Origin of the sequence: Streptomyces sp. NPDC048258, assembly GCF_043201995.1 — a bacterium.
Classification (GTDB): domain Bacteria; phylum Actinomycetota; class Actinomycetes; order Streptomycetales; family Streptomycetaceae; genus Streptomyces.
On the sequence record NZ_JBICZH010000003.1, the window covers coordinates 303,394 to 529,341 of the forward strand.

The window sequence follows — 225,948 nt, forward strand, 5'->3', positions numbered from 1 at the left end:
GACCACACGACCCCACGGAAACCCGGACCGAACCCAACCCGGACCGGACCGACACCCCCACCGGACCGCCCCGACCCGGACCGAAAACCGGACCGGACCCGGACCCAAGCCGGACCGCCGGACCACACGACCCCACGGAAACCCGGACCGAACCCAACCCGGACCGGACCGACACCCCCACCGGACCGCCCCGACCCGGACCGAAAACCGGACCGAATCGGACGAGGACCGGACCGGTACGCCCCGGGACCATCCGGGCACGTGTGCACACCGGACGGTCGGACCGCCGGACCGGACCGCGCCGCCTGTCCGAGGCCGAGGTCGTCGAGCTGGTCCTCCCGGATGTCCCCGCAGTCCTGGCGGCCGAGGGGAACGTACAGATCACCAGGGCCCAGCTGCGGGGCATCATGCGCGCCCGCGGAATCCCGCTCGGCAATGAGCACATCGGTCCTGTCCTGACCGCGCTGCGGGCCGCCACCGCCGCCACCACATCCTCCGAAGGAGCCACCCGCTGATGAAGACGTGCGAGCGATTCACCGACCTGAAGGCCGGATACGAACGCGACATCACGTTCCTGCGCAACCACGCCGCCCGTCACGCGGGCAGCACCGCCTCCAAGTCGAGCACGCGGCACGCCCTGGCGGTGAAGCAGAACATGGCCAAGGCGCTGACCCGCCATTTCACCCGCTGCCCCCTGTGCGGGTGAGCTGCGGCCCTGCCCGTACGGCGGCCCGGACCAGCACCCGGGCCGCCGCCCTGTTCCCACGCCTCGCCTCCCGGAAGGAGCCGACTCCCCCGTGCCCTCAGCCGAGAACCCGCCCGAAGCAGAGCAGAACCAGCCTGCCGGACGGGCCGAGCGCCCCGGACGTGACCACCCTTCGACGGACAGCAACTCGCTCCCAGGAGGAGCAAGTTATCGGCCAAGACGCTCTTCCCCGTCGGGGAAGCGCGTCTTGGCCAAGCCCGCCCCAGGAGTGGCGGGAGCGGACCGGAGCCAGGGGGCACCGGTCGGCGAGGCAGCGACCGAGGGCGGATCGCAGCCGGAGGAGACGCCCGTACCGCGACGCAAACGCCGCGTCACGAAGAACGCCTCCCGCAAGCGCTCGCCGAAGCCCGCCGCCGACAAGCGCAGCTACGTGTGCAGCGTCCGCCTCAACGACGAAGAGAAGCACCACCTCGCCACAGCCGCCGCAGCAGCCCGCACGAGCCTGCCCGCATTCCTCGCCCGCAGCGCTCTCGCCGCCGCCCGCGACCCCGAGCATGCCGCCGGCGCCATCGCCGGCGAACGTGAGCTGATCTCCGAGATGTTCGCCGCCCGCCGACACCTCGGCCACGTCGGAAACAACCTCAACCAGGTCGCCAGGGCCATCAACTCCGGCGACCGCCCGGCGGACGCCCACCTCGACGCGGTGCTGACCGCCGTACGCCGGGCCACCGACCGGGTCCAGGCCGCCACCGACCGACTCCTCGAACACAGCTAGGAACACCCACCCGTCATGGTCCCCAAGATCCACAAGCGCGGGACGCGCACCATCGGCCTGCTGTACTACCTGTACGGACCCGGCAAGGCCGAAGAACACGTCGACCCGCACCTGGTGGCATCCTGGGACCACGCCGCCCCCGACCCCGGCCGCGACCCCGAGGCCACGTACAAGCAGCTGCAGCAGCTCCTCGACCAGCCCCTGGCCCTGCTCGACGAAAACGAGCGCCCGAAGAAGCACGTGTGGCACCTGTCCGTACGCAACGGCCCCACCGACCGGATCCTGTCCGACCAGGAGTGGGGCGACGTTGCCCGCCGCATGGTCGCCGCCGCCGGCATCGACGACCCCGAGCAAGACGCGGGCTGCCGCTGGGTCGCCGTCCGGCACGCCGACGACCACATCCACATCCTGGCCACCCTGGTCCGTGAGGACGGCTACCGGCCGGACCTCGACTTCGACGCCGTCCGCGTCCAGGCCGAAGCCCGCAGCCTGGAGCAGGAACTGGGGCTTCGCCGCCTCAACCCCGGTGACGGCACCGCCGCCAAGCGGCCCACCAGCGCCGAGCGCCACAAGGCCGACCGCCAGGGTCGTGAGCGCACCGCCCGCGAGGAACTGCGCGAGACCGTCCGACGGGCCGTGGCCGGAGCCGAGAGCGAGAAGGAGTTCTTCGACCGCCTGGGCGCCGCCGGCGTTCTGGTGCGCACACGCGTCGCACCGTCCGGTGACCTCCTGGGGTACACGGTCGCACTGCCCGGAGACGTCAACGCCCAAGGCAAGCCCGTCTTCTACCCCGGCTCGAAGTTGGGCCCGGACCTGTCCCTGCCGCGGATCCGGGAGCGCTGGTCCGGCCGCCGAACCGGCAGCCGGGTCTCTGACCAGACGGCGCCGTCGGGGCCCGCATCAGCGCGGCGCCGGGCGAGCACCGCGCTGTGGCAGGCGGTACTGGTCATGGACGGGGCGGACGACGGGGTCGCGGCGGCGTACATCGCGGCGGCGGGTGAGGTCCTGGACGCGCTCGCGAAGACGTCCGCCGCCCACACCCGGCGCGAACTGCGAGAAGCCGCGGTCGTGTTCGAGCGAGCCTCCCGCTCCCACGTGCGGGCCGAACGCGGTCACGACCGTGCCCTTCGTCAGGCGGCCCGTGACCTCGTCTACAGCGGTCCTGCGCTCGGGCGGGGGGAGGACGGGGCGACGACCGCGATGGTGATCGACGCCGTGTTCTTCCTGGTGACCGTGGCAGCGCACTGGCACGGAAAGCAGGCACACGCTCAGCAGGCCGCCGCGGCCCAGCTGGCTGCCGAGCACTTGCGGACGGCCTACCGGGCCGCTGCCGCGCAGCCGATGGGCGTGCTGGCCATGCGGGGCCGGTCGCTGGCTTTCCCGGTGCTGCGCCGCCAGTCCCTCCGGGTCCGGGATGCGCTGCCGTCGACGTTGGCGGAGCAGGTCCTGGCGGAAGCCGGGTGGTCGGCGCTGGCGGCGACCCTGGCCGATGCCGAGGCGGCCGGGTACGACGCCACCGCCCTGCTGGCCGATGCGGCAGCCCGCCGGGAGCTGGCGAGCGCCGAGTCTGTGTCCGACGTGCTGGTGTGGCGGCTGCGCCGCGCCGCGGACCTGCCGGCCGACGCCCAGGCGGCGCCCCTGCCCGACGGCGGCTCCGTACCATCGGACCCCGCCGGGCGGAAGGCCGGGAACCCGGCTGCGAAGGGCCCGCAGCGCCGCAGGAGGTGACCGGGCTTTCAGGAATTCGTGAGTTGCCGCAGCTGGGGGCGGTGGGGCACGCTTCATGACCCGCCGCCGTGTGCGGGGAGCCAACTCTGGGAGGGGAGCCCAAGTGTTCGGTCGCAGGAAGGCGAAGCAGGAGCGTGGGGAGCTGGGGCCGGCGGGTGTCCCGTGGCTGGCGTACCCGGAGCCGCAGTGGCTCGAGCCGGCCCAGCCGGAGCCCGGACCCGCCCCGTCCGCTCCGGTGGTGGACGACTTCCTGCCGCCGGACTTCCGGATGGACACCGACGACGAGCTGGCCGGCCGGTTCATGCCGTGGCGGCGTCCCCTGGTCGTCGACGGTGAGGTCCGCTCCTGCCCGCAGTGCGAGGCGTACCGGGACTGGGTCATCCTGTGCACCCAGGGCCGGATCTGGCTGCGCTGCCGCGCCGACCACGAGACCCTGGAGCCGCGCCTGGACGTGGCCTGGTACAACCGCAACAGCGGACCGAGCAACGGCAAGTTCGGCACGCTCGAGGAGGGCCTGCGCTCCCTCGACCACTGATCCAGCACCCGCGCCCCCGGACCCCCTGTATTCCTGCCCTGCCGCTCGGAGGAGGCGGCCACGGTCAGCCCACTCGCATCCGACCCAGGGAACCCGTATGCGCCTGCGCCCTTCCTTCATCGTTACCGGCACCTGTCTCGCCCTCTGGACCCTGATCGGCTGTTCCGCCTCGCCCTCCGGCAGCGTGCCCGCCAAGGCACAAGCGGAGACGCCCGTACCTACCGCCGGCGACCACGGAGTGCTGCCGTCGGAGCGGCTGGCGGACCGGCTGCTCACCGCAGACGATCTCGGCCCCGGCTACGCCGCCCACCCCGCCGCAACCGCGCCTTCGCCCGAGGCGTCCGTCGAGGGCTGCCCGCAGCTGGAACAGCTGGGCAACACCGCGGACAACCCGTACGCGATGTTCCCGAACCAGGGGAAGCGGGTCTTCACCGGTCCCGGCGGCACCCAGCTGACCGAGGAGCTGTACTCCGCACCGCCCAAAGACCTCTCCGCGGGTGTCGGGCGGATCATGGCCGCGATGAGCGCGTGCCCGTCGTACCAGCTGGTCACCGCCACCACCGTGGCGGAGGTCCGCACCCAGACGGTGCCAGTGCCCCGTATCGGTGACGAGCAGTGGGGGCAGGTCCTCACCGTCACCGCCTGCGGACGGCGCAGCACCGTCCAGCAGACTGTGATTCGCGACGGGGCCGTGCTCCTGGTCGTCTCCGGCAGCCCGGCGGAGGTCGCGGTCCACTGGCAGAACGCACTGACCAAGGCAACGGCCCCCTGATCCCCTGTCCCTCTCCATTCTTCTGTACGGAGGTCCCGTGACCGAGTTCGTGTCCGCCGAGGCTCTCGCCCGGCTCGCCGCGGCCGGCGATCCGCAGGTGCGGCTGATGCTGGCTCTCGCTGCCCTCGGAGCAGACTGGAAACAGATCCTTGGCGCCAGTTCCACCGGGCGTCGTGGTGAAATCGCGCTTCCGGAGAGCGAGCGCGCTACGGCGGCGTTCGCCGAGCTGCAGTCCCTGCTCGGCGCCGCCAACGGCAAGGCGGTACGCCGCTCCGGCATCCGTGCCCGTGCTGCCCATCTCACGGAAAGCCTGGCCGCAGACGGGGCTCTCCCTGCTCCGCGCTGGCACAGGCCCGGCGACCAGCCGCCCGGAGATACCGCGGGGCACGGCCGCTGACCGGTGGCCAAGGCGACCGACCTCGGCCGACCCCGCCCGACCCGCGCACAGACGCTGAGGCCGGGCGGGGTCGGTCGTTGGCAAGCATGGCAACCGGCTCCTGGAGCCGCATATCGATCAATGATCGTACTTCGACGCAAAAGGCCGACCGCCGGACCCAAGGGGGGTCCGGCCGTCGGCAGATCAGACAGTCTGTTGCACAGTGAGCTGGCCCTCGCTGCTCTCCGGCAAGGTGTGGCGCAGCACCGGTACGGGCGAGGCCACAGAGGTGGCGAAGGCCGCGACGAGATCATGTGGCGTGCTGGCGGAGAACATGGCGGCCCACAGGAGCCCGCCGCCCATCCGCGGCTCGCACCATGCCTGCCATCCCGCCGCTTCCGCCTCGGGATCGAGGACGAGCGGGTCGCCGTCCTGAATGCCCTCGTCCGGCAAGGTCGTCAAGACCATGCTGGCGGCCAGCCGCGGATCGGAGAAGGCGGTGGGGGTGTCGATGTCGCGGACCCAGCCGCCGCCCGTCAACGCGTCGAGAACCACCTGCGGTCCGGCGTAGCCGTGGGCGGGATCCGGGCGGCCCTCCAGCGCGAGCAGGAAGTCGGTGACGGCCTCGGGCGGGGTGCCGACGGAGAAGTACGCATTCCACTGGGGAAGGCTGGCGGGGGTGGCACGGGCAGAGACCGTCCACGCCACTGGCTGGTCACCCAGGAGGATGGGCTCGTCGGCCAGCACCCACTGCGCCCAGCTCAGTGCGTCCGGAGCGACGTACAGGACGGTGCTGCGAAGCACCTGCCGGGCGACATCGGCCTCGTCGGGCTCACGCCGGCCTCGGACGAGGGTGAGGCTAGTCCAGCCCGCGGCAGTGAGGTGGGAGCCGACTTGGTCGGCCAGGAGGCCATCGTCGCCGGCGAGATGGCGCGGGGTGACCCAGAACGCGGGTAGAGAAGAGGAATCAGGGGGCGGGGGCAGAAGTGCTCCTTGTGGTCAGGGGGTGCTGCGGCTCGTATCGTCGTCGGAGACGGCGCGCAGCCGCCGTCCACGGGTCGGCGGCTCGACCGGAGCCATCCAGGTAAGGGCCTCGGCGACCGGCCTGGGCAGGTTCCCGTATTGCACCGCCTCCGCGTCCTCGGCGAGATAGACGACCGGTCGCCCGTCCAGGTCCGCGCCCACGATCACGGTGCCCATCTTGTGGGCCATGGCGAAGAAGGGGTTGATCGCGAGCCGTACGCGGGCGGATGGGTCCGCCGTGGACAGGTGCTTCATCAGGTCGGCGACGGTCATCTCGGCGCCGGGCTCGGGCAGAGGGGCCACGGTTCTCCTTACGGGTGGAAAGCGCTCTGGGGGGTGCGGATGGGCGCCGCGTGACCTCCGGAACAGACCACGGAGGGACGGGCGAGCCGCTGGAAGACAGGAGGCGCGGGTCCCGTCCTCCAGGCGGCGGCATGGTCACTGCTGCCGTCGCGCGGTGGCGAGCACCTCGGAAACGGTAGCGGCCACGAGCCGTGCCGGGGTTTGCGGGTCGAAGACGACACGGTAGCCGGGAACCTTGGCGGTGCCGGTGACGGCCAGGACCCAGCCCTCGTCCTCGGCTCCGGGCCGCCCGTCGGGAAACCAGCCGAGATAGAGCCGACCGTCGGCCGAGGAGATGTGGGTGTCGGCCCGGTCGTCGACGATGAGGGTGAAGTCGCCATTCGCCTCGGGGAAGCAGTCGATGACCTCGGTCGGCTGACCGGGCCCCAGAAGCCAGCTATGCAGTCGCAACTTCTCGATCGTGGTACGGAATCCGGCGTTCGACAGCTCCACGGTCACAAGCATCACCTCTCTGACCTGGGACAACTCCGAGTCGGGGGAAGATCGTCTAGGTTGACATGCACCGCAACGTTGCACCAGCCCTTGCGGGATCTTTCCTGTCTGCCACCGGCGAACTGGCAACGCCACCCAAATGTGGGATCGACAAGCCGACGAACAGAGCACCGCACCGGACCGGACCTCAGTTCCAGGCCCTCATCACACCGACTGAGCGAAGTCAGTGGGGGTGTATCACTCGACGAAACGGATCAACGGCGTTTACCTAGGTTGGGAAGGCCACCGGAGACCACCTTGCGGAGGGATTTCTCCGCGTCTTGCATGTCTCATGAGACGGTCTGCCCCCTTCAGCTCCCGTACGACTACGGGTACTTGAGCATGTCGGGTGAGGGGATCCTCCGACGGAGGTTGAGACAGGCGCACCCGAAAGTGGTGGATAGCGAGATCCATCCGGACGGCCTAGCTGCGGCACGCGGCGGTGGAAGCCGCGAGAGACTACACAGCACGCCTCGGTAGCTGACGAACGCGGGAGGAGCGTGCGACTTCTGCCCGAACGCGATGTACGGCATCGAGTCGCCGCCGGTGGTGTGGGCCTTCCCGGCCGGGCAGGCCGAGCAGTCCGCCGAGCTCGTCCGGGCTCGGGCATCAGGATCGGCCTGCCCATCGGGGCGATGCTCGGGAAGGCGTGCGAGCGCTGCCGTCGGGATATCAAGGCCAGCCGGTGGGGCCGATCTGGCCGGCGAGTGCGGCTATCCGGAAGGCAGCAACGGCTCCCTGGCCTGGGAGGGCTTCCGGGTGGCCCGGCTTCCGGGCCCCGGCTACGCCTGGCCGCTGGTCCCGCACAAACCCCCCACCGTGCACAAGAAGGCGCGCGACGCCTGGGAGAAGGGGAAGCTCGCCTTCGACGACCACGTCCGCGAGCGCCTGGAGCACGCCGCGCTCCTCGTGGAGATCGACAGGCATCTGTACGTGCTCTGCGGCCAGGACGGCGACGATACCCGGTTGATCGAGACCGTCGGCGTGGAGATGGTGGCGCCGTTCAGCTTCCACCTGGAGGGCCGCAGTGTCCGCCTCACCTGCTCCCGGCCCAGTCGTAGCCGCTCGAGCGGTTGACGAACGCGCCGCCCGGCCGGGGCGGCGGTGGGACACTGCCGCATTGTCGGGATTCGCGCGGGACAGGAAGCAATACGGCGACCGACTCGTGTACGAGCCGCTGGAGAGCAAGCGGGCCCGCTACCCGCCACCTAGGCAAGGCGCTCGGCTGGGATACCCCAGCCGAGCGCCTGTCCGCGCTGCTCACAGCCTGATCCACAGCCCTCACCGGGGAGGATGTTGGCCCCGCGCGCTCACGCCGACGCGGCCCGGATGCACCTTCACGCACTGCGGAGATCGGAGCCGTGGACCTGGAGACGTCGCCGCGGGACCCTGCCGGGGCGCACCTGGCCTCCGTTGAGCTTCCCAGCCCTGGTGTCGTTTTCCTCAGTGGACGAGCTTGTCCAGGCAGTCGCGGTAGGTGTCGCGTGCCGGGCGCACCGCCTTGGCTGCCTTCGTCAGCTCGGTCCGTGCGGTGTCGAGGTCGGCCTGGCGGGCCTCGACATTCGGTGCCTCGGTGGCGGAACGCGCCGTCTCAGCGTCCGCACGCAGCGACTTGACGTACCCCCCTGCCAGCCTCGCCCCATAACCGTTCTGCTCGCCCTCATCCTTGAGCGCCTTCTCGGTCGCGTCGGCCAGCTTCACCGCGGCATCGGCACTGGCGGCCGCATCGTGCTTCCAGACGGCCTCGGCGAGCACGGACTGCTCAGGGTGGATCGTGTAGGCGACACTGCGCGTCCTGTCTGAGCCATCCCGGCTCAAGGCGTTGTCCAGCGCCTCGCCGAGCCTTGCGAGGCGGTCGAGCTTCGCCCGGTCGGCCTTGGCGCGGTCGAGGGCTTGTTCGGCTGCCGTGACCTTGGCCTCGGCGTCCTCCTGGTGGTTCTGCGCGTCGAGGTAGGCGATGTTCTTCTTCGTGCACGGCGGGGCCTGCGGCGCGGCGAACGCCTGGGACGGAGCGAGAACGGCCAGGGCGGATGCCGCGAGAAGGGCGGCGGTGGCTGTCTTACGGATCTTCACGGAGTAACCCCATGATCGACTGGGCGGATTGCAACGTGATCAACGGCACCGGCACCACCGGGAAACCGGACCCCAGATACGAAGAAACGTTCCAGGAGTAACCGTTCCCGGGACGGCTCCCATGCCCGGCTCCCGACGGCTGGACAAGCAGGGAGGAAGGGAGCTCCGGCTGAAGCCTGGCGGCGAGCAGGGTGGAGCGTCACCATCGCCAACTCGTGGCACACCTCGCTGGTGGAGTTCCGTGAACCGCACATCGCCATGCCGTACTCAACGACCAGCCGCCGCCCAGGTTGCCGACCTTGCCGCACGCCGGGCCTGAGCGGGCGGCCCAATCACGGCCTGTCAATACTTCTGACGGCAAGACCGGTTTCCTGGTCCGTTCCTACTCGGATCCGGGCTCCAGCTTGTGGCCTGCGCCTGCGCAGCAGCCGTCGGTGAACAGCGGGCCAACCGCGTTGGGTTTCAGAGGGTGAGAAGGCTTCGCAGCGCGAGGCTGGTGCCTACGGTGAGGACGGCGAGAGCGGTGAGGAGGGGCGTGTAGCGGGTGTAGCGGCGCAGGGAGGGCAGGCGGCGTTCGGTCATAGCCGCGAGCCGGCTTCCGCCGCCTGAGAGCAGCAGACCGGCAGCGGTCAGGGTGAGGGTCATGCCGAAGCCGTAGCCGACGACGAGCAGGACGCCGAAGAAGGTCCGGCTCAGTGCGATGGCGCCGAGCAGGACGACGAGGGCCGACGGGCTGGGTACGAGACCGGCCGCGAGTCCTACGCCGAGGAGCGCGGGGAGGCCGGTGCGGCGTGGCCGCTTCCCCTCGCGGGGATCGGTCTCGGGCGCATGGTCGCCGTGGCTGTGTGAGTGGCCGTGTCCCTCCCCGTGCGCATGAACGTGAGGGTGGTCGTGGTGATGGTCGTGGCCGTGGCTGTGTCCGTGGTGCCAGTGTGCCGGTGGGCGTCCCGACCGCAGGGCCCGTGCCGCCGTCACCGCCAGCGCCACCCCCAGTACCGCGATCACCGCGCCGCTGATCGCACCCAGCCGCTTGGGTATGGCGCTTGCCCTCGGCTCGTTTGCGGTCGTAGAAACGGCGGGATTCCTCGGACCGTCGGATGCTGAACAGCGCGGAGGTGTAGAGCACGCGCTGGAGCCGTCGGTTGTATCGCTGCGGGCGTCGCAGGTTGCCGCTGATCTTGCCGGAGTCGCGCGGGACCGGGGCGACGCCGCCGAAGGCGGCGAGGCGGTCGGGAGTGCCGTAGACGGCCATGTCGCCGCCGGTGGCGGCCAGGAACTCGGCGCCGAGGATGGTGCCCAGGCCGGGCATGCTGGTGATCACGTCGAAGTGTCGGTGGTCGCGAAACCGGGTCTCGATCGGCCCCGGGAACCTCATCGGGTTCCGGGGCCGGTGATCGTTCTGGTGTGTCAGTTTTCGTCGGTGCGCCGGTGCTGGCTGGTGCCGGTCTCGCTCTCGTCGTTCTTAGGGCGGCGCGCGGCGTAGACGGCGCCGCCTCCCGCTGCGAGGAGAACGCCACCGGTCACCAGGAGCCACCAGTTGGTGGTGTCAGCGCCGGTGTGGGCGAGGGAGCCTTCGGGCTTGTGGTCGGGTGTGGTGGGGGTCGAGGTGGCGGTGCCGATGTCCGGGCTGCTGGAGGAGGATGCGGTAGCGGTGGGCTCCCCGGTGCCGGTTGAGGACGAGGTGGTCGGCGTGGGCTGGGCGGTGGGGTCGCCGGTGGGCTTGGCCGTCGGCTTCCCGGTCGGGTCCTCGGTGGGCTTGGCCGTGGCCGTGGCCGTGTTGGTCAGGGCCGCGGTGGTTTCGGCGCCGGGCTTGGCCGTGATTTCCACCGGGGTGGTCTCCAGCCGGTAGCCGTCCGGGGCCTTGGTTTCGGTGGCGGTGTAGGTGCTGCCGGTCTTCTTGCCGACGGGGAGGGCGGCCTTGGCGGTGCCGTCCGGTCCGGTCGTGAGGGTGAAGGCGCCCTTGTCGTCCTTGGCGTCCTTCGGGGCGATGTTGACGATGGCTCCGGCCAGGCCCTTTCCGGTGGACTTGTCGGTGACCTTGAGGGTGAGGCCGGCGGACTTGTACGGGTCGGTGATCGCCAGGACCTGGGGCTCGCCGGGGGCGACGACGACGTCCTGGTCGGGGACGGTGCCCAGCAGGGGGCTGCCGGAGGCGGTCTCCTTGAGGCGTGCGACGCCGGGGGCGAGGTCGGAGAACGCAAGGGTTCCGTCGGAGCCGGTCTTGCCCTCGGCGAGCATCTTGCCCGCGGAGTCGAACAGCTGGAAGGCAGCTCCGGGGGCGGGCTGGCCTTCGGGGTCCGCCTTGACGATGCGCAGTCCAGCCTTGTCCGCCGGCGCGGGGTCGCCCTTTTCCTTGGGGGCTTCCGCGGACGGGGAGGGGGCTGCGGTGGCGGTGGTGGCCAGGCCGGTCAGGGCGGCGGTCAGGGCGAGCGCAGTGAACAGGAGGGGGCGGTGCTTCATGAGGGGTGCTCCGGGCGGGATCGTGCGGTGCGGGACGGTGTGGCGCGGGCTCCGATAGCGGGGCCCGGCAGCGCGGGGGTCAGCTGGGGGCGTCGCCCGTTCGGCGGCGGCGGTTGATCAGGTAGAGGCCGCCGCCTGCGGCGAGCAGGGCGGTGGCTGCGCTGGCGAGCCAGGTGGTGGCGTCGGCGCCGGTGTGAGCGAGGGATCCGGGCGGCGTTGTCGGCGGGGTGGTGGCCGGGGGTGTCGCGGGCGGGGTGCTCGGGCTCGGCGGCGTGGTCGCGGTGGGCTTGTCGGCGAGGGTGACGGTGACGTCGGCGCCGGGCGGGGCGGTGAACGCGATCGGTGCGGCATCGAGTTGGTAGCCGTCGGGGGCCTTGGTCTCGCCAGCCCAGTAGCGGGTGCCCGCCTTGAGCGTGACGTCGAGGGGGACGGTCGCGGTGCCGTCGGTCCCGGTGGTGAGGCTGGTGATCACCTTGCCGGGGGTGTGGTTGCCGGTCTTGTCCGTCTCGTCGGCGCGGATGGCGATGACCGCGCCCGGCAGGGTCTTGCCGGTGTTCTTGTCGGTCTTCTTCACCGACAGGCGGGCCTTCTTGAACGGGTCGACGAGGTCGAGGGGGTTGGCCTGGGCGGTGCGTCCGGCGGTGATCGTGATGGTCTGCTCGGGGATCAGGTCGTGGATGGGGCTGCCGGAGGAGGTCTCGCGCAGCCGGTAGGTGCCGGCGGGGAGCTTGTCGAAGACGAGGTTGCCCTCTTCGTCGGTCTTGCCTGCGGCGATCTGCTTGCCGTAGGAGTCCAGGAGCTGGAACTCGGCGCCGACCAGGCGGGTGGCTTCCGGGTCCTTCTTCCGGATCGTCACACCGCCGGTGGCCTCGCTAACGGTGATGGCGGCGGAGTCCTTAACGCTGGTGGTGCCCCCGGCGAGCACCATCCGCTGGGCGGCCGGGTTTTGGGGTGTGAGGACCTGCAGTCCGATGGCGGGCAGTCCCTCGGCCGTCGCGGTGACGCTGGCGGTCCCGGGCTTCTCGGCGGTAAACTCCCATGCGCCCGTGCCGTTGTCGTTCGTGGTGACCTTGCCGGAGGCGGTGCCTGAGCCCGACTCGGCAAGCGTGACGGCCACCTTCGGGACGGGCGTGCCGGCGGTGGTGGTGACCTTGACCGCGACGGTGACCTTGGTCCCGGCGGTGGTGGTCTTCACCGACGGCGTGATCTGGAGGGTGTAGGGGCCCGCGAGCTTCTTGGCCTCGGCGACGTAGCCCTGGGCGAGGGTGCGGGCGGTCGGGGAGACGACCGGGTACGCCAGGCGCTGCTTGCCCCGGTCACCGTCGAGGGCGTACGTGCCGCCGGCCAGGTACTCGTACACCACGGCGTCGACCGCGGCGGCCTGCGCGTTGTCGCGGGTCTGCCCGTACTTGCCGATCACGTAGGCGGCCTGTGCCAGGTTCTCCTTGGTGACGGGCTTCCCGGTCACTGAGGACGTCCAGGACGGGACCGGCTGCGGGTCGCCGTAGCCTCCGGCGTCGGCGGGGCCCTTGCGTTCGGGGTCGGCACAGTAGGTCTCGGTATCGCCGTGGACGACCGGGCCGGGCGGGCCGTAGGCGCCGATGTGGCTGGAGGCAGCGTGCCCGTCGGAGTCGGGGATGGTGTAACCGGGACCCAGGACCGCGGAGGCATCCGGGGCAGCCACGGCCGTCGCGGGAAGCAGGGTGCCCGCGGCGAGGGCGGCGACAGTCGCGGCCAGGTGCACGGGTCGGGTGAGGCGAAGGCGCATAGGGAGGAGAAGGTCCTGTCGGTGGGGAAGGGCGGTCGGGTGCGGGCGCTGGTGTGTCAGCGGGCGCGGTGGGCTGGTGACGGCTGCGGGGCAGGGCCGCGTGTAATGGGGTGGGTCACCGCGCCCGGGTGGCGGAGGTCCGCTGGTGCGGTGCCGGAGCGATGGCAGAAGGCGGGCCGGTCCGTACGGGTGGGGCGCCGGGAATCCACAGGCGTACGTATTGGTCGATCGCGGCCCGCAGCCGGGTGACGCTGATGCCGGCCCACGGCGGATGCTCGCTGCGGGTCCAGTCGGTGATGGTGCCGTACTCGCCCTGGCCCTGCCTGTATCCGTTGCGTCGGTCGCGGGTGTCGAAGGCGCCGTGGTCGGCGAAGCGCAGCACGAGGGTGTCGACGGGGCCTTGGTCGAGGTGAACGATCCGCAGACGGAGTCCGTCGTAGCGCCCGGCGTAGATCGTGGGGGCGAAGTCGATGCGCAGCCGCAGCGGGAGGTCCGGCACCGGGGCGGCGAAGTATGCGTCGCCGACGACGACGGCCTCGGGGTACGGCAGCGTGAGGTGGTCGGCGAACAGCTGCTCGGTGAACAGGGCCACAGGGCTTCCTCGTTGGTTGGTCAGCGCCGTGCGGCGGGGCGTGCGGGCAGGGCGGCGGAGGGGGTGGTGGCGGTGCTCCAGCGCGGAATGCTGCCGACCGGGACCGGGCGGACTCCGAGGCGGGGTGGGATGTCGCGGGGCGTGGGCACTGGCGGGCGGGGCGGTACGACGGGCGTGAGCTGGGCGAGGGCGGCGAGCTTGGGATGGAGGCTCTCGCGCCAGCGGGCCGCGGGAGTCGGATCGGTGAAGGCTGCCGCGGTGGCGGCGATGAGGTGGGAGGGCGTACGCGGAGTGAAGGTGATCTCCGCGCGCGTGTCCCAGCCCGCAGGGCCGGCCCACAGCTGCGTCCCGTCTTCCAGGTCGCGGCGCGTGGGGTTGATGTAGAGCCCGGCGTTGCCGTCCGGCGCAGTCAGCTCGACAGCGCCGCGCTCGGCTGCCTCGTGCTTCCACCCAGAGGCGATCAGGGGCGACACGCCGTCGCGCCAGTACAGCGACGGGGCCGCAAGGAAGCGGTCCTGGCCGTCGGCCCAGTCCTGGGCGAGCGCGGTGGTCAGGGCTGCGACGAGCTCGGGCGGGGTGTTCTGGTTGACGATCGCGGTCCACTGGGGTCCGGAGACGGCGTCCGGCGCGGCGCTGATGGTCCACAGGTCGTAGTCGTCGCCGGCCCAGCCGATCCGGATGCGGTGGTCCGGGCTGGTCACGACGAGCTGGTGCGGGCCTTCGTCGAGGTGGTGGTGGGGCCAGTGCGCGACGGGCGCGAAGCCGGCATCGCCGTGGCCGGGTGATCCGGCGAGGTATCGGGGCGCAACGTGAACGTCGCCGTCCACGGGAGTAGCGGCGGTGGCTCGGGGGGCGGGTGCGGGCAAGGGCGTCTCCAGGGTGAAAGGGGTGTCGGTCAGCGGGCGGCGAGGGCAGCGGTTGCGGCGAGGATCGGGCGGGGCGCGATCGCGGAGGGCAGGACGATGTCCGGCCTGCGGATGGCGGCCAGGTCGGCGAGGACCTCGCGCTTGGCCTGGGCGCGCAGGGCCGGGGTGAAGACCTCCGGCTCGAGCCTGCCGTCCGTGGTGGCGTACGGGCGGAGCCGGGCCAGGATGCGGGCGGCGGCGGCCGGGTGCTCGGCGACGAGGCGGTCGAGGGCTGCGTCCAGGGCCTGGCTTCGCAGCTCGTGGTCGGGAGCGGTACGGCGCCGGTCGGTGACGGTTCCCGCGTACTGGCGGATCAGTCGGGTGTGTTCGGCCCGGCGCTGCCAGATGGCGACTAGGAACCGGCGCGCGTTGAGGATCTTGAAAGCGTCCTCTTCGGGCAAACCGGGGAAGTCGCTGGGCAGCGCGCCTAGGGCGGAGGGGCTGGAGGCGCGGGCCACCGGCACGGTCAGGCTGACCAGTTCCTCCAGTGCCGTGTTCCAGCGCCGCTGCAGCAGCGGGTGGCGCAGCGCGGGATCACGGTCGTTCTGGTCGCGGGCGTCGTCGGCGACGGCGCTGCGGAAGGCTACAACCCCCTTGGCCAGCAGCTGCTCTACGCCCGGCGTGCGGGGGGCGGTGAGGTGGCCGTCGGCCCAGCCTTCCTCGATGGTGTCGAAGACGTCCTTGGCGAGCGGGCGTGCGGGCAGCCCTGCGGCGACGTGTGCCTGGGCGAGGAGCTGGGTGAACCGGGCGGGGTAGGCGTGGGCGAGCCAGCTCCGGGTGGTGGTGACCGTGTCGGTGGACGGGCTCTCCGCGGCGGCGTCGCGCGTACGGTCTTCGGCTCGGCGCAGCGCGTCGGTTTCCCGGTGAACCTGGTGGCGGGCGGTGCGTACCTGCCGCAGCTGGCGGGAGGTACGGGCGGCGCGCGGGTCTCGGCGGTAGGTCATCCGCTCGACGGCGACCTGCAGGTCGCCCTCGGCGAAGGTGAGCGCATCGCGCAGGTCGTGGAGGCGGTCGGGAGCGTGGAGGATGTCGTGCTGGGCGGGGCGCAGGTAGCCGGCGGCGTCGGCCATCGCGGCCGTCACCAGGTGATCGAAGCGGTCCTGCAGGTAGTCGGAGAAGGCCGTGTCGTCGAAGTCGGCGACTTCGCGCAGGCGGAGGCGTCGGTGCTGCGGCTGGAGGGAGTCGGATGTCGCGGGCATCGTGGTCCTTTTCGAGGGGTTGGTGGCTGGGGGCGGTTCAGGCGGGGACTGGGCGGCGGGTGGCCGGATGGGTGCGGAGTTTCGCGAAGGACACGGCAAGTCCTGCGGTCTGCAGGACGGCGCAGGCGGTGATGCCGTGGCCGAGCAGGTCGGGCGGGGTGAGCGCGACCAGGGCTCCGGCAAGGGGGAACGGAGCGAGGAGCAGCAGGATGATCAGGCTGAGGGTGCTGCCGAACACCTCGGCGGGGATGAGGTGGGCGCGTAGGGTGCGCAGCACCACGGTCATGCCCGCCTCGCCGGCCATCAGGAGCGCCACCAGGATCAAGAAGGTGGTGTAGTTGTTGGCGGCGGCCAGAGCCAGGCAGGCCAGGGAGGCTAGGCCGGCTGCGGTGGCGCCGACCGGCCACAGCCCGGCCCGGTCGATCGCAAACCGGGCGAGGGCGACCATGGCCAGGGAGGCCACAGCTGCGGCCGACCAGACGAGGCCGACCTGGCTGCTGGTGCCGCCGAGCTGCTGGATGACCAGTACGGGACCCGCGGCCTGCACGAGGCCGATCGCGGTGTTCGACAGCACCAGTCCGACGCACAGCCAGCCCAGAGCGGGCAAAGAGCGCAGGGTCCGCCAGCCGATCCGAAGGCCCTGGGCGACGGGGACCGGGGCGTCCTGGGGCCAGGCGGGGCGCTGGCGGGGGGCCAGGGCCGCGCCGAGCAGGGAGCACGCGGCGATGGTCAGGAGCATGCCTGTGGCACCGGTGTACTGCAGCAGGACACCGGCCAGGGCCGGGCCGGCCAGTGTGGCTCCTTGGTCGATACCCAGCAGGACGGCCTGGACGCGGTGGGCGTGGCCTCCGGCGTCTCGGCTCGCGGCGCCGCCCGCGGTCTCGGCCGCGATGTAGGAGAACTCCGTGAGGACGCCGGTCAGCGCGGCGAGCAGCATGACCGTGGCGATGGCGGGGGTGCCGCCGACGGTGGGGAGCACGAGCGCGGCGGCCAGGACGACGAGCGCGCGCAGGACCGAGGCGATGCGCAGGACCCGGGTGCTGCCGAAGCGGTCCACGGCGGCGCCGGCGAGGGCGAACGCGCCGAGGCGGGGCACCCATTCGAGCATGAAGGCGATGCCGGTCAGGGTGGCCGAGTCGGTGACGGCCAGGACGAGCAGCGGGATGCCGTACGTGCTCATCGCGAAGGCGCCGGCGTCGGCAGTGCGTGGGACGTAGACGCCTCGTACGGGTCCGAAGGCGGGGACGCGGACGTGTCGGCCGGTGGGTGGCCGCAGGGCGGCGTGCTTGGGAGGCATCGTGTTTCCGGGGAAGGTGGGACGGATACGTTCGGAGGCCAGACCGCCGGGGTGGTGACCGTCAGGCCAGATGGCAACACGCCTTTAGTGGCCGGGGCCGTGAGCGGGCGCAGGGATCGCGTCGTGCGGGGCCGGGGGGCGTGGCCGGGAGCGGCGCGGGCGCCGGTGGCGGCCCAGGCGACGGCCGGGGCCGAGCTTGGGGCGGGCGACGATCAGCACGGTCAGCACGGTGGCGGCGCCTGCGGCGGGCAGGGCGGCGAGGACCTGCGGGCTGTGCGAGAGGGCTCCGGCGAGCGCGGTGCCGGCGGCCTGTCCCGTGCCAACGGAGAGGATCAGCCAGGCGTACGCCTCGGTGGTGCGGGAGGCGGGGGCCAGGACGTCCACCGTGTGGAAGCCATTGGTGATGATCAAGGTGAGGAACAGCCCCGGTATCCCGGCGAGGGCGACGGCCGCTCGGGGGCCGGGGTCGGCCAGCAGGGGCAGCCAGCCGAGAAGGAACAGGGTGCTGGTGGCCATCAGTTGGGTGGTTGTGGTGCCGGGCCACGTTCTGCGGGCGTAGACGAGGCCGCCCAGGAAGCTGCCGGTGGAGAACGCGGCCGGCAGTACCCCCGAGAGCGTGGCGATGTGGTGCGTGGCGGCCATGTCCGCGGCCCAGACGTTCATCGCACCGAGCGCGAACCCGGTCCCCGCGAGTGCGGTGAACAGCAGGACCAGGCCCGTGGTCATGAGGTGTCCGGTGCCCGAGGGCCCGTCTGCGGCTGGGCGCCAGTACCGCGACGGGGCGGCGCTCAGGACGATGGCCGATCCCGCGAGCCCAAGCGCCGCGGTCGCCCACAGGGCGGTTTCGGGGCTACGTGCGGTCGCCAGCCATGAGGCGAGCAAGGGGCCCACGATGTAGAGGAGCCCTTGGGAACCGGTGTCGAGGGCCTGCACGACGCGGCGCCGCCCGGCATCGGGCAAGACCGTCGGCCACAAGGCGCGAAGGCCGGCCTCCAGCGGTGGGGTGATCAGCCCCGCGAACCCCACGACCGCGGTCACGGCCACCGACTGTCCGTCCGCCCCGATGAACGGGAGCGCCACCAGGCAGGAGGAGTTGAGCAGGACGGCCGGAACGGAGACGCGGGTCTGCCCGTACCGGTCCATCAGCCGTCCCTTGACCGGCTGCGAGAGCCCCGAGGCGAGCCCGTAGATCGCGGCGAGGAGTCCGGCGAAGGCCAGCGATCCGCCGCCCGCGGTGATCCACAAGACCAGCGAGACGGGGACCATGCCGTTGGGCAGGCGCCCGATCAGGGTGCCCCCGAGCAGGCGGGCCACGTACCGGCTGCCCAGTACGGCCCCGTACGTGGCCGATGGAGCGGATGCGGTCGAGCAAGCGGTCAACGGGCAGGGCTTTCCGTCAGGGCTCAGCGCCAGGGCGCCGGGAGCGAAGGGGATACCGGCGGCGGGCGGCCGGAAGGTGGCAGTGGGCGGCGGGGGTTCATCGGCTCGGACCGGTGGTGGCTGCGGAGAACAGCTCGCCGGGCCGCCAGGCGGTGGCCGGGGCGGGGGCCGGCGGCTGGCGCACGGCGACGGCCTGGCTGGTCTTTCGGGCCTGGTGGGCTGCCCACTGCCCGGAGCGGGCGGCAGCCGGAATGCGGGGCGTGCCCCACACGGGGTGGGTCTCGGCGTCCGAGAGCGGGCGGGCGGTGGCCCACGTCGACAGGGCCCGGTAGATCGGGGCGAGGGCCTGGCCCGGGGCCGTCAGCTGCAGGGAGGCCACGTCATCGCGGGAGACGGAAACGATGCCGTCGTCGATGAGCCGCCGGATCGGCGAGTAGATCGCGCTCGGACTGTGGTCGGCCATCGCCTCGGCGGAGAGCGCGGCCATGGTCGTGGTCCCGCGGGCCTTGAGCGTCCACAGCAGCACGGTGGCGTGCCGGTGGCCGATCACGGCAACGGTGTCCTCGGCGTTCTGCGCGGCCGAGATCCGTTCCGGCTCGGTCTTCCCGGTCACGCGGTTGAGGACGAGGTTCTTCTCCAGGTGCGCATCGCCCCAGCCCGCCAGGGCGGTCAATGACGGCATCAGTTCCCGACCGCGGGTGGTCAGCCCGTAGGTGACGTGCAGGCGGGTCTGGGCGGTGCGTTCGACGAGTCCGGCATCGGACAGCGCCCGCAGCCGGGGGTGGAGCTGGCCGTCGGCCAGCCACGGCAGGTGCTCCTTGAGCTTGGTGTAGCGCAGCGGGCCAGGCTGGGAGGCCAGTGTCATCAGCACCCACACGCTCCAGCGCGGCGCGATCATCTCCAGCGCCTCGGCAACGCGGGGCAGGTCGGTCGAGGGCAGGCGGGCAGCAGCCAAGGCGGGAACTCCAGACGGACGGGGATGGTCGAGAAGAAGGGGGGTCAGCGCGAGCGGGCGGGCTCGGTGGGCGCGGCCGGGGGCGGGGCCGGTGTGACGGCCAGGGCCTGGGGCGCAGCGGATGCCTGGGAGGTGACGTCGTGGACACGGACCAGGCTGTTCAGCACGTCGCCGAGGACCTGGGCGTGGGAGTCGCGGACGGTGACGGCGTGGGCCAGGCGGCGGGTGGCGTCGGCGATGTGCCCAAGGTCCACGGATTCGATCGCGCGGTCGGGGTGAGTCAGCCGGTGGAGCTGCTCGGCGTGGAAGGTGACGGCGCGGTCGGCGTACTGCAGGGCGTCGAAGCTGTTGAGCAGGGCGTGCCGCATGCTGCCGGGCGCGGCGTCCGCGGCAAGTTCGGCAACCGGGCGGCCGTAGAGGGCTTCGATCCGCTCGCCCGCAGCTCGGGAGGCAGCGTACGGATCGGGCACTCAGCCTCCCCGGACCGCCGCTCCGCCTCCGGCCCCCGCAGGGACCGGCGGGAGACTGCGGCCCACGGTTGCCGGCCGGACCGGAACCGGTGCGGCGAGCGGGCGAACTGCTGGCGGTGGCATCGCCGCGAGCAGCTTGTCCAGTGCAGTCCGGTACCCGCTGCGCGCTGCCAGCGCCGCCTCCAGCCACTCGGCGTCGAACCGCAACGCATCGGAACTCAGCAGGTCCAGCTCCGCGTCGGGGGCCATCGCCGCGTGGACACGGTCACGTACCCGTACGACCTGCGCCTCGGCCAAGGCGAGGAAGACGCGCAGCTCCAGGGCCCGGACCAGGGCCGGCGAGGCTCCCGGGCGCACCGCCCGCTCGTGGAGCTCGTCCAGCGACCCGCCGAACACGCCCTCCAGGCGGGCGTCCTGGGTACTGGACCTGTGTCCGTCGGTCATCGCGCACCGCCCCGGATCCGCGCGGGCTGGGCCGGAACGGGGGTGGGCAACGTGGTCGTCACCCGGGGCCCGAAGCGCTGCTCGATGCGAGCCATTTCAGCAGGGGCCTGCAGGAGGAATCGGAGCGTGATGGCCCGGCCGTCGCGGGCGGCAACAGCGTGGTTCACCCGGTGGGCCAGCTCCATCACCGGGTCGTCCAGCTGATCCCCGACCGCTGTATCCAGCGCCGCGACCAGCGCGTCCTCGACATTCTCCAGCACCTGCTGGGCCTGGGAGAGCAGCCCGTACCAGTGGACCGCCTGGGTGGCGCCGGGGTGAGCCTGGGGGGCGGCGTGCACGGCCTGGGTCAGTTCGCTCATGGCGAGGCCGAACTGGGCCTCCATCCGGGCGGCGAACAGGCCGAGCACGTCACCGTCGAAGACGTCGGGGATGTCGGACACGAAGGGGAGCTCCTGAAAGAAGGGAACGTACGGGCGGGTCAGTTCAGGCGAAGGCCGTGGTCAAGGCGGAGGGCACCGTCATCGACCCAGCCCGTGATGCCCGAGGCGGTGGTGACGTGCAGCCAGGCGCCGTCGGTGACCGAAGCCGTGAACGGCTCCCCGCGCCGCAGCACACCCACGGCCGTGGAGTCACCGTCGGCACGGGCATGGACGGCGACGGCGAGCACCGGCTCGGCCCGCAGAGCCGTACGGGGCGCGACGGGGCGGAGTACCGCAGCGGCGAAGGAACCGGATGGGGCGCCGCCCAGGACGGTGGCGGTGATGGACGCGGATGTGTAGCACACGGCGGATGGCTCCAGACCAGGCAGAACAACAGGAAGTGACCGCCCTCAGCGGGTCGGTGGTGTTGCAAAGGGTCCGGAGAATCCCCGGTTTCCGAAACCGGGACTTCGCCGCTATATTGAGCGCCGCCGATCCGCTGAAACGCGGCCGAGCGGAGATCGTGTTCAGCGGCCGTGTGGCCGTCGAGAGGTCTGCGGCACGGGTGTCGCCGAGGCACTGCGGACCGGGCTGCGGCGTGCGGTCGGAGCCGGCGGCGGCAACGCCGGGGCCTCCTCGTCCGACCACGCCTCCCACCAATCAACCGCGGCGTCGTACGTCTCGAACCCGCCTTCCCGCAGGGTGTGGGTGTTGGAGTCCCAGTCGAACCTCTCCAGCAGGATCCGGAACTCCGGCACCGCCTGCGGGGCAAGGGAGCGCAGCATCACCACCGTCTCCACGGGATCGCGCATGTCGGCGGTGTAGCTGGCCAGCAGTGCGAAGTGGTCACCGTCGCCACGGACGCGTGCTTCCAGGGCCCGGGTCACCTCGTCTGCGGGGTCGTGCACACCCTCCGGCGGGCTCAGCGCATCCGAGGGGCAGCCGCGGGCTATCAGGTACGACTGGGCCATCGCGTACAGCGGGAGCTCCTTGAAGTCGACCTCGAAGGTAAGGGCGCTCAAGTCACGGAAGACGTGAACGGCTCGGAGCTGCGGGCTTCCTGGAATGCCCCAGGTAGCTCCCTCATCCAGGAGCACGAAGTAGCTGTCGGTGTCCGTGCGGTACTCGCCGAGCACCTTCAAAGAGGAGATGCCTACATCGCGGCGGTGCTGCTCGTGCCCGTCGTCAGCGGGCTCGAAGCCGTCAAGTTCGTAGTCGGGTTCGTGAAGAGACACGTGGGGCGGGCTGCTTTCTGCATGCGGGAGAGGGACGTACCGCGTGCACCTTGCGGTCAGTGGTGTCGGGCTGGTGCCGGCCAGGCTCCGGCCGGGCGGGCGGGCACAGGGGCGGCCATGGCCGGGGAGCGGCGGGTGCCGAGCAGGGCGGTCCTGCCGGTGTCGGTCAGGGCGACCGGCTGGCCGACGGTCAGAGCCCGGGACGTGTCGCGGGTGACCAGCCCGTGGGCCTCCAGGCGCTGGAACGCGGGAAGTTCGACGAGACGGCCCTGGACGGTGCGGACCGAGACCCGATGGGTGAGGAGGTGTTCGCGCATCGTGCCGCCGCCGGCGAGCGAGAGGAGCGCGGCGAAGTCGCGGGGCGTCAGCTCCTCGTCAGCGGGGGCGGGGGCCGGGGCGACGGCCTTGACCGCCTCCAAGGCGGCGGCGACACCCTCCTGCAGCCGGTCGCGCGCAGCCGTGGCCTGGGCCAGGTCGTGCACGGTCCGGCGCAGGCGGTCCAGGAGCGGGGCATCCACGGGGTAGCTGCCGGAGGACAGGCGCATCAGCACGTTGCGGTGGTAGGCGACCGCACCCTCGGCCGTCACCAGGTCCCGGTGTACGGCAGCGAGCGCAGCTCGCTCGGGCGGGAGCAGCCCGCTCACGTGGTCGTGGTGCAGGACGGCCAGGTCGCCGACAACTTGCTCGATGGCGGCGTCCAGGGCAGTTGCCGGGGATTCGCGGACGGTCACGACGGCCGGCAGTCGCAGTCCGCCGGGATGGCGGCCAGCAGGGCCGAGCGGCGGTAGGACTTGCGGCGACGGCCGTCACCGTGGGTGATGTCGCGGCTGGCCACTTCGTACGGGCGCAACAGGGCGGCCAGGCGGGTCTGGGTGAGGTCGGCGTAGGTCCAGCGGCCCTCGGCGATGCCCGGCAGGGTGCGCAGCTCCGCGACGAGGTCGGCAGAGGACAGCGCGTCCGGGCTGCCGTATCGGGCGAAGGCGTCCAGGCAGGCGGCCAGGATGCACGGGGCGGAGAAGGCGGAGCCCGCGTTGTCGGCGGGGCGGCCGAGGGCGGTCGGCGGCTGCTTGGAGTCGGTGCACGGCGGGCAGCAGCTGTCGGCGCTCAGGAGGTGCGAGACCTGCTGGCCCGCCTTGGCGTGCTCGACGAGCAGGTTGCTCAGGTCGTCGAGTTCCTGGTCCTGGGCGGCGTCGGTGGTGGGCTGCGGTCGGCTGGCCCAGTCGCTCAGTTCCGCCTCCAGTTCCAGCTGGCGTTCGAAAGCGTCCAGCAGGGCCTGGTGGCGCGGCTGCGGGGCCGGGCGGGGCTCGAGGAGGGTCGTCATCAGAGCCTGGATCAGGGAGGTGGACTGGGCGGTGAGGTTGGTCATCGCGAAGGACCCTTCGGGGAAGTCGTGGTGATGCGGGCGGGCACGGGAAGTCCGGGGACCGGGAAAGCCGGGGCCGCAGGCGCCGTCGGGACGGCAGGGCGCGGGCGGACTTGCGGAGAGAGGGAGCGGGCCGCGTGCGCGCGGGGCCCGGCCGCGGGGCGGGGGCGGCCGACGCGGGCCCGGACGGTGTCGTAGATGTCGTGCTTGGCGCGGGGGCGTACGGCGACGACGTGGATGTCGGTGGGGTGGCTGGACCCGGGCGGGGCCGGGCGGTGGGCGTAGACGATGCGCCACTCGACGCGGGAGCCGAGGTAGAGCTTGCGGTACCCGGACAGCTCCCCGGTCAGCTTGCCGCCCCTCACCTCGGCTCGGACCACGTCATGAATGAGGGCGAGCCCCAGGTCCCGCATGTCGCCCGGGGCGGCCAGCAAGTCGTTCAGCGCCTCGGGGTGGAAGGACAGCCCGTACGCCGCCGGAGGCTGCGGTGGGTGGGTCACGTGGCGGCCCCGACCGGCAAGGATCCGGCGTCGGACTGCTGGGTTTCGGCTTCGCGGGCGGCGGACTTCGCGGACGGGCCCGGGCCGCGCAGAAGGCGGTGCTCCGGACGCTCCGGGTCGGTCTGGCAGGCGCTCAGCGGACCCCCGGGGGCGCGGACGTAGGCCAGGCAGTGGGTGAGGTAGTCCCGGTGCCACACGGCCATGCCGCTGAGGCCGGCCTCGGGGTCCTTGTGCTGCTGGTAGGCCAGCCACAGCGCGTGCAGCCACGCAACGACGTCGAGGTGTTCCTGCCACTGGTCGCACCAGGGTGCGGCCGTGGTGATCTCGGCGCCGTAGACGTCCATGAGGTGGTCGTCGACCCAGTCGGTGAGCGCGGCCAGTTCGTCCTCGAACTCCTCGCCCTCCAGCTCCAGGATGGGCTTGGGGTCCGGCGGCGGGGCCGGGGCGGCGTACGAGGGCATGCCGGGGAATCCCGCGAAGGGCATGCTCGCGGCCATCGGGTCGGCGGGCGGGGCGGAGGCCAGCGTGTCGATCAGGCGTGCCTGCTCGGCCGACTGGTCCAGCAGCTTGCGCACCGACGCCTCGATCGATTCGAGGTCGCCTTCCGGCAGACGGACCGGCTCTATTTCCCCGCCATGGCGGGGGTCAGCAGATTCGGACACGAAAAGGGTTCTCCTTGCAGCCGGGGCCGTGGATTCAGTGGCTCCGATGGTCCGGAGAATCCCCGGTTTCGGAAACCGGGGATCTGCCGCTATATTCCGCCCCGCCGCAATCCGGCCGGTGATGCGGTCCGGTCAGGAGGTCAGGTCGAAATCGTCCTGGGAATGGACCTGCTGGAGGGTCTCGGTGAGCCGGTCGGATGCGACGGCCGCGTACTGGCTGGTCTTCTCGATGCCGATGAAGCTCCGGCCCTCCAGGAGGGCTGCGACCCCGGTGCTGCCCGATCCGGCGCAGAAGTCGAGCACGGTGCCGCCCGGCGGGGCGATCTGCACCAGCTGCCGCATCACCTCGACGGGCTTCTGCGTGATGTGCCGGCGCGCCTTGCCCGAGGGCTGCGAGGCGCTGAACATCCCCGGCAGGTAGACCGGGTTCGCGGCGGCGTCGATCTTGCCCTTCGCGCCCCAGACGATGAACTCGCAGTCCTGGCGGAACTTGCCCTTCTGGGGCCTGGCCTGCGGCTTGTGCCAGGCCATCACGCCCAGCCACAGCCACCCGGCGGCCTGGAGCGCGTCCGTGGTCGCCGGCAGCTGGCGCCAGTCGGTGAACAGCAGCGCCGTCCCGCCGGTCTTCGTCGCCCGGTGGGCCTCGGTCATGATCTGCGTCAGCCAGAGCGTGTACGAGCGCTGGTCCATGTTCTCGCCGGTGAAGTCCGGCAGGGCGTGCTGGGCGTCGGCGGAGACGTATTTCTGGCGGGCGGAGCGGCTCGTGCGTTCCTTCGCCGTCCGGCCGCCGCTGTTGTACGGCGGGTCGGTGATGACCGAGTCAGCGCAGCCGTCGGGCAGTGTCGCGAGCACGGTCAGCGCGTCGCCCTGATGGAGGGAAAACGACAAAAGGGGACCCCAATTCGATGAGGATGCGGGTGGAAGGCTCCGGACCGCGCAGAGGGTCACGGCAGTTCAAGCCGGTGGCGCGCGGGGAGGCCCAAACTGTAGGTCACAATCCCCGGTTGGGAAGCATCGCGGGCCAGGAAGCCCGGAATCTCGCGGATTTCGGCGGCGATTTCGGCGACCGGGGATTCGGGCTTACTGTCGTGTCACTGCCCGGCGGACACCGCCGATGGCGTACCCCTTCCCCCTTTTTCCCTTTCCCGCAGGAGGCCCCTGTGTTCCGTCCGTGACCCCGCACGCGGCCATCGCCGCCGCCCCGTCGCTCCCCGCCCGCCGCAGACCCTGACACGGAGGCCGCCCATGTACCGCCCCTGCTGACCTCGCCCGCGTCCCCCGCAACTTCGCAGGACCTGGAGGTACCTCTGATGTTCCGCCCGTAACCCCCACTGACCTGGTGCGCGAGGCAACGCCCACCCGGCACACCCAGATCCCTCTCGGCTTCCCGCCCCGCACCTGTTCCAGGAGTTCGCTGATGTTCCGCCCGTAAGACGCCCCCGCATCTCCCTTCTTCACCGGCCCGCGGCTGCGGGCTGATCCCTGCACCTTCCTGGAGGTACGCCCATGTTCCGCCCGTAACTCCCCTCGTCCCGCCGGGTGCGTGAGGCAACACGCACCCCGGCCGGGGCCCTTCGCCCGCCTCCACCGCTCCGGCCGCACGGCCCTTCCCCCTTTCACACCGTGCGGCCGGGGCCCGCCCCCGAGGACCTCACCGTGACCCGTTCCTCCCCATCCCGACGTGACATCCCTGCGGCCCGCCGACCGGAGGCCGCCCGGGAGTGAAAGGCATCGCCGCCGCGATCGGCGCGCTCTGCCTCTCCCCCTTCCTGCTGGCCGGCACCGCTGTGCTCGCCGCAGCCGCGAGCGACTCCTCGGGCCAGGGCACCTCCTGCTTCACCAAGTCGGTCGACACCGACGCCGTGCGTCGCCAAGTCGCCTCGGTTCTCGGTGGATCCGGCGCCCAGAACGTCCACGTCGATGGCCTTGACCTGCCGGACGAGCAGATACCCCACGCCCGCACCATCGTCGCCACCGGCATCACGCTCGAAGTACCCGAGCGCGGCCAGGTCGTGGCCCTGGCCACCGCCATCCAGGAATCCCGGCTGCGCAACCTCGGCTACGGCGACCGCGACTCGCTGGGCCTGTTCCAGCAGCGGCCCAGCCAGGGGTGGGGCTCTCCCGCCCAGGTCCGCGACCCCGTCTACGCCAGCACGAAGTACTACCAGGGCCTGCTGAAGGTCCCCGGCTGGCAGCAGATGACGATCACGCAGGCCGCGCAGGCCGTCCAGCTGAGCGGCTTTCCCGACGCGTACGCCCAGTGGGAGCCCCTCGCCCGCGCACTGCAGCAGGCCATCGCCCCGACGCTGAAGGGTGCCCGGCACCCCGCCAACGGCCAGACCCCGGGCCTCCCGGCAACAGACCCGTGCGCCCCGGGCGAAGACGGCAGCGGCTCCCGACCGATCCCCGAAGGGGCCGTCCCCAAGGGGTACTCGATCCCCGCCGACGCCGATCCCCGCGCCAAGACGGCCATCACGTGGGCCATAAACCAGCTCGGCACCCTCTACCGGTGGGGCGGCTCCTGCCTCGCGCCCCACGGCCCGGACCCCATGGGCCGGTGCGACTGCAGCTCCCTGACCCAGCAGGCGTACAAGAAGGCCGGGATCACCCTGACCCGGACCACGTACACCCAGGTCAAGGAAGGCAATGCCGTCCCGCTGAGCCAGCTTCGCCCCGGCGACCTGGTGTTCAGCCGCGGCACGCCCGCTGTCCCCGAGCACGTCGGCCTCTACGCCGGCCACGGCTACGTCATCGAGGCCCCGCGCACCGGAAAGCCGGTCCGCTTCGCCACCCTCGCGGATTTCGCAGCCCACAGCGCGCGCCGTCTCCCGTGACACCGGTCCGCCCGGCCGGCCCTTGAGGCACCGGGCGGACCGGACCACCTTCGCGCCGCAGAGCGCCCCCTCCCCCTCCCCCCTTCTCTTCCTGTTCCCCGGCAGGGCCCGTCGTGTCCTGCGCATGCAAGGAGCGCACCCCATCTCCCCCGCCAACCTCACCCCACCCCTGTCCGAACACCTCACCCTGCTTGCCTACGATCCGGGCGTCTCCCCCAAGGGCGGCGGCCTGCCCGGCCTCGAAGTCCTGCGCACTGTCGTCAACTCGATCAACCTCTTCGGCATCGTCGCGGTGGTCGGCGCGCTCGCCGTCAGCCTCGGCGTGTGGGCCTGGGGCCACCACTCCGGCGGCCACCAGGCCGAAGCCAACGGGAAGAAAGGCGCGGTCGTGAGCGCCGGCGCCGCCCTCGGTCTGGGCGCGGCCAACGGCATCGTCGCGTTCTTCAGTGCCCTCGGCCAGCAGGTCCACTGATGAGGAAACGTTCCCTCGACGCTCTGGGCCTCGGCTGGCAGCCGCCACGGCGAGTGATGCTCGCCGCCGGCATCCTGGCCGCGCTGCTCGTGCTGGCCGGCGCCGTCGCCTGGTGGACAGGCCGCGGCCAGAGCACCGACGCGTCCGCCCCGCACACCGGGTCCTCCGCATCACCGGCAAACACCTCCGCCCCCGTGCCGAAAGCGCCTCCGGGAGGGTCCAAGGTCGCCGGTCCGCCGCCGATCGCCGACCCGCTGGCCTTCGCCCGGGCCAGCGCGGTGATGCTGTGGACCTTCGACGCCCGCACCACCAGCCGTGACGACCAGCTCGCCGGCATGCACACCTGGATGACCGGCGAAACCGCGTACGCGGACTGGGACTCCGTCCAGGCCCAGATTCCCGACCCCCTCCTGTGGTCTCGGCTGAAGGACAACGCCCAGCACGCCAGCGCCACCACCTCCGAGGCGCACTTCCCCTCGGCGTTCAAGCAGGCCCTGGCAGAAAACCCGCAGGCGATCACCGAGGCGTACATCTACGCCGTCACCGTCCGCGGCAAGACGCAGCTCGCCTGGACCGGCGGCGGAGGCGGCGCCGAGGACCGCCAGATCACCCTCGCCGTCCAGTGCCGCCCCGGCAAGGACTGCCGCCTGGTCGCCGTAGCCCCCCGCGTCGCCCCGTAGCCGTTCCCCCTCCCCGAAAGGACGCCCGCGTGGGCTTCTGTGACCTGCCCGTCGCCGGCCACCTCTGCGACGTCGGCAAAGTGATCGACTTCGCCTCCGACCCCGTCGGCGCCATCGGGGACTGGATGGCCAAGTCGGCCGGCGACCTCGCCGCCGCAGCGGCCGACCTCGCCGCGAAGGCCATCAACCGGACCACCGAGATCGACCTCGGTGCCGCCTGGTTCCGCGACAACTACGAGACCATCCTGCCCATCGGCCTGCTCCTGCTGGTCGCGACCTTCTGCGCCCAACTCGTACGCGCGGCCATCAAACGCGACGGCCAGGCCCTGACACAGGCCGTCACCGGCACAGCCTCCGGCGTGCTGTTCGCGTTCTGCGCCATCGCCTTCACCACGGTGGCCCTCGAAGTCGTCGACGCGCTGTCCGACGGGCTGTTCAAGGCATCGGGGACGGACATGTCCACGGCCGTGCGGCGCGTCGTCAAGATCTCCCAGATCGGTGCCATCGCGGGCATGGGGTGGCTCGTCGCCGTCGTCGCCGCCTGCGCGAGCGCGATCGGGATGTTCCTCTTCTGGGGCGTGATGATGGTCCGCAAGGTCGGCATCCTGATCTTGGTGACCCTCGCGGTGTTCGCGGGAGCCGGCGGCGGCTGGGAGGTCGCCCGCCGCTGGCGGCGCGGCTGGATCGAAGCCACCGCAACGCTCGTGGTGTCGAAGCTCCTGATGACGATCATCTTCGTGCTCGGCCTCGCGGCCATGAGCAAGACCGAAGCCAAGGACGGCGTCGCCGCACTCGCCGACATGGCCGCAGGCATGGTGATCATGCTCCTGGTGCTGCTCTGCCCATACATGGTGTTCAAGTTCGCCCACTGGGCGAGCGAAGGCACGGACGGCGAGTCGATTCACCGAGCCGGCGGTGCGGGTGCCCAGATGGCCCGCCAGCACGCGGAGAACGCCGGGCGCAAGGCCGCTTCCGCAGCAGCCACTGCGGGCACCGGCGGCGCGGCGGCCGGCGCCGGGGCCGCGGGCGGCACCCAGGCCGCAGGCGGCGGAGGCTTCCCCGGCGACATCGCCGCCAATCCCACCGGCGGAATGAGCATGGACAAGGGCGACTCCGGCGGCGACAGCTCCGGCGGCGGCTTCCGTGACCTCATGGAGCAGTCCGGCACCCCGCAGAACCAGAGCAGCACGGGGCAGGGCGGCGGCCAGGACAGCGGTCCGCCGAGCTGGGGCGGCGGGGGCGGCCAGCAGGGCGAGTGGAGCAGCAGCGCTCCCTCCGATCCGATGCCCCCGGCCCACGGAGCCTCCTCCGGTGACAGCACCCAGTCCACCTCGCCGACCGGCCTGTAACCCCACCAGCCCCGCCCGGGGCAGGGCCTGCCCTCTTCACCGCGCGCCCTGCCCCGGCCCGACCCGACCGGGACCCGAACCTTGTCTTCCGAAGTCCTCCCTCTCACCGTCAAGTTCCCCCACCGGTCCCGGCGCGGCATCCTGCTGGGCCTCAGCCTCCCCCAGCTCGCTCTCGTCTCCTCGGCCCTCGCGCTCCTCCTGGCCACCGTGGTGACCTCCGGCCTGATGGGCGCCGTCGTCCTGGCCCCCCTGTGGATCACCACCGCATTCCTGGTCGGGGTACGACGGGAGGGCCAGTCCCTGATCGACTGGGCGCCGCTCGTCGCCCGATACGCCCAGCGCCGCCGGAGCGGGCAGACGGTGTGGCGGGCCCGGCCGGTCTCCCGGCCCCGAGTCGAAGGGCTCCTCCACCTGCCCGGAACGACCGCGTCGCTTCGGGTGGCCACCTCCGCCTCCGGCGCCGCCGCCGTCCACGACCCCCACCGGCAGACCCTGACCGCCGTCGCCAAAGTCAGCTCCCGCGCCTTCGCCCTGCTCGACCCCGCCACCCAGAACAGCAACGTCGCCGCATGGGGCCGGGCGCTCGCGGGCATCGCCCGGACCGGGCACGTCGCCACCGTCCAGGTCCTGGAGCGCACCGTCCCGGACTCCGGCGACAGCCTTGCCCGGCACTGGGCCGAGCACGGCAACCCCCAAGCCCCCGTCGCCGGACAGATCTACTCCGCGCTCGTCGAATCCGCCGGGCCCGCCGCCGCCCCGCACGAGGCGTACCTCTCCATCGCCCTGGACCTCAAGGCCGCCAAGCGCCTGGTCAGCCAGGCAGGCGGCGGGCTCGACGGTGCCTTCACGGTCATGGCGCAGACCACCGCGTCCGTCGCCCAGGCCGCCCGCACCGCCGGTCTCACGGTCACCGGATGGCTGGGCCCGCGGGAGATCGCAGCCGTGCTGCGCACCGCCTACGACCCCGCCTCCACCGCCCGCCTCCAGCAGTGGTCCTCCACCGGCCGCGCCGAGGCCGACCCGGCCGCCGCCGGTCCCGTCGCCCAGGTCGAGGAAACCGACCGGGTGATCACCGACTCCGCCCGGCACACCACCTACTGGGTCGAGAACTGGCCCCGGACCGAAACCCACGCCGGATTCCTGCACAACATCATGTTCAGCACCGGCGTGCGGCGCACCTTCTCCCTCATCTACGCCCCGCAGGGGATCGACTCCGCCCTGCGCGATGTCCAGCGCCGCAAGGCCGCGATCATCGCGGACGCCTCCGAGCGCCGCCGCCGCGGCCAGGTGGAGTCCGAGGCGGACAACGTCGAGTACGCGGACGTCAAGACCCGCGAGAAGCAGCTGATCTCCGGGCACGCGGACGTCGCGCTGACGGGGCTGCTCACCGTCTCCGCCGACACCGACGCCCACCTGGACGCCGCGTGCGCGCAGATCGAAACGGCTGCCGCCGGCGCCCAGGTCGACCTGCGGCGCTTGATCTACCAGCAGACGGACGCCTTCACCGCCGGCGCTCTCCCCCTGGCCCGCAACACCCTCTAACCCGCCCGCCCGCCATCTTGGCGTCCATCCCCCGCGAGAAGCCCTTGTCACCTGACGACCGCAGCGACGCCCTCCCCACGAGCAACGCCCACCCGTATCTGCGGGCGGCCACCGCCGGCCTGCGCCACCACGCCCGCACCCTCACCGCGCAGAGCTCCGCCGACGAGAGCGCCCGGCCCGCCGACCGGCCTCACCTCGACAGCCTGCACGCCCACCTCACCGCCCTGCACCGCCTGCTGGACGAGATCGCTGAACGCACCCGGCCCGAGCGCCCGGCCTCCGGGCGGCACCTGGCCACCGCCCACGCCCGCCTCTGGCAGGCAGCCGAGGCCGTCCACGCGGCGTTCCACCTGCTGCCCGCTCCGGCCCCCGGCGGCAGCGACTGCCACCCCGAGCGGCTCCCGGAAGGCCCGCCCGTGCTGACCATCTGCCAGCGCCACCTGGCCGCCTCCCACGCCGTACGGCGCAAGACCACGGCCGCCGACCTCGCCACCCCGGCGTCCTGAACACCCCCGCCCCGGAAACGAGCGAGCACCGTTGTCCCACCGCCGCGCCAGCGCGACCCCCCTGTTCACCCCGCACAACATCGACCGCGCCCAGCGCCGGGCCATCCGCAAGCAGACGGCCCGCGCCGAGGCCCGCGCCCGCACCGCCGCCGGCACCGACGCGCAGCAGCACCCCACCGAGGCCGCCTACCCCGACGCCCTCTACCCGCCCGGCGGACGCCCCGGTCCCGCCTCCGCCCGCGGCAGCCGCCTCAAACTTCCCGCCCACCGCATGACCACCGCCGTGGCCAGCGCCGCCTATCCCTTCCTCGCCGAAGGCGGGCTCGGCGCCGACGGCATCTACATCGGCCGCGACCTGCATGCCGAGGGGTCGTTCACTTTCGATCCGTTCTCCTTGTACGGAAAAGTCGAGGGTTTCACCAACCCCAACCTGCTGCTCGCGGGGGTGATCGGGCAGGGCAAGAGCGCCCTGGCCAAGAGCCTGGCCCTGCGGTCCGTGGCGTTCGGGTACAGGGTGTATGTCCCGTGCGACCCGAAGGGTGAATGGAGCGCGGTGGCCTCCGCCCTGGGCGGCACGTCCATCGCGCTGGGGCCAGGGCTGCCCGGCAGGTTGAATCCGCTGGACGCGGCGCCGCGGCCGGCCTCCGTGCCGGAGGCGGAGTGGGAAGGTGAGGTCCGCAAACGCCGTCTGCTGCTTCTCGGCTCCCTGGCCCGTACCGTCCTGGGCCGGGACCTGCTCCCCATGGAGCACACCGTCCTCGACGTCGCGCTCGACACCGCCTCCGCCCGGGCAGCGGCCAGTGGCCGGCCCCCGCTGCTCGGCGACATCGCCCATGCTCTGGCCGACGGGCCCGGCCTCGACCTCGCCGGCGGTCTGCTGGCAGGGCGGCTCGGGGAGGCCGCCCGCGACCTCGCCCACGCTATGCGCCGCCTGGTCTTCGGGGACCTCGCTGGGATGTTCGACGCGCCCTCCACCAGCGCCTTCAACCCGTACAGCCCGATGCTGTCCATCGACCTCTCCCGCCTCGGCGGCAGCGACGACACCGCCCTGGTCCTGGCCATGACGTGTGCCTCGGCGTGGATGGAAGCCGCGCTCACCGACCCGTACGGCGGCCGACGGTGGGTGATCTACGACGAGGCATGGAGATTGATGAGGCATCCGGCCCTCCTGATGCGCATGCAGGCCCAGTGGAAGCTCTCCCGCGGCCTGGGCATTGCCAACGCCATGGTCATCCACCGGCTGTCAGACCTGCTGACCGCAGGCGACGCCGGCAGCCAAAGCCGGGCTCTGGCCGAGGGGTTGCTCGCCGACTGCAGCACCCGCGTGATCTACCGCCAGGAGACCGACCAGCTGCACGCCGCCGCCGGACTCCTCGGACTGACCAGCGTCGAAACCGCCGCGCTGTCCCACCTCAGCCGTGGCCGCGGCCTGTGGAAGGTCGCAGGCCGGAGCTTCGTGGTTCAGCACCAGCTGCACCCCGCTGAGCTGCAGCTCTTCGACACGGACGCCCGCATGCACTGACCGCAGAAACGTTCAACCAACCCGGGAACCCATGCCCTCAGCACGCGCCGACCTGTCCCTGTTCGCGTCCGCGCTCGCCGCCCGTCTCCCCGGGCAGTGGACGAGCAACTACCGCCAGCACCCCACCTACCCGGACCAGTTCCGCACCATCGACCGCCTCTGGGACTGCGGTCACGTCGAGTACATCGTCCACCAGTACGTCCTGGGCCACGAGGCCGTACTCCACGGCCCGGACGGCCAGCACCTGTACGTCACCGACCGGCCTTTGCGGCCCGGCCAGTTCGTCGTCGCCCCGCTCAGCCCCGACGCCGAGCCGCACCACTTCGTAGGCGTCGACGAGCCGAACGGGATCGTGGTCCCCAACAATCCCGTCCGGGCCGCCGCCCGCATCGCCCGACGGCTGCTGCCCCGCTACGGGGCTGCCCGCGACGCGGTGCACCGCAGCCTCGTCGACCGGCCCGAACCCCCGCACCGCAAAGCCCCACCGCAAGTCGACCAGACCGTCACCCTGACCTGGTACGAGGACGGGGCGCTCGGAGCGCCGTACAAGGACGTCCCTGAGGAAGCCCGGGAAGCGCTCTACGTCCATGGCTTCCAGTACGTGCCCCACCAGGCCGCTTTCCTCCTCCCCGCCTCCTACGGCGAGGCCGGCCGCGCCGTACGCATCCAGGCCGTCGCACTCCGACTCGCCGCAGCCGGGATCGGCGTGAACCTGCGTCACGCCATGCCCACCGCCCCGCTCCCGCCGCGCCCACCGGCCGTGGCCCGGCCTGTACCCGCACTGCCCGCAGCCCCAGCCGCCCGCGCCCGCTGACCACCTGAAAGAAGGAAGCCTCCATCAGCACCCGCAGCTTCATCGCCCGCCCCACCGGTACCGGCTACGAGGGCATTTACTGCCATTACGACGGCTACCCCGATCATCAGCTCCCCCTCCTTCTCGGCGCCGCCCGCTACCGCTTCGGCGGTGACCTCGATGCCCTGCGCCGGCACCTCATCGATGGCCCCCACGACTGGAAGCAGCTCGGCATGGACCTCCTGGACGGGGCCCCCGGCAACGTCCAGGAGAGGCTCGACCGCCACGGCGACCTCGGCCCGAGCGCACCCTTCGACAACGTCTTCAACGTTGACGGCACCCCCGCGAAGCCGATCCCGGTCACCGACGCCAACGCTGATGCCATGGGCCTGGAATGGGGCTACGTCCTGCATGACTACGGCATCGAAGTAATCGCCCTGACCTGGTACGACGCCGGCCCCATCGTGCCCTGGGACACCGACCCCCTCTCCCGGATCTCCGGCACCCCCTCGCTGTGGGACTCGAACCGGCCCGCGCCCATCCAGGCCCCCGCCACCCCGCTGAAGGTCACCAAGCCGGACGCCCCGGCACCCACACCCGCCCGACCGCGGATCACCCGCTGAACGCCCCGCCCATGGACCGCACTCCGGAGAAGTCCCTGTCCGTCCCGCAGATCACCGTCGTCATCGCCACCCAGCTCCGCCCCGAACGCCTGCCCTACCTGCAGGAGATGCACGCCAGCCTCACCCGGCAGGCCGTGCCCTGGGAGGCAGTCCTCGTCCTCGACGGCGCCGACCCCGCCCTCGTGCCTGCCCCGATCACCGCCGACCCACGGATCCGGACCCTCGTCCTGCCCCGCCCGGTCGGTGCTGCCTGCGCCCGCAACCTCGGCCTGACCCAGGTGCGCACCGAGTTCGTGAACTGGGCCGACGACGATGACGTCTTCCCCGATTGGAGCCTGGGCGTACGCCTGGAGACGTTCACCGACGAGCTCGGGTGGGTCGCCGGATACAGCGAGGACTGGCTGCCGGACGGATCCCGACGCCTGTGGGAATGCCCGGCCCCGCCCGGCTACCACGCCGCCGGCGACGTGGTGACGTACTGGCCCCGGCCACAGGACACCATCCCCGTCGGGCCGACGACCATCCTGGCCCGCACCCGCCTGGTCCGCGCGGCGGGCGGCATGGGCGGCCTCGTCCAGGGCGAGGACTACATGGCGGCCGTCGGAGTCACCGCGCTGGCCCCCGGCGTGCTGCTCCCGCTGCCCGTCTACCGGTACCGCAAGCACGACGGTCAGATGACCCGCGGCGAGCAGTACGAGGAGCTGGAGCTGGTCGCCCGCCGCCACGCCCACGCATTCGGACACGGCCTGCGCACCGTCTTCACCAGCCGGACGTGAGCATGGACGACCATACGACGCCCCGTTCCAGGGGCCTGGCACAGATCATCCTCGCCGTCAGCCCGGCCGACGGCCTGGTCGCCGTCCCCTTGGGCGAGCAGTACCGGTGGGCCAACACCGCTCTCCAGCTCACGCCCGGATTCGAGCGGCGCCCCGACGGCACGTACGCCCTGCGCGACGTGGACACCGCCGCACCCATCCTGCGCGCCCTCGCAGATACCGCACGCCGGCACCGCGTCCACCTCTTCGGCGGCCCCCGCACCTACCTCGGCGACTACGCCACCGCGCTGGCCGATGCCCTGCCCGGGACATGGACGGTGAAGGTCGAGGTCTACGCACACCCGCTGTGGCAGGAAGACCTCGTCCCCCTCCTGTGGGACGCGGGCGAACTCGTCGACTGCGTGGAGCACGTCCGCATCCCGTACGCCGCCCAGCTCACCAGCGGTGCAGGCGCCGAACTCCTGCTGGTCGAACGGCCTGGCAGCGCCCACGAATACCTGCTCGGCGCCTTCGCCAGCGGCACCTTCGACGACAACTACGCCGACCCGCACGCCCCCACCTCGGTCGTGCTGCCGCCCGACGCGGCCCATGCGGCCAGCCTGGTCGCCGTCAGGTTCCTGCCCGCGTACGAGCTGGCCGTCCACGAACGGCTGCTGGCCGCTGTCGAGGTGGCGCACGGCAGGCTCGAGGAACTCCATGCGACATGGACGGCGATCCAGCAGTCCGGCCGCTACAGCGACGGCACGCTCCTGGACCCGGCCACGCTCGGACACACCGAGCAGCAGTACCTCGAAGAGAGCTCTGCGGAGTGGCGCCGCCTGCACCCCCACGCCGCTGAACTCCTCACCCGTATAAGCCCCGTGGCAGGTGCCGAGGACGCCGCCTCGCTGGATCGGCTCCACCAGCTGCTTCACCCGGGCGCGGATTCCTCCACATGGCCGGCGCCGGCATCCTCGCGTGCCGCCCTGCCTCCCGGCGCGGCCGAGGCCCTCCGCCGATGGCGGACCGACGCACCGGCGCTGCTGCGGCAAGCCCGCGCCACCCGCCCCGTCGGCCCTGTGCCCATGGCCCGGCCAGCGATTCCCGCCGTCGGCAAAGCCGCCTCGCCCGCCGCCCTCGGGCGGGCGCCCCGCAGCCGATGACCTTCCCCGACCACCAGGACACCCATGCAACCGCACTTCCACTTCGGGCTGCACCCGGAGCACGGGGTGGTCGCCCGCGCTACCGCGGCCATCACACCCCACCTCGCCGACTGGTACCTCCAGCACGAGCAGTTCGAGCCCGTCCCCGGCCGACCGGAGCTGTACCGACTCGCCCATCCCGACCAGGACCTGCGGCGCCGGGCCCGGCAGACCGTCCACGATCTCCGCCGCCATGGCTTCACCGTGCACGCGGACCTCTCCCTCGACCCGACCGTCACCGCAGCGCCTCCCCGCCCGGCCCAGGCCAACTGCCTGGCCGAACGGCGCGCTCGCATTGCCCAAGCGGCCTCCGCCCGGTCACCGCAGCACCGCGCGGGCGCCGGCCCCCAGGTCACCGCCCCGGCCATGCCCGCCGCCGTCACCCGTTCCTCGTCCGTCGCACGGACACGGTGACCATGACCGACACCCCCCATCCTCATCAGCGAGGACAGGTCCCAGCCAGTCGCTGCCGGCGCCCTCTTCCGATCTCCCTTTCCCCATTGCAAGGAGTTCTTCATGGCCATCCCCACATCTTTCGAGATCGTCCACAGCTGTGGACACAGCAACACCGTTGATTTGTCGAGTCGTTCGGCGGACCAGCGCGCCGGATACGCCCGCTGGCTCGCCGCCCGGCAGTGCACCGACTGCTGGCGGGCCGACCACCAGGCGGATGCCGCCAGCACGGCGGAGTGGCTTGCCGCCAAGCGCGCAGACGAACAGGCCTCCGCTGCGGACTGGGCAACCCAGTTCGACATGCCGCCCCTGGAGGGCCCCGAGAAGATCCTGGGTTGGGGTGAGCGCACCCGTCACCAGCTGGTGACCCGCGCATACGCCGCCCTGGTTACCGAAGGGACCTGGGACGAAGCCGACTGGGCCCAGTTGGAGGAGCAGGTCCGGCTGCTGACGAGAGCCGGGTGGTGGGTCGACCAGCGCGAGGCCGAGGGGACCGATCTGCCCGAGCTGCTGGAGGCCGCCGACGACCGCGACCGGCCCACGGAGAACCCGTTCCGGTAGGCGCGCGGCGCGCAACATAGCGGCGAAGTCCCGGTTTCGGAAACCGGGGATTCTCCGGACCCTTTGTCTTCCACCGCCGCCCAGCGCCTTCGTGGAGGACCCTCCGTGCCCGAGACCCGCCCCGTCTACCTGCCGCCCGACCCGCTCACCCCGGAGCGGGACATCACCCACCAGCACTTCCGTCCCGGCGAGCACGTCGTGATCCTCAAGGGCGCCGCCGGCGGAGAGCTGTGGGGCGACGCGATGAAGGTCGTGGCCCCCTCCTGGCACACCCCTACCGACGAGAACGGGTGGCGGCTGCTCGACCCCAACGGCGGCGACCGCTCCTACGTCACGGCCCACCCCCGCTACCTGGTGCACCTGTCCAAGCGGTGCCCGGAGTGCCTGATGCACCAGAAGGCCCTGCGGGAGTACCTGGCCAAGCGCCTCGGGGACACCGAGGAGGTCGTGGACTGCAGCTGGTACTCCCTGACCGCCCTCAACCAGCTCGTCCACGTCGCCGACGCCCGCCCGGGGCGCTGACCACGGCCATACCGCCGCCCCAAACGCGCCGGCCTTCTGCCATCCCCTCGAATTGCAACCCCCCGAGCGAGACCATGATCATTGCCATCCACTCCCGTGACGTGACCGCCGATGAAGCCCTCGCCGTGGCGCTCGGACGGGAGATCAGCACGGCCGAGGGCCTGACCACCGAGCCCGGTGGCACGGTGGTGGCCCACTCGAACCGGCTGGACCACTACACCGACGAGGACGAGACCTGGAGCTCGGCGACGTGGGCCGACCATCTCGCCGACCCGTCGCTGGAGCACCCGCTCGCCTCCGGCCCCGACGGCGACCGGCGCGCAATCCTCCACGTCACCGCGCACATGCATCCGCTGGGCCGGGAGCTGAACCACGCCGAGTGGTCCGAGATCGGCCACCGGATCGCCCGCGTCGCCAGCATCGCGCCACCCGGCGACGACCAGGCATGCCAGTGGATCGCCGTCCAGGCCCAGCCCGGCCGCCTGGACGTGATCGCCAACCTCATCCGCCTCGACGGCACCTGGAGTGCCCAGCCCCGACGCCTCCTGCAGACCCTGGTCGCCGAGGCACGGAATATCGAGGCCGACCTCCTCCTGCACTCCAGCCACCGGCAGAACTCCGCACGCCAGGACCCGGCGCCCGGCCCGGAGCACGCCGTCTCCCCGCGGGTGCCGACCGCGACCGGCCCGCTCGCGGGAATCCTGCGGCAGCTCGCCGCCGAGCAGTCCGGCCCGATCGCCGCAGTGCGCCAGCTCGTGGAAGAGGTCGGCCGACAGGCCGCCGCGCTGCCCGGCGACCAAACCGACGCCGCCGCAAGGGACTTGTTCTGGGCAGCGCGCCGCCTGTACGGGCTCCAGGAGCAGCTGGGCGAGATCGCCTCCCGACTCCAGCCCCCCGCGCCTCCGGCCGCCGTCCCTTCGGCCCGGCCGGTGCAGGCTCCAGCCGCATCGCGGGCGGCAGCCCGGTGAACGAGCCGGCCACCCCACACAAGACAGCGCCCGTCACGGTCGCCCGGGACATCGACACCGGCCGGGTTATCGCCCGCGGCGGTGACGGGCTGGCCCACGGCATCCTGGAACGCACCTTCTTCCTTCGTGAGGTTCACGGCGCGACCTGGCATCGGATGTCGCCGACCGTTCTGCCGGCGGATCAGGCCGCGGTGGCGCAGCTCGCCGTCGCCCGGCTCCAGGCCGCGGGATACCGGGTCGAGGCCGACGCCGAATGCGCGACGGAGTCGACACAGGACCGCTATGTGACGGACGGCCGATCGATTGCCAACCTCGCCGCCGCCATTCGCGACGCGGCCAGCCCGGCCGAAGTGTCCGACCGGCTGGAGGAGGTGACCGCCGCGCACGACGGCATCCTCGCCTCTCTGGACCAGCTCCTCCACTCCCTGGCCGCCGTCTACGACGGCCTCGGCGGACCTGCGGACCTGCACATTGCAGCCCGCATGCGCTACTTGGCCGAGCACCACCTCGGTCCCATCACCGCCGACCTGCTGCACACCCGCGCAGAACTCGCCGACCGCACCACGGCCCCAGCCCGGCCGGGCACGTCACTGCCCGCCGCCGTCCCGCTGGCCGCACCCGCGCCTACCGCCTCCGGACGGACCCGATGACCCCCGCCCCATGTTCGAGGAGCCCATGCCCGCCCCCCGCACCCTGCCCGACGACGACAGCCGCGACGTTGAGTCGTTCGCCACCATCCTCTCCGAGGAACTCCCCGGGAACTGGACCGTGTACCACCACCAACACCAGCGGCACGAGGATCAGTTCCTTCATGCCGAAGAGGTCTGGGACCTCAACGACGTGGCCGCCGCCCTCGCCGAGTACGCCCTGGGCGCAGACGCCCACCTCATCCGCGACGACGGCACCCGCCTGTACGTCACCCTTCATCCCCGGCATGAGGAGGAGTTCCTCGTGGCCGCCATGGCTCCGTCCGGCGCCGCCCCGGAGGCGTTCGCCGGGGTCCGCGAACCCGACGGGATCGCCGTGCCTGCCGATCCCGAGCGCGCCGCCCGCGCCATCACCGCCGACCTGCTGCCCCGCTACGACATCGCGCTCGCCCAGGTCCGGCACAACGCGATGAACCCCCCGCAGCCCCTCCCCGCCCCTGGTGCTCAGTCGCAGCAGGTGGTGATGACCTGGCTCGAGGACGGTTCCCTCGCGGCCGTCACCACCGCCCGGCCCGCAGCCGAAGCCCTGGTGTCCGAAGGGTTCGCATGGAATACCACGGCAGGCGCCTATGTGCTCTCCGGGGACGACACCCGCGCCCAGGCCCACGCCGTCCAGGCGGCCGGCGCCCGCCTCGCCCGCCTCGGCATCGCCACCGTCCTGCGCGCCGCCGCCCGCCCTGCCGCGGAGGCGACACTGCCTACTCCGCCGCCCGGTGCCCGGACCGCCGCCCGCGCCCGGTGACCTCTACGCCCCGGCACCGCCCCACCCACGCCCAGCCAACCGCCGACAACACCGGCCACCGGCCTCGCGTCCCACCGCTCAACGCCGCCAGCCGCCCGCGACTCGCCCGTTTCCTGCTGCGCCGCTATCTGCGCGCCGCCGTCGTCAAGGCCGCAGGCCCCGACCGGCCCCGGCTCGCACCGCCTCCGCGCGACACCACAGCGCCCGCCCCCTCCCACCGCCACACCCGCTGACCACCGTCGGGGGTACGGCACAGCCCCCTGGACCGCCCATGACCCCACCCGCCACCACGCTTACCGACAGCGTCACCCGCCAGCTCGACCTGCTCTCCGCGCAACTGTCCCAGGCCGGGCCCCAGCAGGCCGCACAGATCCTCCAGCAGGTCCTGGACTCCGAGAACGGCATCCTCGGCAGGCTGACATCCCTGGTCGTCACCGGCACCTACGTCACCAAGCACCACGCCCAAACCGGCACGTTCCCCGCGGAGATGTGGCTGGCGCTCGGGCGCACCGCCAACACCCTGCACGACCTCGCCCTCGACCTGGACGAACACCAGGAAGTGTTCGAGGAGATCGCCGCGCGCCGCTCCCTGGCCACGTCCTCCCCGGCCGCCACGCAGGCCACCGCCCTGGTGGCGCGGGGGAGGCACCGTTGAGCAAGGGACAGCAGTGGACCGGCTGGGGCCAGGCCCAGCAGGCGCAGCAGCACTACCTGGTCGAGCCCCGCTACCTGGCCGGCGGTGGGGACCTGCGCCACGTCGGCGAGTTCCTGCGTGCGTCGGGCTGGAAGGACATCGCCCGCAGTTCCGGCACGATGCTCGCCTTCGACTCGCCCGACCAGATGGTGCGCGTCGCCTACCAGCCGCCGGGCGGCTGGCAGGTCCACGGGGCCGCGCACGGGCATCAGCCGGCCTGGCAGGTCACCCTGACCCCGCAGACCCCGGTGGAGATCGTGGCGGGCCTGACCGACGCTCTGACCAAACCGCGCTCCGCGCACGCCCCGAACGTGTGGGCGCCGCTCACCGAGAAGTCATGGAGCATGCAGCAGGACGACTACTTCGTCGCCCAGAGCCCCGACCGGCACGCCGTCGTGCAGTACGTCCAACCCGGTGGTGACGGCAGCCAGAACCACTGGTGGGTCGGCGCCCGCAACGAGCACGGGCCCGTCTGGAACGCGCAGGCCACCGCGAGCACGCCGCTGCACCTGGTGCAGTCTCTGACCACGGCTCTGGCCGACCCGGAGCCGGTGATGCGCCCGCTCGGGCACGTCCCGCTCAGTAACCGGATCCGCGTCACCTCCGTGTCCGTCCTGCCCGACCAGCTCGGCGCCTGGCAGCAGGCCCGCCTCTCCGCCGCCCGCGCCGCGGCCTGGAGCCGCAACTGGGTCTCCTCCCGCGCCCGCACCGGCGCCAAGACGTCCGGCTACGCAAGGACCCGATGAACCGCCCGGCTCCCTTCTCGCCGTTCCTCTCCCGCGCCCTGGGCCCGTCGTTCGCCGCAGATCGCGCCGTCATCGCGGTCACCCCCCGCCACCTCGCGGGCGGCGGCGACCCCAGGTGGGTCACCGGCCACCTGATGGCCCACGGGTGGAGGGACCAGTCCGTACCCGGATACCCCCACGTCCTGCTCTCCTCACCCGACCAGCGGTTCCACCTCACACTCGAACTGCCCCACCCGGACAGCCACGAGACCGCCTGGCGCTTCCTTCCCGCCGAAGGGATCAGGCACTGGCAGATGGCCTTCGGAGCCTGGACCCCGGTGGAAATCATCGCGGGTGCCGCCGACGCCCTCGCCCGCCCCGACAGCCCGCACCTCTCCGTCGAAGACGCGTGGGAGCAGGCCCGTGCCAACGGGTGGACGGAAGTTACCGACGACCGGATCGCAGGACTGCTTGCTCCGCCCGAATTCGACGGAACCCCGCCGACCGCCTGCGTGCTCAAGGACCGCATCGTCACCACCGGTCCACCAGCCTGGGCGTGGAGGGTGCACGTCAGCGCTCCCCGCCCGGACGGCAGTGAGCATCAGTCGGTGTGGAGTGCGTCCATCGACGACAGCGCTCCGCCCGGGGCCGTCGCCGGATTCCTCTCCGCCCTGACGGACCCCGCCCCTCTCTACCGCACGGGGGACCAGACCCTGTACGTCTACGGGAAGTTCAGCACCCACACGGCGACGTCGCGCACCCTCGACGACCTGCGCGCTGCCCTGGGCCGACGCCTGACCCCGGCCGCCCGGCCCCAGCCGCCCACTCCGGCGTACCCCCCTCCCGGCCACGGCCCGACACCCCAGCGCCGCTGAACTGGCCTCATTTCCCTGGAGCTTTTGATGACTGACGGACACACGACCCGGCTGACCGCCGAGGACATCCGTGCCTCCGCGCACACCCTGCACCTCCTTACCGCCTACCTGCGGACCGGCCCGCACGTGACCGAGGCCCTCTCCTTGATCGCGGCACTCGTCGACGCGGACACCGGCACCGCAGTCCGGCTCGGTGAAGCCCTTCGGGGCATCGCCCGCTACCTCGCCCAGGAGACCACGGTCCCCCGCACCGACACCGTCGAGGCGACCCTGGGCGAATACATCGAGGCCGCATCCGTCCCGCAGGACCTGCGCCTGCTCGACCTCACCCTCGAACCCCTGCGCACCGCGCCCGTCCGTACGAGCCCCGCCGAGACGGCCCCGTGGCAGTAAGCCCCGCCCAGCGGGCCTCCTACGCCAACGACCACCACACGAAGATCCCCTTCGAGACGACGCCCCGCCACCTCGCGGGGCCCGGTGACCCCCGTCACGTCACCCACGCCCTGCTCGCCGCCGGATGGACCCTCACCTCTGCCCCCGGCGATCCACGGATCGCCCTGACCGGTCCCGACGAGGCCCGGCACCAGATGGTGATCGACCCGTTCGCCTCCGGCTCCTGGTGGCGGATCCACTCCGTCGACTGGACGTGGAACGCCTCCTTCGACCGGATGGTGCCGACGGAGATCATCGCCGGATTCACCGACCGGCTCTTCGTCGGCCCTCGCCGAGGCGACACCGGGCCGTGGGGACACATGCAGAAGGCGGGCTGGAGCGTAGACCTCCGCCCCGACGGAACCGGCGAAGCCCTCTCGCCCGACCCGAGGCTGCCGATCCGGGCCGAACTGCGCCCCATCTTCAACGACTCGCCCGACCACCTCGCGTGGCGCATCGAGGCCAAGCCCGAGCACAGCGGCCCCCCGATCTGGCAGATCTGGATCAGCGGCCCGGTCCCGGACCACCTCATGACCGGCCTGGCCGAGCAGCTCGTCTCCACCGCCCCCGTCCTGCGCGGCATGCACGACCTCGACCACTACGCCGCCCGGCAGGAGAACAGCCCGCTCACCCCGCAACAGGCGGTCGAAGCCCACTTCTCCCGCATCGACACCGCCCGGGCCCGGGCCCGCACCCAGCGCCGCACCCGCCTCACCACCCGCCTGCCGGCCCCGGCCGCCGCCCCGGCCAGCCCGGCATCCTCCCGCGCATCCCGCCCCTGAACCCTCGAAGAGACCCGCCCGTGCCCCACTTCGCCCGCTCCGGCAGCGCCACTGTCCCCGGACATCAGGAAATGATCAGCCGCCTTGCCGCCTTCCTGCGCGCGGCAGACGCGGCCCTCGATGCCTGGGACCTCTACTCCGACGAGCACACCGACCTCGATGGCTGGCCGTACGACCCTGACGCCTACGACGACCGGAAAGCCGAGCGCGACCAGGCGGTCTGGGCTGCGCTCGATCCGGTCCGCGAGGAAGCCGACGTCCTGCTCGAGGCTGCCGAAGCCGACCTCGACCGGATCGCCATCCCCTCGGTCCAGACGCGCTGGATGTGGCAGCTGGCCCAGCTCCGCGGCGCCCTCAACTGGATCGAGGCCGCCCACGAGGGGTACCAGGAGTTCCGTACGGCCCAGCCGCAGGCGAACAAGGACGCCCTGCAGGCTGCAGCCGACTTCCGCAACGCCGAGGCGTGGCATGCCCTGGACACCTGGATGGTCCACGGCCGCGCCGTCCTGGAGATTCACACCGCCACCGTGCGTGCCGCCGTCGGCCCCCGGATCGCCGCCACCCCGCCGCCGCCTGATCCGTCGGCCACCGCCGGTCACACGACCCGCCGCTGAACCAACCCTCCATTCCCTTCCCCCTTGGAGTTCGCTTGTCCCACCGCCCGCTCGTCCTGGTCGTCGCCCCGGGTGACGACATCTACCGCGGTTACTGCCTGCGCCAGGTGGCCGACGCCTACGACATCGCCGCCATCACCACCGGCCCCCTCACCTGGGAACAGCCCCACGTCGTCGACCGCGAGATCGTTGGCGACTTCGACGACGAGGCCGCTCTCCTCGCCGCCGGCGAGGCGCTCGCCGCCCGCAGGCCGATCGCGGGCGTGGTGACCTGGGCCGAGGCCCACCTGACAGCGGTGGCCCGGCTGGCCGAGCACCTCGGGCTGGCCACCACCAGCGTGGAGTCGGTGCGGACTTGCCGGGACAAGGCCGCTAGCCGCGCCGCGTTCGCCCGCCACGGCGTACCGTCCGCCCAGTCCCTGACCGCCACCTCCCTGGACGACGCCCTGGCCGCGGCGAGCACCATCGGTTATCCGGTCGTCGTCAAGCCCGCCTCGGTCGGCGGCAGCATCGGCGTCATCAAAGCCGAGACCCAAGAAGACCTCGCCGACGCTTACGCCTTCGCCACCCGCGGTGTCCAGCTCCACGGCGGGGACAACACGGTCGTCCTGGTTGAGGAGTACCTGTCCGGCGAGGAGGTCAGCGTCGAGTGCGTCACGTTCCAGGGCGTGACCACCGCGGTGGCGGTGACCCGCAAGGAGCTCGGGGCAGAGCCGCTGTTCGAGGAGACCGGCCACACCCTCACCGCCGACGACCCGCTGCTGGCCACCGTCGCGCCCATCGCCGCGGCGGCCGTGAATGCCACCGGGACCGTGAACGGCATCCAGCACGTGGAGCTGCGGCTGACCTCCACCGGGCCGCGCGTGATCGAGGTCAACGGCCGGATCGGCGGTGACTGGATCGGCTGGGCGGTCTGGCAGGCCACCGGCCTGTCGCTCCCGCGGATCGCCGCCGACCTCGCCGTCGGCTGGGAGCCCGACCTCACCCCCGCCCGGCAGCAGGCTGTCGCCATCAAGGTCCTCTACGCTCCCGCATCCGGAACCCTGGCCCAGCGGGCCATCGCCAACGGCTTCGCCGAGACCGCCGGGTGGGTGCACGGCCCGGCTTGGCTGTTCGAGGAAGGCGACGAGGTCCTCCTGCCGCCCGAGGGCGACCTCGACTCCGCACGGGTGGGCCTGTTCGCCACCCACGCCGACACCCTCGAACTCGCCGTCGCCCGCCGTACGGTCACGGCGAACCACATCGCCCTCTCCGTAACGGACAGCGCACAGCGGTGAGCGGGGACAAGAAGCCGCCGGTGCTGGCCCAGGTCGCTCCCCGCTACCTGGCCGGCGGCGGGGATCCGCGGTGGGTGACCGCCCCGCTGCAGAAGGCCTTCCACTGGCAGCCATCCCGCGTCCCCCTCAGCCCGGTCGTACGGCTCACTCGCCGCGACCGCCAGGCCGAACTGCTGCTGTCACCGGACCCGGACGACCACTGGTGGACCCTGCACTACACCGGGAGCAGCACCGAAAAGGCGTGGACCATGCGCTTCGGCGCCCGGACCCCGGCCGAGATCGTCGCCGCGGCCACCGACGCCCTCACCACCGGCCCGGCCGACAGCACGGCCGAGCCGATGCAGGTGCTAGAGCAGACCGGATGGAAGCGCTCCGTAGTGGACCACCAGATCACCTCACCCGACGGTTTCGTCACTGTCTCCCGGCACCCGCTCGGCGCGCTGCACATCGAGGTCACGGCCCACGACGGCCCCTGGGCCTCCGAGCCGACCGCCCGTCCGGCCTGGCGGGCGTACTTCTCCGACCACACCCCGCCCCACCTGGCCGCCGCCGTCCTCGCGGGCATGGTCTCGACCGAGCCGTTGCTGCGTGACGAGAAGGCGATGGTCCCCTTCCTGCGCTACAGCGTCCGCATCGACCGCGAACGTGTTCCCGCCCATCAGGCCGAGTACGCCCTGTGGGACCGGGTCGATCGCCTCGCTGCCCACCGCACCGGTACGCCGCTGCCGCCGCAGCCGCCCAGCGGGTCGCTGCCCCGCCGCACCCGCTGACCCCCTCGTCCCCCGCCCCCTCCACGGAACAGCGCGCCCTTGTCCCAGTCCAGCTCCTCCTCCGACGGCTACGACATAGCCTTCAAGGTCCTCCTCGGAGTCTTCGCCGTCGCCATCCCCCTCTCCCATCTTGCCTGGCTCGGCGGGAACCTCACCGCCCTGATCACCGGGCACCCCTGGGCCGGCTACCGGCCCGCCGACGCCCTCATACGCCCCGACCAGCTCTGGCCCGGCCTTGGAGAAACGTCCCTGCTCCTCGGTGCCCGAGTCCTTCCCGTACTCGCCCTGATCGCCCTCGCGGCAGTCGGCGGCGTGTGGTGGAGCCGCCACAAGGGCACCTTCGGCGGGAAGAACAAACGCCGGGTCCAGGGCACCGCCAAGGCCAAGGACATCGAGCCGCTCCTGGCCAACGCGATCACCGCCAAGGCCCGCAGCCTGCGCCCCAGCCTGAAGGACGCCGACCGCATCGCGGCCTCGGACACCGGAATCCTCCTTGGCAACCTTCAGGGCACCCGGACCGAGATCCGGATGGGGTACGAGGACGTCGCGGTGGCGATCATGGCACCGCGCTCCGGGAAGACCACCTCGCTGGCGATCCCCTCCATCCTGGCCGCGCCCGGCGCCGTACTCCTGACCAGTAACAAGGCAGCCGGTGACGCCTATACGACCTGCTTCGACGCCCGCAGCAAGGTGGGATGCGTGTGGTCGATGGACCCCCAGCAGATCGCCCACGCACCCCGCACCATGTGGTGGAACCCCCTTGCGGACGCCAAGTCCCTGGAGGGCGCGAACCGGCTCGCCGGCCACTTCCTCGCCGCGTCCGTGGACGCCTCCCAGCAGGGCGACTTCTGGTCCAAGGCCGGCAGTAACATCCTGAGCCAGCTATTCCTGGCCGCGGCCCTCGACAACCGCCCGATCACGGACGTGATGCAGTGGCTGGCCTTCCCCGCAGACCGGCGACCGCTCGACATCCTGCGCGACCACGGATTCACCTCCGTCGCAGCCCAGTTGAAGGGCACGGTCGAGGGGCCGCCGGAAACCCGAGACGGCATCTACGAGACCGCGAGACAGTACGCGTCCGCCCTGCTCAGCGCCGACATCGCCGCCTGGGTGACCCCGCAGAAGGACGTACCGGAGTTCCGCCCAGCCGAGTTCGTGGCCTCCACCGACACGTTGTTCCTGCTCTCCAAGGACGGTGGCGGCGGAGCCTCCGCGCTCATCGCAGCGTGCGCCGACTCGGTGATGCGGGCCGCGACCGCCCGAGCCGAACGCACCGGCGGACGTCTCGACCCGCCCATGCTCGCGATCCTCGACGAGGCCGCCAACGTGTGCAAGATCAGCGACCTCCCGGACCTGTACTCGCACCTGGGCTCTCGCGGAATCATCCCGATAACGATCTTGCAGTCCTACCGGCAGGGCCAGAAGGTGTGGGGCGACGCGGGCATGGACGCCATGTGGTCCGCGGCCACCATCAAGGTCATCGGATCCGGCATCGACGACCCGGATTTCGCGGACAAGCTCTCCCGGCTGATCGGCGACCACGACGTGGAGACCAAGTCCACCTCCATCTCCGAGTCGGGCAAGTCCACCTCGATCAGCATGCGGCAGGAGCGGATCCTGCCCGCGGACCGGATTCGTGCCCTGCCCAAGGGCACCGCCCTCCTCTTCGCGACCGGCCTGCGCGCCGCCATGCTCGACCTGCGCCCCTGGTACCTCGAACCGGGCGCCAGCGAGCTGTCCGCCGCATCCAAGGCCGCCTCCGATGCCGTCACCGCCCGGGCCATCGCGAAGGCCGGGACCACACAGGCCGACTTCAAGAAGGCCGCCTGACGGCACCTGCGCACCACCCATGCACGGCTCGGCCCTCGGCCCGCAAATCGCGCACGCCCTCTCCGTTCTGCCCTCCCAGCCCAGCCCTCAGCGCAGCCGCTGATGCTCTCGGCCGCCTACGGCCGAGTCTCGCGCTCGCTTGCTCCCCACCCCTTCAGGAGATCCCACGTCCCCGAACGAGCAGACCGGCACACCCACCCCGGCCGACATCGCTCGCGCCCTCGCCGCCCGCATCTCCACGAACCCGCCGCCCCCGCCCCACGTCGTGACCGTCAGCTTCGGCCTGCTGCGCGGAGCGGAAGCCCGCGGAAACCGCTCCTCCGGCGGATCCGTGCTCGGCCTCGCCAACTCCCTCCACGCGCAGCTGTACGGACTCCGCTCGAACGCCCGCCGCTTCCTGGCGCGCTGGACGAGCTGCTCCAGGCCACCGGGTACGACGACGACCAGAACCTCGTGCTCGACCAGGTCGCCACCCAGCTGGAGGCCGCTGCCGCACTCATCGAGCGGGCCCGCCACCAGGCCCGCTGGCAGCAGCTGCCGGAGACGGTGGCTGCCCGGCTCGTCAACAGTCAGGCGCTCACCCAGCACCTGTCCAGCGAACTGCACCAACTGGCCCGGGCCTTCGAGCCGGCGGGCGCACCCCCAGCACCGTTGCCGGCCCTCCCCGTCCCTGCCCCGGCTGCCGCCGTACCGGGCCGGTCCCGGCTCTGAACCACGCGCCTCGTCCCGGACCGTGACGCCCCAGGTGCCGCAGCCTCGACCGGATCCGAGCTGCTCCCGAAGCCCCGGCACGCCGCAGAGCCTCCCCGCCCCTGTCGCACTGCCCGCACCCGAAAGCCCTCCTTCCCATGACCGACGACCTTCTGTTCGACGTGCCCGAACCGCCGACTCCCGTGGAGCGCCTGCTTGCCCTCGCCGGCGACGTCACCCGTCACAACGACGCCCTCAGCCTGTTCCGGCCAACGGCTGCTCCTGGTCCCGCCCTCGGCGACCCAGCTGGCACGCACAGCCGTCTCGGCCGTCCAGGGCATCCGCGACCAGCAGCTCTATGCGAGCGCCGACTTGATCGATGCCACTGTCCGGATCAAGCAGGTCGCCTACCTCAGCGGTGAAGCTGCCCGCCATCTGGCCGAAGCACAGGCCGCGGTCACCGCCGCGGCTCTCACGAACCCAGAACTCACTGGCCTGCCCGACGGCGCCGGCGAACAGATTCAGCTGGCGCAGGAGCTGACCGCACTTGCTCCGGAAGCGGCCGTCGAGTCCGCCACCGGCATCGCCCGGGAGACACACCGGCGCCGGCCCTCCGTGACAACGGCGGCCGACGGCCTGGCCACCGTCGAACTCAGCGCCCTCCACGCAGTCGCCCGTGGCCACGTCGTAATGGCCCGGAGCCAGGGCAGGGAGTACGTCCACAGCCGAGACGGCAGCGTCCGGATCGGCACCCTTCGCTCCCTCGAAGCCAAGGGCCTCATCGTGCGCGCGCCCGCCACCGCTCCGCCTGCTTTCCGCGGTGGCCCGGCCCAAGACCGCATGCGTCTCACCGCCGGCGGGGCGACCGCCGTCGCCGCCCTCCTCGCTCTTCCACCTGCCGCCCCCGCGTCCGCAGCCGCTCCCGCCATGCCCCCGGCGACCACCACGACGGGCCCGGCACGAAGCCGCTGACCGGGACGATCGCCTGCCCACCCCGCCCATGAACAACGCCCCCCGCCCCGGGGCGGCACCGCCCGCAAGGACCCGCCATCACCGCCACGACCTCCACCACACCCCACCAGCTGGCCCCCGCCGCCCCGGACACCGCTATCCGTCCGGCCCTGCGCGCACTCTCGCTCGGTGCCGGCGTCCAAAGTTCAGCCCTGCTCTGCCTGTCCGCGGACGGCACCCTCCCCAAGATCGACATCGCGGTCTTCGCCGACACCGGCTGGGAGCCGAAGAAGGTGTACGAGCACCTCGCCCGCCTCGAACGGGAAATCGCCGCTCCGGCCGGAATACCCATCCTCCGCGTGTCGTCTGGGAACATCCGCGACGACGCCCTGGACCCGAATCACCGATTCGCATCCATGCCCCTTTACATCCTAAATCAGGACGGAAAACAAGGAATGACCCGGCGGCAATGTACCGGGGAATATAAAATAAAGCCGATTAAGAAGAAGATGCGCGAAATTCTCGGCTACCCCTATCCGTCCAGGGTCCCGAAGGGAGTATTCGTCGAGCAGTGGGTCGGCATCAGCACGGACGAATTCCACCGAGCCAAGGACTCCGGCGTCCAGTACATGCACAACGCGCACCCCCTGATCGACATCGGCTGGTCACGGGCCGACTGCGTCCGCTACCTGCAACGGCTCGGACTGGCCGACACGCCCAAGTCAAGCTGCCTCGGATGCCCGTTCCACGGAAATGCTCAGTGGCGAAGCCTGAGGGACGCTTCTCCGACGGAATGGGATGACGTTGTCGCCTTCGACGCAGCCATCCGGAAGGGAAACGCGAGGGCCAACGCGTCGGGCAATCCACTGCTGGGCGAGGCCTTTCTCCACCGCTCCCGCATCCCGCTCCACAAGGCCCCGATCGACCATGTCACCCGCTCGGAACGTGACGCCGCCGAACTCGACGAGCTGGAGAACGGGGTGGTCAGCGGGTGCTCGCCCTGGGCCTGCCGGGGCGAGGAACCGGAGCAGGGCGACTTCGGGCTTGCCTCGTGATGGACAGGCTCGTGGTGGATCTCTTCGCCGGCCCAGGGGGCTGGAGCCACGCCCTGCATGTCCTCGGCGTACGGGACATCGGTCTGGAGTGGGACGAGTGGGCGTGCAAAACCCGTGCCCGTGCCGGCCAGTTGACGATCCGTACTGATGTGGCGATGTACCCGGTGTGGCCGCTGGTCGGCCGCACCCACGGGTTCATAGCGAGCCCGCCGTGCCAGGCGTGGTCGATGGCCGGCAAGCGGCTCGGCCTGGTGGACCAGCCGCTGGTCCACCAGGCCGTCGCCGACCTTGCCGACGGCCGCGATACCCGGGAGAAGCTGCTGGCCGCCTGCAAGGACCCCCGATCCCTACTGGCCGCGGAGCCGATGCGCTACCTCCACGCCCTGCACTCTGCGGGCGAGCCGGAGTGGATCGCCATGGAGGAGGTCCCGGACGTCCTGCCGCTGTGGCGGCAGTACGCCGTCATCCTCCGGGGCTGGGGCTTCTCCGTCTGGACCGGGATTCTCAACGCCGCCGACTACGGCGTACCCCAGACGAGGAAGCGGGCGATCCTGATCGCCTCCCGAACCCGCACAGCCGAGCCGCCGTTGCCGACCCACGCCCACGCCGCCGAGCCGGAGTCGTTGTTCGGGCCGGGCCGCGAGAAGTGGGTGTCCATGGCCGAAGCCCTCGGCTGGGGCGCCACAGACCGGCCCGTCCCAACCGTCTGCGCCGGCGGCGGCCCCGGAGGCGGCCCGGAGCCGTTCCCCTCAGGGGCCCGCAAGACCCTCACCGACGCCCGCGACCGCGGTACCTGGAAGCCGCCCAGCCCACTCCCCGCCTCCCACCGGACACGCCTTCGCCCCTCCCGCACGGACTCCCCGACCTGCACCTGCGGGAACCACCGCTGGTCCTGGTCGCTGCGCAGCAACAACCAGGCCAACGCGACCATCCGCGGCATCGACGAGCCGGCCGGGACGCTGTTCTTCGGTCACCGCGCGAACGAGTGCGTATGGGTCGCTGAATCCTGTGCCGGCCCCGACGAGAAGAAGGCGGCCCCGGCCCCGATCCGGATCACCGCTGCCGAGGCCGGTGCGCTGCAGACCTTCCCCGCCGACTACCCCTGGGCCGGGAACAAGGGCCAGCAGTTCTCCCAGATCGGCAACGCTGTGCCCCCGCTGCTGGCTGCCCACCTTCTGGCTCCGCACCTCGACAAGGCCCTCACCCGGTCCGACTTCATCTTGGCGGCCTGATGCCCAACAACCGGCTGCCCGAGCCAGACTTCGGCCTGGAGGACATCCCCGCGAACCCGCCCGTCCACCACGCCGAGCAGGCACTCCTCGGCGCGCTCCTCCTCGACCCTCACAGGATCAAGACGATCGGCCCGCTCGGCCCCGAGTACTTCGCCTCCGCCGGGCACCGCGCGCTGTTCGCAGCGATGGCCGCGCTCCCCCCGCCAGCCGCGGCCCTCCACGCCAAGGAGCCGGTGTGGATCAAGGCCGTCCTCGGCCACGCCCGCCCCCACTCCCGCGGGCTGACCGCCGCCTACCTCCACGCCCTGGCCGGGGCCTGCCCCGACCCCGCGCACGCCCCCTCGTACGCACGGATGGTCCGGGCCGACCATGCCCGCCGCACCGTCCTCGGCCACGCCGAACTGCTCATCCACGCGGCCACCGACACCTCACTGCCTGACCCCGTCACCCTGACGCTGCGGCGGGCCGACGCCCTCGCCTCCCTCTTCGACGGCCTGAGCGCGTCTTTCCCTTCCCACCCGGGCTCGCTGCCCCGCACCCCGCCACCGATGCCGCCGAGCCGCGAGGCCGACCCTGACGTCGCCAGCGAGGAGCGGCTGATGCTGTCGACGGCCACCGCCCATCCCGCCGCGTTGCCGTCGATGTGGTGGTTGCGCCCGGAGGACTTCACCCTGCCGCTGCACGGTGCCTTGTACCGCTGCCTGACCACACTGGCAAGCCGGGGCGAGCCGGTCGACCAGGTGACCGTGCTCTGGGAGGCCCAGCACCATGGCCTGCTCACGCCGGCGTTCGCAGCGCAGGACGTCCTGGAGCTGCTCGCCACTCCGGCGGGTGCCCCGGAGCACTGGGGCGAGCAAATTCTGCGGCGCTCCCTCCTCCATCGCGCTCATGCAGCTGCCCTGCACATCCAGGCCTTCGCGCAGGACCCGTCGAACTCCCCGCACCAGCTGGTCACCGGCAGCCGCCGAGCGCTCGCGGACCTCACCGCGGTCCGGGCCCGCTGGCAGCACGCCACCGGCCAACCGCCAGTCGAACGTCCGCGCACGCGACCAGCCCCGACGACCCGGGCCGGGCCGCCCACCCCGCGCACCAGCACCACCACCGTCTCCTCGCGGCCCTCCCGATAACCCCACCCCACCGGGTCCGGCCGGCCACCTGCCGGCCGGACCCGAGAAGCGAGCCGCATGCCCCGCCCCGCACTCGAAGCCCACGTCCGCCTGGCCCTCCACCCCGATCACACCAGCGCCGTGACCGCCACCATCACGGGCCCCGACCGCTATCTCGCCCGCGCCGCCCTCGCCGAGCACGGATTCCGCTGGACCAGCGACGCAACCATGGCCCTGGCCCGCATCGACCACGACGAACCCCACTACGCCGATCAAGCCGCCCGGGCCCTCCGCGATGGCGGCACCACCGTGGAAATCGACCCCGCGCTCCAAGAGGAGATCGCCACCAAGTGGACCTACGGCAACTACCCAATGACCTGGCTGACCCAGGACGAGGTCCGCGAGGTCAGCGCCGAAGCCCAGCGAATCCACGACGACATCGCCGTCGGCCGCCTCACCATCCATCTTTTCTTGGGGCAGTTCCGATTCGTCCACCGCGTCGTCTCACAGAGAGATGGACATGCTGCTGCATGCACCCGTCCGGAGGGACCTCCGACACAGCCGGCGCCAGGACCGAAGTCCCACCGCGGGTGCTTGCTCAAACAGGCCCGCCGCTGTCGGTGGGTTCCCATATCGTCAAGTACGTGAGTGACTTCAGCCTCACCCCGAGGCTCTGCAAGGTGCTGTTCGGACGCGCATCCCACTGCGCCTACCCGGAGTGCGGGGTTTCTCCATTTCCCCGATGAACTCAGGGCATCGGGAACGCTAATTCCATGGCGCTTCGGAATGCATCGGATTCGATCCGGCCAATCTGAACGGTTTGGCGTGAAGGTGCTGACACAAAAATGCGGGCTCTGCCACGGTGATCGACGGCTCGGCCGACCGCAGCGTGCGGCACGTCCGGGTGGCACAGCCATGTCCCGTCCACCATGCCCGTATTGGAGTGCCTGATGAAGATCATGAAGAAGAAGCTGACCGGAGCCATCGCCGCGCTGACCGGTTCCGTGCTCCTCACTCTGGGTTCGCCCGGCATCGCCGAAGCCGCCGCTCCGGACGCCAGCTACTACAACAGACTCGTGACCCTGAACACGGGCATGTGCGCCGCCGTCGGCGGCAACTCGACCTCGGTCGGCGCCGGCTTCATCCAGTTCCCCTGCGACGGCAAGTACAACAAGCAATTCCACTCCCAGTGGGCCGGCACGAACGCGTACTTCCTGAAAGTCCGCTCCACCAACCTGTGCATGACCCCGGAGAGCACCGCCGAGCACGCCGTGATCCGCCAGCAATACTGCGCGAACAGCGACCTCCAGGTGTGGGTCACCGAGTACATGGGCAACGACAACTACCGCCTCCGCAACCGCGCCACGGGCTTCTGTATGGGCCCCGGCTGGGGCATGACCTGGAGCGGTCAGCCGCTAGAGCAGGCCGCGTGCGGCACGTTCGCGGGCCAGGACTGGCGTTTCGTCATGACGGGCTGACCTCCCGGTCCCGCCTGCCGCTCACAGCGGTGCTTTCCTGCGGGCCCGCCTCACCGCGCGGTGAGGCGGGCCCGCAGGCCCCCGCTAGCTGCGGGTGACGAGCATCTGGGCGTCGCCGTTCGGCAGGCCCGCGATGGAGAACTTCTGGGCGCCCGTGCCCGTGGCCACCAGCCCTGCCAGTGGCCGCTCGGGTAGCGGGCGTTGTGGTAGGCCTTGCCGTCGTTGCCGACCGCGCGCAGCTAGGTGTCGCCGTTCGGCAGGCCGGCGATGGCCATGGCACGCATCCTCACCGCCCAAGCAGACCAAATGGACATTCAACTCATCACCCTCACCGGTCAGCAGGACGCCCGAGCAGGTCAAAGCTGGTCAAGGGCGATCCGGAAGTGCCGTAGGGTGAGGTTCACCGACGCGGGGTGGAGCAGTTCGGTAGCTCGCTGGGCTCATAATCCAGAGGTCGCAGGTTCAAATCCTGTCCCCGCTACTGATCAGAAGGGCCCGGATCGTCAACGATCCGGGCCCTTCTGCCGTACCCCGGCGTTTCATGCGAGGCCTCTGCCGCTCGCGGCTTGACCGTCAGCATTGCAATCCCCCTGTCTCGCGAGGCACCCAAATCGCGAAGAACCATCGCGAAGCGTCTGTGGGACGCCCCTGAAGGAGTCCGACCAGGCCGACTTCTGCCAGCAGCTGGGGCTTACCTGAGTTGGGTCATACGGGATGCGCGATGTGCTCTAGGCAGAACTTCAGCCTTCCTGCAAGGCGAAGACGGCGGGCTGGCGGGTTGGTCAGGTAGTCGTTCATGCGCTCCCAGTCCCTACGATCCCTGGGAAGAGCTTCGTACCAGGCAACGCCCCGAGCATTGCACCCGCTGCACAGCAAGCCTCGGACGCACCCTCCGCAGATGGACCATGCGGCGTCCGACGGCTCACAGCATTCGTGATCACGGTTCGATGTGCCAGTAGGAGGAGCTTGCGTCCCCCTCGGGCCCGTTGCCGCACAAGGCGCAAACGCCGCCCTGTAACTCCAAGATGGCCCTCACGTCGCCTGCCGTCAGGTTGTATCGGCGACCTTGGCGGGCCATCCGGCTACAGCTAAGGCAATGCCCCGAACGTCGGCCTTCTCCCCTGTACCTGATGGTGACGCCACACCCCTCGCAGTCCTTCAAGGTGTCGCGCGTCAACGGGACTCCGTAGTGACTTCGCATCCCTGGACGGTAGCGGGAAGCGCTGACATCGCTCTGGCCATGACAGCGCAAACCCCCCTCAGTCACGTGCAGAGAAATCCGGAGGGAACGCCGCATGCGCCGGAAGATCACCGCAGGAAGAGGACAGGCTAGAAGGGAGGTCGCCAGCCGCCGCAGTGTGTCTTGTGGCCGGGCGGGGCCAAGATCCCGCCTCGCCCGGATAGGGCCACAGGCGGCCCACCCATTCACACTCCGGTATCGCGCCTTCCCAGTCGTCGGTGCACCGGTCGGCCCAGGCGCGGCCCACCATGACCGGCCGGGTCACCACGCCGCTGGCAACCTCCTGCACCCGCACCACCAGACCGAGCCCGTTGACTCCAGGGTTCCCCCGCGGGCCGTAGGACACGTCGAGCACCCCACACTCGTGAGCGTGCGAGAGGAACCGTTCCAGATCGGCTGGGACGCAGGCGGTCAACTCCCTTCCCCAGAGCGTCACCTGTGGCCCGTGGACAGCGTCGACGGCGACGCAGAACAGCCGGCCGTCGACGAAGTAGGCGTACACAGCAGGCTCGGCACGCCCCGTGCCGAACTCCACGCCGAGGGTCTCCTGGAACGAGGGGTCAGCCCGGAACCGACGTATCTCGGTCATGCCCGGCAACACCGCGGCGACCTCAGTGATACGCATGCCGAAACACAGAGGCCCGACGCCCTCCAGGGGCATCAGCTCCCAGTCCAACCGCGCCGGCCCCTTCGCGGCACCCCGAAGCTCTGCTGCCGCCATCTCTTCACCCGTCCCCGTCCACACACCGAGCCGCGCCGATTGCCGAAGCTCAGCATCACCCGGCCCGCCCCCCTGACGGACACCGAGCGCGCCGCCGCCGAAGTCCTCGCAGCCCCTCCCACCGCAACGTCGTCGCCTCCCGCGCATACACCGGCCGGCGCTCCGGCCGAGCAGGAGTGGCAGACGGTGCCCGTGTACGCCGCCGGCCCTGGCGACCACGAGGCCCTCCTAAACGACTTCCTCACCGCCAACAGGGAATGGGAGAAGTACCGGCCCCACGACGAGACCACCATCGCCAGCCATGAATCCCTGTCGCTGCGCGTCGAGTTCCTCCACGAAGCCATGCATGGCGACAACGCCTGGACGGTCGCCGCCTACGAATCTCCCGTCGGGGAACGCCTCTGGCACGCCACCGCGACCCCCACCACTCCGGTCGAGATCATGCGCGCCCTCCTCAACAGCCTCGCTTCCGAGCATGCCTGGGGCTGCGGAACCACCGTCCCTGTTACGGCAGAGAACCTCGCCGAGGCCTCCAGGCCTCTGGACGACATCGGCGGCTGGTCCCTGACTGTCGGAGCCCGGCTGATCGACTGGACGGCGCCCACCGCCGACGGGGCGGGCCTCCGCTTCGACACGTTCGTGAAGCAGGGGAGTGTCCTGCCGGCCTGGACCATTTGGGGCGGCAACACGGCCGGCAGACCCACCTGGGCCATTCACCTCTCGACGTACTCCCCCACGTCGCTAATCCAGGACATCACCTCTGAACTTGCGTCCCAAAGCCACCGGCAGCCCCAGCTCCAGACCGCCGGCACCGCCCCCGTCTTTCCACAGAGCCAGCGGTAGCCCGGCCCCCGGTATCGGCGCCCCCGCCTGCGTCCAGACGTTGAACTCTCCGCCAACCGATGCATCGGGTCGGGGGTGCGGCCGGGATCGACCCGGAGCCCGGTGGGTTCACCGGTCGCTGGCACAGTAGGCAGGTGATTCCTTCCCCCTTCGCCGACGTCCCGCCCCTCGTGTACACCGACAGCGTGGACATACCCGTGCTGTTCCGCGACATCCGGCGGCACGACCGTTCAAGCAGTGGCGTGGACCATCGGATCCGGTCACCGGCGTGCCCCCGACAGGTGCGGCGACTCTGCGGATCTCGACCCCTGTTCGATCCGGGACCGGCGGATTCTCCGAGCCGCGGTGGACGACGAGAACGGGCATTGGCTCGGCCACGCGGAGAGCGGGCGGGCTCAGCATGGCCGAGGCCGGCGCCCCATTGGGGCGCCGGCCTCGGTGTTGGGACGGGTCAGCTTGAGCCCGAGTCAGGCGTAATTGCAGAAGACGTTGTCCTGACCATGCTGTTCGGCACGGGTACCGGGAGGGCAGGCCCTGTAGACGTACCGGCCCTGGGCGCAGGTCCAGAACCCCCCGCTCTGATAGTCAGCGAACATGGCTCCCTCTCGGCAGCTGCCCCAGCCGTCCGCTGTGGCGGTGGCGGAGAGGGAAACGACTGCTGCACTGGCCAACAGCATGGCGGTGACGAACGAGCGGATCCGCAAGGGGTTCTCCCAACCTAGTGATCACGTGAGTGCCAGCGGGCACCTGCACGCGAAGATCAACGCTGAGCCGGTCTCTTCGGTACGGGCTGAGGGCATACAGCCTCAGGCTCGGCGACGCTTCTCCTGGGTCTGGGCGAGCCGGAACGAGTCGGTGCCGGTCCGCGTCGTTTCCGTGGTGATCTTCCCGGCACCCATCCCTCCAAGGGAATCAAGCCGCATGTTGCTTCTCTGAGACCCCTTACGGAGCGTAGCGCATTATGACGCTACGCTCAGCCCCTCGGGTTGCTCGATCACACTTCCATCGAGGCGCGAGGCGCCGCGGTTGCCAGCGCCTGGATCACAGGGTGCCGTGACGATCCTCCAGGTCGCCCCAGCTGGTACTTGATCGATCAGCGACTTGCTGCAGGCGCTGCGCTCCTTCGCCAGGAAAGGCTTGGCTTGCCGGTGGAACATGGGTAAGGGGAAACAAGTAAGGGGTTCTCCATGGCTCACGCTTCCACCGTCGCTGTTCTCGGAGCAGGCGCCCTGGGCGCCGCGATGGCAACGCGGCTCGGAGATACTGGCCACGAGGTAAGGCTGTGGAACCGTACGGAGGAGAGAGCCCGCGCGGTGGCGGACGACGCTTCCGGGGTCACAGCGGTGAGCGTGTTGGGCGATGCGGTCGCCGGCGCTCCCGTCGTCATTACTGTGCTCCGTGACGGCGATGCTGTCGCGGAGGTCATGCCAGACGCCATTGACCGGCTCGACGAAGGTGCCGTCTGGGTGCAGGCGAGCACAGTAGGGCCACGGAGCGCCGCCGCCCTGGCCGGTCTGGCGCGTGATCACGGTGTTGCCTACCTCGATGCCCCAGTCTCGGGAAGTACCGCGCCCGCTCGGCAGGGCAAACTTGTCTGGCTGGCCGCTGGCACCGAGGATGCCCTCGCGCGTGCGCGTCCCGTGCTCGACGATCTCGGCTCGTCCGTGTTGCATATCGGGACGGGGACCGAGGGCAGCGCCGTCAAGCTTGCGGTCAACGCTTGGATGGCGGCCTCGACGGTCGCCATGAGCGACGTCCTTTCGCTGTGCGACGCTCTCGGCGTCGACCACGCGACGTTCGTGCGGGTGCTTGAGGCGGGCCCGCTCGCCATGCCGTACGAGTTGCAGAAAATAGGCCTCATGGACGACGCCTCCTACGCGCCCGGATTCACGGTGCAACTCGCTCTGAAGGACATCGACCTGGCCGCAGCGGCTGCCGCCCCCAGCCCGCTGCTACAAGTTGTCCGGGACCGCCTGGAAGCAACCGTCGAAGCCGGCCACGACAACGACGACCTCGCCTCCGTCGACTACCTGCGGAAGCCGCCGCCGTAGTCCGCCCTGCGGGCCGTCATTCGCTGAGGCCCCTTGAGGAAGGCGCCGCATGCGCACACTGCTGACTGATGTCGTTCATACGCTCGTCCCGCCGCGCGAGGATCCTCATGGCCCGCTACCCCCGCTGATGCTCACACTCACGGTGGTGACAGGCCTGGTCGATGCGGTGAGTTATCTGGGACTCGGCCATGTATTCGTCGCCAACATGACGGGCAACGTCGTATTCCTCGGGTTCGCACTGGCCGGTGCCCAGGGGTTCTCGGCGCCCGCCTCCGTCACCGCCCTCGGCGCCTTCCTCGGTGGTGCATTCGCCGGAGGCTGCCTGCACGCCCGGCTGGGCACGCATCGCGGTCGGCTGCTCACCCTCGCCCTCGGGGCACAGGTCCTATTGGTGGCTGTGACGGTGGTCGTGGCTGCGGCCACCGACGACAAGGGGACTTCGGGTGTCCAGTACGTGCTCATCGTGCTCCTCGCGATGGGCATGGGGGTGCAGAACGCTGTCGTCCGGCGCCTCGGCGTCCCCGACCTCACCACGACCGTCCTCACCCTGACTCTCACCGGACTCGCCGCCGACTCCAGGGCGGCAGGCGGTACTGGACCGCGGCCCGGCCGTCGCGTCCTGTCCGTTGTGGCGATGTTCCTCGGTGCCCTCATCGGTGGCCTTCTCCTCCTGCACGTCGGCCTCTCCACAGCTCTGGGCCTGGCGCTGTTCCTACTCGTTGCCACCGCTGCATTCACCCATCGGCTCTCGGCTTCCGACGCCGCATGGACCCGGCCTCCCACGTCGTGACCGGCGAACGGCAGCAAGCACGATGATCAATACATCGAGGACCGCGGCGTCGATCGAGGCCAACTGGGGCGGGCGTCGGCCCGTATTCGCTATCTATCTGCTATTTAGTCCTGCGATGTATCGGCTGGTCGCCAGGCATGCGCTGCTCGATCACGCGGCTACTGGTCCCGTTGCGCGGCCCTGGCCCCGGCACACGTTCCTTGAGGAGGGAATATTTAGTTTGGCCTTAAGGAGGTAGCTATGCACACCACCACGTTGGGCAAGTCTGGCCTCAAGGTGTCCCGCATCGCGTTCGGCACCTGGCAGCTGGGCGGGGAGTGGGGAGCCTTCGCCGAGGAGGGGGCCAAGGCCGCAATCCGCCGAGCTCGCGAGCAGGGGGTCAACTTCTTCGATACGGCACAGGCTTACGGTTTCGGCGCATCAGAGCGGCTGCTCGGCGACGCCCTGCAGACTGATCTCGGCAGGAATCGCGACGAGTTGGTGATCGCCACCAAGGGCGGGCTGCGCAAGACGGACACCGGCATCGCTCGCGATGCCGGCACCGATTCGCTGCGCAGGGGCGTGGACGCCAGCCTTGCGGCGCTCGGCCTCGACTACATCGACCTCTACCAGGTCCACTGGCCGGACCCGAATGTGCCAGTCGCCGAGACCGCCGGTGCGCTACGGGAGCTGGTCGGGGCGGGCAAGATCGGGCATGTCGGCGTGTCCAACTACACCACCGAGCAGATGTCGGAGTTCGCCGAGACCCTGCCGGTGGAGACGCTCCAGCCGCCGTACCACCTGTTCCGCCGCGACATCGAGGAGGCAATCCTGTCCTACACGCGCCGGCACAACATTGGTGTGCTGGTCTACGGTCCGCTGGCCCACGGCCTGCTGACCGGAACGTTCGACGAGAACACCGCTTTCCCCTCCGACGACTGGCGCAGCAAGAGCAGCGTGTTCCGTGGTGAGGCCTACCGCCGGAACCTTGCCGTCGTAAGAGAACTGCAACAGTTCGCGGCCGCCCGGGGCATGACGATCAGCCAGCTGGCCATCGCGTGGACGCTGGCTCATCCGGCCGTGCACGTGGCGATCGTCGGCACTCGGCGGGCCGAGCACGTCGATGAGAGCCTCGCGGCAGCGGACATCTCGCTGAGTGAGGAGGACCGCGCGGAAATCGACAAGATCATGGCCGCGGCCGCGCCGGTCGCCGGCCCTTCCCCGGAGGGGATGTGATGGCCGAGCCCGCCTCACGCGTCACTAATACTGGGCGCGTGCCGAAGTAGGCGACTACGCCGTGATCGCCGATGCCGGCCCCTGGCGGCCACCGAGCAGGCGCTGCGGCAGCGGATGGGCCTCATCGCCGAGGCGGTCGCCTGGACCAGCGGCTCACCGGCGCCCGGGCCGCCGGGGCTCGGCTGGGCACCCATCCATGTCGATGCTCTGGCAGAACTCGCCCAGGGCTGAACCAGCCACCTCTGCGGCGTGCCCGGGCCAGGGCTGGGCCACGGCTCCGAGGAGCACCGGGGAGAGGGGTGCCTGCCCCAGCAGGAAGGCGGTGCCGCATGCATGGCCTGGAAGTGACTGTAGTGATCCTCGCGGCGGTGGTGGCCATGACGTGGCTGGCGCGCCGCCTGCGCTGGAGCGAGCCGGTCCTGTTGGTGGCGGCGGGCTGCCTGATCGGTCTCACGCCCGACTTCCGTTCACTGGTCCTGCCTCCCGAGGTTGTCCTGCTGCTGTTCCTGCCTCCCCTGCTCTACTGGGAGTCGCTGACGACCTCGCTCCGCGAGATCCGAACGAACGTGCGCGGCATCATGCTGCTCGGCACCGGTCTGGTGCTGGCCACGGCCGCCGCGGTGGCTGCGGTGGGGCACGCGCTGGGCCTGTCCTGGCCGCTCGCGGCCGTCCTTGGCGCCGTCGTCGCCCCCACCGACGCCATCGCTGTGGCGGCGGTGGCCCGGGGCCTGCCCCGGCGGGTCCGGACCATCCTGCGGGCGGAGAGCCTGATCAACGACGGCACCGCGCTCGCGCTCTTCGCAGTGATGGTCGGGGTCGTCGTGGAGGGACAGGCCTTCAGCTGGTGGGGCACGGTCGCGCGCTTCCTGCTGGCCTACGCGGGCGGTGTCGCGATCGGCGCCGCCTGCGGCGCCGTCGTGGTGACGCTGCGCAGGCGGTTGAACGACCGTGCGGTGGGGAGCGCCCTGGCTGTGCTCACCCCGTTCGCCGCCTATCTGCCCGCGGAGGCCGTGGGCGTTTCCGGCGTGCTGGCGGTTGTCACGTGCGGTCTCATCCTCAGCCAGGCGGGCCCCAAGGTGATCGGCGCGGGCGCGAGAATGCAGATCATCGGCTTCTGGGAGGTGAGCACCTTCATCCTCAACAGTGCCCTGTTCGTCCTGGTGGGCATCCAGACACCCGCCATCGTGCGCTCGATCAGCTCCGTCTCCCTGGGACACGCGGTGGCCACCGCCCTGCTGGTCAGCGGCGTGGTGATCGCCACGCGCCTGCTGTGGCTGTACTCGGTGCCCTACCTCATCCGCGCCGTCGACCGCCGCCCGATCCAGCGCACGCTGCGCTCCGGCGCCCGGCAAAGATTCCCCATCGCCTGGAGCGGGGTGCGCGGGGCCGTGTCGCTGGCGGCCGCCCTCGCCGTCCCGGCCACCACGGCCGCAGGCCAGCCGCTGGAGGGACACGGCCTGCTGGTCTTCACCGCCGTGACCGTCATCCTGGTCACGCTGGTCCTCCAGGGGACGACCATGCCCGCGGTGGCCCGCTGGGCCGGACTGCGCAGCGATCCCGACGAGACCACCGAGGAACGCCGCGCCCACCGCCAGATCGCCGCCGCGGCGCTGGAGGCCCTTCCCGACCACGCCGGCCGCCTGGAAACACCGCCGGAGACCGCCGACGCCATCCTGAGCGAACTGCGCCAGTACGCCGCCGACGACGCGCTGGCGCCCGACACCACCGGTCCCGGCGTGCGAGCGGGACTCGAACTGCGCCTCGCCCTGCTCGACGTCAAGCGCAGCGCCCTGATCCGCCTACGGGACCAGCGCAGCATCGACGACATCGTCCTGCGACGACTGCAGGCAGTCCTGGACAGCGAGGAGATCAGGATCGAGCTGGCTCTGCACGCCGTCACCGACCAGCCGCACCCACCGGAAGACGGCACGGCCGATCCACGCGCTCAAGCCCCCGGGGAGTAAGCGACGTGCGGGCTTGTCCAGGACGAGAGCACTGCACCATGCGCACATTTGGCCGCATCCCCACGGAGGTGGCACAAGGTCCGCCTGGCTGCACGGCGTCCGTCCGCATCCGCTGGGAGCGACGCGACGACAGGCACAACGCTTCCTCGGCCTCGCGCCTGCCCACAATCCCACTCACACCTCGAACGTCCTGTGCCAGGACCTCTTATCCAGCGACCGCTGTGCCCAGGAGCGCGCCCAGGCCGATACTGACCCCGGAAATGAGCGCGCCACCGAGCGTGACGGTGGCGAAGGACCAGGCAAAGGAGACGTCGAAGAAGCGATGGCGCAGCCACGCCAGGGTGAGCAGTTCGATAACGACTACCGCCAGTGCGACCAAGAGCGCCGGCAGATAGTCCGGAATCAGGAAGGGGAGGGTATGCACAATGCCGCCCAGGAAGGTGCCGCCGCCGACGATGCCACCACGCTTCCAGGCGTTGCCGCGTTCGGTGACCGTTCCGGTATCGGACAAGCCCTCGGAGAAGGCCATGCTGATCCCCGCTCCGATCGCCGTGGCAAGCCCCGCGATGAACGCGTAGCCCGGCTTTTGCGTGGACATCACCACGGCGAAGATGGGCGCCAGCGAAGACAGCGAACCGTCGATGAGTCCGCTCAAAGCCGGCTGCACGCGCTGAAGCAGGAGATCGCGCTCATGTTCAGACGCCCCTGTCACCTCCTGCTGCGGCGCCGGTCGCCGGATGGTGCTCGGTGAGTTGGGATCCTTCGGTGTTCCTGAGCCCACATTTCGAGTGTTCTCCTGGTCAGGACCGTGGTCAAACGGCCGTGTACCAGCTCGTGCATTCGAAGATCGCGGTGGCCGCGTGCCGTGAGCGGGGCCGGCATGCAGGAATACGCCCCCGCGCGGGTCGGCAAGGCGGCGTGATCGTCGCGGGCGATGCGCGCCAGATCGATCACTAGACAGACCAGCACGGAGGGCACCGCCTTCTCGCCGTACGAGATGCCCGCAGTCATCAGGTCGTGCCCTCGGCCTCCTGTGCCTCGTCGCTCCGTCGACTTGCTCATCGGTTGAGTGCGCGCCGACGTATTGGTCCAGTCCGACCAGTCTCAGATGTGGGTGGCATGGCAATGGCTGTGGGCGACTTCGGGCGGGCACGGGGCCGCCGTTGCGCCGCGATCGGTCCGCCAGTCGATCAGCGCGATGCTCAGCGCCGTGAAGATGGCGGCGATGCCGACGCCGACGGACGCTGCCACAGCCCGCCGGTAGTCCTCCCCGCTCGAGGCCAGTACCAGGTAGAACGTGCCGGGCAGTGCGGCCGTCCCCACCGCCCCACCCAGCCGCTGTCCGGTCTGCAGCGCGCCGCCTGCCGCACCCGCCATCCGCACGGGAACCTCCCGCAGCGTCATCGTCACATTCGGGGAGATGACGAAGCCACTGCCGATACCGCCCACAAGCAGGGCCGGGGCAGCGACCCACACGGCGACTGATGACGGGGCGAACCCAAGCAACAGGGCCGCTGCAGCGAGCCCGACAACGACGCCGACCAGGCCGAGCACGGTCAGCAACCTGCCCATCCGCTCCACAAGCCGTCCGGCTACGACGGCCGCTCCCGCGGAGCCCACCGCGAACGGTGTCACGGCCAGTCCGGACTGCAGGGGTGAATACCCCAGGCCGTTTTGGAAGAACAGGGCGAACACGATCCACACACCGCTGAATCCCATGAAGTAGAGCGTCGCCAGGCCGGCACCGGTGGCGTAGCCGCGGGTATCGGCAATCAACCTTGGATGCAGCAGCGGTTCGCCGCCGTGGGCTGCAACCCGGCGCTCCCACCGCCCGAAACCGACCAGCAGCAGTGCCCCTACCGGGAAGAGCCACCACAGCCGGCGCACGCCGCCGGAGTCGGCCAGGACCAACGGCAGCATGACCGCCAGGACACCGCAGCCAAGCAGGGCAACGCCCGCCAGATCCAGGTGTCCCCTCTTGCCCGGGGCGACGCGGGGCAGCAGCCGATGGCCGAGCACGAGTGCCACGGCACCGATGGGAACGTTGACGTAGAAGATCCAGCGCCAGCCCTGGGGCCCGGTGGCCAAGGCGAGGATGAGGCCTCCGGTGATCGGACCGACCGCACTGGAGATGCCGACGGTGGCGCCGAACAAACCGAAGGCACGAGCACGCTCGGCTCCGGTGAACATCTGCTGGATCAACGCGGAATTCTGAGGAGCAAGGCAGCCGGCGGCGATTCCTTGCGCCATGCGTGCGATGACGACCAGGGTGATCGTCGGGGCCGCTCCCACTGCGGCGCTGCACAAGACAAAGGCCGCGAGTGCTCCGAGGAAGATCCGGCGTCGGCCGATCGCATCGCCAAGACGTCCGGCCAGCACCAGCGCAAGTGCGAACGTCAGCGCATACCCGGACACCACCCACTGCACTGAGGCCGGGGAGGCGCCGAGATCCCTCTGCATCGAGGGCAGCGCGACCGCGACAATCGTGACATCAAGCAGAATCATGAAGCCCGCCACCAGGGTGACCCACAAGGCATGCCACCGGCTCGGATCTGGCCGGCCTGCTGACGCCGTGCCTGGCTGTCGGCTGCCCGGTTCCACGGAGGCTCCTTTCGACGGACTCACGGCCCAGTGTTCGTGCACGCGACAGGCCACACATCGCGTGAATGAGCACTTCGCAACACTGCAGCGCGACAAATTGGTGCGAGTCGCTACTTTATGCGACACAAGCGTGGCCGGGATGCACTGTGGTCGTAGAAGCAGCAACGGCAGATGACAACGCACACGGGGCGTCGATCCGGCTTCAGACCTCTGCGGCTTCGTGCACGGTCCTCGACGCTTCCCTCTGGTGGCCGACAGGAGCCGTCAACGCGGGCGACTGGGCCGAACACCTCGCCCTGGCCCCGCAGCACGGCCAGATCTGCGATCGCCTCACCGCCGTCGGCGAGCATCCGGTCAGGCCCGCCTCATCGCCCCGCTCCGCTCGGAGAGAGGGCACCGCCGGTACTCCCACTACCAACTGCGGATCGCCGCCCGCGAACTCGTGGACCAGGGCATGCCCGTCGAGGCCGCCTGCCGCATCGTCATCCTCGAGGAAGCCCAGTGCACCAACGCAGAGTTCCGCCGCGCCACAGCCGAACAGCACGACAACCCTCAATAAGCCCGCCGCTGGCCCCGCTTCGCCCCAGCCGCCGGGTTCTCCGGAAGACCATCTCGGCGACAGCGACGACGCCCTCGTGGGCACGGCACGCGCCCAGGTGCTGGTGTACCTCGCACTCAGCGGCGCGCAGCCTTCCCGCCTGAAGACCGTGGCTCTGCCCGCGGACCGAACGAGCCGACGCCGTGGCCACCGCGGGGTGACCACCCCCCTGGAACACGACTCGAGTGCCCGCGCGATGCGCAACGCCGTCCGTGCTGAGACTTCCGACAGCGACCAGTCTGGCCGCCGGGGGCATGCCCGGGCCCTCGGCCTCGACGACTTCCTCACGCACCGCGTCCCCGGCACCGAACTGCGCCTGGGCATGTCCCGGCAGCTCTTCGCCGCCTGCGCCCAGCTCCACTACGAGGACCAGCTGATCGCCGAGCGCACCCCCGGCATGCGCGCCGAGGACCTTCGGGCCGACGAGCCCGCCAGCGAGGAAGCGGAGGAGCGCCGCCGCCAGACCCAGCGGCGCGTCTTCCGTGAGCAACAGGAGGAAGAGCTGGCCCGGATCGAGCCCCGGGTCCATGCCGCCTTCGAGCACGGCAGGGACCGCCCCTGGCGGGAGCTGCTGCACGCCCAGAGCGACCCTCGTCTCGACCTCGACGAAGACCCCGGCCTCCTCGAAGCCGCGACGGCGGAGACGTACCTCGCCGTCCGCGAGGACGACCTCCCCACCACGAGCGCTGACCGGCTGCATTTTCCTGCCGGTCCGTCGCGCCCCTCGCCTGGCCGTGGCAGCGAGCGAGGCCCCGCGTACGGGGGATGACGCGGGGCCTCTCCCCCGAATATGGCACGCTTGAAGCGCCGCGCGCCCGGCAGCCCAGCCCGCGCCGCCCGCCGGGCGCGGCGGAACGTACCAGTAGATCCCCGGTCAGCCAAACCGGGGAATCACCGGATCATTGGAAATCCACCGCCACCCATGCCCGAACCGTCGAGAGGCAACGACACGAACCCAGTCGGCCATCCCACACCGAGGCCCTCCGCTAACCGCAGCCCAGTCCCGGACACAGGCCCATCACGCCACGGCGTAGCTCTCGCGGAAGTAGTCGGCCGCGCGCTCCAGGTCTCGCTCGGACTGAAGCGTCAGCTCCAGGTCGCCGGTGCCGTGATGGCCGAGCCCTGTCACGTCACGGGCGAAGCCGAGCACGAGGTCGACCTTCGCCGGATCGGCCTTCAGGTAGACCAGCAGCTTGGCCTTCTTCGGCGGGACCAGACAGGCGTAGTTCTGCATCCGTCGGTAAGCCGTGTAGGTCTGGTTCGAGACCTTGGTGAGATCCTCGCCAAGCCCGAGCAGGACCTCGTCGACCGCTGCGGCCAGCTCCGCCATAGTCCCACCCGCAGTCGCGGTCCGCTGCGCCTTCGCCGTGCCCCGGCTTCGGCTGCCAGTCTTCGGCGCCGCGGCACGGCCCGCGAAGGACGCCACCGTCTCAAGGCCAAAGTGTTCGCTGCCGAAGTAGCGGTAGCGGACCAGGTCGATCGCGTGCCGGTGCTCGCGGACGGCATGGATATCGTAGCGGGTGAAGTCGCCGGCCACGCAGATCAGCCTCGGTGCGCTCCACAGCACCTGGGCCGCGGCGTGCACCCCGAGCCGGTCGCGGACCAGGTGCCGGAAGGCGTCCCTGTGGTCGACGAGCCAGGCCATGTAGAACAGGCCCTGGTTCATGACGCCCGCGTCAGTGCCACGCTTGTACTCGATGATCACCGGTGCGCCGTTTTCGTCGATGCCCAGCGAGTCGATCCGGCCGCCGTGCAGCGGTCCGGTGCTGTACTCGCTGGCCAAGAACCGGACGCCGAGCATCGTCTCCATGTGCGCCTCGACGAGATCCTGCACATCCCCCTCGACTCCGGCCAGATGCGGCGTGACCTCGGTCACGCCGCTTTTCGTGTTGAACAGCTTCAGGCCCGACACCTCCCCCTCCGTACCGACCTCTGGCCAACACACAGCCGGCCAAGATTTGTTTCCGGTAGGCAGGATGAGTTGGAACCTTCTCCCGGTTGTCACCGTACGTGTTCAGGTGAGAGTTCGAGCCCCCGGAGGTGATCAGAGCCTCGGCAAGGCCAGCAAGCAGAACGAAGCCGCCGCCCACGCAAGGATTTCATCCTGGTGCGGACGGCGGCTTTGTCTTACTGACAACCCATCAGAAAATGCGTCGGGCGTGCGTCAAACGTGCGGCACGAGCGTCAAACCAGCGTCAAAATATCACCCTTGACGCCCGCAGCGCACATATCGCACACCGCCCTAAACTGCAGGTCAGAGGCCCTTTGCGGTCGATTCAAGGATCGCGACGCACTCGACATGATGGGTCGGCTACCCGCTTGAGGGCATCCGGGTGAATGCCGACGACGACGGGCGCCTTTGGGTCCTGCTCCACCCCGAGCCTCACAGCGGCGCTCGGCGTGGCTGACCGCATCCAGGCCGGAGCACCGTGGGCAGAGTACGGGCGGCTCACCGAAGGACTCTCCACTTCCACGATCCCGCCGGCGCTTCGAAACGCGTCTTGTGGTCGACGCCGGTGAAGTCGGCACCCACGGTGACCAAGCCCGGCGGTCGGGCGGAATCCGTGCGGACCATGAGGCTAGTATATGGATATGGTTTCCATTGCCAATAAGTGATGGCTAGAGAGAGGCAGGATTCACCCATGTCCGCCCACTGCCAACTGACCGGCGCCAAGCCCGGGTTCGGCAACAACATCTCCCACTCCCACCGGCGTACGTCACGCCGCTTCGACCCGAACATCCAGAGCAAGCGCTACTGGCTGCCCAGCGAGGGCCGCAACGTCCGCCTGACCTTGAGCGCCAAGGCGATCAAGACGGTGGACGCCATCGGCATCGAGGCCGCCGTCGCCCGGATCCGGGCGCGAGGAGTGAAGGTCTGATGGCGAAGAAGAGCAAGATCGCGCAGAACGAGAAGCGCAAGGAGGTCGTTGAGCGGCACGCCGCGCGGCGGGCCGAACTGAAGGAGATCATCCGGCGCCCTTCGTCCACCGAGGACGAGCGCCGGAGCGCGCTGGCAGAACTGCGCCGACAGCCACGTAACGCCAGCGCCACCCGCGTACGTAATCGCGACAGCGTCGACGGCCGCCCCCGCGGCTATTTGCGCAAGTTCGGGCTCTCCCGCGTACGCGCCCGGCAGCAGGCGCACGCCGGCTTCCTCCCCGGCGTGACCAAGTCCTCTTGGTAGTCCCACCCGGATGACACTCCGCTGCCGACGCACTCCCATGGGGATCCGGTGGGGTGTGTCGGCAGCTGTGCCACCGATTGGGGCTACTCCCCCTCGGCCTCCCGGTTCGGTAAAGCGCGCACAGCTGGCCGGTGCGACGGCGGCAAGCCGAGGTCAGGGGTCAAAAGACGGCGTCGTCACCGGATCGTTCGCGAAGAGTCACGAACTGCTGCCTGGAGGTCACCCGTCCTGTGCGGACGCCGGTTCGGCCGCCCTTCAGGCTGCGGCCGCTGCGCAGTCGGCGCAGGTGCCGAAGATCTCCACGGTATGGGCGATGCCGACGAAGTCATGTTTGGCCGCGATCGCCGCAGCCCACTTCTCGACGGCCGGACCGTCGACCTCCACCGCCTTGCCGCACGAGCGGCAGACCAGATGGTGGTGGTGATCGCCGCTGGAACAGCGCCGGTAGACGGCCTCGCCGTCGCCGGTACGGAGCACGTCGACTTCACCCGAGTCCGCCAGGTGCTGGAGGGTGCGGTAGACGGTCGTCAGGCCCACGGAGTCACCGCGACGCTTGAGCACATCGTGCAGCTGCTGCGCACTCCGGAACTCATCGACGTCGTCGAGCGCCGCCACTACGGCGGCCCGCTGCCGGGTGGACCGTTGCCGGACTGGCGCGCCGCTCGTCTCGCCAGGCACAGTGGCCACCTCTTCCTCCTCTTTGGGCACGCAGGCTCGTTGCGTCAGGCTACGGGTCGCACGCCCCACTCTTCCAAACCATGGCAGATGCCACGGTAATTTCCCCTGGCTCAGTGGTCGGGAAGAGGAGGTCTCGCGACATCGCTCCGAGCGCCTTCTGGAGGTGCGTTACGCCGCATCGCGATCTCCAGGTAGCCGGCATGCCGGGACTCACCCTTCTTGGAGTCCGCCGCGTGCGCAAGTTCGGCCCTTTCGGGGGCCGAACCGACGCCGTTGACGATCGCGGCGCACTTCCAGCCCACGGCGCGCCCTGCTTCCCCATCACGCTCGCCCCGTGGCCGGAAGCGCCGTGCCACCCCAGTGCAGCAAGGGTGGCTGCGTGCGCTGCCGTGGTCGATTCAGCCCGTGAGGCTGCCGGCGGCAAGGACGACCGCTTCATCCTCAGGTTGCCCGACCCCCACCGTTGAAAACGATTCCCATAACTGATTAAGTGAGCCGCGGTCGCGCGCGACGCCCCCGCGGCGCCAAGGGGGGCTCCAACGGGCGTCGCGCGCGGCTGTGTTGAGCCAGAGGCCCCGCCTGCCTACACGCGCCAGCCGCGCTGATTCCAGCCCCCGACCGATCCCCGTTGGCTCAACACGCACACACCAACGCCCCGCACCGCCGGACGGGCGGGCGCCCCAACAGGTCCCACGCCTCGCAGTCACCAGCACCCCTGTCCAGCTCGCCGACGGGCGCGAGGACGCCAAGACCCCCATCGACTCCTTCCACACACTCCCGGGCACCGCCGAAACGCCATATGCGGCACAGGTGCCGCCCCGACCCCGACATGGCGCCGTCGCGCCACCGCCTCAACGCCCCTGCTGCCGACCTGCCCCCCTGCCGCCCAAGCCACTCTAGATTGAAAATGGTCGTCGTTTTCATGTAGCTTCGCGTCGAAACACTTCGACACCTCAGGAGATCCCGATGGCCGTCCCCAAGCGGAAGATGTCCCGGAGCAACACCCGTCACCGCCGGGCCCAGTGGAAGGCCACGACGCCGCAGCTCGTCCCGATCACGGTCGACGGCTCCGTGTACCAGGTCCCGCAGCGACTGGTGAAGGCGTACGAACGCGGCCTGCTGCGCCCTGAAGGCTGAGCCGATGGCACGCCCGACGAACGCCCCGCTCCCGGTCACCGTCCTGTCCGGATTCCTTGGAGCCGGCAAGACCACCCTCCTCAACCACGTGCTCGGCAACCGCGAGGGCCTGCGGGTCGCGGTCATCGTGAACGACATGAGCGAGGTCAACATCGACGCCGCCCTAGTGCGCGGCGGAGAGGCCGCGCTGTCGCGGACCGAGGAGCGGCTGGTCGAGATGACCAACGGGTGCATCTGCTGCACCCTGCGCGACGATCTGCTGGAGGAGGTCGACCGGCTGGCCCGCGAGGGGCGCTTCGACTACCTGCTGATCGAGTCCAGCGGGATTTCCGAGCCGATGCCCGTGGCGGCCACGTTCTCGTTCCCGCGCGACGACGGCGCCACCCTGGGTGACCTGGCACGACTCGACACGATGGTCACCGTCGTGGACGCCGCGAACTTCCTGCCGGAACTCGCCTGCGGCGACGAACTCACCGCTCGCGGGCTCGACCAGTACGAGGACGACGAGCGCACCGTCAGCGATCTCCTCATGGACCAGATCGAGTTCGCGGACGTCATCGTCCTCAACAAGCTCGACCTGGTCGGGCCGACGGAGGTCGCCCGGCTGCGCGCGACGCTCGCGCGGCTCAACCCCGAGGCGAGGATCGTGCCCGCCGTCCGCGGACAGGTGGCTCTCGAACAGGTGCTGGGCACTCGCCTGTTCGATGTCGAGCGGGCCCAGCAGGCCCCGGGCTGGGTCAAGGAGCTCAACGGAGACCACGTTCCGGAAACCGAGGAGTACGGGATCTCCTCGCTCGTATTCCGCTCCGACCTACCCTTCCACCCCGGCCGACTGTGGACCTTCGTCACCAAGGGCCTCGACAGCGGGACATTCGGACAGATCCTGCGCTCCAAGGGCTTCTTCTGGCTGGCCAGCCGCCCCCGCGTGACCGGCCTCTGGTCCCAGGCCGGCGCCGTCGCCCGCTTCGAGCCCTCGGGCGCCCGCGGGCCGGACACCACGCAGGGCCAGGAACTCGTCTTCATCGGCACAGGCCTTCGCGCCGACGCACTGCGGGCGGCCCTCGAAGCCTGCCTGCTCGGCCCGGGCGAAACCGTGCCCGCCGTGGACGACTTCCCGGACTGGGAGACGTACGGGATCGACGACGCCTGCGAGCACGAACCCGCCGCACCTCAAGCGGCCTGAATCTCCGGGCCGGACGGTGGTCGCAGCCACGGCACCGTCCGGCCCGGCCTCTCCACAGACCGCACCGCTCGTAGGGTCCGGCCCTCCCCCAGGGAGAGTCGGAATCATTATTGAAAACGATTCCCATTCCCGTATACTGCTGCCATGGCACGCAACGAAGTACGCCCGATCATCAAGCTCCGCTCGACCGCCGGCACCGGCTACACGTACGTCACCCGCAAGAACCGGCGTAACGACCCGGACCGGATGGTGCTGCGCAAGTTCGACCCGGTCGTCCGCCGGCACGTCGACTTCCGCGAAGAGCGCTGACCCCCTCCCCCAGAGAGAGCCGCCCCATGAAGCCTGGAATCCACCCCGCCTACGGACCCGTCGTCTTCCGCGACAAGGCCGCCGACTTCGCCTTCCTTACCCGCTCCACCGCCACCAGCGACAAGACGGTCGAATGGGAGGACGGCAACACCTACCCCGTCATCGACGTCGAAATCTCCTCGCAGAGCCACCCCTTCTACACCGGCACCGCCCGCGTCCTGGACACCGCCGGCCGCGTCGAACGCTTCGAGCGCCGCTACGGAGGGCGGAAGTGACCCTCCCCGTCGTGATCGTCGGCGGCATGCACGCCGACGCGCGCAAGGAGACCGTCGAGCACCTGCTGCGCGCCGTGCCGGGAAGTATCGCCCTGCACCACGATCTGTCCTCGGCCGCCGGCGGCAACGTGCTGCGCACGCTGCGCGATTCGGGGGGTGCGATATCCGCGGACGAGACTCCGCTGGTCAACGACTGCGCCTGCTGCGCACTGCGCGAGGACCTCGTCCCCGAGCTGGAGCGACTGGCCGCCGGCGGCTTGACCCGCCTGGCCGTGGTGGAACTCTGGGACTCGGTCGAGCCCCGGGCCATGGCCGAGGTCGTGGCCGCACACGCCGGTGACGTACTGGAACTCACCAACGTGATCACCGCCGTCGACCCCGCGCTCGTCCTGCCCTGCCTCGGCAACGGAGACGACCTCACCGAGGCCGGACTCGCCGCGGCCGCCACCGACCAGCGGACCGTCGGGGACACCTGGGCCCGTCAGCTCGAATACGCGCCAGTCCTCGCGATCGCCGACAGCGACGAGGCCGACGACGAGGACCGCGCCCTGCTCGCCCAACTGCACCCGACGGCCCGCCAGGTACCCACCGGCTCCAGCGAACTCACCCGCTTGGCGTTCGCCGGCTTCGACGTGGAGACGGCCGCCGCCGCCCAGCATCCCGCCTGCGCGCTCCTCCCCCAGGAAGCGGACGAGGCCGGAGTCGCCACACTCGTATGGCAGCGCCGCCGGCCGTTCCACCCCGAGCGGCTCTACCAGGCCCTGGAAGACCTGACCTGCGCCGCGGCCCGCAGCCGCGGCCGGTTCTGGCTCGCCGACCGCCCCGACACCCTCCTGGCATGGGACGCGGCCGGTGGTGCGCTGTGCGTGGAGAACGCCGGCCCCTGGCTGGCCTCGCTCCCCGACGCCGCCTGGGACCTGGTCCCCGCCATGCGTCAGGCCGCGGCCGCCCTCGACTGGGACCCCGAACACGGCGACTGCTGCCAGCACCTGGTCTTCACCTCGCCCGGCCTCGACCGCGACGGGATCGAACAGCTCCTGGACTCCTGCCTCCTGACCGAAGCCGAGTACACCGCCGGACGGGAGGCGTGGAAGCAGCTCCCCGCCGCATTCGGGCCGCTACTCGACTCCGTCGCCTGACCCCTGCGACCCACTCACCAACACCCCGAACTCCGTACCCCGAGGAACACCCATGGCCCGCCGCCCCTCCCCCAGCAAGCCGCTGAAGTCCCGCCCCAACCCGCTGGACACGGCAGGCATCACGTACATCGACTACAAGGACACCGACCTGCTCCGCAAGTTCATCTCCGACCGCGGCAAGATCCGCAGCCGCCGCGTCACCCGCGTCACCGCCCAGCAGCAGCGCCAACTCGCCCTGGCCATCAAGAACGCCCGCGAGATGGCCCTGCTCCCGTACGCCAGCCGATAGCGCACGGCCACGTTGGGCCAGAGTCGTGGGACAGCCAGGTCTGCGAAACCTTACGGCTCAAGCTCGTCGTCGGCTCCCCCTGCGGGATGCCGATGGGCTACGCGGCGCTCCTCCAGTGGGGCCCGCCGCAGGACGTCGTCACCCACGCGGGGCAGGTGCGGTGTGTGGTTGACGAGGCGTGCCGAGTTGCCGACCACGGCGATGCTGCTCGTGTTGTGCAGCAGAGCCGCGAGAACGGGATTCATGGAACCGCCCGCGCCCGCGACCAGGCCGAGCAGGTTGACGCCGATCGCGAGCCCGTAGTTCTGCCGTACGACGCGCAGGGTGTGGCGGCTCAGTTCCACAACGGCGGCGACCTGGCGCAGGTCGTTGCCCGCCAGGGCGATGTCGGCGGTCTCCAGGGCCACATGGGAGGAGTGCTCGCCCATGGTGATGCCGACGTCGGCGAGGGCGAGGGCGGGGGCGTCGTTGGTGCCGTCGCCGACCATGGCGACGGTGTGGCCTTCGGCCTGGAGGTCCCGGATCAGCTGGAGTTTGGCCTCCGGGAGCGCGTGGGCGTGGACTTCGGTGATCCCGAGGGTGTCGGCGACGACCTGGGCGGTCTCCTGCGCGTCGCCGGTGAGCAGGATCAGGCGGGAAACGCCTAGGTCACGCAGCTGCTGGACGACGGTTTCGGCGCCGGCCCGTACGGCGTCGGAGACGCCGAGCATGCCGATGAGGTCCTCGTCGTGGGCGAGGCAGATGACGGTCTCACCGCCGGCGCGCAGCCGGTCGGTCCAGCTCCGGGCGTCCTCGGTGAGGTCGACGCCGTGCTGGCGCAGGAGGGCGGGGCTGCCGACGAGGAGTCGGGTTCCGTCGAGTTCGGCGCGCATGCCCATCCCGAGGACGACTTCGCACGCCTGATGGATCGGCACGTGGAGGTGCTGCTCCTCGGTGCGGGCGACGATGGCTTGGGCGAGCGGGTGGCGTGCGTGCAGTTCGCCGGAGGCGGCCAGGCTCAGGACCTCGTCGGCGGTGACCTCCTCGCTGAGGGTCACCACGCTCGTGACCAGGGGGCGGCCGAAGGTGAGGGTGCCGGTCTTGTCGAAGACGACTGCGGTGACCCGGCCGATTCCCTCCAGGTGGGTGCCGCCCTTGATGAGGGTGCCGCGGCGGGCACCGTTGCCGATGGCCGCGCTGATGGCGGTCGGGGTGGCCAGGCCCGCCGCGCAGGGGCAGGCGATGAGCAGCATGGTCATCGCGCGCCGGGCGTCACGGGTGACGACGTAGGTGACTGCGGCCAGGGCGAAGGAGACGGGGACGAAGCGCTGGGTGAAGCGGGTGGCCACGGTCTGGATCGGCGCCCGGTCCGACTGGGCCTCCTCGACCCGGCTGATGATCCTGCCGACCGTGGTGTCCCGGCCGACGGAGTCCGCGCGGATGGTGAGCGAGCCGGAGGTGACGATGGTGCCGGCGTAGACGTGGGCGCCTTCCCTGGCGTAGATGGGCAGCGCCTCACCGGTGACGGCCGCCTGGTCCACCAGGGCCTCGCCGGTGAGCACGTGTCCGTCGACGGGGATGCGGTGGTGTTCGTACACGGCGACGGTGTCGCCCGGCTCCACGGTTTCCAGGTCGACCTCGAGCTCGACGCCTTCGCGTACCAGCCAGACGCGCTCGTCACCGATGGTGAGCAGTTCTTCGATGGCGCGGCGGGTGCGGCGCAGGGTGAGGTTCTGGAGGAACTCGCCGATGTTCAGCAGCCACAGGACGGTGAGGGCGACCACGTTCTCCCGGAGTACGAGGGAGATGACCGTCGCCGCCGTGACCAGCGTGTCCGTACCCGGGCTGCTGCGGCCGCGCAGTGTGCGCAGGGCGCCCCGGAAGAACGGCAGACCGGTGAAGACGGTCACCAGGCCGAGCAGCCCGGAGGATCCGAAGGAGATCCGGGGCCTGCCGAGCAGGCGCCGCAGCGCCACGAAGGCCAGGACCGCTCCGCCGACCACCAGCCGGGCCACCTCTCCGGTGGAGGTGTCGGGCAGGGACCGGGAGGGCTTGGCCGCCGCCACGGCGGCGGGCGGTGCCTCCTCAAGGGCGTCGACGAGCTGCTCGACGTTCAAGTCGTCGGGGGCTACCCAGATCACGACGCTCCCGGTACGCGGGAAGATCCGCAGCGCGCGGAAGCCGATGATGCCGGTCAGCCGGTCGTCGACGAGGCCGGCGCAGCCGGGCCGTGCTCTCAGCCAGGGCACTGACAGCCGGACGCGCCCCGCTGCCACCGAGCAGACCAGGACGTTCGACATGATCAGTGCTCGTGTCCGTGATCGTCGTGATTGACGGTGACGGCGGACGGCGGGGGCACCTCTTCGCCGAGCGATGTACGGGCCTCGGCCAGCATGTCGCCGGCCTTCAGCCGGGCCTCCTCGGCAGCCGAGGCCAGCCACCTGCTCGCCACGATCCCGCCCGCGAGACTGCTGACCAGCGCTTTGCGCGCGGCCGGCGCCGCAGCGGTCGCGTTCCTGATGATCAGGCCGCCCACCACGCCGGATATCGCGTAATGGGCCAGCTTGCCGCCTGCCGCAGCGGCGATCGCGAGGGGGTGCATGAGCAGCTCCTTCCGTACGCGCCGAACGGCACGACGGACCTCCCTCTCAGTGTGGACCCGCCGCACCCACCGGGTCGAGCCGAGCCCGGGCCACAGCCCACTGGGCGGCCCGCCGACCGCTCGCCAGTCGGCACCCCAGGTAGATGAGGAACGAGATGGTCGTGACGTACGGGCTGATCGGGATGGTGCTCCCCAGGGCGAGCAGGATGCCCCCTTCCATCGCCACGAGCGCGAAGGCGACGCTCAGCACCGGCAGCAGCACCGGGGAGGCTGTGACCCGGGCGGCGGCCGCCGCCGGGGTGACGAGCAGCGCGAGGACGAGCAGGGCTCCGACGATCTGGACGCACAGGGCCACCGCGAGCCCGAGAACCAGCATGAACGCCAGCGACAGGGCACGGACGGGCAGACCCCTGGCCTCGGCGAGCTCCGGGTCCGCGCTGGCGAAGGTCAGGGGCCGCCAGAGGAACACGAGGGCAGCCAGCGCCACCACGGACGTGCTGAGGAGCCATGCCATCTGCGGCGTGTCGACCGCGATGATCTGGCCGGTCAGAATCCCGAATTTGTTGGCCGCCCGCCCCTTGTAGAGGGACAGGAAGAGCACACCCAGGCCCAGACCGAACGGCATGAGGACGCCGATGATGGAATTCCGGTCACGGGCGCGCACCCCCAGCACGCCGATGGCCGCCGCCGCGAGCAGGGAGCCCACGATGGATCCGGCGACGATGTTGACCCCCAGCAGGAGCGCCGCCGCCGCACCGGCGAACGACAGCTCGCTGATGCCATGCACCGCGAACGGCAGGTCGCGCATGATCACGAACACCCCGACCAGCCCGCCCACCAGTCCCACCAGGGCTCCGGCCAGCAGCGAGTTGTGGACCAGGGCCAGCAGGTCGCCGTAGTTCTCGAAGTTGAAAATCTGCCGCCAGATGCCGCCATCCTCACCGCTGTCGGCCAGCGGCCACGGTCCGGTCATGGCCGTCCACCGCCATTGGTGGTGGACGAGGGGTGGTGTGTGCCGGCCGTGTCTGGTGCCCCCACCACGACGATGCGGCCCCGTACCCGGACGACGTCGACCTCGGTCCCGTACAGCTCTGACAGGGCGGCCGTGGTCATCACCTCGTCCGGCGGGCCGATCCGGAATCCGCGCGGGGCCAGGTACAGGACGCGGTCGACGAGACCGAGCACCGGATTGATCTCGTGCGTCACGAAGACGACCGCGGTGCCGGCGGAGCACCGCCGTCGGTCCACTAGGGCCGTGACCGTGCGTTGGTGCTGGAGGTCGAGGGAGAGCAGGGGCTCGTCGCACAGCAGGATCCGCGGGTCGGTGGCCAGGGCCTGCGCGATGCGGACACGCTGCTGTTCGCCACCCGACAGCATGCCGACGGGCGCGTCCGCGTAGGGCAGGGCGCCTACGGAGTCCAGGATCTCCTCCACCCGGCGGTGGACCGCGCCGGGGGCGATCGGCATCCCCCAGCGGTGCCCTTCCATGCCGAGCCGGACCAGGTCCCGGGCCCGCAGCATCGTGTGGGCGGGGAGGGCCTTCTGCTGCGGGACGTAGCCGACGTGCCGGCTGCCTCGTCGAGGCGGCAGGCCCAGCACCTCCAGCGAGCCCGCCGTCAGCGGCAGGCGTCCGAGGAGTACGCGAAGCAGGCTTGTCTTGCCCGATCCGTTCGGCCCCAGCACCGCCAGGAACTCGCCGGGACGTACGTCGAGGTCCAGATCGTGCCACAGCACCCGGTCGCCATAGGCAAGTGCGGCGCCGTGCAGGCTAATGACAGGTGCGGCGGAGGCGATGTCCGTCCGGGGGGTGGGGGCGGGGTGGGTGAGTGGCGTGACGGCTTCTGTACGGTCCACAGCACGTCACCGGCTCAGGGCGCTCTGGAGCGCGTCGACGTTGGCGGTCATCCAGCCGATGTAGTCCTGGCCCGCGGGCAGCGTCTCGGTCACGGAGACCACGGGGATGCGGTCGTCCTCGGCGGCCTGCTTGACCCTCTCGGTCTGGGGCCCCGCGGTCTGCTCGTTGTAGACGAGTGCCTCGACCTTCCTGCCGGTGAACAGCGCGAGGGTGTCGCGCAGGGTCCGGGGCGAGACCTCCTCGCCTTCCTCTACGGCCTCGCTGAATGCGGCGGGAGTCCGGTTCACCAGGCCACATGCCTCGGTCAGGTACAGGGGTACCGGCTCGGTGACCGCTACCGGCGTGCCCCCGTGGTCCGCCTTGATCCGGTCCGTCCGGGCCTGGAGGGATGCCAGCTCGTCCTTGAATTCCTTGGCGTTCTCGCGGAACGTGCCCGCGTCGGCGGGTTCGACACGGGCCAGGGCGGCCGAGATCCGGTCCGCGAGTCGGCCCATCGTGGGGAGGTCGTACCAGACGTGCTCGTTCAGCTCCCCGCCCGAGGGGGCCACCTTTCCTGAGACGTCGACGACGTTGATCACGTCAGCGGAGGAGTTGCCCGAGCTGCGGAGCATCCGGTCGATGAAATCGTCGTAGCCGCCGCCGTTCTCGACGACGATCTTCGCCTTGGACAGCTCCAGCTGGGTTCGCGTGCTGGCCTCGTACGAGTGGGGGTCCTGCGCCGGGTCGCTGATGACCGAGACGACATCGACCCTGTCGGCACCGATCCGCTCGACGATGTCCCCGTACACGTTGGTGGAGGCGACCACGGGGATGGCGACCGGCGGGGCCGCTCGCCTCCCGTCGGCCGCGGGGTCGGCGCTGGCACCGGCACCGGCCGGGGTGCACCCGACGAGGGTCAGCGCCAGCGTGACCCCGACGAGCGCGCCCGCACCACGGGCGGAGGAGACGCGCATGGCGTCCTCCCTGCCGGAGGGGAAACCGAAACGGTCATCACTTGCAGTATCTCCCCGGGTGGCCCCGCCCTCCAGTTGGCGATCAGGCGTTCTGCGTCAAAGAGGCGGACAGGAGCCCCTTGGTGATGGGGTGCTGGGGCATCTCGATCAGCTGACGGGCGGGGCCGGCCTCGACTATGCGGCCTGCGTCGAGAACCGCGATCCGGTCCGCGAGGACTGCGGCGGCAGCAAGGTCGTGGGTGATGAAGACCAGGCTGAGGTCGTTGCGTTCCCTGAGCAGGGCGAGGGCGTCGAGGATGGTCGTCCGGGTGGCCGTGTCGAGGCCGGAGGTGATCTCGTCGCAGATGAGGACCTGTGGCTCGGCCAGCAGGGCCCGTGCCAGCGCCGCTCGCTGGAGTTCGCCGCCTGAGAGCTCTCCGGGGCGGCGCCTGGCGAGGCTCTCGCTGAGGCCGAACTCACCGAGGGTGCTCAGGGCAGTACGCCGTGCGTCCGTCGGTCCGGCGCCGCGGAGCCGTACCGCGCTGCGGGCCACCTGGTCGAGGACCGGCCGGTACTCGCCGAAGGCGGCTTTCGCGTCCTGGAACACGTACTGCACCGCCGCCAGCTCGGCGCGACTACGGGAACGCAGGCTGCGCGGCAGCGGCATCCGGTCGAGCAGGACCGTACCGTCGTACGTGCGATGCAGGCCGGCCAGGCAGCGTCCGAGGGTGGTCTTGCCGCTGCCTGAACGGCCGACCAGCGCCAGGCACTCCCCTGCCGCGAGTGAGACTCCGATGTCGCTGAGCACCCCGGTTGCTCCCCGCGTGGTGCGGTGCCGTGCGGTCAGATTCCGCGTCTCCAGACGCATCGGGCCGCGCGGGCCTGGCGCTCGCGAAGCGCTGGGCTGCTCCGGTACGAGTCCTTCCAGGACTGACGACGCGGGTCCCCGCTCCACGACGCGCCCGTCCCGCATCACCACGACCTCGTCGGCCAGTTCCCGTACGACGTCCAGGTCGTGGCTGAGCAGGACGACGGCGATGCCCTGGGCGGCGACGGCGGCCAGCTCCGCCACCATGCCCTGCTTGGTGAGGACGTCCTGACCGGTGGTGGGTTCGTCGGCGACGATGACCCGCGCACCGAGCAGCAAGGCCTGCGCCAGGACGACCCGCTGCTGCTGTCCGCCGGAGAGCTGGTGGGGGAAGCGCCGCAGCACAGCCGCGGGATCCGAAATCTGGGCGAGGCGCAGGGCCTCTTCGGTGCGGCGGATGCGCTCGCGCCGGTCGCCTCCCTGGCGGGCGGCGATGTCGGCGAGGAGCGCTCCCACCCGGCGGGCGGGGTTGAGGACGGATGCCGGGTGCTGCGGTATGTATCCGACCGGGCCGGCGGGTGTGTGGACCTCCCCGTCGACGACGGCGCCGGCCGGGTACTCGCCGAGCAGGGCGAGCCCCGTGGTGGTCTTGCCGCTGCCGGACGGGCCGATGACGGCGGTGATCCTCCCCGCATGGGCGGAGAGGCTCACGCCGTCCACGATCGCCCGTCCGCCGATCTCGACGCGCAGGTCCCGTACGTGTGCGACGACGGTCATCGCGGCGCTCCCTTCCGGGGGGTGTGCCGTTGGAGGGCGGCGTCGAACAAGAGGTTGGTGCCCATCGACAGGGCCGCGATGAGCAAGGCCGGCACGACCACGGCCCAGGGCTGGAGGAAAAGGCCGGTGCGGTTGCGGTCGACCATCACTGCCCAGTCGGCAGCGTCCGGCTGGACTCCCACGCCGAGGAAGGCAGCGGTCGCGACGAGGTAGAGGGCTCCGGTGAGCCGGATCCCGGCGTCGGCGGCGAGGGTGCGGCGCATGGAGCGGGCCACGTACCCGACGGCCGTGCGCCACCAGGATTCGCCCTGCATGCGCAGCGCTTCCACGGCCGGCCGGGAGGAGATCTCGACGGCCGCCGCGTGCACGACGCGGGCTGCGTCGGGTACGGCTGCCAGGCCGACCAGGACGGTCAGTCCGGCGGGTCCCGGGGTGAGGGTGGCCGCGACGAGCAGCACCAGCAGGAGCGAGGGGACCGCGATGACCACGTCCAGGGGTCGCATCAGTGCTTCTTCCAGCCAGGCGCGGCGGGTGAGGGCTGCGGTGAGGCCCAGCGGGATGGCGATGAGATAGGCGAGCGCGGTGGCGGCGAGCGCGACGAGTACCACGGAGCGGCCACCGAGGAGTACCTGCTGCCATACGTCGCGCCCGCTGAAGTCGGTGCCGAGCCAGTGACCTTCGGGGGAGGCGAAGGAAACCGATCGCGGACCTGCCGGACCTGCCACGAGGGGTCCCACCAGGGCGAGCAGGACAGGGAGGCCGATCAGCCCGAGGGCGAGGAGGGACCTCGATGGTTTCTGCTTCATGCCGCCACCTCGGATCGGGGTGCGAAGCGTCGGGCGGCCAGGTCGGCGGCGAGGTTGACCGCGACGGTGACGGTGCCGAAGACGACGGCCATGCCCTGGACGACGGGGAGGTCACGGGCGGCCACGGCTTCGATGAGTACGGTGCCGAGGCCTGGGATCACGAAGAGTGCCTCCACGACGATCACTCCGCTCAGGAGCCAGTCGCAGGTACGGGCCAGTTGCTGGATGGCGGGGGCGAGCGCGTTGGGCAGGGCGTGCGTCCAGGTGACTCGGGCGCCGGAAACTCCGTAGCGGCGGGCCTGGGCGACGTACGGGGAGGCCGTCGCTTCGATCATCCCGGCGCGCACGAGGCGGCTGATGGTGCACACGGGCCGCGACAGCAGGACGACGACGGGCAGGATCAGGACGGCGGGCTCGGTGAACACGTCGGCGCCGACGGCGGTGGGCGGCAGCCAACCCAGCCACAGTCCGAAGAGCGTGGCGAGCAGGACCCCGACGGCGAACTCCGGTACGGCGTGCACGGCGAGGGTCAGGGCGCTGACGGTCCGGTCCAGCGGGCCGCCCTCGCGGCGGGCCGCCAGGACCCCGAGCCCAACCGAGAGGGGGACGAGCAGGGCGAGGGTCGCGGCGGCCAGCAGCAGCGTGGGGCCGAGTCCGGCGGCCAGGTAACCGGTGACGGGCCGTCCGGTGACCAGGGAGGTGCCGAGGTCGCCGTGCAGGAGGCCGACGACCCAGTCGGCGAAGCGTTCGGCGGCGGGCCGGTCCAGGCCCATCGTCTCGCGGATGCGGGCGATGCGGGCCGGATCGGGCTGGTCCCCGGCGAGGGCGACCGCCGCGTCACCGGGCAGCGCCTCGGTGAGGGCGAAGATGAACAGGACGACGGCCGCCGTCTGCCCCAGTCCGAGAAGCAGGCGGCGGCCGATCCATGGCAGGTGGAGGGTCACGCGAGCCAGATCTTGTCGAAGCGGGCCCAGTCGAGGGTGTTGGCGGGTGCCGTCTTCGACACTCCGCGTACCTTGGGTGCGGTGGCGATGATCCAGTCGGCGAAGCCCCAGATCAGGAAGCCGCCCTCGTCGTACAGCCGGCGCTGCATCCGCTCGTAGAGGGCGCCGCGCTGTGTGACGTCGCGGGTGGACTGGGCCTGCTGGTACAGGTCGTCGAAGTCCTTGTGCTGCCACTTGGTGGCGTTGGTGGTGGAGCCGGTCAGCAGGCGCTGCGAGATGTGGGACTCGATGGGCATGGCGCCCGAGCGGTAGGAGGCGAAGGCGCCGTTGTTCAGGATGTCCTTCCAGTAGGTGTCCTTGTTACCGACCTTGATCTCGACGGTGACTCCGGCCTTGGCGGCCTGCTCCTTGAAGATGCCGGCGGCCTCGACGAAGCCGGTGGCGGCGGGGGCGGTGTCGAGGGTGACCTTGAGCCCCTCGGCCCCGGCCCCCTTGAGGAGGGCACGGGCCTTGTCGAGGTCCTGGGTGCGCTGCGGAAGGCTGGCGGGGTAGTACTGGTAGCCCTTGCCGAACAGGTCGTTGCCGATCTCGCCCGCGCCGGAGAGGGCCCCGTCGACGAGTTCCTTGCGGTCAGCGATGAGGAAGAAGGCCTGGCGGACCCGGGGGTCGTTGAACGGCGGGCGGTCGGTCTTCATGACGAAGCCCTGCATCGCACTGCCCGGCAGGCGGACGATGTCGATCTTGCCCTTGCCCTCGTGGGCGCGGGCGGTGGCCGGGTTCAGTTCGTGCGCGTACTCGACCTGCCCGCCGAGCAGGGCGCTGACGCGCGCCGATTCCTCGCCGGCGACGACGAATTCGAGCTCTTCCAGGTGCGGGGCGCCCTCCCAGTAGGCGTCGTTGCGCTTGACGACGAGCGAGCTGCCCGGCTTGAAGGAGACGAAGGTGAACGGCCCGGAGCCGATGGGCTTGTCGAAGGCGGTGGCTTCCTTGGGGACGATGTACGCGCCGAAGGCGGCTAGGACGTTGGGGAATTCGGCGTACGGGCGCTTCAGTTTGAACTCGACGGTGCCCGCGTCCACGGCGCGGCTGGCCTCCAGGTCGATGGGCTCCAGCGAGGCCTTCGCGCGGAAGGTGCCCTTCGGGTCGGCGATCCTGCGGTAGCTGTAGAGGACGTCCTCGGCGGTGACGGGCCGGCCGTCGTGGAACGCGGCCTTGCGCAGGGTGATCCGCCAGGTGTCGAGGGCGTCGTTGGGCTCCCAGCGCTCGGCGAGCCTGGGCACAGCTGCGAGATCGGCGCCGAAGTCGGCGAGCTTGTCGAAGAGGGCCTTGGCGCGGGCGGCGTCGACGAACAGGTTGGCGGCGTGCGGGTCGAGGGTCTCGTTGGCGCCGCCACCGGCGAAGGCAGCGCGCAGCTTGCCGCCGGCCTTGGGGGCTCCCTCAGCGGCGTTCTTGGCGTCCGGGGTGGTGGCGCCGCTGCCGCAGGCGGCGGTGAAGGCGAGGGCGGTGGCGCCCGTGGCGATCAGGAAGCCTCTGCGGGCGAGGCTGGAGCGGGCGTCGTTCATGGGGTGGTGTCTCCGTTGCTGGGGTGGGTCATGAGCCGGGCGATGAGGTGGAGGCGGTCGGAACTCGCGGTCCCGTGCGGGGCCTCGCCTTCGCTCCACGGCGGTTCGGTGCGGGGCCCGGGCCCGTCGTGCAGCGCGAGGACCTCGAAGCCGGCGGTGGTGAGGAAGTACCGGAGTTCCTGCGGGAAGAGCAGGCGCCAGGCGGAGCGCTGCTCCTCCTGCGGACAGCCGTCGTCGGCGGTCCAGATTCTCCGGCGGCGCAGGAGTTGCGCGCCGTGATCGATCCACAGGGTGGTGTGGGAGGTGTATGTGGTGCCGCGCCAGGTGAAGGTGTTGGTGCGTGGGCCGTCGAGGAGTTCGGTGTTGCCGAGAAAGAAGGCCCCGTTGCGCATCTCGGCGACGAGCAGCCCGCCGGGGGTGAGGTGGGTGCGGCAGCGGGCGAGGAAGTCGGTGAGGTCCTCGTTGGTGTGGCAGTAGAGGAGGGCGCTGTCCAGGCAGACGATCGCGTCGAACGTCGCATCGCCGAGGTCGAAGTCGCGCATGTCGGCCAGGTGGTACCCAGGGCCGGGGTGGTGGGTGCCCGCGTGGGCCAGCATGGCCTGCGAGGTGTCGATGCCGGTGACCTCGCGCCCGGCCCGGTGGTGCAGCCAGGCGGCGTCCCGGCCAGTGCCGCACCCGACGTCGAGCACGCGAGGGCCGGCCCCGTGGCGGGCCAGTACGTCCTCGGTCCAGCGGGCGGCGAGCCGTTCGGGGTCGGGGAAGCGCTCCTCGTAGAGCTCGGGGTGGTCGGTGAGCAGGTTGCCGCTGGTCGTCGCTGTCATCGAATCTCGCTTCGGGGACGTGCGGGGGCACGAGGGGGCAGGGGATCCAGGGCCCGGTCGGAGGGCAAGGCGCGTCTTCGGTGCAGGTGCGCCACGGCCGCGGCAGAGGTCAGGCCGAGCGCGAGGCAGCAGGCGTACGGCAGCCAGGTCAGGCCGGTGTGGCCGGCGGTGTCCATGGACCAGCCGATGCCCGCGCTGCCGACAGCGGCCGCGAGTCCGGAGACCGCGTAGAAGAGGCCGTAGAACGTGCCGGTCAGGCTCGCGCGCCCGAAGGCCGGTATCAGCTCCATCACGAAGGGCTGGGCGACCATCACACCGATGTGCAGCAGCAAGGCGCCCGCGAGCACCGGCAAAAGGATCAGAGGGTGTGGGCTGGAAGTGCCCGCCACGAGCATCGGGGGCAGGAATCCGAGGCCCATGACGCCCAGACCGGTGGCAATCCAGCGTCCCCTGCTCCCCCGGGCCTTCAGGGCGCGGGTGATGCGCAGCTGGAACAGCAGGTTGGCGACGGTCCCGGCGAGGAACAGCAGGCCGACCGATCCGCCCCAGCCGGAGGCATCGGTCGCCGCACGGGGCAGCAGCAGGTACAGCTGGTTCTCCAAGCCGTACATGCCGACCATGGCGAGGGAGAACGCCAGGAACCGGCGGTTGCCGGCCACCTCGCGCCAGTCGCCGAGCACCCTTGTCTCGGGGGCCGGAACCTTTCGGGCGGGCAGCACCAGCAGCTGGGCCACGGTGAGGATGGCGAACACCCCGGCCGCGGTGACGGCGGCGGCCCGGAAGTCCACGAGCAGTAGCAGGGTGCCGAGCAGCGGGCCGAGCAGGGCCCCGGTGGTGGCGAAGACGTTGAACAGCGCGAAGGCCTCGGCCTTGCGGTCCCCGGCTTCCTGGGCGACGTACGTCCGCACGGCGGGGTTGAACAGGGCTCCTGCCAGCCCGCTGAGTATGGACGCGGCGACCAGCAACGCCAGGTTGTCGCCGAGGGCGAACAAGCCGAATCCCACCGTGCGCAGGGCGCAGCCCGCGATGATCACACCGCGTGCACCGAGCCGGTCGGCGGCCGAGCCGCCGATCAGGAACAGGCCCTGCTGGCTGAGGTTGCGCAGGCCGAGGACCACGCCGACGACGGCGGCCGAGAGCCCCAGGTCGTCGGAGAGGTGGGTGGCGAGGTACGGGATGAGAAGGTAGAAGCCGGTGTTGACGCCGAGCTGGTTGACCAGGAGCAGGCGTACGGCGAGCGGGAAGCCTCGCATCGAGCTGAGGATCTTCACCGTACGGCCGCCATGTGGGTGCGCCGGACGCCGAGTCCGGAGCGTTCGGCGGCCCGTACGGTGCCGTCGGTGCCGCCGATGCCGGTCCAGGGGTCGTCGGCGAGCAGCAGGTGCCCGTCGAGGTCGACCCAGCGGGCCCGGTCGGCGAGGTGCACGGCGGGGGCGATGCCGAGGGAGCTGGCAGTGAGGCAGCCGAGCATCAGGTCGGTGCCGCTGCCGCGCAGGGCCTCGTGGATGCGCAGGGCGGCCCGTACCCCGCCGCACTTGGCGAGCTTGACGTTGACGCCGTGGACCAGGCCGGCGAGCGCCACGGCGTCCTCGTACGAGACGGCGTCCTCGTCGGCGATGACGGGGATGGGGGATTCCTTGGCCACACGGGCGAGCGCGTCGGGGCTGCCCGGCGGGATGGGCTGTTCCGCGGCGGTGACGCCGAGGTCGGCGAAGCGCGGGAGCAGGTCGAGGGCCTGGCGTTCGGTCCATGCTCCGTTGGGGTCGAGGAGCAGGCTCGCCTCGGGGGCGCCGGTGCGTACGGCTTCCACGCGCGCGAGGTCCTCGGCCGGATCGGGCGATCCCGCTTTGACCTTGAGGGCGGTGAAGCCGCTCATGGCGAGCCGGGCTGCCTGTGCGGCGGCCTGTACGGGCGCGGTGATGCCGATCGTACGGGTGGTCTGCGCGGCCGGTGCGGTGGGCGTGCCCAGCAGCTGGTGGGCGGGCCGGCCGGCCCGCTTGCCGACCAGGTCGAGCAGGGCGGCCTCCATCCCGGCGAGCACACCGGCCGGCAGCTCCGACACGCCGGGCAGTGCGTCGGCCATGTGTTCGTCCCACGCGGTCTCGGGGTTGGAAAGGCGTTCCACTGAAGGGCGCGCCGTGGTGAGGTGCCGGACGATGCGAGCGGTGGGTAGGCCGAGGTAGTCGCTGCTGACCACCTCGCCCCAGCCGGTCAGGCCGCCGTGTTCGATCGCGATCCAGACCGCGTCGCGGCGGGCCATCACCGAGCGGGAGATACGCAACGGCTCGGCCAGTTCCAGCTCGGTGGTGTGCCAGGCGAGTCTCATGCGACACCTCCCCGCGTCGGTGCGGGCAGGTGCGGCCGGGTGGCCGCGCGCGGGTCGACGACGGTGCGGCAGCGGGTCCAGCCGACGGCCTCGGTCGCGTGCGGGTGTGCGATCTCCAGGGGGCGCAGGGCGAGTTCGGCCCGGTCGAGGCCGTGCGCGTGGCAGAAGTCGTCGTCGTAGACGGTGCCGAGGTAGCGGTGCGGCCCGTCGGGGAAGACCGTCGCGACGACCGCGCCCGCTTCCACCCGGGCGGCCCAGGCGGAGACGAGGGCGACGGCTCCGGTGCTCCAGCCGCCGCTGACGAAGCTGGTACGGGCGAGCCTGCGGCAGGCGTCGACCGCTTCGGCGGGGCCGACCCAGTGGACCTCGTCGAAGGCGTGGTGGGCGACGTTGCGCGGGTGGATGCTGCTGCCGAGCCCGCGCATGAGGCGGGGGCGGGCGGGCTGGCCGAAGATGGCGGAGCCGACGGAGTCGACGCCGATCACCTTCAGGTGGGGCCAGCGGCGGCGCAGCGGGCCGATGAGCCCGGCGCTGTGGCCGCCGGTGCCGACGCTGCACACCAGGACGTCCAGGTGGTCGAGCTGTCCGCAGAGTTCTGCGGCCATGGAAAGGTAGCCGGCCGCGTTGTCGGGGTTGTTGTACTGGTCGGGCCAGTAGGCATCCGGGATCCGGGCCAGGACCTCGCGCAGCCGGGCGATCCGGGCCGCCTGCCAGCCGCCTTCCGGGGCGGGTCGCTCCACCAGCTCCAGGTGCGCGCCGTACGCGCGGAGCAACTGCCGCATCAACGGTTCGAGTTCGGCGTCGCCGACAAGGACGACCGGGTGGCCGAGGGCCTGTCCGGCGAAGGCGAGACCGACCCCCAGGGTTCCTGAGGTGGATTCGACCACGGTGGCGCCCGGGCGGAGTTCGCCGCGCTGTCGAGCACCGCTCAGCATAGACACGGCGGACCGCGCCTTCATCCCACCAGCGCCGAGGCATTCGAGCTTGGCCCAGAAGCCCGGGTGGGCGTAGGGAAGTTCCGTACGGATCCGCGCGAGCGGAGTACGGCCGACCAGCTTGAGCAGCTCCGGACTGGTGCTGTGGGCCAGCGGGCGATCCAGCGGGGGTGCGATGGTCACCGGACGCCTCCGTAACGGTGGATGACTCCCGGGCCGCCGTCGAGCCAGAAGAAGGGGTAGGGCTCGGCGGACACGGCGCTGACCCCGGCACCCAGGAAGCGCGGGAGGACCGCGCTGCCGGTCTGGGCGAACATGACCAGGGGCTTGCCGGTGCCCGCGGCATGGTCGAGCAGCGGCTGGAAGGTGCCGTTCCCCAGGGTCATGCCCGAGGCCAGGACGGCGTCGCAGTGCTCCAGCTCCGCGAGGGCATCGGCCCGTACGGGCTCGCCCCACTCGGTGGTGCCGCCCTTGAGGTCGCAGGGCACGTAACCGGCGCCACGCTCGCGCAGCTGTTCCAGCAGGGAGTTCACCACGCCAATGACGAGGACTCGGCGGACCCCGGTCGCGGGCAGCAGATCGACCACAGCCCGAGCACGGGCTCTGGACCGGTGCAGGGAGCTGCCGGCCGGCAGGGCGTAGGGGCGGGCGCCGTGGTCGGGAGTGTGGGGGCGCACATGGCTCAGATACGCGTCGAGCGCGGCGACCCGCACGGGAAGCATCGGATGGCCGAGGAGTTCGGCCACCGAGGCGCCGACACAGTCGTCCAGTGCCGCCGCCGGCAGGGCGCCCGGCTCCACGGCGCAGGATCCAACGGCCGCTTCCAGGCGCAGGCTGAGCACCTCGTTGCGGTAGCCGCTGCTGCGGCCGGCGTGGCGTACCGCCTGGGCGGTGGTGAAGGCGAGCGCGATGCGTTCCTGGGCCGGGTCGGGACCGTACGCTCCGATGCGAACTGCTTCGGTGAGCTGGTCGAGCGTGCGTACGGCGGGCTCGTGCAGGGTGGGTGTGGTCATGCGGGCACCACCGATGGCGGCTCGTAACAGGGATGCAGGTGCGCGAGGAGCCGCTCGGCGGTTTCCCTTGCCCCACTGCCCAGGGTGTCGGCCGTCATGATGTGGCCGAGGTATTCGTTGTTGCTCGTCGCGGCCATTACGGCACGACCCGACTCTGCAAGGGTGAGCTCCAGGACCCCGGGTTGCGCCCGGACTTCGTCAGCGCCCTCGATGCCGGTGAGGGTGCCGGTGGTGTCGGGAAGCAGGAAGGCGATCGCAGCGCTGTGCACACCGGTCGCGCGCGGCGTGAGATCGGGCGTACGTCCGAGGGCGACGTCCACGCAGGCGGCGGCCAGGTCGACGCCCGTCACGTGGCGGACCAGCTCGGTGATCCGGTTACCGGCTGGGCGGGGGTTGACCTCGACCACCTTGGGGCCCTCGGGCGTCAGCTTGATCTCGGTGTGGCACACGACGTGGTCCAGGCCGAGGGCTTTGATCGCAGCCACAGCCGTGTCGACCGCTTGCCGCTCCGACTCCGGTGCGATGCCCGCCGGGAACATGTGACCGGTCTCGATGAAGGCTGGCGCCCCGCCGATGCTCTTGTCCGTGACACCGACCACGCCCGTGACACCGCCGAAGGACACGGTCTCGACACTGACTTCGGGACCGGTGAGGAGCTCCTCCAAGAGGACGACGGGCATCCGGTCCTGCCCGCGTGCGTTGACCGGGAACTCGGCCAGCGCCCGGCAGGCCGCATCCAATTCGCGCTCGTCACGTACCTCGCGGACCAGCATTCCGGCGCACAGGTCCACGGGCTTGACCACCAGCGGATAGCCGATCCCCCGGGCGGCGGCCGCGGCCTGCGCCGTGTCCGCGCACAGCGCGAAACGGGGTCCAGGCACGTCGGCCTCGGCCAGCACCAGGCGGGTCAGGTCCTTGCGGCAGGCAGCCTCGACGGCTTCGGCGGCCGGGCCGGGCAGGCCCAGCCGCTCGGCGGTCCGGGCCACGGCCGGCAGGTAGTAGTCGCAGGAGGAGACAACCCCGTCGAAGGCGAGCACCGCGTGGAGGCGTTCCAGGTGGGGCAGCAGGACCTCCATGTCGTTGGTGTCCGCGGTGATGATGTTGCGCGCCGCCAGCAGCGGATGCGGGCCGTCGGAACCGGCGCCGCGCAGGTAGTGGTGCAGGTCCCGGGTGACGAAGGTGAACTCGTGCCCGCCTTCACGAATCGCCCTGGGCAGCAGCCTGCTCATCGACCCCACCCAGCTCTCGACAACCAGCAGATGTGCCAAGGGACTTCCTCTCAAAATGCCGTCACGACCGGTGGGCATATTCACGAGACGGACCGCCTGACGGGAGGCGTCCGCATCGAACGAGGAGGAAGCTACCTGAAATCATTTTCATTTCCAATAGGACGGATTTCCGGTAGCCTGCCGCTCACGAGACCGGAGCGACGGAAGCGAGTCACCGAGCCATGAGGGACCTGACGCAGAGGCAGGAGATCGGGCCGTACGTGGTTCGGCACGCCGGGCCCGGGGACGCACCCGGCGCGCGGAGCGTCATGCTCGACACGTTCTACCGGGAGTTCGACTACGGGTACGTACCTCAGTGGCACGACGACGTCGTCGACATCGACAGCACCTACCTCAAGCACCCACGCCACACCCTCGTCGTGGCGGTTCTGGGTTCAGAGGTGGTCGGCACCACCGCACTCAACTCCCGGGGTCCCACACACCCCCCGCACCCCCGCTGGCTCACCGAGCGCTACCCCTCGGGGCGCACGGCGCAGCTCCTGCGGGTGTACGTACGCCCGGACCACCGCAGGCACGGACTCGCCCATGCCATGGTCAGGACGGCCTGCGAGTTCGCCGCAGGCGTCCCCGGATACGACGCCATCTACCTGCACACGAACGTCGACATCCCCGGCGCGGAAGCCTTCTGGCGTAGCATGGCCGACGAAGTCTGCGACGCCCGCACGACCGGGGAGCACGGCGGCTACGGGACGGTTCACTTCGAGATCCCGATTCCTGTGGCGGCCACCGCCGGCCGACTCGGCAGCTAGGGCGAAGGAGCCGGGCACCGCCCCAGTGCTCGAAGAACTGCCCATGCCACGTGCAGACCCTCGGGCAGGTGACACCCCATCGGAACGACCGTCAAATGGGCATCGGCGCTACTTGATCACCTGCGCCAGGAGTAGCCATACTCTTCCGGGCCACGCGGACTCCAGCGCTTCAGGTACGGCTTCAGCTCCTCGGGATCGGGATCGCCGGTCGCCGGTATCCCGGGCAGTTCCCGCAGTGAGTCCAGGGATCTTACGTAGGCACGGGCCCACTCCAGCCACTGCCGCGTGGAGACTACCTGCGGGGCTGCCGAACCGTCTGACGCGGCCAGACGGTGCTCCATGGCGTCGCAGTACTGGCTCAGTGCCCTCGCCTGATGCCAGTCCTTCGCCTGCTCACTCAGGACAGTGGCGAGCTGGGCCTGGATCGCCTGCTCCCGCGCCGAGTCCATCGCCGCCTGCCACCGGACCTTCCGGCCCTCCTTGGCCCGCTCCTCGTCGATCCGGCGTTGAGCGTCTTCCCGCGAACGGACTTCCACCTCGCGCAGGACCGCGCCCAGGATGTCCTCCAGCCTCCACCGCTTTCGGTCGGCCCACTTGCCCTGGCGGCCCGACCGACCGTGCGGGAGCTCGACCATCAAACTCTGCGCCCGCTCCGGGTCCTCGGACAGCGGAAATTCCTGTTTGATGGTCACCGTGTACGCGAAGTCGCCGACGACCAAGTCTAGCTCGCCCTCGCGCCGGGGGGGGCCGAGAAGGGATGTACGTGCCGCCGTACCCATGGGCCCGGCTGCGGTAGTTCTCATCCACCGGGTGCTCGCGTATCGCGTAGCCACGTTTCACCGCTTCCGCGCACAGGCCCTGGAGCAGGCGCAGAGCCCTACTCCGAAGAGTCGCGGACACGGCGAGCTCTGGGATGACCACCCGCCGCTCGGCCACGAGCCGTTCGATCAGCTCCGCCGCCTTGGCGTGCCGCGCCCCGGCCACAGCCCGCTCTGAGTACGGCACAGACGCCTGCTCGGCTCCCTCCTGGGACGCGGCGGCATACCGTGGGTCCTCAGGATGGTGACCATGCTCCAGATAGAACTGCCCGGCCCCGGTGACCTCGGCCCGCACCGCCCCGCCACGGCGCACGACGGTCAGCAGCCCTCGGTCTCGCAGCGCATACGCGGAAAGCCGCTCAGCCGACACCGAGCCCAGCTCCTCGCTGGCATCCAGCCTCCGCAGGAGCGCTAGTTGGCGGTCGTTCAACGGGGACCAGCGGTACATGCGCCCACCTCGCGATCTCAGCCGGCAGTCACCTCCGCTCTACCGGGCATCGGCGAACCTCGGTCCGAGGACCAGCGAAACGATCCCAACTCGACTCGCCTCGGCTAGCCGACGTCGCTACACCGTGTGACCGACAGGGGCCCCGCGCATCGAGCTGGCGAAGTCGGCATTCAGCGCTGCAGCACACGGTAAGCCGCCTCCCCAACCGGACACGCGGCCCGGCCGGGGAGACGACCCTCACTGGCTGACGCTATGCCAGGTAACCCTGACACTCCATCAGGAAATGCCTCCGATGAGCGTCAAACGTGCGTCACGTGCGTCAGATCTGCGTCAAGATATCGCCCGTAACCCACACCGCACATAGCGCACACTGGCCTAAACCGCAGGTCAGAGGCCCTTTGCGGTCGGTTCAAGGATCGCGACGCACTCGACATGATGGGTCATCGGGAACAAGTGGAGGCATCCGGCGCATGGGGGCTCCGTCGTAGCTGACGCCCAGTGCCACCCAGTGACGCTCGTGGGGTCCAACATGAGGTGACAATGACGCGCAGTTCCCCCTCGCCGGGGAGGGTGTCGATGCGGTACGGCTGCCGGCCTGTGTTGCTGGAGTCCGCGCCACCCGCAGGTGGCGTGGTCCGGAAGCAGCGTCGTGGCGCTGGACGGCATCTCACGCGCAGGCCACCTGAGGCCCGGCTGAGCGCAGAAGACGCTTGCCTCGAGGCGAGCCGCGCCCGACCCGCCGGTTGTCAGGGTGAAGAGGTCGGCGTCGTCGCATACCCGCCGGCGGGCTGGCGCTTGGGCCGATCCGGTGCGTGTCGGCTACCGGTTCCCCGGGAGCCGAGCCGTCAGGAGGAGCTCGGCGGTCGCGCGGGCGGTCAGGGCGCTGTCCGGGGTGCGGTCGAGGTGCGCGGCGGTGACGGCCCCGTCGCAGAGCTGTACAAGGGCTGCGACGAGTCCGCTGTCCGTGTCAGCGCCGAGCGGCGCCAAGAGGCGTGTGAAAAGGGCGGGCAGTCAGGCACGGTCATCGGCGATGGCCACCCGGATTCCCTCGTGGAGGGGGTACTCCGCCGGGGCGTTGGTGAAGGGGCAGCTGCGGAAGCCGGGCTCCTTCACCCGACTATGCGGCCGATGCACGGTTCTGACCGCTGGTCCGTGATGCCTACGTCATCCGCGGGATGGTGCCAGCAGCGCGAGCGTGCCAGGTACCGCTGCTCTGCGGCGTCAGAGCGTGCTGAGATGCTGGCGTCACCGAGTTCGGATGGTGGGAGTAGTACATGGGAACGTGGGGGACCGGTCCGTTCGACAGCGATATGGCCGCAGATTTCGTCGACGGGCTTGCGGGGATGGCGACTGGGCAGGTCATCGAGGCAATGACGAGGGCCTTCCAGAGGGTGGTGGACTCCGGCTCGCGCGTGGACGGCGGGGATGGGGCCGAAGCCATTGCTGCTGCTGCCCTCATCGCGTGCCAGATTCCGGGCAGCCAGGTAGTGATCGATCCTGATGACGGTCCGGCTGAGCCGTTGCCCGTCTTGCCGATCTCGCTCCGGCCTGAGGCCGGCAGGGCGCTTCGTCGTGTTCTGGAGGACGGCTCAGAGATGGCCGAGGGCTGGGTCGATGGCACTGATGCGGAGGAGTGGCGAGCGATGGTCCAGACGATCACTCGCGCACTGGACGTAGCCCCCTGACGACAGGCGCTCGAAGGACCGGACTGCAGGATCGTTCCTCCAGGGGATGACGTCGTCATGGAGACGGAATCGCTTCGAGACGTCCTTTTCCCGGGTCTGAACGTCGTAGTTCGCCAGGTCACGGTCGCGGATGGCAACGTGATGGTCGACGCGGCGTGCTGCGGACCGCCGGGGCCATGTCCCCTGCGTCAGCATCCCGCGGCACGCGTGCACAGCCGCTACTGGCGTCATATCGCCGGGCTGCCTGCCAGCGGCCGGCAGATGGTCGTCCGTCTCCGGGTGCGTCGGTTCTTCTGTGACCAGAGCCAGTGCCGGCGCCGGACATACGTGGAACAGGTGGCCGGCCTGACCGAGCCGAGACGGCGTACGTCGACGGCGGCCCGGTCGGCGATGAGATCGATTGCTGTTGAGCTCGGTGGCCGCCCTGGCCAACGTCTGTGCGAGAAGCTTCGGATCCACGGCCGGCGGACGGCGCTCTTGGGGCAGTTGACCGCTCAGCCCGTGCCGACCCGGGCCCCGCGGATACTTGGAATCGACGAGTTCGCGTTCCGTAAAGGCCGGACTTACGGAACCGTCCTCGTCGACGTCGAGTCCTCCCGGCCGGTGGATGTGCTGCCGGACCGAGAGACCAGCACGGTCGCCACATGGCTCCAAGAGCACCCCGGCGCCGAGATCATCTGCCGGGACCGCCTGATGGCATTCACCAAGGCCATCAGACAGGCCGCCCCGGACGCCCTGGAGGTGGCAGATCGCTGGCACCTCCTCCAGAACCTCTCCACGGCGGTGGAGAAGACCTGCCGCCGACACCGGGACTGCCTCCGGCGGCCAGCCGGACCAGAGGCCAGCCCACCGTTGGCCACACCAGAAACTCCGCTCCTGAACCGGATCCGACAACGCCACGCGGAGGTCAACGAGCTCGCCGCCACCGGCATGTCGCTTAACGCCATCGGCCGCCGCCTACAACTCGACCGCAAGACGGTCCGGCGCTACCGGAACAAGGACCTGGCAGGGCTTCTCGCCTCGGCTCAGGACCGAGGGCACGGTGTCCTGGAGCCGTTCATGGAGCACGTGCAGCACCGGTTCCATGCTGGCTGCACCAGCTCCATGCAGCTCTACCGCGAGGTGCTCGCCCTCGGCTACACCGGCGGGTACCACGTCGTGCACCGCTACGTAGTGACCATCCGGCAAGGCATCGCGGTCCCTGCCCGGTCGGCGACTCCCCGCCCTCGCGACATCACCTCATGGATCATGCGTCCCCAGGAGTCACTCAACACCGCCGACGCTGCCCAGCTCGACGCCGTGCGGAGTGCCTGCCCGGAGATCGCTCTGGCCTGCGACCTCGCGCGGGAGTTCACCGACATGCTCCGCCAACGCTGCGGCCACCTGCTGCGGGACTGGATCCAGAAGGCCGAGCTGGGCGGCCCTGATGCCATCGGCATCTTCGCCGACTCCATCCGGCAAGACCTCCACGCCGTTACCGCCGGCCTCACCCTGCCCTACAGCTCCGGCATCGTCGAAGGCCACGTCAACAGGATCAAAACGATCAAGCGGCAGATGTACGGCAGGGCCTCATTCGCCCTACTCAGAGCCCGAATCCTCCTGCAGGCGTAGCCATCACGGAAGCGCGGTCAGAACCCGATGCACGGCGGAATATAGCTGGAAATCCCCGGTTTCCGAAACCGGGGATCGTGTAGATGATCGAAACTCCACCGCCGCTTCCCTGCACTCGAGTCGAAAGGTACCTGTCGTCCGATGGCACAGCTTCGATCCCATAATCCCTAGCGCCGCCCTGCTTTGGGAGCGCCACTGCGCCCAAGAGTCGTTCCGGAAGCCAACCATCGCCCCACAGCCCGAACGGGATGCCACGCGCCTACCACCTCGGGCGGAATCGTTTCGGGCTGGGCGCATTGATCACTCAGTGAGCCGCGGCCCCTCGAGAGCAAACCCGATGCCTCGGATGGACCCTCAGCCAGCCGCACCCGCCAGCGGAGTTGTTCTCCGTGTGCGAATCCGGCGGTCTTTCGCTGGACTTTTCAAACGTTCCCCCTATGGTCGTCGTCCCACCATTCCTCCACCCAGGGGAGCGTGACCGACCTGTCTCTTGCACCGACTCGCCCGATCGGCGTTCTGCGCCATCGCAAGGACCCCATGTCATCCCAAGAATCCGTGAAGAGCGGACGAAACGTTTCCCCCGATCTGGTCACAGGCAAATGGCTAACGACCGATGAACTCGCAGGCATCTTGAACGTCGATCCCTCCACGCTCCGTCGCTGGCGCACTGCCCGCCCCCTGCAAGGGCCGCCCTTCGTCCCTGTGTCCGATCGCGTCACCCTCTACAGCGCGATTGACGTCGAACACTGGCTGCGCAGTCGCCGTGTCGATCCCGAACAGGCGGCCTGACATGGCGATAGCGACACCCACCGCCGCTGTCGAAGCCGTTCCGATCGGGGTCCGTCTCACCGCTGATGTCGAGTACCGGCCCAATCGCCCTTCGCCCTACCGGGCACGCGTGCGCTGGTGGGACCCCGAGACCAAGTCCCGCAAGTCCGTCTCCGAGGCCAAGGAGACCGAGGACGAAGCTCAGGAGTGGATCTCGGCCCTGGTCGAGGCCGCCCAGGCCGGCATCAACCCGTCGCTTGCCACCATGCCGCTGGCCGACTACGGCACCGCGAACATGGACCTCGCACTTCGAGGGCTGGAACTCAAGACGCTCGACCCCTATATGGCCGGTTGGCGTCTGCGCGTAGTGCCCTCCCTCGGGCACCTGCCGGTTCGGATGATCACAAACGGTGCCGTGGACCGCACCGTCTACCGGTGGATCGCAGACGAGCTCAGCCGCTCCACCGTGAAGAACACCATCGCCGTCCTCGTGCGGGTCATGGAGCAGGCCGTTCGCGACGGGCTCATCAAAGTCAACCCCGCCCGGGTCAGCGGCTGGCAGCGCCAGTACCAGCAGGTCGAGGACGAATTGAACGACCCGCGTGCGCTCGCTCTGCCCGACTGGGAGACCCTCCAGGCCCTCGCCAAGGCTCTGGTCGCTCGCTCATACGGCCAATACCAGGGCTGGGGCGACGTGGTCACGTTCGCCGCATCCACAGCAGCCCGCATCGGCGAAGTCTCCGGAGTCCGCGTCAAGGACATCGACACCGACAACTGGATCTGGACCGTACGACGACAGACCACCCCCGCCCAAGGCGGTCTCGTCGACAAGGCCACCAAGGGAAAGCGCGCCCGCAAGGTACCCCTCATCGAAGAAGTACGGCCGATGGTTGCCCAGCGGCTGCTGGCCGTCGGCAATGACCCCGATGCCCGGATCTTCTTCGGACCGCGTGGCGGTCGCATCTCCACTGCGGTCCTGCGCGACGCCACCCACTGGGACGACGTTGTCACGGAACTCGGCTTCGAGCACCTTCGACGGCACGACCTGCGCCACACCGGACTGACCTGGTTCGCCGACGCCGGCGTGCCACTCCACGTCCTACGCAAGATCGCCGGACACGGCTCGCTGACCACCACTCAGCGCTACCTGCACCCCGACGCCGGCCAGATCACCGCAGCTGGTGCCGCGCTGTCTGCGCACCTCATGGTGCTCCGTGCACCTCGTTCGCTGCCACTCACGGCCGTCACCGCAATCTGACCCGCACTGACGCCCTGGTCCCCAACTGGTCCCCAAAAACGATCAAGGGGCCGTTTTGGATTGCTCCAAAACGGCCCCTGACCTGCGACTCTTTCGAGTCGGGACGACAGGATTTGAACCTGCGACCCCTTGACCCCCAGTCAAGTGCGCTACCAAGCTGCGCCACGTCCCGATGCGCGCTGACCTGGGGTTTCCCCTGGTTGAACGCGCAGGAGAACGATACCGCACTTCGCGGGGTGGTCGCGCGCACCTTTCGTTCCCCGGTTCGGGGCGGGCGGCTTCTTGACCTCGACCGCACTTGAGGTTGCACGATCCATGCATGACACAGGCAATCGCGGACACGGATTTCCGTTACAAGGATCTGGGCCGGCTCATCGGCCTCATGACCGGGGCCGAGAAGCACGGGCCCGCCGCCACCTCCACGCTCGACGTGCTGTGGGTGCTCTACGACCGGGTGCTCCGGGTGGCGCCCGGGACCGCCGAGGACGCCGCGCGGGACCGGTTCCTGCTGTCCAAGGGGCACGGGCCGATGGCGTACTACGCCGTCCTCGCCGCCAAGGGGTTCTTCCCGGTCGAGTGGCTGCCCGGCTTCGGCTCGTACGACTCGCCGCTCGGGCACCACCCGGACCGCACCCTCGTTCCCGGCGTGGAGATCGGCAGCGGGTCCCTCGGGCACGGACTGCCGCTCGCCGTGGGCAGCGCGCTCGGGCTGCGCGCCCAGGGGCTGGACGAGCCGGCGGTGTGGGTGCTGATCGGGGATGCCGAGCTGGACGAGGGCAGCAACCACGAGGCGCTCGCCTACGCGGGCTCCGCCGGGCTGGATCGGCTGCACACGGTGGTGATCGACAACGACTCCGCGACGCACGGCTGGCCCGGCGGAATCGCGGCCCGCTTCGAGGCGGCCGGCTGGTCCGCGGCCACCGTGGACGGGCGGGATCACGCCGCGCTGCACGCCGCGTTCACCGAGTCGCATCCCGGTCGGCCGCATGTCGTGGTCGCCCGTGTCGAGAAGAAGTTCTGAGGGCGGGGAGAGTCATGGACACCATGCGGGAACGCTTCATCTCGGTCACGTCGGACCTCCTCGACGAGGACCCCCGGCTGGCCCTGGTGCTCGCCGAGATCACCATGGACGGCTTCCGGCCCGCCCAGCAGCGGCACCCGGACCGGGTGATCAACGTCGGGATCAGGGAGCAGCTGCTCGTCGGCGTCGGCGGCGGCCTGGCCCTCACCGGCCTGCGGCCGGTCGTCCACACCTTCGCCAGCTTCCTCGTGGAGCGGCCGTTCGAGCAGGTCAAGCTGGACTTCGGGCACCAGGGGACGGGCGGCGTGCTCGTCAGCGCGAGCGCCAGCTACGACTGGCCGGCCGGCGGCTTCACCCACATGGCGCCGGGCGACGTGGCCCTGCTCGACACCCTCGACGGCTGGACCGTGCACGTCCCGGGCCACCCGGACGAGGCGGAGGCGCTGCTGCGCCACGCGTACGCCGCCGGAGACGACAAGGTGTACGTCCGGCTCTCCCAGCAGTCGAACGCCGCCCCGCGTCCGGTGGAGGGCCTGCGCTTCCAGACCGTACGGGAGGGGCGGGCGGGCGTGGTGGTCGCCGTCGGCCCGCTGCTGGACAACGTCCTGGCGGCGACCGAGGGCCTGGACCTGACGGTGCTGTACGCACCCACCGTGCGCCCCTTCGACGACGCCGCCCTGCGCGGAGCGGCCCTGCGCGGGACGACCGGCCGCGCCGCGGCCGACGTGGTCCTCGTCGAGCCCTACCTCGCGGGCACGTCCACGGCAGCGGCGAACGACGCCCTGGCCGACACCCCCCACCGGGTGCTGGGTCTGGGCGTGGCACGGGCCGAACTACGGCGCTACGGCACCATCGACGAGCACACGGCGGCGCACGGCCTGGACCCGCGGTCCCTGCGGGAGCGCATCACGGGATTCCGGACGCCGACGCCGAACTGAACACCGCCGTCCACCCGCCCCGCCCGCGGCGGCGGCACGGTCTCCCCGTGCCGCCGCGCGCGTTCAGCCCGCGCCGCCCTCGGACAGCTCCGGATGGGCCGCCGCCACCCGCTTCGGGGCGGCCTGGAGCCAGGAGTCGATCAGGATCGAGCGCAGTTCGCCCTCGTCCTCGACCGCCTCAAGGCGGACCCGCAGCCAGGCGTAGTTGTCGTCGTGGCCCTCGCGCACGAAGAACTTCCCCGGCTCCGCCGCGATCAGCTCGGCCCGGTCCTCCTTGGGGCATTTCACCCCTATCGAGGTGTCGTCGTCGCCCAGCGCGGCGAAGATCTTCCCGCCCACCCGGAAGGTCGGCATGCCCCAGGCCAGCTTCTCGCTGCTGTCCGGCAGCGACAGCGCGATCGTACGGACGTCCTGCGCGGTGGTGCCCATCCCGCGACTCCTCTCCGGCCACCGGTGAACCCTCGTCCACGACCGTAGACCCCACCACTGACATCGGCCGCCCTGCACCGCCGTACGCCGGCTTGCACCGCCCCACAACGCCCCACACCGGCGTGAGCCGCCCAAGGCCGCCTCAAGCTGTCCGCCGCCGGTCCTCCCGGGCGTGCACCAGCTCCACCAGCTCCGCCGCCAGCGCCTTCGCGGTGGCGAGCCCCTCCGTCCCCCACCGGCGCGGTACCACGTCCACCGCGCACACCGTCCCCAGCACGATCCCGCGCCGGTCCGTCAGCGGCGCGCCCACGTACGCACGCACCCCGCTCTCGTCCACCACCGCGTTGCCCGCGAAGCGCGCGAAGTCCCGTACGTCCTCCAGCACCAGCGCCCGCCTCCGTACCACCACATGCGGGCAGTAGCCGTGGTCACGGGCCAGTACCCGCGCCGGATAGCCGCTCGTCGGCGCCTCGGGCGTGTGGTGCAGCCCGGCGAAGAACTGCCGTTCCTCGCCGATGAAGTTGACCCCGGCGTAGGGCGCGGCGAGCGCGCCCGCGACGCGCCGCGCGAAGGCGTCCAGTTCGGCGTCCACCCGCTCGCCCAGGCCCAGTTCCCGCAGCCGGACGACGCGCGCGGGCGCGTCCCGGTCCACGGGCGTGAGCAGCAGGTGTCCGGTCGATTCGTAGTACGTCATGGCGGTTCCCCCGACTCCGAAGACGAAGAGCTGACTGGCGTAGAGCTGACTGGCGTAGAACTGACTGTGGACATGCACAGGAGATGGCGGACGAGGGCGGCCAGCGTCCCCGTTCCGGAACTGGTCAGGCGCGCGTCGCACCGTACGACGGGCACCTCGGGCCCGAGCCCCACCGCTTCGCGCACCTCGTCGGGCCCGTAGCGGTGGCCGCCGTCGAACTCGTTGACGGCGACGACGAATCCGATCCCGCGCCGCTCGAAGAAGTCCACGGCGGGGAAGCAGTCGGCGAGGCGGCGGGTGTCGGCGAGCACCACCGCCCCGAGCGCGCCCGCGCACAACTCCTCCCACAGGAACCAGAAGCGGTGCTGCCCGGGCGTGCCGAAGAGGTAGAGCACGTGGCGCTGGTCGAGCGTGATCCGGCCGAAGTCCAGCGCGACGGTGGTCGTGGTCTTGGCTTCGACCCCGTACAGCGGGTCGGCGGTCTGGCTGAGGTCGCTCAGCAGCTCCTCCGTGCTCAGCGGCTCGATCTCGCTCACCGCGCGCACGAAGGTCGTCTTGCCCGCCCCGAACCCGCCCGCGACCAGGATCTTCAGCGTCGTGGGCGGGGAGCCGGGGACGGGCGCGTCACAGCCGTTTGTGGAGACCATCGAGCACCGCCCGGAGCAGGGACTGGTCATCGGCGGCGAACGAGCGGCCGCCCGGGAACCGCGGCGCCTGCGCCATGACGGCCCCGTGTTCCATCAGATCGGACAGCAGCACCTTCACCACCACGGCGGGCAGCCGCAGTTGGCCGGCCACCTCGGCGACCGTGACCGCCGCGGCTCCCGCGCACAGCCGCAGGGCGAGGGTGTGCTCCGCCCCCAGCGGGACGCGCGGCCGCACCCCGGTCGCTGTCACCAGCGAGAGCAGGTCGAGTGCGACGCCCGGCCGGGTCCGCCCGCCGCTGGCGGTGTACGGGCGCATCACCCGGCCCGCCGAGTCGTCGAGCCAGGGTGTGTCACGCGTGATCCCCGCTGCCCCCCTCGCGCGGCCCCTCATCGCTCCGGGTCGGCGACGGGCCGGCGCGGCGGGGCGGCCAGGTAGGGACGCACGCTCTTGACCAGCATCGCCATCTCGTAGCCGAGCACCCCGGCGTCGGCCTCGCGGTCCGCGAGCACGGCCAGGCAGGTGCCGGAACCGGCTGCGGATACGAAGACGAGCGCGGTGTCGAGCTCGACGACGACCTGCCGCACCTCGGCTCCGTCCCCGAAGCGGGAGCCGGCGCTGCGCCCCAGCGAGTACAGGCCGGACGCGAGCGCCGCCAGATGGTCGGCGCTGTCCGCGTCGAGGCCGTGCACGCAGGTGACGAGGCCGTCGACGGTGAGGAGTACGGCGCTGCGCGTGTACGGCACGCGCTGCACCAGGCCGCTGAGCAGCCAGTCGAGGTCCGAGAGCCGGTTGCCGGTCTTCGTCGCCACTTCGCCGCCCATGGGGGTGCGCTCCTTGCTGAGGTGAGGGGTCGGGGTCATACCTGGTTCTCCGACTGCGCAAGGCCGAAGCCCCGTTGGAAGGCGGCCATCAGGCCGGGGTCGTGTACGGGCCGATCGGTGTCGCCGGCCCGCCGAGGCGCGGGCGCCTCGCGCAGCTGCGGCGCGAGATGCTCCTGAGCCCGCCGCCGGGGCAGCGGCGGCCTCTCGCCCGCCGCGGGCTGGGCCTCTCCCCCGGCCCGAGTCCCGGCACCGGCTGCGGGGACGAGCCCCGGCCCGGGCTCACCCCACGGCTCGGCCGCAGCCGGGGCCGCGAGCCCGGGCGCGGCCCACGACTCGGCCACGCCTGTGGGCCGGGACGGCACGGCCTGGGCTTCGGCCCCGGACCGGGCACCGCTCCGAACCGCGGTGCCGGCTCCCTGCCCGGGCTCGCCCCACGGCCGGGCTGCGCCTGCGCCTGCGCCTGCGCCTGCGCCTGCGCCTGCGCCTGCGGTGGCGGGCCTACCCGACACGGGGCCTTCTTCCCCGGCCCGAGCGCCGTCCCCGGCTGCGGATACGAGCCCAGCCGCAGGCTCACCCCACGGCCCGGCCGCGCCTGCGGACCCAGCCGACACGGGCCGAGCTTCAGCCCCGGCCCGCGTCCCGGCACCGCCGACGGGCCCGGGCCCGGGTGGCACGTCGCCTCCGGCCCAAGTCCCCTTCTCGGCCGCGGATACGGGCTCAGCACCGGGCTCGGCCCACGGCTCGGCGGCACCTGCATGCCCAGGCTGAGCCTCGCGCCCGGTCCGAGCACCGTTCCCGGCTGCGGATACGAGCCCAGCCCCGGGCTCGGCCCACGGCCCGGCCTCGCCGCCGGACCCAGCCGACACGGACCGAGCTTCAGCTCCGGCCCGAGCCCCGGCACCACCGACCGGCCCGGGCCCGGGCTCGCCCCACGGCTCAGCCGCAGCCGCGGGTCCGGGTGGCGCGTCGCCCCCGGCCCAAGTCCCCTTCTCGGCCGCGGATACGAGTTCGGCGCCAGGCTCGGCCCACGGCCCGGCGGCGGCTGCAGGCCCAGGCAGCACAGGCTGAGCCTCGCCCCCGATCCGAGCACCGTTCCCGGCTGCGGATACGAGCCCAGCCCCGGGCTCGGCCCACGGCTCAGCCGCGCCAGCGGACCCAGCCGACACGGACCGAGCTTCGGCCCCGGCCCGAGTCCCTGCACCGCCGACGGGCCCGGGCCCGCGCATGGACGCCGTCGGAGTCGTGGCTCCGTCCCCGACTCGGGGTGCGGGCACCGACACGGGCGCACTCCCGGGCCGCTGCCCGGCCTCGGCCTCCATGGCTCGGGCCCTGGCCCGGCGCACGGGCAGCGGCAGGGCCGTGGTCCCGGGCCGAGCACCGGTTGCGGGCCGGGGCCCGTCCACGGACGTGGCCGGAGCCGAGGACGCCTCCGTGGGCTGGGCGACGGCCGCGGCCCCGGGCTCCGGCTCGGACACGTTCCCGGGCCCAGCCCCGGCCATCGGCCCAGGCCCGGCCGCAGGCGTGGATCCGGTCCCCGGCCGATTCCTTGGCCCGGGCTGCGGTGCGGGGGCCGGCCCCGGCCCCGGCCCGGTCGCAGGCTCCGGCTCGGCCGCAGGCACGGGCGCGGACACGGGCGCAGGCACGGGCGCGGGCACAGGCGCGGGCACAGGCGCGGGCCGGTTCACGGCCCGGGCCGCGGCGGCCGGGCCGGGCCCAGACCCGGCCGGGTCCCAGGGCTGGGCCCCGGGCCTCGCTCCCCGCCCCGGCAGGGGCTCCGGCGGGGTCACCCGTACCGGCTCCAGTGGCGGCATCGCCGCCGACTCCCCGGTGCCCCACGAGGTGGCCCGGGAGCCGCCCGCCGCGTCGGCGGCGCTCGGCGCCTCCGCGCCCAGCAGCTCCTGCGGCAGCACCAGCACGGCGAGCACGCCGCCGTAGATGTTGGACTTGAGCTCCACGGCGATCCCGTGCCGGCGGGCCAGCGCGGAGACGACGAACAGGCCGATCCGCCCGTCGGCGAGGAGGTGCCGGACGCTGATCTGGTCGGGGTCGCCGAGCAGGGCGTTCATCCGGTGCTGTTCCTCGGTCGGCATGCCCAGCCCGCGGTCCTCCACCTCGACCGCGATCCCGGCGGTGACCCGTTCGGCCCGCAGCACCACATCGGTGTCGGGCGCGGAGAACACCGTGGCGTTCTCGACCAGTTCGGCCAGCAGGTGCACCACGTCCGCGACGGCGTGGCCGCGTACGCTGCCGCCCGCCGGCGGCACGACCTTGACCCGGGTGTACTGCTCGACCTCGGCGACCGAGGAACGCAGCACCTCGCTCAGGTCGATGGGCCGGGTCCACTGGCGGCGGGACGCGGCGCCGCCGAGCACGGCGAGGTTCTCGGCGTGGCGGCGGATGCGGGTGGCGAGGTGGTCGACGTGGAAGAGCTCCTTGAGCAGGTCCGGGTCCTCGACCGTGTCCTCCAGCTCGTCCAGCAGCGAGATCTCGCGGTGGACGAGGGACTGCAGCCGGCGCGCGAGGTTGACGAAGACCTCGACCTTGCGCTCGCTGTCGGACGGCGTGGCCGGACCGGCCAGCCGTACGAGGGTCGTGTGGGCCTGTTCGCGGGCGCCGCGCAGCTCCTGGGAGAGCAGCCAGAACTCGTCCACCCCGGCCGGGTCGGCGCCGAGCGGTGGTCCCGTCGGTCCGCCGCGCACGGGGCGGGGCGGGGTCTCGCCCCGCTCCAGCCGGTCGGCGGCCGTCCGCAGCTCCTGGCGGCCGCGCACGCTGGATCGGCGCAGCGCCTCGCACCGGTCCCGGACGGCCTTGGCCCCGCGCTGGGCCCCGAGCAGGGCGGCGGCGAGGGCTCCCAGGACGAGGAGGGCGCAGCCGGTGAGCACGGGCCAGAGCCGGGGGTCCCGCTCGCCGGCTCCCCCGCCGAGCTGGAGGGTGAAGATGACCGCGGCGGTGCCGCTGAGCCCGGCGGCGAGCGTGGGCAGGACGGCGGCGCGGACCAGCTGAGGGCGTATCTGCCTGCCGGGACCGGTGACGGCGTGTCTCGACGGGGCGTGGCGGGCGGCGCGGAGTCCGGACATCGGCGTCCTCGGTACGTGGGGCCCGGCCCCCAGCGATCCCGGGGCCCGGTGTTGATCACCGGATACCCACGCTAGACCGCACCGTCCCGCCCCGGACGGCCAGTTGGGGAAGTTCGCGGTGGTGCTTCCCGCTCCCGGTGGAGCGCTCGTACAGCCGCCCGAATCCGCCGGGTCGCCCCTGGCGAGGACCGGCGACGACCGCACGCCCCCGAGGGCCGGGGCGCCGCCCCCACCTCGGACGGCCGCCCCCATCTCAGGCCTGCGGACGCCCCCGCCCCGGTCGTGCTCCCGCGCAAGCGGGCCCGGTACCCGCAGGCCGGCCCGGTACCCGGAGGCGAGCCCGGCTCCCGGAGGCGGGCCCGCCCTGCGGCGGGCCCGGTACGTCAGGACCCGACGGCCTCGGGCTCCTCGCGGATCACGCCCGTCGCCCGGGCCGTGGTAACCGCGGCGACCGACACCTCCGGCGCGGCGTGGCTACCCGTCACGAACGGTCGCCACCAGGGCTGCGCCGGGGCCTCGGCGGAGCCGGGCTCGAAGGGCTGGCCCGGGATCGGCAGGGCGACCGCCGATCCGGTGGCTTCTGCCGCGGCCAGGGTGCCCTCGCCCGGTTCGTCCCACGGGTGGAGGGCCAGGTTGAAGGTGCCCCAGTGGATCGGCAGCATTGTGCCGCGCGGGGTGCCGCCCTGGAGGTCGAGGTGGGCGCGCATGCCTTCCTCGGGCGTCATGTGGATGTCGGGCCAGTACTCCGAATACGCGCCGATCTGGATCATCGTGGCGTCGAACGGCCCGTGCTCGGCGCCGATCTCCTCGAAGCCGGGGAAGTAGCCGGTGTCGCCGCTGTGGTAGATGCGGTGCTCGTCGCCCGCGACGACCCAGGACGCCCACAGGGTGTTCTGCTGGTTACGGAGCCCGCGGCCGCAGAAGTGCCGGGCGGGGGTCGCCGTCAGCGAGAGCCCGGCGACCTTGGTGCTCTCGTTCCAGTCCAGCTCGCGCAGCCGGTCGGCCGGAACGCCCCAGCGCTCCAGGTGCGCGCCGACTCCGAGCGGGACGGCGAAGACCGTGTCCGTACCGGCCAGCGCCTTGATCGTCGGCAGGTCGAGGTGGTCGTAGTGGTCGTGCGAGATGACCACCACGTCGGCCGTCCCCAGCGAGGCCAGCGGCACCGGCACGGGGTGCAGCCGCTTGGGGCCGGCGAAAGGGAAGGGGGAGCACCGCTCGCCCCAGACCGGGTCGAACAGCACGCGTCGGCCGTCGATCTCGGCGAGCACGCTGGAGTGCCCCATCCAGGTGAGCCGCAGGCCGCTCACGGGCGGCTTCGCCAGCTCCGCGAGGGTCGTCGGGTACACGGGGATCGGGGCACCGGGATTGCGCCGGAGCCGCTGCTCCTTGTGGAAGTAGATCTTGGCGAACTCCGCCATCGACCCCGAGGGTCTGGTCCGGGCCCCGACCGGATTCTGGAAGACGCCGTCTGCGAAGTTCGGCGAGCGGCGGATCCGCTCCAGCCGGGCACCGGACGGGTCCGCGCCGAAGGCTTCGGGCCGCAGGGCGCGCAGCCGGGGACGCAGGGGACGGGAGCCGGTCAAAGCGCCTCCTGGGAGGGTGGGGTCAGGACGGTCGTCGGTCTACGACCATCCCAACGCACACGTACCCCGAAGGATTCCGCTTGCGGCCCCCGGTCCGCGGCGCCTCCGCCTCCGCCTCCTAGAGCGGAAGCAGGTCGGGCCGCTTCGCCTCCACGTGGTCCCCCGAGGACTCCCCGCGCAGCCGGCGGCCGATCCACGGCACCAGGTGCTCGCGCGCCCACTGGATGTTGTCCCGGGTCACGTCCACCGAGCCGCGCGGCCGCTGCGGCGGCCACGGCTGGTCGGGGTCGGTGGGCACCTCCAGCCCCAGCACCTGGGCGGCGCGCAGCGCGACCCGTGTGTGCCCCTCGGGCGAGAGGTGCAGCCGGTCGGCGTCCCAGGCCCGCCGGTCCTGTACGGACTTCAGCGACCAGAGGTCGAGCACCGGGCAGTCGTAGCGGTCGGCGATGGCGCGGACGTGCGCGCTGTACGTCGCCACCTTGCCCCGGAGGTGCTTGAGGACCGGCACGCCCCGCGTGTCGAAGCCGGTGGTGATCATGACGTGGCCGACGGCCCCGGTGAGGTCGGCGACGGCGGCCTCGAACCGCTCCGCCACGTCGTCCGGGTCGCTGCCGGGCCGGATGATGTCGTTGCCGCCCGCGCAGAAGGTCACGAGGTCCGGCGCGAGCTCCTTGGCCCGCGGGACCTGTTCGGCCACGATCTGGTCGAGGAGCCGGCCGCGCACGGCCAGGTTCGCGTACCGGAAGTCGTGCTCGTCACGCCGGTCGGCCAGGAGCACGGCGAGCCGGTCCGCCCAGCCGAGAAAAGAATCCCCGGGTCCCGGGTCCCCCACGCCCTCGGTGAAGCTGTCCCCGATCGCCGCGTACGAGCCGATGGTCTTGAGTGTCGTCGTCGTCGCTGCCACAGGACGACATCCTTCACTCCCGTACACGACCTACGCCAACGTAAGCAGGGGTTGACGGACCGTGATCTTTACCACGCGGGGGATAAGGAATACGTACACGCGAGGCCGGGACCCCCCTCGGGCCCCGGCCTCACGCGTGTCGGTGTTCCGACGGCGGGTGCCGTCAGATGCTCACGCCCTTCGAGCGGAGGTAGGCGACCGGGTCGATGTCCGAGCCGTAGGACGGGCCCGTGCGGATCTCGAAGTGGAGGTGCGGGCCGGTCGAGTTGCCGGTGGAGCCGGAGAGGCCGATGCGCTGGCCGCCGGTGACGCTCTGGCCCGCCGAGACGGACAGCTGGGAGAGGTGGCCGTACTGCGAGTAGGTCCCGTCCTCGTGCTTGATGATGACCTCGTTGCCGTACGCGCCGGCCCAGCCGGCCGAGACCACGGTGCCCGCGCCGACGGCCTTGACGGTGGTGCCGGAGCTCGCGATGAAGTCGACGCCGGTGTGGTAGCCGGAGGACCACATGCTGCCCGCGACCTTGTACTGGGTGGAGATCCCGCCGCTCACCGGGGCGACGAAGCCGGCGGCCGACTGCTGCGAAGCCGGCGCCTCGGCGGCGGAGTCCTGCTGCGCCGGTGCGGCCTTCTCGGCGGGCTTCGGAGCCGACTTCGGAGCCAGCTTCGGAGCGGCCTTGGGGGCCGACTTCGGAGCGGCCTTGGGGGCCGGGGCGGGCGCGGTTTCGGCGACCGGGGCCGCCTCGCCCTTCGCGCCGAGGGTCAGCTTCAGGCCCGGGTGGATGAGGGAGGGGTTGGTGCCGACGGCCTCGCGGTTGTCGGCGTACAGCCGCTCCCAGCCGCCGGAGAGGTGGCGCTCGGCGGCGATCTTGGAGAGGTAGTCGCCCGGCACGACCGTGTAGACGGTCGGCGCGGTCTCCACGGCGGCGGCGGGCGCGGCCTGGAGCGAGAGGGGAAGCTGCGGCGCCACGGCGGGGGCCGCGGCCGGCGCGGCGGCCGGAGCGCCGGCCGCGTGGGCACCGGCGGCGCCCATCAGGGGCAGCGCGAGCGCCGCACCACCGGTGCCCGCGACGGCGAGGCCGCGGGCCATGGAACGGGACTTGGGACGGCGGTGCTTGCCCTTTGCAGACATGGCGAATTCCTCTCCGTCGCCTGCGAGGTGAGCTGTCGGGTTCGGACTGGAGATGTCCGGCCGTCCATGTGCGGGACATGTACGGCTTCACCCCGAGCCATCCCGGAATAAAGATCCGGAACAGCGGCTTACCTGGTTCCCCCGCTCCTGCCGCGCGCGTGAATAGTCGGGTGCGGTTTCCGGGCAGTGGCAGGATTCGGCGGTCCACCCGGATCGATCGCGAAGGTAATCCCATAAGGCGGCACGTAACAAGCCGTGAATTCCCTGACGGAATCACAGGGATGAGGGACCGACGGAATTCCGGTCACCCTGCGTCCATTCCCCACTGCCAACAACCGCCCCGGCCGGGCCATTCGCCTTTTGCGATCAGGCACGCACGGTCACCGTATGATCTGGCTCACGGGGACGTGTCCGATCTCGCCGCTGTTCATGGCAAGTTGGCGCCAAGTAGCGTAATTCGGACAGACGGACAGACGCCCCACGACGAAGCGGAGGAGTTCCCGTGACCCAGCAGATACAGGAGCCGGAGCTGTCCGGAGTGCGCAATTTCCGCGATGTGGGCGGATTGCCGACTTCTGACGGACGAAGGGTCAAGACGGGACGACTGTTCCGAAGCGGACATCTGGCGCATGCCACTGAAAACGATGCAGAATTCCTCTCCTCGCTCGGGCTCCACACCGTCTTCGACTTCCGCAACAACGCCGACCACGCCCTGGAGGGGCCGGACGTCGAACTGCCCGGCGTACGGAACGTCAACATCCCGCTCTCGGATCCGGCCGACGGCCGGGAGTTCTGGAAGATGGTCCGCGACGGCGACCTCGACCAGCTCCGCTCGATCCTGGGCGACGGGAAGGCCGCGGCCCGGATGTCGAACTCGTACCGCGGGATCATCAAGCACCGCACCGCCGAGCACGGCCGGGTGGTGCGCGCCCTCGCCGAGGACAGCGTGCCCGCCCTCCTGCACTGCGCGGCGGGCAAGGACCGGGCCGGCCTGTCGATCGCCGTCACCCTGCTCGCGCTGCGCGTCGAGCGGGAGGCGATCGTGGCGGACTACCTGGAGTCGAACGCCCCGCACCGCCGCTACCGGGTGCGCCGCAGCAGCGAGTCGGCCGAGGCCCGCTCCCCCGAGGTGATGGAGCTACTCGCCCCGCTCTTCGACGCCCGCGCCGAGTACCTGGAGGCGGCCTTCGAGACCATCGACGAGCACTGGGGCGGTGTGGACCGCTACCTGGCCGAGGGCCTCGGGCTCACGCCCGAGACCCTCGGCCGGCTGCGGGACCGGCTGCTCGACTGACGACGGCGGGGCAGGCCGTCACCGGTTGCCGACGGCCTGCTTCACCAGGGTCCTGCCGAAGTCCCACATCAGCCCGGACCCGCCGTGCGCCTCGTCCATGACGTCCCGGAAAGCGCCGACGAACCGGTCGACGTCCCGCTCGTCCACGATCAGCGGCGGGATGAGCTTGATCACTTCCAGGTGGTCCCCGGACACCTGCGTGAGGATCCGGTGCTTCTGCAGCAGCGGCACCACGACCATCTGCGCGAAGAGCCCCTTGCGGGCCGCCTGCAGCATGGCCCACCGGCTGCGCAGCCCCAGCGAGGACGGCCGGCCGAACTCGATGCCGATCATCAGGCCGCGCCCGCGCACCTCGTGCAGCAGCTCGTACTCGTCCACCAGGGCCGCGAGCCGTCCGCGCAGCAGGTCGCCCATGGCCCGGGCGTTGGCCACGACCTCCTCGTCCTCCATGACCGAGAGGACGGCCAGTCCGGCCGCCATCGCCTGCGCGTTGGAGCCGAAGCTCGCGGAGTGCACGAGGACCCGGTCCATGGACGAGTAGACCTTCTTGAAGATCCAGTCCTTGCCCAGGGTCGCGCCGACCGGCACGTAGCCGCCCGACAGCGCCTTGGCCACGCACACCAGGTCCGGTTCCACGCCCGGCTCGTGCTGGTACGCGTAGAAGTCGCCGGTACGCCCGAGGCCGGTCTGCACCTCGTCCGCGATCAGCAGCGCCTTGTGCCGGCGCAGCAGCTCCTGCGCGGCGAGCAGGAATCCGGGCGGGGCGGCGAGCACGCCCTTGCCCTGGATCGGCTCGACGACGAAGGCGGCCACGTCCCCGCGCTTCAGCTCCCGCTCCAGGGCGGCCAGGTCCCCCAGCGCGATCTTCGTGTCGGGGAGCAGCGGCGCGAAGCCGTCCCGGAAGCCGCCCTCGCCGTTCACCGAGAGCGACCCCGTCGTGAGCCCGTGGAAGGCGTGGTCGCAGTAGAGGATCCTGGGCCGTCCGGTGGCGTACCGGGCGAACTTCAGGGCCGTCTCCACCGCCTCGGTGCCGCTGTTGCCGAAGAAGACCCGGTCCAGGTGCGGGCTGTACGAGAGCAGCTTCTCCGCGAGCAGCCCGGGGAGCGGCTGGCAGTCGAAGCGGGTGAGGTCGGCGAGCTGGGCGTCCAGGACGTCGTGCAGGGCGCGGCGGACCACCGGGTGGTGCCGGCCCAGGCCCATCACCCCGAACCCGGCCAGCATGTCGAGGTAGTCGTTGCCCTCGGCGTCCCAGAAGTGGGCGCCCTCGGCCCGCTCGTAGACCTTGTCGAAGCCGATGGTGTGCAGCATCCGGGGCAGTTGGTGGTTGAGGTGCCGGGCGTGCAGCTCGTACCGCTCGCCGCCTCGCTCGGCCAGCAGGGCGCCGAGGTCGAAGCCCTTGCCCCGGCCGCGCTTCCCCTGTTCCTCCAGGCCCTGTCCGGCCGGCGTCATGCCGACCTGTCCCGGTTCCCGCCGATCGTCTCCCGGGCCGCCCGCAGGGACTCCTTCAGGGAGCCCATGGTGGCGAGGACGGCGGTGGGCTCGTAGCCGCAGTGCGCCATGCAGTTCGCGCAGCGCGGGTCCTTGCCGCGGCCGTACTTGCTCCAGTCGGTGTCGTTGATCAGTTCGCGGTACGTGGGCACATAGCCGTCGCTCATCAGATAGCAGGGGCGCTGCCAGCCGAAGAGGGAGTAATTCGGAATGGCCCAGGCCGTGCAGGGGAAATCGGCCTTTCCTTCCAGGAAGTCCAGGAAGAGCGGAGAGTGGTTGAGCCGCCAGCGCCTGCGGTTGCCGCCCGCGAAGGCCTTCCTGAAGAGTTCGCGGGTCTGTTCGACGCCGAGGAAGTGTTCCTGGTCGGGGGCCTTTTCGTAGGCGTAGGCGGGCGAGATCATCATCTCGTCCACCTGGAGGTCGTCATTGAGGTAGTTGAGCACCTCGATGATGGTCTGCGGAGTGTCCGTGTTGAAGAAGGTGGAGTTGGTGGTCACCCGGAACCCGCGCTTCTTCGCCTCCTTGATGGCCGCCACGGCCTCGTCGAAGACGCCTTCCTTGGCCACCGACTCGTCGTGCCGTTCGCGCAGGCCGTCGATGTGCACGGCGAAGGCGAAATACGGGGACGGGGTGAACTTCTCGATCTTCTTGCGCAGGAGCATCGCGTTGGTGCAGAGGAAAACGTACTTCCGCTTCGCCACCAACTGACGGACGATCTCGTGGATCTGCGGGTGCATCAAGGGCTCGCCGCCCGCGATGGACACCATGGGCGCGCCGGACTCCAGTACGGCGCCGACCGCCTGGGCGACCGGCATGCGCTGCTTGAGCACCCCGGCCGGGTGCTGGATCTTCCCGCACCCTTCACAGGCCAGGTTGCAGGCGTAGAGCGGTTCCAGCTCGACGATCAGCGGGAACTTCTCACGCTTGCGCAGCTTCTGTTCGAGAAGATAGGTCCCGACCCTGATGGTCTGGCGCAGCGGCATGGCCATCTGGCTCACCTCCTGGGGAGCAGCAAAGAACGGTGCCATTCGTAAAACGCGGGCAGTACGGCACGCAGTACGCGGAAGGCCGATATTCCACCGCGGACGGTGCCGATACGGACGAGCTCATGCTCCGGAGCGTCCACGATCACCCGGACGGCCGCAACCGGGCGGCCGCCGCCGCGGGTGGCGGTCCACAGGGTGGCCGCGGACTCCATGTCGACCGCGAGGGCGCCGGTGGCGCGCAGCTGCGCGCGCTCCTGGCCGCGGACGACGTGGTCGGATCCGGTCAGTACGCCGGTGTGCACGGTCCGGCCGGGGGCGGCCCGGGCCAGTGCCTCGGCGAGCAGGGTGGTCCCGGTGCACGGGACGGTGCCGTGCGGGTCCCGGGTCTCCGCGGCGACGACCAGGTCGCCGGGGTGCATGCCGGGGACGAGCCCGGCGCAGAATCCGGTCGCGAGGACGGCGGCCCCGTCCATTCCCGGCTGTTCCAGGGCACGGCCGACGGCCCGCCCGGCGGCGCGCGGGCCCATGCCGGTGCGCAGCAGGGCGTACGCCTCGGGCGCGCCGCGGCCCGTGCCGCGCAGCGCCGCCTGCTCGATGCGCAGCGCGCACGCGACGAGCAGCGGGGTGGTCACGGGGTCTCCGCCGCCGCCGTCCCGGCCGGGGCGAAGGGTTCCCCGTACAGGTAGCGGCCGAGCGCGGTGAGCGGGAACACCTGCCGGTACAGGTGGTAGTTGATGGAGAAGTCCCAGGGGAAGCCGGTGCCCGTGAAGTACGGCTCGTCCCAGGAGCCGTCCTCCCGCTGGGTCCCGACCAGGTGGGCGATGCCCCGCTCGACGGCCTTGCCGTCCCGCTCTCCCGCCGACAGCAGGGCCATCAGCGCCCACGCGGTCTGCGAGGCGGTGGAGGCGCCCTTCCCCGCCCAGGAGCGGTCCTTGTAGGAGCGCTGGTCCTCGCCCCACCCGCCGTCCTCGTTCTGTACGGATTCCAGCCAGCGCACGGCCCGCCGGATCGCGGGATGCGCCGGGGCGAGGCCGGCCGCGGCGAGGGCGGGGACCACCGACCCGGTCCCGTAGACGTAGTTGGTGCCCCAGCGGCCGAACCAGGCTCCGTCGGGCTCCTGTTCGGCGAGCAGCCAGGCGATGCCGCGCCGGGTCCGCGCGTCGCCCGCCCGGCCCTCGAAGGCGAGCATCTCCACCACGTGGGCGGTGACGTCGGCCGAGGGCGGGTCGATGACCTCGCCGAAGTCGCAGAAGGGCAGCCTGTTCGGGAAGGGGCTGGTGTTGTCGGCGTCGAAGGCGCCCCAGGCGCCGTTCCTCGACTGCATGCCGAGGTTCCAGGACACCCCGCGGGCGATGGCCGCCTCGACCCGGGCCGGGTCGGGATGCTTGACGCGGCGCAGCGCGAGGACGACCTCGGCGGTGTCGTCGATGTCGGGGTAGTTGTCGTTGTGGAACTCGAACGCCCATCCGCCGGGGGCGAGTCCGGGCCTTCGTACCGCCCAGTCCCCGCTGCGGACGATCTCCTCGCCGAGCATCCAGTCCGCGGCCTTGACCAGGGCCGGGTGGTCGGGGCGCACGCCCGCGTCGGCGAGTGCGATCGCGGCGAGGCAGGTGTCCCAGACCGGCGACTGGCAGGCCTCGATCATCCGGGCGCCGTCCTCGCGCCACACCGCGAACCGGTCCAGGGAGTCCAGTCCGGCGCGCATCACCGGGTGCCCGAGGTCGTAGCCGAGCAGGTGCAGGGCGATGACGGAGTACACGGCGGGTGGCTGGATACCGCCCCAGCAGCCGTCGTTCTCCTGGCGCTCGATGATCCAGCGGGCGGCGGCGGCCATCGCCGCCTTGCGCAGCCGGCGCGGGGCGAACCGCCGGTAGACGTGCAGGGCCTTGTCCATCCGCTGGAAGGCGCCGTCCCAACTGGCCAGCGGAGCGAGCCGCTTGGCGGGGTTCGGCACCCGTGCGTCGGCGTGCAGCTCGTCCAGGGCGAAGGGGGCGGGGCGGACGGGGCGCAGCGCGGAGACCACGGTGAGCGGGACGATGGTCTGGCGGGCCCAGCAGCCGAAGTCGTAGATGTTCAGCGGCACCCAGGGCGGCAGGAACACCAGCTCGGGCGGGAGTTCGGGCAGGTGGTCCCACTTCCACCAGCCGAAGAGCGCCAGCCAGATCCGGGTGAAGACACGGGCGGCGGCGATCCCCCCGTGGGCCCGGATCCAGGCCGACGCGCGGGCCATGTGCGGGGCGTCGGGCGCGTCTCCGGCGAGGCGCAGGGCCACGTACGCCTCGATGGTGGCGGAGAGTTCGGGCGGCCCGCCGTGGAAGGTGGCCCAGGTGCCGTCGTCCCGCTGCTCGCCGCGGATGAAGAGGGCGGCGGCGTGGGTGGTGGCCTCGTCCCGGATTCCGAGGAACTGCCGCAGCAGCAGGTCCTCGGCGTCCATGGTGACGTTGGTCTGCAGGGTCCCCTTCCACCACCCCGCGGGGTCCTGCCGGTCCAGCAGCTGCCGCGTGGCGCGCACGGCGGCCTCGTACGCGCCCTGCCCCCTGCCGTCAGGAGGCTCGGGCAGCTCCACGTCGGCCGGCTCCCCGGCCGGACCCGGCCGGAGGCCGGCTTCGCTCCTGCTGCCAGCGCCAGCGCTCTGCGCGCTGCCGTCGGTCGTCGCTGTCATGGCTTCCCCTTAGAACAGTGTCCTCTGCTGTGCTGGGGTCTGCCGTCGGCCGACGCTGTGCTGCGCCGGCCGGCGACTCGCGCGTCATATCAGCTGTCGGGTGGCGGTCACCGCTTGCGCACGACGACGAAGTCGGCGAGGGCCACGAGCTGGTCGCGGACCCGTTGCGGCATGTCGACGTCGTCCAGGGCCTTGATCGCCACCGCGTGCTGGCGGCGGGCCTCGTCCGCCGTCCACTGACGGCCGCCGGCCGCCTCGATGAGCGCCGCACGGGCCGCGAACTCCTCTTCCGAGAAGTTCTCGAAGTCGTTGCTCTTGGCGTCGGCGGCGAGGAGTTCGGCCAGCTCCTCGCAGGCCGGTCCGCCCGCCGCGAGGGCGGCGACGACCGGCAGGGACTTCTTGCGCTGGCGCAGGTCGCTCCAGGTCTGCTTGCCGGTGGCCTCCGGGTCGCCCCAGATGCCGAGCAGGTCGTCCACGGCCTGGAAGGCGAGGCCCAGGTGGTAGCCGTACTCCTCCAGCTTGTCGGCCGTACGGTCGTCCGCGCCGCCGAGCACGGCGCCGATGGAGACCGCGCAGGCGAGCAGGGCGCCCGTCTTGTTGCCCTCCATCTCCAGGCACTCCTCGACGCTGACGCGCTCGCGGTGCTCGTAGGAGATGTCCTGCGCCTGGCCGTCGATGAGCTTGCGGGACGCGGTGGTCAGCCGCCGGGCCGCGCGGCCCGCCTCGACGGTGCCGAGCTCCAGCAGCACCTCGTTGGCGAGGGCGAAGAGCGCGTCGCCGACCAGGATCGCCTGGGCGGGGCCGTGCACCTTCCACACCGTGTCACGGTGGCGGCGCTGCTCGTCGCCGTCCATCAGGTCGTCGTGCAGCAGCGAGAAGTTGTGCACGAGCTCGACGGCGACGGCGCCGGGGATGCCGACCTCGGCGGGTACGCCGGCGGCCTCGGCGGAGAGCAGCGCGAGGGCGGGCCGGACGGCCTTGCCGCCGTCGCCGTCCGCCGGGTTGCCCTGGGCGTCGATCCAGCCGAAGTGGTAGGCGGCGACGGTGTCCATGGGCGCCGCGAGCCGGTCGACTGCGGCGCGGAGCACGGGAGTCGACAGCGTGCGGCCGCGCTCCAGGAGGGCGATCGTGTCCGCCTTCTCCACGCCCCCTCCGGCCGTGCCCACACTGGCATCCGTGTTCTCGACGGCCGGATTCCCCGGGTTCACTGGCTCTCCTCTGGTTCCTGTACGTGCTGTGCCGGTAGTGCTGGTGGTGGTCATGCCGCCTCCTGCAGAGGGTGTTCGCGGGGGCGGCCGAGCGCGGCGAGCGCGGTGTGTGCCGCGCTCAGGCCGCTCCGGACGGCGCTCTCCATGGTCGCGGGCCAACCGGTGGCAGTCCACGCACCGGCCAGGTAAAGCCCCGGCGTGTCGGTCCGCGCCCCGGGGCGCAGCCGGCCGACGCCGGGTGTGGGGGCGAAGGTGGCCGTCCGCTCCCGGGTGACGAAGAAGTCCCGTACCTTGGCGCCGCGCGCGGCGGGCAGCAGCCGCTCCAGCTCGGGCAGGTACTTGGCGCGCAGCACCGAGACGGGTTCGTCGATGTCGTCCTGGGCGACGGACTGGGACAGCGCCAGGTACTGGCCGCCGTCGGGGAGTCCGGAAGCGTCGGTGCGGTCGAAGACCCACTGCACCGGGGAGCCGAGCGCCGCGAAGAACGGCTGCTTGAGCACCTTGCGGTCGTAGACGACGTGGACGTTGAGGATCGGCGCGGTGCCGATGTCGAGGAGCTTGTCGGGGTCGGCGAGCGCCCCGGGCGGGAGCAGCCCGTGGGCCTCGCGCTGCGGGACGGCGAGGACGACGGTGCCCGCGTCGAGGGACTCCTCCTCGGTGTCGACCCGCCAATTCCCTTCGGGCGTACGGGAGATGCAGGTGACCCGGGTGCGCAGTTCGGTCCGTACGCCGGCCGCGTCGAGCGCCTTGCGGGCGAGCGTGTCGTGCAGGTCGCCCAGCGGTACGCGGGCCCAGCCGATGTCGGCCGCGCCGTTCTCGGAGAGCAGGCCGGTCTTGAAGACCATCGCGGCCAGGCCCAGCGAGGACTGTTCGGCGGTGGCGTTGAGGGTGGCGATGCCGACGAGGTCCCACAGGGCTTCGATGGTCCGGGCGGACTGGCCGTAACGGCCGAGCCAGGTCGCGAAGTCCAGGCCGTCCAGCGCCGGGTCGGCGGGGTCGAGGCGGCGCAGTGCGAGGGCGGCGCGGCCGACGCTCGCGCGCTCGGCGAGGGACAGGTGCGGGTAGCGGGCCAGGGAGGCGGCCAGGTGCAGGGGCACGGGCAGGGCGCTGCGGCGCAGCCGCCCCAGGCGCGGGCCGCGCGGGTGGGCGACGTCGAGGACGGGTACGTCGAGCCGGTCCTGGAGCGGAGCGAGGTCCGCACCGTCCACGCGATCGAGGAACCACCGGTAGGCGGTGCAGCAGCGCAGGTAGACGTGCTGGCCGTTGTCGACGGTGAGTTCGCCGCGCTTGAAGGAGAAGGCGAGCCCGCCGAGCCGCGGGCGGCCCTCCAGCAGGGTGACCTCGATCCCGGCGTCGGCGAGTTCCAGCGCGGCGGTGACTCCGGCGAGCCCCCCTCCGACGACGACGGCGCGGGTGTCGCTGCCGCTCATGATCCCTCCCCGGTGGTGCGGTTGCCCGTCGGCCCGGCCTGCCGTTCCCGCGCGGGGCCGGAGCCCGCGGAGACAGACGCGGCCACGGCCCGACGGGTTGCCTGGACGGCGTGGTGCCCGGCGTCGCGCGGGCCCGCCGGGAGGGACCCGGAGGCGGCGGTGCCGGGTGTGGCAGGGCGGCGGAGCCGCGGCGTGCGGAAGACCTGCGGGGTCGGGGGCATCAGGGTCGCCTCCGGGTGGTCTGGCGGGAGACGGTGCGCGCGTCGAGGCCCGAGAGGCCGCGTACGGCGACGTACGCCTTCTCGTGGGTCGGCAGCGAGACCCGTCCCCGCAGCACCGCCTCCGGCTCGCGCTCGATGCGGTCGAGGAGGCGGCGGTAGATGCCGGCCATGGCGGCCACGCAGGCGCCGCTGCGGCGGTCCAGCATGGGCAGCAGCCGGTAGCCCTCGGCGAACAGCGTCCGGGCGCGGCGGACTTCGTGGTGGACCAGCCCGGCGAAGTCGGAGCCCGCGGGGGCCCGGTCGCCGTGGAAGCCCTCGGAGCAGCCGAACTTGGCGAGGTCCTCGGCGGGCAGGTAGGTGCGCCCGTTGCCGGCGTCCTCACGAACGTCCCGGAGGATGTTGGTGAGTTGGAGGGCGAGTCCGAGCGTGTCGGCGTACTCCGCGGCGCGCGCGGCGTCGGGCGCGCCCGGCGCCGTGCCGAACACGCCGAGCGAGAGCCGCCCGATGGCTCCGGCCACGCAGCGGCAGTAGGCCTTGAGGTCCTCCCAGGTCTCGTACGTCTCGCCGCGCACGTCCATCAGGACGCCGTCGATGAGTTCGTCGAGGCCGCCGAGCGGGATCGGGAAGCGGTGTGCGGCGTGCGCGAGGGCGACGGCGACCGGGTCGGTGTCGTCCTCGTCGATCTCCTCGGCGCGGATCCGTCCGAGCAGGGCGCGGGTCTCCTCCAGCCGGGCCAGCTTCGCGGCGGGCGCCAGCGTGCCGTCGCCGATGTCGTCTACCCGCCGGGAGAAGGCGTAGAGCGCGGACATCGCCTGCCGCTTGTCGGTGGGCAGCAGCCGGATGCCGTACGCGAAGTTGCGCGCCTGCGATCCGGTGACGGCCTCGCAGTAGCTGTACGCCGCCAGGACCGGTGCGGACGCGTGTGTGGGGCCCTCCACGGTCGGGCTCACCCCTTTCTCGGCGCTGTGCGCAGGACGGCGGCCACCTCGCGGAGCAGGCCGGTCTTGGTGGGCTTGGGCGGGCCGGGTGCCACGTCGAAACCGGCAGCCGCGATCGCGTTCAGGGCGGCGCGCCCTCCTCCCACGAAGCCCGCGAGCAGCAGCCGGAGTCTGCCGTGCACGCTACCCACGAGCGGGGTGCCTTCATTCAGCAGCTCGCGTGCGCGTTCAGTTTCGAACGCGACCAGGGAGCGTACGGACGCGCCGGCGGACGGCGCCTTGAGGTCGGCCTCGGCGACGTGGAAGCGGCGCATGTCCTCGGCGGGGAGGTAGATCCGGTCCCGGCCGAGGTCCTCGGTGACGTCCTGGAGGTGTTCGGCGATCTGCAGGGCGGTGCAGACGGCGTCGGAACGGCGGACCCGCTCGGGGGTGCTGGTGCCGGTGAGGGACAGCACGAGGCGGCCCACGGGGTTGGCGGAGAGCTCGCAGTAGCCGAGCAGGTCCGCGTACGTCTCGTAGCGCGCGACCCGCTGGTCCTGGCGGTTGGCCTCGATGAGCCCGAGGAAGGGCTCCGGGGTGAGGCCGTGGGCGCGGACGACGGGCTGGAGGGCCAGCATCAGCGGGTGGCGCGGCGGGCCGTCGTGGCCGCCGAACACGCGCCGCAGGTCGGCCTCGAAGGCGTCGAGCATGGCGAGCCGGTCGTCGACCGCGGCGGGTTCGAGACCCAGCAGTACGGCGTCGCGTCCGCCGGGGGCCAGGTCGCCGTCGCCGATGTCGTCGACGAGGCGGGCGTACCCGTAGACCGCCATCAGGCCGTCGCGCCAGGCGCGGGGCAGGAATGCGGGAGCGACGGGGAAGTTCTCCGCCGCGGCCTTGCCGAGGGTGGCGCGCGCGTGGACGGTGTCGGACAGGGGGCGGATGCCGTCCCCCGCGGTCACCGCCCGCCGCCCGCGGCGGGGACGGCCGTAGTGCCTGGGGGCCGGAGAATTCCCATAGCCATTGCCGTCACATCTCCCGTTCTACACTGCAGACCCAATACATCCCATTTCGGACACGCCGCCTGGGTTTTGCCCGGGCCGCCCCAGGCCGTTCACCTGCGGGGAATCGTCCCCTCTTGCCGCGATTCAGGACTGCTTCAGCTTACGCTGTACAACGCCGTCGAGGCCGCTCGGGTATTCGTCGCGCCACTGAATGTCGCCGGGGGAAATTCCGGGACATGCCGAGGCCCCCGCCGCGCTGAGCGGAGGGGGCCTCGGAAGTCCGGCCGGGGAGTGCGGAATCCCGTGATCAGCCGTTGGACGCCTTCTCGTATGCCGAGACGACTTCCTCCGTGGGTCCGTCCATCAGGAGCTCGCCCTTTTCCAGCCACAGCACCCGGTCGCAGGTGTCGCGGATGGACTTGTTGTTGTGGCTCACCAGGAAGACCGTGCCGGCCTTCTCCCGCAGTTCGCGGATGCGGTTCTCGGAACGCACCTGGAAGCTGCGGTCACCGGTGGCCAGCGCCTCGTCGATCATCAGGACGTCGTGGTCCTTGGCCGCCGCGATGGAGAAGCGCAGTCGCGCCGCCATACCGGAGGAGTAGGTGCGCATCGGCAGGGAGATGAAGTCGCCCTTCTCGTTGATGCCCGAGAAGTCGACGATGCCCTGGTAGCGCTCCTTGATCTGCTCGCGGCTCATGCCCATCGCGAGACCGCCGAGGACGATGTTGCGCTCGCCGGTGAGGTCGTTCATCAGCGCCGCGTTCACGCCCAGCAGCGAGGGCTGGCCGTCGGTGTAGACCTTGCCGGCCTCGCAGGGCAGCAGGCCCGCGATGGCGCGCAGCAGGGTCGACTTGCCGGAGCCGTTCGAACCGATCAGGCCGATCGCCTCGCCGCGGTACGCGGTGAAGGAGACCCCGCGTACGGCGTGGACCCGGCGGACGCCGGGGGCGTCGCCCTTCCTCCGTCGGACGATCTTGCTGAGCGCCGCGGTGGCGGCTCCCTTGCCGGCGCTGCCGGTGTTGACGCGGTAGACGATGTGGACATCGTCCGCGATCACGGTGGGGACGCGCCCCTGGGTACTGTCAGCCACGGCCGTAACGCTCCTCAGCCTTCCAGAAGTACACGAAGCCGCCGAGGCCTATCACCACTGCCCAGCCCACGGCGAAGAGCCAGACGTGCGGAGGCAGGTTGCTGCTGCCGTAGTCGTCGATCAGCGCGAACCGGATGAGGTCCATGTAGATCGCCACCGGATTCCACAGCAGCAGGTCGCTGATCCACGCGGGCTGCTCCTTGAGGTAGATCCCGATCGGGAACATGACCCCGGAGGCGTACATCCACGTGCGCATCACGAACGGCATCAGCTGCGCCAGGTCGGGGGTCTTGGAGCCCATCCGCGCGAAGATCATGGCGAGGCCGGTGTTGAAGACGAACTGCAGCGCCAGCGTCGGGACCACCAGCAGCCAGGAGAGGCGCGGGTAGTTGCCGAAGCTCACGGCGATGACGAAGACGACGATCATCGAGTAGAGCAGCTGCTGGAGCTGCTGGAGCGAGAAGGACACCGGGAGGGAGGCCCGCGGGAAGTGCAGCGCCCGCACCAGCCCGAGGTTCCCGGAGATCGCCCGGACACCCGCCATCACCGAGCTCTGGGTGAAGGTGAAGATGAAGATGCCCATCATCAGGAACGGGACGTAGACGCCCGGGGGCATCTCCTTGCCCGCGCCGAGGATCAGGCCGAAGATCAGCCAGTAGACGGCCGCGTTCAGCAGTGGGGTCGCCACCTGCCACACCTGGCCGAGCTTCGCCTGGCTGTACTGCGCGAGCAGCTTGGCCCGCGAGAAGGCCATGATGAAGTGGCGCCGGCCCCAGAGCTGCCGCACGTACTCGCCCAGACCGGGCCGTGCGCCGCTCACGGAGAGGCCGTACTTCCTGGCGAGCTCCGCGGAGCTCAGCCCCGCGTCTTGGGACGGCGGCCTGCTCGTGGCGAGGGCGCCGTCGTGGGTTGTGTCACTCACAAGTTGAAACTTTCGTCTTCAAGATGCGGCATGAGGGGCATCAGGCTGGTGGCGCGAAGCCCGTGATCGCGCCATGTTCCCAGACGCGGGCTTGTCAGATGACAGGTGGTCGGCCCAGCCGGGTCAACCGCCAGACCGTACGCCATTTCATCGGGCGGCGGGGACCGCAGGGAGTGGTCCATCCCTCCCTGAATCCGCCGAACCAGGCCTTGAGCGCGGGTACCGAGGGCCTGCGCAGGAGCGTCAGCAGGAGCCAGACGCCCAGGTAGACCGGGACCAGCGGGGCGGGCAGGTTGCGGCGGGCGAGCCACACCCGGTTACGGGCCACCATACGGTGGTAGACCGCGTGCCGGGAGGGGGCAGTGGTCGGGTGCAGCAGCACCATGTCCGCCCGGTAGTCGATCAGCCACCCTGCGTCGAGGGCCCGCCAGGCCAGGTCGGTCTCCTCGTGCGCGTAGAAGAACTCCCCCGGCAGCGCTCCGACCTGCCCGAACACCGTCGTGCGGACGGCGTTGGCGCCGCCCAGGAAGGTGGTCACCCGGGAGGAGCGCATCGGGTCCGAGGCGCGCAGCCGCGGCACGTGCCGGCGCTGGGTCTCGCCGGTCTCCGGATCGGCGATCCGGAAGCTGATGATCCCGAGCTTGGGGTCCTCCGCGAAGGCCTGGCGGCACAGCTCGGCGGTGTCGGTGCGCTCCAGCAGGCCGTCGTCGTCCAGGAAGAGCAGGACGTCGACGTCGCTGCCGCCGGGGCCGAAGGCCTCGATGCCGACGTTGCGCCCGCCGGGGATGCCCAGGTTCTCGGGCAGCTCGACGGTGCGGACGCCCTCGGGCAGGCCGTCGACCTTCACGCCCTGGCCCACGACGACGACCTCGACCGGGTCGCCCTGCTGGCGGGCGACCGAGTCGAGGAGCGCCTTGAGCTCGTCGGGCCGGTTGCCCATGGTGATGATCACGGCGCCCAGCCGCATCGCGGTGCTCACTTGAGCCTGCTGGAGGCCAGGATCGACACCAGGTGCAGCACCGTCTGCAGCACCGCGATGCCGGCCAGTACGGCCACGCCGACGCGGGAGTAGAACAGGTCGCCGCGGACCTGGTCCAGCACCGCCAGCACCAGGATGAGCAGCGAGGCCTCGATGCCGAGGACGAGCCGGTGGAACTTGAGCGCGGCGGCGGCCCGGCGGGCGAGCGCCATGCCGGACGAGCGCGGCTCGGCCGCCGCGTCCTTGACCACGGGCTTCCCGGCCTGGTGGCGGGCGACGCCGACCAGGTCGGTCTCGGCCTTGATCAGGATCGCGCCGAGCGCCGCGAGGGTGCCCAGGAAGGCCCACAGCCAGTCGATCCGCCCGCCGCCCCACAGGTCCGCGGCGCGCAGGCCGAAGCCGACCAGGACGGCCGCGTCGCACAGGTACGCGCCGACCCGGTCCAGGTAGACCCCGGAGAGCGAGAACTGCTTCTTCCAGCGGGCGACCTCGCCGTCGACGCAGTCGAGCAGCAGGTACAGCTGGACCGCCACCACGCCGAGGACGGCGCCCAGGACGCCCGGCACCAGCAGGGCGGGCAGGGCGAGGACCCCGGCCAGGGTCATCACGTAGGTCAGCTGGTTCGGCGTGACCTTGGTGGTGACCAGGAGGCGGGTGATGCGCAGGGAGATCTCGCGCATGTAGAGGCGCCCGCCCCAGTGCTCGCCGCTGACCCGGTCCTTGACGCCCGCCGGGTGCACGACGGGCCGGAGTTCAGCTACGGATGGTCTTGGCATAGTCGGCGTAAGCGTCCCTGATCTCGGCGGCGGACAGGTTGAGGTGCTCCAGGACCGTGAAGCGTCCCGGGCGGGTCTGGGGTGCGTACTCGACGGCCGCGACGAACTCGTCGACCGTGAAACCGATCTCCTCCGGGGTCACCGGCAGCCCGTGCCGGCGCAGCACCTCGACGAAGAGGCCGGACTGCTCGTCGGCGCCGCGCAGGTGCATCGCGAAGGCGGCGCCCAGGCCGACCTGCTCGCCGTGGAGCGCGGAGCGCCCCGGGTGGAGCAGGTCGAAGGCGTGGCTGATCTCGTGGCAGGCGCCGGAGGCGGGGCGGGTGTCCCCGCTGATCGACATGGCGATGCCGGTCAGCACCAGGGCCTCGGAGAGCACGGTGAGGAACTCGTCGTCGCCGCATCCGCCCGGGTGGCGCAGCACGGACTGGCCGGCGGTACGGGCCATGGCGGCGGCCAGGCCGTCGACGGGCTCGCCGGTGATCTCGTGCGAGAGCTCCCAGTCGGCGATGGCCGAGATGTTAGAGATCGCGTCCCCGACGCCGGCACGGATGAACCGAACCGGCGCCTCCTTGATCACGTCGAGGTCGATCACCATGGCGATCGGCGTGGGCACGCCGTAGGAGCCGCGGCCGTTGTCGTTGTCCAGGATGGACACCGGCGAGCAGATGCCGTCGTGCGAGAGGTTCGTGGCGACGGCCACCATGGGCAGCCCGACCCGCGCCGCGGCGTACTTCGCCACGTCGATGATCTTGCCGCCGCCCAGGCCCACGACGGCGTCGTAGCGGCGGCCCTTTATGTCGTCGGCCAGCTTGACCGCGGAGTCGATGGTGCCGTCGACGACGGCGTACCAGTCGGCGTGCGGCAGTACGGGCTCCAGCTTGGCGCGCAGCGCGACACCGGAGCCGCCGCTGATCGCGATCGCCAGCTTGCCGGACGCGGAGATCCGCTGGTCGGCCAGGAGGCCGGCCAGGTCGTCCATGGCGCCGCGACTGATGTCGACGACGACGGGCGAGGGGATGAGCCGCGTCAGTACTGGCATGCGATCGTCCGGCCCTTGGCGAGGTCGTCGTGGTTGTCGATCTCGACCCACTTGACGTCGCCGATGGGGGCCACGTCGATGGTGAAGCCGTCGTTGACCAGCTGCTGGTAGCCGTCCTCGTAGTAGAGGTCGGGGTCGCGCTCGAAGGTGGTCTTCAGCGCGTCGGCCAGCTGCTCGGCGGCCTCGGCCTCGATGAGGGTGACACCGATGTACTCGCCCGTCGCGTCCGCGGGGTCCATGAGCTTGGTGATCTTCTGCACGCCCTTGCCGTCGGCGGTGACGACCTTCATCTCCTCGTCGGCCAGGTTCTTGACCGTGTCGAGGGCAAGGATGATCTTCTGGCCGTTGCCGCGGGCGGCGAGCAGGGTCTTCTCGACGGAGACCGGGTGGACGGTGTCGCCGTTGGCGAGGATCACGCCCTGCTTGAGGACGTCACGCGCGCACCACAGGGAGTAGGCGTTGTTCCACTCCTCGGCCTTGTCGTTGTCGATCAGCGTGATCTTGACGCCGTACTTGGCCTCCAGCGCCTCGCGGCGCTCGTAGACGGCCTCCTTGCGGTAGCCGACGACGATGGCGACCTCGGTGAGACCGACCTCGGCGAAGTTGCCCAGGGTCAGGTCGAGAACGGTGAGGCTCTCCTCCTGGCCCTCGGGGCCGACGGGCACGAGGGCCTTGGGCAGGGTGTCGGTGTAGGGACGCAGACGGCGTCCGGCACCGGCAGCGAGTACAAGGCCGATCATGCTGGTTCTCCTTCGTCATGTACGGCGGGTGCCCCGGAGGAGACCCAGAAGCGGATGCTCTCCACGAGCACCACGAGTGCCACGAACACGGCCATGGCCGTGAGCGCGACGGGGAACAGGTCACGGGCGAGGACGACGGACAGGACCACGGTCAGCAGGACCCGGCCCTCGTGACCGCCGGTCGTCCGCACCAGCCAGTGCGGAGGCGCGCCCGAACCACCACGGATGCGGTAGACCGTGTCGTAGTGATGGTAGGCGACCGCCGCGACCAGTCCGAATGCGGCCGGAAGGGCTCCCGGGACGTCCGCCTTCGCGGCCAGTGCGAGGACGGTCACGTACTCGGCGAACCGGAAGAGCGGCGGGATGAGCCAGTCGAGGGGGCCCTTGAGGGGGCTGGCGAGTGCCACGCTCGCGGCGATGACGTAGACCACGGCGGACCCGATCAGCCAGGGGGTGCCGAAGTCGCGGGTCACGGCCGCGCCCACCATCAGTACGGATCCGAGCGCGGCCAGTCCCAGCGAGGCGGGGCTCGGACGGCCCTTCACGAGGCGCCCGCCGGTCCAGGCGAGCACGCCGGAGTCGGCAAGGTCCGCCAGGGCCTGGGCGGCGCGGTCGGTGCGCGTCGCCTTGCGGGTCAGGGAGCGCAGGACCCGGCCGGCGGTGGTGTAGAGCGCGCCGAAGGCGCAGCCGATGAGGAGCGCGTAGAAGACGATCCGGGGGGTGGTGACGGCGGTCAGGACCGCGATCATCGCCCAGCGCTCACCGATCGGAAGGATGATCATCCGGCGGACCCAGACCGTCCAGCCCACGCTGTCGAGCTTGTCGGACAGGGCCGCCGTGGGACTCGTATTGGCGGTCGCGTCGTGGTTGGCCTCGTTGAAGGAGAAGTCCACGACGTGGCGGCAGGTCATGAGGATCATCGAGCCGAGTGCGAGGGCCCACACGTCGTCGCCGTTCCTGGCGGCGCCGAGCGCGAGGCCCGCGTAGAAGGCGTACTCCTTGGCGCGGTCGAAGGTCGCGTCGAGCCAGGCGCCCATCGTCGAGTACTGGAGCGAGTAGCGGGCCAGCTGCCCGTCGGTGCAGTCCAGGACGAAGGAGACGAGGAGCAGCACACCGGCCGCGACGTAGCCCCAGCGCTCGCCGGTGGCGGCGCAGCCGGCCGCGATCAGCGCGGTGATCAGCGAAGCGGTGGTGACCTGGTTCGGGGTCAGGCCGCGGCGCGCGCACCAGCGGGCGATGTAGCGCGAGTACGGGCTGATGAAGAAGGTGGTGAAGAAGCCGTCGCGGGACTTCACGGCGGTCCGCAGGCGGACGGCCTCGTCGTCGACGGCGGCGACGGCGGCGGTCGCCGCGTCCCGGTCCGCCGCGGTGGCGGGGACGGCGGCGACGAGGGTGCCGAGCTCGGGGCGCTGGACGGCGGTCCCGGAGTCCTCGACCGCGGCGGCGAGCCGGTCGGCGTACGGGCCGGTGCCCGCGGGGGCGTCGGCCGCGGCCTTGTCGAGGGCGTCGCGGGCGCCGGGCTGGACGGCGAGGGCGCCGGTGACCGCGCAGGCGTCGAAGCGCGGGTCGGTCAGCGCGAGGCGCAGCGCGTGGACGTGCCCGACGAAGGCGCTGTCCACGACGGCCACCCGCTGGTCGGCGGGTACGGCGGCCAGCGCGGCGGCGGTGTCTTCGGGACCGGCGGCGGGGCGGACGTCGAAGCCGAGGGAGCGCAGCTCGTCAGCGAGCGGTGATCCGGGGACCGGCAGGCCGGTGAGGATGACGGTCGGCAGACGAACTCACTCCTTGTAACGGATTCCGAACGGGCGCCTCTGGGGGCGGCGACACGTCGGCAGAGGCTATCGGATGAATGGAAGCAGGGGTTCACCACCCGTTTACGCCCCGATAAGCCGAATATTCCCGGCCCGGGCCGGGCGTGATCATCATTGACGATCACGGCGCGGTACCACAAACGGCGTCGATGTTACGGTGGACACGCCCCTGATCGTGTCGAGTGGGAAGAGGTGGGTTGATGACCGTCGTAGTGGTCGCGGCCATGCGCAGCGAACTCCGGTGCATCCCCCATTCCTTCCGGGCATCCGGCCAGGCCTGATCACGCGCTTCACACGCTGAGCGGCCTCGTCGGCCGGAGCCCCCGTTCAAGGGTTCACGTTGACCGACACCACCTTCATTGAGGCTTTCTTCACCCTGCACCGCGGCCTGCCCCGGCAGGCTCCCGGTTCCGACGCGTCCACCCGGCACCTGCTGTCCCTGTGCGGACCGCTGCCCGAGCGGCCCCGCGTCCTCGACCTGGGCTGCGGCCCGGGCCGCAGCGCCCTGCTGCTCGCGGCCGAGGCCGGGCGTCCCGGTTCCGGTGGCGCCGAGGTGACCGCCGTCGACCTGTACGGGCCGTTCCTCGAAGAGCTCCGTACGGCCGCGACGGCCCGCGGGCTCGCCGGTCGTGTCCGCACCGTCGAGGCGGACATGGGCGCACTCCCCCGCGAGGACTTCGAGGACGGCTCGTTCGACCTCATCTGGGCGGAGGGCTCCGCCTATGTCATCGGCTTCGCCGCCGCGCTCGCGCGGTGGCGGCGGCTGCTCGCCCCCGGCGGCACGATCGTGCTGACCGAGTGCGAGTGGACCGTCGGGGAGCCGTCCGCCGGCGCCCGCGCCTTCTGGGACAAGGAGTGCCCGCTGCGCTCCACCGCGGGCAACATCGCGGCCGCCCAGGCCGCCGGGTACCGGGTGCTCGGCGTGCACCACCTGCCCGACTCCGACTGGGCCGAGTACTACGGCCCGCTCGCCGAGCGGGTCCGCGACCACCCCGGGGCGGGGAACCCCGCGACGGAGGCCGCACTGGCCGCCACCCGCGAGGAACTCGACGTACGGGCCCGCCACGGCCACGAGTACGGGTACACCGGCTACGTCCTGCGCCCGGTGACCGCGGGCGGTGGAGATGCCTGGCCCGCCCGCCCGGAGACGGCGGCCGACGTGGCCGCCGTACGGAACGTCAACCTGGCGGCGTTCGAGACCCCGCTGGAGGCGGATCTCGTGGACGCGCTGCGCGACGACGACGCCTGGGTGCCCGGGCTGTCGTACGTGGCCGAGGGCCCGGACGGGTCGGTGGCCGCGCACGCCCTGCTCACCGTGTGCAAGGTCGACGGGGTACGGGCGCTCGCGCTCGCCCCGGTGGCCGCCGATCCGGCGCTCCAGCGCTCGGGCGCGGGCAGCTCGGTCGTGCGGGCGCTGCTCGCGGCGGCCAAGGAGCGCGGGGAGTCCCTCGTCCTGGTGCTGGGACACCCGGAGTACTACCCGCGCTTCGGTTTCGTGCCGGCGTCGCGCTTCGGGATCCGGGCCCCGTTCGAGGTTCCCGACGAGGCGATGATGGCGCTGGTTCTGGACGATTCCGTCCCGGTGCCCGCGGGCACGATCAGGTATCCGGCCCCGTTCGGAGTCTGACGCGGGCGGCCCGACAGGCACGTACCTGAAGTGATCTCCCCCCGCCGCTTATCACGCGGCGGGGGGAGACATGCGCAGATCTCCGAAGTGGGGACAAGCCTCTTTTGTACGGCAGACTGAAGGCCGAGTCCGAAGCGAAGGATGGGTATGCCGACCACACCAGCCACCGCCGCGAACAGCGCGACCAACGGCACCGGGACCCAAGAGCCGATCATGCTCGAACTGGTCGACGAGTCCGGGAACACCATCGGCACGGCGGAGAAGCTCTCCGCCCATCAGGCCCCCGGGCAGTTGCACCGGGCGTTCTCCGTGTTCCTCTTCGACGAGCAGGGCCGTCTGCTGATCCAGCAGCGGGCTCTCGGGAAGTACCACTCCCCCGGCGTCTGGTCGAACACCTGTTGCGGTCACCCTTACCCCGGGGAGTCTCCGTTCGCGGCCGCGGCCCGGCGGACCCACGAGGAGCTGGGGCTGTCGCCCTCGCTGCTCGCGGAGGCGGGGACGGTGCGCTACAACCACCCGGACCCCGCGTCGGGTCTGGTGGAGCAGGAGTTCAACCACCTTTTCGTGGGACTCGCGCAGGCGGCTCTGCGGCCGGATCCGGAGGAGGTCGGGGACACCGCCTTCGTCACCGCCGAGGAGTTGGCCAAGCGGCACGCCGAAGCGCCGTTCTCGGCCTGGTTCATGACCGTGCTGGACGCGGCGCGGCCCGCGATCCGCGAGCTGACCGGCGAGGCCGCGGGCTGGTAGCCCGTACGACGCCCGGCTCCGGTCAGCCGGCCGGGGTCGCGGAGGCAGTGGCGGCGGCCGGTGCGGTGAGTGGCAGGGCCGCCCAGATGACCTTGCCGCCGGTCGAGGTGTGCTCGACGTCGCAGACCCCGCCCGCCTCCAGGGTGATCTCCCGTACCAGGAGCAGGCCCCGGCCGCCGGTCTGGCCGAAATCGGCCTCCAGCGCCTTGGGCCGGTACGGGTGGTTGTCCTCGACGGCCACCCGTACCCACTCCCGGCCGATCGCGACCTCGACCGCGACCTCCGGGGAGAGCAGGGCGGCGTGCCGGACCGAGTTCGTCACCAGCTCGGAGACGATCAGGAGCAGGGAGTACACGAGGTCCTGCTGGGCGGGCACCCCCTGGCGCGCGAGGAGGTCCCGGACCGCGCGGCGGGCCTGGGGAACGGATTCTTCTACGGCGGGAGCGGTGAACCTCCACACGCCCTCGTACGCGAGGGGGTCGGCCGGAGCCTCCGGCTCCCCCTCCCTGGCTGGCGGGACGTTCCCGCTGACATCCATCTTCCGTCCCCCGTCTTCGCGCTCGATCGTCTCCACGCGTCCAGAGTGGGGAACGGGCTGGTCCGGACCGAACCGCTGACCATAAGTCAGCGTGATTCGGACACATTCTGACCGTTGGCGTATGACAGAGTCAGTTGTTCGACTGTTCCTGATCTTCTGTGGGGCGTCTCCCGGCCGCCTCGCGCGCCACGTCCGCAACGCCCGCCTCCGCCGGCGACTCGTCTTCGCTGACCAACCCCAGGATGCGCCGGGCACCCATGCCCGTGGCCACCAGGCTCAGGCCGTCGAACAGGAGGGCGAGGGAGAAGAACGTTCCGATCACGTAGAGGCTGTTGCCGGGCCAGTTCGAGAGGATCAGGATGCCCAGCAGGACCCCGAAGGCGCCCTGGACCAGCGAGAGCCCGAAGTTCGCCCCCCGCACCACCAGGGAGCCGACCAGCCGGAACAGCCCGCCGGTGAGGAAGAGCAGCGCGGCGAACATGGTCAGCGCCTCGGCGCTCGCCTCGGGCCGGCGCAGGACCACGAAACCGGCGGCGATGTTGATCGCGGCGACGATGACGGCGAGCCAGAAGTAGTTGCTCCTGCGGGACTGGACGGCTTGCAGCAGTCCGACCACACCGCCGATCAGCAGCAGCCAGCCGAAGAGGAACATCGAGGTCAGGGTGGCCAGACCGGTGTAGACGAGACCGACCAGACCGGCCAGCACGAGAATCACCCCGAGCACGGCCAGCAGTCCGTAACCACGGCTGACCTTCGTCTTCTCCCGCTGCGGTTCCCGGCCCTTCGCCTCGGTACGGTCCGCACGGTCTGCGCCCATGGACGTGCCACCTCCTCGCGCCCCCGGACCGACTCCCTTGATCATAGGATCGGCGGCCCGGGATAGCATCCGGCCCATGGACGCAGCCCGGGACGCAGCCCTCCTGCACACGGTCGCCGACGGGGTCGCCACCGTCGTCATCTCCCACCCCGCCAAGCGGAACGCCATGACGGCCGCGATGTGGCGGGCCCTGCCGGAGCTGCTGGCGGAACTGGCGGCCGACCCGGCCGTACGGGTGCTCGTCCTGACCGGCGCGGGGCCGACCTTCTGCGCGGGCGCGGACATCTCCTCGCTCACCGGGGACGACGAGCCGCAGGCACTCGCCATCGCGGCGGAGGAGGCCCTGGCCGCCTTCCCGAAACCCACGCTGGCGGCGATCCGCGGGTTCTGCGTGGGCGGCGGCGGCCAGCTGGCCGCCGCCTGCGATCTGCGGTTCGCGGAGGAGGGGTCGTCGTACGGGGTGACCCCGGCGAAGCTGGGCATCGTCTACGCGGCCTCCTCCACCCGGCGGCTGACGGCCCTGGTCGGCCCGGCCACCGCCAAGTACCTGCTCTTCTCGGCGGAGTTGATCGACGCGGACCGCGCGCTGCGGACCGGCTTCCTGGACGAGCTGCTGCCGGCCGGCCAACTGGACAAGCGGGTGGCCGAGTTCACCCGCGTGCTGGTCTCCCGCTCACAGCTCACCCAGGCGGCGGCCAAGGAGTTCGCGGACGGGCGGACGGACCGGGACGGGTACTGGGCCGAGCAGGCGGCCGGAAGCGGCGACACCGCGGAGGGCGTCGCCGCGTTCCTGGAGCGCCGGGCGCCCGCCTTCCGCTGGCCCGCGGAGGACCGGCCCGCGGAGGACCGGCCGACGCGGAGCCGGCCTACAGAGGACTGACCGCCCGCAGCCGCGCGACGATCTCGGCCGGGGCCTTGGCCGGGGAGCCGGCGTCGTAGGGCGGCTGGGGGTCGTACTCGGTCATCAGCTGGACGGTCTGGGCGTACTCGTCCCCGGCGATCCTGCCGAGCAGGGTGAGGCCCATGTCGATCCCCGAGGAGACGCCGGCGGCGGTGACGTACTTCCCGTCGAACACCACCCGCTCCTCGGTGGGCTCGGCCCCGAACCGCGGCAGCTGGTCCAGGAACAGCCAGTGGCTCGCGGCCCGCCGCCCGTCGAGCAGCCCCGCGGCGGCCAGCAGCAGGGAGCCGGTGCAGACGGAGGTCGTCCAGGTGGTGGTGGCGTCGACGGCCCGCAGCCACTCGAGGACGGCGGGATTCTTCATCTCCACCTCGGGGTGCGGCCCGCCGGGCACGATGACGATGTCGGGCCGGGTGACCTCGTGGAGCGCCTTGTCGGCGACGAGGGCGAGCGATCCGTTGTCGGTCCGCACGGGCCCGGGACGCTCGGACACGAATACGATCTCGGCGTCCTGGAGGCGGCCGAGCGTGTCGAAGGGCCCGATGGCGTCGAGGGCGGTGAAGCGGTCGTAGAGCAGTACGGCGATCTGCATGGCTCCTCCGGAGCGGTTGCGTGGTGCCGGCCCCCGGCCGGGGGCGGCAGGTCTGTCCGGCGCGGCCCGGCTACGGGGCCCGAGGGGGGCAGGGGCCGAAGCGGCGGCGGTATTCGGCCGGCGACTGGCCGAGGGCCTTCACGAAGGCCCTGCGCAGCGCCTCCGGCGTGCCGTAGCCGCACGCCCGGGAGATCTGCGCGACGCCCTCGCCGCTGTCCTCCAGCAGCCGCCGCGCGTGCTCCACCCGCACCCGTTCGACGTACCGCCCCGGCGTCACCCCCGTCTCCGCCTGGAAGGCGCGCGCGAAGTGCCGCGGCGACAGCCTGGCCCGGGCCGCCAGTGCCTCGACGCTCAGGTCCCCGCCCGGGTGCTCGGTGATGAACTGCTGTACGTCCCGCAGCGGCTCCCGCCGCGCCGTCTGTGCCTCCAGCTGCGCGCTGAACTGGGCCTGGTTGCCGGGCCTGCGCAGGAACACCACCAGGTGCCGGGCGATCGTGAGCGCCACGTCCCGCCCGTGGTCCTCCTCCACCAGCGCGAGCGCGAGGTCGATGCCCGCCGTGACCCCGGCCGAGGTGGCCACGGGCCCGTCCCGTACGTAGATGGGATCGGGCTCCACCACGACGGCCGGGTAGTCCCGCGCCATCTGCTCGCACGCGTACCAGTGCGTGGTCGCCCGGCGTCCGTCCAGCAGCCCTGCCTCGGCCAGCAGCAGCCCGCCCGTGCACACGGACACCAGCCGCTCCGCGCCACCCCCGTGAGCGCGCAGCCAGTCGGTGAGCCGGGGCTCGAAGTCGGCCGTGTACCGGCCGCCGGGCACGAGCAGCGTGGTCCCCTTCCCCGGCCGGGCGCTCTCCAGCTCCCCGTCCGGCATCAGCGTCAGCCCACTGCTCGTACGGACCGGCGCGCCGCCCGGCGACACCGTCCGGATCTCGTACCCCACCCGTCCCGGGAACCGGGCGGCGGCGGCGAACACCTCCACCGGCCCGGTCACGTCAAGGCTCTGCACCCCGTCGTAGAGGACGACGAGCACGTTTCGCAACGACATGGCCTCATGGTGTGACGCGTGGCCGGGTGTCCGCAATGACATGCATCCCACCTATCCGGCCATGCCCCGGGGGCCGCGCGTGCCCGGATAGGATCGGCGAATCATGACTGCAACCCTCGTCGCCAAGAAGCTCACCGCCGCGCACGGTGAGCGCACGCTCTTCGCCGATCTCGACCTCGTCGTCGCGCCCGGCGACGTCATCGGCCTGGTGGGCGTCAACGGCGCCGGGAAGTCCACCCTGCTGCGCCTGCTCGCCGGGCTGGACACCCCCGAGACCGGTGAGCTGCGGCTGTCCCCGCCCACCGCCGCCGTCGGGCACCTCCCGCAGGAGCCGGAGCGCCGGCCCGACGAGTCGGTACGCGATTTCCTGGCGCGGCGTACGGGTGTGGCGGCCGCGCAGGCGGAGCTCGACACGGCGACGCAGGGTCTGGTGGACGGGACGCCGGGCGCGGACGACGCGTACGCGACCGCGCTGGACAAGTGGCTGGACCTGGGCGGCGCCGACCTCGACGAGCGGGCGGAGGAGGTCGCCGCGGAGCTCGGCCTCACGGTGGGTCTGGACCTGCCCATGACGGCGCTCTCCGGTGGCCAGGCGGCCCGCGCGGGACTCGCCTCGCTGCTGCTGTCCCGCTACGACGTCTTCCTGCTCGACGAGCCCACCAACGACCTGGACCTGGACGGTCTGGAGCGGCTGGAGCGGTTCGTCACGGGGCTGCGCGCGGGCACGGTCGTGATCAGCCACGACCGCGAGTTCCTCGCGCGGACGGTCACCAAGGTCCTCGAACTCGACCTGGCCCAGCAGCAGATCAACCTCTACGGCGGCGGCTACGACGCCTACCTGGAGGAGCGGGAGCGGGCCCGCGACCACGCCCGCGAGGAGTTCGAGGAGTACGCGGGCAAGAAGTCCGCCCTCGAGGGCCGGGCCCAGATGCAGCGCAACTGGATGGACAAGGGCGTGCGCAACGCCCGCCGCAAGGCGAGCGACAACGACAAGATCGGCAAGAACCTGCGCGGCGAGTCCAGCGAGAAGCAGGCCGCCAAGGCCCGCCAGACGCAGCGCGCGATCGAGCGGCTGGAGGTGGTCGACGAGCCGCGCAAGGAGTGGGAGCTGCGCATGGAGATCGCGGCGGCCCCGCGCTCCGGCTCGGTGGTCGCGACCCTGCGCGAAGCGGCCGTCAAGCGGGGGGACTTCACCTTCGGCCCGGCCAGCCTGCAGATCGACTGGGCGGACCGGGTGGCGATCACCGGGGCGAACGGCGCGGGCAAGTCCACCCTGCTCGCCGTCCTGCTCGGCCGGCTGGCGCCGGACTCCGGCTCCGCCACCCTCGGCTCCGGCGTCCTGATCGGCGAGGTGGACCAGGCCCGCGGCCTGTTCCTCGGGGACGAACCGCTGCTGGAGGCCTTCTGCGCGGCCGTCCCGGACACCGAGCCGGCCGAAGTCCGCACCCTGCTGGCCAAGTTCGGCCTCAAGGCGGCCCACGTCCTGCGCCCGGCGGCCACCCTCTCCCCGGGCGAGCGCACCCGCGCCGCCCTGGCCCTGCTCCAGGGACGCGGGGTGAACCTGCTGGTCCTGGACGAGCCCACCAACCACCTGGACCTCCCGGCGATCGAGCAGCTGGAGTCCGCCCTGGAGGCCTACGAGGGCACGCTCCTCCTGGTCACCCACGACCGCCGCATGCTGGACGCCGTCTCGGTGACCCGCCGCCTCCGCGTCGTGGGCGGCAAGGTCACCGAGCTGTAGCCGACGGGGGAGGGCAGTTGGCGGCGCCGGGTGCGGGAGCGGCCCCGGCGTCTCAAGGTGCCGACCGGCTCGTGCGCGACTAGCCTTTGTGGGTGAGAGCCGCAACCGCGGAGCACGCCTCCATGGCCGGAGTGCCGCGTCGGCAGGGGTAGTACCTCGGACGCGTGCCTGCTTCGGGACCCATATGGCGCCTGAGCCCTTGTGGCCGGGACTGTGCTTCCGCATTTCCGGCGGCCCTGCATCCGATCCGCGCTGCGCATTCTGTTTCTGCGGCCGCGGTTCCGCCCCCTCATGCCTCGCAGAGGTGCGAGAGGGTGGAAGGAAAGGGAATACCCATGCATGCACAGAGAGCGAAGCGCCTCTTCGTGGCCTCCGCCGCCGGTCTCCTGATGGCCGGTGGGGCCGCGCTCGGCACGGCGGGCACCGCCTCGGCGGCAGCCCCGACCCAACCGGTCAGTTACGTCAACGGCGGCGGCTGCGACGACGATGACGACGACGACTACGGCGGTCACTACAGCGGCTGGCGCCACGGTGGCTGGGACCACGATGACGACGACAACGGTTATGGAGGAAACGGCCACGGCCGAGGACACGGCCACTGGTGATCCCACACAGCACGCCCCTGCGCGGACCCGTCACCGGGCCGCGCATCGGGCTGCCGCGGCGGCTTCAGCGCTCGGCCGGCCGGTCTGCCGGGGCGCGCCGGGTGCGGGCCATCCTGCGGGCCACGAAGGCGCGCGGAAGGTGGCGGGCCGCCAGTGCGTACACCTGGTAGCGGCGGCCCGTGATGCTGAGCGGGCGGCGCAGGGCGAGGTCGCGCAGGGCCTGGTCGACCACGGCCCGCGGCTCCAGCCAGACCGCCTCGCGCAGTGCGCTGACGTCCATCCCGGCGCGTTCCTGGAACTCGGTGCGCGTGAAGCCCGGGACCACCGCCAGCACCCGGACCCCGTACGGTGCCATGTCCACCCGCAGCGACTCGCTGAACGCGGTGATCCACGCCTTGGCGGCCCCGTAGGTGCCGGTCGGCAGTAGTCCGGCCACCGAGGAGACGTTGACCACCGCGCCCCGGCGGCGCTCGCGCAGGCCCGGCAGCACGGCGTGGGTGAGCCGGAGCGGGACCTTGACCAGCAGGTCGAGCATCCGCTCCTCGTCCTCGACCGGGCTGTACGGGAAGGGCGCGGGCAGCCCGAAGCCCGCGTTGTTGACCAGGATGTCCACGGGCCGGGCCCGGTCGGCCAGCCGCTCGGCGACCACCGCGCAGTCCGCCGCGTCCAGCAGGTCGGCGGGCAGCACCTCGGCCGCCGTGCCGAACTCCCGGCCGAGGTCCCGCGCGACGGCCCGCAGCCGCTCCTTGTCGCGGGCGACGAGGACCAGGTCGCAGCCCTTGGCGGCGAAGCCCCGGGCGAAGGCCGCGCCCAGTCCGGCACTGGCCCCGGTGATCAGTACGGTGGTCAAGACGGCTTCACTTCCCGACGGTCCGAGACGTCACGGCGTGCGGTGTACTCCTGGGCGACGTCGACGAGGAACCGGGCCTCGTCCGCCAGGTCCCCGCTCTCGTCGGAGGTCTGGATCGCGGCGGTCAGCTCCAGGCCGACCGCCTCGCCCGGCTGTCCGGGCAGTCCGTCGAGTTTCGTCCGCCGCGCCTCCTTCAGTACGGAGGCCAGCGCGGCCGCGGTGCGCCGCTGCTCGGGGACCCCGCGGCCGGCGACCTGGCCGCGGGCGAGTTCCAGGGCGCCCGGGGAGACGTACTCCCCGAGGATCAGGATCGCGTCGCGCGTCTCGATGACCTTGCGGTACACGAGCAGGTTGCGCGGGACCGGGGGCCACAGCAGCTCGACCACCCGCCCGGCCCGCGGCTTGTTCAGAGCCACGTGCGGGACGGCCTGGACCAGGTCGCGCCACAGCGGCCACAGCCGCCACGCGGTGGCGATGTCGGCGGCGGTGCGGCGGAAGGTGAACAGGGTCGGCACGAGGATCCCGGCGGCGCGCAGCAGGCCGTGCACGTTCATCATCAGCGGCAGCGCGGGCATCGCCCAGGTGCTGCCGAACAGGGCCTTGAGCAGGTACGCGAGCCAGAACAGGCCGGCGAGCGCGGTTCCGAGGCCGAAGAGCCGCAGACCGGCGGCCAGCCCCCGGCTCTCGGTGCGGCGGCTGTAGCGCCAGCACAGGGAGACGCAGATGGTGTTGGCGGCCAGGTGCGCGGAGATCAGCACCAGCCAGTACGCGAGGGAGGGCACCGGATCGCCGACCGGCGGCATGGTGTGCGTGCCGTGCCCGGGCGCGGCCATGTCCAGCGCGACGAGCGCGGTGAGCCAGCCCGCCGTGGCGGTCCAGGAGGCGAGCTGGAGCCGGCGGCGGCCGGTGGCGGCGGCCACGAAGTAGAGGACGGCGCCGGCGGAGAGGACGCCGATGAGGTTGCGTACGAGGCCGATGGTGTGGGCGTACGCGGCCTCGCGGCTCATCGCGTAGGCGACGACGTCGGGGAGGTTCAGGGTCATCGCGGCGGCGGCCGTGGCGACGGCCAGCCACAGGCCGCGCTGCTGCCGGGAGCGCAGGGCGCCGGGGGCGCGGAGGAGGACCGCGATCCACAGGATCACCACGCTGGGAACCGACAGCCAGTTGCCGAAGGCGGTCAGGTCAGCAGCCATCGTTGCCCCACTCGTAGCCCATGGCGGACTCCAGCCGGGCCAGGGTGCCCCGGGCCCGGGTGACCGGCTGCGGGCCCGCGTTCGCCGTGCGGATGCGGATCATGCTGGCGAGCATCTCCGCCTCCTGCTCCTGGCGGGTGGTGTAGTTGGTGCGCCCGAGCACGGTGGGGGCACCTCCGTCGGCCTCCTCGCCCTCCAGCGAGTGGTGGCCGAAGAGGATGTGGCCGAGCTCGTGGAGCACGATGTGCTCCCGGTGGAGCGGGGTGGTCTGCGCCTCGTAGAAGACGTAGTCGACGCTGGCCGTGCCGACCCACAGTCCGCAGACGCCGGTCTCCGCCGCCTCCTTGGGGAGCGGATGGAGCCGGATGGGGCGGCCGCGCTGCTCGGCTATTCGGCTGCACAGCGCGTCGAGTGAAAAGGGGTGGGTCAATTCCAGATGGCCGAGAATGTTCTCGCACCGTTTACGCAAGCTGAGTTGCCGATGGGGCATGTGATCCCTCTTCGGACCCTTTCTCGGGCAGCGTCGGTAGGCGTGTGCGGGCATGGGCATGGTGTCCTGTGCCTTCAAGGCGGCCTCGGGGAATGCGGTCCTGAGGGGAAATGCGGATGCCCGTCCGCCGGGTGACGAACGGGCGTTCCACCATGCCTACAGATCTTGTACGGGAATTGGCAAGGCAGGTCCCCCGGTGGGGAACCTATTCGGCCAACGTGCACGGAGACCCCACACGCCGGGGTGGCCGCATGCCGCCGGTCAGCGCTTGCGGCGCTCCTCGGGTCCGGTGAGACCGGCGCGGCGCAGGGCGTCGGCCATCGCGCTGTTGGCGGGCGCGGGGGCGGGTGCGCCCCCGCCCTGCCGCTGGCCCTGGCCGCCGCCCTGACCGCGCTGGCTCTGGTTCCTGCCGCCGCCCTCGCGGGCGCCCGCGGCGCCGCGCTGCTGCGGCGGACGGCCGCCGCCCCGCCGCTCCTGCCGCTCCTCGCGCTGCCCGGGCGCCCCGGCGGAACGGTCCGCCTCGTCCTCCAGCCGCAGGGTCAGCGAGATCCGCTTGCGCGGGATGTCCACGTCCATGACCTTCACGCGGACGATGTCGCCCGGCTTGACCACGTCCCGGGGGTCCTTGACGAAGGTCTTCGACAGCGCCGAGACGTGCGCCAGCCCGTCCTGGTGGACGCCGATGTCGATGAAGGCGCCGAAGGCGGCCACGTTGGTGACCACGCCTTCCAGGATCATCCCGGGGGCCAGGTCGCCGATCTTCTCCACGCCCTCCTTGAAGGTCGCCGTCTTGAAGGCGGGCCGCGGGTCGCGGCCCGGCTTCTCCAGCTCGCGCAGGATGTCGGTGACCGTGGGCAGGCCGAAGGCCTCGGTGACGAACTGCTCCGGGCGCAGGGAGCGCAGGACGCCGGTGTTGCCGATCAGGGCCGCCACCTCGCCGCCGGCCGTCTTGCCCATCGCCCGGACCACCGGGTACGCCTCGGGGTGTACCGCGGAGGCGTCCAGCGGGTCGTCCCCGCCGCGGATCCGCAGGAAGCCCGCGCACTGCTCGTACGCCTTGGGGCCGAGGCGGGCCACGTCCTTGAGCCCCTTGCGGCTGCGGAAGGGGCCGTTGGCGTCGCGGTGGGAGACGATGTTCTCGGCGAGTCCGCCGCTGATGCCCGACACGCGCGAGAGCAGCGGCGCGGAGGCGGTGTTGACGTCCACGCCGACGCCGTTCACGCAGTCCTCGACCACCGCGTCGAGCGAGCGGGAGAGCTTCACCTCGGACAGGTCGTGCTGGTACTGGCCGACGCCGATCGACTTCGGGTCGATCTTGACCAGCTCGGCGAGCGGGTCCTGCAGGCGCCGGGCGATGGAGACCGCCCCGCGCAACGACACGTCCATGCCGGGGAGTTCCTGCGAGGCGAAGGCGGACGCCGAGTACACGGAGGCGCCGGCCTCCGAGACCATCACCTTGGTGAGCCCCAGCTCGGGGTGGCGGGTGATGAGGTCCCCGGCGAGCTTGTCGGTCTCCCGGGAGGCCGTGCCGTTGCCGATCGCGATCAGCTCGACCGCGTGCTCCTTCGCGAGGCGGGCGAGCTTGGCGAGGGACTCGTCCCACTTGTTGGCGGGCACGTGCGGGTAGATGACGTCCGTGGCCACGACCTTGCCGGTGGCGTCCACGACGGCGACCTTCACGCCGGTACGGAAGCCCGGGTCCAGGCCGAGCGTCGAGCGGGTGCCCGCGGGGGCCGCGAGCAGCAGGTCGCGCAGGTTCGCGGCGAAGACCCGTACGGCCTCGTCCTCGGCGGCGGCGCGCAGCCGCGTCCGCAGGTCGATGCCGAGGTGCACCTGGATCTTCGTACGCCAGGCCCAGCGGACGGTGTCGGCCAGCCACTTGTCGCCGGGGCGCGCGCGGTCCGCGATGCCGAAGCGGCGGGCGACCATGCCCTCGTACGTGGACGGGCCGGGCGTTTCGCTCGGTTCCTCCGGCTCCAGGGTGAGGTCGAGGACGTCCTCCTTCTCGCCGCGCAGCATGGCGAGGACGCGGTGCGAGGGCAGCGCGGTGAACGGCTCGGCGAAGTCGAAGTAGTCGGCGAACTTGGCGCCCGCCTCCTCCTTGCCCTCGCGGACCTTCGCCGCGAGCCGGCCGCGGCTCCACATGCGCTCGCGCAGTTCGCCGATCAGGTCGGCGTCCTCGGCGAACCGCTCGGTGAGGATGGCGCGGGCGCCCTCCAGGGCCGCGGCCGGATCGGCGACGCCCTTGCCGGCGTCGACGAACGCGGCGGCCGCGGCGGCCGGTTCCACCGAGGGGTCGGCGAGCAGGCCCTCGGCGAGCGGCTCCAGACCGGCCTCGCGGGCGATCTGCGCCTTGGTGCGCCGCTTGGGCTTGAAGGGCAGGTAGATGTCCTCCAGCCGGGCCTTGGTGTCGGCCGCGTTGATCCGCGCCTCCAGCTCGGCGTCGAGCTTGCCCTGCTCCCGCACGGAGTCCAGGATCGCGGAGCGCCGGTCCTCCAGCTCGCGCAGATACCTCAGCCGCTCCTCGAGGGTGCGCAGCTGGGCATCGTCGAGCATCTCGGTCGCTTCCTTGCGGTAGCGCGCGATGAACGGCACGGTGGAGCCGCCGTCGAGCAGCTCGACGGCGGCCTTGACCTGCCGCTCCCGTACGCCGAGCTCCTCGGCGATCCTGCCTTCGATGGACGTCGTCACGATCGGGTCCCGCCTGCCTTCGTTTGCACTGGAAGGCTGCCAATTGTGGCAGGTGGCCGTGGCAAGGGGCGGTAAGCCCGCCAGAGCGCGGCCGCGGGGCCCGGGGGCGGGGCCGGTTCAGGCGCGGTCAGGCCGTGCCGGTCAGGCCTTGCCGCGCAGATCCGCCGGGAAGGCTCCGGCCATGACCGCCTTCATCACGAAGCCGCCGCCGAGTTCCGCCAGGCGGGCCAGGCCGGCTGCGCCCAGGTGCTCGTAGGGGGCGGCGTCGAGGCGGTCGGTCTCGGTCTCCAGCCGCTCGCGCAGGGCCGCGCCCTGTTCGGTCAGCTCGCCGCCGGCGTCGAGCACGCCGCGCTCGCGCAGCCGGGCGGCCGCGGCGTCCAGGTCGGACTGCTCCCAGCCGCGGATGGACTTGAGCCACTTCGGGGTCATGCCCTTGCCGGTGGCGGTGTGGCTGACCAGGGCTTCGAGCGGGTCCAGGTCCGCGAGGAGCAGGGCGGCGAGGTGGCCGTCGCCGCGGTGCTCGCGCAGCAGGGTGGTGGCGTGCCACAGGCGCAGGTGCGGTTCCTCGGGTACGGGGAGGTCGGCGTGGGCCGCGTAGAGGGGGCGGGCGTGCCGGGTACAGCCCTCGGTGGCGCGTATCGCCAGGTCGGCGGCCTCGGCGAGCTCGGGCGACTCGATGGTCTCGGTGCCGAGCAGCCGGCGCAGGGTGGCGTCGGCGGCGCGCAGCCGGGCGGCGAGGGCCTGTTCGGGCGTGGCGGTCTCCCAGACGGCCGGGAGGTGCCGGGCGACGAGGTCGTGGCGGTAGTTGTAGAACGTGGCGGTCACCGTGCCCGCTCCGACGGCGCCCATGGCCGCGGACCGGTGGGCGAGGTTGACGGCGACGGGGTCGGTGATCCCGAGGCCGGCGAACTCCTTGGTGGTGTCCCGCGAGAAGTAGACGGTGGAGTGCAGCGGATTGATCGCGGCGTGCCAGCAGTGCCGTGCGGCGAGCGGGGGAAGAGTCATGGACGGCAGGTTACCGACTGCTCAGTATGTCGGCCAGGTCCGGCTGTGGATCCGGCCACCGGCGCCCGGGAACGCGGACCAGGCGCGGGAGAGGCGGGCCACGAGCTCCGCCAGGCGGGGCGGCGGGAGCGTGAAGGGGAGTCGGACGCGGTCGTCGTGGGCGCCCGAGGGGTCGGTCGTCGAGCCGGGGATCAGCTCGACCCCGTACCGCAGCGCGACCTGCGCGAAGACGGCCGCGTCCGTTCCCGCCGGGAGCCGGATCCACAAGGCCGCGCCGCCGGCCGGGCGTTGCCAGGACCAGCCGGGCAGTTCCCGTACGAGCAGCCCCTCCAGCCCGGTCAGGGCGGCCCGCAGGGTCACCGCCCGGGCCGCCCGGATGGCCTCCACGCGCGGCAGCAGGCGGACGGCGAGGGCCTGGTCCAGCAGCGGACTGCCCAGGTCGGCCAGGGCCTTGAGCCGGGCGAGGCGCTCCACCACCGGCGCAGGCCCGCGCAGCCAGCCGATGCGCAGGCCGCCCCACACGGCCTTGGCGAGGGAGCCGACGCTCAGCACCTCCGCGTCCGGCGGGGCGAACGCGGCCACCGGGCCCGGCTCCGGGGTGTCCCACAGCCGGGTGTCGTAGGCGAGGTCCTCCACGACCGGAACCCGCGCCCGCGCGGCCAGCGCCGCGACGCGCTCCCGCCGGGCGGCGGACATCAGTGCCCCGGTCGGGTTGTGGAAGGTGGGCGTGACCTGGGCCAGCACCGCCCCGGGCAGGGCGGCCCGGAAGCCGGGCAGCTCGATGCCGTCCGCGTCCAGCGGCACCCGCCGCGGCCGCGCCCCGGCGGCCAGCAGGGCGTCCAGGCATCCCGGCCAGCTCGGTGTCTCCACCACCACCGCCGAACCGCGCCGTACGTACAGCTGCGCCACGAGGGTGAGCGCCTGGGTGGCGCCGGTCGTGACGAGGATCTGTCCGGGCTCCGTCCGCAGCCCGTCGGCCGTGTACCGGTCCGCCATCGCGGCCCGCAGCTCCGGAAGGCCGCCCGGGTGGTAGCCGGTCTCCGCCAGCAGCGGATCCAGCCCGTCGGCCAGGAGCGCGGCGAGGGCCTCCCGTACCTCGGGAACCGCGCCCTGTGCGGCGGCCGACAGGGAGATCACCTCGGCCGGGCCGTCCACCAGCCGCTGGACCACGGCCGTGCCGGTGCCGCCGTGGACCCGCCCGTCGGCCGGCCGCAGCGAGGCTCCCGGCAGCCGGGCGATCCGGGTCCCGCTCCCCCGCAGGCTGTCCACCGCGCCGGAGCCGCGCAGTGCGTCGTAGGCGGAGACCACGGTGGCCCGGCTGAGGCCCAGGGCCGCGGCGAGGGTCCGCTCGGCGGGCAGCCGGTCGCCGGGGGCGAGTTCGCCCGTGCGGACGGCGCGGTGCAGGGCGGTGGCGAGGCGCCGGTACAGCGGGCCGGGGCCGCTCGTCCAGCCGCCCAGTACGGCGTCCAGTTCGGCCGGCGACCACACGCGCGGCGCGGAACGGTCCACTTGCCCCTCCATTGGCCCGGGTGCCCTCCCCCGGGCTCCACCAGGCTCAATCTATGACCACCGCCACCCTCCTCGCCTTCGTCGCCGCAGCCGTGGTGCTCATCCTCGTCCCCGGCCCGAACATGGTCCTGATCGTCACGCGCGCCGCCGCCCAGGGCCGGCGGGCGGGGCTGGCCACGGCGGCGGGGGTGGAGAGCGCCACCGTGGTGCACATCGCCGTCGCCGTGTCGGGCGCCCGGGAACTGGTGGCCCGCTCCCCCGCCGCCTTCCTCGTCCTCTCCTACGCCGGCGCGGGCTATCTGCTGTTCCTGGGCGTACGGGCCCTGCGCGCCGGGCCGTTCCTCCCCGACGCCGAGGAGACCCCGCCCGCGCCCCTGGGCCGTGCCTTCGCCGACGGCGCCCTGGCCAATCTCCTCAACCCCAAGGTGACCCTCTTCTTCCTGGCCTTCCTCCCGCAGTTCATCCGGCCGGATTCAGCCGATCCGAAGGCACAGATGTGGCTCCTCGGAGGGGTGTTCCTCGTCCTCGGCGCGCTCCTCGACATCGGCTACGCGTGCGCCGGCGGGGCCTTGAGCCGCTGGCTGCGCCGCAGGCCACGGGCCCTGGCCCGGCAGCACTGGGCGGTCGCCGGGGTGTATCTGACGCTCGGTGCCCTGGGCGCCCTCGCGGCGCTGTCCGCCGGCCCGTGACGGCCGGATGGCGATCGTGTGACAGCGGGGGCCATGGACATGACGTGGGGCGCCACGGGTGAATACGGTCGAGCGACAAGGCCTTGAACCGATCTGTCTCCCCTACCACTTGGAGCCATTCGTGCACCGCAAAGTCATCGCCCCGAGCGTGCTCGCCGCTTCCCTGCTGCTGGTGATCCCGGCGTCGGCGGCGAGTTCCGGTCCGGGCGCCCCGGGTATCGGCGATCCCTACTACCCGGCCAGCGGCAACGGCGGATACGACGTGTCGCACTACGACCTGCGCCTGCAGTACCAGCCGAAGACGGACCTGCTCGAAGGCACCGCCACCCTCCTCGCCACGGCCAAGCAGGACCTGTCCCGCTTCAACCTCGACTTCGGCCTCCAGGTCAGCGAGGTCCGGGTCAACGGGGCCAAGGCGAAGTTCGCCACCTCCGGGACCCACGAGCTGGAGGTCACCCCGGCGAAGCCGCTGGCGCGCAACACCCCGCTGACCGTCGTCGTCAAGTACGCAGGGAAGCCCTCCGAGCTGAAGGTCGACGGCTGGACGGCCTGGCAGCGCACGCCCGACGGCGGCGTGGCGGCGCAGGAGCCCGACTCGGCGGTCTGGTGGTTCCCGAGCAACGACCACCCGCTCGACAAGGCCACCTTCGACGTCTCGGTCAACGTCCCGGACGGCACCCAGGCGATCAGCAACGGCGTGCTCCAGTCGCAGACCTCGCGGCTCGGCTGGACCCGCTACAACTGGCGGTCCAACAAGCCGCAGGCCACGTACCTCGCCACCCTCGCGGTCGGCAAGTTCGACATCACCACCGACAAGACGGCGAGCGGCCTGCCGGTCCTGAACGCCTACAGCAAGGACCTCGGCGACAACGCGGGCGCGGCGCGCGCGAGCGTGGAGCGGACCGCCGAGGTCGCCGAGTGGCTGGAGGGGGTCTTCGGTCCGTACCCCTTCAACGCGCTGGGCGGCTACGTGCCGAACGTGACCGCCGGCTTCGCGCTGGAGACCCAGACGCGGCCGTTCTACGGTCCGCGCCAGTTCCAGAACGGCGCCAACGTCTCGGTGGTCGTGCACGAGCTGGCCCACCAGTGGTACGGCGACAGCGTGTCCGTCGAGGGCTGGAAGGACATCTGGATCAACGAGGGCTTCGCCCGCTACAGCCAGTGGCTGTGGTCGGAGAAGGAGGGCGAGGGCACCGCGCGGGAGCTCGCCGACTGGGCCTACTCCACGCGTCCGGCGGAGGACCCGTTCTGGCAGGTCAAGCCGGGTGACCCGGGTCCGGAGAACCAGTTCCACGGTGCCGTGTACGACCGCGGCGGAATCGCCCTGCAGGCGCTGCGCAACCACATCGGCGACGAGAAGTTCTTCCAGATCCTCAAGGGCTGGCCGGCCGAGCGCTCCTACGGCAACGCCAAGGTCGCGGACTTCGTCGCCTACGCGGAGAAGGTGTCCGGGCGGCCGCTGGCCCAGCTGTTCGACACCTGGCTGTACACCCCGGGCAAGCCGGACGCCTCGGCGCTGAACCCCACGGCGCCGGCCGCCACGGCCCGTTCCTTCTCGGCCCCGGTGACGAAGACGGAGCCGAAGTCCTGGAAGAAGATCGCGGAGACGAACACGATCCACGACCACGACCACGGGACCGAGCACGGGACCGAGCACGGGAACGACGGGCACTGACCCCCGTCAGCGGGCGGCGGCGCGCCGGCGGGCCCGCGCCGCCCGCGCGATGGGCAGGTACCGCAGCCGTTCGGGGAGCAGCGGTACGAGGAGCCGTGCGGCCGTGCTGAACCGCCGGAGCCTGCGCTCCTGGGCCGGGCTCCACTCCAGCCCGACGGCCGCGCGCGCCTCGGGCGGCATGTAGCCGACGGTGACGAAGGCCCGGAAGCGCAGGTAGGCCACGCTCAGCACGGGCCAGGTGAGCCGCAGCAGCAGCCGCACCGGCAGCGGGCCGCCCTCGGGGCGGGGCAGCGGCACGTCGGTGGCGACCAGCTCGCGGGCGACCGCGGTCGGCTCGATCTCCTCGGCCAGCATCCGGTGGTAGTACGGCCAGAACTCCTCGACGGTCTGCGGCATGTCCCGGTCGCGCAGGCCGAGGATCCGGCCGACCTGGAGCCACTCCCGGTAGAGCTGCCGTTCGTCGGCGGGGCTGATGCGGCGGAACAGGTAGCGCCCGGAGTACAGGGCGATGGGGAACCCGGTGGCGTGCACCCAGGCGTAGCAGGCCGGGTCGAGGGAGTGGTAGCGGCGCCCCCGGGTGTCGGTGCCCTGGATCTCCCGGTGCAGGCGGCGGACCCTGCGGCCCTCGGCGGCGGCCTCGTCCCCGCCGTACACCCACAGCTGGACGGAGCGCAGCGAGCGCTCGCCGCGCCCCCAGGGGTCGGTGCGGAAGACCGAGTACTGGTCGACCCCGGCCCCGACCGCGGGGTGGGCGACCTGGAGGGTGAAGGCGGCGGGCAGCGTCAGCAAGGACCGGATGTCCCCGGCCGTGGTCCACAGCACCCCTCCGGGCGGGGGTGGCTCGGGGTCGGTGCGGGCCCCCGGGGGGCGGCTTTCCGATGTGTTCGCTGCCGTTGTGCTCATGTGACCAGTATGCGAGAGCCAGATGTCCCCGGGCCGGACAGAAAGTCTTGTCACGGGTGTTACCCAGAGGTAACCGTGGCTGCTTGGATGGCGGAGCCGATCTTCCCTTCCCCCGCAGGAATGATGGAGACCTCCATGCAGCACACCTCGCACCGCCGTCACCGGGCCGCCGCCGCTGCCGTCGCCGCGGTCGCCGCCGGCGCGCTGGCCGCCACCACCGCGCCGGCCGCCACGGCCGCGCCCTCCGCCACGGCCGGGGTCGCCTCCACCCCTCGGCTGAGCGTCCTGTCGTACAACGTCTTCCTGATGAGCAAGAACCTGTACCCGAACTGGGGTCAGGACCACCGGGCGGCGGAGATCCCCAAGGCCGGCTTCTACCAGGGCCACGACGTGGTCGTGCTCCAGGAGGCCTTCGACAACGGCGCCTCCGACGCGCTGAAGGCCAACTCGGCGGCCCAGTACCCGTACCAGACCCCGGTCGTCGGCCGTAGCAAGACCGGCTGGGACGCCACGGGCGGCGCCTACTCCTCCACCACCCCGGAGGACGGCGGCGTCACGGTCCTGAGCAAGTGGCCGATCGTCCGCAAGGAGCAGGTGGTCTACAAGGACGCCTGCGGCGCCGACTGGTGGTCCAACAAGGGCTTCGCCTATGTCGTGCTGAACGTGAACGGCACCAAGGTGCACGTGGTCGGCACGCACGCCCAGTCCACCGACCCGGGCTGCGGCGCGGGCGAGGCGGCGGACATGCGCGCCCGCCAGTTCCGCGCGATCGACGCCTTCCTGGACGGGAAGAACATCCCGGCGAACGAGCAGGTCATCGTGGCCGGCGACCTGAACGTCGACTCGCGCACCCCCGAGTACGCCGCCCTGCTCGCCAACGCCGACCTGGCCGGCTCCGACACGCGCACGGGCCACCCGTACTCCTTCGACACCGCGCTGAACTCGATAGCGAACTACCGCTACCCGACCGACCCGCGCGAGGACCTGGACTACGTCCTCTACCGCAAGGGCAACGCCCGTCCGGCGGGCTGGGAGAACAACGTCGTCAAGGAGGAGTCGGCACCCTGGACGGTCTCCAGCTGGGGCTCCTCTTACACGTACACCAACCTCTCCGACCACTACCCGCTGATCGGCCGCTAGACCTCGGCCCTGGTCCGGTGAGCGGCGTGCCGCCCACCGGACCAGGGCCGTTCGCGTCAGGGGGCCTCGTAGAGGCCCTCGATCAGCGCCCCGTACTTCTCCCGGACCACGCGGCGGCGCAGCTTCAGCGAGGGCGTGAGCTCGCCCGACTCCGGGCCCCACTCCTCGGTCAGCACCCGGTACCGCTTGATCTGCTCGGTCCGGTTGAGCCGCGCGTTGGCCGCCTCGACGGCCCGGGCGATCTCCTCCCGGACGGCGGGGTGTTCGGCGAGCTCGCCGAGGGAGGCGGCCTCGATGCCCCGGGCCGCGGCCCAGGCCGGGGCCAGCTCCTGGTCGAGGACCAGCAGGGCGACGAGGTAGGACCGGGCGTCTCCGTGGACCAGCGCCTGGCCGATCAGCGGGTGCTCCTTGACGGTGTTCTCCACCAGCGCCGGGGAGACGTTCTTGCCCGTGGAGGTGATGATCAGTTCCTTCTTGCGGTCGGTCAGCCAGAGGAACCCGTCCTCGTCGAGCCGGCCGATGTCCCCGGTCGGGAACCAGCCCTCGGCGTCGGCGGCGCTCTCGACCGAGCCGTCGGGCCGCAGGTAGCCGCCGAAGACGGTCTCGCCGCGGGTGAGGATCTCCCCGTCGTCGGCGAGCCTCAGCTCCAGCCCCTCGATCGGCCGGCCCACCGATCCGAGCCGGAAGGCATCCGGGCTGTTGACCGTGCACACGCCGGCGGTCTCGGTGAGCCCCCAGGCATCCATGATGGTGATCCCCCAGCCCGCCCAGAAGCGGACCACGTCGATCGGCATCGGCGCGGTGGCACTCGCCGTCCAGACGAGGCGGTCCAGGCCCGCCAGGCCCAGCAGCGGGTCCAGCGCCCGCTCCTTCGCGGTGGCGTACGAGGCTTCGAGCGCGGCCGGTATCGCCTCCCCGCGCTCGCGGTGGCCGGCCCGGGCGCGGGCCAGCTCGTTGGCCGCCTCGATGGCGGCGCGCTGCTCCCCTGGCAGCTGGGCGAGGACGGCCCGGACGGACGCGGCGAGCTTCTCCCACACGCGGGGCACGCCGAAGAACTGCACCGGGCGCAGCTCGCGGACCGCGCCGGACACGGCGGCGGGGTCCGCGCACAGCCGTACGTGGGCGGCGCGCAGCAGCGGCAGGTAGATGCCGAGGACCCGCTCGGCGATGTGCGCGAAGGGCAGGTAGCAGATGTGCTCGGCGTGCTCGGGCAGTTCCACGTGCCGGTCGAGGCGGACCGCCTGGAGCATGAGGTTGCGGTGGCTGAGGCGGACGCCCTTGGGATCGCCGGTGGTGCCGGAGGTGTAGACGACGGTGAGCGGGTCCTCGGGGCGGGTGTCCCGCCAGGCCTTCTCGAAGGCGTCGGCGCGGTGCAGCCGGGCACCGCTCGCGTACAGGGAGCCGTACGTGCGGTGCGGGCCCGCCTCGGCGGCGTTCGCCACGACCAGCCGCTCCAGGGGCACGCCGGCGTCGGTCAGCAGCGGCTCCCACCGGGCGAGCTCGCGGGCGCCCTCGACGACGGCGACCTTGGCCCGGCTGTGGCGGGCGATGTGGGCGATCTGCCCGGGCGCGGAGGTCCCGTACACGGTGACGGGGACGGCGCCGAGGTGGACGATGGCGAGGTCGCTGAGCCAGTGCTCGGGGCGGTTGCCCATCATCAGCAGGACGTGGTCGCCGCGCTCGACGCCGAGGGCGGCGTAGCCGGAGGCGAGGACGGCGGTCTGGCGGCGCACCTCGCTCCAGCTGAGGGTCGTCCACTGGGCGGCTCCGGGGCCGGCGCGCCAGGAGAGGGCGGGCAGGTCCCCGTACTCGGCGGCGTTGCGGGCCAGCAGGGCGGGGAGGGTGAGCTCCTCGGGTCGTCCGGGCAGTCGCAGGTTCGTGGTCATGGGCAGCTCCTGGCCGTTTCACATCGTTGGTGCGACAGCAATACTGTTGAACCCAAGCTGTGGAGCATGTGGAGCAGAGAGCGAGGCGCAGACGATGGCCGACCAGGCACCCGAGCCGATGCTCACCGTCGACGAGCTGGCGGCCAGGGCGGGCGTCACCGTCCGTACCGTACGGTTCTACAGCACGCGCGGGCTTTTGCCCCCTCCCGTGATCGGTCCTCGTCGGGTGGGCCACTACGGCCCGGAGCACCTCTCCCGGCTGGCCCTGATCGAGGAGTTGCAGCACCAGGGCATGACGCTGTCGGCTTGTCAGCGCTACCTGGACGCGCTGCCCGACGATCTGAGTGCGCACGATCTGGCGATACACCGGGCGCTGGTGGCCAGTTGGGCACCGGACTCGGCGCAGGAGGTCTCGCGGGCCGAGCTGGAGAAGCGGGCGGGGCGGAGCCTGTCGGACACCGACGTACGGCGGCTGACGGCGATGAACGTGCTCGCCGTGTCGGGGGACGGGTTCCGGGTGGACGTGGGCCTGTTGCGGCTGGGGGTCGCGCTGCTGGACGTGCCGATCGCGCACGAGACGATCCTGGCGGCGCGCAAGGTGCTGGTGGAGCACACCAGGTCGGCGGCGCACGAGCTGACGGCGCTGTTCCGGGACGAGGTGTGGGGGCCGTTCACGGAGGGCGAGAGCGATCCGGAGCGGGTGGAGTCGATGAAGGCGCTGTCGGCGCACATGCAGCCGATGGTGGTGCAGGCGCTGGTGACGGCCTTCCAGCGGTCGCTCCGGGAGGAACTGCGGGCGGCTTTCGTCTCCGGCGGCGAGATGTCCGACGCGGCCTCCGGCGAGGACTCCTGACCGAGCGGGCCGGACCCGTTCTGGGTACGCTGAAAATACATCTCCGCGCCGGGCCGGCCTCCCTCGAGCAGTTCACGAGTGCCTTCGTGAGGGAGATCAATTCCCATGGACCTCAACACCATCACCGAAGTCGTGCGGCGGCCGGCCGACCGGCCGGGCGCGGACTGGCGCGACGGCGACGCCTGGCTCGCGGGCGGCACCTGGCTGTTCTCCGCCGAGCAGCCGAGCCTGCGCCGCCTGGTGGACCTGACGGCGCTGCCGTGGGACCCCCTCGTCCCGGGCGACGCCGGCCTTGAGATCGGTGCCACCTGCACGATCCGCGACCTGTACGGCTTCACGCCGCCGGACGACTGGATCGCGGGCACCCTCATCCCGACGTCCTGCGAGGCGTTCCTCTCCTCGTTCAAGGTCTGGAACGCGGCGACCGTCGGCGGAAACATCTGCATGTCCCTGCCCGCCGGACCGATGATCACGCTCACGGTCGCACTGGAGGCACGCTACGAACTGTGGGCCCCCGACGGGTCCGTGCGCACCGTCGACGCCCTCGACTTCGTCACCGGGAACAACCGCAACGTCCTCGCGCCCGGGGAGCTGCTGCGCCGCGTCGACATTCCGGCGCACGCCCTGCGCAAACGCGCCGCGCACCGCCGCTTCACGCTGACCCACCTGGGCCGGTCGACCGTGTTCCTCATCGGTACGCACACGCCCGGGACGAGCAATCTGCTGCTCACCGTCACCGCCGGCACCACGCGGCCGGTACGGTTCGCCTTCGACTCCATGCCCGATGCCCACACCCTGCGGCAGAGCATCGACGCCATCCCCGCCGACGTCTGGTTCGCCGACCCCAACGGGACCCCCGACCACCGTCGCCACCTGACACAGCACTTCGCCGAAGAGATCCGCGGCGAACTCATCGCTGGGGGCCCTCGATGACCTACCTCGTGAACGGACGGAGCTTCGACGAAGAACCGGCCCCCGGCCAGTGCTTGCGCACCTTCCTGCGCACCCTCGGTCACTTCGGCGTCAAGAAGGGGTGCGACGCGGGCGACTGCGGTGCGTGCACGGTGTGGCTGGACGGCGCACCGGTGCACAGCTGCATCACCCCCGCCTTCCGCGCGGACGGCCGCGAGGTGACCACGATCGAGGGTCTCGGCACGCCCGGCGACCTGCATCCGGTGCAGCGGCGGTTCCGCGATGCCCCGGGGTTCCAGTGCGGTTTCTGCACCGCAGGGATGATCATGACGTCGGCGGCCTTCACCGAGGCCCAGAAGGCGGACCTGCCACGGGCGTTGAAGGGAAATCTCTGCCGTTGCACCGGTTACCGGTCGATCGAGGACGCGGTGAAGGGCGTCACCGGCGTGCAGAGCGCCGCGCCCGGAAAGGCCGTCGGGACGAGCGTCGGCGCGCCGGCGGCCGAGGACGTGGTGACCGGTCGGGCCGAGTTCACGATGGACACGCGCATGGAAGGCATGCTGCACCTCAAAGTGCTGCACTCGCCCCACGCGCACGCCCGGATCGTCTCGATCGACAAGTCCGCGGCGCTCGCGGTCCCCGGTGTGCACCGCGTCTACACCTGGGAGGACGTGCCGCGCAGGCGGTTCACCACGGCGATCCACACCGACCACCTCGTCGATCCGGACGACACCTACATCCTCGACGACACGGTCCGCTTCGTCGGCCAGCGCGTCGCCGTCGTCCTCGCCGACACGGTCGGGGCGGCCGAGGAGGGCTGCCGCAGGCTCGGCGTGGAGTACGAGGTGCTGCCCGCGGTCTTCGACCCGGAAGAGGCCATGGCCGATGGAGCGCCCCAACTGCACGGCTCGGAGGACCCGTTCGTCCGGGACTCCGTCCACAACCTCCTGCTGGAGACCCACTCGCACATCGGCGATGTCGACGCGGGGTTCGCCGCGGCCGACGTGATCCACGAGGGCACGTACTTCTCACCGCGCGTGCAGCACGCGCACCTCGAGACCCACGGCTCGATCGCCTGGATGGAGGACGGCAGGCTGAACGTCCGCACCAGTTCGCAGTCTCCGTCGATCGCGAAGGTCAAACTGGCCTACCTGTTCGCGCTGCGCCCGGACCAGCTCCGCGTGTTCTGCAAGCGCGTCGGCGGCGGTTTCGGCGGCAAGCAGGAGGTCATCTCGGAGGACCTGGTGGCGCTCGCCACCCTGGACACGGGGCGGCCGGTCTGCTTCGAGTACACGCGCGAGGAGGAGTTCACCACGGCCTCGCCCCGGCACCCGATGAAGCTGACGGTCACGCTCGGCGCGAAGGCGGACGGCACGCTCACGGCCTTCCAGGTCCGCAACGTGTCCAACACCGGCGCCTACGGCAACCACGGCGGCGAGACGCTCTACGCGGGCGGCGCCGCCGTCATGATCTACCGCTGCCCCAACAAGAAGTACGACGCCTACTCCGTCTACACGAACACCGTTCCCAGCGGCGCGCTGCGCGGCTACGGAATGACCCAGCCGGCCTTCGCCGTCGAGTGCGCGATGGACGAGCTGGCCCTGGCCCTGCACATGGATCCGCTCGAGCTGCGCCGCCGCAACATCGTGCGCCCCGGCGATCCGCTCGTCGCCATGCACGACGGCCCCGACGACGTGATGTTCAACGAGGACGGGCTCGCCAAGTGCATCGACCTCGTGGCCGGCGCACTGGCCCGTACGGCCGATCAGCCCTCCCCCGGCCCCGGGTGGCTCGTCGGGATCGGCGTGGCCAGCTCCCTGCACGAGACCGCGCCGCCGACCGAGCACATCTCCGAGGCCTGGCTCACGCTCGGCGACGACCTCGTGTACGAACTGGCCGTCGGCACGGTCGAGTTCGGGGAGGGTACCTCGACCGCGCACGTCCAGATCGCCGCCAACCAGCTGGGGACGACGCCGCCGCGGATCCGCCTCGTGCAGTCCGACACCGACCGCACGGGATTCGACACGGGGGCCTTCGCGAGCGCCGGACTCTTCGTGGCGGGCAACGCGGTATACCGGGCCGCGGGCGCGGTGCGCGACCGCATCCTGGAGTTCGCCGCCGCGCACACGGGCGTCCACCTCGTGATGTGCTCGATGGACGACGACCACGTCGTCTGCGGGGACGAGCGCGTCCCGCTGGCCGAGCTCGTCGCCCTGGCCCGGGCCCGCGGGATCCGTTTCACCGCCGCCCGCAAGGCCTACGGCTCGCCCCGCAGCGTCACCTCCAACACCCAGGGCTTCCGCATCGCCGTCCACCGGATGACGGGTGAGATCCGTATCCTGCACAGCGTCCATGCGGCCGACGCCGGTGTGATCATCAACCCCGAGCAGGTCCGGGGGCAGGTGGAAGGCGGCGTCGCCCAGGGCATCGGATTCGCGCTGACCGAGAACTTCCAGGTCGACGCGGACGGTGCCATGGCCAACCCGAACCTCCGCAACTACCGGATCCCCACCTACGCCGATGTCCCCCGCACCGAGCTTCTCCTGGTGGGCTCGTCGGACTCGGTCGGGCCCCTGCGGGCGAAGGGGATGGCGGAATGCTGCATCAACCCGGTGGCCCCGGCGCTGGCGAACGCGCTCCGCGATGCCACCGGCGTCCGCTACCGCGAGCTGCCCCTGACCCCGGAACGGATCTACAGCCGGCTGGGTGAGAGCCAGTCGGCGCGGACGGGCCCGAGACGATGACCACCGAACGGCAGGCGGACGCCGCGGCGACGGTCATCATCGGCCGGAAGGTCCGCCCCGGCATGGAGCGGGAGTACGAGAAGTGGCAGGAAGAAGTCAATGCCGCTGCCGCCGAATACCCCGGGCACCTCGGCGCCGAGGTGTCTCCGCCGACCGCCGTGCAACCGGACTGGGTGATCGTCTACCGGTTCGACTCGGTGGCCCATCTGCAGGCCTGGATGAACGGCGCGACCAGGCAGAGACTCCTCGACGTCGGCGCGCAGTACTTCGACGGTCCCGCGACCCAGCAGGTGATCAGCGGCGGCACGCAGCCGACGGACCCGCTCGTGACCGTCGTGGTGACCCACCGCGTCCACCCGGACCTGGTCGACGACTTCCTCGACTGGCAGCGCCGCATGAGCGAGGAGGAGAGCAGGTTCGAAGGGTTCCGCGGCACCGAGATCTTCCGCCCCGTCGAGGGCCTTCAGGACGAGTGGACCACCCTGTACCGCTACGACAACGCCGAACACCTCGACGCCTGGCTGACGTCGGAGAAGCGTCGGCAGGTCCTGGCCGAGGGGGAGAAGTTCAACGACTTCAAACTGCGCACGATCGACAACTCGTTCGGCAGCTGGTTCGCCTTCGAGGAGAACGGCAGGGAAGTGCCGCCGCCCTCGGAGACGAAGACCTCCATCGCGGTCTGGGTCGGCCTGTACCCGACCGTCGTGCTGCTGACGCTCGTCCTGCATCCGCTGGGCATGCCGCTCTGGCTCGGGCTGCTCGTGGGCAACCTGCTGTCGAGCTTCATCATGAGCTTCTTCACGATGCCCTACTACGTGAACCGCCTGCTCAAGCGGTGGCTGTGGCCCGCGCCGGACGATCCGCCGGCCAGGACCAACCTGGTCGGCCTGGGCATCGTCACCGGGCTGACCGTGTTCTGGGTCGTCGTCTTCTACCTCGTGACACAGCAGTTCTGGACACTGCCCTGACCCGGCGCCGTGGCGAGGGAAGGCGGGCCGGGAGCAGCCCGGCCCGCCTTCCCCGTCACCGCACTAGTCGCCGTACGTCTCGCCGCGCTCGGCCTTCCCGACCAGCGAGGCGGGCGGCGTGAAGCGCTCGCCGTACGCGGTGGCGAGTTCGCGGGCCCGGGCGACGAAGCCCGGCAGGCCGCCCTCGTAGCCGTTGATGTACTGGATCACGCCGCCGGTCCAGGCCGGGAAGCCGATGCCCATGACGGAGCCGATGTTGGCGTCGGCGATGGAGGTGAGGACGCCCTCGTCGAGGCAGCGGACGGTGTCCAGGGCCTCGGAGAAGAGCATCCGCTCCTTCATGTCCTCGAAGGGGATCTCGGCGTCCGGCTTGGCGAAGTGCTCGCGCAGGCCCGGCCAGATGCGGACGCGCTTGCCCGCCTCGTCGTACTCGTAGAAGCCGGCCCCGCCGCTGCGGCCCGGGCGGCCGAAGTCGTCGACCATCCGGTCGATGACGGTGTCGGCGGGGTGCTCGGCCCACGCCCGGCCCTCGGCCTCGACTGCCTTGCGGGTCTCGTTGCGGATCTTGCGCGGGAGGGTGAGGGTGAGCTCGTCCATCAGCGAGAGCACCTTGGCCGGGTACCCGGCCTGGGCGGCGGCCTGCTCGATCGAGGCGGGCTCGATGCCCTCGCCGACCATGGCCACGCCCTCGTTGATGAACTGGCCGATGACGCGCGAGGTGAAGAAGCCGCGCGAGTCGTTGACCACGATCGGGGTCTTGTTGATCTGCCGGACCAGGTCGAAGGCGCGGGCGATGGCCTCGTCGCCGGTCCGCTCGCCCTTGATGATCTCCACCAGCGGCATCTTGTCGACGGGCGAGAAGAAGTGCAGCCCGATGAAGTCGACGGGCCGCTTCACGCCCTCCGCGAGCCCGGTGATGGGCAGCGTGGAGGTGTTGGAGCACAGCAGCGCGTCGGGCTCGATGACGTCCTGGATCTCCTGGAACACCTTGTGCTTGAGGGCGGTGTCCTCGAAGACGGCCTCGATGACGGCGTCGCAGCCGGCCAGGTCGGCCGCCTCGGCGGTCGGGGTGATCCGGGCGAGCAGCTCGGCGCGCTGGGCCTCGGTCGTACGGCCGCGGGAGACGGCCTTGTCGAGCAGCTTCTCGGAGTACGCCTTGCCCTTGGCCGCGGCCTCGGCGCTGACGTCCTTGAGCACCACCTCGATGCCCGCGCGGGCGCAGGAGTACGCGATGCCTGCGCCCATCATGCCCGCGCCGAGGACGGCGACCTTGCGGACCTTGCGCGGTTCGACGCCCTGCGGGCGGCTGCGGCCGGCGTTGACGGCCTGGAGGTCGAAGAAGAACGCCTGGATCATGTTCTTGGCGGTCTGCCCGGTGACCAGCTCGGTGAAGTAGCGGGCCTCGATGGTCAGCGCGGTCTCGAAGTCCACCTGGGAGCCCTCGACGGCGCAGGCCAGGATGTTGCGCGGGGCCGGGTACGGGGCCCCGTTCAGCTGCTTCTTCAAGTTGGCCGGGAAGGCCGGGAGGTTGGCGGCGAACTTCGGGTTCGACGGCGTGCCGCCGGGAATCCGGTAGCCGGGTACGTCCCAGGGCTGCTTCGACTCCGGGTTCGCGTCGATGAAGGCGCGGGCCTTGGCCAGCATCTCCTCGGGGGTGGCGGCCAGTTCGTGGACCAGACCGTTCTCCAGGGCGCGCTGCGGGCTGTACTGGGTGCCCTGGAGCAGCACCTTGAGCAGCGCGTCGGCGATGCCCATGAGGCGCACGGTACGGGTGACGCCGCCGCCTGCCGGGAGCAGGCCGAGGGTGACCTCGGGCAGGCCGATCTTGGAGCCGGGGGCGTCGAGGGCGATCCGGTGGTGGGAGGCCAGGCAGATCTCGTAACCGCCGCCCAGGGCCGCCCCGTTGATGGCGGCGACGACGGGCTTGCCGAGGGTCTCGATCCGGCGCAGCGAGCTCTTGATCGCGGTGCCGGTGTCGAAGGCCAGCTGCGCGTGCTCGGGGCGCAGCCGGATCATGTCCTTGAGGTCGCCGCCCGCGAAGAAGGTCTTCTTGGCGGAGGTGAAGATGATGCCGCGGATGGAGTCCTTCTCGGCCTCGGCGCGGTCGGCAATCGCCGCGATGGAGTCCTTGAAGGCCTGGTTCATCGTGTTGGCGGACTGGTCGGGGTCGTCGAGGACCAGGGTGACGACGCCGGTCTCGTCCTGTTCCCAGCGGATCGTGGTGGACTCGCTCATGTTCGCTACTTCCGTGTCAGAGGTGGGATCAGGGATCAGGACGGATCAGATGCGTTCGACGATGGTTGCGACGCCCATGCCGCCGCCGACGCAGAGGGTGACGAGCCCGTAGCGCTTGTCCTGGCGCTCCAGTTCGTCGACGACGGTGCCGAGCAGCATCGCGCCGGTGGCGCCGAGCGGGTGGCCGAGCGCGATGGCGCCGCCGTTGACGTTGACCTTGTCGAGCGAGACGCCCATGTCCTTGACGAAACGCAGCACGACGCCGGCGAAGGCCTCGTTCATCTCGATCAGGTCGATGTCGTCGATGGTCAGCCCGGCCTTGGCGAGGGCCTTGCGGGTGGCCGGGGCCGGGCCGGTGAGCATGATGGTGGGCTCGGAGCCGGAGACGGCCGCCGAGACGATCCGGGCGCGCGGGGTCAGGCCGTTGCGGTCTCCGGCCTCGCGGGAGCCGATGGCGACGAGCGAGGCGCCGTCGACGATGCCGGAGGAGTTGCCCGCGTGGTGGACGTGGTCGATCTTCTCGACCCAGTGGTACTTCTGCAGCGCGACGGCGTCGAAGCCGCCGAGCTCGCCGATGTCCGCGAAGGACGGCTTCAGCTTGGCCAGGGTGTCGGCGGTGGTCCCCGGGCGGATGAACTCCTCCTGGTCCAGGACGACCAGGCCGTTGCGGTCGGTGACCGGGACGACGGACTTCGCGAAGCGCCCCTCCTTCACGGCGGCGGCGGCCCGCTCCTGGGAGAGGGCGGCGTACTCGTCCACGTCGCGCCGGGAGAATCCCTCGATGGTGGCGATCAGGTCGGCGCCGATGCCCTGCGGGACGAAGCCGGTGTCCCAGTTGGTCATCGGGTCGGCGAACCAGGCGCCGCCGTCGGAGGCCATCGGGACGCGGGACATGGACTCGACGCCGCCCGCGAGGACCAGGTCCTCCCAGCCGGAGCGGACCTTGGCGGCGGCCATGTTGACGGCTTCCAGGCCGGAGGCGCAGAAGCGGTTCTCCTGCACACCGGCGACGGTGTCCGGGAGCCCGGCCGCGATGGCCGCGATCCGGGCGATGTCGGAGCCCTGGTCGCCGACGGGGCCGACGACGCCGAGCACGATGTCGTCGATGGTGGCGGGGTCCAGCCCCGGGTTGCGCTCGCGCAGGGCGTGGATGAGGCCGACGACCAGGTCGATCGGCTTGGTGCCGTGCAGGGCGCCGTTGGCCTTGCCGCGGCCGCGCGGGGTGCGGATCGCGTCGTATACGTAAGCTTCGGTGCTCACTGGTCAAGCCTTTCGAGGAGGTCTGAGCGTTAGCCGAGGAGGGAGCGGCCGATGATCTCTTTCATGATCTCGGTCGTACCGCCGTAGATGGTCTGGATGCGGCCGTCGGTGAAGGCCCGCGCGACCCGGTATTCGGTCATATATCCGTATCCGCCGTGGAGTTGCAGGCAGCGGTCGGCGACGCGCTTCTGCAGTTCGGTGGCCCACCACTTGGCCATCGAGGCGTGTACGTGGTCCAGCTCGCCGTTCGCGTGGTCGGTGATGCAGCGGTCGAGGAACGTACGGGTGACCGCGCACTCGGTGGCCATCTCCGCGATCTCGAACCGGATGTGCTGGAGCTTGGACAGCGGCCGGCCGAAGGCCTCGCGCTCCTTGACGTACCGGGTGGTGATCTCCAGCAGGTACTCGGCGGCGGCGATGCCGGCCATCGCTATGCCCATCCGCTCCTGCGCGAGATTGGTCATCAGGTGGACGAAGGCGCCGTTCAGCTCGCCGAGCAGGTTCTCCTTGGGAACGCGGACGTCGTGGAAGAACAGCTCGGCGGTGTCCTGCGCCTTCTGCCCGATCTTGTCGAGGTTGCGGCCGCGCTCGAAGCCCTCCGCGCCGCGCTCGACGACCAGCAGCGACAGGCCGTGCGCCCCGCCCTCGGGCGTGGTCTTGGCGACCACGATCACCAGGTCGGCGAGGATCCCGTTGGAGATGAAGGTCTTGGAACCGTTGAGCACCCAGTGGTCGCCGCGGTCCTCGGCGCTGGTGCGGATCCCCTGGAGGTCGGAGCCCGCGCCCGGCTCGGTCATCGCGATGGCGGTGATGGTCTCGCCGGAACAGAACCCCGGCAGCCAGCGGCGCTTCTGCTCCTCGGTGGCCAGCGAGGTCAGGTAGGGCCCGATGATGTCGTTGTGCAGGCCGATCGCGAGCCCGGGGGCGCCGGCCCGGGTGAACTCCTCGGCGATCACGGCCGCGTACCGGAAGTCGGTGTTCCCGCCGCCCCCGTACTCCTCCGGGACGGCCAGGCCCAGGAGCCCCTGCCGACCGGCGGCCCGCCAGGCCTCGCGGCTGACGATGCCGTCCTTCTCCCACTGTTCGTAGTGCGGCAGCACCTCCTTGGTGAGGAAGGTGCGGACGGTCTCGCGGAACGCCTCGTGGTCGGCGTCGAAGATCCGGCGTTGCATCGGGGGCTCCTTAAAGCCAGTTCCTGACGGTTTCGATCAGCCGGGCCGGCTCGGGGCCGACGGGCGTGACGTTGAGCATCGTGACGCCCGCCTCGCGGAAGGCCTCGACACGCTCGCGTACGTAGCCCTCTGGCCCGCACAGCGTCATCAGCTCGCAGAACTCGTCCGGGACGGCGGCCGCGGCGTCGCGCTTGCGCCCGGAGAGGTACAGCTCCTGGATCGTGCGGGCCTCCTCCTCGTAGCCGTAGGCCACGGCGAGGTCGTTGTAGAAGTTCTTGCCGACCGCGCCCATCCCGCCGACGTACAGGGCGATCTGCGGGCGCGCGAGGTCCCGTACGGCGGCCGCGTCCTCGCCGATGGCGAGCAGACCGCCCGCGACGGTCCGCAGCGGCCCGAGCCCGGGCGCGCGCTTCGCCGCACCCTCGGCGAGGGCGTTCCCCCACACCGCGTGGGCCTTCTCGGGGATGAAGAGGGTCGGCAGCCAGCCGTCGGCGATCTCGGCGGTCAGGCGCACGTTCGCCGGGCCGAGCGAGGCGATGTAGACGGGGACGGCGTCGCGCACCGGCCGGGTGAGGATCTTCAGCGGCTTCCCGTGCCGGCCGCCCTTCTCGGGCGGCAGCGGCATGTCGGTGATGCCGTGGTGGTCGATCGTCTCGCGGCGCCAGATGCGGCGGCACAGCTCGACCGTCTCGCGGGTCCGGCCGAGCGGCTTGTCGTACGGCTTCCCGTGCCAGCCCTCCACGACCTGCGGGCCGGAGGCCCCGAGGCCGAGCAGCGCCCGGCCACCGGAGACGGCGTCCAGGCCTGCGGCCGTCTGGGCGATGAGGCCGGGCGTGCGCGAGTAGACGTTGAGGATCGCCGAGCCGATCTTCATCCGCTCGGTGCGGGCGGCGAGGTAGCCCATGATCGTCGGGGAGTCGAAGCCCCACGCCTCGGCGACCCACACGGCGTCGAGCCCGGCTGACTCCAGCGCCGCCGCCTCGTCGGCGGCCCGGCGCGGATCGCCCGCGTAGTCGAGCATCATCGACAGTTCCATCAGACGTCCTCCCCGGCGGGCTTCCCGGTCAGGCCCGGTACGTCCCAGTCACGGGCCACGGATTCAGTGTCCGCCCCCGGCTGGGCGGGGCCGCCGGTGACGGCGGCCGGGGTCGCCGAGAAGCGCGGCGCGGGGGCGGGCTGGGTGATCCCGCCGAAGTCGGTGAAGGTGGAGCGGGCCGCGAGGTGCGGGTGGTGCGGGGCCTCGCGCAGCGAGAGCACCGGCGCCACGCAGGCGTCGGTGCCGTCGAAGACCGCCGTCCACTCCTCGCGCGTACGGGACTTGAAGCGTGCGGCGACGGCCTCGCGCAGCTCGCCCCAGCGGGCGAGGTCCTTGCGGGCCGGGGCCTGCTCCTTGATGCCGAGGAGCTCGGTGAAGGTGTCGTAGAACTGCTGCTCCAGGGCGCCGACCGCCATGTACTGGCCGTCGGAGGTCTCGTAGGTGCCGTAGAACGGGCAGCCGCCGTCGAGGAGGTTGGCCCCGCGCCGGTCCTGCCAGCCGCCGGCCGCCATCATGCCGTGGATCATGGCGGTGAGGTGGGCGGTGCCGTCGACGATGGCGGCGTCGACGACCTGGCCCGCGCCGCCGGGGGTACGGGCGTGCTGGAGCGCGGCGAGGACGCCGATCACGAGGTAGAGCGAGCCGCCCGCGTAGTCGCCGACCAGGTTGGCGGGTACGGCCGGGGGCTCGCCCGGGTCGCCGATCATGCCGAGCGCGCCGGTGACCGCGATGTACGCGATGTCGTGCCCGGCGGTGTGGGCGAGGGGGCCCTCCTGGCCCCAGCCGGTCATCCGGCCGTAGACCAGCTTCGGGTTGCGGGCGTGGCAGTCGGCCGGGCCGACGCCGAGCCGCTCGGCCACGCCGGGACGGAAGCCCTCGATGAGGATGTCGGCCCGCTCGACGAGGTCCAGGACGCGGGCGGGGCCCTCGGCGGACTTGAGGTCGAGCAGGACGGAGCGCTTGCCCCGGTTGGTGAGGTCGTAGGCCGGGTCGACCGCGAGTCCGCCGCCGCCGGGCCGGTCCACGCGTACGACGTCCGCGCCCAGGTCGGCGAGGAGCATGGCGGCGAACGGGCCGGGGCCGATGCCCGCCAGTTCGACGACGCGCACTCCTGCGAGCGGGCCGTTCCCTGTCACTGCCATCGAGCCCCCAGCATCCGTAAGCGCAAGGTGTGACACAACTGATGTAACACCAGTGATGCTAGGAACGTGTTCCACTCAGCACAAGAGCAAGCGCTTAGCCATTTGCCTGGATCCGGGCGTCCAGCTCCTCCACGTGCCGCTTGAGGGCCACGGTGCGGTAGCTCTCCTCCACCCACTCGCACAGCACCTGCACGGACGGCGCCCCTTTCTCCCCCAGCGGGACGGACACCCAGCCGGACCGGCCCAGGCCGTATCCGGACGGCTCCGCCCCGGGCGCGGCCATGGCGTGTCCGTGCAGCGCCTCGTCCTTGAGCTTGACGGACAGGCCGGGCTGCTGCGGCCCGTCGGTGTTCCCCAGGAAGACGAAGATCTTCTTGTTCACCTTCATCACGCAGTCCTCGGGACCCCACGGATGGTCCTCCACGGCCTCCGGAAGCCGCAGGGCGAACTCCCGCACCGCCTCCCACTTGCGCACTCCGGACTTCATCAGCGCCTCCCGTCGGTCGTGACCTCACGCTAGCGGAGCCCGGCGGGACATTCGGGGCAAGACCGCACCAGGCGGGCGGGGTGCCGCCCGCGCCGTGAAAGTGCCGCGATCAGGCACGGAAACCCCCTGATCAACCGCCCGGTGTCTGTGTACTCTGAGCGAGCTTTCGAACCTGTTCAAGCGTTAACAGAAAATGGGGGGGCCGGTGCGCAATCGCCGACTCATGTTTTCCGCCGCCGTCATCGCGGCCGGCGTAGGTCTCGTACCGGGGGTAGCGCAGGCCGATCCGGCGGCGCCGGGCTCGCACGGGGTGTCCGTGCCCGACGTGGACCTGAAGAAGGCCACACTGGAGGACGCCAAGACGTTCAACAGCTCCGCCGACCGCTCGGTCCGCAAGGCCACCGCGGGCGCCGAGGGCAAGGCGGCCGCTGCCCCGCAGTCCGCGGTCGGCAACCCCGACCTCTCGGTGGGCCTGGCGGCCTACACCGTGACCGCGCACTCGCTGGAGCTGGACACCACCATCACCAGCGTGCCGGACGCCTGGCTCAACGTCGCCATTTCCTGGGGCGACGGCACCACGAGCCAGGAGAGCTTCACCGGCGGCAAGACGATCACCACCCCGCACAACTACGCGGAGCTCGGCACCTACACGATCACGGTCACCGTGACGGACGCCGCCAACAACACCTCGGCCACCAACAGCGTCGCGGTGGCCACCCTGGGCAACGAGTTCACCCCGTACAGCCCCACCCGCCTCCTGGACACCCGCAACGGGACGGGCGCGGCGCGGGGCAAGATCGCCCCGTACACCTCGGCCAAGGTGAAGATCAGCGGCAACGGCGCGATCCCGGCGGGCGTCACCGCCGCGGTCCTCAACCTGACCGTCACCAACGCCACCAGCGGCGGCCACGTCACGGCCTTCCCCGCGGGCGCGGAACGACCGATCACCTCGAACGTCAACTTCGCCCCCGGTCAGACCGTCCCGAACCTGGCGGTCGTGCCGGTCAGCCAGGACGGCTACGTGGAGCTGTACAACGGCGGCTGGGAGTCGATCGACCTGATCGCCGACATCAGCGGCTACTTCACCAAGGCCTCCTCCAGCGGCTACACCCCGATGACTCCGACCCGCTTCGCCGACACCCGCGAGGGTCTCGGCACCGCCAGGGGCCAGGTCGCCGGCCAGTCGTCGTTCGGCCTGCAGATCGGCGGGAGCCGCGGCGTGCCGGCCGGCGTCACCGCCGTGGCGCTCAACGTGACCGTCACGAACCCGCGGGAGGCCGGTCACCTGACCGCCTACCCGAGCGGGCAGCAGGCACCGAGCGCCTCCAACCTGAACTTCACTGCCGGGCAGACCGTCGCCAACTCGGTGATCGTCCCGGTCGGCGCCGACGGCAGGATCAACATCCGCAACGGCGCCTGGGCCGGAACCGACGTCATCGTCGACGTCGTCGGCTACTACAGCGCGGACGGCGAGGGCTCGTACATGCGCGTCAAGCCGAAGCGCGTGTTCGACACCCGCGACCCCCAGGGCGGCATCTTCGGGCCGCTGTGGGGCCGCAGCTACATCTGGGTGGACTTCTCCTCGAAGTGGCCCGACATCAGCGGCTACGTGCTGAACACCACGGCCACCAACACGGGCGGCCCCGGCTTCGTCGCGGTCGCGCCCGACCCGAACGCTCGCTGGATGTACGACAACGGCTCGGCGTCCTGGCCCGCCGCGCCCATCTCCTCCACGCTCAACTTCACCGCGGGCAAGACCGTCCCGAACCTGGTGCAGGCGAGCACGGGATACAACGGCATCGTCGACTTCTGGAACCAGTCCGACGACGACATCGACATGATCGTTGACATGTTCGGCTACTACGACAAGAACTGATCCGCCGGCAGGCGTGAACGACAGCGCCCCGGGGTACGGCCGTCCGAGCCGTCCCCGGGGCGCTGCCCGTTCCGCCCGCACGCTAGCCTCGGCCACCGACACCAGCTGGGAGGAGCGGTTTCATGAACGCACAGGTTCGGCAGGACCATCCGGAACGCGCGGACCATCCGGAACGGGCCTACGACGTCGTGCTCTTCGGCGCGACCGGGTTCGTGGGCGCGCTGACCGCCGAGTACCTCGCCGCGCACGCGCCCGCCGGCTGCCGGTGGGCCCTCGCGGGCCGGGACCTCGCGAAGCTGGAACGGCTGCGCGAGCGGCTGACCGCGATCGACCCGGCCTGCGCGGTGCTCCCGCTGCTGCGGGCGGACGCCTCGGACACCGGCGCGGTACGCGCACTGGCCGCGTCCACCCGGGTGCTGGCCACCACCGTGGGCCCGTACGTCTGGTACGGCGCGGAGCTGGTCGCCGCCTGCGCCGAGGCGGGCACGGACTACGTGGACCTCACCGGGGAGCCGGAGTTCGTGGACCGGATGTACGTCGAGCACGACGCGCGGGCCCGGGAGACCGGGGCGCGGCTCGTGCACGCCTGCGGCTTCGACTCGATCCCGGCCGACCTCGGGGCGTACTTCACGGTTGGCCGGCTGCCCGAGGGCGTCCCGCTGCGGGTCGACGGGTTCGTGCGGTCCAACGCGCTGTTCTCGGGCGGGACCCTGGCCTCCGCCCTGACCGCGGTGAGCCGCGGTCCGCAGACCCTGGCGGCCGCGCACGCCCGCCGGCTGTACGAGCCCCGGCTGCTGGGGAGGCGGGCGCGGGGGCCGGTGGGGCCGCCGCGGTTCAGCCGGGAGACCGGCACCTGGGCGCTGCCGCTGCCCACGCTGGACCCGACGATCGTGGCCCGGTCGGCGGCCGCCCTGGAGCGGTACGGCCCGGACTTCCGCTACCGGCACTACGCGTCGGTCAAGCACCTCCCCGTCGCGGTGGGCGGGACGGCGGCGGTGGGCGCGACGGTGGCCCTGGCCCAGGTCCCTCCCGTCCGGCGGTGGCTGATGAACCGCTGGGAGCCGGGCCGGGGGCCGGACGCGGAGCGGCGGGCGCGCAGCTGGTTCACGGTGCGGTTCGTGGGCGAGGGCGGCGGCCGGCGGGTGCTCACCGAGGTGTCGGGCGGCGACCCGGGGTACGGGGAGACGGCGAAGATGCTGGCGGAGTCGGCGCTCTGCCTGGCCCACGACGCCCTGCCGGAGGCCGCCGGACAGCTGACGACGGCCGTGGCGATGGGCGACGCGCTGATCACCCGCCTGCAGAAGGCCGGGATCACCTTCCGGGTGGCGGACGCCCGCTGACCCCCGGTGGGTTACCCGGTGGCCTCGCGCAGGGCGCGGCGGCACAGGGCGTCGGCGTGCCGGGTGGTCTCGGGGATCCGGAAGCGGGGGCTGAGGGCGAGGACGTGGGCGCAGGCGTTGTCCAGCGAGACGCGGTGCCCGACGGAGACGAACACCGGTTTGATGCCGTCCTGGGTCCGCAGCGCCCGGCCGACCTCGGCGCCGTCGGCGGCGACCAGCGGGGCGAAGTCGCCCCGCCGGTCGCCCGGTTCCTCGTACGTGAAGGTGAACGGGTTCTTCGCGACCCCGATGGCCGGGAGCCCGGTGACCACACCGAGGTGGCAGGCGAGGCCGAAGCCGCGGGGGTGGGCGAGCCCGTAGCCGTCGCAGACGACGAGGCCGGGCACGGCGGTCAGCGAGTCGAGGGCGGCCAATACGGTCGGCAGCTCGCGGAAGGCGAGCAGCCCGGGCACGTAGGGGAAGCTGACGTGCCCGACGGCGGTGGCCTCCTCGACGACCTCCAGGGTCGCGGCGTCGAGCACCACGGCCGCGGCGGCCACGAGGTCGCGCGCGTCGTCGTAGGCGACGTCCACTCCCGCGACCAGCCCGCGGCCGGGCGGCGGGCCGGGCTCGGTGAGCACGACCTGATGGCGTAGTTCGTCCTGTATCGCCCGGGCCTCGGCCTCGTCGGCGGGGGTCTTCGTACTCGTCATGATGGAGCGAGAGTAGCCTGGCGATCATGTTCGTCATGGAGCTCACCTACACCGCGCCCATCGAAGCCGTCGAAGACGAGATGGACGCCCACGTCGCCTGGCTGGACGGCTACTACGCCTCCGGTGTCTTCCTCGCGTCGGGCCGCAAGGTCCCGCGCGACGGGGGCGTGATCCTGGCCGGCGGGGTCTCCCGCGCGGAGATCGAGAAGATCGCGTCCGAGGACCCGTTCACGGTGGCGGGCGTCTGCTCCTACCGCATCACGGAGTTCATCGCGACGAAGACGTCGGCGGACCTCGCGACCGTACGGGAGAACCCGGTGGCGTAGGGCCCCGGCCCCCGAAGACGTCGTCCCACCGTCACCAACGGAGAACCGATGCCCGCCCCCGCCCACCCCCGGCTCGCCGCCCCCGGTGACATACCCGAGCTGATCCGGCTGCGCGCCGTCGCCCTCGCCTCCCTGGGGGTGGACCCTGGGCCGGCCGACGCCGCCTGGCGTCACACCGCGTACGACTGGTTCGCCGAGCGCGTCGGCGAACGCCCCGACATGCGCTGCCTGGTCGTCGGCGGCGCACCCGGCGAGCCGCTGCTGGCCACCGGGATGGCCTGGGTGACGTACCACCTGCCGAGCCCCCGGTGGACCGACGGCCGGCGCGGTTACCTCGACGGCATCGTCACCGACGGGCCCGCCCGGGGGCGCGGCCACGGGCGGGCGGTCGTCGACGGACTGGTCGGCTGGCTGGAGAGCATCGGCATCGGCTACGTCCAGCTGCACGCCAGCGCGGACGGCGAACCGGTCTACCGGGCGGCGGGCTTCGCCCCGGGCCGCTACCCGGGCATGGACCGGTTCACCGCGGCTCCCTAGTGCTGTGGCCGGAAAGGTTTGCCGGGGCGCGGCTCCCCCAGCTACCGCTGGGAGGTGCCCCCAGGTGCGGTGCATCGCAAGGCGGAGGACCGCGGCTCGTACTGGACGTACCTGCGCGGTCCGACAACGCGGCGAGGTGCCGTGCCTGGGGGTACCTCCCTGGGGGTCCCCCCGGACGGAGTCTGGGGGAGGTAGCCGGGGGAGCGCCGCGACCCGGTGAACCTTGCCGGTCACAGCACTAGTCAGCGGCGCTCCAGCCGGGCCACCCGCCCCTTCTCACCCGACGCCCAGCAGCCGGTGTCCGCGGCGCAGTCGACCGTGTCGAACGAGCCCGCGTCCAGCGACCGCCAGCTGCGGCCCCCGTCCACCGTCACGTCCGTGCCCGTCGGCCCCACCGCCAGCGCCGTGCCGCCGCTGTACGGGTACCAGGCCGCGCCGGAGCGGTAGGCCGGCGGCGGGGCCGCCGCCTGGCGCCAGGTGCGGCCCCCGTCGGAGGAGATGGCCGCGGCCTGCGGGGAGGCCTGCCCGGCGCGGTAGTCGCCGCCGACCGCGAGGCCCCTCGTACGGTCCCGGAAGGCGAGGGCGAACACGCCCCGCGCCGGGTCGCCCGCCGGGACCGTGGACTCGGCGGCCCGCCAGGTGAGGCCGCGGTCCGCGGAGTGCAGCACCCGCGCGGTGGGCCCGCCGCCCGTGGCCAGCCAGACGTCGCGCGGACCGGCACTGACCAGGCACTGGCCGCTGGCCGCGAAGCCCGCCTCCCCCGCCAGCGCCGCCGGCATCCCCTCGCCGGGCAGCACCCGCCAGCTCCGCCCGCCGTCGTCCGTCGACAGGATGCGGAACCGTCCGTCCACCGGGTCGCTCATCGCCAGCCCGTGACGGGCGTCGAAGAAGGTGAGGCAGTCGTAGAAGGCGCGCGGGTCGGGATTGCGGAAGGTCTCGGTCCAGGTGGCGCCGCCGTCCTCGGTGCGCAGCACCCTGGACGCCTCGCCCTCCCCGATCGACAGGGCGACCGCGCGCCGCGCGTCGAAGGCCTCGATGTCACGCAGTTCCAGTCCCTCCGCGACCGCACCCGGCGGCGAGACGTCGCCCCAGGTGCGCCCGCCGTCCACCGTGCGCAGCACGGTCCCCTTGGAACCGGCCACCCAGGCCGTGGTCCGGCTGACCGCCGCCAGCCCCCGGAACCGGACGTCCTTCCCGGTGTCCTTCAACGCCCAGCCCGCGCTGCGCAGTTCCGCGTCCGCCGGCTCTCCGCCCGCGGACGCCTGAGCGGGCGCCGCCAGCAGCCCCACCGCCAAAACCGCCCCGCACATGCCAACTCCCAGAAGTCTCATGGCGCCGGAAGCTAGCGCACGCCCGATTCGCCGTCCAGGGTGCGTCACGGCCCCCGCCTTCCTAGATTGGGGCCATGCCCTCCACAGAGCCCAAGGCCTACGACGGCAAGCTCATCACCGTCACCTACGAGACCGGGCGGTGCCTGCACGCCGCCGAGTGCGTGCGCGGCCTGCCCCAGGTGTTCGACTCGGGGCAGCGCCCTTGGGTGCAACCGGACGGTGCCGGTCCCGAGCAGGTCGCCGAGGTGATCCGGCGCTGCCCCTCGGGGGCGCTCCAGTACCGGCTCGCGGACGGCCCGGGCGAGGAGCCGGACCGGCCGACCACCGTCGTACGCGACGCCGCCGGCCGGCTCGTGCTGCGCGGCGACCTGAGCGTGACGGCCGCGGACGGGACCGTCCGCAGGGAGACCCGGGCCATGCTTTGCGCCTGTGGAGTGAGCGGTAACAAGCCCTTCTGCGACCTCTCCGGAACCTGCCGGTCAGACTGATCTTCCCGCCGTCACGCCTCCCCGACGGTCACTCTGTGCGATCACACAGACGGGTTCCGGCCAATCGGTGACACAGCTCACGTCACCTTCCATGCACGGATTTGCCGATTCCGGCGTCTATCGGGTTGCCGGGTTCCACCCCACAGCCCGGCAGCAGATCCGCCGCAAGGGAGTGAGCCGTGATCACTGTCATCGAGCAGGCCGTACAGGCCCGTCTGGTCGCCACCGCGCCGAAGGTCGAGACCGTTCCCGTCACCCTCTGCTACGACCGGGCGGATCCGTTCGCCGTGCGCATGGCCTTCCCCGCCCCGGCCACCCTGGAGGGCGTCGAGGTCTCCTGGACCTTCGCGCGCGAGCTGCTGGAGTCCGGGCTGGACCGCCCGTCGGGCTGCGGCGACGTGCGCGTGCGGCCGTACGACGCCGACCGGACCACGATCGAGTTCCACGCGCCCGAGGGCGTGGCGATCGTGCTGATGGTGACGGCCGAGCTGCACCGGTTCCTGAAGCGGGCCTCGACCGTGGTTCCGCCCGGTCTGGAGCACCTCTACCTCGACATGGACCACAGCCTGGCCGAGCTGATGCGCGACACCCGCTGAGACACCGATCCCTTAATTCGTTTGCGGGCGGATCCGGCCGCCCGTAGCTTCGTAAGCGCCACATCGCCGTCGAAACGGAGCAGGACATTGCTCGTCTGAGGTTCGAGACACCGACACACCAGCGCACCAGCGCACCTGACCGTCGGCTGTCTCCCCGCGTTGCACGCACCACTCACGCAACCTGGAGGCCTCTATGAGTCACGCCCCTGCTTATCTCACCTGCTCCGCGCTCTCCTTCGACTGGCCCGACGGCACGCCCGTCTTCGACGGGTTCCAACTCGCCGTCGGCCCCGGCCGCACCGGCCTGATCGGGCTCAACGGCTGTGGGAAGTCCACCCTGCTGAAGCTCTTCGCCGGTGAACTGACGCCCACCGAAGGCCAGTTGTCCGTCGCCGGCAGCGTCGGCCACCTCCCGCAGAACGTCACCCTCGACACCGCGCTGCGCGTGGACGAGGCCCTCGGCATCCGGACCGCCCGGGCCGCCCTGCACGCCATCGAGGCGGGCGAGGCCACGGAGGCGAACTTCGCCGCCGTCGGCGACGACTGGGACGTGGAGGAGCGGGCCCTGGCCACGCTCGACCAGCTCGGCCTCGCCCGGATCGGCCTGGACCGCACCGTCGGCGAACTCTCGGGCGGTGAGTGCGTACTGCTGCGGCTGGCCGCCCTGCTGCTCGCGCGCCCCGACGTACTGCTGCTGGACGAGCCCACCAACAACCTGGACCTGCGGGCCCGGCGCCGCCTGTACGCGGCGGTCGAGTCGTGGACCGGGGTGATGGTCCTGGTCAGCCACGACCGGGAGCTGCTGGAGCGGGTCGACCAGATCGCCGATCTGCGCGACGGCGAAGTCCGCTGGTACGGCGGCAACTTCACGGACTACGAGGAGATGCTCGCCGCCGAGCAGGAGGCTGCCGAGCGGATGGTCCGGGTCGCGGAGGCCGACGTACAGCGGCAGAAGCGCGAACTGGCCGACGCCCAGGTCAAATTGGCGCGGCGCAAGCGGTACGGCCAGAAGATGTACGACACCAAGCGCGAGCCGAAGATCGTGATGAACGCCCGGAAACGGGCCGCGCAGGAGTCGGCGGGCAAGCACCGCGTCATGCACACCGAGAAGCTGGCCCAGGCGAAGGAACGGCTGGACCACGCGGTGGAGGCGGTACGCGACGACGACGCGATCCGGATCGAGCTGCCTGCCACCCAGGTCCCGCCGGGCCGCCAGGTCCTGACCCTGAGCGATCTGCGCCTGGTGCACGGGGCGGCCGTACCGGGCGAGTGGGAGCTGCGCGGTCCCGAGCGGATCGCGCTGGTGGGCCGCAACGGCTCGGGCAAGACCACCCTGCTCCGCACGGTCGCGGGGCTGCTCGCGCCGGAGTCCGGCACGGCGGTCACCCATGTGACCACGCGGTTCCTGCCGCAGCGGCTGGACGTGCTCGACGAGAGCCGTTCGGTGGTGGAGAACGTGGCGCGGTTCGCCCCGCAGGCCACGAACAACCTGATCCGGGCGCGGCTGGCGCACTTCCTGTTCCGCGGCGCCCGGGCGGACCGGCCGGCCGGCACCCTGTCCGGCGGGGAGCGTTTCCGCGCGGCGCTGGCGGCGCTGCTACTGGCGGAGCCCGCTCCGCAGCTGCTCATGCTGGACGAGCCGACGAACAATCTGGACCTGGCGAGCGTGGGGCAGTTGACGGACGCGCTGGAGTCGTACGAGGGAGCGCTCGTGGTGGCCAGCCATGACGTGCCGTTCCTGGAGTCGATCGGCATCACGCGGTGGCTGCTGCTGGACGGCGAGCTACGGCCGACGACGGCCGAGGAGGTCCGGGAGGCGCTCTGGCACTGACGACCCGCGCGGCCGCGCATCGGCAGCGCGTCGAATTGCCGGCGGGGCTACGGGGTAACCCCTTGCGAGGCTTGCGCTACCGACCGTAGCGCAAGCCGGCACGGTCGGAGCGGGCGTACGCCGGTGGTGGTCATCCTTCACCGCTGGCGGCTTCCCGGGCGCCGGGCAGTCCTGCACGTACGCCGCGGCCGCTGGAGCGTCTGCGCCCGCCGGCGCGAACCGCATCCGCTCGGCCGGGACGCCGAGGGGAAGGCGTACATCGGGACGACGGACCCCGCCGCGTACGTCACCGACTCGATCGACGCCCTCCGCGCGCTGATCTCGGCCGTCAAGGCGGGAGCCGCGGACCACCTCCTGGCGTGACTTTGGCCCCTGGATTCCCGCTCAGACGCCGCTCAAACTGCACAGATAACTGGATGTAACCGGACATAGGCATGCCTGGGGCTTGGCTGCGTCTTAATGTCGCGCTTAACCTACGACTCCGTAGGCTACGGAACCGTAGGTAATTCGCTTTGCACCCAGGAGTACCCGTGACGATCACCTCTCCCCACCTCGGCAGCTCGGAGGCGTGGACGGACGCCAAGCTGCTGTTCGCGCTGGAAGAGGTGGTCGAGAAGGAACTCAACCGCCATCTGAAGGTCACCAAGGACTGGATGCCCCACGAGTACGTCCCGTGGAGCGACGGCCGGAACTTCCCGGGCTTCTTCGAGGACGGCGAGGCCTGGGACCCGGAGCAGTCCAAGGTCACCGAGATCGGCAAGATCGCGCTGGTCGTGAACCTGCTGACCGAGGACAACCTCCCCAGCTACCACCACGAGATCGCCTCGCTCTTCGGCCGCAACGGCGCCTGGGGCACCTGGGTGCACCGCTGGACGGCCGAGGAGGGCCGCCACGGCATCGTGATGCGCGACTACCTGCTGGCCTCCCGCGCCGTGGACCCGGACAAGCTGGAAGCGTTCCGGATGCAGCACATGTCGGAGGGTTTCGAGTCCGACAACCGCCACTCCATGCTCCACTCGGTGGCGTACGTCGCGTTCCAGGAGCTCGCCACCCGCATCTCGCACCGCAACACCGGCCACCAGTCCGGTGACCCGGTCTGCGACCGGATGCTGGCGCGCATCGCGCAGGACGAGAACCTGCACATGGTCTTCTACCGCAACCTGCTGGGCGCGGCCTTCGAGCTGGCTCCGGACCTGACCATGCAGGCCGTACGGGACGTCGTGGTCAACTTCCGGATGCCCGGACACGGCATGCCCGGCTTCGAGCGGATGGCCGCGCAGATGGCGATCGGCGGGGTCTACAACCTGCGGATCCACCACGACGACGTGCTGAGCCCCGTGATCCGCTTCCTGAAGATCATGGACATCGACGGCCTGGGCCCCGACGGCCAGAAGGCCCAGGAGGAGCTCGGTCTGTTCATGAACGGCCTGGACGGAGAGGCCCGCAAGTTCGACGAGCGCCTGGCCGCCCGCGCGGCGCGCATCGCGGCCCGCAAGGCCTGACCGATTCCCGCTCGCTCGGGCGAGTGATGCCGATTGCCCTGGCAGAGCCGTGCTCTGCCAGGGTTTCGCGTCATGACCTCGCTCCGGGTGGACATCGACCAGCTGACCCGTTTGACCCGTGCTCTGGACTCCTCGCTGGCCGCCCTGCGCGACGCCCGGCGCGCGCTGGACCACGTGCGGGCCGACGAGCTGGGCACGGCCGACCTGGACGCGGCGTGTGACGGCTTCCAGAAGAGATGGGCCTTCGGGACGCGGGAGCTGACCAAGCGCGTCAAGACGGTACGGGAGGGCGTGGACCGCAGCGCCGCGGAGTTCGCGGAGCTGGAGGAGGCCATCCGCGCGGCCTTCCGCCAGGCGGCGGCCACGCATGACTGAGCACGCCACGCTGGGCTTCGACCCGGCCCCCGGGAATCCGACGGCGGTCCTGGCCCTGACCAGGAAACTCTCCGCGTCGGCGGCCTCCCTCGGCGAGGCCTCGCGCGTCATGAAGGCGCTGGTCTCGCACAGCTCGGCCTGGCAGGGCGAGGCCGCCACCGCCTTCCGCGCCTCCCTCTCGCAGGAACTCCCCCGCTACCTGGCCTCGGCCCACACCTCCCTCGCGGAGGCCGCGCGGCGGCTCACGGGGTGGCACGAGACGCTGGTGGCCCATCGCGCGCTGGCGGCCCAGTACGAGTCCCGGGCTGCCACGGCCAAGACCCCCGAGGCCCTGGCCGACGCCCGCCGCCTCGCCCGGGAGCTCGCCTCCGAGCACGCGGCGGCGGCCCGCCGGGTGGCGGCCACGCTGGACACGGCGTCGGCCCGCCTGACCCCGAAGGAACCGGGCCTCCTGTCCTCGATCTGGCACAAGATCGTCGACGACCCGGGCGACGGCCTGTCGAACGCGTCGGCGATCCTGGGTCTTCTGGGAGCCGGCATCGCCTTGGCCTGCCCACCGGCGGGCCTGGCCGTGATGCTCGTGGCCGGAGGCCTCTCATTGGCAGCACTCACGACACACCTGGCAGACCCGAAGTTCCGAAAGCCACTGGTGGACGGTGCCACGAAGGGCGAGTTCGATGCGGACTTCTGGAAGAGCTCGGTGACCCTCTTGGGCGACACGGCAGGCTCGGTCCCGGGCCTCGCAGCGGTCGCCTCGGGCGCGAAGGCGGGCGCGGCAGCGGCCCGCGCCGCAATGGTCGCCGCCCCCGAGGCCAGTGCCCCCTCGGGCCTGGGCGCGGGAGCCACCGCGTTCCGGAGCACGACATGGTCGACCGCCAACACGCTGCGTGAGGTAGAGAGCCCGCTCACCGCATGGGCCCTGCGGGAATCGCCTCAACATGTGAGGGACCGAGTGGGTGTAGCCGTGGCAGGAGCGGGCGCGGCAACAGCAGTCGCTGACTACGTCAGCGACAGCGATGCGGTCGAGCACGGTTCGACCGCTGCCGACGGCGTGCGGGGTGTCCTGGACGATACCCCGTCGACGGTGGCGAAATCACGCCAATTCTGGACGGTGATGAGGCCGTGATGCACGAGACCGCCCTGCCGCCCGTGTGGTTTCGGCTGCCCCCGGGTTTCCACGACATCGGTCCCGAGGATCGGACAATCCTAGACTCTGTCGCTCAGGCGCTGGGCAGCCCGGATGCCCAACGGGAACTTGCTCAACTGGTGGACGGCCTCGACGAACTGGCCGGGCACGGCGTCGTACACACGGCGATTGGCTTGCATCCGGACGAACCAGTCGGCGTCTGCACATCGCTCTTCTCTCTGAGCGTTCGGCCCGCTATCGATCCCAACCCGCGGGCATCCGTTGCACGAACCGCCCTTGGTATCGCTCGTTCCACCGTGTGGGAGACCTCGACCCGCCGCTTCATCGACCTGCCGTCATCGCTCCCGTGTTATCTCGTAGCGGGGACCATCGACGTACCGCGCGTACAGCAGCAGGTATTCCAGGCACGGATCGCCACAAGCCACCCGGGCGGCCTGCATGTGCTCATTCTGGACCTCACCAGCGCGGCAACCCAGCACCACGGTGCATACACCGACATCCTCGAAGCGATCGCGCTCACCCTCACCTTCACCGATCCCAACCCCAGCCCTCCTCTCGCGCCCCCGACCTCGCGCATCCTGGAGGTGCTCCTGTGACGCTCGCACTCACCAAGGTGGCTTGGGATCACGCTCCGACCGTTCTCGGCTACAGGCGTTTGGCGGTTCGCCGTGCCATCTGGGTGCTGAGCCTTGGCGTCCCTCCCGTAGTCGCCCTCGGCGGCGTCGGCCATGTTCCTCATGCCGCAGCTGCGTTCGCATTGATCATCGTGCTCGTCGCACCCTTCCTGCCCTGGGTAGTGGTCACCTATTTCCGGCGACACCGCGTCGCCGCAATTCTTCAGGCCTATCCATGGCGAGAGGTGCCTTGCTGGTTGCCGCCGAGGGCAACAGGAAGCCCCGCGACCATCGCCGTCACATTCGGGGATGACCTCACGGGCACGTTCCGCACCATCCCGTTCCCCGTAGCGGAACTGGAGAACAACCAGCCCGACCGGATCTGGTTCGCCGGGGACCCCCGCTTCGGTGGGGTCGTGTCGCCCGTCGGGGGGCATTACCCCGTGCGGGTCGTGCCCCACGCGCCGCGCCGGGAGGAGGTCGGCGGGGAGGGGTTCGAGCTCGCGCTGCGGGTGGGACTGGTCCGGCGCAGCGGCAAGGGCACGCGGACCTGATCAGCGGCGGCGCGGGCGCAGGGCGAGGCGTTCGGACTCGGAGAGGCCGCCCCAGACGCCGAAGCGTTCGTCATTGGCCAGGGCGTACTCCAGGCACGCCGCCCGGCCCTCGCACGCCCCGCACAGCCGCTTCGCGTCGCGCAGCGAAGAGCCGGGCTCGGGGAAGAAGAAGCCCGGACCCGTCTGGGCGCACAGGGCGAGGTCGTACCAAGCGGGGGCGGTGGCAGTGGTGGTGGTGGTGGTGGTGGTGTTCATCGACATGCCGGTGATACTGACCGCCGCCGATGGACGTCCGATCAACGCGCGATCAACACCCTGTCATGACCCCACCGGCGGCACGCTGGCTATGACCGCGAACCGCGCCCCGAAGGGATCCGCCAGCTTGGCGAAGCGGCCGACTCCCTCCATGGACACCGGGGTGAGACGGACCTTGCCGCCCGACTCCTCCGCCTTCGCCGCCGTCGCATCACAGTCGGCGACCTCGAAGTAGGGCGTCCAGTAAGGCCGTTCGGCGTCTTCCACCGGGTCCGACGAGATCGGGACCAGACCGCCGAAGGAGGCCTGTTCCGTCGTGCCGGCCGGCTTGGCCATCGTGTACGTACCGCCCTCGAACGGCATCTCGCCGATCTCCCAGCCGAACACCGCGCGGTAGAACTCGGCCGCCCCGGCCACATCGCCCGTGTAGAGCTCAGTCCAGCACAGGGACCCCACCTCCGTCACCGCGCCCAGGCCCCTGGTCTGCCTCGGCTGCCACACCCCGAAGCCGACTCCCTCCGGATCGGCGAATATCGCCATCCGGCCGAAGTCCATGACATCCATCGGTTCGAACGTCACCGAGCCGCCCGCCTTGGTCACGGCCGCCGCCGTCGCGTCCACGTCGGAGGTCTGGAAGTACACCTGCCAGGCACACGAGCCCTGGTCCGCCGGGACGGCCATGCCGCCCGCGACCGTCTTGTCGCCGAGGTGGAACATCCCGTACCCGCCGACCTCCTCGCCGCCCGCCTGGAAGTCCCAGCCGAACAGTCCCGCATAGAAGTCGGCGGCTGCACCCATGTCCGACGTGCCGAGGTCCACCCAGTTCGGGGAGCCGTCCTTGTAGTCCGTGGTGAGCATGGTCCGCACCCCTTCCACTGTCCTGTCTGTCCTGTCCTCTCCTCTTCGAGCATGGCACCCGCCACTGACAGTGGCCCGGCGCCCGCCCTACAGAGTGAACGACCGTGCGTTCGGTAAGATGGGGGGATGGCAGACGGACGCGTGGAACGCGGCAACCAGACGCGACGGACCGTTCTCGACCGGACGATGGGCATCGCCTCCGTGGACGGCCTGGAAGGCCTGTCCCTGGGGAAGATCGCCGCGGACCTCGGCCTGAGCAAGAGCGGCGTGTTCGCCCTGTTCGGCTCCAAGGAGGACCTCCAGCTCGCCACCGTCCGCGCCGCCGTGGACGTGTTCGTCGAGCAGGTCGTCCGGCCCATGCGCGAGGACCCCGCCGGCCTCGCCAAGGTGTGGCGGGTGTGCGAGCTGTGGCTCGACTACTCCGGGCGCCGCGTGTTCCCCGGCGGATGCTTCTTCTACGGCGTCTCGGCGGAGTTCGACGCGCGCCCCGGCCCCGTACGCGACGAGATCGCCAAGGCGCGCTCCGACTGGACGCGTTACATCGAGCGCGTCCTGGAAGAGGCCCGGCTGGCGGGCGGTCTCCGGGACGGGTTCGACCCGGCGGACGTGCCGCAGCTCGCCTTCGAGGTGATCGCCCTGATGGAGCTGGCCAACGCGCATTCCGTCCTGCACGAGGACCCGGCGGCGTACGAACGAGCCGGCCGGGGCATCCTCGACCGGCTGCGGGCGGTGGCGGCCGCTCCGGAGGAGCTCCCGGACCGGCCGTCCGCCTTCAGCTCTCCTTCCTGACCCCGCTCCGCACGCGCATCGAGCAGCCCACGGCCGCCGCCCCCAGCGCGCCGAGGGCCGCCAGCAGGAACACCCCGCGCCAGTGCTCCCCGGCCTGGCCCCCGGCCCCGGCTCCGGCCCCGGCCAGCAGGGCCGCCGTGGCCACGACGCCGAGCGCCCCGCCCAGCTGGCGAGCCGTCATCAACAGACCCGTCCCGGCCGCGAACCGCTGCGCGGGGAGGGTGGCCGAGGCCGCCGTGGAGAGCGCGGTCAGGGTCACCCCGATGCCGAGGCCGCCCAGCAGGCCGGCCGGGAGGAAGACCTGGGCGTACGAGGCCGACGCGCCGGCCCAGCCCCACAGCAGCAGGGCGTTGGCGGCGAACAGCAGGGAGCCGACGGTGACGGCCGCCCACTGCCGGCGGGCCGGCACCCGGCGCCCGACGACCAGGGCGCCGACCGTGGCGAGCACGGCTCCCGGTGTGACGCCGAAACCGGCTTCCAGGACCGAGTAGTTCCACCGGGCGATGAGGTAGGAGGGGCCGGTCAGCAGCCACGCGTACATCGCCGCGCCGAAGAGCAGGGCGCCCACGGTGGCGCGGGCGAAGACCGGGTCGCGCCACAGGTCGCGGTCGACGGCCGGGGCCGGATGACGGCGCGAACGGTACAGCGCCAGCCCCGCGAACAGGGCTCCGCCGCCGACGAGTCCGAGTACCGCACGGTCGGTCCAGCCCCACTCCCCACTCCTCGCCCTGGGAGAGGCCGGTCACCACGCCCCCGATGCCAAGCGCGAGGGCGAACGTACCGGCCGGGTCAGGGAGTTGGCTTCCGGTCCGGCCGTCCCGGGGCACGGCGCGCGCGGCGGCCCGGCAGACCGCCAGGCCGAGCGGCACGTTGACGAGGAAGATCGCGCGCCAGTCCCAGGCCTCGACGAGCAGCCCGCCCAGGCTGGGACCGACGGCGGCGGCGAGTCCGCCCGCGGCGCCCCAGGCACCGAGCGCGGCGGCCCGCCGCCCGGGAGGGGTGTGCGCCAGTACGAGGCCCAGCGCGGCCGGGATCATGCCGGCGGCCGCCGCGCCTTGAAGGGCGCGGGCGAGGATGAGCAGTTCGGCGGTGGGGGCCGCGCTCGCGGCGAGCGAGGTGAGGGTGAAGGCGAGGGCGGAGCCGAGGAAGAGGGCGCGCCGGCCCAGGGTGTCGGCGAGCCGCCCGGCGGCGGCCAGCAGCGCGGCGAACAGCACGGCGTAGGCGCTGACCACCCAGGTCAGCCGGGCGAGTGACGCCTCCGGGAAGGCGCGCCGAAGATCGGGGAAGGCCACGTTGACGACGGTGGCGTCGAGGAACGCGAGGAAGGTGACGGCGCAGGCGAGGAGGAGGATCCGCCGGGGGTCGGGCTCCGCCGTCGGGTCGGTGCGGGCGGGATCTGCGGCCGGGGCCAGCGGAGCGGTGCGCGTCATCGGGCCACCGCCGGGGACGTCGCGAACCCGGCGGCTGCCGCGATGACTTCCGGGTCGGCCAGGACGCGTCGGTGGCCCAGACCGCTGGTCTCGATCAGCCGGGCCTGGGAACCGTAGGCGGCGGCGATCGCGCGGGACTGCGCGGGGGCGGCCACGTCGTCGTCCGCGTCGTGGACGAGCAGGATCGGGGCCGCCAGGTCCGCCTGGCGCCGACCGGCGTCGAGGCGCTGCCAGATGTCGGGTTCGCCGGGGAAGAGCCGGCGCTCCACATGGCCGCGCAGAACCGCCCGGACCTCCTCGCTCAGGCGCAGCCGGGCGCAGAACCGGTCCAGGAGGTAGTCGAAGTCGGCGACGCCCCCGATGGCGACGACGCGGTCGGCCCGTACGCCGTCGCGCAGCATGTAGAAGGTGGCGAGCACGCCGAAGGAGTGGGCCACGACCGCCGAGAAGTCCCCGTGTTCCGCGTGCAGTCGGCGGATGACGGCCCGGTAGTCGAGGATCGTGGAGGCGCGGCCGCCGGACTCCCCGTGGCCGGGGGCGTCGCACGAGCAGGCGGGTGGTCTCGGCCCGCGCCATCAGCTCCGCCTCGTCGGGGCGGAGCCGGGCGCGGCCGAGGGGACGGACGAACAGCGCGAAGGCGCGGGGTCCGGTCAGGCCCGGGGCGAGCCGGGCGCCGATGTCGAGGGTCGTGCTCAGGAGTGAAGCCATGGGATGCATGCCCGGTTCTCCGGATCTCCTCAGATGGCCAGACGGCCGGATGGCACTGGCAGGATGATGAGAAGATATTAGCACGATCGTTCGTGCTGTTTTGATGTCTGGTCGCGCGCCCCGGATGACGCGGACCTACCCTGGTGCCACCGCCTTGCCTTGATCCTCGTAGGTCCTCGTACGACAGGAACAACAGGAGGCATGCCGTGAGGTCGACGTACATACGGCTTCGCCGGGCCTGCGTGGCTGCCGCCGCCGCGGGTCTGCTCATCGCCCCGACCGTCGCGGGCTCCGCCTACGGAACGCCCGCCCAGGGGCAGTTCGCCCCGGCCGCCCCCTCCCCGGACGGTGACACGGAATTCCGGCAGCTCACCCCGGCCGTCGCGGCGCAACTGGACGCCGCCATACAGCAGGTCCTGCGCGAGGCGCGGGTGCCGGGCGTGACCGTCGGGCTGTGGGCCCCCGGCAAGGGGAGCTACGTGAGGAACTTCGGGGTCGCCGACAAGGCGACCGGCGCTCCCATGCGGAGCGATTTCGAGATACGCATCGGAAGCGAGACGAAGACGTTCACCGTGACCGCCCTGCTGCAACTGGTCGACCAGGGCAAGATCGGCCTGGACGACCCCATCGGCAAGTACATCACCGGCGTTCCGAACGGGGACCGCATCACCCTGCGCCAACTCGCCGGCATGCGCAGCGGACTGTTCAACTACTCCGAGGACGAGGACTTCGACAAGGCGCTCGAAGCCCACCCCCGGCAGCCCTTCACGCCACAGCAGTTGCTCGGCTACTCCTTCAAGCACCCGGTGCAGTTCGCGCCGGGCGAGAAGTGGGAGTACTCCAACACCAACCTGATCCTGCTCGGCCTGGTGGTGGAGAAGATCACGGGCCGGCCGCTCCACGAGGTCATCGATCAGAGCGTCCTGAAGCCCGCCGGACTGCGCCGTACGCTCTTCCCCGTCGGGGCGGAGTTCCCCGAGCCGCACGCGCAGGGCTACACCGACCAGTCGGCCTCGGGCAAGATCGTGAACGCGACCGACTGGGACCCCTCCTGGGCCTGGGCCGCGGGAGCGATCATCTCCGACCTGCAGGACCTGCGCAGTTGGGCGCGTACTCTCGCCACCGGCACGCTGCTGACGCCCGCGACCCAGGCCGAGCGGCTGAAGACCACCTCGATCGGCATTCCCGGCGCCGGCTACGGACTGGGCATCTTCGACATCCAGGGCTGGATCGGCCACAACGGCTCACTGCCCGGGTACGAGACGCTGACCGTCTACCTGCCAGAGGCGCAGGCGACCATGGTGGTCCTCCTCAACACCGACGTCCTGCACGACGGCCAGGAGCCCAGCACCCTCTTCGGCGAAGCGATCACCAGCATCGTGACCCCCGACCACGTGTACCCCGGCCACAAGCCGCCCGCCCCGAAGCCCACGCCTGCTCCGAAGCCCAGTTGACGCCTTCGAAGCCCAGTTGACGCCCAGTTGACGCGCCCCGGTCGACGAGCCGGGTTCAGTCCTCGCGCTTCGCCCGGCTCGGCTGGACCCGCTTCGGCTCGCCCGGCATCTTCGGGTAGTCCGGAGGGTAGGGCATGTCCCCCAGGCCGTGCTCGTGCTCGTCGCGGGCCGCGAGTTCGAGTACGGCGTCCAGGGTGAAGGCGTGGTCGTCCATGTCGGCGTGCAGGTCGCCCAGTTCGGCGAAGCGGGCCGGCATGGTCACGATGTCGAAGTCGCGCGGCTCCGCGTCGTCCACCTCGTCCCAGCGCAGCGGCGCCGACACCGGGGCGTGCGGGCGGGGGCGGACGGAGTAGGCGGAGGCGATCGTGCGGTCGCGCGCCGTCTGGTTGTAGTCGACGAAGATCCGCTCGCCGCGCTCCTCCTTCCACCAGGCCGTGGTGACCTTGCCCGGCATCCGGCGCTCCAGTTCCCGGCCGAGGGCGATGGCGCACCTGCGCACCTCGGTGAAGGTCCAGCGCGGCGCGATCGGGACGAAGACGTGCAGGCCGCGGCCACCCGAGGTCTTGGGCCAGCCCCGCAGCCCCAGCTCCTCCAGCAGGGCGCGCAGTTCGTGCGCGGCCGCCACCGCGTGGTGGTAGTCGGTGCCCGGCTGCGGATCGAGGTCGATCCGCAGTTCGTCGGGCCGGTCGGTGTCCTCGCGCCGCACCGGCCAGGGGTGGAAGGTGAGGCAGCCCAGGTTGGCGGCCCACAGCACGGCGGCCGGCTCGGTCGGGCAGATCTCGTCCGCGCTGCGGCCGCTAGGGAAGGCGATGTGGGCGGTCGGGATCCAGTCGGGAAGGTTCTTCGGTGCCCGCTTCTGGAAGAAGGACTCGCCCTCCACCCCGTCCGGATACCGCTCCAGGGTCGTCGGCCGGTTGCGCAGGGCCCGCGTGATGCCGTCCGCGACCGCCAGGTAGTACTCGGCCACATCCCGCTTGGTGAGGCCGCGCTCCGGGAAGTACACCTTGTCCGGGTTGGACAGGCGTACCGCCCGCCCGCCCGCGTCGAGCTCGATCGCATTACCGGCAGCACCCATGTGCGCCACGCTAGGCGGGCCCGGCCGGACCCGCACACCGGGCGGGGCCGGACGCACCACCGCAGAATCGGAGACATGGACCTGCCGGTGATGCCGCCCGTGAAGCCGATGCTCGCCAAGTCCGTGGCCAGGATCCCGCCGGGCATGCAGTACGAGGCCAAGTGGGACGGCTTCCGCGCCATCGTGCACCGCGACGGCGACGAGATCGAGATCGGCAGCCGCACGGGCAAGACCCTGACCCGGTACTTTCCCGAGCTGGTGGCGGCCCTGAAGGAGAACCTGCCCCCGCGCTGTGTCGTGGACGGCGAGATCGTGATCGTTCATGGCGGGCGCCTCGACTTCGATCGGCTGACCGAGCGGATCCACCCCGCCGCGTCGCGCGTGAAACTGCTCGCCGAAACGACCCCCGCCAGCTTCATCGCCTTCGATCTGCTCGCGCTCGCCGACGAGGCGCTCCTCGACACCCCGCTCGCCGACCGCCGCAGCGCCCTCGCCCGATCCCTCTCCACCGCTCGGCCCCCCGTTCACCTCGCGCCCGCGACCACCGACCCCGCCCTCGCGCAGGAGTGGTTCGAGCGATTCGAGGGCGCCGGGCTCGACGGGGTGATCGCCAAACCCCTCGATCTCCCCTACCGGCCCGATGCCCGCCTCATGTTCAAGATCAAGCACGAGCGTACGGCCGACGTCGTCCTCGCGGGTTTCCGCTTCCACAAGAGCGGTCCGATTGTCGGATCGCTGCTGCTCGGCCTGTACGCCGGCCAGGGCGCCCTCCAGCACGTCGGCGTGTGCGCCGCCTTCCCCATGAAGCGCCGCGCCGAGCTCGTCGAGGAACTCGAACCGCTGCGCATGGCGGACCCCGAGGGCCACCCGTGGGCCGCCTGGGCCGAGGAGTCCGCCCACGAGAGCGCCCGGCTGCCCGGCGCGCAGAGCCGCTGGACCGGGAAGAAGGACCTGTCCTGGGTGCCGCTGCGCCCCGAGCGGGTCATCGAGGTGGCGTACGACCACATGGAGGGCGACCGCTTCCGGCACACGGCCCAGTTCCGCCGGTGGCGGCCCGACCGGATGCCGGAGAGCTGTACCTACGCCCAGTTGGAGGAGGTGGTCCGCTACGACCTCGCCGAGGTGCTCGGCCCGCCGCCGGCCGGCTGACCGGCTCGACCGATGGCTCGACCGACCGACCGGCTCGACCGACAGGCTCGCGACCGGCGGCCGGGCGACCGGCCCCCGTCCCGCTCATCCCGAGGTCAACTTCTCCCACTCCGCCCGGTCAGGCCCCGCACCGTTCGGCGCGTAACCCGGCCGCGCGGCCAGCCAGCGCGCCACCCGGGCCCGGATCTCCGGATCCGCGTACGCCCGCTCCGGCGGCTCGGCCAGGTGCCGGACCCTGGCCCGCGCCCGCATCACCTCCGGGTCCTCCAGTGCGCAGTCGAACAGCGCGGCCACCTCGCGGGCCGGCCCCGTACGTCCGGCCCGGGTCGCGAACCGCTCCCCGATGGCCTCGTCGGCGACCACCTGGAAGTCGAACCACGGCTTCAGCGTGCGCACCGCCCAGGCGTGGTAACCGGCGGCGAACTGCTCCGACCCCGGGTCCTGGTGCGCCGTACGGGCCACCCTGCGCGCGGCCCACAACGCGAGCGAGGTGCCCTGTCCGAGGGTGGGGTTGGTGTGCGTGATCGCGTCCCCGACCGGCACCAGCCCGCTCACCACCGGCCCCCGCTCGTCGGCCAGCGCGCTCCACCGGTTGTCCAGGCTCGCGGTGGCCAGTACCTCCGACAGCGGCTCGGCGCCCAGGGCCAGCCAGGCCGCGCCGGGCGGGAAGGAACGGGCGGCGGCCTCGAAGACGGCGGTGTCGCGCAGCGCCGAGCGCGTCGTGTCCCCGGTGTGCACGAAAAGCGTCACGGCGAAGAGCCGGTTGTCGGCGGGGAAGACCGCGCACCCGGCGAAGGATCCGCCCGTCACCGCCCAGGGCCGGCGCGGCCCCTCGTCCGTGCCCTCGGGCAGCCGGTACCAGCGGCAGAAGTACGCGAGGCCCGTGCGGTGCCGTTCCACGACCGGTGGGCGGCACCCTGCCGCCGCCAGCCAGCGCTCGGCGCCGCCTCGCCGGCCGCCCGCGTCCACGACGAGGTCCCCCTCGTAACTCCCGGCCTCCGTGGCCACTCCCGTCACCCGGATCCCCGGCGCCGTGAGCAGCCCGGTGACCGGCTGCCCGTACCGCGCGACGACACCCGGTTCGGCGCGCACGGCGGTGGCCAGCGCGCTCTCCAGGACGATGCGCCGGGCCTGCAGCATGACGAGGTCCTCGTCGCCGGGGCGCGCGGGCGGCCGTACGTCGAACCAGTCCAGCTCGTGCCGCTCGCGGGCCCCGAGCCGGAGCATCTCCTCGTGGACGTCCGGCAGTTCGTCCCGCAGGACGTTGCGCGCGGCGCCCAGCAGGGCGTGCGGCTGGGTCGACTGGGGTACGGTCGGCCGCCGCCAGCCGAAGAAGTCGCGGTCGAGCGCGGTACCCGGGGCTCGCGTGTCGCGCTCGAACAGTTCCGCCGTGTGCCCTTGCCGCGCCGCGAGCAGGGCGGTGGCCTGCCCTCCGACGCCTCCGCCGATGACCAGCACATGTGCCATTGAGCCCCCCTGAGCCGCTGAACGGTACGACGATCAGACCGCCCAGAGCCTGCGCGGACGGAACCTGGCCGAAACCCGTACAGGTGTCCGATGCCCGGCGGTACGGGGCCCGCTCGGCCTCGGTTCACAGGGCCGGCCCACCGCCGCCCGCGGTCACGCGGTCACGCGGTCACGCCGTCACGCCGTCACCCTGTACGCCTCGACCGCCCGCCGGGTCTCCTCCTCGATCAGGTCGGCGTTGACGGCGACAGCCGCGCGGACCCCGTACGCGGCCGCGCCCGCGACCTGATCCATCGGGGAGGTGACGTTGCCCGCCGCCCAGACGCCCGGGAGGGCGGTGGCACCGGTCGACGGATCGGACTCGACACAGGTGCCGATGACGTGGCCGTCCCGCTCCAGGGCGACGGTGGGCAGGCCCAGGCCGGTCAGGACGCCGGAGCGGGCGGTGAACCGGGGCGCCACCACCAGCGCCCGGCACCGCTCCACGCCTCCGTCGGCCAGGGTCACCCCGGTCAGCCGGTCCTCGTCGACGAGGAGGCCGGTCACCTCGCCCTCGACGACCCCGACGCCCCGGGCGGCCAGCAGCTCCCGGTCCTCGGCGATGAGCGGCCAGGTGTGCGACAGCAGGGTGGTCCGCGTGCTCCACTGCCGCCACAGCCCGGCCTGGTGCACGGCGAGGGGACCGTCGGCCAGCACCGCGACCGGCTGGTCCCGGACCTCCCAGCCGTGGCAGTACGGGCAGTGCAGCACGTCCCGCCCCCAGCGCGCCCGGAGCCCCGGCACGGCGGGGAGCTCGTCCACCAGTCCGGTGGCGACCAGCAGCCGCCTCGCCCGTACGGTCGAGCCGTCCCCGCAGCGGACCAGGAGACCCCCGTCGGGCAGCCGGTCGGCGGCGACGACCGTGCCCGGCCGGACCTCGCCGCCGTAGCCGGTGACCTCCGCACGTCCCCTGGCCAACAGTCCGGCCGGGCTCGCTCCGTCGTGGCCGAGGTATCCGTGCAGGTGAGCGGCGGGCGCGTTGCGCGGGCTGCCGGAGTCGATCACCAGCACCGAGCGGCGGGCCCGGGCCAGGGTCAGCGCCCCGGCGAGCCCGGCCGCCCCACCTCCCACGACCACCACGTCGAACGAGTCGTTCCATGCGTTGTCCATGCCTTCGAGGGTCTGCCCACCGGTCCCCACTTGACAAATGTTCTTGCCGAAGCGGCAAATGGGGTGATGGCCACCGAGGAGCAGGACGAGGAACTCGCGCGCGTGCTGACGGCCGTGGGCCCGCGACTGCGCGCCCTGCGCCAGCAGCGCGGCACCACGCTGGCCCAGCTCAGCGAGGCCACCGGAATCTCGCTCTCCACCCTCTCCCGGCTCGAATCCGGGCAGCGCAGGCCGACGCTGGAGCTGCTGCTCCCGCTGGCCAAGGCGCACCGGGTGGCGCTCGACGAGCTGGTCGGCGCGCCCGACACCGGCGATCCCCGGATCCGCCCGCGTCCCATCGTCCGCCACGGCAGCACCTACGTGCCGCTGACCCGCAATTTCGGCGGGGTGCGCGCCTTCAAGCAGATCCTCCCGCCCGTCGAAGGCACACCGCCGCTGCCGGAACTCCGGGTCCACGAGGGCTACGAGTGGCTGTACGTGCTGTCCGGGCGCGTCCGGCTGCTGCTGGGCGCGCACGACCTCGTGCTCGGCCCCGGGGAGGCCGCCGAGTTCGACACGCGCACCCCGCACGCCTTCTTCAACCCGGGCCCGCAGGCGGCGGAGTTCCTCAGCCTCTTCGGCCCGCAGGGCGAGCGGATCCACGTCCGCGCCAGGCCCACCACCTCACCGGAAGGACGTACATGAGCACCACCGACGAGCGCCCCCAGCGGGCTGTCCCGCAGCCCAACGCCGTCGTCGGCGTCGGCCTGGTCGTGGTCGGCCCGGACGGCCGGATCCTGCTCGGCCAGGCACACGACGGCCGCTGGGAGCTGCCCGGCGGCAAGGTCGACCCCGGGGAGGGCTTCGAGCAGGCCGCCGCCCGCGAGCTCGCCGAGGAGACGGACCTGCGGGCGGATCCCGAGGCGATCCGGGTGCTGTCCGTCCAGATCGACGCGAAGTCCGGCCTGACCCGGCTGACGGCGGCCGCCGTCACCACCACGGCGGAGGGCGTCCCCACCGTCACCGAGCCCCACAAGATCGCCCGCTGGCAGTGGTTCCCCCCCGCCGAGATCCCGGCGGCCCTGTACGCCCCGTCGGCGGCCGTGCTGCGCTCCTGGCGGCCGGACCTCACGGCGCTTCCGCACGTCCCCTCGTACGACTACCCGACCGTGAGCCCGGCCACGAGCGCCTGAGGGCCCGCAGAGGGCGGCCGGCCGCCTACGAGGTGGCCGTCAGTACCGTCACCGCCGTCACCGCGACCATCGCGGCCTGCATGTCGCGGATGGCCGCCCGGACGCTCTCGGCCGCCCACTGGCCGGCGGCTATCTCCGCCATCCTCGGGGCCACCGAGTCCTGCCGCAGGTCGGGGAAGGCGAGCCGGTGCAGCTTGGCCGAGTGGATCAGGGCGATGAGGCCGGCCGTCCGCTCGTCCGGCTCGGTGCCCTGGAGGACGACGTCGCTCAGCCGCTCCCGCAGTGCGCGCTCGACGGCGCCGTCGGCCTCCGGATAGCGCCGCTGCGGGAACATCCCGAGCACCTTGTGCACTTCCGCCACCACCAGCCCGCGCTCGCCCAGGCTCTCCAGCGCGGCACCGAACGCCTTGGTGTGGTCCTTCGCCAGCCAGTCCGTCACCTTGCGCTTGTCACGACCCCGCAGCCAGGCCTCGATCAACAGGATCCGGCCGTCGAGCAGCTGCTCCCCGGTGGGCGTGGCGTCCCTGAGCTCCAGGTACGTGCCCGACACCGACACCCGCTCCGCCATGACGAGTTCGAGCAGGATCGCGCCCGCCACGGCCCAGCCAGCCGACTGGCGCTGTCGCGCCGCCCCGGACTCGTCGTCCAAGGACAGCAGTACGATCTCCTCGGCCAGTGTGATTCCCACGCGTGGTCCCCCCCGTCGTCCGCGAGCCTCTTGATGTGAGGACGTCCGGCCGCCACCGTAAGTTCCGGGCCGGGCATGCCGAGCCGGGCCGCGCACGCGGGGCTAAGCGACGGGCCACGCCGCGGCCCGTCGTCCTACGTGCGCAGCACCACCTTCGGCGCGAAGTTCCCCTCGCCCAGGTCCTCCGCCAGCAGCCGCTTCGCGATCGCGTCGGCCGCCACCCGCAGTTCGGCGCTCCGCGGCCGCCCCCGGTCCTTCTCCAACTGGCCGCCGAGCCAGTCCGCCCACGCCGCCGAGATGACGTCGGCCTCCCGCTGTCCGGCCGGGGTGAGCGTGAAGAAGCTGCCCTCACGGCTGAGGAAGCCCTCGTCCGCCATCCGGTCGAAGACCGGGAGCAGCACCTCCGGCGGCACGGAGCGGCGCCCGGCGATCAGGCCGAGGCTGGCGTGGCCCACCGTCCGGGTCATCAGTTCCACCTGCATCACCGCCCATGCGCCCGCGATGTCCAACCTTGTGTCCGAGGCCCCGACGATCGCGCGCGCCGTGTCCCGCCCCATGCTCCGTACGAGTTTGCCGACCGCCAGTTCCAGCAGCTTGGCCGAATCCCCGGAGGCCGTGGCCGGGGAGCCGAAACCGTCCCCCATGTCCGTGGACCCGGCGCGGGCGGAGTCGCGCAGGCGCACCTGCTTGAGGAAGAGCGCGACGACGAAGCCGACGACCGCCACCGGCACGGTCCACAGGAACACCGTGTGCAGCGCCTGGGCGTACGCGTCGATGACCGGGCCCGCGGCCACGGGGTCGAGCCGGTGCACCCCTTCCGGGCTGGACGCGGCCTCGGCCAGCTGCGCCGGGTCCTGTCCGGTGAGCCGCGCCGCCTCCGCGACGGCCGCCTCCAGTTCGGGCCCGAGGGTGTTCGCGTAGATCGTTCCGAAGACCGCCGTCCCGAAGGCGCTGCCGAGCGTACGGAAAAACGTGACCCCGGAGGTGGCCGTGCCGAGGTCCGCGTAGTCGACGGTGTTCTGCACGGCGATCGTCAGCACCTGCATGGACAGGCCGATGCCCGTACCGAGCACGAACATGTACAGCGACTCCAGCAGCGTGCTGGTCCCCGGCTGCATCCGCGACAGCAGGTACAGGCCGGCCCCCATGACCGCGTTGCCCACGATCGGAAAGATCCGGTACTGGCCGGTCCTGCTGGTGACGTTGCCGCTGAAGACGGACGCGAGCAGCAGCCCGAAGACCATGGGCAGGGTCCGGACACCCGAGACCGTGGCCGAGTCCCCGTCGACGTACTGGAGGTAGGTCGGCAGGAAGGTCAGCGCACCGAGCATCGCGAACCCGACGATGAAGCTCAGCACGGAGCACACGGAGAACACCGGGTTGCGGAAGAGCCGCATCGGCAGCATCGGCTCCGCGGCCCGTTTCTCGGCCACGCAGAACAGGGCCAGCGCGAGCGCGCCGCCCGCGAACAGGCCGATGATCACGGGCGAGGTCCAGGCGTACTCGTTCCCGCCCCAGCTGGTGGCCAGGATCAGCGCGCTCGCGCCGATCGCGACCAGGGCGATGCCCAGGTAGTCGATGACCGGTTTGCCCGAGGCCCGTACCGCCGGGATCGTCCGGGCGGCCGCGACGACGACGAGGATCGCGATCGGGACGTTGACGTAGAAGCACCACCGCCAGCTGAGCTGGTCCGTGAAGAACCCGCCGAGCAGCGGTCCGATCACGGTGGCGACGCCGAAGACGGCGCCGATCATGCCCTGGTACTTGCCGCGTTCGCGCAGGGGCACCACATCGGCGATCAACGCCATCGCGGTGACCATCAGGCCGCCGGCTCCGATGCCCTGGACGCCGCGCCACACGATCAGGAACGTCATGTTGCCGGCCAGGCCGCACAGGAAGGAGCCGCTGATGAAGACGATGGCAGAGATCTGGAAGATCAGCTTCCGGCCGAAGAGGTCACCGAACTTGCCCACCAGCACCGTCGCCACGGTCTCCGTGAGCAGGTAGGAGGTCACCACCCACGCCATGTGGTCCCCGCCGCCCAGATCCGCCACGATCGTGGGCAGGGCGGTTCCGACGATCGTCTGGTCGAGTGCCGCGAGCAGCACGCCCAGCATGATCGTGCCGAAGATGACGTTGCGCCGCTGCCGGTCGAGCACCGGTGGCGCGGCATGCGGTGCGGCAGAGGTGTCGGCGGGGGCAGTGGTCACCCTCGCACTGTCACAGCGCCCCCGCCGCACCGCATGCGGCGCTGAGCCGTACGGAGGAACCGCGCGCCGGAAGTCAGCGCAGGTAGGCCAGGCCCGGGTGCTGCGACACGTACCCGTCGAGCAGCCGCCGGGCCACCCCCACCGAGTCCACCAGCGGATGCAGCGCGAAGGCCTTCACCGCGGCCGCCCGCGAGCCGCCCGCGGCGGCCGCCAGGATCTCCCGCTCGACGGCCTTGACCGCCGTCACCAGCCCGACCGCGTGCAGCGGCAGCGGGGCGACGCCCACCGGGTGGGCGCCGTTCGCGTCGACCAGGCAGGGCACCTCGATGACCGCCTCGGCGTCGAGGACGGACAGCGTGGAGCCGTTGCGGACGTTGAGGATCAGCGTGGCCCGCTCGTCCCGGGCGATGGCCCGCATCAGCGCGAGCGCGACCTGCTCGTAGCCCCCGGACTCCAGGTCGCTCTCCTCGCGCTCGCCGACGCCGGCCGCCTGGCGGTTCTCGGCCATGTACGTGGCCTCGCGCTCGGCCCGGGTCCGGTCCCAGGCGGCCAGCGCCGCCCCGGCCGGCAACCCGGCCCGGCCCGCCTCGGCGTAGAAGCCGCGCTGCTGGTCGCACAGGAAGGCCCCGCGGGTCTGCTCGGCCTCCTGGTAGGCCCGTACCGTGTCACGGTTGAAGTAGTAGTAGTGCAGGTATTCGTTGGGGATCGCGCCGAGCGAGCGCAGCCACTCGGCCCCGAAGAGCCGGCCCTCCTCGAAGGACTCCAGTGCCTCGGTGTCGGCCAGCAGCCGGGGCAGTTCGTCGCGGCCGCCGACGCGCAGCCCGCGTACCCAGCCCAGGTGGTTGAGGCCGACGTAGTCGATCCACGCCTCCTGCGGCCGGGCCCCCAGCAGCCGGGCGATGCGCCGGCCGAGCCCCACGGGCGAGTCGCAGATGCCGATCACCCGCTCGCCGAGCTCCTCGGCCATCGCCTCCGTGACCAGCCCGGCCGGGTTGGTGAAGTTGATGACCCAGGCCTCGGGGGCGCCGCGGGCGATCCGGCGCGCGAGCTCCCGGGCCACCGGCACGGTCCGCAGGCCGTACGCGATCCCGCCCGCGCCCACCGTCTCCTGGCCCAGCACTCCCTCGGCCAGGGCGATCCGCTCGTCGGCGGCCCGCCCCTCCAGCCCGCCGACACGGATGGCGGAGAAGACGAAGTCGGCGCCGCGCAGGGCCTCGTCGAGGTCCCCGGTGGCCGTGACGGCCGGGGCGTCCGGTACTCCGGTGGCGGCCGCCTGGTCCGCGAGCACCCGGGCCATGGCGCCGAGCCGCCCGGCGTCCTCGTCGTACAGCGTCACGTGGGTGACCCGGCCCTCGGCATGGTCGCCGAGCAGGGCTCCGTAGACCAGCGGTACCCGGAATCCGCCCCCGCCGAGGATCGTCAGCCGCACGCCCTTACCGCCCTTTGTCCGTGGAGTTCCGTGGAGTCAGGGCACCAGTCTCACCCGGCCGCTCACTCCCCCAGCGGCGGCACGGCGCGCAGTCTGGCGCCCTGCTGCCGGCGGGGCCCGCCGACCGGGGCGGGCCCGGCGGGCGCGCCGTGCGGGGCGGCGAGGATCAGGGTGATCCGGGTCAGCCCCATCGCGTCCAGCATGCGGCTGGTCTCGGCCACCATCCGGCAGCGCACCAGCCCACGCCGCGGGTCGGGGTGGCGCACGGTCCGTACCGCCCCGTCCTGTTCGGCGGCCCCGGCTCCGCGCATGCTCAGCCAGTGCGGCACCCCGTACCGGTAGGCCGCCTCCATGAACGGGTCGCGGGCCACCTCCTGGCGGATGCTGCGCAGCCCCTCGTCCTCCGGTGCCGCGGCGAGCGCGGTGGCGAACTGGGCCAGCAGCGGTACGCACCAGGCCGGTTCGTGGTCCTCCAGCACGCCGGCCGCGTCCGGGTGGAACAGCACGAAGCGCAGGAAGTTGTCGTCCGGCAGGGCCGTCGGGTGCGGCCGGACGGTCTGGAAGAGCTGGTCGAAGGCGGAGTTGGTGAGCGCGACGTCCCACCGGTGGTCCACCAGGAAGCTCGGGTAGGGAACGGATTCCATCAGGGCCGCGTAGTCGCACAGGTAGTCGCGCTGGGCGGGGTCCTGCGGCAGCCGGTTCTCCTCGGCGGCCCGCCACGTGGGCGGCGGGTCGCGATCGACCATGACGCGGAACAGCCAGAAGCACTGCCGCTCGCTCATCTCCAACGCCTGGGCGAGGGCGAGCAGTTTGCGGTCGGTCCACTCCTTGACCAGGCCGCGCTCCCAGTTTCCGTACGCACGCACGCTGATGCCCAGCCGAGCGGCGAGGTCCTCCTGGCTCAGCCCCAGCTCCTCGCGGCGCTGGCGCAAAATCTCCTTGCGTCGCTCCGACCGCACTGCGCCGCGTGCGGACTCATCGCCCGCCAGGCGCTCCTCACCGGCTCCGGCGAGGCCATCGGACGGGCCCACCGCTGCGAGATGTGGCACCGAGAGCTCCCCCTCCTCACGGTCTGGATCTTCATTTCCGTGTGGCGATCCTGCTACCGACTTCATTCGAGTGTCAACTATTGTGGCAATTCCAGCCTCTTGACAGCTCATTCCCGCCACAGCTGTGGCACGTTCTAGCCCTTAGCGGCCGGAACGGCTAGATTCCAGAAGCCGACCATGTGCCCGGGCGCTGCCCGAACCGACTTCGCGCGATCTAGGAGAACCACTGGTGACAGACGGCTTCCCGGCTCCCGTCGCGGTGGCCCACGCACCCCTGGCCGCCACCGTCACGCGCGTCGCCGAACTCGCGGGCAAGATGGGCCGCGACCTGAACCAGGTCTTCGACCTGCGGCGCCTCTCCGAGGCCTCCGGCGTACCCACCGACGTGGTCAGGACCCTGCTCGACGGCAGACCCGCCGGCGAACCCGATCTGCAGACGCGTTTCCTCCAGCGCCTCGACCTGCTCCGGCGCACACGGGTCAAACCCAACGGCCGCCGCTACACGCAGCAGGAGATCGCGGACGGCGCGGGCATGTCCCGGCAGCAGGCCGGCGCCCTGATCAACGGCGACCGCCGCCCCACGATGGAACACTGTGACGCGATCCAGCGCTTCTTCGGGGTGCACGCCGGGTTCCTCACCGCCCACGACGCGGACGCCCTCACCGACGCGCTCCAGCGGACCGAGCAACAGCTGCTCCAGGACTTCGCGGGCCGCGCGCGGGAAACCGTACCGGCCGCGGCCGCTTCGGCGGGCGATCCGCTGGCAAGACTCCTCCAGAACCACGGCGTACGGGGCATCGCCTGGCGAGCCGCCCAACTGCCCAGCGACAAGCACCGGGACAAGGTGACCGAATGGCTGGACATGCTCCTCGAGAGCGTGAAACCGAACGAATCCTGACCCAGTCGAAAGTCTGGGTCTGATCCTTGAGTCCTGATCCGGATCCGCGCCGACGGGGAGAACGGTGAGCATAGGCAGAGAGCAGCGGCGGTTGTGCGGGGAGCTGGTGGCCGGGATCCGGCTCACCGCCCCCGTGGAGCCCGTGGACCTCTACGCCGCCCTCTGCGAGGGCATGAGCAGACACCGCGGCCGCCGGGTGGACTTCCGGATGGCCTCGTTCCCGCCGGGGACGGCCAGCGGCCTGTGGCTCGACATGGCGGACCGCGATCTCGTGGTCATCGAGGAACGCACCGCACCCGACCACCAGCTGGTGATCCTGGGCCACGAGTTGTGGCACATGAAAGCCGGCCACTGCAGCCACCACGTCGACGGCGCCGCCGTCGCCGCGCGGCTGCTGTCCGACGAGGCCGACATCGGCGAGACCGTCCGCCGGGTCGCCGCGCGCACGCGTGCCGACGTACAGGAGGAGACCGAGGCCGAGACCTTCGGCTTACTGCTGGGCAGCCGGTGCCGGACCTGGCTCGCCGGGTCGGCGAGTCACCGGGCCCCGGCACAGCGCGACCATTTGGCGGGCCGGATCGAGGCCGCGCTGGGCTACCGGGGGCACAGGAACGATCGTTGAACGGGCAGGACTACTACATCCCGGCAGCCGCGATGGCGGTCTCCCTCGCCTTCAAGCTGCCGGCCTTGCGCAACAACTGGCGTGATCCACTGCTGCGTTCGGTCTGCGCGCTGCTGACGCTGGCCGGAGCCGTCTTCACCTTCGCCGCCCCGCCGACCATCGCGGCGGTCAACCGCTGGACCGGGGTGCCGAACATCTCGGCCCCGCTGGTCTACTGCCTGATCACCGCGTTCAGCGCCTCCTGCCTGGTCCTGGTCGTCAACTGGCGGGGCGGCCCGGCCGAGGAGACCCGCCGCGTCTCGCAGCGCTGGATCCTCGGCTACAGCGTCGTGATCGTGGCCCTGATCGTGCTCTTCGCCCTGGGTGACGCCCCGGTCGAACGGCTTCGCGACCTGGACACCTACTACGCGAACACGCCGTACATCCGCGAGATGATCGCCCTCTACCTGGTGGCGCACAACGTGGCCGCCGTGGTGATGGTGGCCATGTGCTGGCGCTGGTCGCTCCAGGTGCGCGGCTGGCTGCGGGTCGGCCTGATGATCATCGTCGCGGGCTACATGTTCAACCTCAGCTACGACGCCACCAAGATGTCCGCCGTCGTGGCCCGCTGGGCCGGCCACGACCTCGACTACCTCAGTACTCTCGCCGCCCCGCCGCTCGCCTCCGCGGGGGCGCTGGTCAGCGCGATCGGCTTCGTGCTCCCCCTCGTCTGCCAGCGGCTGTCGGACACCTGGGAGACCTGGACGACGTACCGCAAGCTCGGCTCGCTCTGGCAGGAGGTGCAGATCTCCGCGCCCCCCGGCACCCCGTCCGTGCAGATGGCCTGGTGGTCCGCCGCCGAGCTGCGCGTGATCCAGCGCGAGTCGGACATCCACGACGGATTCCTGCACCTCGGCCCGTACTTCGACCGGCGCCTGCGCGACGGCGCCTACGAGCGCGCCGTCGCGGAGGGGGCCGACGAGGGGACCGCGCGCGCGGTCGCCGACGCCGCCATGGTCGCGGCCGCCGTGCAGGCCCGCTCGGCGGACCCCGAGGGCAAGGTCATCGGGGCGGGCGAGGAGACCGTGCTCGACACCGCCGACGGGCCGCGCGACCTGCTGCGGATCTCCCACGCCCTGCGGCATTCGCCGGTGGTGCGGGCGGTCCGGGAGCGGACCGCGCCGTCCGGGTCCCGGTGCGGGCTCGCGTAGTCCCCGCCGCGCAGTCCCCGGCGCGTAGCCCCCAGTGGGTGGTCCCTAGCGGGCGGCGGCCACCGCCGTCGTCGGGAAGAGGTCCTGGAAGGGCCCCGCGGAGTCGTTGCCGTCCCGTCCGTAGGGCGCGTCGAAGCTCCAGACCATGAACAGCAGGAACACGATCAGCGCGCTGAACAGCCCGGCGAGCAGCAGCTCCCGCCCGGAGCGGCGGATCTGCAGGGTGAAGATCAGCCCGACCGTGACCACCCCGCCCACGAGCAGCCCGAACCACACCACGCCCGGCAGCGTGGACTCGGAGCTCTGGGTCCGCGAGTGGCGGGCGTCGTCTGCGGCGGCGATGTGGTCCAGCAGCGGCTGGTAGGCCTGCGCCTGGAGCTCGTTCGCCGGGGTCTGGTGGGTGACGTCGCTGCGCAGCTTGCCGAGCAGCTGGGCGCCCTCGGCGGACGCGCTCTCCCCGGAGGTCAGCAGCGGCCAGTCCACCGCGACCGTGTGGGAGACGTACGCGTCCACCTCGCCGCGGATCCGGTCGCGGACGGCCGCGGGGTAGACGTCGGCGCGCTGGGTGACCTCGTACAGCGACTGGGCCTCGCGGCGCACGCTGTCCTCGGCGGCGCCGCGCGCCTCCCAGACGCCCGCGATGGCCAGGCCCAGCACGATCGCGTAGACCACGCCCACCATCATCGTCATGTACTCGATGACGTCGGGGGTTTCGCTGGTGTCCTCGTCATCGGCGACCCGGCGGTGCCGGATCGCGGTGATGGCGAGGACGAGGGCGCAGACGAGCGCCATGGCGATGGCCAGGACCAGCCATTCGGACACGAGGATTCTCCCCTTGTGGTTCGTCGGGTGGGTCGGTGAGCGAATCGTTGGATGGATCAGTGGGCGGATCGGTGGGTGGGATCAGTGGGCGGACCGGTGAGCGGATGCGCGGCGGCGGTCAGCCTCGGCTCTTGGAGCGCGGTCGCAGGGCGGCGGCGGCGAGTACGGCCGGGGTGGTGACGACGACCATGAGCATCAGCGTGGACATCCCGCCCGGGCCGCGCCGCTCCAGGGCCACCGCGCGGTACGGGCGCACGTGGAAGGCACTCACGGGCGCGGCAGCGGCTGCGGCCCTGGGCCGGGGCGGGGCGGGTACGTCCGCGGGCTCCGGACCGGTCACGGGCCCGGCAGCCGGCGCGGGCTCCGGCGGCTCCGTCCCTCCGGCCCCGGCCTCCGCCCCCGCCTCTGCCCCCGCCTCCGCCGCGGCCCCGGGCGGACTCGGGGGCTCCGGCCGCTCCGGCCGCTCCGGCGGGTCGGCGACGGCGGGCGGCTCGGGGGACCGCCCGGGGGACCGCCCGGGGGACCGCCCCGGGTGGTGCACGGTGGGCCGCTCGGCCCCGGGCACGCCCGCCCGTACCGAGGGCGGCCTGAACACCGGCCGGTCCGGCCGCCCTCCGGGCACGCACAGGTCCACCCGGGCCCCGCGGCCGTTGCCGTCATCCGCGACCGCCACATGGCCGTGCAGCGGGCAGAGCGCCGCCACCAGGCCCGCCCCGGCGAGGTACTGCCAAGCGGTCACCGCGTGTCCTCCCGATTCCGCAGCACATATGAGGGTTACGGCTGAAGAAACGATCAGGACCCGGCTTCGATACGCGGCAGACAGGTCAAGATCGCGGACCGAGGAGTGACTTCAAGCCATCAGAGGCTCCGGCCGCCGCGCGGTCCGCGACGGCCGGGCCGCCCCTCAAGTTCTCCGGTCCGAGCCGCGCTCCGGCGCGTCACGACGCGCATACGACAATCCGAGCGGAGGATGACCCCGTGGACACGGACGTCATCAACGTCGGCGCCGGGCCGACCGGTCACGACACCCGCCGCCTCGACACGGCGGCCCCGGCATGAGCACCGCGCCCGCGGAGCTGTCGCGGGGCGTGCGCCGGATCACCCTGGACGCCGCCGGCATCCCCCTGTCCGCGCTGCTCTGCGAACCGGCCGAGGGCCCGCCGCGGGCGACGGTGATCGCGGTGCACGGGGCGGGCATGAACGCGGGCTACTTCGACGGCCAGGCCCTTCCCGAGCTCTCCCTGCTCACCCTCGGGGCCCGGCTCGGGTTCACGGTCCTGGCCGTCGACCGGCCCGGCTACGGACAGTCCGCGGCCGTGCTCCCCGAAGGGCAGACCGTCACCGAGCAGGCGGCCACCCTCGCCGCCGCCGTGCGCGACTTCGCCATCCGGCAGCCGACCGGGGCCGGCCTCTTCCTCCTCGCCCACTCGTTCGGCGGCAAGGTCGCGCTGCTCACCGCCGCCGACCACGCCACGCCCGACCTGCTCGGCCTGGAGATCTCCGGCTGCGGCCACCGCTACGCGCCCGACGCCTTCACCGGCGAGGGCGCGTCCCGGGGCGGCCGGCGCAGCTGGGGGCCGCTGCGGCTCTACCCGCCGAACACCTTCACCACCTGCGCCTCGATCGTCGGCCCCGTGCCGGCCCGGGAACAGGTGGACATCGTCCGCTGGCCCGAGGTCTTCCGCGGCGCCGCGGGCCGCGTCCGCCTGCCCGTACGGTTCACCTTCGCCGAACACGAGCCCTGGTGGCGGTACGACCGGGACGCGCTCGCCGAGCTGAGATCGCGGCTCACCGCCGCCCCGAGCGTGCAGGTCGACCGGCAACCGGGAGCCGGCCACAACATCAGCCTGGGCTACGCGGCCCGGCCCTACCACCTGCGCTGCCTCGGCTTCTTCGAGGACTGCCTGGTGCGGCGTACCGTCACCCACCGTTGAACGTGGGCCTCGCAGGGTGAACCGGCCTCCGCCGTGTAGGTGACCAGGCTCCGGTCGGGACCGGTCCTCGCCCGGAATCCCAGGTCCTGTCCGGGCGCGGGGCTTCCGTCAGCTGATCGAGAGGGCCGGGCCGGTGATCATGAGGCCCAGGTCGTGGCCCGCGTAGGCGAAGAACGCGAACATCACCAAGGCCGCGCCGCCGATGGCCGTGTCCTTGAAGAACTGCGTCTGCTCCATCATCCGCGTCTGCGGTTCGCTCTCCTTCCAGAAGCCGTGCATCAGCACTCCCACCGAGAAGGAGAAGGCCGCCAGCGCCAGGGCTCCGAGGTCGGCCCACAGCCCGAGCGCCACGCTCACCGAGCCCGCCAGGATGACCACACCGCTCAGGACCGTGGCCACGACGGGCATGGGTACCCCGCGGGAGGCGGTGTACCCGGCCATCTGCTGGGTCTTGGTCAGGTGCGCCGTCCCGGAGGCGACGAAGAGGACGACGAACAACAGGCGGCCGATCAGTACGAGGACGTCCATCACGACCTCCCTGAAGCATCACGCGTACCGAGTCGAAGAGGGGCGTTCACGCCCCCTCTGTCATCGTTCACCCGTCCGGCCCAGTTCGCCACGCCGCCGCCCCCGCCCCGGCCCGGGAGTCACCCGCCTAGGCTGAGCCCCGTGTCTGCCTCCACTGCCCTCGCGGATCCGGCCGACGAGGCCCCGGTCGCCCTCTGGGCGGTGATGCGGCGGCCCCTGCGGTTCCTCGGGTCGTGGTGGCCCTTGCGGTGCTGGGGGTATCTGGCGGCCGGGTTCGCCCTCGGGTACCCCGTGCTGGTCGCGCTCGTGGTGCTCGTCGGGCTCGGGGTGGTGCTGGCCGTGGCCGGAATCGGGCTGCTGCTTCTGCTCTGCGCCGTCTCCGGCGCGGTACCGCTCGGAGCGCTGGAGCGGTGGCGGCTGCGGTGGGTCGATCCGGTGCCGGTCGGCGATCCCCACACCTCCCTGGCCGGGGCCGGCCCGGCGGCCTGGCTGCGGACACGGCTGCGGGAACGGGCCACCTGGCGGGAGTTCGGGTACGCCGCCCTGCTCGGGCCGGTCTTCGGGGCGGCGGGGCTCGGAGTGGTCACGCTGCTCGCGTTCTCCGTGATCCTCGTCGTCAGCCCGGTCATCGTCTGGGCCCTCGCCCCGGAGCCGGTGATGCTGATACCCGGCAGGGCCGTCTCCGGACCGCTGGAGGCTCTGGGCGGCACGGCGGCGGGACTGGCCGGGCTGGTGGTGGCGGCGTACGCGGGAGCCCTGCTCGCCGGGGCCCAGGTGAAGACCGCCCGGCTGCTGCTCGGGCCGCGCGAGGAAGACGCCCGGGTACTGGAGCTCACCCGCTCCAGGGTGCGCCTCGTCGACGCCTTCGAGGCCGAACGGCGGCGCATCGAACGGGATCTGCACGACGGCGCGCAGCAGCAGCTGGTCGCGCTCAGCATGACCCTGGGCCTCGCCGAACTGGAACTGCGCGGACTCCCGCGGGCCGCCGAAGCCGCCGCGCTCGTGGCACGGGGCCGCGCCGAGGCCAAGGTGGCGCTGGAGCAACTGCGCGACCTCGTACGAGGAATCCACCCGCAGGTGCTCACCGACCACGGCCTCGCGGCCGCCGTGGCCGAGGTGGCACTGCGGCATCCGGTACCCGTGACCGTGGACCTCGACGTGCCCCGGCTGGCCGACTCGGTGGAGATCACGGCGTACTTCACCGTAACGGAGGCGCTGGCCAACGCCGCCAAGCACAGCGGCGCCTCGCACGTGGCCGTCGCCGGTAGGGTCGAGAACGACCGGCTCACTCTCTCCGTCACCGACGACGGCCGCGGCGGGGCCGATCCCGGCGCGGGAGCGGGGCTGGCGGGTCTCGCGGACAGGGTGGCGATGTTGAAGGGCAGGCTGGTGGTGTCCAGTCCGGTGGGCGGGCCGACCGAACTCCGCGTGGAGGTCCCGTGCTCCGGCTGATCCTCGCCGAGGACTCCGTCCTGCTGCGCGCGGGGCTGGCGGAACTGCTCACCCGGGGCGGCCACCAGGTCCTCGCCGCCGTCGGCGACGCGGAGGAACTCGTACGGGCCGTGGCTGCGGAGCGTCCCGACGCCGTGGTCACCGATGTACGGATGCCGCCCGGCTTCCGTGACGAGGGGCTGCGCGCCGCGCTCGAACTCCGCTCCAGGGACGCCTCGTTGCCCGTGCTCGTGCTCTCGCAGTACGTGGCCACGGCGTACGCGACCCAGCTGTTCACGGGAGCCTCGGCGGCCGGGCTCGGCTATCTGCTCAAGGACCGGGTGGGTGAGGTCGCCGAGTTCCTCGACGCCCTGCGGCGCGTCGCCGAGGGGCAGACGGTCATCGACCCCGAGGTGATCCGGGTCCTGCTCGGCAGCCGGTCGCAGGACCATCCGCTGGCCCGCCTCACCCCGCGCGAGCGGGAGGTGCTGACCCTGATGGCGGAGGGCCTCAACAACCAGGCCCTGGCGGGCCGGCTCTTCATCTCCGAGGCCGCCGTGGTCAAGCACGCGTCCAGCATCTTCACGAAGCTCGACCTGGACGCCACGGAGGGCAACCGCCGGGTCCTGGCGGTCCTGGCGCACCTGCGGGGCCGGGAGAGCACCTAGTGCTGTGACCGGCAAGGTTCACCGGGGCGCGACGCTCCCCCGGCTACCTCCCCCAGACTCCGTCCGGGGGGACCCCCAGGGAGGTACCCCCAAGCACGGCACCTCGCCGCGTTGTCGGACCGCGCAGGTACGTCCAGTACGAGCCGCGGCCCTCCGCCTTGCGATGCACCGCACCTGGGGGCACCTCCCAGCGGTAGCTGGGGGAGCCGCGCCCCGGCAAACCTCTCCGGCCACAGCACCAGGCGTTGCCCCAGGCCCTGGCGCCCTGCGGGTCCAGGGCGTTCGCGCGGGCGGCGGAGGCCCTCGGCGATGTCGTCCCAGGACGGGCCGTGCTCGTCGCCCCAGACGGACCGGGCGTGTTCCGTCAGGGTGGTGTGCATGCGGCGAACCTACAAGGTCGGCGCCGGGTGGCGGCCGGGGGCTCCCGAGCGGGCCACGATCCGGGAGGCGCCGTGACGGGGCGCCGTGGAGCGGGCCCAGGCCACGAGCAGCACCGGCAGCGCCAGGTAGCCGAAGCGGCCCGCCGGCGCCAGCAGGAAGGCCGTGGTGAGGCCGATCGCGAGCCGGTCGGCCGCCGCCACCACCGTGCGCGGCGGCCGGACCAGCAGGGAGACGGCCACCGCGAGGCCGCCCACCATCAGCAGACTGACCGTCAGGTACCAGCCCCACGGCCCGAGTTCGGCCAGCAGGTGGCCCGGCAGCGGGCTGCTCGCCGGAGTCGGGACCTCCGCGCGCCCGGTGGGGAAGGCGAACACCTGGCGCCACAGCTCGCCCGGCTGGAGCAGCGCGCCCGGCAGGACCAGGAGGACCGTCCCGCCGGTCGCGACCAGCCCGCAGCGCACCGCCGCCCGCCGGCCCCGGCAGGCCGCGAGCAGGGTCACCGCCACCGCCACCGCGGGCAGCGCCGTCCACTTCAGCGCGCACGCCCCGGCGAGGGCCGCCCCGGCCAGGACCGGCCGCCCGGCCCCGGCGGCCGCGAGCGCCAGGCAGCACAGCCCGGCCAGCGGCAGGTCCACCCCGCTCACCGCGAGGGGCAGGGCCACCACCGGCGAGGCCACCAGCACGGGAAGCAGCGGCGACCGCGCCGCGCCGAGCAGCCGCCGCCCGGCCCACAGGCCGCCGAACAGGGCCGCCGCGCACCAGATCCGGGCGTCCCCCAGCAGCCGGGCGGCCCAGCCGTCCCCGCCGCCGAGCAGCGCGCGCGGGACGCCGAGCAGCGCCATGCCCGGCAGGTACGGCGTGTACTCCTCGACCCGCGCGGGCTGGTCGACGTAGAGCCGGCCGGACTCCAGCAGGAGCCGCCCGGACCGTTCGACGACCGTCACCTCCGATTGGCCCTGCCCGGTCAGGACCAGCCACAGGAGCGGCACGGCGACGGCGCCGAGCAGGGCGGCGGCGAGCGCCGCGCGGCGGTGGCCGAGGGCGGTGGCTCCGGCGGCGCCGAGGTACCCGGCGGCCGCGCACCAGCCCCAGAGCCGGTGCGGCCCCAGCGAGGACAGGAGCGGGAAGGACAGCGCCCAGGCGGCCGCGAGCAGCCAGCCCGCGGTCCACCGGGCGGTACGGGAAAGGGTCATGGGCCCATTCCATCCGCGCGGCCCCCGCCGGGTCTGCACGCCCAGGTGGACACTTCGCGGTGGGGTTTTCCCTACCTCCCGCCCGGCAGGCACGCGAAAGGGGCGCGACCCCAAAAGGCCGCGCCCCTCACGGAGTTGTCACTCGAAGGCTCAGGCCTCCGGGGAGCCGCCGAAGCGCTCGCGGTAGGACTCCAGGTCGTCCTCGGTGACCCGCGCGAAGAGCACCGGCGGCACGGTGAACGGCGTACCGGCCGGGACCGCGTCCAGTGACCTGGCCTGCTCCGGGGTGACCCACGTGGCCGTGTCGTCGGCGAGCTCGAAGGAGGAGCGCATGGCGCGCGCCGAGGCCGGGATGAACGGCTCGGAGACCACCGAGTAGAGGTGGATGAGGTTCATCGCGGTGCGCAGGGTGAGCGCCGCACCCTCCAGGTCGGTCTTGACCTCCAGCCAGGGGGCCTTCTCGTCCAGGTAGGCGTTGCCTGCCGACCACAGGGCGCGCAGCGCGGCCGCCGCCTTGCGGTACTGGAGGGACTCCATGTGTCCCTCGTACTCGGCCAGCAGCTCGGCGATCTGCTCGCCCAGCTTGGCCTCGGCCTCGCCGGCGGGGCTGCCGGCGGGGACCTCGTCGCCGAACTTCTTGCGGGAGAAGGTCAGTACGCGGTTGACGAAGTTGCCGAGGGTGCCGCCGAGGTCCTTGTTGACCGTGGCGGCGAAGTGCTCCCACGTGAACGACGAGTCGTCGGACTCGGGCGCGTTGGCGATGAGGAAGTAGCGCCAGAAGTCGGCCGGGAGGATCTCCAGCGCCTGGTCGGTGAAGACGCCGCGCTTCTGCGAGGTGGAGAACTTGCCGCCGTAGTACGTCAGCCAGTTGAAGGCCTTGACGTAGTCGACCTTCTTCCACGGCTCGCGGGTGGCCAGCTCGGTGGCGGGGAACATCACCGTGTGGAACGGGACGTTGTCCTTGGCCATGAACTGGGTGTAGCGGACGTCCTCGGCCTCGTACCACCACGACTTGTAGTCGCGGTTCGCCGGGTCCAGGTCGGACCACTCCTTGGTCGAGCCGATGTACTCGATCGGCGCGTCGAACCAGACGTAGAAGACCTTGCCCTCGGCGGCCAGCTCGGGCCAGGTGTCGGCCGGCACCGGGACGCCCCAGTCGAGGTCGCGGGTGATGGCACGGTCGTGCAGGCCCTCGGTCAGCCACTTGCGGGCGATGGAGGACGCCAGCTGCGGCCACTCCTCCTCGTGCCGCGCGACCCAGGCCTCGACCTCGTGCTGGAGCTTGGACTGCAGCAGGAAGAGGTGCTTGGTCTCGCGGACCTCCAGCTCGGTGGAGCCGGAGATGGCCGAGCGGGGCTCGATCAGGTCCGTGGGGTCCAGGACGCGGGTGCAGTTCTCGCACTGGTCACCGCGGGCCTTGTCGTAACCGCAGTGCGGGCAGGTGCCCTCGACGTAGCGGTCCGGCAGGAAGCGGCCGTCGACCGGCGAGTAGACCTGCCGGATCGCGCGCTCCTCGATGAAGCCGTTCTCCTGGAGGCGGCGCGCGAAGTGCTGGGTGATCTCGCGGTTCTGCGCGGAGGAGCTGCGGCCGAAGTAGTCGAAGGACAGCTCGAAGCCGTCGTAGACCGCCTTCTGGGCGTCGTGGGCCTGCGCGCAGAACTCGGCGACCGAGAGACCGGCCTCCTTGGCGGCGAGCTCGGCGGGGGTGCCGTGCTCGTCGGTGGCGCAGATGTAGAGGACGTCGTGGCCGCGCTGGCGGAGGTACCGGGAGTACGCATCCGCCGGAAGCATCGACCCGACCATGTTGCCCAGGTGCTTGATCCCGTTGATATAGGGAAGCGCGCTGGTGACCAGGTGTCGAGCCATCCTCGGATGCTCCATTTCATATGTGCGGTACAACGTGGCGTGACGGACTGTGAATGAGGTTCATCGTATCGAACCGCCGAAAGGCCACGCGCCGCATTTGTTCACGGGTGGACGCAACGCAAAAGCGAGGGCAGTGACCTCTCCGTCACGGCCCTCGCGATGGGGCCCATGCTACAGCCGGTCGGCCGCGCACCCGACCGCCGGCCGGGCGGCACCGGCGACAGGCATATGCATACGCGCCGGCTGGACTCCCGTGTGGTCGACATCGATCACGAGGTGATCATCGCCGACGCAATGTTCCCAGGTTTTTTCTATGCGCCCCCCGCATGCGCCCGCGCTGATTACCTGTACAGCGCGTACAGGGGATGAGGTGGAACGGTGAGCGATGGCGGACCGGAGGAGTCCGGTGGGGCGGTGGGGCTGCCGAGCCGGCGCCGGCGGCCGACGCCGATGAGCCAGTGGGATCCGACGGCACGCCTGTCGTACTGGGCCTTCCACTCCAATCGGCGGCCCGCGTACATGCGCTTCGCGTACCTCCAGCTGGGTTCCGACGCGGCGGCGGAGCAGGCGGTGGACGCCACCTTCGACTCGATCATGGGCGAGTGGCTCCGGATGCTCCACATGGACCGGCTGGACGCCTACGCGTGGACCGTGCTCAAACACTGCCTGGTCGACCGGCGGCAGCGGCTGCGCCACCCCTGGCAGCGGCAGCCGCGGCCGATGGACATCAGCGCCTTCGAAGCCGCCCTCAAGGACGCCCACGCCGACCGGTACGAAGTACTGACCGACACCATCCGCTTCTACTCCGCCGTCTCCCGGCTCGCCGAGCGGCAGCGCGACGCCGTACTGCTGCGGTACGGGCTCCAGTGCTCCCCGGGTGAGGCCGCCGCCGTGATGGGCGTCGACGAGGCCACGGTCCGGTCGTACCTCGGCCAGGCCCACCGGCGCCTCGCCCGACTGCTCGACACGTCCGTCGGTTCACCCGAATCCGCCGAGTCGCCCGAGCCACCCGAAGCAGACGGATCAGACGGATCATGAGGCACCACGAACGGCAGCAGCCGCAGGACGGCGACGAAACCCCCCGCTCCCTGGCCGAGTTCCTCGCCCGGGCGAGCGTCCGCGACCGCTACCCACACTACGACCTGGGCGCGGCCGAGGCCCGGCTGTTGCGCGCCACCCCGCACACACCGGCCGTCGGCCTCCGCGCCCGGCGCCGGTCCGTGTTCGGCTGGAGCGACCCGGCGCGGGACTGCCCGCTCGACGCCGAACGGGCCCGCCGCGACCTCAAGGCCGCCTGCCTGGCCTCCGTGTGCGCCCCGAAGGCCGAGGCGCAGCTCGACTCCTTCCTCGCCTCCCGGCACACCGACCTGGCCGGCGCGGTCGTCTTCGGCTGCCTGCTGCACCTGGCCGGGCTGCGCGAAGGCGCCCGGTTCTGGTGGCAGTTCGCCGCGGGCTGGGTCGGACCGCGGACCGCCCCGGCCGCGTACTGCCTCTTCCTCGACCACTCCCGGCGCGGTGAGTACCACGACGCCCGGCACTGGGCGCGCGACCTGGGCCGCCGCGGCTTCCGGCCCGGCGGCCGACGGGACCTGCGGGAGGTGCGGCTGTGCGCGCAGGCGGCCGTCCTGCGGTACGTCGACCAGCGCGACGATCCCGACCTGGGCCCGGTGCCGCTGCCCAGACCCGGACTGCCCGGGGTGCTGGCCGCGTTCCAGCCGTCGGCGGCCGCGGTCACCGGCGCCGCGGCCGCCGGCGCAGCGCCGGCGGCCGTTCCCGTACCGCGCCTCGCGCCCGGCCCGCTGCGCCACCCGGCGCTGACGGCGGCGGCCCGCGGAACCGTGGTCCAGGCCGGGACCGGCGAGGCCCTGGCGGAGGCCCGGCGCGCGCTGGCCGTCGTACGGGTCCTGGAGCGGCATCCACTGGGCGTGCGGGCCGCCCAGCTCGCCCGGAAGGCGGGGCTCCGCGAGGAGGAACTCGGCCCCCTGCTGTCGATGCTGTGCGAGGAGGAGTACGCGTACCGCCCCGGGGCGGGGGTGTACGCGCGCGGCCCGGCCCTGGACCGGCTCGCGGCCCCCGGCGGCAGCGGCCTGGCGGGCCAGCTCCAGCGCACGCTGGCCCTGGCCCGGGACAGCGCGGGCGCGGCGGTGTACCTGAGCCGGTACGCGGAGGGCGAGGTCCGGATCACGCAGATGGCGGACGGGCCCGGTACCCCGCCGGTGCGGGAGTGGGTGGACTTCCGGGCCGCCGCGCACGCCAGCGCGGTCGGCAAGTGCCTGCTGACCCAGCTCGACCACGACCGCCGGGCCGACCACGTGGCCCGGTACCGGCCCGCGCGGCTGACGCCGCAGACCATCACCGACAGCCGGGCCCTGTTCACCGCGCTGGACGCGGTGGCCCCGGGCGCGCCCGTCTTCGACCTGCTGGAGTACTCGCCCGGGGTCGTCTGCTCGGCGGTTCCGATCGCCACCGGCGACGCCGCCGGGAGCCTCGCGCTCTCCCTGCCCGCGGCCCACGCCCACCGCCTGCACTCGGCCACCGAGGCCCTGCGCCGCAAGGCCGTTCCGGTGCTGCTCGCCCTGCTCCTGACGGGGGCGATCCCCCCGGACGCACCGGCTGCCCCGGCCTCCCCGGCCGACCCGGGGCCGGAGCGGTCGGCCTCCGAGACCCCGCCCCCGTCCACGCGGCCGGAGCCGCAGCGCCGGCCCCAGCAGACGCGGGCCCCCCTCACCCCGGAGACCCTGCGCCACCTCCGCCGCCTCTTCCGCACCCCGCTCACGGACACCACGGCCGCCGCCGGCGGCCCCCACCTGGTCAGCGACACCAGCTCCGCGGCGGCCTACCTCTTCGACGCCCTCCCGGACACCGGGCAGCCGTGCCTGTCGCTCCCCCACACCTTCACCCAGGTCGCCCCGGGCACCCTGACCACCCCGAGGGGCCTGGTGGTCCTGCGCACGTGACGCGGCGCCGGGGCTCGTCCGGGCCCGTGATCAGGGCTGACCCGGGACGAAGGAGTCCAGGGCCGCGTCGAAGTGGCTCCTGGCCTCGGCGAGCCGGCTGACGGGAGCGGACACCCAGACGTCGTACAGGCGGCCGTTCTCGTCCCAGCAGAGGTCGAAGGTGTGCCGGGCGCCTTCGGCGCGCGTGAAGCCGTCCCAGGTGAACTCCCACAGGGCGGCGGGCAGTCCGTTGTGGGTCGTCGGGACGACCGAGTTGTCGCGGAATCCGGGGTTGGTGTCCGGGCCGTTCGCGTCGGAGAGCCGCATCGTGGCGAGCGGGCCGCCGGCCGTCGACGGCTTCACCTTGATGCCGATCCGGATCGCCCCGTCGCCGGAGACGTAGAAGACCCGCTGGTCGTCGGTGCTGCGCTGGAACCCGTTCGGCACTGCGAGGGCGAAGCCCTGGGCATCGGTGACGGTCCGGTAGCCGGGGGGCACGGGCTTGGCGGCCGCGAAGCTCCCGGACGCGGGCGGACGCGCGGACGGGGTGTGGTCCGGCGTGGGCGTGGGCGTCGCCGCCGGGGACTGCGGGACGGCCGCGTCGGCCCCGGGCGCGGCGGTGGCGGGCGAGGCGGTGGGGGGCGTGGAGGTGGCGGGTGCGCTCCGCGTCGGCTCCTGGGCCCGGTCCTCCGTACCGTCGCCGAGCAGGGACGTCGCGGTCACGCCGCCGACGACGGCCACCACGACGAGGGCCGCGAGCAGCCCCAGGCGGACGGACGGCCGGAACTTCCCGGCCGGTCCCGGCGCGGGGCCCGCCGGCCGGCCGACGCGCTCGGTCGGCGAGTAGCCGGGCGGGGCGGGGGTGGTCGGGGCGTCGGTGGCGGTTCCCGCCGGCGGGGTCGGGCCGAGGGCCCGGTCGAGGATCGGGACGGTGCCGGTGGTCACGTACGCCGACAGCAGCCGCTCGGCCTCCGCCGCTCCCAGCCGCCGCTCCGGGTCGCGCTCCAGCAGGCCCTGGATCAGCGGCAGCAGCGGTCCCGCCTGCGCGGGCGGCCGGATCTCGTCGGACACGACGGCGTGCAGGACTCCGCCGAGCGAATCCCGGTGGAAGGGCGACTCGCCGGACAACGCGGCGCACAGCAACACGCCGAGGGACCACAGGTCGGATGCGGGGCCGGCGGCGGCGCCCTGCATCCGCTCGGGCGAGGTGTACTCGGGCGAGCCGATGAAGGCGCCGGTCTCGCTGATGGTGGTGGATCCGGCGAGTCGGGCGATGCCGAAGTCGGTGAGCACCACCCGGCCGGTTCCCGCCTCCATGAGCACGTTGGCCGGCTTGATGTCCCGGTGGAGCACTCCGCGGGCGTGTGCCGCGCCCAGGGCGCCGAGCAGGGCGAGCCCCGTGCGGGCGGCCTCGCCGTGATCCAGCGGACCGTCGGCGGCGAGCCGGTCGGCGAGCGAGCGGCCTTCGACGAGCTCCATGACGATGTACGGGTGCCCGTCCTGCTCCACGACGTCGTGGACCACGACGACGTGCGGGTGTTTGATCTGCGCCACCGTGCGGGCCTCCCGCAGGGCGCCCGCGGACTGCGTACCGTCGGCGACGTGGAGCTCCTTGACGGCGACGGAGCGTCCGAGCAGTTCGTCGGAGGCCTGCCAGACGGTGCCCATGCCGCCCCTGCCCAGCCGCCTCTCCAGGCGGTAACGCCCGACAATCACAATGCTGTTGCGTGGTTCGTCCTGCGACACGTTGCTCCCCCTGGCCCGTTCACAGCCCATGATGCCGCAGATGCGGATCCGGCCCCCGCGGTTCCGCCGGGAGACCCGGGCGCTCGACGGCAACGCAAAAGGCGAGGGCCGTGACTCCAGGAGTCACGGCCCTCGCCGATCTGTGTCCGAGGGGGGACTTGAACCCCCACGCCCGATAAAGGGCACTAGCACCTCAAGCTAGCGCGTCTGCCATTCCGCCACCCGGACCAGGTGGTCGGCCCCGGTTTCCCGCGGCGACATGGACAACAATAGCAAAGGATCGGCGGGGCTCCGACCACTTATCCGACCGGCCGCCGTCCGCCACGCCGTGCTGACCTGCACGCATACACCGACGGCCGCGGCGGGACGGAGCGTCTCGCCACGGCCGTCGGGTACTCCGTCGGGCACGCGCCGCCGGGGTCACGGGCAGCGGATGACCTGTCCCGCGTAGGAGAGGTTGCCGCCGAAGCCGAAGAGCAGGACGGGGGCGCCGGTCGGGATCTCACCGCGCTGCACCAGCTTGGACAGAGCCATCGGGATGCTGGCGGCCGAGGTGTTGCCGGAGTCGACGACATCGCGGGCGACGACGGCGTTGACGGCGCCGATCTTGGCGGCGAGCGGCTCGATGATCCGCAGGTTCGCCTGGTGGAGGACGACCGCGGCCAGCTCCTCCGGGAGGACCCCGGCCTTCTCGCACACCTTGCGGGCGAGCGGCGGGAGCTGGCTGGTGGTCCAGCGGTAGACGGACTGGCCCTCCTGCGCGAAGACCGGCGGCGTGCCCTCGATCCGGACGGCGTTGCCCATCTCGGGGACCGAGCCCCACAGCACCGGTCCGATGCCCGGCTCCTCGGCGGCCTCGACCACGGCAGCGCCCGCGCCGTCACCGGTGAGCACGCAGGTGGTGCGGTCGCTCCAGTCGGTGATCTCGGTCATCTTGTCGGCGCCGATGACCAGGGCGCGGGTGGCGGATCCGGCCCGGATGGCGTGGTCGGCGGTGGCCAGGGCGTGCGTGAAGCCCGAGCAGACGACGTTGAGGTCCATCACGGCGGGGCCGGCGCCCATGCCCAGCTTGGCGGCCACACGGGCGGCCATGTTGGGCGAGCGGTCGATCGCGGTGGAGGTGGCGACCAGGATGAGGTCGATGTCGTCCGGGGTCAGGCCGGCGCCTGCCAGGGCCTTGCCCGCCGCCTGGAAGGCCAGCTCGTCGACCGGTTCGTCCGGACCCGCGATGTGACGCGTCCTGATGCCCACGCGGGACCGGATCCACTCGTCCGTGGTGTCGACCATGGCCGAGAGGTCCTCGTTGGTGAGCACTCTCGCGGGCTGGTAGTGCCCTAGCGCCACCACGCGTGAACCGGTCATGGGCGGGGTCCCCCTTTGTACGGAAGTGCAGGATCACCCAGCTTTGCCTGCTACTGACGGGTACGGGTGCGTGTGACCCGACAGGATTCCGGCACCGGAATTTGGAGATTCCCGAGGATCCACCTGCCGGGAGCGGTGCGGGAAGCGGAACCGCGACAATGAAGTTGTCGGATGCAGCCGTATTCGGTCGGATGCGGAGCGAGAACTGAAGGGGTGGGCTGATCACCATGGGACGGGTCACCGAGCGCCGTCGCGTCGTCCGGATCCGGAACGGCGTGGCGGGGGTCCGTCCGGACACGCTGGTCGCCGAGGAACCGCTGGAGATACGGCTGAACGGCAAGCCGCTGGCGATCACGATGCGCACTCCGGGCGACGACTTCGCCCTGGCGGTGGGCTTCCTCGTGAGCGAGGGCGTACTGGGGCGCGGCGAGGACGTCCAGGCCGTGACCTACTGCGAGGGGGCGACGGAGGACGGCTCGAACACCTACAACGTGGTCAACGTGCAGCTGGCCGCCGGGGTGCCCGTGCCGGACATCACGCTGGAGCGGAACGTCTACACCACCTCCTCCTGCGGCCTGTGCGGCAAGGCCAGCCTGGACGCGGTCCGTACGGCGACCCGCTTCCCGGGGACGGCCGCCGACCCGGTACGGATCTCCGCGGATCTCCTCGGCGAGCTGCCGGACCGGCTGCGCGCGGTCCAGAAGGTCTTCGACCGGACGGGCGGGCTGCACGCGGCCGGGCTGTTCACGGCGGACGGCGAGCTGGTCGACGTACGGGAGGACGTGGGCCGGCACAACGCTGTGGACAAGATCGTCGGCAGGGCTCTCCAAGCCGGCCGGCTCCCACTGGCCGGCTCGGTCCTGCTGGTGTCGGGCCGGGCCTCCTTCGAGCTGGCCCAGAAGGCCGTGATGGCGGGCATCCCGGTACTGGCGGCGGTCTCGGCGCCGTCCTCGCTCGCGGTGGACCTGGCACTGGACTCGGGGCTGACCCTGGTCGGCTTCCTGCGCGGTCCGAACATGAACATCTACGCGGGCGAGGAGCGGATCACGTTCTAGCGCCCCCGGCGGCCGCGGCGGGTGGAGTTCGGGGCCGGCTTGGGCTCGGGCGGGTCGATGCGGTGGAGGTCCAGGGTGGGCGGGACCGGGGTGGTGCCCGGGCCGCCGGATTCGGCCCAGGTGATGATCTCGTCGGTCGCCGTGTCGTCCAGGGCCCAGCCGAACCAGGTCGCGCGGGCGCCGCGGCGGCGGGCCTCGGTGGTGGGCTGGACCACGATGACGTTGGCCTGGGCGCAGGGGCCGAGGCAGTCGCTCGTACGGACGGCCAGCCGGCCCCCGGAGGCGGCGGCGGCCTCGCGCAGCCGGGCGAGCTGGCCGGCGTGGTCCGAGCCGGGGTTCTTGCGGGGGTCCCCGCAGCAGCAGCCGCGGCAGACCACCAGGGTGCAGGGGCGTTCGGCATGGGCGGCGAGCGGGCGTATCCAGGTCACCGCCGAACGTTACCGGGCTCTTGCGACGGGGTGTTGGGCCGTCGGCGAGACCTCCGCCACATGGGCGACGGGGAGTTCGGGGTCCTGGGCGCGGCGGCGGGCGAGGATCGCGCAGACCATCAGCTGCATCTGGTGGAACAGCATGAGCGGGAGCACCGCGAGGCTCGCCTGGGCCCCGAACAGCACGCTGGCCATGGGGAGTCCGGCGGCGAGGCTCTTCTTCGACCCGGCGAACTGGATGGCGACGCGGTCCGCGCGGCCGAACCCGAGCCGCCCCGCCCCGTACCAGCTGACGAGGAGCATCACGGCGAGCAGTACGGCCTCCACCGCCAGCAGGGCGCCGAGGCGCGGGACGCTCACCTGGTGCCAGATGCCCGCGGCCATGCCCGCGCTGAAGGCGGCGTAGACGACGAGCAGGATCGAGCCTCGGTCGACGTGGCCCAGCACCTTCTTGTTGCGTACGAGGAAGCCGCCGACCCAGCGGCGCAGGCCTTGCCCGAGGAGGAACGGCAGCAGCAGCTGGAGGACGATCTTGAAGAGGGAGTCGAGGGAGAAGCCGCCCGCGCTGCTCCCGAGCAGGGCCGCGGCGAGCAGCGGGGTGATGAGGATGCCGGCGAGGCTGGAGAAGGAGCCGGCGCAGATCGCGGCGGGGACGTTGCCGCGGGCCATCGAGGTGAACGCGATGGAGGACTGGATGGTCGAGGGGACCAGGCAGAGGAAGAGCAGGCCGCTGTAGAGCGGGGGCGTGAGGAGGGTGGGGACGAGCCCTCGGGCGGCGAGGCCCAGGAGAGGGAAGAGGAGGAAGGTGCAGGCGAGCACGGTGAGGTGCAGCCGCCAGTGGCGCAGGCCGTCGAGGGCCTCGCGGGTGGAGAGCCGGGCGCCGTAGAGGAAGAACAGCAGGGCCACCGCCGCGGTGGAGGCGCCGTCGGCGACGGTGGCGGCCTGGCCACGGGCGGGGAGCAGGGCGGCGAGGCCGACGGTGCCGAGGAGGGCCAGGATGTACGGGTCCACGGGCAGCCGGGCGGGGAGGTGCGGGCGGCGCATGTGCAGAGTGCTCACGTGTTCATGGTCGGCGGCGGAGTGGTGATCGGGAAACCCGCACACCGCACTCACTGTCATCACGTTTCCCGATAAGCCTCGCTAGCATGGGCGGTATGTACGACCCCGTCCAGCTGCGCACGTTCCTCACGGTGGCCCAGACGCTGAGCTTCACCCAGGCCGCCGGGCGGCTCGGCGTACGGCAGTCCACCGTCAGCCAGCACGTGCGGCGGCTGGAGGAGGCTACGGGGCGCCCGCTGTTCGTCCGGGACACGCACAGCGTGGAGCTGACGGAGGACGGCGAGGCGCTGCTGGGCTTCGCGCGCACCATCCTGGAGGCGCACGAACGGGCGGCGGCCTTCTTCACGGGGACCCGGCTGCGGGGGCGGCTGCGCTTCGGGGCCTCGGAGGACTTCGTGCTGACGCGGCTCCCGGAGATTCTGGAGGGCTTCCGGCACGAGCATCCCGAGGTGGACCTGGAGCTGTCGGTGGAGCTCTCGGGAACGCTGCACGAGCGGCTGGACGCGGGGCGCCTGGACCTGGTGCTGGCGAAGCGCCGGGGGCCGGGGGACGAGCGGGGGCGCCTGGTGTGGCGGGACCGGATGGTGTGGATCGGGGCGGAGGGACTGCGGGTGGACCCGGACCGGCCGGTTCCGCTGATCGTCTTCCCGCCGCCGGGAATCACCAGGGCGCGGGCGCTGGAGGTGCTGGAGCGTGACGGGCGGGCGTGGCGGATCGCCTGTACGAGCGGCAGCCTGAGCGGTCTGGTCGCGGCGGCCCGGGCCGGGCTGGGCGTGATGGCCCACACCCGGGGGCTGATCCCGCCGGGGCTGGTCCGGGTCGGCGGCCTGCCGGAGCTGGGGCCGGTCGAGTTCGCGCTGCTCCGCGGGGCCCGGGCCTCCGCTCCCGCCGAAGCCTTGGCCGCGGCCGTCCTCTCGGGCGCGGACCGCCTGAGCCGCACGGCCTGACGCCGCTGCGCGGGGCCGTTCCCCCACCCCGCCCCTTCCCGAAACCGTGGGGCTCCGCCCCCAGACCCCCGCGCCTCAAACTCCCCCAGACTCCGTCCGGGGGGACCCCCAGGCGGGGCTGAAGGCGCCGAGCGCAAGGGGTCGCCGAGAACGTCGCTGAGGAGGTCTTGTGGAGGTATCCGCGGGCTGATCAACTGCCCAGCGGCGTGGGGTAGCGTCGCCGCGCCGTACGGAGAGGAGCGGGGCCTTGCGCGAGATCACCGTCCCACCTGTCGTCATCGACGCGCCCGTCGGCGGTCTGGCCGACGTCGTCTTCCGGCATGCGCGCGAGGAACCGGACCGGGTGGTGCTCGGCCGCAAGACCGACGGCGTCTGGCGGGACGTGACCTCCGCCCAACTGGCCGCCGAGGTCCTCGCGCTCGCCAAGGGCCTGCTGGCCCAAGGCGTACGGTTCGGCGACCGGGTCGCCGTCATGTCCCGTACCCGGTACGAGTGGACCCTCTTCGACTTCGCCCTGTGGGCGATCGGCGCCCAGCCCGTCCCCGTCTACCCGACCTCCTCCGCCGAGCAGGTGCACTGGATCCTGGCCGACTCCGCGTGCACGGCCTGCGTCGTCGAGAACGAGGACCAGGCCATGACGGTGGGCTCGGTCATCGACCGGCTTCCCCTCCTGCGCCTGCTGTGGCAGCTCGACGAGGGGGCCGTGGACGGCCTCGTCGCCGACGGCCGCGGCGTCGCCGAGGACGTCGTGCACCGCCACCGCGGCGCCGTGACCCCCGACGCGGTCGCCACGGTCATCTACACCTCCGGCACCACCGGCCGCCCCAAGGGCTGCGTCCTCACCCACGCCAATCTCATGTTCGAGGCCGACACCATGGTGAGCCGCTGGGAGTCCGTCTTCCAGGCCGGTCCGGGCGAGCGGCCGTCCACCCTGCTCTTCCTGCCGCTGGCGCACGTCTTCGGGCGGATGGTGGAGGTGGCCGCCATCCGCGCCCGGGTCAAGCTCGGGCACCAGCCCGTACTGGCGGCGGCCGAACTGCTGCCGGACCTCGCCGCGTTCAGGCCGACCTTCGTGCTCGGGGTCCCGTACGTGTTCGAGAAGGTCTTCGCGGCCGCGCGCCGCAAGGCCGAGGCGGAGGGACGTACGGGCCCCTTCGACCGGGCGGTGGAGACGGCCGTGCGGTACGCGGAGGCGCGCGAGGAGAAGGCCTTCGGCATCGGGCCGGGCCCGTCGGCCGGGCTGCGGATGGAGCACCAGCTCTTCGAGAAGCTCGTGTACGGGAAGGTCCGCGCGGCCATGGGCGGCCGGGTGCGGCACGCCATGTCGGGCGGGTCCGCGATGTCGCGCCGCCTCGGGCTGTTCTTCGACGGTGCCGGGATCACGATCTTCGAGGGGTACGGCCTGACCGAGTCGTCCGCGGCGGCCACCGCGAATCCGCCGGGGGCGACGAAGTACGGCACGGTGGGCCCGCCGATCCCCGGAGGCACGGTGCACATCGCGGACGACGGGGAGGTCTGGCTGCACGGCGTCCACATCTTCGCCGGGTACCTCAACGACCCGCCCGCCACGGACGCGGTGCTGCGCGGCGGGTGGCTGGCGACCGGGGACCTGGGGCGGCTGGACGAGGACGGCTACCTCACCATCACCGGCCGCAAGAAGGAGATCCTGGTGACCTCCAACGGCAAGAGCGTGCAGCCGGCCGCGCTGGAGGAGCGGGTCCGCTCGCATCCGCTGGTGTCACAGTGCGTGCTGGTGGGCAACGACCGGCCGTACATCGCGGCCCTGATCACCCTGGACATGGAGGGGATCGCCCACTGGCTGTCCATGCGCGGCTTGGCTCAGCGGCCGGCGGCGGACCTGGTGCACGACGCGGACCTGGCGGCGGAGGTCCGCCGGGCGGTGGTGGCCGCCAACACCCTGGTCTCGCAGGCGGAGGCGATCCGCACCTTCCGGGTGCTCGCCGAGCAGTTCACGGAGGAGCAGGGGCTGTTGACCCCCTCCCTGAAGCTCAAGCGACGGGCGATCGAGAAGGCGTACGCGACGGAGGTCGCGGCCCTCTACCAGTCCTGAGCGCATCCCCTCGACCCCGGCAGCCGGTACCTGACGATTCGTCATATCACCCTTGCCGTTGATATTGACGATCCGTCAGGTCGCGCACAGAATGCGGGGATTCCGACCGGAGGGGATCCCCAGATGTTGCGACCGATCCGCACCCTGGCCGCCGCGGCGGCGGCCCTCGCGCTCGTCTCCGCCTGCAACTCCGCCTCCACGAACGGCAACAGCAAGGGCGGAGCCGGGGACACTCCCGGGAGCCGCCGCGGGCTGACCGCCGACTCGATCAAGGTCGGCGGCATCGTGTCGATGACCAGCGCGAGCGGATACAGCAAGAAGGACACCGATCTCGGCGCCAAGGCCCGGTACCTGAGAGCCAACGCCGAGGGAGGCGTCAACGGTCGCACGATCGACTACCTCGGCGCGGAGGACGACGGCCAGGACCCCGCGAAGAACATGGCCGCGGCCCGCAAACTCGTCCAGCAGGACAAGGTCTTCGCGGTCGCCCCCATGAGCTCGGTGACCTTCTCGGGCGCCGACTTCCTGGAGCAGGAGAAGGTCCCCACCTTCGGCTGGGGCACGCTGCCCTCCTTCTGCGGGCCCAAGTACATCTACGGATTCAACGGCTGCCTGGTCCCCACCCCCGGCGGCACCCTCAACCAGACCTGGCCCGAGGGCATCGGCACGGTTCTCGGCGGCGCCCGGGGCAAGTCCGTCGCGGTCATCGCGAACGACAGCGATGCCGGGAAGTTCGGCATCCGGACCTTCCAGCAGGGCTTCACCAGCGCCGGTTTCACGGTCTCCTACGCCAAGGCCTCCGTGCCCGCCACCGCCGTGCCGAGCGACTGGTCCGCGTACGTGAAGGAGATCCTGGAGAGCAACGGCGGCAAGGCACCGGACGCCGTGGTCTCCGTCATGCAGACCCCGAACAACATCGGGCTGTTCACGGCGCTCAAGCGCAGCGGCTACAAGGGGCTGCTCTCCGACCCCACCGACTACGACCCCGGGCTGCTCGCGAAGGACGCCACCAAGCAGGCTCTCGACGGGGTGTACGTGCTGCTCCAGTTCGAGCCCTTCGAGTCGGACAGCCCGAAGATGGCCCAGTTCAAGGCCGACATCAAGGCCGCGTCGGGCGGCCAGGACGTGCCGCTCAACATGCACATGATGACCGGGTACATGGCGGCCGACCTGTTCGTCTCCATCGCGCGGACGGCGGGCAAGGACATGACCGTCGAGTCCTTCCAGGAGGCCGCGCAGCACTTCTCCGACACCGGCACCCTCGTCGGCGACCGGGCGGAGCCCAAGGGGCAGAAGGACAGCTTCGGCTGCGGGGCGCTCGTACAGCTCAAGAACGGCACGTACGAGGTCGCCGTCCCGTTCAAGTGCCACGAACCCGTCCCCTTCACGTAGGGATCGGGGTCGAGGCATGGGGGATCTGCTGGTCTTCGTCCTGAGCGGTCTGGTCTCCGGCGCCCTGTACGCACTGCTCGCCACCGGGCTGGTGCTGTCGTACTCCGCGTCCGGGCTGTTCAACTTCGCGCACGGGGCCACCGCCTACCTGTGCGCGCTCGCCTTCTACGAGTTGCACTCGGGCCTGGGCTGGCCGGCCGTGCCGGCGGCGCTGCTGGTGGTGTGCGTACTGGCGCCCGGTCTCGGCTGGGGGCTGGACCGGCTGATGTTCCGGCGGCTCGCGCGGGTCGGCGAGACGGCGCAGATCGTGGCGACGATCGGGCTGCTCGTGGCGCTGCCGGCCGCCGGGCTGTGGGCCGTGGAGCTGCTGGCGGACGCGGGCGCGCCGGTGAAGCCCGCCGAGAACCAGTTCGGGCTGCCGGGGGTCGGGCCGAGTCCGGCGAAGTCCTGGCAGCTCGCGGAGGGCGTCGGCATCGACTCCGACCAGCTGATCACGTGGGTGGTGACGGCGGTGGTCGCGGTGGCCCTGTGGGTGCTGATGCGGCACACCCGGCTGGGGCTGCGGCTGCGGGCCGCCGTCGACAACCGCTCGCTGACCGAGCTGCGCGGGATCAGCGCGGACCGGCTGTCGTCGGTGGCCTGGATGATCGCGTCGGCGCTGGCCGGGCTGGCGGGTGTGCTCGCGACTCCGCTGCTGGGCCTGTCCGCGCACGACTTCACCCTCTTCCTGTTCGTCTCGGCGACGGCGGCGGTCATCGGGCGGTTCGCGTCCGTGCCGCTCGCCTTCGCGGGCGGGCTGGGGCTCGGGGTGCTGCAGAACCTGGTGGCCGGGTACGCGTCCTTCGCCGAGGGCATCACGGGCTTCCGTACGGCGGTGCCGTTCCTGATCCTGTTCGGGGGCCTGCTGGTGCTGACCCGCCGGGCGCGGACGGCGGGGGTCGCGGCCGTGGACGAACCGCCGGTGGACCATCTGGCCGGGGCCTCGTGGTGGCGGCGGTGGGGGGTGTGGGGAAGCGGCGCCGGGCTGTTGTGCGTGGCGTTCTACACCGTGACTACGCCGTTCTGGAGCGGGCTGCTGGCGCAGGGGCTGGCCATCGCGCTGGTGTTCATGTCCTTCACCGTGGTGACCGGGCTGGGGGCGATGGTGTCGCTGGCCCAGGGCACGTTCGTGACCGGGGCCGCGCTGGTGGCCGGGCTGTTGATGAGCCGGGGCTGGCCGTTCGTGGCGGCGCTGGCGGTGGGGACGTGCGCGGCCGCCCTGCTGGGGGCGCTGGTCGCGCTGCCGGCGCTGCGGCTCGGCGGGCGGTCCTTGGCCCTGGCCACGCTGGCGCTGGCGTTCCTGGCCGACCAGGTGCTGTTCCAGCTGCGCTGGCTGCGGAACGGGGATTCGGGGTGGTCGGTCCCGCGGCCGGTGTTCGGGCCGGTGGACCTGTCCGACGACCGGGCGCTGGGGGTGGCCCTGGTCGTCCTGGTCGCCGTGGTGGCCGCCGGGCTGAGCGCGCTGCGCGGCTCCCCGTCGGGGCGGGCGATGCTGGCCGTACGGTCGGCCCCGGCGGCGGCCATGGCCTCCGGTGTGTCCGTGCTGCGGACGAAGCTGCTCCTGTTCACGCTGTCGGCGGGGCTGGCCGGGTTCGGGGGCGTGATGTACGCGTCGTTCAACACCCGGATCACGGCGACGGACTTCACGGCGATGACCGGGTTGGTGTGGCTGGCGGTGGTGGTGGCGGCGGGTGTTCGGCGGCCGGTGTACGCGGTGGTGGCGGGGCTGGTGTTCGCGGTCGCGCCGCGGTTGCTGTCGGACTACGTGACGTCGTCGGCCCACCTGCCGGTGATCCTGTTCGGGCTGGCCGGGCTGGCCTTGGCCAACGACCCCGACGGGTACTGCGCGGCGGTCCCGGTCCGGCTGGCCCGGCGGCGGGCGGCGGGCCCTGCGGGCGGCTCTTCCCCCACCCCGCCCCTTCCCGAAACCGTGGGCTCCGCCCCCGGACCCCCGTCCCGGGGCTCCGCCCCGGACCCGGCGGGGGCTCCGCCCCCGGACCCCCGCGCCTCAATCGCCGGTGGGACTGAATCGCGGCCCGCCCTCGAGCTGCGGGGTGTCACCGCTGGGTACGACGGGGGGCTCGTGCTGCACGGGGTCGATCTCGCCGTGCGGAAGGGGGAGATCCTCGCCGTGCTCGGGCCCAACGGGGCCGGGAAGAGCACCGCCTGCCGGGTCGCCGCCGGCCTGGTGCCCGTCACCGGCGGCGAGGTACGCGTACACGGGCGGGACGCCACGCGGGACGGGGCCGTGCGGCGGTCCCGGGCCGGGGTGCTGCTCGCCCCCGAGGGCCGGGGCATCTTCCCGGCGCTCACCATCGAGGAGAACCTGGCCCTGTACCTGCGGGAGGCCGACGCGCGGGCCGCCGTCTACGACCGGTTCCCGCGGCTCGGCGAGCGTCGTGGAGTGGCCGCGGGCGCCCTGTCCGGCGGCGAGCAGCAGATGCTGGCCCTGGCACCGCTGCTGCAGCGGCCGCCTGAGGTGCTGATCGCCGACGAGCCCTCGCTCGGGCTCGCCCCGCGCGTGGTGGAGGAGGTGTACGCGCTGCTCACCGAGTTGCGCGAGGCCGGGACCGCGCTGCTGCTGGTGGAGGAGAAGGCGGCGGAGGTCCTCGGGATCGCCGACACCGTCGCCTACCTCTCCCAGGGCCGGGTCTCCTGGTGCGGCCCTCGGGCCGAGGTGGAGGCGGACCGGCTCACCGAGGCCTACCTGGGGATGGCGACATGAGCGGCGACGGCATGGGCGGGTACGTGCTCCGGGCGAGCGGCGTCAGCGTGCGGTTCGGCGGTGTCAGGGCGCTGACGGGGGTGGATCTCGGGATACGGGCGGGCGAGGTGTGCGGGCTGATCGGGCCGAACGGGGCCGGGAAGACCACCCTGTTCGACGTCCTGTCCGGGATCCGGCGGCCCGACCAGGGGCGGATGACGCTCGACGGGGTGGACATCACCCGCCGCTCCCCCGTCTGGCGGGCCCGGCACGGGATGCGCCGGACGTTCCAGCGGCAGCAGCTCTTCGGCCAGCTCAGTGTGGCCGACAACCTGCTGGTGGCGCAGGAGTGGCGGGGCGGCGGGGGCGGGGTCGCCGCCGATCTGCTCGCCTTCCCCGCCCGGCGGTCCCGGGAGCGGGAGCGCCGGAAGCGGGGCGAGCGGGTCCTGGCCGGTTGCGGGATCGGGGCGCTCGGGGCCTCGTACGCCGGCGGGTTGCCCGTCGGGCAGGCCCGGATGGTGGAGCTGGCCCGCGCGGTGGCCGACCCGCCGCGGGTGCTGCTGCTGGACGAACCGGCGTCCGGCATGTCGGCCCCCGAGCGCGAGCAGCTCGCGGCGGTCGTGCGGCGGCTGGCGCGGGAGGAGGGCTGCGCGGTGCTGCTGGTCGAGCACAACGTGGCCTTCGTGATGGACCTGTGCGCACGCGTGGTCGTACTGGACCTCGGGACGGTCCTCGCCGAGGGGACGGCGGCGGAGGTACGGGCGAACCCGCTCGTGCGGGAGGCGTATCTGGGGACGGCGTGAGTCGTCCGGGGATGGCGGGAATACGTCGCGCGAGGGGCCGGTTGTCGCCCCTCGTACGAGGCCGCCCACGACCCGAGGGAACGACCAGACGTGAACCAGGTCCCCACCGTCAAGCTCAACAACGGCACGCTCATGCCCCAGCTCGGCTTCGGGGTCTGGCAGGTGCCGGACGCGGAGGCGGAGCAGACCGTCTCGACCGCGCTGGAGGCGGGTTACCGCAGCATCGACACGGCGGCCGTCTACGGCAACGAGGCCGGCACCGGCAAGGCGGTCGCCGCGTCCGGGGTGGCGCGCGAGGAACTGTTCGTCACCACCAAGCTGTGGAACGGCCCGAAGCAGACCTGGAACCGGGACGCGGTGCTGCGCGCGTTCGACGACTCGCTCGGCAAGCTGCGTCTCGACCACGTCGACCTGTACCTGATCCACTGGCCGCGCCCGATGCGCGACGACTTCGTCTCCATCTGGAAGACGTTCGAGGAGATCGCGGCGAGCGGCCGGGCCAAGGCGGTCGGCGTGTCGAACTTCCGTCCGGCGGACCTGGAGCGGCTCGCCGGGGCGAGCGCGCTGGTCCCGGCCGTGAACCAGATCGAGCTGCACCCGCTGTTCCCGCAGGCCGAGCTGCGCGCGCTGCACGCCGGGCGCGGTATCGCCACCGAGGCCTGGTCCCCGCTGGGCCAGGGCAAGGAGCTGCTGACGCTCCCGGCGGTGGCGGGGATCGCCGCCAAGCACGGCCGCAGCGCCGCGCAGGTGGTGCTGCGCTGGCACCTGCAGCACGGGAACATCGTGATCCCGAAGTCCGTGACCCCCGCGCGCATCCGGGAGAACCTGGACGTCTTCGGCTTCGAGCTGGACGCCGCCGACGTCGCCGCGCTGGACGCCCTGGGCGCGGGCGCGGCGGGCCGCCGGATCGGTCCGGACCCGGCCGTCTTCGACGTGTGAGCGGCATCAACGTGAACCTTCCCGAGGGGCTCTACCGGATCCGCAACGTCGACAGTGGGCTGGTGCTCCAGCTGGAGGGCGCCTCCCGGGTGCGGCTCGGCCCCGACGGGCCGCCCGCACCGGTGGCCGCCCGCCGGTGGCGGATCTCGCCGGTCCACAGCGGCGGCGGGATCTTCCATGTGCTGAGCGAGGACAACGACAGGCGGCTGGACGTCGCGAACGCCTCGACGGACAGCGGCGCCCGGGTGCAGGTGTGGCGGGCGAACGCCTTCGGCGCGCAGGAGTGGATCGTCGAGGAGCACCTCGACGATCCCGGGGTGGTGTCCCTGGTCGCGTGCATCAGCGGCCTGCTGCTGGAGGCCGACGCGGAGGGCCGGGCCCGGCAGGGCGAGGACACCGACTCCCCCGCCCAGTGGTGGCGCCTGGAGCCCGTGTAGCCGTAACCGTGCCGCCCCACCGGGCGGAGCCACCGCCCGGGAACCGCCGCGCGGAGCCGTCAGGCGGAGCCGTCAGGCGCGTACGAAGCTTCGGACGCGGTACGTCGGCTCCGCGCGCGGGATGTCCGGGCCGGGCAGCCGTTCCAGGCGGGAGGCCAGTTCGTGCGGGGTGATGCCGCGCGGGCTCACGCGTGAGGCGTACCGGCCCGCCAGCAGGGCCTCGGCGGAGCCGCGCGGGGTGCGGCCCTGGCCGTGGCCCGTGAAGCGGGTCTCCGCGGCCGGCCGCAGGCCCGCCCGCACCGCGTACGCCGCGACCTGCTCCGAGGAGTCCGCGGGGTGGGCCGTCAGATGCGGTGCGAGCACGGCGTCGATGTCGCTGCCGACGTCGTGCGCGGAGTCCTTGTCGACGGTGGTGACGAACACCCCGCCGGGGCGCAGCACCCGGCCCGCCTCGGCGACGACGGCCTCGACCGCGCCCGGCTCCCGCAGCAGGTGCAGCAGCCACACCGCGCTCACCGCGTCCAGCGAACCCGGGCGCACCGGCAGCCGGGTGGCGGAGGCGAGGACGGCGGGGATCCCGCGCCGGGCCGCCATCGCGGCCATCCCCTGCGAGGTGTCCGCGCCCAGGACGCGCAGTCCGGGGCGGGTCAGCCGGGTGGTGACGATGCCCGTGCCGCAGCCGAGGTCGAGGACGGTGCGCGCGTGTGCCGGGAGCAGGCCGAGGACCGCCGCGGCGGCGGCCTCGGCGCGCGGGGTACCGCCGCGGGTGGCGTCGTAGGCCTCGGCCTCCGCGTCGTAGTCGAGCAGGGGGCGCGCTATCGGCATCACCGCGCGCCGTGCGCCGGGGCGAGGGATTCGACGCGCTCGGCGAGTTCGAAGTCGTTCGCCGTCACCACGCCGCCCGCGTCGTGGCTGTTCACCGACAGGCGCACCGTGTTGTAGCCGAGCGTCAGGTCGGAGTGGTGGTTCAACTCCTCCTGGACGGTGGCGATGTGGGTGACCAGCGCGCTCGCCGCGAAGTGCGAGCCCAGCCGGTAGGTGCGGGAAATCCGGTCGTCCTCGAAGGCCCAGCCGGGGAGTTCCCGCAACCGGTCCTCGATCTCCTTCTGTGACAGCGGCTCACTCGGCATGCACCGGCTCCTCTTCCCCGTGGTTCTCCCCGTGACGTGGAGTCAAGGTTCCCACAGTGCGCGCCGGAGCGACCCTTTCGCGCCATAGTGCGCTCGGGTACTTTCCGCGCCTTCCGCACCCGCCCGGCCCCCCATATGCTCCTGCGCCGGACGTGACCGTTACCAGCGGTAACAAGGGAACGAAGGGGCGGCATCGCCATGGTGAGCACAGGCGGTTCCAGGCGTACGTTCATCGCGGGCGCGGGCGCGGCGGCCACCGCCGGCGCCTTGTCGGCGACCGGGGCCCTGGCGGCCCCGGCGGCGGCAGCGGCAGCGGCAGCCGCCGCGACCCCGCCGAACGGCAGACGCGTCGCCGTCCTCGGCGGCGGGGTGGCCGGGCTGACCGCGGCCCACGAACTCGCCGAGCGGGGCTACGCCGTCACGGTGTACGAGCGCCGGGCGCTCGGCGGCAAGGCCCGCAGCATGGACGTACCCGGCAGCGCCCGCGGCACCCGCCGGCCGCTGCCCGCCGAGCACGGCTTCCGCTTCATCCCAGGCATCTACCACAACCTGCCCGACACGATGCGGCGCATCCCCTTCCCCGGGAACGCGAACGGCGT

223 protein-coding genes, 3 tRNA genes, 5 pseudogenes and 1 riboswitch (1 of these 232 only partly in view) are annotated in these 225,948 nt (G+C 71.9%); of the genes and pseudogenes, 115 read left to right on the forward strand and 116 right to left on the reverse strand.

Annotated elements, in window-relative coordinates:
- The first annotated feature begins 263 nt into the window (after positions 1–263).
- The 7 genes from ACGFYQ_RS08785 (at position 264) to ACGFYQ_RS08815 (ending at position 4,913) form a co-directional block, all read left to right on the forward strand.
- Entirely contained in the window at positions 264–515 is a 252-nt protein-coding gene (locus tag ACGFYQ_RS08785) for a hypothetical protein (RefSeq protein WP_393741446.1), read from the forward strand.
- The gene (locus ACGFYQ_RS08790) at positions 515–706 is read left to right on the forward strand and encodes a hypothetical protein (RefSeq protein WP_136222873.1); all 192 of its coding nucleotides are present in this window, start codon (positions 515–517) and stop codon (positions 704–706) included. The genes ACGFYQ_RS08785 and ACGFYQ_RS08790 overlap by 1 nt, the downstream gene beginning before the upstream one ends.
- A 247-nt stretch (positions 707–953) precedes the next feature.
- Positions 954–1,481 (forward strand): plasmid mobilization protein, encoded by a 528-nt coding sequence (locus tag ACGFYQ_RS08795; protein ID WP_393741449.1) that lies wholly within the window; start codon positions 954–956, stop codon positions 1,479–1,481.
- Positions 1,482–1,496: 15 nt separating this feature from the next.
- Positions 1,497–3,209: a relaxase/mobilization nuclease domain-containing protein gene (locus tag ACGFYQ_RS08800; RefSeq protein ID WP_393741451.1), complete on the forward strand. Its 1,713-nt coding sequence runs from the start codon at positions 1,497–1,499 to the stop codon at positions 3,207–3,209.
- A 103-nt stretch (positions 3,210–3,312) separates the two neighbouring features.
- Entirely contained in the window at positions 3,313–3,744 is a 432-nt protein-coding gene (locus tag ACGFYQ_RS08805; RefSeq protein WP_393741453.1) for a hypothetical protein, read from the forward strand.
- A 97-nt stretch (positions 3,745–3,841) separates the two neighbouring features.
- Complete coding sequence (locus ACGFYQ_RS08810) at positions 3,842–4,516, forward strand: hypothetical protein (protein ID WP_393741455.1); 675 nt, start codon at positions 3,842–3,844, stop codon at positions 4,514–4,516.
- Between the two features lie 37 nt (positions 4,517–4,553).
- On the forward strand, positions 4,554–4,913 hold the full coding sequence (locus ACGFYQ_RS08815) for a hypothetical protein (protein ID WP_393741457.1): 360 nt from the start codon (positions 4,554–4,556) through the stop codon (positions 4,911–4,913).
- Positions 4,914–5,096: 183 nt separating this feature from the next.
- Here the strand turns inward: ACGFYQ_RS08815 and ACGFYQ_RS08820 are convergent, their stop codons facing one another.
- From ACGFYQ_RS08820 to ACGFYQ_RS08830, 3 genes are all read right to left on the reverse strand, one after another.
- Positions 5,097–5,696 carry a DUF317 domain-containing protein gene (locus ACGFYQ_RS08820; RefSeq protein WP_393741459.1) on the reverse strand — a complete coding sequence of 200 codons (600 nt, stop codon included), beginning with the start codon at positions 5,694–5,696 and terminating at the stop codon, positions 5,097–5,099.
- 195 nt (positions 5,697–5,891) lie between these two features.
- Positions 5,892–6,188, reverse strand: a complete 297-nt coding sequence (locus ACGFYQ_RS08825) for a hypothetical protein (RefSeq protein ID WP_393742117.1) — start codon at positions 6,186–6,188, stop codon at positions 5,892–5,894.
- A gap of 165 nt (positions 6,189–6,353) precedes the next feature.
- The gene (locus tag ACGFYQ_RS08830) at positions 6,354–6,722 is read right to left on the reverse strand and encodes a DUF317 domain-containing protein (RefSeq protein WP_393742119.1); all 369 of its coding nucleotides are present in this window, start codon (positions 6,720–6,722) and stop codon (positions 6,354–6,356) included.
- Between the two features lie 786 nt (positions 6,723–7,508).
- On the opposite strand from ACGFYQ_RS08830, the gene ACGFYQ_RS08835 reads away from it, so the two are divergent.
- Entirely contained in the window at positions 7,509–7,826 is a 318-nt protein-coding gene (locus tag ACGFYQ_RS08835) for a hypothetical protein (protein WP_393741461.1), read from the forward strand.
- 366 nt (positions 7,827–8,192) lie between these two features.
- Here ACGFYQ_RS08835 and ACGFYQ_RS08840 read toward each other — a convergent pair whose 3' ends face one another.
- The 21 genes and pseudogenes from ACGFYQ_RS08840 to ACGFYQ_RS08940 form a co-directional block, all read right to left on the reverse strand.
- Positions 8,193–8,822 carry a hypothetical protein gene (locus ACGFYQ_RS08840; protein ID WP_393741463.1) on the reverse strand — a complete coding sequence of 210 codons (630 nt, stop codon included), beginning with the start codon at positions 8,820–8,822 and terminating at the stop codon, positions 8,193–8,195.
- Positions 8,823–9,284: 462 nt separating this feature from the next.
- A complete protein-coding gene (locus ACGFYQ_RS08845) occupies positions 9,285–9,827 on the reverse strand; it encodes a hypothetical protein (protein ID WP_393741465.1) in 543 nt (180 codons plus the stop codon).
- A 1-nt stretch (position 9,828) separates the two neighbouring features.
- A pseudogene (locus ACGFYQ_RS08850) lies at positions 9,829–10,179 on the reverse strand (IS110 family transposase); the annotation flags it as partial.
- Positions 10,180–10,229: 50 nt separating this feature from the next.
- The gene (locus tag ACGFYQ_RS08855; protein ID WP_393741467.1) at positions 10,230–11,282 is read right to left on the reverse strand and encodes a collagen binding domain-containing protein; all 1,053 of its coding nucleotides are present in this window, start codon (positions 11,280–11,282) and stop codon (positions 10,230–10,232) included.
- A gap of 79 nt (positions 11,283–11,361) precedes the next feature.
- Positions 11,362–13,050, reverse strand: a complete 1,689-nt coding sequence (locus ACGFYQ_RS08860) for a collagen binding domain-containing protein (RefSeq protein WP_393741469.1) — start codon at positions 13,048–13,050, stop codon at positions 11,362–11,364.
- A 115-nt stretch (positions 13,051–13,165) separates the two neighbouring features.
- Positions 13,166–13,642, reverse strand: coding sequence for a hypothetical protein (locus ACGFYQ_RS08865; RefSeq protein WP_393741471.1), 477 nt, complete (start codon positions 13,640–13,642; stop codon positions 13,166–13,168).
- A 20-nt stretch (positions 13,643–13,662) separates the two neighbouring features.
- Entirely contained in the window at positions 13,663–14,469 is an 807-nt protein-coding gene (locus tag ACGFYQ_RS08870; protein WP_393741473.1) for a DUF317 domain-containing protein, read from the reverse strand.
- A 68-nt stretch (positions 14,470–14,537) separates the two neighbouring features.
- Positions 14,538–15,746, reverse strand: a complete 1,209-nt coding sequence (locus ACGFYQ_RS08875) for a hypothetical protein (RefSeq protein ID WP_393741475.1) — start codon at positions 15,744–15,746, stop codon at positions 14,538–14,540.
- A gap of 37 nt (positions 15,747–15,783) precedes the next feature.
- Positions 15,784–17,043 carry an MFS transporter gene (locus ACGFYQ_RS08880; RefSeq protein ID WP_393741477.1) on the reverse strand — a complete coding sequence of 420 codons (1,260 nt, stop codon included), beginning with the start codon at positions 17,041–17,043 and terminating at the stop codon, positions 15,784–15,786.
- Positions 17,044–17,127: 84 nt separating this feature from the next.
- The gene (locus ACGFYQ_RS08885; protein ID WP_393741479.1) at positions 17,128–18,423 is read right to left on the reverse strand and encodes an MFS transporter; all 1,296 of its coding nucleotides are present in this window, start codon (positions 18,421–18,423) and stop codon (positions 17,128–17,130) included.
- A gap of 97 nt (positions 18,424–18,520) precedes the next feature.
- Positions 18,521–19,378 (reverse strand): helix-turn-helix domain-containing protein, encoded by an 858-nt coding sequence (locus tag ACGFYQ_RS08890; protein WP_136222849.1) that lies wholly within the window; start codon positions 19,376–19,378, stop codon positions 18,521–18,523.
- 44 nt (positions 19,379–19,422) lie between these two features.
- Entirely contained in the window at positions 19,423–19,848 is a 426-nt protein-coding gene (locus tag ACGFYQ_RS08895; protein WP_393741482.1) for a hypothetical protein, read from the reverse strand.
- Positions 19,849–20,292 (reverse strand): hypothetical protein, encoded by a 444-nt coding sequence (locus ACGFYQ_RS08900; RefSeq protein ID WP_393741484.1) that lies wholly within the window; start codon positions 20,290–20,292, stop codon positions 19,849–19,851.
- Entirely contained in the window at positions 20,289–20,732 is a 444-nt protein-coding gene (locus ACGFYQ_RS08905; protein WP_393741486.1) for a hypothetical protein, read from the reverse strand. The genes ACGFYQ_RS08900 and ACGFYQ_RS08905 overlap by 4 nt, the downstream gene beginning before the upstream one ends.
- A gap of 38 nt (positions 20,733–20,770) precedes the next feature.
- The gene (locus tag ACGFYQ_RS08910; RefSeq protein ID WP_393741488.1) at positions 20,771–21,076 is read right to left on the reverse strand and encodes an SH3 domain-containing protein; all 306 of its coding nucleotides are present in this window, start codon (positions 21,074–21,076) and stop codon (positions 20,771–20,773) included.
- Between the two features lie 162 nt (positions 21,077–21,238).
- Complete coding sequence (locus tag ACGFYQ_RS08915) at positions 21,239–21,946, reverse strand: hypothetical protein (RefSeq protein ID WP_393741490.1); 708 nt, start codon at positions 21,944–21,946, stop codon at positions 21,239–21,241.
- A 56-nt stretch (positions 21,947–22,002) separates the two neighbouring features.
- A complete protein-coding gene (locus ACGFYQ_RS08920) occupies positions 22,003–22,677 on the reverse strand; it encodes a hypothetical protein (protein ID WP_393741492.1) in 675 nt (224 codons plus the stop codon).
- Complete coding sequence (locus ACGFYQ_RS08925; RefSeq protein WP_393741494.1) at positions 22,674–23,312, reverse strand: DUF3631 domain-containing protein; 639 nt, start codon at positions 23,310–23,312, stop codon at positions 22,674–22,676. The genes ACGFYQ_RS08920 and ACGFYQ_RS08925 overlap by 4 nt, the downstream gene beginning before the upstream one ends.
- Positions 23,309–23,809: a hypothetical protein gene (locus tag ACGFYQ_RS08930; protein ID WP_393741496.1), complete on the reverse strand. Its 501-nt coding sequence runs from the start codon at positions 23,807–23,809 to the stop codon at positions 23,309–23,311. The genes ACGFYQ_RS08925 and ACGFYQ_RS08930 overlap by 4 nt, the downstream gene beginning before the upstream one ends.
- Positions 23,806–24,471, reverse strand: a complete 666-nt coding sequence (locus ACGFYQ_RS08935) for a DUF4913 domain-containing protein (protein ID WP_393741498.1) — start codon at positions 24,469–24,471, stop codon at positions 23,806–23,808. Before ACGFYQ_RS08935 ends, ACGFYQ_RS08930 begins: the two co-directional genes overlap by 4 nt.
- A 132-nt stretch (positions 24,472–24,603) precedes the next feature.
- Positions 24,604–25,359 carry a site-specific DNA-methyltransferase gene (locus tag ACGFYQ_RS08940; RefSeq protein WP_359785287.1) on the reverse strand — a complete coding sequence of 252 codons (756 nt, stop codon included), beginning with the start codon at positions 25,357–25,359 and terminating at the stop codon, positions 24,604–24,606.
- 833 nt (positions 25,360–26,192) lie between these two features.
- On the opposite strand from ACGFYQ_RS08940, the gene ACGFYQ_RS08945 reads away from it, so the two are divergent.
- From ACGFYQ_RS08945 to ACGFYQ_RS09115, 35 genes are all read left to right on the forward strand, one after another.
- The gene (locus ACGFYQ_RS08945) at positions 26,193–27,305 is read left to right on the forward strand and encodes a C40 family peptidase (protein WP_393741501.1); all 1,113 of its coding nucleotides are present in this window, start codon (positions 26,193–26,195) and stop codon (positions 27,303–27,305) included.
- A 124-nt stretch (positions 27,306–27,429) separates the two neighbouring features.
- A complete protein-coding gene (locus ACGFYQ_RS08950; RefSeq protein WP_393741503.1) occupies positions 27,430–27,777 on the forward strand; it encodes a DUF6112 family protein in 348 nt (115 codons plus the stop codon).
- Positions 27,777–28,457: a hypothetical protein gene (locus ACGFYQ_RS08955; protein ID WP_393741505.1), complete on the forward strand. Its 681-nt coding sequence runs from the start codon at positions 27,777–27,779 to the stop codon at positions 28,455–28,457. Before ACGFYQ_RS08950 ends, ACGFYQ_RS08955 begins: the two co-directional genes overlap by 1 nt.
- 29 nt (positions 28,458–28,486) lie before the next feature.
- Entirely contained in the window at positions 28,487–29,806 is a 1,320-nt protein-coding gene (locus tag ACGFYQ_RS08960) for an ATP-binding protein (RefSeq protein ID WP_393741507.1), read from the forward strand.
- Positions 29,807–29,887: 81 nt separating this feature from the next.
- A complete protein-coding gene (locus ACGFYQ_RS08965; RefSeq protein WP_393741509.1) occupies positions 29,888–31,348 on the forward strand; it encodes an SCO6880 family protein in 1,461 nt (486 codons plus the stop codon).
- Positions 31,349–31,392: 44 nt separating this feature from the next.
- Positions 31,393–31,854: a DUF6238 family protein gene (locus ACGFYQ_RS08970; protein WP_393741511.1), complete on the forward strand. Its 462-nt coding sequence runs from the start codon at positions 31,393–31,395 to the stop codon at positions 31,852–31,854.
- Between the two features lie 31 nt (positions 31,855–31,885).
- Positions 31,886–33,376 (forward strand): ATP-binding protein, encoded by a 1,491-nt coding sequence (locus tag ACGFYQ_RS08975; protein WP_393741513.1) that lies wholly within the window; start codon positions 31,886–31,888, stop codon positions 33,374–33,376.
- A gap of 31 nt (positions 33,377–33,407) precedes the next feature.
- Positions 33,408–34,190, forward strand: coding sequence for a hypothetical protein (locus tag ACGFYQ_RS08980; protein WP_393741515.1), 783 nt, complete (start codon positions 33,408–33,410; stop codon positions 34,188–34,190).
- Positions 34,191–34,402: 212 nt separating this feature from the next.
- Entirely contained in the window at positions 34,403–34,792 is a 390-nt protein-coding gene (locus ACGFYQ_RS08985; RefSeq protein WP_393741517.1) for a hypothetical protein, read from the forward strand.
- A gap of 11 nt (positions 34,793–34,803) precedes the next feature.
- A complete protein-coding gene (locus ACGFYQ_RS08990; protein WP_393741519.1) occupies positions 34,804–35,568 on the forward strand; it encodes a glycosyltransferase family 2 protein in 765 nt (254 codons plus the stop codon).
- 2 nt (positions 35,569–35,570) lie between these two features.
- Positions 35,571–36,710: a hypothetical protein gene (locus ACGFYQ_RS08995; protein ID WP_393741521.1), complete on the forward strand. Its 1,140-nt coding sequence runs from the start codon at positions 35,571–35,573 to the stop codon at positions 36,708–36,710.
- A 24-nt stretch (positions 36,711–36,734) separates the two neighbouring features.
- The gene (locus ACGFYQ_RS09000; protein WP_393741522.1) at positions 36,735–37,163 is read left to right on the forward strand and encodes a hypothetical protein; all 429 of its coding nucleotides are present in this window, start codon (positions 36,735–36,737) and stop codon (positions 37,161–37,163) included.
- Positions 37,164–37,265: 102 nt separating this feature from the next.
- Positions 37,266–37,763 (forward strand): hypothetical protein, encoded by a 498-nt coding sequence (locus ACGFYQ_RS09005; protein WP_393741524.1) that lies wholly within the window; start codon positions 37,266–37,268, stop codon positions 37,761–37,763.
- Between the two features lie 105 nt (positions 37,764–37,868).
- Positions 37,869–38,285: a hypothetical protein gene (locus ACGFYQ_RS09010; RefSeq protein ID WP_393741526.1), complete on the forward strand. Its 417-nt coding sequence runs from the start codon at positions 37,869–37,871 to the stop codon at positions 38,283–38,285.
- 101 nt (positions 38,286–38,386) lie between these two features.
- Positions 38,387–39,253: a relaxase/mobilization nuclease gene (locus tag ACGFYQ_RS09015; protein ID WP_393741528.1), complete on the forward strand. Its 867-nt coding sequence runs from the start codon at positions 38,387–38,389 to the stop codon at positions 39,251–39,253.
- Positions 39,250–39,903 carry a hypothetical protein gene (locus tag ACGFYQ_RS09020; RefSeq protein WP_393741530.1) on the forward strand — a complete coding sequence of 218 codons (654 nt, stop codon included), beginning with the start codon at positions 39,250–39,252 and terminating at the stop codon, positions 39,901–39,903. The genes ACGFYQ_RS09015 and ACGFYQ_RS09020 overlap by 4 nt, the downstream gene beginning before the upstream one ends.
- A gap of 10 nt (positions 39,904–39,913) precedes the next feature.
- The gene (locus tag ACGFYQ_RS09025) at positions 39,914–40,702 is read left to right on the forward strand and encodes a hypothetical protein (RefSeq protein ID WP_393741532.1); all 789 of its coding nucleotides are present in this window, start codon (positions 39,914–39,916) and stop codon (positions 40,700–40,702) included.
- Positions 40,699–40,935: a hypothetical protein gene (locus tag ACGFYQ_RS09030; protein ID WP_393741534.1), complete on the forward strand. Its 237-nt coding sequence runs from the start codon at positions 40,699–40,701 to the stop codon at positions 40,933–40,935. Before ACGFYQ_RS09025 ends, ACGFYQ_RS09030 begins: the two co-directional genes overlap by 4 nt.
- Positions 40,936–40,973: 38 nt before the next feature.
- The gene (locus tag ACGFYQ_RS09035; protein ID WP_393741536.1) at positions 40,974–41,357 is read left to right on the forward strand and encodes a hypothetical protein; all 384 of its coding nucleotides are present in this window, start codon (positions 40,974–40,976) and stop codon (positions 41,355–41,357) included.
- On the forward strand, positions 41,354–42,142 hold the full coding sequence (locus ACGFYQ_RS09040) for a DUF317 domain-containing protein (protein ID WP_393741538.1): 789 nt from the start codon (positions 41,354–41,356) through the stop codon (positions 42,140–42,142). Before ACGFYQ_RS09035 ends, ACGFYQ_RS09040 begins: the two co-directional genes overlap by 4 nt.
- Positions 42,139–42,996, forward strand: a complete 858-nt coding sequence (locus ACGFYQ_RS09045; protein ID WP_393741540.1) for a DUF317 domain-containing protein — start codon at positions 42,139–42,141, stop codon at positions 42,994–42,996. The genes ACGFYQ_RS09040 and ACGFYQ_RS09045 overlap by 4 nt, the downstream gene beginning before the upstream one ends.
- 27 nt (positions 42,997–43,023) lie before the next feature.
- Positions 43,024–43,389, forward strand: coding sequence for a hypothetical protein (locus ACGFYQ_RS09050; protein WP_393741542.1), 366 nt, complete (start codon positions 43,024–43,026; stop codon positions 43,387–43,389).
- Entirely contained in the window at positions 43,380–44,210 is an 831-nt protein-coding gene (locus tag ACGFYQ_RS09055) for a DUF317 domain-containing protein (RefSeq protein WP_393741544.1), read from the forward strand. The genes ACGFYQ_RS09050 and ACGFYQ_RS09055 overlap by 10 nt, the downstream gene beginning before the upstream one ends.
- A 71-nt stretch (positions 44,211–44,281) precedes the next feature.
- Positions 44,282–44,824, forward strand: coding sequence for a hypothetical protein (locus tag ACGFYQ_RS09060; RefSeq protein WP_393741546.1), 543 nt, complete (start codon positions 44,282–44,284; stop codon positions 44,822–44,824).
- Between the two features lie 35 nt (positions 44,825–44,859).
- Positions 44,860–46,101 (forward strand): acetyl-CoA carboxylase biotin carboxylase subunit family protein, encoded by a 1,242-nt coding sequence (locus ACGFYQ_RS09065; RefSeq protein WP_393741547.1) that lies wholly within the window; start codon positions 44,860–44,862, stop codon positions 46,099–46,101.
- Positions 46,098–46,871: a DUF317 domain-containing protein gene (locus ACGFYQ_RS09070; protein ID WP_393741548.1), complete on the forward strand. Its 774-nt coding sequence runs from the start codon at positions 46,098–46,100 to the stop codon at positions 46,869–46,871. The genes ACGFYQ_RS09065 and ACGFYQ_RS09070 overlap by 4 nt, the downstream gene beginning before the upstream one ends.
- A 39-nt stretch (positions 46,872–46,910) precedes the next feature.
- A complete protein-coding gene (locus ACGFYQ_RS09075) occupies positions 46,911–48,701 on the forward strand; it encodes a type IV secretory system conjugative DNA transfer family protein (RefSeq protein ID WP_393741550.1) in 1,791 nt (596 codons plus the stop codon).
- Between the two features lie 453 nt (positions 48,702–49,154).
- Positions 49,155–49,412, forward strand: a complete 258-nt coding sequence (locus ACGFYQ_RS09080) for a hypothetical protein (RefSeq protein WP_393741552.1) — start codon at positions 49,155–49,157, stop codon at positions 49,410–49,412.
- A 351-nt stretch (positions 49,413–49,763) separates the two neighbouring features.
- Positions 49,764–50,363: a hypothetical protein gene (locus tag ACGFYQ_RS09085; RefSeq protein ID WP_393741554.1), complete on the forward strand. Its 600-nt coding sequence runs from the start codon at positions 49,764–49,766 to the stop codon at positions 50,361–50,363.
- A gap of 191 nt (positions 50,364–50,554) precedes the next feature.
- Positions 50,555–51,397, forward strand: coding sequence for a hypothetical protein (locus ACGFYQ_RS09090; RefSeq protein WP_393742121.1), 843 nt, complete (start codon positions 50,555–50,557; stop codon positions 51,395–51,397).
- Positions 51,397–52,629 carry a DNA cytosine methyltransferase gene (locus ACGFYQ_RS09095; protein ID WP_393742123.1) on the forward strand — a complete coding sequence of 411 codons (1,233 nt, stop codon included), beginning with the start codon at positions 51,397–51,399 and terminating at the stop codon, positions 52,627–52,629. The genes ACGFYQ_RS09090 and ACGFYQ_RS09095 overlap by 1 nt, the downstream gene beginning before the upstream one ends.
- Positions 52,629–53,756: a DnaB-like helicase N-terminal domain-containing protein gene (locus tag ACGFYQ_RS09100; protein ID WP_393741556.1), complete on the forward strand. Its 1,128-nt coding sequence runs from the start codon at positions 52,629–52,631 to the stop codon at positions 53,754–53,756. The genes ACGFYQ_RS09095 and ACGFYQ_RS09100 overlap by 1 nt, the downstream gene beginning before the upstream one ends.
- A 120-nt stretch (positions 53,757–53,876) precedes the next feature.
- A complete protein-coding gene (locus ACGFYQ_RS09105) occupies positions 53,877–54,383 on the forward strand; it encodes a hypothetical protein (protein WP_393741558.1) in 507 nt (168 codons plus the stop codon).
- 302 nt (positions 54,384–54,685) lie between these two features.
- Entirely contained in the window at positions 54,686–55,213 is a 528-nt protein-coding gene (locus ACGFYQ_RS09110; protein ID WP_362405725.1) for an RICIN domain-containing protein, read from the forward strand.
- Positions 55,214–55,620: 407 nt separating this feature from the next.
- Positions 55,621–55,694: transfer RNA gene (locus ACGFYQ_RS09115), tRNA-Met, on the forward strand.
- A 224-nt stretch (positions 55,695–55,918) separates the two neighbouring features.
- On the opposite strand, the pseudogene ACGFYQ_RS09120 reads toward ACGFYQ_RS09115, so the two are convergent.
- Positions 55,919–56,164 (reverse strand): annotated as a pseudogene (locus tag ACGFYQ_RS09120) (hypothetical protein); the annotation flags it as partial.
- Between the two features lie 308 nt (positions 56,165–56,472).
- Complete coding sequence (locus ACGFYQ_RS09125) at positions 56,473–57,129, reverse strand: hypothetical protein (RefSeq protein ID WP_362405728.1); 657 nt, start codon at positions 57,127–57,129, stop codon at positions 56,473–56,475.
- Positions 57,130–57,213: 84 nt separating this feature from the next.
- On the opposite strand from ACGFYQ_RS09125, the gene ACGFYQ_RS09130 reads away from it, so the two are divergent.
- The 5 genes from ACGFYQ_RS09130 (at position 57,214) to ACGFYQ_RS09150 (ending at position 64,037) form a co-directional block, all read left to right on the forward strand.
- A complete protein-coding gene (locus tag ACGFYQ_RS09130; protein WP_393741561.1) occupies positions 57,214–58,017 on the forward strand; it encodes a DUF317 domain-containing protein in 804 nt (267 codons plus the stop codon).
- A 1,187-nt stretch (positions 58,018–59,204) separates the two neighbouring features.
- Positions 59,205–60,068, forward strand: coding sequence for an NAD(P)-dependent oxidoreductase (locus ACGFYQ_RS09135; protein WP_362405734.1), 864 nt, complete (start codon positions 59,205–59,207; stop codon positions 60,066–60,068).
- Positions 60,069–60,117: 49 nt separating this feature from the next.
- The gene (locus ACGFYQ_RS09140; RefSeq protein WP_393741564.1) at positions 60,118–60,858 is read left to right on the forward strand and encodes a YoaK family protein; all 741 of its coding nucleotides are present in this window, start codon (positions 60,118–60,120) and stop codon (positions 60,856–60,858) included.
- 240 nt (positions 60,859–61,098) lie between these two features.
- Positions 61,099–62,073: an aldo/keto reductase gene (locus ACGFYQ_RS09145; RefSeq protein WP_393741566.1), complete on the forward strand. Its 975-nt coding sequence runs from the start codon at positions 61,099–61,101 to the stop codon at positions 62,071–62,073.
- Between the two features lie 344 nt (positions 62,074–62,417).
- Positions 62,418–64,037: a Na+/H+ antiporter gene (locus ACGFYQ_RS09150; protein ID WP_362405743.1), complete on the forward strand. Its 1,620-nt coding sequence runs from the start codon at positions 62,418–62,420 to the stop codon at positions 64,035–64,037.
- A gap of 205 nt (positions 64,038–64,242) precedes the next feature.
- Here the strand turns inward: ACGFYQ_RS09150 and ACGFYQ_RS09155 are convergent, their stop codons facing one another.
- Both ACGFYQ_RS09155 and ACGFYQ_RS09160 read right to left on the reverse strand, forming a co-directional pair.
- Positions 64,243–64,818: a hypothetical protein gene (locus tag ACGFYQ_RS09155; protein WP_393741568.1), complete on the reverse strand. Its 576-nt coding sequence runs from the start codon at positions 64,816–64,818 to the stop codon at positions 64,243–64,245.
- A gap of 323 nt (positions 64,819–65,141) precedes the next feature.
- Positions 65,142–66,638 carry an MFS transporter gene (locus tag ACGFYQ_RS09160; RefSeq protein WP_393741570.1) on the reverse strand — a complete coding sequence of 499 codons (1,497 nt, stop codon included), beginning with the start codon at positions 66,636–66,638 and terminating at the stop codon, positions 65,142–65,144.
- A gap of 343 nt (positions 66,639–66,981) precedes the next feature.
- Here ACGFYQ_RS09160 and ACGFYQ_RS09165 point away from each other — a divergent pair.
- Positions 66,982–67,197, forward strand: a pseudogene (locus ACGFYQ_RS09165) (MerR family transcriptional regulator); the annotation flags it as partial.
- Positions 67,198–67,273: 76 nt separating this feature from the next.
- The gene (locus tag ACGFYQ_RS09170; RefSeq protein WP_393741572.1) at positions 67,274–68,005 is read left to right on the forward strand and encodes a hypothetical protein; all 732 of its coding nucleotides are present in this window, start codon (positions 67,274–67,276) and stop codon (positions 68,003–68,005) included.
- A 249-nt stretch (positions 68,006–68,254) separates the two neighbouring features.
- Here the strand turns inward: ACGFYQ_RS09170 and ACGFYQ_RS09175 are convergent, their stop codons facing one another.
- The gene (locus ACGFYQ_RS09175) at positions 68,255–69,148 is read right to left on the reverse strand and encodes a DUF5655 domain-containing protein (RefSeq protein ID WP_393741574.1); all 894 of its coding nucleotides are present in this window, start codon (positions 69,146–69,148) and stop codon (positions 68,255–68,257) included.
- Between the two features lie 730 nt (positions 69,149–69,878).
- Between ACGFYQ_RS09175 and rpmB the strand changes: the two genes are divergently transcribed.
- Together rpmB and rpsN are read left to right on the forward strand one after the other, a co-directional pair.
- Entirely contained in the window at positions 69,879–70,115 is a 237-nt protein-coding gene (gene rpmB, locus ACGFYQ_RS09180) for a 50S ribosomal protein L28 (RefSeq protein WP_327364356.1), read from the forward strand.
- A complete protein-coding gene (gene rpsN / locus ACGFYQ_RS09185; protein ID WP_362405759.1) occupies positions 70,115–70,420 on the forward strand; it encodes a 30S ribosomal protein S14 in 306 nt (101 codons plus the stop codon). Before rpmB ends, rpsN begins: the two co-directional genes overlap by 1 nt.
- Positions 70,421–70,675: 255 nt before the next feature.
- Here rpsN and ACGFYQ_RS09190 read toward each other — a convergent pair whose 3' ends face one another.
- On the reverse strand, positions 70,676–71,107 hold the full coding sequence (locus ACGFYQ_RS09190; RefSeq protein ID WP_362405762.1) for a transcriptional repressor: 432 nt from the start codon (positions 71,105–71,107) through the stop codon (positions 70,676–70,678).
- A gap of 957 nt (positions 71,108–72,064) precedes the next feature.
- Between ACGFYQ_RS09190 and rpmF the strand changes: the two genes are divergently transcribed.
- The 6 genes from rpmF to rpsR all read left to right on the forward strand — a co-directional run bounded on the left by rpmF (position 72,065) and on the right by rpsR (position 75,430).
- On the forward strand, positions 72,065–72,235 hold the full coding sequence (gene rpmF / locus ACGFYQ_RS09195; RefSeq protein WP_007267665.1) for a 50S ribosomal protein L32: 171 nt from the start codon (positions 72,065–72,067) through the stop codon (positions 72,233–72,235).
- A gap of 4 nt (positions 72,236–72,239) precedes the next feature.
- On the forward strand, positions 72,240–73,418 hold the full coding sequence (locus tag ACGFYQ_RS09200) for a GTP-binding protein (RefSeq protein ID WP_393741578.1): 1,179 nt from the start codon (positions 72,240–72,242) through the stop codon (positions 73,416–73,418).
- A gap of 144 nt (positions 73,419–73,562) precedes the next feature.
- Entirely contained in the window at positions 73,563–73,727 is a 165-nt protein-coding gene (gene rpmG / locus ACGFYQ_RS09205; RefSeq protein WP_007267663.1) for a 50S ribosomal protein L33, read from the forward strand.
- Between the two features lie 26 nt (positions 73,728–73,753).
- Positions 73,754–74,002 (forward strand): type B 50S ribosomal protein L31, encoded by a 249-nt coding sequence (locus ACGFYQ_RS09210; RefSeq protein ID WP_030843780.1) that lies wholly within the window; start codon positions 73,754–73,756, stop codon positions 74,000–74,002.
- Between the two features lie 26 nt (positions 74,003–74,028).
- Positions 74,029–75,141 carry a CobW family GTP-binding protein gene (locus tag ACGFYQ_RS09215; protein WP_393742125.1) on the forward strand — a complete coding sequence of 371 codons (1,113 nt, stop codon included), beginning with the start codon at positions 74,029–74,031 and terminating at the stop codon, positions 75,139–75,141.
- A 52-nt stretch (positions 75,142–75,193) separates the two neighbouring features.
- A complete protein-coding gene (rpsR, locus tag ACGFYQ_RS09220; protein ID WP_393741581.1) occupies positions 75,194–75,430 on the forward strand; it encodes a 30S ribosomal protein S18 in 237 nt (78 codons plus the stop codon).
- 50 nt (positions 75,431–75,480) lie between these two features.
- On the opposite strand, the gene ACGFYQ_RS09225 is transcribed toward rpsR, so the two are convergent.
- The 15 genes from ACGFYQ_RS09225 to ACGFYQ_RS09295 all read right to left on the reverse strand — a co-directional run bounded on the left by ACGFYQ_RS09225 (position 75,481) and on the right by ACGFYQ_RS09295 (position 92,058).
- Complete coding sequence (locus tag ACGFYQ_RS09225) at positions 75,481–77,709, reverse strand: heavy metal translocating P-type ATPase (protein ID WP_393741583.1); 2,229 nt, start codon at positions 77,707–77,709, stop codon at positions 75,481–75,483.
- A gap of 2 nt (positions 77,710–77,711) precedes the next feature.
- Positions 77,712–78,011, reverse strand: coding sequence for a DUF1490 family protein (locus ACGFYQ_RS09230; RefSeq protein ID WP_393741585.1), 300 nt, complete (start codon positions 78,009–78,011; stop codon positions 77,712–77,714).
- Between the two features lie 46 nt (positions 78,012–78,057).
- On the reverse strand, positions 78,058–78,984 hold the full coding sequence (locus ACGFYQ_RS09235) for a metal ABC transporter permease (RefSeq protein ID WP_393741587.1): 927 nt from the start codon (positions 78,982–78,984) through the stop codon (positions 78,058–78,060).
- Entirely contained in the window at positions 78,981–79,865 is an 885-nt protein-coding gene (locus ACGFYQ_RS09240; protein ID WP_393741589.1) for a metal ABC transporter ATP-binding protein, read from the reverse strand. The genes ACGFYQ_RS09235 and ACGFYQ_RS09240 overlap by 4 nt, the downstream gene beginning before the upstream one ends.
- Before the next feature lie 6 nt (positions 79,866–79,871).
- Positions 79,872–80,819: a metal ABC transporter solute-binding protein, Zn/Mn family gene (locus ACGFYQ_RS09245; protein WP_393741591.1), complete on the reverse strand. Its 948-nt coding sequence runs from the start codon at positions 80,817–80,819 to the stop codon at positions 79,872–79,874.
- A gap of 82 nt (positions 80,820–80,901) precedes the next feature.
- Positions 80,902–82,383: an ABC transporter ATP-binding protein gene (locus tag ACGFYQ_RS09250; RefSeq protein ID WP_393741593.1), complete on the reverse strand. Its 1,482-nt coding sequence runs from the start codon at positions 82,381–82,383 to the stop codon at positions 80,902–80,904.
- Positions 82,380–83,189 carry an ABC transporter permease gene (locus ACGFYQ_RS09255; protein ID WP_393741595.1) on the reverse strand — a complete coding sequence of 270 codons (810 nt, stop codon included), beginning with the start codon at positions 83,187–83,189 and terminating at the stop codon, positions 82,380–82,382. Before ACGFYQ_RS09255 ends, ACGFYQ_RS09250 begins: the two co-directional genes overlap by 4 nt.
- The gene (locus ACGFYQ_RS09260; RefSeq protein WP_393742127.1) at positions 83,186–84,142 is read right to left on the reverse strand and encodes an ABC transporter permease; all 957 of its coding nucleotides are present in this window, start codon (positions 84,140–84,142) and stop codon (positions 83,186–83,188) included. Before ACGFYQ_RS09260 ends, ACGFYQ_RS09255 begins: the two co-directional genes overlap by 4 nt.
- Positions 84,130–85,695 (reverse strand): ABC transporter substrate-binding protein, encoded by a 1,566-nt coding sequence (locus ACGFYQ_RS09265; protein ID WP_393741597.1) that lies wholly within the window; start codon positions 85,693–85,695, stop codon positions 84,130–84,132. Before ACGFYQ_RS09265 ends, ACGFYQ_RS09260 begins: the two co-directional genes overlap by 13 nt.
- Entirely contained in the window at positions 85,692–86,516 is an 825-nt protein-coding gene (locus tag ACGFYQ_RS09270; protein WP_393741599.1) for a class I SAM-dependent DNA methyltransferase, read from the reverse strand. The genes ACGFYQ_RS09265 and ACGFYQ_RS09270 overlap by 4 nt, the downstream gene beginning before the upstream one ends.
- The gene (locus ACGFYQ_RS09275; protein WP_393741601.1) at positions 86,513–87,787 is read right to left on the reverse strand and encodes an MFS transporter; all 1,275 of its coding nucleotides are present in this window, start codon (positions 87,785–87,787) and stop codon (positions 86,513–86,515) included. The genes ACGFYQ_RS09270 and ACGFYQ_RS09275 overlap by 4 nt, the downstream gene beginning before the upstream one ends.
- Positions 87,784–88,842, reverse strand: coding sequence for a dipeptide epimerase (locus tag ACGFYQ_RS09280; protein WP_393741603.1), 1,059 nt, complete (start codon positions 88,840–88,842; stop codon positions 87,784–87,786). Before ACGFYQ_RS09280 ends, ACGFYQ_RS09275 begins: the two co-directional genes overlap by 4 nt.
- The gene (locus ACGFYQ_RS09285) at positions 88,839–89,960 is read right to left on the reverse strand and encodes a PLP-dependent cysteine synthase family protein (RefSeq protein WP_393741605.1); all 1,122 of its coding nucleotides are present in this window, start codon (positions 89,958–89,960) and stop codon (positions 88,839–88,841) included. Before ACGFYQ_RS09285 ends, ACGFYQ_RS09280 begins: the two co-directional genes overlap by 4 nt.
- Positions 89,957–90,790 carry a Rossmann-like domain-containing protein gene (locus ACGFYQ_RS09290; RefSeq protein ID WP_393741607.1) on the reverse strand — a complete coding sequence of 278 codons (834 nt, stop codon included), beginning with the start codon at positions 90,788–90,790 and terminating at the stop codon, positions 89,957–89,959. Before ACGFYQ_RS09290 ends, ACGFYQ_RS09285 begins: the two co-directional genes overlap by 4 nt.
- Positions 90,787–92,058, reverse strand: a complete 1,272-nt coding sequence (locus tag ACGFYQ_RS09295; RefSeq protein ID WP_393741610.1) for an ATP-grasp domain-containing protein — start codon at positions 92,056–92,058, stop codon at positions 90,787–90,789. Before ACGFYQ_RS09295 ends, ACGFYQ_RS09290 begins: the two co-directional genes overlap by 4 nt.
- A 182-nt stretch (positions 92,059–92,240) precedes the next feature.
- Here ACGFYQ_RS09295 and ACGFYQ_RS09300 point away from each other — a divergent pair, with 182 nt between their 5' ends.
- The gene (locus tag ACGFYQ_RS09300; RefSeq protein WP_393741612.1) at positions 92,241–92,828 is read left to right on the forward strand and encodes a GNAT family N-acetyltransferase; all 588 of its coding nucleotides are present in this window, start codon (positions 92,241–92,243) and stop codon (positions 92,826–92,828) included.
- 116 nt (positions 92,829–92,944) lie between these two features.
- On the opposite strand, the gene ACGFYQ_RS09305 is transcribed toward ACGFYQ_RS09300, so the two are convergent.
- On the reverse strand, positions 92,945–93,547 hold the full coding sequence (locus ACGFYQ_RS09305) for a hypothetical protein (RefSeq protein ID WP_393741614.1): 603 nt from the start codon (positions 93,545–93,547) through the stop codon (positions 92,945–92,947).
- A gap of 349 nt (positions 93,548–93,896) precedes the next feature.
- On the opposite strand from ACGFYQ_RS09305, the gene ACGFYQ_RS09310 reads away from it, so the two are divergent.
- Entirely contained in the window at positions 93,897–94,061 is a 165-nt protein-coding gene (locus ACGFYQ_RS09310; RefSeq protein WP_393741616.1) for a hypothetical protein, read from the forward strand.
- An 852-nt stretch (positions 94,062–94,913) separates the two neighbouring features.
- Here ACGFYQ_RS09310 and ACGFYQ_RS09315 read toward each other — a convergent pair.
- The gene (locus tag ACGFYQ_RS09315) at positions 94,914–95,081 is read right to left on the reverse strand and encodes a hypothetical protein (protein ID WP_393741618.1); all 168 of its coding nucleotides are present in this window, start codon (positions 95,079–95,081) and stop codon (positions 94,914–94,916) included.
- Between the two features lie 287 nt (positions 95,082–95,368).
- On the opposite strand from ACGFYQ_RS09315, the gene ACGFYQ_RS09320 reads away from it, so the two are divergent.
- From ACGFYQ_RS09320 to ACGFYQ_RS09335, 4 genes are all read left to right on the forward strand, one after another.
- Complete coding sequence (locus ACGFYQ_RS09320; protein WP_393741620.1) at positions 95,369–95,779, forward strand: DUF4259 domain-containing protein; 411 nt, start codon at positions 95,369–95,371, stop codon at positions 95,777–95,779.
- 141 nt (positions 95,780–95,920) lie between these two features.
- Complete coding sequence (locus ACGFYQ_RS09325) at positions 95,921–97,390, forward strand: ISL3 family transposase (protein ID WP_393742129.1); 1,470 nt, start codon at positions 95,921–95,923, stop codon at positions 97,388–97,390.
- 474 nt (positions 97,391–97,864) lie between these two features.
- A complete protein-coding gene (locus tag ACGFYQ_RS09330) occupies positions 97,865–98,179 on the forward strand; it encodes a helix-turn-helix transcriptional regulator (RefSeq protein WP_393741622.1) in 315 nt (104 codons plus the stop codon).
- Position 98,180: 1 nt separating this feature from the next.
- Positions 98,181–99,416, forward strand: a complete 1,236-nt coding sequence (locus tag ACGFYQ_RS09335) for a tyrosine-type recombinase/integrase (protein WP_393741624.1) — start codon at positions 98,181–98,183, stop codon at positions 99,414–99,416.
- A gap of 98 nt (positions 99,417–99,514) precedes the next feature.
- Here ACGFYQ_RS09335 and ACGFYQ_RS09340 read toward each other — a convergent pair.
- Positions 99,515–99,588: transfer RNA gene (locus ACGFYQ_RS09340), tRNA-Pro, on the reverse strand.
- A 147-nt stretch (positions 99,589–99,735) separates the two neighbouring features.
- Here ACGFYQ_RS09340 and ACGFYQ_RS09345 point away from each other — a divergent pair.
- Together ACGFYQ_RS09345 and ACGFYQ_RS09350 are read left to right on the forward strand one after the other, a co-directional pair.
- A complete protein-coding gene (locus ACGFYQ_RS09345; protein ID WP_393741626.1) occupies positions 99,736–100,437 on the forward strand; it encodes a transketolase in 702 nt (233 codons plus the stop codon).
- 14 nt (positions 100,438–100,451) lie between these two features.
- On the forward strand, positions 100,452–101,375 hold the full coding sequence (locus ACGFYQ_RS09350; protein ID WP_393741628.1) for a transketolase family protein: 924 nt from the start codon (positions 100,452–100,454) through the stop codon (positions 101,373–101,375).
- 63 nt (positions 101,376–101,438) lie between these two features.
- On the opposite strand, the gene ACGFYQ_RS09355 is transcribed toward ACGFYQ_RS09350, so the two are convergent.
- From ACGFYQ_RS09355 to ACGFYQ_RS09395, 9 genes are all read right to left on the reverse strand, one after another.
- On the reverse strand, positions 101,439–101,804 hold the full coding sequence (locus ACGFYQ_RS09355) for an MmcQ/YjbR family DNA-binding protein (RefSeq protein ID WP_393741630.1): 366 nt from the start codon (positions 101,802–101,804) through the stop codon (positions 101,439–101,441).
- A gap of 142 nt (positions 101,805–101,946) precedes the next feature.
- On the reverse strand, positions 101,947–102,498 hold the full coding sequence (locus ACGFYQ_RS09360; RefSeq protein WP_393741632.1) for a GAF domain-containing protein: 552 nt from the start codon (positions 102,496–102,498) through the stop codon (positions 101,947–101,949).
- Positions 102,495–103,145: an ATP/GTP-binding protein gene (locus tag ACGFYQ_RS09365; protein ID WP_393741634.1), complete on the reverse strand. Its 651-nt coding sequence runs from the start codon at positions 103,143–103,145 to the stop codon at positions 102,495–102,497. Before ACGFYQ_RS09365 ends, ACGFYQ_RS09360 begins: the two co-directional genes overlap by 4 nt.
- Complete coding sequence (locus tag ACGFYQ_RS09370) at positions 103,123–103,461, reverse strand: DUF742 domain-containing protein (protein ID WP_393741636.1); 339 nt, start codon at positions 103,459–103,461, stop codon at positions 103,123–103,125. Before ACGFYQ_RS09370 ends, ACGFYQ_RS09365 begins: the two co-directional genes overlap by 23 nt.
- A 71-nt stretch (positions 103,462–103,532) precedes the next feature.
- A complete protein-coding gene (locus tag ACGFYQ_RS09375) occupies positions 103,533–103,967 on the reverse strand; it encodes a roadblock/LC7 domain-containing protein (protein WP_393742131.1) in 435 nt (144 codons plus the stop codon).
- Between the two features lie 35 nt (positions 103,968–104,002).
- Complete coding sequence (locus ACGFYQ_RS09380; protein WP_393741638.1) at positions 104,003–107,044, reverse strand: ATP-binding protein; 3,042 nt, start codon at positions 107,042–107,044, stop codon at positions 104,003–104,005.
- A 383-nt stretch (positions 107,045–107,427) separates the two neighbouring features.
- Positions 107,428–108,627: an MBL fold metallo-hydrolase gene (locus tag ACGFYQ_RS09385; protein WP_393741640.1), complete on the reverse strand. Its 1,200-nt coding sequence runs from the start codon at positions 108,625–108,627 to the stop codon at positions 107,428–107,430.
- 118 nt (positions 108,628–108,745) lie between these two features.
- Positions 108,746–109,531: an SGNH/GDSL hydrolase family protein gene (locus ACGFYQ_RS09390; protein ID WP_393741642.1), complete on the reverse strand. Its 786-nt coding sequence runs from the start codon at positions 109,529–109,531 to the stop codon at positions 108,746–108,748.
- Positions 109,532–109,694: 163 nt separating this feature from the next.
- Positions 109,695–110,660 (reverse strand): peptidoglycan DD-metalloendopeptidase family protein, encoded by a 966-nt coding sequence (locus ACGFYQ_RS09395; protein WP_393741644.1) that lies wholly within the window; start codon positions 110,658–110,660, stop codon positions 109,695–109,697.
- Between the two features lie 4 nt (positions 110,661–110,664).
- A riboswitch (cyclic di-AMP (ydaO/yuaA leader) is annotated at positions 110,665–110,872 on the reverse strand.
- A 290-nt stretch (positions 110,873–111,162) separates the two neighbouring features.
- Here ACGFYQ_RS09395 and ACGFYQ_RS09400 point away from each other — a divergent pair.
- Complete coding sequence (locus tag ACGFYQ_RS09400) at positions 111,163–111,954, forward strand: tyrosine-protein phosphatase (RefSeq protein WP_393741646.1); 792 nt, start codon at positions 111,163–111,165, stop codon at positions 111,952–111,954.
- Between the two features lie 18 nt (positions 111,955–111,972).
- Here the strand turns inward: ACGFYQ_RS09400 and ACGFYQ_RS09405 are convergent, their stop codons facing one another.
- From ACGFYQ_RS09405 to ACGFYQ_RS09475, 15 genes are all read right to left on the reverse strand, one after another.
- A complete protein-coding gene (locus ACGFYQ_RS09405; RefSeq protein ID WP_393741648.1) occupies positions 111,973–113,403 on the reverse strand; it encodes an aspartate aminotransferase family protein in 1,431 nt (476 codons plus the stop codon).
- Positions 113,400–114,431, reverse strand: a complete 1,032-nt coding sequence (hpnH, locus tag ACGFYQ_RS09410; RefSeq protein ID WP_393741650.1) for an adenosyl-hopene transferase HpnH — start codon at positions 114,429–114,431, stop codon at positions 113,400–113,402. Before hpnH ends, ACGFYQ_RS09405 begins: the two co-directional genes overlap by 4 nt.
- Before the next feature lie 5 nt (positions 114,432–114,436).
- Positions 114,437–115,060, reverse strand: a complete 624-nt coding sequence (locus tag ACGFYQ_RS09415) for a 1-hydroxy-2-methyl-2-butenyl 4-diphosphate reductase (RefSeq protein WP_393741652.1) — start codon at positions 115,058–115,060, stop codon at positions 114,437–114,439.
- Positions 115,057–117,090: a squalene--hopene cyclase gene (gene shc / locus ACGFYQ_RS09420; RefSeq protein ID WP_393741654.1), complete on the reverse strand. Its 2,034-nt coding sequence runs from the start codon at positions 117,088–117,090 to the stop codon at positions 115,057–115,059. The genes ACGFYQ_RS09415 and shc overlap by 4 nt, the downstream gene beginning before the upstream one ends.
- Positions 117,091–117,197: 107 nt before the next feature.
- A complete protein-coding gene (locus ACGFYQ_RS09425; protein WP_393741656.1) occupies positions 117,198–118,298 on the reverse strand; it encodes a polyprenyl synthetase family protein in 1,101 nt (366 codons plus the stop codon).
- Positions 118,299–118,348: 50 nt separating this feature from the next.
- Complete coding sequence (gene hpnE / locus ACGFYQ_RS09430; protein ID WP_393741658.1) at positions 118,349–119,728, reverse strand: hydroxysqualene dehydroxylase HpnE; 1,380 nt, start codon at positions 119,726–119,728, stop codon at positions 118,349–118,351.
- A 220-nt stretch (positions 119,729–119,948) separates the two neighbouring features.
- The gene (hpnD, locus tag ACGFYQ_RS09435) at positions 119,949–120,899 is read right to left on the reverse strand and encodes a presqualene diphosphate synthase HpnD (RefSeq protein WP_393741660.1); all 951 of its coding nucleotides are present in this window, start codon (positions 120,897–120,899) and stop codon (positions 119,949–119,951) included.
- Positions 120,896–121,825, reverse strand: coding sequence for a squalene synthase HpnC (hpnC, locus tag ACGFYQ_RS09440; protein ID WP_393741662.1), 930 nt, complete (start codon positions 121,823–121,825; stop codon positions 120,896–120,898). Before hpnC ends, hpnD begins: the two co-directional genes overlap by 4 nt.
- Before the next feature lie 349 nt (positions 121,826–122,174).
- Complete coding sequence (locus ACGFYQ_RS09445) at positions 122,175–122,957, reverse strand: ABC transporter ATP-binding protein (RefSeq protein ID WP_393741664.1); 783 nt, start codon at positions 122,955–122,957, stop codon at positions 122,175–122,177.
- Positions 122,950–123,879 (reverse strand): ABC transporter permease, encoded by a 930-nt coding sequence (locus ACGFYQ_RS09450; RefSeq protein WP_393741666.1) that lies wholly within the window; start codon positions 123,877–123,879, stop codon positions 122,950–122,952. Before ACGFYQ_RS09450 ends, ACGFYQ_RS09445 begins: the two co-directional genes overlap by 8 nt.
- A 94-nt stretch (positions 123,880–123,973) precedes the next feature.
- Positions 123,974–124,846, reverse strand: a complete 873-nt coding sequence (locus tag ACGFYQ_RS09455) for a glycosyltransferase family 2 protein (protein WP_393742133.1) — start codon at positions 124,844–124,846, stop codon at positions 123,974–123,976.
- 8 nt (positions 124,847–124,854) lie between these two features.
- Entirely contained in the window at positions 124,855–125,634 is a 780-nt protein-coding gene (locus tag ACGFYQ_RS09460; protein ID WP_393741668.1) for a CDP-alcohol phosphatidyltransferase family protein, read from the reverse strand.
- On the reverse strand, positions 125,612–126,673 hold the full coding sequence (locus tag ACGFYQ_RS09465) for an iron-containing alcohol dehydrogenase family protein (RefSeq protein ID WP_393741670.1): 1,062 nt from the start codon (positions 126,671–126,673) through the stop codon (positions 125,612–125,614). Before ACGFYQ_RS09465 ends, ACGFYQ_RS09460 begins: the two co-directional genes overlap by 23 nt.
- Positions 126,661–127,413, reverse strand: coding sequence for a sugar phosphate nucleotidyltransferase (locus tag ACGFYQ_RS09470; RefSeq protein ID WP_393741672.1), 753 nt, complete (start codon positions 127,411–127,413; stop codon positions 126,661–126,663). Before ACGFYQ_RS09470 ends, ACGFYQ_RS09465 begins: the two co-directional genes overlap by 13 nt.
- Positions 127,410–129,032, reverse strand: a complete 1,623-nt coding sequence (locus ACGFYQ_RS09475; protein WP_393741674.1) for a DUF5941 domain-containing protein — start codon at positions 129,030–129,032, stop codon at positions 127,410–127,412. Before ACGFYQ_RS09475 ends, ACGFYQ_RS09470 begins: the two co-directional genes overlap by 4 nt.
- On the opposite strand from ACGFYQ_RS09475, the gene ACGFYQ_RS09480 reads away from it, so the two are divergent.
- From ACGFYQ_RS09480 to idi, 3 genes are all read left to right on the forward strand, one after another.
- A complete protein-coding gene (locus ACGFYQ_RS09480; RefSeq protein ID WP_393741676.1) occupies positions 129,003–129,146 on the forward strand; it encodes a hypothetical protein in 144 nt (47 codons plus the stop codon). The two genes, ACGFYQ_RS09475 and ACGFYQ_RS09480, sit on opposite strands and share 30 nt — an antisense overlap.
- A gap of 418 nt (positions 129,147–129,564) precedes the next feature.
- Complete coding sequence (locus ACGFYQ_RS09485) at positions 129,565–130,851, forward strand: GNAT family N-acetyltransferase (protein ID WP_393741678.1); 1,287 nt, start codon at positions 129,565–129,567, stop codon at positions 130,849–130,851.
- A 147-nt stretch (positions 130,852–130,998) separates the two neighbouring features.
- Positions 130,999–131,598 (forward strand): isopentenyl-diphosphate Delta-isomerase, encoded by a 600-nt coding sequence (gene idi / locus ACGFYQ_RS09490; protein ID WP_393741680.1) that lies wholly within the window; start codon positions 130,999–131,001, stop codon positions 131,596–131,598.
- Positions 131,599–131,620: 22 nt separating this feature from the next.
- Here the strand turns inward: idi and ACGFYQ_RS09495 are convergent, their stop codons facing one another.
- Both ACGFYQ_RS09495 and ACGFYQ_RS09500 read right to left on the reverse strand, forming a co-directional pair.
- Positions 131,621–132,172, reverse strand: coding sequence for an ATP-binding protein (locus ACGFYQ_RS09495; protein ID WP_393741682.1), 552 nt, complete (start codon positions 132,170–132,172; stop codon positions 131,621–131,623).
- A 94-nt stretch (positions 132,173–132,266) separates the two neighbouring features.
- Positions 132,267–132,953, reverse strand: coding sequence for an HdeD family acid-resistance protein (locus ACGFYQ_RS09500; protein WP_393741684.1), 687 nt, complete (start codon positions 132,951–132,953; stop codon positions 132,267–132,269).
- 76 nt (positions 132,954–133,029) lie between these two features.
- Here ACGFYQ_RS09500 and ACGFYQ_RS09505 point away from each other — a divergent pair, with 76 nt between their 5' ends.
- A complete protein-coding gene (locus ACGFYQ_RS09505) occupies positions 133,030–133,833 on the forward strand; it encodes an enoyl-CoA hydratase/isomerase family protein (protein WP_393741686.1) in 804 nt (267 codons plus the stop codon).
- On the opposite strand, the gene ACGFYQ_RS09510 is transcribed toward ACGFYQ_RS09505, so the two are convergent.
- Positions 133,820–134,446, reverse strand: a complete 627-nt coding sequence (locus ACGFYQ_RS09510) for a DJ-1/PfpI family protein (RefSeq protein WP_393741688.1) — start codon at positions 134,444–134,446, stop codon at positions 133,820–133,822. The genes ACGFYQ_RS09505 and ACGFYQ_RS09510 overlap by 14 nt on opposite strands.
- A 70-nt stretch (positions 134,447–134,516) precedes the next feature.
- Positions 134,517–135,491 carry a GlxA family transcriptional regulator gene (locus tag ACGFYQ_RS09515; protein ID WP_393741690.1) on the reverse strand — a complete coding sequence of 325 codons (975 nt, stop codon included), beginning with the start codon at positions 135,489–135,491 and terminating at the stop codon, positions 134,517–134,519.
- 103 nt (positions 135,492–135,594) lie between these two features.
- Between ACGFYQ_RS09515 and ACGFYQ_RS09520 the strand changes: the two genes are divergently transcribed.
- Together ACGFYQ_RS09520 and ACGFYQ_RS09525 are read left to right on the forward strand one after the other, a co-directional pair.
- Positions 135,595–137,232 (forward strand): ABC-F family ATP-binding cassette domain-containing protein, encoded by a 1,638-nt coding sequence (locus tag ACGFYQ_RS09520; protein ID WP_393741693.1) that lies wholly within the window; start codon positions 135,595–135,597, stop codon positions 137,230–137,232.
- Between the two features lie 335 nt (positions 137,233–137,567).
- A complete protein-coding gene (locus tag ACGFYQ_RS09525; protein ID WP_393741695.1) occupies positions 137,568–137,837 on the forward strand; it encodes a hypothetical protein in 270 nt (89 codons plus the stop codon).
- 64 nt (positions 137,838–137,901) lie between these two features.
- Here the strand turns inward: ACGFYQ_RS09525 and ACGFYQ_RS09530 are convergent, their stop codons facing one another.
- The 6 genes from ACGFYQ_RS09530 to ACGFYQ_RS09555 all read right to left on the reverse strand — a co-directional run bounded on the left by ACGFYQ_RS09530 (position 137,902) and on the right by ACGFYQ_RS09555 (position 145,575).
- On the reverse strand, positions 137,902–138,687 hold the full coding sequence (locus ACGFYQ_RS09530; RefSeq protein WP_393741697.1) for an SDR family NAD(P)-dependent oxidoreductase: 786 nt from the start codon (positions 138,685–138,687) through the stop codon (positions 137,902–137,904).
- Entirely contained in the window at positions 138,684–139,880 is a 1,197-nt protein-coding gene (locus ACGFYQ_RS09535) for an MAB_1171c family putative transporter (protein WP_393741699.1), read from the reverse strand. Before ACGFYQ_RS09535 ends, ACGFYQ_RS09530 begins: the two co-directional genes overlap by 4 nt.
- Entirely contained in the window at positions 139,870–140,310 is a 441-nt protein-coding gene (locus tag ACGFYQ_RS09540; RefSeq protein WP_393741701.1) for a hypothetical protein, read from the reverse strand. The genes ACGFYQ_RS09535 and ACGFYQ_RS09540 overlap by 11 nt, the downstream gene beginning before the upstream one ends.
- Positions 140,311–140,631: 321 nt before the next feature.
- Positions 140,632–143,061: a Tex family protein gene (locus tag ACGFYQ_RS09545; RefSeq protein ID WP_393741703.1), complete on the reverse strand. Its 2,430-nt coding sequence runs from the start codon at positions 143,059–143,061 to the stop codon at positions 140,632–140,634.
- Between the two features lie 141 nt (positions 143,062–143,202).
- Complete coding sequence (locus ACGFYQ_RS09550; protein ID WP_393741705.1) at positions 143,203–144,066, reverse strand: hypothetical protein; 864 nt, start codon at positions 144,064–144,066, stop codon at positions 143,203–143,205.
- Positions 144,067–144,087: 21 nt separating this feature from the next.
- A complete protein-coding gene (locus tag ACGFYQ_RS09555; protein WP_393741707.1) occupies positions 144,088–145,575 on the reverse strand; it encodes a PLP-dependent aminotransferase family protein in 1,488 nt (495 codons plus the stop codon).
- A 53-nt stretch (positions 145,576–145,628) separates the two neighbouring features.
- Here ACGFYQ_RS09555 and ACGFYQ_RS09560 point away from each other — a divergent pair, with 53 nt between their 5' ends.
- On the forward strand, positions 145,629–146,264 hold the full coding sequence (locus tag ACGFYQ_RS09560; protein WP_393741709.1) for a LysE family translocator: 636 nt from the start codon (positions 145,629–145,631) through the stop codon (positions 146,262–146,264).
- 121 nt (positions 146,265–146,385) lie between these two features.
- Positions 146,386–147,939, forward strand: coding sequence for a M1 family metallopeptidase (locus ACGFYQ_RS09565; RefSeq protein ID WP_393741711.1), 1,554 nt, complete (start codon positions 146,386–146,388; stop codon positions 147,937–147,939).
- Between the two features lie 6 nt (positions 147,940–147,945).
- Here ACGFYQ_RS09565 and ACGFYQ_RS09570 read toward each other — a convergent pair whose 3' ends face one another.
- Entirely contained in the window at positions 147,946–148,842 is an 897-nt protein-coding gene (locus ACGFYQ_RS09570) for an oxygenase MpaB family protein (RefSeq protein ID WP_393741713.1), read from the reverse strand.
- Positions 148,843–148,977: 135 nt separating this feature from the next.
- Here ACGFYQ_RS09570 and sph point away from each other — a divergent pair, with 135 nt between their 5' ends.
- The gene (sph, locus tag ACGFYQ_RS09575; RefSeq protein ID WP_393741715.1) at positions 148,978–149,982 is read left to right on the forward strand and encodes a sphingomyelin phosphodiesterase; all 1,005 of its coding nucleotides are present in this window, start codon (positions 148,978–148,980) and stop codon (positions 149,980–149,982) included.
- Between the two features lie 56 nt (positions 149,983–150,038).
- Here sph and ACGFYQ_RS09580 read toward each other — a convergent pair whose 3' ends face one another.
- Positions 150,039–151,868, reverse strand: coding sequence for an AMP-dependent synthetase/ligase (locus ACGFYQ_RS09580; RefSeq protein WP_393741717.1), 1,830 nt, complete (start codon positions 151,866–151,868; stop codon positions 150,039–150,041).
- Positions 151,869–151,962: 94 nt separating this feature from the next.
- On the opposite strand from ACGFYQ_RS09580, the gene ACGFYQ_RS09585 reads away from it, so the two are divergent.
- The 4 genes from ACGFYQ_RS09585 to ACGFYQ_RS09600 all read left to right on the forward strand — a co-directional run bounded on the left by ACGFYQ_RS09585 (position 151,963) and on the right by ACGFYQ_RS09600 (position 157,345).
- On the forward strand, positions 151,963–152,721 hold the full coding sequence (locus ACGFYQ_RS09585) for a MerR family transcriptional regulator (RefSeq protein WP_393741719.1): 759 nt from the start codon (positions 151,963–151,965) through the stop codon (positions 152,719–152,721).
- A 105-nt stretch (positions 152,722–152,826) separates the two neighbouring features.
- The gene (locus ACGFYQ_RS09590; RefSeq protein WP_393741721.1) at positions 152,827–153,654 is read left to right on the forward strand and encodes an FAD binding domain-containing protein; all 828 of its coding nucleotides are present in this window, start codon (positions 152,827–152,829) and stop codon (positions 153,652–153,654) included.
- Positions 153,651–156,377 carry a molybdopterin-dependent oxidoreductase gene (locus ACGFYQ_RS09595; protein WP_393741723.1) on the forward strand — a complete coding sequence of 909 codons (2,727 nt, stop codon included), beginning with the start codon at positions 153,651–153,653 and terminating at the stop codon, positions 156,375–156,377. The genes ACGFYQ_RS09590 and ACGFYQ_RS09595 overlap by 4 nt, the downstream gene beginning before the upstream one ends.
- A complete protein-coding gene (locus tag ACGFYQ_RS09600; protein WP_393741725.1) occupies positions 156,374–157,345 on the forward strand; it encodes an antibiotic biosynthesis monooxygenase in 972 nt (323 codons plus the stop codon). Before ACGFYQ_RS09595 ends, ACGFYQ_RS09600 begins: the two co-directional genes overlap by 4 nt.
- 63 nt (positions 157,346–157,408) lie before the next feature.
- On the opposite strand, the gene ACGFYQ_RS09605 is transcribed toward ACGFYQ_RS09600, so the two are convergent.
- The 6 genes from ACGFYQ_RS09605 to ACGFYQ_RS09630 form a co-directional block, all read right to left on the reverse strand.
- Entirely contained in the window at positions 157,409–159,580 is a 2,172-nt protein-coding gene (locus tag ACGFYQ_RS09605; RefSeq protein WP_393741727.1) for a 3-hydroxyacyl-CoA dehydrogenase NAD-binding domain-containing protein, read from the reverse strand.
- Positions 159,581–159,625: 45 nt separating this feature from the next.
- Positions 159,626–160,840, reverse strand: a complete 1,215-nt coding sequence (locus ACGFYQ_RS09610) for an acetyl-CoA C-acetyltransferase (protein WP_393741729.1) — start codon at positions 160,838–160,840, stop codon at positions 159,626–159,628.
- 29 nt (positions 160,841–160,869) lie between these two features.
- A complete protein-coding gene (locus ACGFYQ_RS09615; RefSeq protein ID WP_393741731.1) occupies positions 160,870–162,012 on the reverse strand; it encodes an acyl-CoA dehydrogenase family protein in 1,143 nt (380 codons plus the stop codon).
- A gap of 10 nt (positions 162,013–162,022) precedes the next feature.
- Complete coding sequence (locus tag ACGFYQ_RS09620) at positions 162,023–163,048, reverse strand: LLM class F420-dependent oxidoreductase (protein WP_393741733.1); 1,026 nt, start codon at positions 163,046–163,048, stop codon at positions 162,023–162,025.
- Complete coding sequence (locus ACGFYQ_RS09625; protein ID WP_393741735.1) at positions 163,048–164,190, reverse strand: CaiB/BaiF CoA transferase family protein; 1,143 nt, start codon at positions 164,188–164,190, stop codon at positions 163,048–163,050. The genes ACGFYQ_RS09620 and ACGFYQ_RS09625 overlap by 1 nt, the downstream gene beginning before the upstream one ends.
- Positions 164,191–164,284: 94 nt before the next feature.
- Positions 164,285–164,677, reverse strand: a complete 393-nt coding sequence (locus ACGFYQ_RS09630; RefSeq protein ID WP_393741737.1) for an MmcQ/YjbR family DNA-binding protein — start codon at positions 164,675–164,677, stop codon at positions 164,285–164,287.
- A gap of 205 nt (positions 164,678–164,882) precedes the next feature.
- On the opposite strand from ACGFYQ_RS09630, the gene ACGFYQ_RS09635 reads away from it, so the two are divergent.
- Positions 164,883–166,553: a PKD domain-containing protein gene (locus tag ACGFYQ_RS09635; protein WP_393741739.1), complete on the forward strand. Its 1,671-nt coding sequence runs from the start codon at positions 164,883–164,885 to the stop codon at positions 166,551–166,553.
- A 122-nt stretch (positions 166,554–166,675) separates the two neighbouring features.
- Positions 166,676–167,893: a saccharopine dehydrogenase family protein gene (locus tag ACGFYQ_RS09640; protein WP_393741741.1), complete on the forward strand. Its 1,218-nt coding sequence runs from the start codon at positions 166,676–166,678 to the stop codon at positions 167,891–167,893.
- An 11-nt stretch (positions 167,894–167,904) separates the two neighbouring features.
- On the opposite strand, the gene ACGFYQ_RS09645 is transcribed toward ACGFYQ_RS09640, so the two are convergent.
- Positions 167,905–168,585 carry an endonuclease V gene (locus ACGFYQ_RS09645; RefSeq protein WP_393741743.1) on the reverse strand — a complete coding sequence of 227 codons (681 nt, stop codon included), beginning with the start codon at positions 168,583–168,585 and terminating at the stop codon, positions 167,905–167,907.
- A 26-nt stretch (positions 168,586–168,611) separates the two neighbouring features.
- Here ACGFYQ_RS09645 and ACGFYQ_RS09650 point away from each other — a divergent pair, with 26 nt between their 5' ends.
- A complete protein-coding gene (locus tag ACGFYQ_RS09650) occupies positions 168,612–168,911 on the forward strand; it encodes a YciI family protein (protein ID WP_393741745.1) in 300 nt (99 codons plus the stop codon).
- A 48-nt stretch (positions 168,912–168,959) separates the two neighbouring features.
- Complete coding sequence (locus ACGFYQ_RS09655) at positions 168,960–169,448, forward strand: GNAT family N-acetyltransferase (RefSeq protein WP_393741747.1); 489 nt, start codon at positions 168,960–168,962, stop codon at positions 169,446–169,448.
- A 242-nt stretch (positions 169,449–169,690) separates the two neighbouring features.
- Here the strand turns inward: ACGFYQ_RS09655 and ACGFYQ_RS09660 are convergent, their stop codons facing one another.
- Entirely contained in the window at positions 169,691–170,779 is a 1,089-nt protein-coding gene (locus ACGFYQ_RS09660) for a WD40/YVTN/BNR-like repeat-containing protein (RefSeq protein ID WP_393741749.1), read from the reverse strand.
- Between the two features lie 74 nt (positions 170,780–170,853).
- Between ACGFYQ_RS09660 and ACGFYQ_RS09665 the strand changes: the two genes are divergently transcribed.
- The 9 genes from ACGFYQ_RS09665 (at position 170,854) to ACGFYQ_RS09705 (ending at position 177,886) form a co-directional block, all read left to right on the forward strand.
- On the forward strand, positions 170,854–171,267 hold the full coding sequence (locus ACGFYQ_RS09665) for a (4Fe-4S)-binding protein (RefSeq protein WP_393741751.1): 414 nt from the start codon (positions 170,854–170,856) through the stop codon (positions 171,265–171,267).
- A 179-nt stretch (positions 171,268–171,446) separates the two neighbouring features.
- Entirely contained in the window at positions 171,447–171,863 is a 417-nt protein-coding gene (locus tag ACGFYQ_RS09670) for an SsgA family sporulation/cell division regulator (RefSeq protein ID WP_393741753.1), read from the forward strand.
- Between the two features lie 193 nt (positions 171,864–172,056).
- Complete coding sequence (locus tag ACGFYQ_RS09675; RefSeq protein ID WP_393741755.1) at positions 172,057–173,694, forward strand: ABC-F family ATP-binding cassette domain-containing protein; 1,638 nt, start codon at positions 172,057–172,059, stop codon at positions 173,692–173,694.
- A gap of 123 nt (positions 173,695–173,817) precedes the next feature.
- Positions 173,818–174,057 (forward strand): hypothetical protein, encoded by a 240-nt coding sequence (locus ACGFYQ_RS09680; RefSeq protein ID WP_393741757.1) that lies wholly within the window; start codon positions 173,818–173,820, stop codon positions 174,055–174,057.
- 167 nt (positions 174,058–174,224) lie between these two features.
- Positions 174,225–175,196, forward strand: a complete 972-nt coding sequence (locus ACGFYQ_RS09685) for an acyl-ACP desaturase (RefSeq protein WP_393741759.1) — start codon at positions 174,225–174,227, stop codon at positions 175,194–175,196.
- Between the two features lie 72 nt (positions 175,197–175,268).
- Positions 175,269–175,571 carry a hypothetical protein gene (locus ACGFYQ_RS09690; protein ID WP_393741761.1) on the forward strand — a complete coding sequence of 101 codons (303 nt, stop codon included), beginning with the start codon at positions 175,269–175,271 and terminating at the stop codon, positions 175,569–175,571.
- Positions 175,564–176,697, forward strand: coding sequence for a hypothetical protein (locus ACGFYQ_RS09695; RefSeq protein WP_393741763.1), 1,134 nt, complete (start codon positions 175,564–175,566; stop codon positions 176,695–176,697). Before ACGFYQ_RS09690 ends, ACGFYQ_RS09695 begins: the two co-directional genes overlap by 8 nt.
- Positions 176,697–177,314, forward strand: coding sequence for a hypothetical protein (locus ACGFYQ_RS09700; protein ID WP_393741765.1), 618 nt, complete (start codon positions 176,697–176,699; stop codon positions 177,312–177,314). Before ACGFYQ_RS09695 ends, ACGFYQ_RS09700 begins: the two co-directional genes overlap by 1 nt.
- Entirely contained in the window at positions 177,311–177,886 is a 576-nt protein-coding gene (locus tag ACGFYQ_RS09705) for a hypothetical protein (protein WP_393741767.1), read from the forward strand. The genes ACGFYQ_RS09700 and ACGFYQ_RS09705 overlap by 4 nt, the downstream gene beginning before the upstream one ends.
- On the opposite strand, the gene ACGFYQ_RS09710 is transcribed toward ACGFYQ_RS09705, so the two are convergent.
- Positions 177,887–178,147 carry a WhiB family transcriptional regulator gene (locus tag ACGFYQ_RS09710; protein WP_393741769.1) on the reverse strand — a complete coding sequence of 87 codons (261 nt, stop codon included), beginning with the start codon at positions 178,145–178,147 and terminating at the stop codon, positions 177,887–177,889.
- Between the two features lie 57 nt (positions 178,148–178,204).
- Positions 178,205–178,999, reverse strand: coding sequence for a VOC family protein (locus ACGFYQ_RS09715; protein WP_393741771.1), 795 nt, complete (start codon positions 178,997–178,999; stop codon positions 178,205–178,207).
- A 126-nt stretch (positions 179,000–179,125) separates the two neighbouring features.
- Between ACGFYQ_RS09715 and ACGFYQ_RS09720 the strand changes: the two genes are divergently transcribed.
- Positions 179,126–179,788, forward strand: coding sequence for a TetR/AcrR family transcriptional regulator (locus ACGFYQ_RS09720; protein ID WP_393741773.1), 663 nt, complete (start codon positions 179,126–179,128; stop codon positions 179,786–179,788).
- Here ACGFYQ_RS09720 and ACGFYQ_RS09725 read toward each other — a convergent pair.
- The 3 genes and pseudogenes from ACGFYQ_RS09725 to ACGFYQ_RS09735 form a co-directional block, all read right to left on the reverse strand.
- On the reverse strand, positions 179,772–180,452 hold the full coding sequence (locus ACGFYQ_RS09725) for an MFS transporter (protein WP_393742135.1): 681 nt from the start codon (positions 180,450–180,452) through the stop codon (positions 179,772–179,774). The two genes, ACGFYQ_RS09720 and ACGFYQ_RS09725, sit on opposite strands and share 17 nt — an antisense overlap.
- Before the next feature lie 193 nt (positions 180,453–180,645).
- Positions 180,646–181,218, reverse strand: a pseudogene (locus tag ACGFYQ_RS09730) (MFS transporter); the annotation flags it as partial.
- A complete protein-coding gene (locus ACGFYQ_RS09735; RefSeq protein WP_393742137.1) occupies positions 181,215–181,718 on the reverse strand; it encodes an alpha/beta fold hydrolase in 504 nt (167 codons plus the stop codon). The pseudogene ACGFYQ_RS09730 and the gene ACGFYQ_RS09735, both read right to left, overlap by 4 nt.
- A gap of 414 nt (positions 181,719–182,132) precedes the next feature.
- Between ACGFYQ_RS09735 and ACGFYQ_RS09740 the strand changes: the two genes are divergently transcribed.
- A complete protein-coding gene (locus ACGFYQ_RS09740; protein ID WP_393741775.1) occupies positions 182,133–183,380 on the forward strand; it encodes a serine hydrolase domain-containing protein in 1,248 nt (415 codons plus the stop codon).
- A 55-nt stretch (positions 183,381–183,435) separates the two neighbouring features.
- Here the strand turns inward: ACGFYQ_RS09740 and ligD are convergent, their stop codons facing one another.
- Positions 183,436–184,455 (reverse strand): non-homologous end-joining DNA ligase, encoded by a 1,020-nt coding sequence (gene ligD, locus ACGFYQ_RS09745; RefSeq protein ID WP_393741777.1) that lies wholly within the window; start codon positions 184,453–184,455, stop codon positions 183,436–183,438.
- Positions 184,456–184,530: 75 nt separating this feature from the next.
- On the opposite strand from ligD, the gene ACGFYQ_RS09750 reads away from it, so the two are divergent.
- Positions 184,531–185,604 (forward strand): ATP-dependent DNA ligase, encoded by a 1,074-nt coding sequence (locus ACGFYQ_RS09750; RefSeq protein WP_393741779.1) that lies wholly within the window; start codon positions 184,531–184,533, stop codon positions 185,602–185,604.
- Between the two features lie 84 nt (positions 185,605–185,688).
- Here ACGFYQ_RS09750 and ACGFYQ_RS09755 read toward each other — a convergent pair whose 3' ends face one another.
- Complete coding sequence (locus ACGFYQ_RS09755) at positions 185,689–187,071, reverse strand: NAD(P)/FAD-dependent oxidoreductase (RefSeq protein WP_393741781.1); 1,383 nt, start codon at positions 187,069–187,071, stop codon at positions 185,689–185,691.
- Between the two features lie 177 nt (positions 187,072–187,248).
- The gene (locus tag ACGFYQ_RS09760) at positions 187,249–188,220 is read right to left on the reverse strand and encodes an NAD(P)/FAD-dependent oxidoreductase (protein WP_393741783.1); all 972 of its coding nucleotides are present in this window, start codon (positions 188,218–188,220) and stop codon (positions 187,249–187,251) included.
- A gap of 66 nt (positions 188,221–188,286) precedes the next feature.
- Here ACGFYQ_RS09760 and ACGFYQ_RS09765 point away from each other — a divergent pair, with 66 nt between their 5' ends.
- Both ACGFYQ_RS09765 and ACGFYQ_RS09770 read left to right on the forward strand, forming a co-directional pair.
- On the forward strand, positions 188,287–188,904 hold the full coding sequence (locus ACGFYQ_RS09765; protein ID WP_393741785.1) for a helix-turn-helix domain-containing protein: 618 nt from the start codon (positions 188,287–188,289) through the stop codon (positions 188,902–188,904).
- Complete coding sequence (locus tag ACGFYQ_RS09770; RefSeq protein WP_393741787.1) at positions 188,901–189,392, forward strand: NUDIX hydrolase; 492 nt, start codon at positions 188,901–188,903, stop codon at positions 189,390–189,392. Before ACGFYQ_RS09765 ends, ACGFYQ_RS09770 begins: the two co-directional genes overlap by 4 nt.
- 25 nt (positions 189,393–189,417) lie before the next feature.
- Here ACGFYQ_RS09770 and ACGFYQ_RS09775 read toward each other — a convergent pair whose 3' ends face one another.
- From ACGFYQ_RS09775 to ACGFYQ_RS09790, 4 genes are all read right to left on the reverse strand, one after another.
- The gene (locus ACGFYQ_RS09775; protein WP_393741789.1) at positions 189,418–190,080 is read right to left on the reverse strand and encodes a GPP34 family phosphoprotein; all 663 of its coding nucleotides are present in this window, start codon (positions 190,078–190,080) and stop codon (positions 189,418–189,420) included.
- Between the two features lie 134 nt (positions 190,081–190,214).
- The gene (locus ACGFYQ_RS09780; RefSeq protein ID WP_393742139.1) at positions 190,215–192,197 is read right to left on the reverse strand and encodes an MDR family MFS transporter; all 1,983 of its coding nucleotides are present in this window, start codon (positions 192,195–192,197) and stop codon (positions 190,215–190,217) included.
- A gap of 166 nt (positions 192,198–192,363) precedes the next feature.
- Entirely contained in the window at positions 192,364–193,719 is a 1,356-nt protein-coding gene (locus ACGFYQ_RS09785) for a 6-phospho-beta-glucosidase (protein ID WP_393741791.1), read from the reverse strand.
- A 62-nt stretch (positions 193,720–193,781) separates the two neighbouring features.
- Complete coding sequence (locus ACGFYQ_RS09790) at positions 193,782–194,768, reverse strand: helix-turn-helix domain-containing protein (protein ID WP_393741793.1); 987 nt, start codon at positions 194,766–194,768, stop codon at positions 193,782–193,784.
- A gap of 229 nt (positions 194,769–194,997) precedes the next feature.
- Here ACGFYQ_RS09790 and ACGFYQ_RS09795 point away from each other — a divergent pair, with 229 nt between their 5' ends.
- From ACGFYQ_RS09795 to ACGFYQ_RS09805, 3 genes are all read left to right on the forward strand, one after another.
- Positions 194,998–195,666, forward strand: coding sequence for a helix-turn-helix transcriptional regulator (locus ACGFYQ_RS09795; protein WP_362391283.1), 669 nt, complete (start codon positions 194,998–195,000; stop codon positions 195,664–195,666).
- A gap of 64 nt (positions 195,667–195,730) precedes the next feature.
- Positions 195,731–196,288 carry a toxin-antitoxin system, toxin component gene (locus ACGFYQ_RS09800; protein ID WP_393741796.1) on the forward strand — a complete coding sequence of 186 codons (558 nt, stop codon included), beginning with the start codon at positions 195,731–195,733 and terminating at the stop codon, positions 196,286–196,288.
- The gene (locus ACGFYQ_RS09805; protein WP_393741798.1) at positions 196,285–197,478 is read left to right on the forward strand and encodes an MAB_1171c family putative transporter; all 1,194 of its coding nucleotides are present in this window, start codon (positions 196,285–196,287) and stop codon (positions 197,476–197,478) included. The genes ACGFYQ_RS09800 and ACGFYQ_RS09805 overlap by 4 nt, the downstream gene beginning before the upstream one ends.
- Positions 197,479–197,523: 45 nt before the next feature.
- On the opposite strand, the gene ACGFYQ_RS09810 is transcribed toward ACGFYQ_RS09805, so the two are convergent.
- Together ACGFYQ_RS09810 and ACGFYQ_RS09815 are read right to left on the reverse strand one after the other, a co-directional pair.
- Positions 197,524–198,300, reverse strand: a complete 777-nt coding sequence (locus ACGFYQ_RS09810) for a hypothetical protein (protein ID WP_393741800.1) — start codon at positions 198,298–198,300, stop codon at positions 197,524–197,526.
- 118 nt (positions 198,301–198,418) lie between these two features.
- Entirely contained in the window at positions 198,419–199,039 is a 621-nt protein-coding gene (locus tag ACGFYQ_RS09815) for a hypothetical protein (protein WP_393741802.1), read from the reverse strand.
- 316 nt (positions 199,040–199,355) lie between these two features.
- Between ACGFYQ_RS09815 and ACGFYQ_RS09820 the strand changes: the two genes are divergently transcribed.
- Positions 199,356–200,234, forward strand: a complete 879-nt coding sequence (locus tag ACGFYQ_RS09820) for an alpha/beta hydrolase (protein WP_393741804.1) — start codon at positions 199,356–199,358, stop codon at positions 200,232–200,234.
- Positions 200,235–200,342: 108 nt separating this feature from the next.
- Here the strand turns inward: ACGFYQ_RS09820 and ACGFYQ_RS09825 are convergent, their stop codons facing one another.
- Positions 200,343–200,762 carry a DoxX family protein gene (locus tag ACGFYQ_RS09825; RefSeq protein ID WP_393741806.1) on the reverse strand — a complete coding sequence of 140 codons (420 nt, stop codon included), beginning with the start codon at positions 200,760–200,762 and terminating at the stop codon, positions 200,343–200,345.
- Positions 200,763–200,966: 204 nt separating this feature from the next.
- On the opposite strand from ACGFYQ_RS09825, the gene ACGFYQ_RS09830 reads away from it, so the two are divergent.
- Both ACGFYQ_RS09830 and ACGFYQ_RS09835 read left to right on the forward strand, forming a co-directional pair.
- Positions 200,967–202,214: a sensor histidine kinase gene (locus tag ACGFYQ_RS09830; protein ID WP_393742141.1), complete on the forward strand. Its 1,248-nt coding sequence runs from the start codon at positions 200,967–200,969 to the stop codon at positions 202,212–202,214.
- Positions 202,202–202,861 carry a response regulator gene (locus ACGFYQ_RS09835; RefSeq protein WP_393741808.1) on the forward strand — a complete coding sequence of 220 codons (660 nt, stop codon included), beginning with the start codon at positions 202,202–202,204 and terminating at the stop codon, positions 202,859–202,861. Before ACGFYQ_RS09830 ends, ACGFYQ_RS09835 begins: the two co-directional genes overlap by 13 nt.
- A 389-nt stretch (positions 202,862–203,250) precedes the next feature.
- Here ACGFYQ_RS09835 and ACGFYQ_RS09840 read toward each other — a convergent pair whose 3' ends face one another.
- Entirely contained in the window at positions 203,251–204,435 is a 1,185-nt protein-coding gene (locus ACGFYQ_RS09840) for a glycosyltransferase 87 family protein (RefSeq protein ID WP_393741810.1), read from the reverse strand.
- 150 nt (positions 204,436–204,585) lie between these two features.
- The gene (gene metG, locus ACGFYQ_RS09845; RefSeq protein ID WP_393741812.1) at positions 204,586–206,301 is read right to left on the reverse strand and encodes a methionine--tRNA ligase; all 1,716 of its coding nucleotides are present in this window, start codon (positions 206,299–206,301) and stop codon (positions 204,586–204,588) included.
- A gap of 378 nt (positions 206,302–206,679) precedes the next feature.
- On the opposite strand from metG, the gene ACGFYQ_RS09850 reads away from it, so the two are divergent.
- Together ACGFYQ_RS09850 and ACGFYQ_RS09855 are read left to right on the forward strand one after the other, a co-directional pair.
- On the forward strand, positions 206,680–207,339 hold the full coding sequence (locus ACGFYQ_RS09850) for an RNA polymerase sigma factor (protein ID WP_393741814.1): 660 nt from the start codon (positions 206,680–206,682) through the stop codon (positions 207,337–207,339).
- Positions 207,340–208,139: 800 nt separating this feature from the next.
- Positions 208,140–208,886: pseudogene (locus tag ACGFYQ_RS09855) on the forward strand (IclR family transcriptional regulator C-terminal domain-containing protein); the annotation flags it as partial.
- A 402-nt stretch (positions 208,887–209,288) separates the two neighbouring features.
- Here the strand turns inward: ACGFYQ_RS09855 and ACGFYQ_RS09860 are convergent.
- From ACGFYQ_RS09860 to ACGFYQ_RS09870, 3 genes are all read right to left on the reverse strand, one after another.
- Positions 209,289–210,905, reverse strand: a complete 1,617-nt coding sequence (locus ACGFYQ_RS09860; protein WP_393741816.1) for a serine/threonine-protein kinase — start codon at positions 210,903–210,905, stop codon at positions 209,289–209,291.
- A 221-nt stretch (positions 210,906–211,126) separates the two neighbouring features.
- Positions 211,127–211,211: transfer RNA gene (locus tag ACGFYQ_RS09865), tRNA-Leu, on the reverse strand.
- Positions 211,212–211,403: 192 nt separating this feature from the next.
- Positions 211,404–212,345, reverse strand: a complete 942-nt coding sequence (locus ACGFYQ_RS09870) for a beta-ketoacyl-ACP synthase III (protein WP_393741818.1) — start codon at positions 212,343–212,345, stop codon at positions 211,404–211,406.
- Between the two features lie 227 nt (positions 212,346–212,572).
- On the opposite strand from ACGFYQ_RS09870, the gene fdhD reads away from it, so the two are divergent.
- A complete protein-coding gene (fdhD, locus tag ACGFYQ_RS09875; protein ID WP_393741820.1) occupies positions 212,573–213,400 on the forward strand; it encodes a formate dehydrogenase accessory sulfurtransferase FdhD in 828 nt (275 codons plus the stop codon).
- Here fdhD and ACGFYQ_RS09880 read toward each other — a convergent pair.
- Together ACGFYQ_RS09880 and ACGFYQ_RS09885 are read right to left on the reverse strand one after the other, a co-directional pair.
- Positions 213,397–213,828, reverse strand: a complete 432-nt coding sequence (locus ACGFYQ_RS09880) for a (2Fe-2S) ferredoxin domain-containing protein (protein ID WP_393741822.1) — start codon at positions 213,826–213,828, stop codon at positions 213,397–213,399. The two genes, fdhD and ACGFYQ_RS09880, sit on opposite strands and share 4 nt — an antisense overlap.
- Positions 213,829–213,837: 9 nt before the next feature.
- The gene (locus ACGFYQ_RS09885) at positions 213,838–214,872 is read right to left on the reverse strand and encodes a bile acid:sodium symporter family protein (protein WP_393742143.1); all 1,035 of its coding nucleotides are present in this window, start codon (positions 214,870–214,872) and stop codon (positions 213,838–213,840) included.
- 110 nt (positions 214,873–214,982) lie between these two features.
- On the opposite strand from ACGFYQ_RS09885, the gene ACGFYQ_RS09890 reads away from it, so the two are divergent.
- From ACGFYQ_RS09890 to ACGFYQ_RS09920, 7 genes are all read left to right on the forward strand, one after another.
- Positions 214,983–215,834, forward strand: a complete 852-nt coding sequence (locus tag ACGFYQ_RS09890; RefSeq protein WP_393741824.1) for a LysR substrate-binding domain-containing protein — start codon at positions 214,983–214,985, stop codon at positions 215,832–215,834.
- A gap of 247 nt (positions 215,835–216,081) precedes the next feature.
- A complete protein-coding gene (locus ACGFYQ_RS09895) occupies positions 216,082–217,905 on the forward strand; it encodes an AMP-dependent synthetase/ligase (RefSeq protein WP_393741826.1) in 1,824 nt (607 codons plus the stop codon).
- A gap of 123 nt (positions 217,906–218,028) precedes the next feature.
- On the forward strand, positions 218,029–219,297 hold the full coding sequence (locus ACGFYQ_RS09900) for an ABC transporter substrate-binding protein (protein WP_393741828.1): 1,269 nt from the start codon (positions 218,029–218,031) through the stop codon (positions 219,295–219,297).
- Positions 219,298–219,313: 16 nt separating this feature from the next.
- Positions 219,314–222,061, forward strand: a complete 2,748-nt coding sequence (locus tag ACGFYQ_RS09905) for an ATP-binding cassette domain-containing protein (RefSeq protein ID WP_393741830.1) — start codon at positions 219,314–219,316, stop codon at positions 222,059–222,061.
- Entirely contained in the window at positions 222,058–222,843 is a 786-nt protein-coding gene (locus ACGFYQ_RS09910) for an ABC transporter ATP-binding protein (RefSeq protein WP_393741832.1), read from the forward strand. The genes ACGFYQ_RS09905 and ACGFYQ_RS09910 overlap by 4 nt, the downstream gene beginning before the upstream one ends.
- Positions 222,844–222,933: 90 nt before the next feature.
- The gene (locus ACGFYQ_RS09915) at positions 222,934–223,782 is read left to right on the forward strand and encodes an aldo/keto reductase (RefSeq protein ID WP_393741834.1); all 849 of its coding nucleotides are present in this window, start codon (positions 222,934–222,936) and stop codon (positions 223,780–223,782) included.
- Positions 223,779–224,219, forward strand: coding sequence for an RICIN domain-containing protein (locus ACGFYQ_RS09920; protein WP_393741836.1), 441 nt, complete (start codon positions 223,779–223,781; stop codon positions 224,217–224,219). Before ACGFYQ_RS09915 ends, ACGFYQ_RS09920 begins: the two co-directional genes overlap by 4 nt.
- Before the next feature lie 72 nt (positions 224,220–224,291).
- Here ACGFYQ_RS09920 and ACGFYQ_RS09925 read toward each other — a convergent pair whose 3' ends face one another.
- A complete protein-coding gene (locus ACGFYQ_RS09925; RefSeq protein WP_393742145.1) occupies positions 224,292–225,026 on the reverse strand; it encodes a class I SAM-dependent methyltransferase in 735 nt (244 codons plus the stop codon).
- Positions 225,027–225,043: 17 nt separating this feature from the next.
- Positions 225,044–225,349 carry a 4a-hydroxytetrahydrobiopterin dehydratase gene (locus ACGFYQ_RS09930; RefSeq protein ID WP_393741838.1) on the reverse strand — a complete coding sequence of 102 codons (306 nt, stop codon included), beginning with the start codon at positions 225,347–225,349 and terminating at the stop codon, positions 225,044–225,046.
- A 198-nt stretch (positions 225,350–225,547) separates the two neighbouring features.
- On the opposite strand from ACGFYQ_RS09930, the gene ACGFYQ_RS09935 reads away from it, so the two are divergent.
- Positions 225,548–225,948: the 5' end (the start) of an FAD-dependent oxidoreductase gene (locus ACGFYQ_RS09935; RefSeq protein ID WP_393741840.1), read on the forward strand. It continues 1,399 nt past the right edge of the window; only the first 401 of its 1,800 coding nucleotides appear in the window; its start codon is at positions 225,548–225,550; its stop codon lies off the right edge, out of view.

Coding starts and splice junctions, on each gene's coding strand:
- ACGFYQ_RS09100 (WP_393741556.1), top strand. CDS start 52,629: ATGCCCAACAACCGGCTGCCCGAGCCAGACTTCGGCCTGGAGGACATC.
- ACGFYQ_RS09380 (WP_393741638.1), bottom strand. CDS start 107,044: ATGTCCGGACTCCGCGCCGCCCGCCACGCCCCGTCGAGACACGCCGTC.
- ACGFYQ_RS09765 (WP_393741785.1), top strand. CDS start 188,287: ATGGCCACCGAGGAGCAGGACGAGGAACTCGCGCGCGTGCTGACGGCC.
- ACGFYQ_RS09505 (WP_393741686.1), top strand. CDS start 133,030: ATGGACGCAGCCCGGGACGCAGCCCTCCTGCACACGGTCGCCGACGGG.
- ACGFYQ_RS09890 (WP_393741824.1), top strand. CDS start 214,983: ATGTACGACCCCGTCCAGCTGCGCACGTTCCTCACGGTGGCCCAGACG.
- ACGFYQ_RS08860 (WP_393741469.1), bottom strand. CDS start 13,050: ATGCGCCTTCGCCTCACCCGACCCGTGCACCTGGCCGCGACTGTCGCC.
- ACGFYQ_RS08790 (WP_136222873.1), top strand. CDS start 515: ATGAAGACGTGCGAGCGATTCACCGACCTGAAGGCCGGATACGAACGC.
- ACGFYQ_RS09535 (WP_393741699.1), bottom strand. CDS start 139,880: ATGGCTGCTGACCTGACCGCCTTCGGCAACTGGCTGTCGGTTCCCAGC.
- ACGFYQ_RS09760 (WP_393741783.1), bottom strand. CDS start 188,220: ATGGACAACGCATGGAACGACTCGTTCGACGTGGTGGTCGTGGGAGGT.
- ACGFYQ_RS09135 (WP_362405734.1), top strand. CDS start 59,205: ATGGCTCACGCTTCCACCGTCGCTGTTCTCGGAGCAGGCGCCCTGGGC.
- ACGFYQ_RS08900 (WP_393741484.1), bottom strand. CDS start 20,292: ATGACCGACGGACACAGGTCCAGTACCCAGGACGCCCGCCTGGAGGGC.
- ACGFYQ_RS09375 (WP_393742131.1), bottom strand. CDS start 103,967: ATGGGCGGCGAAGTGGCGACGAAGACCGGCAACCGGCTCTCGGACCTC.
- rpmF (WP_007267665.1), top strand. CDS start 72,065: ATGGCCGTCCCCAAGCGGAAGATGTCCCGGAGCAACACCCGTCACCGC.
- ACGFYQ_RS09595 (WP_393741723.1), top strand. CDS start 153,651: ATGACCTACCTCGTGAACGGACGGAGCTTCGACGAAGAACCGGCCCCC.
- ACGFYQ_RS09510 (WP_393741688.1), bottom strand. CDS start 134,446: ATGCAGATCGCCGTACTGCTCTACGACCGCTTCACCGCCCTCGACGCC.
- ACGFYQ_RS09360 (WP_393741632.1), bottom strand. CDS start 102,498: ATGACGTACTACGAATCGACCGGACACCTGCTGCTCACGCCCGTGGAC.
- ACGFYQ_RS08995 (WP_393741521.1), top strand. CDS start 35,571: ATGGACGACCATACGACGCCCCGTTCCAGGGGCCTGGCACAGATCATC.
- ACGFYQ_RS09465 (WP_393741670.1), bottom strand. CDS start 126,673: ATGCCAGTACTGACGCGGCTCATCCCCTCGCCCGTCGTCGTCGACATC.
- ACGFYQ_RS09515 (WP_393741690.1), bottom strand. CDS start 135,491: ATGTCGTTGCGAAACGTGCTCGTCGTCCTCTACGACGGGGTGCAGAGC.
- ACGFYQ_RS09225 (WP_393741583.1), bottom strand. CDS start 77,709: ATGTCGAACGTCCTGGTCTGCTCGGTGGCAGCGGGGCGCGTCCGGCTG.
- ACGFYQ_RS08875 (WP_393741475.1), bottom strand. CDS start 15,746: ATGCCCGCGACATCCGACTCCCTCCAGCCGCAGCACCGACGCCTCCGC.
- ACGFYQ_RS09025 (WP_393741532.1), top strand. CDS start 39,914: ATGTTCGAGGAGCCCATGCCCGCCCCCCGCACCCTGCCCGACGACGAC.
- ACGFYQ_RS09255 (WP_393741595.1), bottom strand. CDS start 83,189: ATGAAGCAGAAACCATCGAGGTCCCTCCTCGCCCTCGGGCTGATCGGC.
- ACGFYQ_RS09820 (WP_393741804.1), top strand. CDS start 199,356: ATGAGCACCGCGCCCGCGGAGCTGTCGCGGGGCGTGCGCCGGATCACC.
- ACGFYQ_RS09140 (WP_393741564.1), top strand. CDS start 60,118: ATGCGCACACTGCTGACTGATGTCGTTCATACGCTCGTCCCGCCGCGC.
- ACGFYQ_RS09325 (WP_393742129.1), top strand. CDS start 95,921: ATGGTCGACGCGGCGTGCTGCGGACCGCCGGGGCCATGTCCCCTGCGT.
- ACGFYQ_RS09200 (WP_393741578.1), top strand. CDS start 72,240: ATGGCACGCCCGACGAACGCCCCGCTCCCGGTCACCGTCCTGTCCGGA.
- ACGFYQ_RS09645 (WP_393741743.1), bottom strand. CDS start 168,585: ATGACGAGTACGAAGACCCCCGCCGACGAGGCCGAGGCCCGGGCGATA.
- ACGFYQ_RS09000 (WP_393741522.1), top strand. CDS start 36,735: ATGCAACCGCACTTCCACTTCGGGCTGCACCCGGAGCACGGGGTGGTC.
- ACGFYQ_RS09500 (WP_393741684.1), bottom strand. CDS start 132,953: ATGGGCGCAGACCGTGCGGACCGTACCGAGGCGAAGGGCCGGGAACCG.
- ACGFYQ_RS09345 (WP_393741626.1), top strand. CDS start 99,736: ATGACACAGGCAATCGCGGACACGGATTTCCGTTACAAGGATCTGGGC.
- ACGFYQ_RS08980 (WP_393741515.1), top strand. CDS start 33,408: ATGCCCTCAGCACGCGCCGACCTGTCCCTGTTCGCGTCCGCGCTCGCC.
- ACGFYQ_RS09655 (WP_393741747.1), top strand. CDS start 168,960: ATGCCCGCCCCCGCCCACCCCCGGCTCGCCGCCCCCGGTGACATACCC.
- metG (WP_393741812.1), bottom strand. CDS start 206,301: ATGGCTCGACACCTGGTCACCAGCGCGCTTCCCTATATCAACGGGATC.
- ACGFYQ_RS09840 (WP_393741810.1), bottom strand. CDS start 204,435: ATGACCCTTTCCCGTACCGCCCGGTGGACCGCGGGCTGGCTGCTCGCG.
- ACGFYQ_RS08955 (WP_393741505.1), top strand. CDS start 27,777: ATGAGGAAACGTTCCCTCGACGCTCTGGGCCTCGGCTGGCAGCCGCCA.
- ACGFYQ_RS09050 (WP_393741542.1), top strand. CDS start 43,024: ATGACTGACGGACACACGACCCGGCTGACCGCCGAGGACATCCGTGCC.
- ACGFYQ_RS09145 (WP_393741566.1), top strand. CDS start 61,099: ATGCACACCACCACGTTGGGCAAGTCTGGCCTCAAGGTGTCCCGCATC.
- ACGFYQ_RS09320 (WP_393741620.1), top strand. CDS start 95,369: ATGGGAACGTGGGGGACCGGTCCGTTCGACAGCGATATGGCCGCAGAT.
- ACGFYQ_RS09930 (WP_393741838.1), bottom strand. CDS start 225,349: ATGCCGAGTGAGCCGCTGTCACAGAAGGAGATCGAGGACCGGTTGCGG.
- ACGFYQ_RS09660 (WP_393741749.1), bottom strand. CDS start 170,779: ATGAGACTTCTGGGAGTTGGCATGTGCGGGGCGGTTTTGGCGGTGGGG.
- ACGFYQ_RS09830 (WP_393742141.1), top strand. CDS start 200,967: ATGCGGCGGCCCCTGCGGTTCCTCGGGTCGTGGTGGCCCTTGCGGTGC.
- ACGFYQ_RS09870 (WP_393741818.1), bottom strand. CDS start 212,345: ATGACCGGTTCACGCGTGGTGGCGCTAGGGCACTACCAGCCCGCGAGA.
- ACGFYQ_RS08925 (WP_393741494.1), bottom strand. CDS start 23,312: ATGACCAACCTCACCGCCCAGTCCACCTCCCTGATCCAGGCTCTGATG.
- ACGFYQ_RS09355 (WP_393741630.1), bottom strand. CDS start 101,804: ATGGGCACCACCGCGCAGGACGTCCGTACGATCGCGCTGTCGCTGCCG.
- ACGFYQ_RS09590 (WP_393741721.1), top strand. CDS start 152,827: ATGGACCTCAACACCATCACCGAAGTCGTGCGGCGGCCGGCCGACCGG.
- ACGFYQ_RS09525 (WP_393741695.1), top strand. CDS start 137,568: ATGCATGCACAGAGAGCGAAGCGCCTCTTCGTGGCCTCCGCCGCCGGT.
- ACGFYQ_RS09235 (WP_393741587.1), bottom strand. CDS start 78,984: ATGACCGGACCGTGGCCGCTGGCCGACAGCGGTGAGGATGGCGGCATC.
- ACGFYQ_RS08800 (WP_393741451.1), top strand. CDS start 1,497: ATGGTCCCCAAGATCCACAAGCGCGGGACGCGCACCATCGGCCTGCTG.
- ACGFYQ_RS09045 (WP_393741540.1), top strand. CDS start 42,139: ATGAACCGCCCGGCTCCCTTCTCGCCGTTCCTCTCCCGCGCCCTGGGC.
- ACGFYQ_RS09615 (WP_393741731.1), bottom strand. CDS start 162,012: ATGCAACGCCGGATCTTCGACGCCGACCACGAGGCGTTCCGCGAGACC.
- ACGFYQ_RS09110 (WP_362405725.1), top strand. CDS start 54,686: ATGAAGATCATGAAGAAGAAGCTGACCGGAGCCATCGCCGCGCTGACC.
- ACGFYQ_RS09270 (WP_393741599.1), bottom strand. CDS start 86,516: ATGACAGCGACGACCAGCGGCAACCTGCTCACCGACCACCCCGAGCTC.
- ACGFYQ_RS09060 (WP_393741546.1), top strand. CDS start 44,282: ATGATCAGCCGCCTTGCCGCCTTCCTGCGCGCGGCAGACGCGGCCCTC.
- ACGFYQ_RS09095 (WP_393742123.1), top strand. CDS start 51,397: ATGGACAGGCTCGTGGTGGATCTCTTCGCCGGCCCAGGGGGCTGGAGC.
- ACGFYQ_RS09605 (WP_393741727.1), bottom strand. CDS start 159,580: ATGAGCGAGTCCACCACGATCCGCTGGGAACAGGACGAGACCGGCGTC.
- ACGFYQ_RS09560 (WP_393741709.1), top strand. CDS start 145,629: ATGACCACCGCCACCCTCCTCGCCTTCGTCGCCGCAGCCGTGGTGCTC.
- ACGFYQ_RS09250 (WP_393741593.1), bottom strand. CDS start 82,383: ATGACCGTCGTCGCACACGTACGGGACCTGCGCGTCGAGATCGGCGGA.
- ACGFYQ_RS09580 (WP_393741717.1), bottom strand. CDS start 151,868: ATGACCACGAACCTGCGACTGCCCGGACGACCCGAGGAGCTCACCCTC.
- ACGFYQ_RS09230 (WP_393741585.1), bottom strand. CDS start 78,011: ATGCACCCCCTCGCGATCGCCGCTGCGGCAGGCGGCAAGCTGGCCCAT.
- ACGFYQ_RS09715 (WP_393741771.1), bottom strand. CDS start 178,999: ATGCTCACCACGGACTACAAGGACGGCTCCCCGAACTGGGTGGACCTC.
- ACGFYQ_RS09280 (WP_393741603.1), bottom strand. CDS start 88,842: ATGAGACTCGCCTGGCACACCACCGAGCTGGAACTGGCCGAGCCGTTG.
- ACGFYQ_RS09265 (WP_393741597.1), bottom strand. CDS start 85,695: ATGAACGACGCCCGCTCCAGCCTCGCCCGCAGAGGCTTCCTGATCGCC.
- shc (WP_393741654.1), bottom strand. CDS start 117,090: ATGACAGCGACGACCGACGGCAGCGCGCAGAGCGCTGGCGCTGGCAGC.
- ACGFYQ_RS08990 (WP_393741519.1), top strand. CDS start 34,804: ATGGACCGCACTCCGGAGAAGTCCCTGTCCGTCCCGCAGATCACCGTC.
- ACGFYQ_RS09825 (WP_393741806.1), bottom strand. CDS start 200,762: ATGGACGTCCTCGTACTGATCGGCCGCCTGTTGTTCGTCGTCCTCTTC.
- idi (WP_393741680.1), top strand. CDS start 130,999: ATGCCGACCACACCAGCCACCGCCGCGAACAGCGCGACCAACGGCACC.
- ACGFYQ_RS09245 (WP_393741591.1), bottom strand. CDS start 80,819: ATGCGCGTCTCCTCCGCCCGTGGTGCGGGCGCGCTCGTCGGGGTCACG.
- ACGFYQ_RS08880 (WP_393741477.1), bottom strand. CDS start 17,043: ATGCCTCCCAAGCACGCCGCCCTGCGGCCACCCACCGGCCGACACGTC.
- ACGFYQ_RS09335 (WP_393741624.1), top strand. CDS start 98,181: ATGGCGATAGCGACACCCACCGCCGCTGTCGAAGCCGTTCCGATCGGG.
- ACGFYQ_RS09640 (WP_393741741.1), top strand. CDS start 166,676: ATGAACGCACAGGTTCGGCAGGACCATCCGGAACGCGCGGACCATCCG.
- ACGFYQ_RS09780 (WP_393742139.1), bottom strand. CDS start 192,197: ATGCTGGGCGTGCTGCTCGCGGCACTCGACCAGACGATCGTCGGAACC.
- ACGFYQ_RS09405 (WP_393741648.1), bottom strand. CDS start 113,403: ATGACGCCGGCCGGACAGGGCCTGGAGGAACAGGGGAAGCGCGGCCGG.
- ACGFYQ_RS09770 (WP_393741787.1), top strand. CDS start 188,901: ATGAGCACCACCGACGAGCGCCCCCAGCGGGCTGTCCCGCAGCCCAAC.
- ACGFYQ_RS09585 (WP_393741719.1), top strand. CDS start 151,963: ATGGCCGACCAGGCACCCGAGCCGATGCTCACCGTCGACGAGCTGGCG.
- ACGFYQ_RS09460 (WP_393741668.1), bottom strand. CDS start 125,634: ATGCCAAGACCATCCGTAGCTGAACTCCGGCCCGTCGTGCACCCGGCG.
- ACGFYQ_RS09650 (WP_393741745.1), top strand. CDS start 168,612: ATGTTCGTCATGGAGCTCACCTACACCGCGCCCATCGAAGCCGTCGAA.
- ACGFYQ_RS09710 (WP_393741769.1), bottom strand. CDS start 178,147: ATGTCGATGAACACCACCACCACCACCACCACCACTGCCACCGCCCCC.
- ACGFYQ_RS09900 (WP_393741828.1), top strand. CDS start 218,029: ATGTTGCGACCGATCCGCACCCTGGCCGCCGCGGCGGCGGCCCTCGCG.
- ACGFYQ_RS09665 (WP_393741751.1), top strand. CDS start 170,854: ATGCCCTCCACAGAGCCCAAGGCCTACGACGGCAAGCTCATCACCGTC.
- ACGFYQ_RS08855 (WP_393741467.1), bottom strand. CDS start 11,282: ATGAAGCACCGCCCCCTCCTGTTCACTGCGCTCGCCCTGACCGCCGCC.
- ACGFYQ_RS08825 (WP_393742117.1), bottom strand. CDS start 6,188: ATGACCGTCGCCGACCTGATGAAGCACCTGTCCACGGCGGACCCATCC.
- ACGFYQ_RS09520 (WP_393741693.1), top strand. CDS start 135,595: ATGACTGCAACCCTCGTCGCCAAGAAGCTCACCGCCGCGCACGGTGAG.
- ACGFYQ_RS09290 (WP_393741607.1), bottom strand. CDS start 90,790: ATGACCACACCCACCCTGCACGAGCCCGCCGTACGCACGCTCGACCAG.
- rpmG (WP_007267663.1), top strand. CDS start 73,563: ATGGCACGCAACGAAGTACGCCCGATCATCAAGCTCCGCTCGACCGCC.
- ACGFYQ_RS09695 (WP_393741763.1), top strand. CDS start 175,564: ATGACTGAGCACGCCACGCTGGGCTTCGACCCGGCCCCCGGGAATCCG.
- ACGFYQ_RS08830 (WP_393742119.1), bottom strand. CDS start 6,722: ATGCTTGTGACCGTGGAGCTGTCGAACGCCGGATTCCGTACCACGATC.
- ACGFYQ_RS08810 (WP_393741455.1), top strand. CDS start 3,842: ATGCGCCTGCGCCCTTCCTTCATCGTTACCGGCACCTGTCTCGCCCTC.
- ACGFYQ_RS09910 (WP_393741832.1), top strand. CDS start 222,058: ATGAGCGGCGACGGCATGGGCGGGTACGTGCTCCGGGCGAGCGGCGTC.
- ACGFYQ_RS08985 (WP_393741517.1), top strand. CDS start 34,403: ATGGACCTCCTGGACGGGGCCCCCGGCAACGTCCAGGAGAGGCTCGAC.
- ACGFYQ_RS09675 (WP_393741755.1), top strand. CDS start 172,057: ATGAGTCACGCCCCTGCTTATCTCACCTGCTCCGCGCTCTCCTTCGAC.
- ACGFYQ_RS09455 (WP_393742133.1), bottom strand. CDS start 124,846: ATGCGGCTGGGCGCCGTGATCATCACCATGGGCAACCGGCCCGACGAG.
- ACGFYQ_RS09350 (WP_393741628.1), top strand. CDS start 100,452: ATGGACACCATGCGGGAACGCTTCATCTCGGTCACGTCGGACCTCCTC.
- rpmB (WP_327364356.1), top strand. CDS start 69,879: ATGTCCGCCCACTGCCAACTGACCGGCGCCAAGCCCGGGTTCGGCAAC.
- ACGFYQ_RS08950 (WP_393741503.1), top strand. CDS start 27,430: ATGCAAGGAGCGCACCCCATCTCCCCCGCCAACCTCACCCCACCCCTG.
- ACGFYQ_RS09310 (WP_393741616.1), top strand. CDS start 93,897: ATGCTCCAGATAGAACTGCCCGGCCCCGGTGACCTCGGCCCGCACCGC.
- hpnE (WP_393741658.1), bottom strand. CDS start 119,728: ATGAGCGGCAGCGACACCCGCGCCGTCGTCGTCGGAGGGGGGCTCGCC.
- rpsR (WP_393741581.1), top strand. CDS start 75,194: ATGGCCCGCCGCCCCTCCCCCAGCAAGCCGCTGAAGTCCCGCCCCAAC.
- ACGFYQ_RS09570 (WP_393741713.1), bottom strand. CDS start 148,842: ATGAGCACAACGGCAGCGAACACATCGGAAAGCCGCCCCCCGGGGGCC.
- ACGFYQ_RS09700 (WP_393741765.1), top strand. CDS start 176,697: ATGCACGAGACCGCCCTGCCGCCCGTGTGGTTTCGGCTGCCCCCGGGT.
- ACGFYQ_RS09750 (WP_393741779.1), top strand. CDS start 184,531: ATGGACCTGCCGGTGATGCCGCCCGTGAAGCCGATGCTCGCCAAGTCC.
- ACGFYQ_RS09600 (WP_393741725.1), top strand. CDS start 156,374: ATGACCACCGAACGGCAGGCGGACGCCGCGGCGACGGTCATCATCGGC.
- ACGFYQ_RS09885 (WP_393742143.1), bottom strand. CDS start 214,872: ATGCGCCGCCCGCACCTCCCCGCCCGGCTGCCCGTGGACCCGTACATC.
- ACGFYQ_RS09470 (WP_393741672.1), bottom strand. CDS start 127,413: ATGATCGGCCTTGTACTCGCTGCCGGTGCCGGACGCCGTCTGCGTCCC.
- ACGFYQ_RS09215 (WP_393742125.1), top strand. CDS start 74,029: ATGCACGCCGACGCGCGCAAGGAGACCGTCGAGCACCTGCTGCGCGCC.
- ACGFYQ_RS09860 (WP_393741816.1), bottom strand. CDS start 210,905: ATGGGCACCGTCTGGCAGGCCTCCGACGAACTGCTCGGACGCTCCGTC.
- ACGFYQ_RS09905 (WP_393741830.1), top strand. CDS start 219,314: ATGGGGGATCTGCTGGTCTTCGTCCTGAGCGGTCTGGTCTCCGGCGCC.
- ACGFYQ_RS09690 (WP_393741761.1), top strand. CDS start 175,269: ATGACCTCGCTCCGGGTGGACATCGACCAGCTGACCCGTTTGACCCGT.
- ACGFYQ_RS09720 (WP_393741773.1), top strand. CDS start 179,126: ATGGCAGACGGACGCGTGGAACGCGGCAACCAGACGCGACGGACCGTT.
- fdhD (WP_393741820.1), top strand. CDS start 212,573: ATGGGACGGGTCACCGAGCGCCGTCGCGTCGTCCGGATCCGGAACGGC.
- ACGFYQ_RS09755 (WP_393741781.1), bottom strand. CDS start 187,071: ATGGCACATGTGCTGGTCATCGGCGGAGGCGTCGGAGGGCAGGCCACC.
- ACGFYQ_RS09370 (WP_393741636.1), bottom strand. CDS start 103,461: ATGCGCCCGTACACCGCCAGCGGCGGGCGGACCCGGCCGGGCGTCGCA.
- hpnH (WP_393741650.1), bottom strand. CDS start 114,431: ATGGCCATGCCGCTGCGCCAGACCATCAGGGTCGGGACCTATCTTCTC.
- ACGFYQ_RS09035 (WP_393741536.1), top strand. CDS start 40,974: ATGACCCCACCCGCCACCACGCTTACCGACAGCGTCACCCGCCAGCTC.
- ACGFYQ_RS09620 (WP_393741733.1), bottom strand. CDS start 163,048: ATGGAACTGTCGATGATGCTCGACTACGCGGGCGATCCGCGCCGGGCC.
- ACGFYQ_RS09630 (WP_393741737.1), bottom strand. CDS start 164,677: ATGAAGTCCGGAGTGCGCAAGTGGGAGGCGGTGCGGGAGTTCGCCCTG.
- ACGFYQ_RS09210 (WP_030843780.1), top strand. CDS start 73,754: ATGAAGCCTGGAATCCACCCCGCCTACGGACCCGTCGTCTTCCGCGAC.
- ACGFYQ_RS09550 (WP_393741705.1), bottom strand. CDS start 144,066: ATGACTCTTCCCCCGCTCGCCGCACGGCACTGCTGGCACGCCGCGATC.
- ACGFYQ_RS09005 (WP_393741524.1), top strand. CDS start 37,266: ATGGCCATCCCCACATCTTTCGAGATCGTCCACAGCTGTGGACACAGC.
- ACGFYQ_RS09365 (WP_393741634.1), bottom strand. CDS start 103,145: ATGGTCTCCACAAACGGCTGTGACGCGCCCGTCCCCGGCTCCCCGCCC.
- ligD (WP_393741777.1), bottom strand. CDS start 184,455: ATGGGTGCTGCCGGTAATGCGATCGAGCTCGACGCGGGCGGGCGGGCG.
- sph (WP_393741715.1), top strand. CDS start 148,978: ATGCAGCACACCTCGCACCGCCGTCACCGGGCCGCCGCCGCTGCCGTC.
- ACGFYQ_RS09395 (WP_393741644.1), bottom strand. CDS start 110,660: ATGTCTGCAAAGGGCAAGCACCGCCGTCCCAAGTCCCGTTCCATGGCC.
- ACGFYQ_RS09625 (WP_393741735.1), bottom strand. CDS start 164,190: ATGGCAGTGACAGGGAACGGCCCGCTCGCAGGAGTGCGCGTCGTCGAA.
- rpsN (WP_362405759.1), top strand. CDS start 70,115: ATGGCGAAGAAGAGCAAGATCGCGCAGAACGAGAAGCGCAAGGAGGTC.
- ACGFYQ_RS09300 (WP_393741612.1), top strand. CDS start 92,241: ATGAGGGACCTGACGCAGAGGCAGGAGATCGGGCCGTACGTGGTTCGG.